Source organism: Clostridium beijerinckii (assembly GCF_018223745.1).
Lineage (GTDB): Bacteria > Bacillota > Clostridia > Clostridiales > Clostridiaceae > Clostridium > Clostridium beijerinckii.
Genome location: NZ_CP073653.1, coordinates 598015 through 828700, shown reverse-complemented (window position 1 = coordinate 828700; position 230686 = coordinate 598015). Strand labels below are relative to the sequence as shown.

The window sequence follows — 230686 nt, the reverse complement described above, 5'->3', positions numbered from 1 at the left end:
TTCATGGTCTCCACTATTTATAGCCTTAATACCTAATGGAAGAATACAAATATCTTTCATTCTTTTATCAGCTTCTGATTTCTTCAGCTCCAAATAATTTTTAGCCTCCAAATTATTAAGTATCCTGCTTAACGAAGCCTTATCAATACCTAAATTTATTAGCAATTCATTAAAAGGAGTTTTTCCATTTTGTTTTATGTAATTTAATATATGAGCTTGAGCCAGTGTTAATTCAGAATTTAGGCAATTGTGATTAAGCAGCCCTAATTCTCTCACAATTAATCTTACCTCTTTTCTAATTATCTCTTCGTTTCTCATATTCGCCTCCAAATTAATTGACATTATCAACAATTATAACTCACTTTCGTTTTTATTACAAGTTGACTTCATAAATCAATTTATAATTTACAGAGCTTTTATGACTATTACAGGAAAGAAATAACGTGCTACATTATTCTGAATTCTTATGCTAAAAATATGGCATAATTATGATTCCATTAAGAGCAATAAGCTTAATGATGAATATTATTTATTCTAAGATAAGCTGCTTTAATTTATTCTTTGTTTCATCATCTATAGGCATTTGAATGGTGATACTTGCTCCCTCTATTTCTGTGGACCTAAATGAAATATAACTTAGGTATAAATCCCCTACTAAAGGATGATGTAAAAGTTTTTGACCTTCTGGTGTTCCCATAATACCTTGATTATTCCACCATTTATTAAATAGAGGATCTTTTTCATTTAATTCATTTATAATTGCATTTATTGTATTATCATTCTCATAATAACCGTAATTTGCTCTCAATTGTTCAACACGTAATTTAGAATGCCCTTCCCAATTATCTAACAGTTCTTTTAGATAATCATCATTAAAAGCTCTCCAAACTGAGTTTCTTTCTTTTTCATCCATTTCTTCATAATTACCATAAACTTTTAGTGCCGCCATATTCCATCCAATCATTGTTAATTTACTATCAGTAACATAAGCTATGCTTGGATTTTGATTGTCTAAGAATTTTTGTAATGTATTAGAAATAGTAACAGCTGCAAAGTCTTCTACAGGTAATTTCTTATCTGATAAATTAAATAAATATCTTTTTTCTTCATTATTTAATTGCAAAACCCTACTCAAGGAAAGCAACACATCTATTGATGGATTAACATCTTGTCCTTGTTCAATACGCACATACCAGTCAATACTTACTCCGGCTAAATCAGCGACTTCCTCTCTCTTTAATCCTTTCACCCTTCTTCTTTTATCAAATTTGAGTCCAAATTGTTCTGGTCTTAATGTGGATCTTTTCTTTTTTAAAAATAATCCAAGTTCTTTGTTTTTAGATATCATTATTACCTCCCCATCTCTATTCATATAAACTTTATTATTATATATGTTGTAATTCACAATGCACATTTCACAATCGCAGCTAAAATTCTTGCAATACTTTTAGAATTATGATTAAGGTCTGCTAAACATAGTATTATTAATCATATGATAACTTAGCTTCTATTTAAAATAATACTTTCATTATACACTATCTTCATAAGCTATAGAGAGGAAGATGTGAAAATGAATAGAGCTTTAGAAAACAAAAGTTTTTCAAACAAATTATTATTTATTTTATCAATTATTTGTGCAATTATGGTAGCTAATTTGTACTACGATCAAGTTTTATTAACCAATATTTCCAATGATTTTTTTATACCTGCTTCAGCATCTGGTAAGCTTGTAACAGCTATACAGATAGGCTATACAATGGGATTGTTGTTCATTGTTCCACTAGGAGACAGGTATAGTAGAAAACTATTAATCATTTTAAGTATTATTTGTTCAGCTATATTATTATATTTAATGACTTTAGTCTCTACCTTTAATTTAATAGTAATTATAGGCTTTTTTATGGGGATTTCAAGTGTTTCAGCACAGCTTATAATCCCATTTGTTTCTTCAAATATTTCGTCAGAAAAACGTGGTATAATTGTTGGTCACTTATTAACCGGAGTATTTCTTGGAGTTTTACTCGGTAGAGTTCTAGGTGGAGTTCTAGGCCAACTAATTGGCTGGAGAGGAGTTCATGAATTTGCAGCAATAGTTTTATTAATTTTTGCAGTATACTTATTTTATTCTCTCCCAAATGATAATGTAAAAAAGGAAAGTTCATATAAAAATATCATACTATCTTTACCTCCATTATTAAAAAAAGAAAAAGTATTAAGAGAAACAATAGTTTTTGGTGCTGCTGCCTTTTGTGCCTTTAATATTTTTTGGGTTTCATTATCCTTTATTTTAGAAGGTTCTCCTTATAGTTATGGAAGTGCAATAGTTGGACTCTTTGGCTTTTTAGGTATAGCAGGTGCGTTAGCCGCTGGATTTTCGGGAAAACTTACAAATAGTAAAAAAGTAAGCTTATGGAACCTTTTTGCTTTAGCTATAATGTTTGTTTCTTTTTTAATCTTAGGTGTAGGCTGGTCCAAACTTATAATTATAATTCTCGTAACCTTTACTTTAGATGTTGGTTCAAGAATGAATATGTCTCTAAATCAAGGAAGGATTTATAAGCTTAGTCTCCAAAATCATAGCAGATTAAATTCACTTTACATGGTTGGGTATTACTTAGGTGGGTCCCTTGGATCATGGATAAGTACATCTGTATACCACTCATTTGGTATTATTGGAATTACAATTGCAAGCTGCAGCGTACTTTTACTAGCGTGTGTTTATTATTTAATCACTAATGATCTTTTGAATAGAGAAAATAATACTAAATCCTCAAGTGCATTTACCTCTAAAAATCAACCAACTCATCAGTAATTTGTGAAGTACTTTAAGACATAATCAAAAAAATAACAAACTCATATTCCTAAAAAATTATTTACTGCTAATAATGATAATACTGCTGTGATTATTTATCCTATGATAATTTATCATCTATTTAAAAGAATTCTTTAATTGTATAATGGATTAAAAAGAATTTACTTTCATTAATTTTATATTGTTAAGCATATTATAGATATCCAACTTTAAATTTAGACTTGTGTGATGCTTACCGAAATCATAAATATTTTGATTCCGAAAAGCTATGAAAATATCGCTGAAGGTTCTAAGCAGCAGGTTGTATCCACTTTAGCATGCTCCAACTTTCAGTTTGACAAGCTAAAGTGGAACAACCTACAGCTAAGAACCTTTAACAGCTCATTTTCAAATGTTTTCTCCACAAATATATTTATGATTTCTAGTGAAGATATAAACTTAAAATTTTAGAAGCTTTATAAATATGTTCATCTAATAAATTGAATTCTTAAATTGGAAATCTATATATATCTTTAATACGATAATACTATTAAATAAATCTTATTACTTAAAGGAATATGTTTAAAGTAAAGGAGAAGATAAAAATGAATTTGATAACTGTAAATCAAGATAAATGTATTAAATGTGGTTTGTGCGTAAATGAGTGCCCAGAACGTGTATTAGAACTTAGTGAAAATGGACCTAAAGAAATTTGCGGTGATGACTGTATTTCCTGTGGTCATTGTGTAGCTATATGCCCAATGAAAGCAATTGATAATATAAAAACACCATTAGCCAATCAAATCAGTTCAAAAAGATTTCCAAAACTAAGTCCTGAGGAGGCTGAAAACTTTCTTCGTTCAAGGCGCTCAATCCGCTCATATAAAGAAACTCCTGTGCCAAGAGAAAAATTAATAGATCTTGTGAATATTGCACATTTTGCTCCTAGTGGACATAATCTTCAAGGAATATCTTATACTATCATTGATGATAGAAAGATACTTGATAAAGCTGTTAAAATTGTCATCGAAGAATTTGAAAAGGATAATGTATCGAGTGAATTCACAAAGCCATACCGTGAAAAAGGAATTGATACAATTTTGCGTGGAGCATCCAGCCTTATCCTAGCAACTGCTAATTCAAACTTTCCACGAGGAAGAGAAAATTCAATTCTTTCATTAACATATTTGGAGCTATATGCGCCAACACTAGGCTTAGGATCATGTTGGGCTGGGATGCTTGAAAGAATTGCTATGAAAGATAATTCTCCATTACTTAAATTATTTAACATCCCTGAAGATAAGAAAATCACTGGTGCTATTATGGTGGGATATCCTAAATATACTTATCCAAGATTAGTTGATAAAGATCCATTAGAGTTTACTTTTGTAAATTAGCATTGCTCTATAAAATCAAGATAAATATTTGAATATTTTACATTAAAACAACCCACTAAAATCTACTATCTATTTTAGTGGGTTTCATGGTAGAAAGAAAAATGCAAGACAAAATACTCTTTGTTGCATAAGTTCAACTAAATTCAACTGTGAATATAAAGCTCTATCTGAAAAGTTTTACTTTATAAACATGATGACTTCTTTAGTCGATCAGCTCTTCTTCTTAAATGTAGATTTCAGTGCTCTTTTCACTACATCAACAAAACTTAATGAATAAACCATATGATTTGGATCAACATAATTTCGAACAGTACGAAGCACTTTCTTTGCTTCTTTAGAAGAAAAAGTATATGTTCCATTTTTCTTCGTTCGAATTGCATATCGTGGAATCCATTTTCCTTTAAATAATACAGATGCAATCACATAGTCAACTTCTTCCCAAGGAATTTGAATAAATTTACGATAATCACGAGAATTATAGAACTCAAAACCTTTGTCACCTATCATAATCTTGCCGTAATCTGCAACGCCAGCAAAAGATGTTCCATCAATTGCTAGATCAACCTTTGTATTGAGTGACTCAACCATCCTATCTACCTCTTTTCTACTTATATACACATTTATTTTTATTATATATTCTTTACATGTTTTTATCAATTATTCCAAAGTCTATTAAAAGTAACACGATTAATATTGTTAACAAAAGCCCAGGCTAAAAAGCCTAGGCTAAGTAAAAAAGTACTACATTAAACCGATCAAGTGGAAAACAATACCAATTATGAACAATCCAAGAATTATAAGAATTGGAGATACCTTCCTCTTAAGTAACCACATACAAAGAAGTGTAATTAATAATCCTACAAATCCAGGGATTAATGAATCTAAGTTATTTTGTAATGTTGTAATCTTAGTATCAGTTAATGACATACCTGATGCTTGTTGTAATAGAGCTTGCTTAACACCTTCTGCTCCAGCAGGAAGTTTGCTCCAATCAATAAATGCACCATCACTTAATTTAACAGATGATACTACTGGTGCAAATTTAACAGATACCCATCTGTTAACTAACGATCCTAAGATGAACATACCAAGGATAGATGCTCCTTTTGTAATATCTTGTAGCATATTACCTGATAAATCTTCACTAATACGAGATCCTGCTTTGTAACCAAACTCTTGTGTATACCACATAAATGCCATACGGATGATATTCCAAGCGAAGAAGAAGATAATTGGTCCAAGGATGTTACCACCTAGAGCAAGTGAAGCAGCTAATGCTCCTAAAATTGGTCTTACAGTGAACCAGAAAACTGGATCTCCGATACCTGCTAAAGGTCCCATCATACCAATCTTAACACCTTGAATAGTTACATCGTCGATTGGTGCACCATTTGCACGTTCTTCTTCTAAAGCTAATGTTACACCAACAACTGGTGAAGCTACATATGGGTGAGTGTTAAAGAACTCTAAGTGACGTTCTAATGCTGCAGCTCTCTCTTCTTTAGTCTTATATAATTTTCTGATTGCTGGAATCATTGCAAATGCCCAACCACCATTTTGCATTCTTTCATAGTTCCAAGAACCTTGAAGGAAAAATGAACGGAACCAAACAGAAATACGGTCTCTTTTTGTTAATTTTAATTCTTTTGACATTTTCGTTTCCTCTCCCTTCTTAGTATCTATCTATTAGATCCCCTAAAGGATCACCAGTATTTGAACTTCCACCATTACCTGAGCCACCTTGTTTGCTAAGTGCTAAGTAAAGAAGTGCTAAAGCTACACCTATTGCACCAAGTCCGATAAGTGTAATTTGTGAAACAGTTGCTAATACAAAACCAATTGCAAAGAATGGCCATACTTCTTTTGTAGCCATCATGTTGATTACCATTGCATAACCAACAGCTACAACCATTCCACCACCAATTGCTAAACCGCCTGTTAACCAAGTAGGCATAGCAGCAAGTAATGAACTAATAGGACCAGCACCGATTGCTAATACTAGTGCAGCTGGAATCGCAATACGTATACCTTGTAAACAAATAGCAGCGATTTGCCACATATCAATAGCTCTAAGATTTCCTTCTTTAGCAGCAGCATCCATAAAATGTACGAACGCTGTAGCAAGTGTACGACAAATAATTGTTAATAATAATCCTGCAACTGCTAGAGGAACAGCAATAGCAATCGCTGAAGCAACTCCTGCTTCACCTTGACCTCCAAGAACTAAAATAATTGCAGATGCAACAGCGGCTAATGCTGCATCAGGTGCTACAGCAGCACCAATATTTGCCCAACCTAAGGCTATCATTTGAAGAGTACCACCTAAGATTAAGCATGGTAGTAAATTACCTGTAACCAAGCCAATTAATGTACAAGCAATTATCGGTTGGTGAAATTGGAATTCATCTAAGATACCTTCTACACCAGCTAAAAATGCTATTAAAATGACTAATATAATTTGAACTATATTTAAAGTCATGGTTATTAATCCTCCTTTTTCTCTAAATAATTAGATTATTTTAATTTTTTTAATTCTTCTTGTGCTTTTTTAAGTATTTCGTCCATATTTGCTTTTGAATCATTTGGTACTTTACGCACATCAAAAGTAAGTCCAGCTTGTTTAAGCTTATTGAATATATCGATATCTTCTTGATTGAAAGCTAAAACTTTGCTTGGTTGAACCTTACCTGGAGAATGAGCCATTGAACCAACATTGACCGTCTTTAGCGGTATTCCGCCTTCTACAGCTCTAAGCACATCTTTTGGATTTTCAAAAAGAAGCATTGCACGTTGGCCTCCAAAATGCTTATCATCTTTTGCAAGTTTAATCATATGATCAACTGGAACAACATGAGCCTTAACCCCCGGAGGAGAAGCTTGCGTAATCAAATTCTTACGAAGAGTATCTCTAGCTACATCATCTGACACGACAATAATTCGTGTGGGATTTACAGTTTTTGTCCAAGCAGTTGCTACTTGACCATGAAGTAAACGAGAGTCGATACGAGCTAAAACGTATTCAAACGATCCAGGTGCACCTGCATTAGATTGCCCTGCTCCCGCTCCTGAAGCATTACCAGTATCTGCTGGTTCTAACTCCTCGGGTTTAACTTTAACTCCTTCTTTACCTGCATTTAAGATATAAGCTGCAATTTCATGAGCAGATTCCATTGAAAGACGTGCACCATAAGTTTCAATCAACATTGGCAAATTCAAACCAGCTACGATTGCCCATTTGTCTTTATGTTCTTCAAATAGCATATTCGCTTGGTTGAATGGTGTACCACCCCAAAGATCAACTAAGAATAAAACCTCATCTTGGTTGTCAAAGGATGCGATTGCATCTTTCATTTTTGCTCTAAGATCATCAGGTCCTTCGCTAGGCATAAGCGTAACAGCTTTTACGTTTTCTTGTTCTCCGAAAATCATCGCACCAGATTGCATGATGCCTTTAGCAAATTCTCCATGACTAGCAAGAATAATTCCTACCATTTTTATACCTCCTATTTTTTATTTGTTACAAAAACAAAAGGCATAAGCATTTGGAAATAAAACAATAGTATATATTCGTATATTGCCACAATATTTGTACACCAAAATTAAATCATAAAAAAATATGATAATACCCTATAAAAACTGTACAAAATATGTGTTTTTAACGAATAAATATTACTTCATTTTACTTCTCTATGCTTATGCCTGATCGAATCAGTAACATGCTAGATATTATTTATTATTATTTCATTATAGTCTACCAAAAGTCCCTCTCTAAGAACCTCTCTCTAAACTACGTTTTCATATTAACACTTTTCTTTTAGTTATGCAATACATTTTTTAATATTTTTAACTAACTTTCATAAAATAATTTTTATACTATAAATTTCCCACTTTTATAAAAAACATATTCTATTCAAACTCGCTTTATATTAGAAATTCCTTAACCATTTTAAAAACATCAAAAGAACAAAATGAAATAATATATTCAAATTAACATACACACTATTCATAAAGGATGAGAGAAGTCCAGATAATAATTATTTATTTATATTCAAACTGTTTATATTATTTTTTATGCCAAATAGAAACCTAATTCTAGGAATTCTATAAACTACTTCAGATATAATAATTGTTACCACAAAAGGCAATATCAATACAAATATATAGTTGAAAATTATTGGAAGTTTAATAATAATAAATTTATTTCCCACAAAATAAAAACCTACGAAAATCCGAATTCCAGATTTTCGTAGGTTTCATGTTGATATGGAAGAACTGCCTTTATAATTTCCATCTTAAACACACATAAAATTGCCTAACTAATTAGTGAATATACTCTAGACCACTCTTACTTTTCTTCGCATCCTATTGTACAGTTTATGTAGAAACTTTTATATTTTTTAATATTTTATAAATGCTCTATTTATAGTTATTGCTATACTTAGTAATAACTTCTTTAAGTTTCATAACTTCAATTGGTTTACTAATATAGTCATCCATGCCTGTATTAATACATATATCTCTATCTCCTCCCATTGCATATGCTGTCATTGCGATTATAGTAATATGTTTACCAGTTAACTTTTCTTTTTCCCGAATTATTTTTGTAAGTTCAATTCCGCTCATATCTGGCATCTGAATATCCATAAGAATTATATCAAAATCCTCATTTTCAAGTATATTCAATGCCTCTAATCCATTTGAAGCTATTTTTATTTTCCACCCTGCAATATTACATAATTGATTCATAAATCGCTGGCTGATAGTATCATCTTCAACTTGTAATATCCTAGTTTCTAAATAAGTCTTGTTATCTATACATATTTTTTGAATATTTGATGATTCCCTACTATCAATAGCAATATCAAACAAACAAGTAAAGTAGAATGTACTTCCTTTACCATAATGACTTTCAACAGATATTTCTCCCCCCATAAGCTTAACGATATTTTTAGAAATGGCAAGCCCCAGACCAGTCCCTTGGAATTTTTTTGAAGCCGATATATCTAACTGCGTAAAATAATTAAATAATCTCGGAATGTCTTCTTCCTTAATTCCAATCCCTGTATCTTTTACAGAAAACATTAGCTTCACTTTATTCTCTTTATCCTCAACTTTATCTACGGATACTTGAATTTTACCTTTTTCAGTAAACTTAATTGCATTTCCTATTAAATTGCTTAAAACTTGCATTAATCTACCCTTATCTAATATGATTTCATTCGGTAAATTATTGTCAACAATAATCTCAAGCTTCAGTCCTTTATTCTCCGCTAAATATGTAAATAAATTTCTACTTTCATTCATTAAATTAAATATGTTTATACGTTCTGGCTTTAGTTCAATCTTGCCTACATCCATTACTGAGAGATCAAGTATATCATTAATAATCTGAAGAAGATGTTTTGAAGAAGTTTCAATCATTTTTACTATGTCAATTTGCTCATCTGTCAACTTTGAAAATTCCAATAAGCTAGTCATTCCCATAATCCCATTCATAGGTGTCCTTATTTCATGACTCATATTTGCCAAGAACTGACTTTTAGCTGAGTTTGCTCTTTCTGCTTCCTCTTTTGCAGCTTTAAGCTTAGTCTCAGTTAACTTATGCTCTTCGATTTCTTCTTCTAACATACAGTTTGTTTTTTCAAGGTTTCCATTAACCTCCAACAGTTGAGAAGTACGTTTATCAACAAGAACCTCAAGCTCATTATTCAATGAAAGAAGTTCTTCATTTGTATCAATTAATTTCTCATAAATCTTTGAATTAAAAAGCATTATTCCTAGAATTATAATGATTGTTTTTGATAAATCTAAGTAGCTTTCCATATAATTAGGAAACATAATATCTTCCACTTCCATATAACCCATTAATTCATTATCAAAAGTTATCTTAAAAATAAATCCTGCTCCTGAGGAAGTAAGAAAATAATTTTGCCTAAATTCTGAGTTGTGGATATCATATAGTTCACTTTTATACAACTTCTCTTGATGGAAAATTATTTCTCCTTTTTTATGTTCAATTACAGGAAGAAATGCGAGATGCTTAGCACCGGTCAACATTTCAAATAAAGTAAAAATATTCTTAATCAGGTCTTCACGTTTTAAAAGTGTTGCTTTTTTTTCAAGGAAATCAAATACGAGAGCATAATCAGTGACCTGCTTGTTTTTTAAATTTAAAATATATTCTAGTCTATTAACTTTCCAATTTTTATATGAATTATTTATAGTGCTTGAAAAGCAATCCAAACCTACATCTATAATTTCATATTTCATTCCTATATATTCTGAAAACTCTATTAAATAAGGTAGGATATTGCTATATACGCCACTGTCAATAAGAACCACCTTTTTACAGTATTCCGAAAAAAATTCACGTGCAGTTTCTTGATTAAATCCGTATATGTCCATAATAATATGCTTCCATCTTTTTAGCCAACCTGGTGTAGTCAAATAATACCCCATTGAAGAAAGGTAATTTATTAGATCACCTCCAGCCAATAATGAAAGACATGAATTGAAAATACTTTCACCAGCAAGATTCTCATCTCTTCCAGAACCCTTCTGAGTTGGCAGCAAAATAACTGAGTCACTGCAATAACCTGATTCAATAAGGCCATCATATAATTTCTGTCTTTGACGCTTGCAATTTATACAATCCATTGAATAGTATTTAAATTCAACATCTCCATTTTTCAAAGCGCCTCGCATACTCTCCACTTCAGCTTTGAAACTTTCACAAATTAAGATACATAGTTCATCGTTCATATAATCACCTCCAATTTAACGGATATCTTCCCCACTTATTTACACTCTCTGATATTTCATGAAGAATATCCTCACTAACCTGATAAGGAATGTCTCCTAAACTGTCGCACAAGATGAAACCACCACCAACTCCAGCTTTTTTTATCGCTTCCTTAACATTATATTCAGCATCAGATCTAGTCCATCTGCACATTTCAATACCATTTAGATTTCCAAGCAATGTAGCTCTTTGACCAACTTTTTTCTTTATTTCAGCTAGATCATCACTATGGCTTACCAGAATGGCTTTAATTCCAGATTCAAGGATTTCCTCGAGTATTGAGGCCGAGCTTGCCGAGGACGTAGCAATGGCTACATCACTTTTAATAGTGGGTATTGTTCTCTTTGCAGAAAGAAATCCAGTCTTTAAATATATGCTTTTAGGAATAATTGAAGACACAGACATAGAATCTATAGTCGTTATAAAGGATGCACCTGCCGCCAATTGCATATTAGCCCATTCAGTGCAAAACCTTTCATTGATTTTTATAAGATGCTCTAACAACTCTGGTTTTTCATAAATAAGTTCAATATATTTATCAAAACCCATTTGAAGAATAGGAAGTGAAAAAGGTGATAACACACCCCCAGCAATAGGGACGGACATCCCCACTTCCTCCTTCAGTATGGATATTGTTTCAAGACAATTTCTAAGAATTTTTGAATTTTTAACATCTGGTGGTTGTAATTTTAAAATATCGTCAAAGTTTTTTATTATTGGTTCACCAGCATTAGGAGGTCCTGCTTCATTGAAAATAACTTCACTTCCAAAAGCTGCATACTCATGAGCAGCAGAATAAAATGGATTCAAACAATCATTGTTGAATTTTTTGAGAAGCATCATTTGTCCCCTTGCTACATTTTCAGGTTTACTAAAATAGTTTTTAATAGATACATCTAAAAATTTTGCGCAGTAATGTGTACACATTAAAAACAATGGAACCTTGTCTGGTTCATGCTTACTCATAGTTGTCAACACTCTTTCCATAGAAGTATACCTTTTTTCCATTAAGAATCCTCCTTCATCCATTGTTCTATAATAGGAATATTATCGGCTGCACTTTTTCCCATTTTATCTGCACCCACCTCTTCCCAAAGAGTGCTGTCCATTAAAAAAGGTGCCCCCCCAACTAATATTTTAATTGAAGGATCCTTTTCATGAAGCATTTGAGATATTTTCTTAATTTTTAAAGCAGATGGATACATTAATACTGATATCATAAGTATTTTTATCCTATCTTCAGTAACTTTCTTTATTATCTCCTCCAGTCGACTTATAGAACCATAGTCTATAAGGTCAAAACCGCTTGACCTCACAACGGCACTTACGATTTTCTTTCCGAGAGTGTGATAGTCCTCAAGAGTAACTATTGCGATCGGCTTTGCATTCTTAATTATGAAGTTTTTTTCCTCCAAAATAGAACTTGCAATTTCCTCACAAAGCCTGCTGCTCATATATATCTGTGATAAAGCTACTTCTCCTCTTTCCCACTTTTCCCCAATGGAAGTCAAGGACTTAACTATATACTCATCAATAAAATCAATCCCATTTTTTTCAGCTAAAAAATGTTGAAGAATTTTATTAACTTCTAACTTATCGTAATTAATCAAAGCCTTTTCAAACGCCTCCCAATTCATCATTTAGCTCCCTTCTTTATTAAGTAAACTTTTTAATTTCACTTAATATTTTCTTGTTACTTTACACCATAGTTTTATGTTAAGAAATATTTATGTCTAAATAATTTAAAATTTTTATATGAATTTTAGTGGATTCTCCACTCAATTATGTAAAGAGTAATTGAATTATTAATAAAACTATTATACTCTTTATTATTATATTTTAACATTATTTGCATATAAATTCCTATTAATTACAACTTAAATTCCTTATCCCCACTTTTTGGTACTATTTAAATATCAACTTAAATCTCATTAGTTATGAGTAAAAATTTTATTGAATTCATCAATCAAATTAGTTGCACAAGAAACTAATTTATGTTATTGTTATATTAGTTGCAAAGGAAACTAATATTCAAAGGAGAGAACATTTATGGAAAAAGATATACAAAAAGATAAGGTTCTTTGGACAAAAAACTTCGTTATTATAAACATAATAAACCTATTAATATTTTTTGGATTTCAAATGTTATTACCTACACTTCCGCTCTATGCTAAAAAACTCGGAGGGACAAACTCTATCATTGGATTAGTAACTGGAGCATTTGTAGTATCTTCAGTAATAATTAGGCCAATCTCTGGATTACTTCTTGATAAGTTAGGCCGACAAAAGGTGTTTTTAGTTGGATTATTTATTTTTATTATATCAGTATTTTCTTATTCAATAGTTCCATTTATTAGTGCAATTATTATGATACGGTTTATCCATGGCTTTGGCTGGGGGGCAGTAAGTACAGCTTCTAATACAATTGCTTCGGATAATATCCCAAATGATCGTTTTGGAGAAGGAATGGGATATTTTAGTCTGACAAGTAGTTTAGCTATGGCAGTAGCTCCTACAATTGGACTATTTGTGATATCAAAATATAGCTTTCAAGCTCTATTTTTAACATCTACTATACTAGCCGTGCTTGGAGGTATTATTGCTTTTAAATTAGAATATAAAAAAATTGAAAATAAAGAGCAAACTAAAATAAAAGCTTCATTGTATGAAAAAATATCTATAAATCCTTCTATTATAGTATTTTTTGTAACAATAACTTATGGTGCATTAACCAGTTTCTTACCTCTTTATGCTTCACAAAAAGGCATAGAGAACATTGGAATTTTCTTTACAGTCTATGCAATATCCTTATTTATATCTAGACCAATATTCGGTAAAATAATAGATAAATTAGGTTTTGACTATGCAATTATTCCAGGTTTTATATGTGTAATTATATCTATGTTGCTGTTATCTGAGTCTTCAAATATTAGCATGTTTTTAATCGCCGCATTTATTTACGGAATAGGCTTTGGTGCAACTCAATCTACTTTACAGACAATGGCCATGGTTGGAGTTCCACCTTCACGTCTAGGTGCTGCCAATGCTACATTTTTCACTGCATTTGATTGTGGTATAGGATTAGGCGCAGTAATTTTAGGAGTAGTTTCATCAAACGTTGGATATGCTCAAATGTATCTGTGGGCAAGTGGGGCTGCTATTATAGCATTTATTCTTTATTTCATTATTGGCAGAAAGAGAAAACCTCAATTACAAGTAAAAAAGTAGTATTTTACCTTAGGATTAGTACGTAACACAAATTCTCAAAACGTATATTAATCACATACAAAGTTAGCTCTGCGTTTTATCAATGGCAGAGTTTTCTTTTTCCAAATAATATAATCTATATTTTAAAATACCAATTCATAATTTCAAAAAATATATATCCTAGTAAATCATTGAAACTATAATTATTTATATATATAATTTAAGATGGTTTTATCCGATAGCTAGCATCCGTAGCACTCCCTTTTCTTTAAGCGGGAGATAACGGCTGCACGCTTCTGGACAATGTGCCCCTTGAGGGTACATTGTGACCCTTGAGGTTATAGGTTCAACTAAATTCAGCTGGAGTTAAAACTCCACCTGAAAAGTTTCACTTTATAGGAAACTAATCTAAAGGAGATAAGTAACTATGGAAAACATTAGTAAACTTAATGCAGCAATTTATAGAAATGCTCAAAGCATAATAAATTCAAAGCTTATAGATTTAAATATTAGAAGTGGCCAACATGATTTTTTATATGTGATTTCAAAAAATGAAGGTATAAGTCAGAAAGAGTTAAGTGAGTTTCTGTATGTAGGTAAATCAACCACTGCAAAAGCAGTAAAAAATCTAGTAGAAAATGATTATGTAAAAAGAATTCAAGATGAAAATGATAAGCGTATTTATAGGTTATATTTAACGGATGCAGGAAAAAAAGTTATACCTAAAATAGATGCAACCTTTTTAGAATTAGTTGCTATTTTTTCTAAAAACTTATCTAAGAAAGAAGAAGAACAAACAGTGATTATTCTAAAAAGAATCCTACATACGATTTCTGAAGAAAAAAATAAAATTAATTCTGATATTGATTAATTTATAGATTGTTTCATCTTTTACAAAATATATAAGATTAAGCCGCCAGTATCAAAAAAACACGACCACCTGCAACCAGCTATTTAAGCCACATGCAAATGGTCGTGGGTTTCATAAATAATATCGATGAACATTTCACTTGGGGAGAATTATTTTACTATAAAACTTGTTCTGTTCTTTCAATTATATCATCTTGAGTTTGTTTCGATAATACATTAAAGAAAGCACTATATCCTGCTACTCTAACAATTAGGTCTCTATGATCTTCTGGATGTTTTTGCGCATCAAGTAAAGTATCTCTTGATACTACATTGTATTGTACATGAAAACCTTCTAAACGATTAAAGAAAGTTCTAATTAATAAAATTAACTTTTCTCTATCACTTTCCTTAGATAACATTTGTGGTGTTACCTTTTGATTTAATAATACTCCACCAGTAATATCGTGTGTTGGTAATTTTGAAACTGATTTAAATACTGCTGTAGGACCATTTTTATCCATTGCATGAGATGGTGAACACCCTTCAGCTAAAGGCTCTCCAGCCTTTCTTCCATCTGGAGTTGCCAAAGTTCCTGCTCCTTGTGGTACATTAGCTGAAATTGAAGAAGTTCCAGCATAATAGCATCCTCCAATTGGTCCTCTACCATATCTAGTATTTTTGTATTTCTTTATCTCATCAATATAGATTTCATAAGCTTCTCTTAATAATAAATCTATATAATCATCGTCATTTCCATACTTAGGAGCATCATTAAGTAATATATCTTGAATTCTTTTACCATCTTCTCCTTCAAAATTATTAAGCAATGCATCCCAAACTTGTGCTGGTGTAAAACTCTTATCTTCAAATACACATTTTTTAATTGCTGCAAGAGAATCTCCAAGGTTAGCGATACCTACTTGAAGATCACTAATAAAGTCATATACGGCTCCACCTTCTTTTAAGTTTAAACCTCTTTCAATGCAATCATCAGTTAAAGCTGAGCATAATACATCTGCTGTAACTTCTTCTATTGCTAAGTCTGCACAACTATCTATTATTACACTATGTCTTGTAAATTCACGAATTATCTTATCCCAGGCTTTCATAACCTCATCAAAGGTTGTCATATCCTTAAAGTGACCTACACCCTCGCAAAGCTTAGTTCCTGACTCGGGATCAATTCCATCATTTAAAGCTATTAATAATGATTTAGGGAAATTTAAAAAGCTCATTCCAGTACATCTATAACCCCATTTACCCGGAACCGCTACTTCAACACATCCAATTGCACTATAGTTATAGGCATCTTTTTCATCTACACCTTTTTCTATGAATGATGGAATAATAACTTCATCACTATTAAAGGCTGGCATTCCGAATCCTAATCTTACTACTTCTATGCATTCTTTCATAAAATCATTAGATAACCCTCTATAATAACGTACTGTTAAGTTAGGTTGTGGTAATTTTGTCTGAGCAACACTCTTTAGAATTAAGTAGCTTAATGGATTTACTGCATCTTTTTTATCTACAGTCTGGCCACCAACCGTAACATTTTGATATAGTGGACTACCTGCGCTAAAACGTGTATGTGACCAGCTTCTTATTTTATTTATTGTAAATGTCTTAAGCCATAAATTTGTTAATAATTCAGTAGCACTATCTTCAGTAATCTTCCCAAGTTTTAAATCTTTTTCATAGAAAGGATTTAAGTATTGATCCATTCTTCCATATGAAAGTGAATGTCCGTTTGATTCAATTTGCAAAACTAAGTGAATTATCCACAAAGATTGAACTGCTTCATGGAAAGTTTCTGCTGGATAATATGGAACTTTATTTAATATTCTTGACATTTCAAGTAATTCTTCTTTTCTATTTACATCAGATTCTTTTTCAGCTAATTCTAATGCTAAATCTGCATAACGTTTTGCAAAAGCTGCTACTGCATCAAGTACAATTAAAATTGCTCTATAAAAATAAGACTTATTTAGATTCCTATGGTCTGTAAGGTCTAGTTCCTTTAATTTCTTTTCTGTTCGCTCTTTATAATTAATTAACCCAAGTTTTAATACAGTTTCATAATTTACCGCTATATGAGCATCCCCAGAAGTAATATTACCCTCTGCTTTTATAATCCCTAGATCATAAAAAATTCTACTTTCAGCAGGCATCCCTGCAAGACCTCTGTCTTTTAAAGTTTTATGCTCCCAAAAAGGTGCTATTTCTCTTAAAACATCCTTACTTTCTTCAGTAATATAAAATATATCACCTGCACGTTTTTCAAATTCATCAAGTTCATCTATAACCCAATCCATTGCATATTCAGGAAAAATAGGAGCTGAGCGATTTGATTCCGCTTGATTTCCTGCAATTATTGAGTTATCTTCAATAAATATAGTCATATTTTTCAGTATATTTTCTAAACATAACGCTCTACGTAATACCATTGGCTTATCAGCGTGTTCTTTGTAACTTTCCGTAGTAAGTCTAGCTCTTTCTACACTAACCATAGATTTTGCATTTAATAATTCTTCTCTAAAATTATGCATTCTATCAGTTAATTCTCCAAAATGATTCATAAATATTCTCCCCTCATTATCAATTTCATATTATAATAAACTTTTTCACTTTCATTTGAAACTATTTTTATTTTCTTTCATAATTAAATTATATACTTCGATTGCATTTTGTCAACGATAATATTTCATTCGAAAGTATCTATTTTATACTTGAATCTTTATATAAATAATAATCTTATTAAATACTTTCTCTTAGATGCTCTCTAACTAAGTGTTTTGAGTTTAAGTCGTTACATAAACAACTATGATATTCTAAGTAAATCTAGCACACAATTCATTATTTATAATTCAAACCAGATGTATAGTTCACTTGACATTTGATGTAAAGCGTACTATACTTTAATTGTAAAGCATACTATACTATTTGAAAGGTAGTGATAAGTTGCAGACTAGAATACAAGAGTTACGAAAAGAAAAGAAGATAACTCAAGGTGAGCTTGCAGATGCAGTAAATGTAACAAGACAGACAATTATATCACTTGAAAACGGAAGATATAATGCTTCCTTAATACTGGCACACAAAATTGCACAATTTTTTGAGATTTCTATTGAAGAGATATTTATTTTTGATAAGGAGGATGAGAATTTATGAAAGGAATTTTAGCTGGTAATACAGCCAAAACTAATGAAGAATATAAAAATGTTATAAAATATCGCATGAAGATTATTGTTGTACTTTTGATTATCGGAATCATTACAGTAGCAGTTGGTTTTGGTGCAGAACTTTATATGAAAACCTCTGCTAGTGAAAATATCCATGAAGTATTCTCTGCTGCAGGTATAGACCTTATTATAATAAGCTCAATCCTATGGATTAAAAATAGGCTTTTGCTCAATGATGAAATAAAGCTGAAGAAAAGCCGTCTAAATAATACAGATGAAAGAATTCATGAAATTGGAAATAAATCATTTAAATTAGCAGCCATTGTAATGCTTATAGTGTCATACGCAACTGCATTAATCGGAGGTCTTTTTGATCCACTACTAGCTCAAGTTCTTTTATTTATACCTTGCATTTTTTTAATTGCTTATGTAATAGCATTTAAATACTACAATAATAAAATGTGATAACTAAAACTTACATGGTGACTTACCGAAATCACAAATATTTTGTAGGTCATTTATGTCTAAAAATAGTTACAAGCCTTATTAAAAAGCCTTTTGATGTCTGACTTATTTTTCCAAATTATTTATAATTTTAAATATATGCCATACAAGAAAGAGAAGGTGCTCTTTTGCGTAGCGTTGCATCGAAAAAATGATTGTAGGCATTTCTTCAGTAAAAGTTGTTCCAACCTTGCCTGTCACGAGCTGGCTCGGGATCATGCAGGGATGGGTGCAACCTTTACTGGTAGAAATCCACAATTACTTTTTTAGCAACCGAGTAACAGAGCTCCTTCTCTTTCGGCAAGTTATCGCATAGCTTTAAATCTCAATTGGTTTATCTTATTCTACACTTACCATTTGAACATCCACTTTTTCTTTCTTTAAACTTTCTAAAACATCTTCAGGAATATTAGTATCTGTAAATAAATAGCTTATCTCTTCTGCTTTAAATTGAGATACCACTCCACGCTCAGAAAACTTTGATGATTCTGTTAATATTATAATTTTATTAGAACTTTCAGCCATGGCTTTTACCGTTTCTGTACGCATTAAGTTTTTTCCTGTAAACCCTATTTTAGAATTATAACCATCAGTTCCGATAAACAATTTATCTACAAAAAAATCTTTAACGCACTTTCTTGTTAGAGGGCCCACTGATACCTGAGATTCCGGCTGATAATCTCCTCCAAGCAACACTACTTTCGCATTTCCTTCTCTAATATAGTTTGCAATAAATGTAGAATTAGTTATTACTGTTATATCCTTTTTATTATATGCGAGTTCTTCTGCAAGTAAGGCACAAGATGAGCCCGATTCAATCATAACTGTTTCACCATCATTTACAAGTTTACTTGCCAATTGTGCTATTTTTCTTTTTATATCATAATTAAAAGCTAATCTGCTATTGATATCATCACTTGAAGTCATAACAGCATACCCATGTTCACGCTTCAATAATCCTTTTTCTTCTAATGCACCAAGATCTTTACGTATAGTCACTTGAGATACATTTAAAAGCTCTGATAATTTACTGACTTCTATACGCTTGTTTTCATTTACAATTTCAAGAAGCTTTGTATACCTATTTATCATAGAAACTCCTCCTTCTCTTAGGTAGATTCGAAAACTAACTAGTCGGCATACCTAAATCCAATGGTAATTATATCATAAACTACTTACAAAATGAACTATTTATATTTCGAATAAAAGCAATTCTGCTTATTATTGATTATATACTACTTCAAATAATATTAAACATCAAATTATTATTCTTATGAAATTCACTTTTATTTTAAATGAAACTTTTTTATTTACACTTATATTTTTTCATGTTAACATTGAATCATCAATTGAAATTTAAATTATTACGGTTCAATCATAATACTAATCTTGCTTTTATTATATGGGGGTGTTTTTATGAACGATATAAAAGCTTGCATTTTCAATATTCAAAAATACAGCATACACGATGGTCCTGGAATCAGAACTGTAGTTTTTTTCAAGGGCTGTCCCTTAAGTTGCCTATGGTGTTCAAATCCAGAATCTCAAGATAGTAAGATACAAATCATATGTGATAAAACTAAGTGCACACAATGTCTTCATTGTATAGACGTTTGTCAAAATAATGCTATTTCCTTAAATGATAATCATATAAAAATTGATTCTAACAACTGTATTTCTTGTTTTGCTTGTAAAAATTCCTGTCCTCATAAAGCTCTTTCAGCAGAAGGTGAATTTTTAACCCTTTCTCATGTTATGAATGAAGTTATGAAAGATGAAATGTTTTATGAAGAATCAAATGGTGGCGTTACTTTATCTGGTGGTGAAGTATTAATGCAGCATGAGTTTGCATCAGAATTATTAAAACTATTGAAGAATAGAAACATACACACAACCATTGAAACCACTGGATATGCTTCAAATAAAACATTCTCAAAGTTTATACAAGATGTAGATTTATTATTATTTGATATAAAACACTATGATAGAGAAAAGCATTTTAAAGTAACAAATGTTTATAATGATTTAATTATCAAAAATTTGAAAATTGCTATAGATAACGGTAAAGATGTCATTATTCGTATTCCTGTCATTCCGAGCATAAACTCTAGTTTAGAAGATGCTAAAGAATTTTGTAAATTACTTGAGTCCGTTAATGCTAAGAAAGTAAACTTACTTCCATTTCATCAATTTGGGCAGAAAAAATACGAACTTCTGAACAAACCATATACTTTCCAAAATACGCAACAACTTCATGAAGAAGATTTATTAGATTATAAAAATATATTTCTTAAAAACGGATTTGATTGTTACTTTTAAGATATAAAATTAAAAATGATATCAATATTTTTAATAAAAGCCTGTGTCATTTAGATATAATTTACCTTTACTAATTCTAAAATACTTTTCTATTGCTACTTTTTAATATGTTTTTTATAGTGATGTCATTCTCTTAATATCTATAAACTAAAATAACCCAAGACAATACTAATAAATATTGTCTTGGGCTTTATAGTTACAGTGCAGCGTAAACTTTAAATTTCTTATATTAAACATTCACCGTTTGTTTCTATTACTTTTTTATACCAATAAAATGATTTTTTTCTTTTTCTCTCTAAAGTTCCAGTTCCATCATCTTGTTTATCTACATATACAAATCCATATCTTTTACTCATCTCTCCAGTGGATGCTGAAACTAAATCTATACATCCCCAAGATGTATATCCTAATAGTTCAACTCCATCTTCCATGGCTTCTTTCATTTCCATGATATGCTGTCTAAGATAATCAATCCTGTAATCATCATTTATTGAGCCATCCTCTTCTATTGTATCTTTAGCACCTAGTCCATTTTCTACTATAAATAAAGGCTTTTCGTACCTATCATATAGCGTATTCATAGTTATTCTAAGTCCTAACGGATCAATTGCCCATCCCCATTCACTAACTTCTAAATGAGGATTTTTTATGGATTTAACAACATTAGCTTCGGTTTGATTTTCCATATCCTTAGATGCACATCTAGAAGAATAATAACTAAAAGATATAAAGTCTACTGTATTTTTTAATATATCTAAATCATTTTCTTCCATTACAATACTAACTTCTTTTTCCGCAAATACCCTCTTTGAATATGATGGATACTTACCTCTAGCCTGTACATCTATGAAAAATAAATTTTCTCTATCCTTTGTATGAGCCATCCATACATCTCTTGGATCACATGAATACGGATAAAAATCTCCTCCTGCAAGCATACATCCAACTTTATTTTCTGGATTTTGTTCATGGGCTATTTTAGTTACTAAAGCACTTGCTACTAACATATGATGAGCTGCCTGATACTTAACCTGCTCTTTGTTTTCACCTTCTTTGAAATATATACCTGCTCCCGAAAAAGGACTGTGTATCAATATATTTATTTCATTAAATGTCAGCCAGTATTTAACCAAGCCATCAAATTCTTTAAAGCAGCATCTTGCATACTTTTCAAAAAATGATATCATTTTTCTGCTCTTCCATGATCCATATTTATTAACCAGTTCCATTGGAACATCAAAGTGACATAATGTCACTAATGGTTCCATATTATATTTTTTACATTCTAAAAATAAATCTTTGTAAAATTTAATTCCTGCTTCATTAGGTTTGCTATCATCTCCATTAGGAAAGATTCTTGTCCATGCGATTGAAGTTCTAAAAACTTTGAATCCCATTTCTGCCATCAAAGCAATATCTTCTTTATAATTATGATAGAAATCAATTGCCTCATGACTTGGATAAAATTCATTATCCTTCAAAGTCAAATCTTCTTCTAACCCTAATTTCACTTTCATTCTGTTTATTCCATGTGGTATAACATCTACAGTACTTAAACCTTTTCCATCTTCTCTATAAGCACCTTCAGCCTGATTTGCTGCAATAGCTCCCCCCCACAGAAATTCCTCTGGGAAACTGTATTTACTCATTGTCTGCCCCCATTATTTCGATATTTTCTTCTGCTGGAATATCTTCAAATCCAAATATTAGAGTTAATACGAAAGATAATACGACTGCCAGTATCATTATTCCAACTATCCAAATAAGGCTTGATGGATTTTGTGGATCAAAAAACTGAACACTTGTGAATAAACCTGGTGCAGCCATAGATCTACTTGCGAGTCCTGCTATCCCTGCTACGGCACCACATACACCACCTGAAATTAATGATGCTATCAAAGGCCTTTTAAATCTTAATGCTACTCCATACAGTGATGGTTCTGTGATTCCTGCAATGATTGCAGAAGAAGCAGCTGCAATTGCAGTTTGTCTTAACTCTTTATTTTTAGTTTTAAAAGCAACAGCTAAAGCTGCTCCTCCTAATGAAAGGTTAGCACCTATTTCTGAAGGCATTACCATTCCTTCCATTCCTGTTTCTGCTATAGTTGTTAATATGGTTGGAGTAAATACTCTATGCATGCCAGTCATAACAAGTAGTGGCCATAAAGCTCCCATTATTGCTACTGATACCCATCCTAATTTGCTGTGAACAAAATAAACTAAACCTGATATTGCTGTACCAATCCATATACCTAAAGGTCCTATAAGTCCAATTGCTATTGGAGCTGCAATCAATACTATAATCGCTGGTTTTAAGAAATTTTTAGTTACTTCTGGTGTTATCTTATCTACAAATCTTTCAATATATGATAATATCCAAGTCATACAAAGTGCTGGTATTACCGTATACGTATACTTAACAGATGCAATAGGAATAAACGCTAAAGTTACTTCCTTACCTTCTGATGCGCTTACCATTAGTTTCATAAAATCTGGATGTACCATAAGTCCTGCTATTGCAATAGCTAAATAAGTATTAGTTTTAAATTTCTTAGATGCTGATACTGCCACCATAATTGGAAGGAAATAAAACGCTGCATCTCCCATAGCATTTAGTAATGTATATGTAGTACTGTCTGCTGGTAGTACTTTTAACATAGATAACATCATTACTACTAACTTTACCATTGAACCACCAATAATTGCTGGTATCAATGGTGACATTGTACTTACTAATGCATCCAATATATTAGTTCCAACTTTTTTGATAGTTAGCTTTTCTTTTTTTATCCCTTTTGCAATGTCACTTTGATCTCCAAAGTTTCCTAATTTTAAAACTTCCTTATAAACATAAGATACATTATTTCCAATAATAACTTGATGTTGCCCACCTTGGTTCACATATCCCATTACTCCATTAATTTTTTTAATCTCATCTACATTTACTTTTGAGTCGTCCTTTAAACAAACTCTTAAACGAGTCATACAATGAGTTACACTTTCAATATTTGAGATACCGCCTAAATTTTTCGCAATCGTTTTCGCAATTAATGCATAATCCTTTGCCATTTTATTACCTCACTTATATTTATTATTTTCGAATAGCTATTGAATGTATCTTAATATTAATTGAAAAAGCTTATTCTGTCACTATGTAAACCATTATAAAAAACATGTCTGTTTTTTAATAATTTGTTATTGCAAAAAAACAAAATGTTTTTTTGCAATTAAAATCGAAATGTATTCTTGACATTTCATATATTTAAAAACTGTGATTAACAAACAAAAAAGTAATTAAAATAAGCTTTATCAACTTGAGTTAAAAACTTCAAATCAATAAAGCCCTATGTAAAATACTCTTATTTTTTGCGCATAGCTATTTACTCATCTTGTATAGATTCTTCTCGACGATTTTGTAGTTTCCTTCCAATTCTTTCTATTATACTGATTATTGGAATTTGAGTTGTAATATCATATATTCCTACTTTAACATATGGCACATAATATGGGATATTATAATCAGACATTTTTGCTATAGTGCAATTTTCAGTGTTAGTAATACTAACAATACAGCAATTATCTTTTTTAAATCTATTTATATGGCCTATAATATCTTTTGATTCACCAGACACAGAACATACTATCACAACTGAATTTTCATAAAACTTACCTGTAGTCGGGTAATACGGATCATCAATGCATAAACTAAATTGCCCAACACTTGATAGATATCTTGCTCCATATCTTGCTACAATTCCTGACATGCTACTTCCTATAAAAATAGTTCTCTTTGCCTTTAATATAGCTTTTACAATTTCCTCTATCTTCTCATCATATTCTTCAGTATTTGTTTTCTTAAAAAAATCAATTATCTCTGTATTATCTTCACTTACTTTTTTAATTTCTTTTTCTTCTATAAATAATTTAAATTTTAGTTTAAACTCTGAATAACCACTACAACCTACTTTTTTGCAGAAATTTAATATGGTTGTTGTTGATACATGAGATTCAACTGCTAATTCCCTTATTTTCATATATCGGACCTTGTCTTTATTATCCATAATATAATTATAAACAGAAATTTCTAAATCATTAAGACTTTTGATTTGACTATAACTGAACATATAATACTTCCTTCCATTGGACTATTGCCTACATTATATCAATTGATAACGTTTTTTTCAATCAAGATAGATATAAGTTTGAGTCAATTAAAAGTTGGAAATAATTTTTATCTTAAGTTTTCCTCCAGTAAATTTTTCAGCTTCATTAAAAATTTCTAATGTATTTTCAGCATAATCACCTAATAAGTCTTTACTTTTTTGAAAGTCAACCCATTCAATTGTAACTGGCAATTGAACATCAGCAGTTAGACAATCCCATAGTGCATCTAAGTTTTCACCGTAATGAGCAGGAAGCTTTAATTCCTGTTTTAAAATTTGGTGTAACATATTTCTATCCGTAAGCTTACTGCCTTGTATTACTACTTTATTCAAGCTATTCACATCCTTAAAAAACTACTTTCCTTTATATAATAATTTGAATGTTTTATAATGATCTGAGGTAGAGTAAATTAATCCATCATTTGAATAAAGAATCCTATCATCCCCACGATGTCCTCCATTATAATTAATATCGCATTCATGCCAAATTCTATTAGGCGCATCTGGTAGAGATTTTTCAGCATTCTTAAAAATATCTCCCCCTATGCTTTTACCAGGGGCTACTTTGCTAAGATCGTCTCCTGGCTTCCATCCAAGTTTATTAGCCTGCGCTTTTGTTATAAAATTTTCAGGCAAAGTTCCATTTTTATGTATATAATCTGCAACGCCTTGAAAATCATTAATAATTTTTTTATTCTTTGAATCCCCATCTTGGCTAGAATCTATCTTTTTATCTTCTGATTTTGTAGCTTCCACATTGTTATCCTGCTGCTTATTTGCAGCAGTTTTATTTGTTGCTGCACATCCAAATAAACCTATGAACATAAGTAAAAGTATAAAAACAGCAGAAATCTTCTGTATAAATATTTTTTTCATTTTTATAACCATTCCTTTCGCGCTTCGCTCAATGCACAAAATGCAATGAAATTTTATTGATTCTTGGCTTTGAGCGAATTTATTTTATATTCTTTATTCGTAGGGATAACAGCTAACTACAAATCATGTGAAGGCGAGTGGACTACACCTATTTAGAGGAATGAGCACTTTATCAAACCCATTTGTATCAGCCGTAAAAGGGAGTAATTCTGAATATTCTTTTTCCATGTGTATCTCCATCCCATAAATTCTTTTGTATCATTCTACTCTTTTTATTATATCTAATACTTCTTGTTTTTTCTATAATTTTACACATGAATAATAGAATCTACTATTCATCTATGCATTCTGTAAATCATAGCATTTATATATAAATCCTCCCAAAATAAAATACCCCCTTTATAGAAACAGTTTTATTATTTTAACTGTCTACTATAAAGGGAGCATATCATAATCCGGACGCCTTTTTTATTTTATATTCAATATACTGAAACTGTTATATAAATTTAAGAAAGAAAGAGGTTTTAAAATATGGTAAGAAATTATCCTAAATTCAAAGTGGCTGCGCAGTTCAAGCAGCACCAGTTTATCTTGATTTAGATGCTACAATTGAAAAAACTTGTTCAATAATTACTGAGGCTGCAGAAAATGGAGCTAAATTAATTGGATTTCCTGAAGCTTTTATACCTGGATACCCTTGGTGGGTATGGCTAAGTGATCCAGGTACTGGATCATCTTTATATGCAGAACTTTACAAAAACTCCGTTGAAATTCCTAGCATAGCTGTACAAAAATTGAGCGAAACAGCTAGAAAAAATAATATTTATGTTTGTGTTTCCGTTAATGAATTAGATGGTGGTTCCTTATATCTCACACAACTTTGGTTTAATCCACAAGGGGATTTAATTGGAAAACATCGTAAGATGAGACCATCCGGAGGAGAGAGACTTATTTGGGGCGAAGGTGACGGAAGTATGATGCCTTGCTTCAAAACAGAGATTGGAAATTTAGGTGGATTACAATGTTGGGAACATTGGGTACCACTAAACATTATGGCAATGAATTCACAAAATGAGCAAGTTCATGTTGGTTCTTGGCCAGCATTTTTCCCTGGAGATGAAGCTTTGGTTTCAACACCTCCAAATTTAGCATCAAGTCAATATCATGCATTAGCTACACAATCATTTGTTATTATGAGTACTCAGATTCATACTAAGGAAATCCTTGAAAAAATCTGTACTGTTGATGCACAAAGGGAAGCCTATGGTAGTTTAGTTGCTACTGGCGGCGGAAATGCATGTATTATAGGACCTAACGGAAAGATTATAAGTAATCAACTTCCAGCAGATCAAGAAGGTATTGTTTATGCCGATATAGACTTGGAGAAGATCATAGAATGTAAATATCAAATTGATCCAGCAGGACATTACTCTAACAAAAGTCTTAGCATGAATTTTAATCAAAATCCACAACCTCCTGTTAAAAAATTAGGATCCAGCACCGACGAAATTATAACTTATGAAGAACTTAAAAAGATTTAACTACACTACTTAATTTTTAAGCCAAGTATGGACAAACCATCAATTTTTATCACATTAAATCTTGATACATATAGAGTGGATAAGTCCATAGTAACAAATCAACTATTTAGTTGAACCTCATTAACTTTTTTCTGTTTGGTTTTTTCTTATATATATTTTATAATTTAATCAAATAAAAGCGTTTGGCAATAATCCGAATGCCTTTTATTTTATGATAAACACTATATAGAAACGAATATTTATGCACAAAATTTAGAAAGGAAAGACTTTAATTATGATTATTTCCCAAATGATATTGTTATTTGGACTCATGGCAGTAGGCTATTTAGCAAAGATCACAAAAATTATGGATAATATAAGTGATAAATATTTTTCAAAGTTTATTACAAATATTGCAATTCCAGCTACAATCCTCAGTTCTGCTATTGGACAAAATATCGGAGACAAAATGAGTACTTTTAAAGTACTATTAGTTGCTATATCAATATTTCTAGCAACTCCATTTATAAGTATTCTTATAGTAAAAATTTTAAAGTTAGAAAGAACTTATGAATTAATGTTAAATTACAGTAATCTAGGTTTCATGGGAATTCCTATTATCTCAAGTATATATGGCAATAAGTATGTATTGTATGTATCAATTTTCATGATGGTATTTAATATTAGTTTATTTTCACATGGAGTTTCTATTTTACAAAAGGAGAATAACTCAAGTAAAGTTCAATTAAAAAATCTACTTAATCCAGGTATTATTTCAGCTCTGGCCACATTATTAATTTTTATATTTGAAATACCTATGAATGAATTTATTACCATTATATTGAAAAATATAGGATCTATTACTACTCCATTAGCTATGATAATAATAGGTTCTATCTTAGCTAGTGTAAAAATTACTAGCATTTTCACAGATAAAAAGATTTATATTTATACTATTCTAAAAATTTTAGTGTATCCTTTATTAACATGGATAATATTACATAATTTCGTAAATGACCCAGTAATAATAGGTGTTACAGTAATTTTATGTGGACTACCTACTGCCGGAAATGTATCAATGCTTTGTTCAGACTATAATGGTAACGTTGAATTGGTAACTAAAGGAATGTTTCTCTCCACAATATTCTCTTTTGTAACCATTCCATTATTAATGCTCATTTTTTAAAAATATAAAATAAATACAATTGATTCTTCTAACAATGCTATAAGATGTCTATATTTTTAAACATTATATAGATGTAATCTTCTTGTTAACTACTTCTTTACTAAACTTTTATCAGCTAATAAACTACAGCTTCGCTATGAATTACACAAATTAAAATAACCCACGACAAATTGTCGTGGGTTTCATGGTGGAGGCGAAGCGTGACCTTTGAAATCCACCAAAAACCGTATCATATTTTAATTCAAAATAGATTACACATCAACAACGCTTGTGCTCATTACCTATAATCCATAGAAATAATTAAAAATTATCTTGATCTATGCTTTAATTCTTCATACTGTTGCTTAGTTAAACCAAATTGACCAAATTCAATAAAATTAGGATCATGAAAATCACTGCCACCACTTTTAACTAAATTATGTTTAGTTGCTAAGTCTAATGTTTTTTGATAATCAATCATCTTCATCTTTGAATGGTTAATTTCAATTCCTTGTAATCCATATTCAACATATTTTTCAATCTCAGCATAATTATTATATTCGCAAGGATGAGCAATTATTGCAATTCCACCATCTTGTTTTATTGCTTTAATACCTTCCATAACTGAAATATAGCCCATCTTTGAATCAGTTTCTTTGGATGTCTTTGAGGCAAAAAGCTCACGATATCTTTCCTTAGTCATCTCATGGGGATATTTCTCTTTTAAAGCTTGAAAAATATTCATTTTAAAGACAATACTATATTTAGAATATTTTTTAGCATCTTCATAGGTAATCTTATATCCCTTTTGTATTAGTTCATTAATTAAATCTCGATGACAATTATCTCGGCATCGTAAAGTTTCATCACATAGTTTTTTAATATGTGGTGTATCTTCGTTAAGCCATAAACCAATAATATGGACTTTTTTTAATACTTCATAATCATAGCAGCTCATTTCAACTCCCTTAATTACATCTATATTTAATCTATTTCCACACTTCTTGATTTCATCAAATTGATCAACTGTATCATGATCCGTAATCGCCAATGCTTGAATTCCTTTCTCTTTTGCCATTGCAATGACCTGAGCAATTTCGCAAATACCATCACTATGATTTGTGTGTACATGTAAATCAGCATATATCATTTTGGACCTCCCTAAATAACTGTCAATATGACATCTTCTTTGTCAACTATACTTTTATCAGTTTGTACTACTTCCATATAGTCATTACTATTAGTGACAATTATCATTGTTGTTAAATCATAGCCAGCCTCGTGTATTTTATCAATATCAAATTCCAATAACAAATCACCTTTCTTAACTGTTTGACCTTGAGAAATCATTAATTTGAAGTATTTTCCTTCTAAAGATACAGTATCTATACCTACATGAATTAATAATTCAATATCATTTATTGTTATTCCAATAGCATGACCAGTATGAAAACAAGCACTAATTATTCCATCACCTGGAGAATATACTTTACCTTCACTAGGAATAATAGCAATTCCAGCACCCATTATACCACTAGAAAAAGTTTCATCGGCAACATTTTCTAAAGAAACAATTTTCCCTTTTACTGGTGCTAATATATTTTCATAATTACTTTTATTTAGAATTTCTTTATGTTCCACTTCTTTAATATCTTTAACTGGATCATCAAATCCAATAATCAATGTAGCAATAAATGTTACTACTGTAGAGATTATCATGGTAATAATAGCATATACTAGATCCTTGCTACCTTCAGATACCCACATTGGTAAGCTTAATAACCCTGGTGTTACATAAATATAAGCTTTTAATTGAACTATTCCAGCAAATAATCCTCCAGCAGCACCACCGATCATACATGCATACATTGGCTTTTTAAGCTTAAGAGTAACACCGTACATTGCTGGTTCAGTAATTCCTCCCAAAAATGCTGTAACACTTGATGAAAAAGCTATCTGCTTAAGTTCTCTATCTTTTGTTTTTAGCGATACTGCTAGTGATGCTGAAGCCTGAGAAATATTAGAACATAATGCAATAACACGTGTAACAGGATCAAAACCATTTTGTTCAATTAACATAACACAAATTGGACTTAAAGCTTTATGCATGCCTATTGATACTAGCCATGGATATACAGCTGCTAAAATTGGAATTGCAACAAATCCAAAATGTTGTTGGACAAATAATATAATATCTGCAACCCATTGTGCAACAAAATTACCTACTGGTCCAATTACAATAAATGCTAATGGTGCAGTAATTAACATAACTAATAATGGTGCCATAAAAACTTTAATCATATCTGGAACATATTTATAAACATATTTTTCAACATAAGACATTATCCACACTGTTAAAATAGCAGTTACCAATTGTGAAGAATACTTGACCAACGCTAACGGTATTCCTAAAAAATATACTGCTTTTCCTGCTGATACTAATGAAATCCATTCTGGATGAAGCATTGATAAACAGATAAATCCTGCTAAATATTGATTACAATTGAACATTCTTGCTGCAGAAAAACCTACAAATGCTGGCATAAAATAAAAACCAGTATCAAAAATAAAATTCAACACATAGTACGTTTGACTTGATTTACTTAAGATTCCCAACATACTTAAAATTAAAAGTAATACTTTTCCCATTCCAGCTCCTGCTAGTAATGGAATCATTGGTGCAATTGAACCCGTAATTATTGCTAACATTCTATTAACAATATTTTCTTTATTATTATTATCTTTACACTTTTCATTTGATGAATCAAATTTAGTAAATTTCATAATTTCCTTATAAACTTTATCAACATCATTTCCTATTACTAGCTGGTATTGACCGCCCTTTTTTACTAAAGACAACACACCTTTAATATCCTTAACTTTTTCGTCATCAGCCTTTGACTGATCATTAAGCGTAAATCTCAATCTTGTTGAGCAATGGACTACAGATGCAATATTATTTTCCCCACCAATCGCTTTTAGAATTTCACTAGACATCTTTTCATAATTCATTTTAATTTCCTCCATTTCATATTTTATAAAATGAAAGTTTAGCCAACTTAATGTTACTATCTAACACAAAAAATTTATATTATTATAATCACCTCCTTTAATAACTAACAAATTACTTACCCTTTATTAATTTTGCAATATGAATTGTAAGATATAAAATTTCATCATCATCCAGATAATAATAATATTTGTCTTCTATAAACTGCTTTATCTTCAAGCTACATAAATATTGTTCCACGTATTTTTCCTTCAAAAGCTCTAGTATATTATTATTAAGATTATCTTTATTATTAAGTTTTTTTGAAAAAACTCGATGTCCAAAAAATTTCAAATGAGTGACAAATCGATAATAATCAAGTGATTCGGTATCAAAATCATATTTGAAATAATACTTTACAATATTCACTATATTTTGAATAAATCCAGTTATTTCATATATATCTTGAATATCATTGCTAATTTCAGCACTGACAATATGTAATGCAATAAACCCTGCCTCGTCTTCCTCCATCTTTAAATTATAATTTTTTTCAATTAGGGTAATCCCGTATAAGCCAATCTCATATTCATTTTTATAGAAATGTTTAATTTCCCATAATAGTTTATTATTTATTATAATTCCTTCTTTATAACGTTCAATACTAGTATTAATATGATCCAACAAAGAGATGTACAAAGAATCATCTAACTTAGTAGATAATTTTTGTTTAGCATGTTCAACAATTCCATCGCAAATTTCAATGTATTCTACAGGAATACTGCTTAATGCCTCAACCAAACGATTGGGATACTCTATTGAACTCAAAATAAACTTTTTAGTAATTTTCTTTGGATCAACAATATCACCATTTTTCCTACCATAGGCAATTCCTTTCCCCATAACAATTACTTCTTTCCCATTAACATCATTCGTTATCACAGCATTATTATTCAAAACTTTATTTATTAACACTAAAATACCCCCTTGAAAATAAATAAAACCTATTTGCAGATATAACAAAATATCTGTAAATAGGTTTTGTGTAGCAAGCTAAGTGCTATTACAATCCATCTCTTACATGTACATTTTATAACATTCTGTTGATGTTTGTCAACGCTTACAGAAATTATTTTATAATCATTTTTGTATAATAAATTCTAATCTATACTTATAAAATAAATAATCCACGACATTTGTCGTGGATTTTATGGTGGAGGCGAACCGTACACAATATCGCTCACAACAAATATATCAAGCCATAGGCATAATATTCATTAATATATAAAAAATGTGGCAAACAGTTATATTAAAAATTGCCACGTCTTTTATTTTTAATTTTCTAAATTATTTATAGCATATTGTGCTTCTTCTTCAGTAAATTTTTCTCCTGCATCTGACACCAATTGGTGATTTATAGAACTCTTAGACATATTCATTTCACTTTGATATATTTTAGCTTTTGCTAATGCATTCTTTTTCCAATCCGCTTTTACATTGTCTATAGCATATTGTGCCTCTTCTTCAGTAAATTTTTCCCCAGCATCTGATGTTAATTGATGATATAAGCCTTTTTTAGAAAAATTCATTGTATTAGCGTAATTATCCGCTTTTTTTAATGCATTCTTTTTCCAATCTGCTTTTACATTGTCTATAGCATATTGTGCAGCTTCTTCAGTAAATTTTTCCCCAGCATCTGATGTTAATTGGTGATACAAGGCTTTTTTAGAAAAATGCATTGTGTTAGCGTAACTATCTGCTTTTTTTAATGCTGCTTGATATTCCTTAGGTATATTCTCATCTGTAGTATCTTTCCCATTTTCTTGTTTAAGTCCATCTTTGTTTGCATTAGTAGTTGATGTGTTAGTAGTTTTTTGAGATTCATCTGTTATATTCTTATCTTTGTTTCCTCCTGATGCCAAAGCACCTATTATAACTACCAGAACAATTAATATAAACCACCATCTTTTAAAAATAGGCTTTTTATTTTTTGCTCCGCAACTTGGACATATCTTTGCATTTTTTGCTATTTCCTTGCCACATGTTTTACAGTTTATAATTTTCGCCATCATTATTCCCCCCTAAATATTTTTATATATTAATTGTATATAACATGGAGATTTTGTCAAACAAATTTAATATAGTTAAAAATAGTAATTTCTATATACATATTAGTGAACCAATCTCTTATACTCATTTTTAAGGTTTTCTTGAGAAAGTTGAGCATACCTTTGAGTAGTCTCTGGACTTGTATGACCTAATATTTTTTGTACCCCTTGAATTGTCATTCCTGAATTTAAAAGATAAGTTGCTTGAGTTCTTCTAAATTTATGACAATGTACACGCTCTGCTATACCTGTTCTTTTTTTAATCCTTAATAAAATAAGTTGCAATGCTCTAACCTTAATATGTTGATATGGAGCTTTATCTGAAATAAATAAATATCCATTTGATCTGTTTTGAATATAGGCTTGTATATGTAATTTTGCTTTAGTAGAAAAATAAACAATTCTTTCCTTGCTTCCTTTACCAGTAACAATTATACTTTGTTCTTGCCAATTAATGTCTTCTATTTTCACCTCGTCTATTTCTCCTATTCTGCAAGCTGTACTATCCAGCAACTCGAATAAACATTTTTCTTTTTCCGTTACACAAGCTTCTCTTAGTTTTTCTAAGTTATCTGCTTTATACCCTTGTAAAATTATTTTAGGCACTTTTGTTTGCTTTAATTGAAAGGCTGGATTTTTAAGAATATATTCTTCTGCCTGTAGCCATCCAAAGAAACCTTTAAGCATTGTTATATATCCATTTGTGGTACCAGCTGCTTTATCTTTACTATATGCAGCTAAAAACATTCTTAAATCCATAGTTCCTATAGTAGAGCATGGTTTATTAAAAAACATATCTAATTTTTCTAAAAACAATACATAATTATATAATGTCTTATTACTTAATCCTTCTAATTTTTTGCAAGCAATATATAGCTTTGCTTTTCCTTTTATATCACTTGTGGTTAATTCTGTACATTTACTTGTTATTTCATAATCATATAGTATTTCATCCAATTCCTTCTTCAATTCTAGCTGCTTTGATAGATTTATTTCTAACTCTGTGAAAAGCAATGTTATTCTCCCGAGAATTTTTATTGCTAACTCTTCATTTAACACTTAATCACTCCTTGTATTTAAGGAAGCAATAAGCTATACTAATACTTGCAGATATTGGTGGTAACTTTTGTTGCTGCCTTATTTTTTTATAAAAAAGTGTATAGTTAATAAAATACATGGATATAATACTATATGTAAGAAGGGATTATCCCCTTTTACATATAGTAAAACCAGGCATTTATATTATCTCGACAATAATAGATTTCCCTGGTTTTATTTTTTTATGCACTATTCCCCTTTTATTTCATAGAACCAACTTCCAAGAATTTTTTTAAGCTCATTACATTTATCTAATCTTAGATATTCTGTTTCTATCCAAATACCTTTTTCATTGCCTCTTACATAACATTTAATATCATTAAAATAACTCAATATATAATTAATATCTACTCCATCATATCCTGTATAAGCTACAGGCAAATAATTGGTTACGACATAATATTTTCTATTATTTTCACTACTAGAAACTTCCTTAGGTATATTAGAATCTATTGCGTTGCAAAACACATATGCTAATTGCTCCCATGAGTATTTATTATATATATCAATGTCTTCCTGAGAATCGCAAAAACAGATTTCTGAAATAATATTTGGTGCTAATATATGATTCATTTCAAAAAGCTTTTGAAATTTAACACCTCTATTATAAAAACCTAACTCAGTAAAATTATCTACAAGTCTTTGCGCTACTGGATATGCTTTACTAGATTCACTAGAAACTAATACTTCTGTCCCTTTTGCCTGACCATTAAAAGAATTCATATGCAGACTAGCAAAAAAGTCTACATTACTGTTATTAGCTTTATTTGCTCCCTCACTTAACTCTCCATCCTCTGTATTAGCATTTGAATTGCAATCTATAACAGTATGGCCGTACTTTTCAAATACCGACTTAACTACTGCATAATACTTTTTCATTTGCTCATGTTCATCAACAATTCCTATTGCTCCTGTACAATTTTCACTATGTCCTGCTCTTAGTCCAATTTTCATTAAAATCAATTCCCTTCTTCAATAAAATATAATAAGGTGTTCTTGGCGAACACCTTTAATTAATTACTTTCTGTTTTTGTTGTGCCTACTAAAGTTTGAACTTTATTTAATTGCTCTTTAAGAGATTTATTCTCTGATTGTAATAAGGTATTAGTATGTTGCAATTGCTTTATTGCATCTTCTTTAGTTAATATAGCTTGCTTTCCAACGTTAACTTGTCCTGCTATAGCTTGTCTTAAATCATTGAGATTTTCTTGAGATAGTCCTGGTATTCTTTTAAGTAATAATTTATCGAACTCATTTGATTTAGATCCTAAAACTTGATTTGCATTTTCTGTAATTCTATATTTTTCTTCTATAATACCCCATACTTCTTTTGCTGTTTTTAATTCTTCTTCATGTCCTGTTGCTTTGATTTTTTGCTCAATTTCTTCTTTCTTTTTGGCTAATACTTCTATTGTTGCACCTCCAACAGCTTTAATAAGTGCTACTAAAATTGCTACTACCGCAGTAGCCGCCACTGGTGCAACTTGACTAATCAATACTTCTTTCATTTTACATTTCTCCTTTTTCTATATTATCTAATCTGTGATGAGCTGATTTTGTTGATTCCTCAACCCTAGCAACTCTTTCATTTATTTGACTTAATTTTCCTTCTTGAGCTTCCATTTTAACTTGAATATTATTTACGCCCTGAGATATAAAATCAAGTTTGGCTGCCATTATGGCACCTTCTTTAGTTTCTGCTCGTATTGAGTTACCTTTATTTAATTGAAAAGTCGCATAGCTTATAGTAACTCCTAATAGCGTGCATATTAATGCAATGCTTATTGTCTCCATTATTAACCTTCTTTCTGTAAATTTAAGCAACAAAAAAGAACTCCTAAGAGCCCTTAATATTGCTTTATTTTTATTTAATTTTCTACGCCCCTTTTTCCTATGATGCAGAAACACTTGCAATTATTTGTGTTTTTTCTTCTCCTGTAATCCATTTTAAAGTAACTGCTTTTTCTAATCCTGTTTCTGTAACAGCTCCATCTTTATATAATCTTAACAAAGTATTGTACATAATTTACACCTCCAAAGTTGTTGCAACTAAAGCATCTACTGTTTGTTGCAATTCTGCTATCTTAATTTGTGTATCATCTAATTTAGTTAAATTTATGGTAACTGAATTATCTGTTAGTTTTTTGGTTATACTTGTACACTCTAAATTATTGTAAATTCCATAAACTTCACCAGTTGAATTTGCTACTTGTAATTTTGTCAAATTATCTTTTGTCATTAATGTTTCTAATTCTGTAATCGACTTATTTGTAAAGTTAATTATAAGTCCAACTTCTCCACTATTATAAATTGAGTTGAATTCTAAGCTTATATTATTATTTAAAATTATTTTATCCATTTATATCATCCTCCCTTATTTAAGTTTTATTATAGTGATAGTGCTAAGATGAACAGATTTGGTTGCTGATGAATTATTACTTGTCCATATGGATGTTGTTGTACCTGCTGTTGTAATATTATAAAGTTTTTGTATATCTAATTTACTATACAATGACGCAAAATCGATTGGTGTTGCAAGTATATGTCGTGTGCTACCATCTTCTCCAAAATTAAATGTTACTACATTTCCAGCTAACATGTTCCAAACCGACATTTTAGCCAATATTAGATAAATTCCTGTCTGTTTAAATGTTATGTTACCAGTACTATTTGAAATATCAACAAAGCTGTTTGTAGCTGAATCAAATTTTACTTGTACTGTTGTACCTGTTGCTACATCTATTGCTGTATTTTGAATAGACGTAGTTAAATAATTATAATTTTGCAAGGTACTTATTTCATCTTGCAAAACCTTTCCTTGAGTTGCATCTAATACAAAACCAGCTATAGTTGCAGTTAAGTTGTTTACTATAGATGACTTATCAATTTTTTTATTCGCCAAATCTGACAAGTGCGTATCTATTACATCTAAAGCGCTTTGTAATCCATCTACATTAGCTATAATGTGATTATGACTATCATCTGCTACAGTAGTTGTTATCGATATATTTCCTGATCCATCGAAGTTGGCTGAACCAGTAACATCTCCAGCTAATGCTATATTTCTCGGTGTCTGTAGCTTAGTTGCTGTTCCTGCATTTCCACTTACACTTGTTTTGTTCGCTATCGCTATAGTTACAAAAGCAGTATTAGCAATTTTGGTACTATTATCTCCTGGAGTTTGAGTTGGTGCTGTTGGTGCTCCTGTTAACCCTGGAGAATCTAGTGGAGCTTTAAGAGGTAATGCTGAGTTAATTTCTTTTAGCTTTGTATCTATAATATCAGCATTACCATTAAAATCATCTATATTTACAACATCGGTTCCTTCTGGCTTTTTCAATCCATAATTTGTTGTTGTTAACATTTAATCAACCCTTTCTATTCATAAACTTTTAACTCATCCCATGTCTTCAATTTTGCATTGTTACATGTTAATTTATTTTCTTTTAATACATTCCAAACAGTATAAGTGTATTTAATCGTGTATCCTAGATGTGCAGGTTTAATATTTTCCAGCATATCTTTAAATAACTGCATGTTTTTTGGTATCCCCTTAACTCCAACAAATTGAACTACAAAAGCATAGTTAGGATTATCTTGTATTATGTTTACTTCTCCCCCAGAAAAAGTTTCAGCTACATTTTTAATCATCTGTTTAGTTGTTGTGCCTTGCCCTCTTTTCTTAGCCTTAAGTACTTCTCGCCTTTGTTCATACCCTAATAATAAATTAGTTTCAATTCCATATTCCTTTTCCCAGTAGCTAAGACCCCATGTTGCAGTATCTATCCAAAGCTGATTCTTTATATCTCTAATTTTATAATTTAATCTTCCAAGCTCCAGCGAATTAGAATTTTCTAATTCCTTCATAACTTTAGATGTAATATAATAGTCGGGCATATATTTCATGAGATCAGGTGATATTAGTTTTATCTCATCTATGTTATCTTCTTCATTAATTCCATATTGGGTTGTACCATAATTCATGCTATACCCCCTTTAAATCATTCCATGTTAATGTTTTTTTTACATCTGAACTGATAGTAGTTGCTGTTGGAGCATTAGTTTCTTTAGTATTATTGTCTGAAAAAATTAGTGCCCATGCTTGTTGTTTGTTACCTATACTAGAACTTGATAATATTTCAAAAGCTAATCTACCATATTGACCAAAATCTCTATAAACATATAGTGTCCAAGTCATTCCGTTTATTACAATTATAAAATGATTAATATTAAAACCATATTTACTAAGCCATGTTAGTGCCCGGCAACTAATACTTGTGTTATCTGTTCTCATCTGTAATTCTAATATTCCTGCATAATAATTGCCATAAGTAGAACATACTGCAAACATAATATTAGTATTTCCGTAACCACTCATAGTTTGTGAAGCTACCTTATACCATCCATTAGATGAAGCTGCATCTGAACCGATAAATGCTATTTGTCTACTAGATGTTGTAATAGATGCATCCTCACTTCCATCAAAAATCACAGTGCCTGTAACATCCCCATTTAAATTTATCTTCCTTGTAGTAGCTAATTTTTCTGCCCTATCTACAACTCCATTATTATTAGTATCATAAATAGATTTAAGCATATCACCATAGCCTGCCTGTGATATCTCACTCTTAGTAGCAAATTTACTATCTGCCTCTGTTTCAGTATAGTATCTATCGTCATGAGTATGAGAGCTATTTGCTTTACCATTCAAAGCACTTTGAACCGCCGTTGAAATAGGTTTACTTAAATCACTAGTATTCTCTACATTTCCTAATCCAATATCAGCTGGGGTTGGTTTATTACTTTCATGATACACTTTGTTACCTTTATATCTTAAATAATCTGATTTTATAGTTAGTAATTCAGTTGTTGTACTTCCATTAACACTATCAAATTTGAAATACTCATTTCCGTTGTCACCTATTAAAAATTGCATATATGAATCAGAATCGCCATCACTCGTATTCTTAAATGAGATTCTTGCATAATCAGTATTTCTAGTCCATTCTAATTTAGAATCGTTTGGAAATTTAACATTTCCAGTAATATCCCCACCACTACTATTAAATTTATTGCTTACTGTATTCCATAAAGTTCTTTCATCACTTGTTATGTGCTTTACGGTATCACTAATATGAGAATATGCAGCGTTCCATTTATCAATTAATGCTTGAGTAATAGTATCAATTAAAGATTTATTACTATGATCATGCTCTTTACTATAAGCTTCATTCCAATTTGTTCTTTCAGTGCTTGTTATATGTTTTACAGCATCACTAATATGAGTGTATGCACTGTTCCAGTTGCTGATCAATGCAGATGTAATTCCATCTAATACACTCTTATTATTGTGTGTATGATTATTTGTATACGCAGTATTCCAGTTAGTCCTTTCAGTTGATGTTATATGCTTTACAACATCAGAAACATGAGTATAAGCAGCATTCCAATTATCAATTAATGTTTGATTAATTATATCCAAAATACTTCTGTTAGAGTGAGTATGCTTTTTACTATTCATATCATCATGATCTATCTTATCTTGCTTAGACATTTTTCCATCAACACTTGATGACGCTAAAGGAATTGAGTTAGCACTAATAGGAATCCATGAAGTACCACTATACCTATATGTTATATCTGTATCTTTAACATTTACTGTCCAACCATCTTGGGGATTTGGATAAGTTGTTGCTATATCAGCATAAGTTGCAACAGATTCTTTCCAATCCATATTACTAACAACCTGGCTTATTTTATTATCAACTTCATTTTTTGTATACTTGTCATTCCAAATTGGAGTATTTGCATTGATTGTGCTTGTTAAAGTATTCTCTGCTGACTTAGCACGAGTACTTTCTGAAGTAAGATTATTAATCAAAGTATTTTCTGCATTAGTAGCTCTGGTTACTTCTGCGCTTAGATTTTTAGTTAATACATCTTCTGCACCTTTTGCTCTATTAGTTTCTGCGATAAGATTATTATTCAAAGTGTTCTCTGCTGCTTTTGCTCTATTAACTTCATTTTCTAAATCAACATTTATAGCACTTTCAGAATTTTTTGCTCTATTAGATTCATTACTTAAGTTTTTATTTAAAGTATCTTCAGAACCTTTTGCCCTATTTATTTCTGTATTTAAATTATCAGTTAGAACTTTTTCAGCCCCAGTAGCTCTATAAATTTCACTATTAAGATTTTCCTGAGTTTCAACAACTGCATCTTGAAGATTATTAATATCTCCTGCTTCAACTTGATCTCCTGATGTTTCATAGCTTATATAAATCGGACTTACATTAGAATAAATTTTAATTATTGTTTTCCATGGAGCTAATGATGGAGTTGATGTAAAATATGCTTCAATCTTATTTCCTGTAAGTTTACTTCCTGTATAAACATTCAATGTCTTTAGATTTACATTATCATGTTGTAGCTCTGATTCATAAACGCCATTTAATACTTCAACAACTTCCTCAATTACATATATGTTATTTTCAAGTTTATTGAGTTTCTCATAGAATTTAGTTACATTCAACTCACATCACCCCCAAATTTACATTTCCCATTACTGCAATTTCTTCATCAGCTAAATTAATGTTTGATGTTGTACCATTAATTTTTAAATCAGAATAGTCCATGACTCCTTCAGTACTTAATAATATTTTTCCTATCTTTGCTATACTTATATATGAAGCATTAAATGAAATACTTTGCAAATGCTCTATTACCAATGTCTTAAAAGTTGTTTGTATTACTCCAAGATTAACTCCATTAGTTATGCTCACATTTGCAGTTATATTTATTGCCTTTTCAATCGCTGAAACAACCGTTACTGTTGCTCCAATTGGTGCTTGTCCTTCGCCCATTCCATCAACTGGATCGATATAATTTTTAACACTATCTACTAATGTTCTATCAGCTCCAGTCTTATTAGAATTTATAATAACAACTTTTACAGTTCCGTTCCCATTCCATAAAGGTAATACTCTTGCATCTCCAACACCTGTTACCTCTAATGCCCAATTTCTATAGTGATATTTATTCCCAGACGTTGCAGGAGTCCGGATTTTAGCATAATACCTTTTTCTTAACTCTTCATCAGTCTCCTCATTATATCCATTTGAAATAGCTTCTTTATTAATTACTTTTTGAAGTCCTGAAAGTGTCTTTGGAAAATATTTAATAGCCCCAACTGGTATATTACCGACCTCACCGTATTTCACACATTTTACCGAAACATCTATACTCCCACTTTCAGGTATAACCAATGTTTCTGTGAATTCAAAGTTAACATTATCACTAGCTACTAATTCACCTTTATTTATAGGAGCACCGACCACTCCAGTAATTGTAACTTTCCCAATAGATTGAGTTGTTAATTTACGCGTTAATCCAACATCTTTTACTACTTTATCAAGATCTTTTCCAGTAGCTGTTTCTGCAAATCTCTTATCTAATACGCCTTCAATTTCCGTATATGCGCCCTCAAGTTCAATTGCAACTGGCATCTCCGCATCATACATAAATTCACCCTCAGACTTATTGTACGAATCATTTATATTGGTTAATAGCCTAGCTTGTATAACATCTCTGCTATCGCTCATTTTCTATCTCACCACACTTTCTGTGCTTGTGCCATAAATACTAATAACATCAAAAGTGCAATTAAGTAACCTTTTATCCTTTTTAAACACAAAATTATTTACAGCTTTTATATCAGAATTTCTTAATAATGCTTCTGTAATTATAATTTGAATTTGCGCTTCCTTATAAGCTAAAGGATAATCGCTTGTTATTAAATCCAAAAGCGAATCAACACCATATTTTTCAGTATTGTTTGTATTATATATTTTGTATTTGTTTTTATCTGTTCTAATAGTTTTTTGAATCCATTGCTTTAAAGCCTCGTGCTTACTTATTGTTTCTACTCTTCCATCTTTAACATAAAAATCTCCTGTTTCAAAATTGAAACATGGAGATTTACCTTTACTACTTATTGAATTTGTATCATCTAATTTGTCTATTGTGTTAACTACTTCTTGATTCGGAAACAAAACTATATCACCTCTTTTACACTTTCTTTACTGCAACATAAGCATGACCATTTAAAATGGGAATACATAAAACACTATCCCCATTATTTAATTCTCTTGTTATAATAAAATTTTTAGATTCATTGCCTTCAATTTCTATAGTTCCAGTTATTTTTCTTAGATCCTCACATACATAGAGAGGAGTATGATCATCATTTTCTATAAATATAGCTGCTCCTCCAAATAAGGATACCTTCATAGGATTTAATGAAATTATTTTGCCTATTTTAGCTTCATCTGGATCTTTATTATCTCTTTCCCTAAAAAATTTCATAATTCCAACATCATATCTATCCATTTTTCACCTACCAAACAACTGTAATACTTGCCTTATGCAATCCATTTTGTAATTTATGATTTGCATTTTTTATTTTATAATAGCCATTCAATCTACTTCCTGCTTGCAAATAAATCATTCTATTAGGCTTTATTAAATCTCCATCTTTAAGTGCTATCATATCATTTAAAGTAGCTGAATATTCTATTTTATTGCTATTTGCTAAAGCATTATTAGCAATATTTTGAGCTTGTGCAATATTTTTATCGTCTACATTGAAATTATCACTTAAAACTCCATAGAATCCTTGTTGACTTGTATCTTCTGCTGTAGCTTCTACTTTTGCATTATCATCATTTCCGCTTGTTACAGTTATCCTATTTTTCATTTTCTCCATTGACATATCTATATCTATTTGCTTAGGCAAAATTATTTTAGGATTAATTTTCATTTCTGAAAGCTTTCTAATATATAAAATATTACCTTCTATTTCTTTAAAATATGTTGCTCCCTGGTCATTTTTAGCTTGTTCTAAAATGTCGTCTATTATTTTATCCATAGTAGTATTCGAATAAGTTTTGCTTATAGGAGTTGGCATGTCTACTATTATACAGATTAAATACGCTTCATTAGCTAAGGATCTTATAGCATCATCTGCCCTCATATTATAAAATTGTTTGACCGAGATTTTATTATTCTTAAGATAATAACTATAGTCCTGACATGTATAACTCCATATCCATCTTTTTTTAATTGGATGAAATGCAATTCCTCTAAAAATTTCTAAGGAGTCATTAAATAGCTGCACAACTGTTCCTGTAGGAATTTCTTTTATACTATCAAAAGTTAATTGACTCCCCAAGTTATCTGTATCTCCACCCCACGAAACAGTATTGCCATCATTAAAAATATCTTGATTATTAACAATAAGCTTATACACATTATCACCTAACTTTCAATTAAAGCTCCATCATCATCAAATGTATATTTAACTCCATCTATTGTCGCAGATCCACTAAAATACATTGCTCCATCAGAACCAAAATAATACCATTTATTTTTATATTGAATCCATTCATTTCTAGCCATAGCGCAACTATCTTTAAAATAATACCAATAAGCACCATCTTGAAGCCAACTATTTTGTTGTGCATAGCCATCTGTTCTAAAATTATACCATTCATTGTTTATAAGCTGCCAATTCCCCATATAATAACTTCCATTTGCATCATATACGTACCACCATCCAGTATTATCTTGTTGCCATCCTACTGTGCTAGTTTGCGTAATAATAGTATTATAATCTCGCCATTGCTTAAGATCTAAGCTATATTCATAATCGCCATTTTTCATTATTGAATGCTCAAATTTTTCAACGCTAAAAGAATCATTTACATAATATCCATCAGGAGTACTTATTACCACTCGAATAGGTTCAGCATTAGTTTTAGCATTTTCAATTAAATCGATTATTTCCTTTGCATTAACTTTACTTTTAGAGAAATAATACTTACTTGCATATCTTGGAAGCCAATCACTCCAGGAACTTTTAATTAATCCTTTTTTCTCAATAAAGTTATATGGTATATCCCAATAAGTTTCAAACTCCTCATTCTTGCTATCACTAGAAAAGGAAGGTAACTTAGGTGGAATCGTTGGAAATTGTAATACTTTTGTTCTATTATAATCACTAACATAAATATTATAATTACTCATTTATTACCTTCCTTTCTATGAATTAACCATTTGATAATAAAGTTTATTGTAAATATGCTGACCTAATATATCTGCATATTCCTCATTTCCTATTAAATTACCTTGAACAATTAATTGTACAATAAATGGTTGACTACTATTATTCAATATCTTATCTGTTTGACCTGCCGGAATAACTTTCGATCCACTTGGCAGTATTGCCATTTCTCCATTTCCAAACTCATTCATTCTAGTAGGGCCACCAGGCCAATAATGTGTTCCTGTTGCATTCATAGGCGTTCTTGTATACACTGGATCTCCGCTTCCATTTGTTACGGATGTAACTGTTTCTGTTGCTGTTACATTAACTTTAGAGCCATCTAATCCAAGAAACTTCTTAAGTTTTCCCCATGCATTTTCTGCCCATTCACAAATATCTTTAAAGTGTTTTACAACTTCATATATTGCAAATCCTAAACCAGCTATTGCAATGGTTACAACTCCAATTGGATTTGCATCCATTGCCACATTTAACAGCCATTGTGCTGCTTCCCAGGCACTTGTAGCATTTTGTATCCCCCAAATCATAAGTTCTATTGTTCCCCATGCACTAGTTGCAAATGTTGTAATTCCAATCCAAGTATTAACTCCAACGATAGCTAACTGCCATGCAGCGATTGCTCCAACTATACTATATACAACTGGTTCAATTGTTGGCCAATTGTCATTTACAAAATTAACTACTCCTGTAGCTCCATCAATTATTCCAGAAATAGCATCACTTACAGAATCCCAATTATCAGGTGTTATAGCTGAAAATGATGGTACAACACTATTATAAATGGTGCTTACCAAATTAGATGCAGAACCTATTAAATTACCAAGCGAAGGCACAATTTTGTCTATAATTGAACCTCCAACACTTAAAAAAGTATTAGTTACTCCACCTATATCTTCTTTTATTTCAGGAATATTACTTCTAAACCAATTTGCAAAATCATTTAAACGCGGTAGTACAGCATCCGAGATTGGAATTAATACGCTTGTTTGAATATTGCGTTTAATTCCCTCAAATGCACTACCTACATCGCTATATTTTATTTTGTTTATTTGTGCCAAAGCATCATATGTGTTGCTTATTTCTCCATCAACATTTCCTAAGCTTTCAATTACGTTTATACCTAAATCTTCAAATTGCGTTCCAAACAGTTCGACGCCTATTTGGCTTTGTTTTAAAGGGTCTTTCATATTTGATAAAGCTGCAATAACATCCTCAAAAGTATCTTTTGCGCTATCTCCGCCTTGAGCAAATTTAGCTGCTAAATCATCAGCATTAAATCCAAGCTGAGTGAATCCATCTTCTGTTGTTTTACTTCCATCAACAGCTCTTATAGAAAATTCTTTAACTGCATCTCCAACTTTGTCTAAATTAAAAGCACCTTCTTGTGATCCTGCTGAGAATACATTAAACATATCTTCAGCATTTAATCCAAGTTTTTTGAATTGCACACTATATTCATTGATAGAATCTAACATTTCTCCACTAAAATCTAATCCGCCTTGTTTCCCTTGTGCAATTAAATTAAATGCTTCATCACCATCTACTCCAAATTGTTTCATTAAAGTTGATGCTGATCTAACAGATTCATTTACCTCATATCCAAAAGTATCTTTTAATGCTATTGCATTTTCAGTTAGTCCTTTTAAATCATCACCAGTATATCCAGTTTGCTCTCCTACTGCTTTTAATGCTTCGCCTATCTCTTCGAAATTCTCTCCAAAATTATCATTGTATATATCTAGCATGACATTTTTCATTCTATCCATGCCAGTTTCAGCAAGTCCACTAGATGTCATAACTCCATTTAGAGATTTTTGAAGCTCATTTCCGAAAGTAACAGTTTCAACTATACCATCTTTCATGCTCTCCCATATATCCATACCAGCACCAAAGCCGATTCCCCTAAGCATAGAGTCTTTAACAATACTAAAAGCTTCACTAACTGTTTTTTTCATTTTAACAGCCTGATCTTCTGTATCCTTCATACCAGACTTAAATCCTTGAGTATTTTTAGCAACATTCTGAATAGTGTCACTAAAATTATCTTTCAAATTTAATATGGTATTAATTACTTTAGATGCCAAATTATCACCTCCACATTAATTTTTGGGTGGTTTAGCATTCGTTAATTCATTTTTATAAATAACATATTCCATTAAAAGCTCTTTTTGAGTTTTAGGTAAACTCCATAAATATTCGAGGGAATGACCACATTCAAAGAAATAACCTAACCAAAATAATGGTCCTATCTCTCCTTTGCCATTCCCCCTTATTAGTTTTTTAATTTTTCTTTAGTCTTTTTACCATCTCCAAAAGTTTCCTTTATCTTTTTAGCTATTCCAGCTAAATTTTCAACTCCAAAAGCCTTTACTGGTGCATCTAAAGGATCTTTTATTCCCCAAGCTTTATGCAATTCTGGATTTTGTAAAAATGGACAAGAAAAATAAATGAATTCTTTAGACGCATTGATCAATAATTTATAATCTGTACCGATTATCTCTTCATTTTTATTCATCTTAATTGCATTTGCCTGAGCATCTAAATACTCTAAAAGATTATCTTCTGTAGGTCTTATAAAGCTTATAGGTCCATATCCTTCTATCTCTATATCCGCTTCTTTCCTTATTCCTTCACTTTTCTCTAATCCCTTTTTAATAAAATCCTCTAATGACATTTTGTTCATAATATTCCTCCAAAATTTTATTTTAAAATTGAAAAGATGCTTAATTATAAGCATCTTAATATTAAATAGTTTCAATAGCATCGAAGTCTCCAAAGTTAAACGGAAACTCTTCTTCAATTATTTTTTTAGATTCAAACCCAGCAAGTAAGAATTCAGTTATTACTACTCCCTCTATACTCGCTTTTTCACTTTTTCCTGTTGCTTTATCAGTTAAACTTGATATTAATTTTATATCTGGCATAACTCCACTTTTATATGCATCAGCACAAATCTTCCATATTGTACTATCAACTTTTTTTACTGTAAGAGTACCTTCTCCTGACCACCCATTATATCTGCTATATGTTGCATTATCTCCACAAAACTCAACCGTTTCAAAATTACCTTTTACTTTAGCTTCAATCTTACTTAAATTAGCTAAAAGCTGTCCATTAAACCACAGATTACCACTGCTGCCTGTCAAAACCTTATTCGCTAATGCTTGATTTCCCATGTTTATTTCCTCCTCTCTAAGCTAAATTAATTGCAAAGTCTAAATCGACCATGCTTTGTAATATTTTCACATTAGCATTAATAAATAAACTTCTCTTAAATGTATTTTTTCTAACTTGGATATCTGTCCAATCTTTAGCCTCGTTTGTGCCTGCTTCTATCCATGCTTCTCTTTGTTTTTCAACATTTATATCACTTTTATTTTCGTATTCTTCATCTAATACGTCTGTTCCATTAGCTGATAATTTTTTAAAATATCCATTAACTGCTGAAATAAATAAAATTTGATTATCATATTTATTCTTATATCCACCACCAAGATAATCCTCTTTAAATGTAGTTGAAATATCATCTTGCATAAGATCCATTGCTTCAACCACTTCTATTTCTTTCATATCTTCTGTAGCTGATTTCCCATTTGTAGTAGTTAAACTGTTAATTCCACGTGCAATTCTAACATCTGCACCATCATTAATTAAAATAAACTTCCCTGCACCTAGAGCCTCATTTCTATCATCAACCTCTGAAACCTTACTAAGATTTGTACATCTAAAGTTATTGCATCCTTGTGTAATATTACATTTTGCTAAAATTCCAATAAGACTTGGACAATATTTTTCTCCTGTTCGTTCACCCCTGCTATCACTAAAAGTTATCTTTGTATTAACAAAATTAACTATATGCTTTTCATCTGGTGAAGTTACATTGTATACTACCGCTTTATAAGTTCTTTTATTAGCAACTTGCGATTTTATCCAACTTGATAAGGTTGTAAAATCTTCTGTTCTACCATCTGCCATTGTTATCCATCCTGTTTTTACATTCTCGATAACAATTTTTAATGCATCAGAAATAGTTGCTGTATTCCCAATTTTCACTACACAAGCCTTATATGGGGCAAATGTAAATATATCTTTTAAATATTGTAAATTATCTTCCGTATATAATTCTTTATCAGTGTCTACCTCAGTTATATCGGAATATTCTTTATAATTAAACATTGCGCTTGTATCATCTTTAACTATTAATATTGCATAACCTCTTTCACTTCTCTCAGGAAGCGAAGCTGCTTTTTGACTGAATGATACATCAATATTTGGCATTGTAACTGTCATATCATCACTCCTATTCTTCTAAATTTAAATTGAAATTTAATTCTTCGATTGGTTCTAAATTTAAATCATCATATATTTCCTCAAGAGAATATAAATCAAAACTGCATTGAAGTACTGTATCAACTACCTCACATTCAACTTCTCCATCTTCAACAAGTGGCATATAGAAAGTATCAGTGACTTTTACATCCTCTAAAAATGTATTTTCCAATATATCTTGCATTTCTATATTGTCATTTCTGTATCTATCCTTATTTTCAGCATAAAAATAAACCCTAACAGTTAGGGTTCTTTCTTTCAAATTACTATTCGACTTTCCAGTTCTAGAATTGTCAAAGATTAGTCTTATAGATGGCCTTGGTATTCCATCTGTAAAATCTATTGCTGTAGGTTTAACTCCTTCAAATTTAGTACCTTTTAGTGCATTAATAATAGTATTATTAATTGCTGTTCTTATTTCATTCAACTTTACCATATACACTTAACCTTTCAACTTATTTACTAATAAAGTCTTTACTATTTCTTCTACAAATTCTTCATTATCTTTAAAATATTGTTCTTCAAATTCTTTCTGAGTATCTTCGAAAATATGTTTTCCATCTACCCAACCAACTTCTTTCCCATCTTTAGTTACTTGCCTATGACCTTTCTCTATTAAATGTGCATGTGGAGCTGTAGAATAAGTTCTTATAGATAGGTTACCATTATAATAATAAACTTTTCCTCGTTTAATAGATTTAAAGTATTTACCTGTTTCCTTCTTTACCTTTTGTCTTGCCTTTTTAGATGTATTTTTTCTTAACTTAGTACCTTCTTTTCTAATAAATTTCTTAGATTCTTTAGGCATTGTATCATTAGCAACCTCTAACATTTGCTTTTGAAATGAATCTAACTCTTTAAAATTAAAGCCATCATCCATCTTCTTGCACCCCCAAGTCCTTTGGGTTTTGTATAACTAACGTACACATAATCTCTATAGCATCTTTATATTTGTAATTTGGCTGAAAGAAATTAATATCATACCTTAATCCTTTATACATAAAATACATATCATTAGATAAATTACGTATAGATTTATCTCTAACAGTAATTTTATGAGTTATTTTTGCATAAATAGTATCACCTTGGCCAGTTGCCAAACTTCCACCTGTAGGAATTATTTCACTCCAAACAGATTTTATCTTATCAAAATGATAATCTTCTTCATGAAATTCATTTTCGAATTTAACTTTTCCATAAACATCTATTCTATTATTTAATCTATCAGCTAGCTTATCCATCTAAGCCCCCTAAGTTTTCTTGAAGTTTTATACTCAAATAAACACTATCATTATTATCATCTCTACTATCATATAAAGTTTTAATAGCCTTTAATAATAACAACTTATGTGATGGGTTTTCATCGCTATATTCTGCAAATCCATCTGTAATATACTTCTTTCCAACTTCAATGAATAGTTTAATTAATTCATCGTCATCATCAAAATCTACTCTTAAAAAACTCTTTATTGTTGATAAATCCATATTACCTCCACCTCCTGAAGGAAGGGCATTAAGCCCTAAAATTAAGCTGCTGGTTCAACTGCTATTTCTCCATATATATAACACTTATCAGAGTTATCACATTGTACTATATCTATGAACTCTATAAGCCTTGCAATAGTAGTATTACTCATAAATCCAGCTTCACTTGAAGTTGCAAATGCTATTTGACCATTTAAATCTACAAAACATACTGCACAACTTAAGTTTCCATAAATAATAGGGGCTTTACCATTTGTTGTTGGTAGCATAGTATTCGAATAAACTGCAATTGGATAACCTTTGAATAAAGATTGTGTTGGATTTGCTGGATTTGGTTGCAATATTGGTCTTCCGAAAGAATCTAAAGCAGCATCAAGAACGTCAAATCCATCTTGATTAGTAACTATAACAGTTCCAAATAATACTCCTGGATCTAAATCTTTATTTATAGATGATTTTAATGCCTTCCAATCAGCAATAGTTTTTACTGTTTTATTAGACTTTAATGCTGCTAATCCCATAATATTTTCTGTTACTACAGCCTTTCTTGCAAATACATCAACTACATAATTAATTAAAGCATTATCTGTTAACGATAATAATGTATTTGATAATTTTATGAATGCCGCCTTTTCTTGTAATGAGAATTTTACATTTTTAAATTTAATTTCTTCTTCATCTTCTCCATCTGTACCATCAGCAAAATCTACTAATCCTGATACAGTCTCAAAGTTTTCAACTGGAAAAGATCCTGTCAATGCTCCAGCAGGCATGTACCCCAATACATCTCTTAAAGACTTATATTGTCTTATCTTCTTTTGAATTAAAGTTCTTATATCTTGTGGTAATATATAACCTTCTCCATTTGTTCCTTCTGGAGCTGTTGTAGTAGGTAATATCAATGCATTTTCAGCTTCAGTTAGCTTTTTACCTGTAACCTTCTTTAACATTGCTCTTATCATATTGGCATTTTCTTTTGTTTTATTTTTAGAATCTTTTGTTGATCCTTCTTCTAGCTCTTTTTCCGCTTCTGCTTGTGCAGCTAATATTGCTTCTTCTTCTTGTTCAAGTTCTTCTTGAACTTCAATAGCTGCCTTTAATGTTCTAACCTCTTCCATCTTATTCTTAGCATCTTCAACTTTGTTATTATCTAATAAAACTTGAGCCTCATTCTTTAATTTTTCTAAGCTATTTTTCATTGCTATACTTTTTTTCATTTAATACACTTCCTTATCTGAAATTTTTAGTACAAAAAAACTACATATCAAGCAACTCAAGCTCAATTTGTAGTTTATTTTTTAACTCACTATCTAGTTTTAGGTGTTCGTCACGATCACCTTTTTGAATTTTATCTTTAAATTCCTCTGGTATATTTCTATAATTTTTAAAATTATTAAAATCCACTTTTGCAACTGCTTTGTTCTCTTCAATTACCTTGACATTAAAATATTTCTCAGCTTCATTTGCTGGTAACCAAGTCTCTTTATCCATTAAATCTTTTATAGTTTCTATATCAATGCCATCTTTTAGCTTGGTTTTATATACATTTTCAATTCCTATTTGAATAGTGTCCAAATCATCAGCCATTTTTCTCATATCTGTTGCATTTCCCCATACCATGTTACTTGGTTTATGAATCATCAGATATGAATTGTTTGGCATTATTATTTCATCAGCTGCCATGCAAATAACACTAGCTATTGATGCTGCCATTCCATCTATATGACATTTTTTCTTTCCAGTTGCTCTATTTAACATATTATATATAGCAAGTCCAGCAAATACAGAACCTCCACCACTATTTATATAAATATTTAAATCTTTTCCTTGTGCTTCATTAAGTGCTTCAACCACATCTTGTGGGCAAGTATCTGTATCACACCACTTTTCCCACTCATCGCCAACTATATCTCCATAAAAATATATATCTGCACTAGTATCTGTTGAATTTTTAACTTTTAGATAACTTAACCTACTCACTATTACCACCACCTTTGTCGTATTGTTTTCCTAAATCTTTTAAGAAAATACTTGCGCCATTACCTACAATTAACTGATCTGTTCCCTCTATATAAGATAAATTTTCTTTTTTTCTTACTTCAGCTATAGTCATATAAGAATTATTTATGCCTGCAACATAAGATGCTGTCCTACTAGCTAAATCGCTTCTTAAAATGCTATCAACATTAAACTGCCAGTAATAACCTTCCTTATCTTGCTCATCCTCAGTAAGTAATTTATAATCCATTTCCTGCTCATAAGTAGTCAAAGTATTTTGCAACGTATCACTATAGAATGCTTTATTCTGCTGCTCTATGTTGTTGTAAGTGCTTTTCTCCATATCATTAAGCTGAAATCCCTTGACTCCAAATGCATTAGCAATATGTCTTGTTGTTAGCCCTTGTAATTGAAAGAACTGACTATTGACTAGTTTAGTTTCTAATTGTTCAACCTTAAAATCGGTTGGAATAGGTACAACCTTACCAGCATTTTTAGCTCCACCCATATCAGCGAATTTCTTTTTGATTTTCTGCTGTTTTGCATCATTCAAATCACCAATATATTGAACAATTATAGGGTCCATTAATCCATTTTTATATCTGTCTTTTAAGATTTTATTGGAATATTGCTCATTTGCTATTACATCAGAAATATATTTTTTAATGCTTGTGCCTTTCAACCCATCCATGCTAAAGTTTTTAAAATGCACTATATTATCACTTGTATATAGTAATTCTCCTTTTTTACTATCTGAATATAAATAATAAACTGCATTTTTCTTATCTAATATTCCTGTATTATCTACTATAATTTGAACTCTTGTACTGTCTAACAAATATAAAGCAGTTATATTCCCCTTAATATCATTCCCCATTACCCAAAATGAATTACCATGCTCTAATCTTTGGAATTCTGTTGCCCATAAAAAATCATGCGCGTTAGTAAATGGATTTGGTCTTTTCTTTAAAAGCTTATATAAGTTGTGGTCAACTGCCTTATTTGCACCTTTTTCAGTTTCTTGCATTAACTTAATTGGTAATTTTGCAATTGCATTGCATCTTATTTGCATACATGCATAATACGATGCACTTGTTAATTTAGAGTTAGAAATTTCTTCTATACTTGTATGAAAAAAGCTTTCTAACTGTTCTAGCGTTGGATTAGTTCCTATTGTTTCAACTTCGGATGTTGATTGATTTTTAAAAGTATTCTTTATTTTACTTATAACTCCCATTTGCTTTATCACCTCCTTACCATTCATCTTTCTCTAGCCACTCATCTGTATCAGTTATGTCTATAAATTCATGATATAGTGCTAATTTAAAGGCACATAATAGAGCATCAACTGGGTCAATTCTTTTTGTTGTAGCATCTTTATCAATTTTTATAAGACCATTATTAGTTTTTATTACTGCATTACTCATTGCGTAATTTAATAATGGATTATTAGTATAGATAACATTCCCACAATAAATCTGCTCTCTAAATCCTTGTGTAGATTCATTCAAAGATTTATGACTTTGGAATACTTCTTCAACTACATACCCCTCATTGCTTAAATCAATCATCATTTTGCTTGCATTTGCTGGATCAAAACATAATGTTTCTATTCTCCAGTTATTTTTCTTACAAGTTTCTAATACATAATCCATAACTTGTTGCTGATCTACTATTTCAGTATTAGTTATAGTTAAATAACCAGACCTTTCCCATGAATCATAAGGAACTTTATCTACTGCCATCCTTTCCCTTAGTTTTGTTCGATTAGGTATAAAAGAATGACTAAAACAAACGTATTTTACTATTTTCTTACCACTAGAATCTAACTCATCACTTAAAATAGGTATAATAAAAGCCACCGAAGTTAAATCTATCTTCGCTGACATATCAAATCCAACATATACTACCCTATTTCTTAGATCATAAGGTATCTCTTTTACTTCGCATTTCTTCCATTTAGCCATATTCATATAGCCATTTTCCTTGGCTTGCACCCATTTATTAAGGCATTTTGTTAGAAATGCAATCATCTTTTCAGGAATTTCTTTGGCGATTTTATACTCTCCACGTATTTTTTTAATACCTGCATCATATGTCATTCTAATTGGATTCGCTTTTTTCCAACTTTCCTCATCCTCAATGTCATCATCTTCATCTATTTCACATATATCAATAAAATATTCTTCATTATCAATATCGACATTCGGATCTAGTATCTTCGAGCAATAAGTATACTCTTGAGTAAAACATGGGTAAGTTAAATCAACTCCAGCAGTAGTAATAATCATTAATAAACTTTCTTTAGTATTACCACCTAACCCTAGGTCATAAAACTCAGTTGTCTTGTGCTGATGATATTCATCTAATACCAGTAAAGCTGGATTGCTCCCATCCCCTTCTTTACCGTCTTGTTTGTTAAGCGGTTTTAAGCTGCTAGTAGTTTTTACATGCTGTATACTGTTCTTTGTTATTTTAAATTTGCCTCTTAGTGGAGACCCCTTTAACATATTCTTGCACTCATTGAATATAACTTCTGATTGTTCTCTTTTTACTCCAGCACAATAACACTCATAAATTTCCTTATTCTTAGTAGCCCTCGTAGACATTTCATAGAGTGTTACTCCAGCTTCCATTTGTGACTTAGCATTTTTTCTAGCCACTTCTATAAAAGATTTTGTAAATCTCCTTAAAAATGTTTCTTTATTCTCCCATCCATAAATCTGACATAAGCAAAACTTTTGCCACGTATTTAAAGTTATAAATTGGCCTGCTAATACACCTTTGCTATGCTTTAAATATCCAAACCATTTAACAATCTTATTAGCTTCTTCTTCATTCCAGTAATACTCAAATGGTGTACTTAATATATTTAATTCAGAATTTTTTATATCATTTAAAAATCTTAGGCATGCCCATTTATGTTTTTGGCCACTTGGGATTACATCATTTAAACAATCATTAGAATATTTAATTAGCTCTTCTTTAATAGTCACTAAATATCACCGAACTCGTCTGTAATATCTTCTTGCTGCTTACTAGTTTTAACTGTAGCAACTTTTAATCTACTATCAATAGTCATCCCACAAAGTGAAGCAAACTTTCTCATTTCTTCTGCATAATTTTTTTGAATTTTTATTAATGGATTTTCAACTGTTATAATACCTGACTTTGTCATTTTCTTTGATATTAGGGGCTTATTCTGCAATTCAGCTGTTGCCTTTAAATACAACGAATATGAATTACAATATCCACCTAAATTATTCAAATCTAGATTTCCAAGTATATCAATTTTATCAATCTCCTTAACAACTCTTCTAAATTCTTTTTTTGCAATATCATCTATAAGCCAAGAAGGTGCTTTTTTCAATTGCTCTTTCCCTAATACCAGCATTTCTTCTTGCTGTTCCTTCTGGACTTTTTCCTCATTAGTTAAATGCTTCTTTTGCATTTCTAATGACTTCCTTCCCCTTGGCATTTTTACACCTTCTTTCATTTGAAATTTACTATTTAAATTTTTTATTGGGATTTTTGAGAAATGAAAGCTGGGGGTGCGGTCTAGAAATTTATCTTAAAAACATTTTCGGCATCCCCCTATGCTATTATTCCTCTATATCAAATTCTTTTTTGAATCTAGCTACTAACTCATTTAATTCATTAATAACCTCATTATATTCACCATTCTCCATCCTATTATGAATAACTCTATGATTACTTTCCGTCAGATATATAAGATTATCTAGAGCAAATCTCTTTTCCCATTCTCTTTTAATAGGTACAATATGATGGACTGTTTGACCATACTCTAATTTATTTGAGACATAATAACTATAAATATCAATATATTCATATAACTCTTTTGCTTTATCTTTGATCTTATTCCACTGATCACTTGAGTAGAATTTCTTTTCTTTGCTATTAATTTTGTCTTTATCATATTCTTTATATCTCTTTTGAGAGCAGTTACATTTAGATCCTGTTTGTATTCTCTTACCACACCTACTGCATCTTTTACATATCATCACTCATTCCATTCTTTCATAAGTTTTTTTCTCTCATCTGCTTCCTCTTTCTTAATCTCCAACAATGCTTTATCTATCTCAGCTCTTGTAGGGTTATCCTTCCATCGCCCTTGCTTTCTATTGATTAGCCAGAACTTAATTGCCTGAACATCTGCTGGTATCTCTTTTGTTACTTCAACTGTACCTAAGTTTTCTTTCTGACATTTGTTGCCTCTATCGTCATAATAAATATCTTTTAATTTAACTGCTACAGTCTCTTTGATTTCATATCCAGTAGCCTTTTTATATAATGCATTTTCAACTTTGAAATCAGCCTGATTTTTGCCCCTTTTTAAACTTTCTAAAATGTCTAAATGATCTCTTTTATAGTTCTCTAAGGTCGCTCTACTTATGCCTAAATTATAAGCGATTTGTGTTTCAGATAATCCCATAGATGCCCATAATTCAACATCTGCCAGTTTTTCTTTAACTTCATTCCATTTGCTTTTTGCCATATGAAAACACCTCCTTTCTATTTAGACAATCGTAATTTTAAATGCCTTGATTTTCGGTGTATTTCCCAACTTTTAAAACCTCACATTTTTTTATATATTTTATGACTTTATGCAAATGTTCCTAAGATATTGAAATGACTAGCTTTATCCCCATTTTAGTATTTGTTAGATAATAGGTAATAACATGGAGGATTACTGATATCTTTTTTAAGGCACATATATTAGTAATAATTTTTTAAAACTATATAAAATAAGTACCAGTTTATTTTTTACGCATTATATATCTTCATCAGCAATTTTAGCTGCATCCTCTTTCATCTTTTCTTTAATGCCTAGGTACCGTTTTGTTTCTTCTATTGATTGATGATTTAATGCAATTCTAACTTTTTCTAAATCTCCACCAGATCTTTCATATATTCTTGTAGCATAAGTTTTTCTAGGACTATGACCACTTATATGTTTTAGTCCAATAACTTTTCCAACCTCAGTAAGTATTAAGCTATATGATTTTTGTTCTATTGGTTCAATGCCACTTTTAGATTTATTTGAAGGAAAAGCATATTCTGCTCTTTTCTTACCTTTGATATAGTCTCTTAAATATTTCTCTAAGTTGCTGCCAATATATACTTTTCGCTTTTCAGGCTTCTTTCGGTTAGGATATCTATTTAAATTAGCGATCCATTGATTGTATTGTTTTGATTCCTGAATTAAAAAATATCCATTTTCTAACGCATCTTTTATTTCTCCTATTGTAAGTTGAACTAGATCTTGCATTCTATAGCCTGTAGCTCTAGCCAATATAAATAATATTAAATTTCTTTCAGAATACCTTTTACTATATTCAATTAACGCTTCCTTAAATCTCTCATACTTATTTTGTGGTATTGGTGCTGCTGTACCTTTTTCCCAATCTCTTACTCGTTCCATCTTATTTCACCTGCTTTATCGCTCCTTTGTGTCTTGTATATGAACTATGAGACATCAGTTCTCTTATATCACGTTCACTTAATTTCTCGCTTTTCTTTTTATTATTCATTTCCATAAGCTTTTTATAATTTACAATATCGGTTTCTCTCAAAACATCTTTTACCCTCATAAACTCCCTCCTAAAATCCAATTAAAAAGAGCTGCTATATTATTTTCTAATATAACAACTCTTTAATTTCTATATCATTTTATTTTCATTAACCAACCTTTTAGGTGTATCCCATGTAACAATTGGAGCGACTTCTCTGTTAATTACCAAATCTCCATCAGGTTTAGTTTTATATATTGATCTATTCTTTTTTATAAATGTACTATCACCCATGTATTTATTAGCTTCATAATTCGTAGCCTTTATACTTTCACGTCTTTGAATAACTGCTATATCATGTTTATGTTTCAAATGACTAAAGTTTCTTTGGATGTACTTTCTAACTGCTTCAACTTTTTTCCCTAACTTCTTAGCGATTTGATTTGCATCATATCCATCTAAATATAATTCTTCTATTTGATTTTTATCAGTTTTTGCCTCCAAAAGTTCCACCACCTTAAAAATGAATATAGTTCACCCAAACCATAAGACTGGACATTCCTTATTTTTATAAAAGTAAAATGAGAAATATGAACTTGTATTTTGTGTTTATTACTTATTTATGTACCTATATTATCATGATTCAGATTACAAATGTGAGAAATTTTCGAGAAATTTTTGCTACAAAAAAAGAACAAACTTAAGACAAAAATGCAACAAAAAAGTGCCAAAAATATGACACTTTTATTCTATAAACCCTTTTGAAATTGTTCTTAACGCTTTGTTTATACTGTAATCTATTTGTCTCTTTGATCTATCTAATTCCCTTGCAACTTTTTTCTTTTCTTTACCCTGTATATAAATAAGACTAATAACTTTATAATCTTTTTCTGGAAGTAGCCTTAATATATTATCTATTTTCTTATTCTCTAGCTCTAATTTTTTTATATCTAATTTTAGTTTTTTGATTCTTTCATCATCTTCTTCTATTCCATTTATAATTAAATTTTCTATCTCAATATTCTTATTATCTATCTTACAAATTCTTTCTCTATATAATTCAAATTGATTTTTTATTTCTCCCATTTATATCACCTATCCTTTATTTATGTTATAATTTAGATAGGTTAGTTAGAGAATATAGTCGATTGCAATTAACGATATTCTCTAGAGCAAGGTGTTCGTAATGAACACCTTTTTATTATTTCTTTTTCTCAGTATATTAGTATTGCGCAGTACTAGACTACCTTTTTAATTTCTTTATCATTACATAATTCTGGTAAATTTGCTCTAACTAACGCTTCTGCAAATGGTGGAGGCACTGCGTTTCCACATCTTGCAACTTGTGCTGTCTTTGGATAAGGCTTACCTGTATAATCATGATCTATAATATAATTATCAGGAAATCCTTGAGCCTTAAATAACTCGTGTGGTTGCAACATTCTCATTCCAATATCGACTATTTGATAATCTTGACCTTTAATAGTTACTAATCCAAATCTGTCTTTAGTTGTGATTGTATGGAGTGGATTATCAATATCCTGACCTATATCAGAACCATAGTATTTAAGTAAAAATGCTGTGACTAAACTTGCTTTATTCACTGTAGTTATTGCCCCTAAAGGTTGTTGTACAGTATGTCCAATTGAACTTTTATATTGCTGTGATACAAATGCGGTTACAAGTGCATGTCTTTCTTTTGTTGTTATAGTTGCTACCGGATTATCTAAATCACTACCAGCTCCTTTATAAAATCCACCATAATACTCGCTTATAAATGCTGTAACTAATCCAAACCTATTTGATGTATCAAGTGTGTGTATAGGATTATCAAGACTCAATCCTCTAACTTCTCCAGGTTGAGTTTCTGAATGATAACTTGTTAAGAATGGAGTAACGAGTAAATGTTCTGCTTTGGTGGTTATTGTTGTAAGTGGTTTATTAAGTTCATATTGAAGTTTATCTCCACCAAATCCAGTTTGACCAATCCTAACTATATAAGGATTAGCACTATCGACAACAAATTTTTGTAATCCTCTAGCAATTCTTTTTAATGTATTTTCTGAAAGGTCTTTTTTTCTATCGAAGATACTAGGGCAAGGAATGCTCCAATCTATTATTTCAGCAGCTGTTTTCCAAGGTTTTAATTTACCTGACTTTACTTCTAAACTTTTAGGATCACCATGAGTTACTTTGGGCCATACTATAGGTTTTCCATCACTTCTGGCAATTAAGAAGAATCTTTTTCTTATAGTTGGTGCTCCATAGTCACATGCTTTTAACTCTCTATGTTCAACTTCATATCCTAATTTCTTAAGGGCATTTGTAAAACTATTAAATGTCTGACCTTTTTTCTTTGGATTCGGATACAATTTACCATCTTTATCTTTCATCAAAGGCCCCCAAGTCTTAAACTCTTCTACATTCTCCAACATAATTACTCTCGGCTTAACTTTAGCTGCCCATTTTACAGCAACCCAAGCTAATCCACGAATATTATTACTTACTGGAGTTTTACCCTTTGCCTTGCTAAAATGTTTGCAATCTGGTGAAAACCAACATAATGCTACTTTTCTACCTCTTACTGCCTTAATGGGATCAACTTCCCATACAGATTCAAGGTAATGCTCTGTTGATGGATGATTTACTTTGTGCATTGCAATAGCTGCTGGATCATGATTGATCGCTATTTCTACACTATGCCCTGTCGCTAATTCAATTCCAGTTGATGCACCCCCTCCACCTGCAAAGTTATCAACTATAATTTCATCTAATAAACTAACTTGATTCATTTCTTCCTCCACGTCTGGAGATATGGCCATACATTTTATCTAGAATTACTCCAATTTAATTTTATTTACTATACACTTTCTATTTGTAATATGTCTGCAACATCTTTTAATGTTATTCCCTTTTCGAATCTATCAATTTGCATAAATTCTTCATATAGATCCTCTGCATATTCTTTTAAAATTTCCTCTTTTATATCTTCTGGAACATCACCACATGATATCTTTTTACCTTCCATTAACCCAAGAACTGTTATCATTGCATTTATAGCTGTTTCAAAGTGTTCTCCAAGTTCTTTTGCATCTTCCTTACCTTTTCCATCTAAATTGACCGCTAGGCATTGATTTTGCAAAACTGGCTTTATTTGTGATAAACCAGCTATTGAATTTTCCAAACTTTCTTTATCTAACTTTAATACTTTATATTTTTCCATCCTGCTTCACCCTTTCTACATTAAAATAATATTTCTATCGTACAGAACACTTGCAACACCTTTAATAACTTCTTCTTCATATGATGATGAGTTTTCCTCGATATTTCTCAATAAAGCTAATAAATTTTCCGTACTTAAGTTTTTTACACGTTCTGCTTTAGAATTTGCCTTTAATCCCACATAGCTTTTTAAAAATATATTTAATTCTGCTGAATATCTCACAAGTTTCACATTCCTTCCTACACAATATCTACACTTTACGCACTATTACAATCAATTTTTATATTTATACCAATTATGATTTTTCTTTAATATCTCTAAATTTTTATTATGAATTAATACGTCTTTTTTAGTGGCTTGTCTTAATTCCTCTATATTTTCCTTAGTGATTGTTAATAGAATATCGTCACAATCTTCACTGACTGCATAACATACGAAATAATCATAATCTTCATAGAATTCGTTTTTACCAAAAGTTTCATGCATTACTTTAAAGAATTTCTCCATTTGATCTAATTGAATAGGTCTTAATACCAAAAATTCATTTGAATTTTCTTGTAGCTCAATAACTGCTATCTCTAATCCAGCTACTAAGTTCCAATCATCTGTAGCATTTTCTTTAACTTTAGCAATTAATTGTTTTATCATGATCTCCCTCCATATATATATTTTTTGCTTATAGCTCTTTATAAAATTTATCACTTACTGATCTTCCAAGAATTAATTCTAATCCTTGCTTGCTTAACCAAAAGTAAATACATTCATCATTATTTGGATGATTAGTGCCTTTTTCAGCTAAGCCTTTTTGAACTAATTCATTCCAATCTTTATCTGTTTCCTGAGTAAAAAAATAATTTCTATATGGTTTATTTTTTCTTCCTATACCAACACAATGTCTCATTATATCTAATTGATATTGAGTTACATATTCTAATAAATTTTTGACTTCCGTATTTTCTCTGTTATATAAAGAGCAATATCCCTTTTGGCACCTATAAAATGCAACAGGTTCTTCATCTTCCTTAACTGGTTGACTTATTCTTTTACACCTTGACGCTGATAACCATTTATCAGCATATTTTTTATAACTTCCACCATCTAACATAGGCAGGCCAGTTTCTCTACATGATGCTGCTGTATAAAATCCATATCCGTTTGCTACTAGTAAATCTTTTATATTATTACTCATAATTGTTACTCCTTCCCCCTATACTGCGGTCACATACCACACATCAAATATCTCTTCCGGCAACACATAAGTACATGACTGCCAATTAGCTATTACTGGATTATAAAACTTTAATTTATTCTGCTTTTCTGATATATCAATTCTGTAGCTTTCGCCACTTTTTTTGCTAGTAATTATCACATTTTTATCATCTATTCCTTTTTCCCATGCTTCTAGGAATTTATATTCAATTGTTTTATCTATCTTAATATCCATACTTACACCTTATTTACTACAAGAGGATTGCTCCCCTTGCATATTTTTTTATTGCAGTAACCTTAACATTAACAATTCGTAACCCCTGCCAACGCTCCTAGTCCTGCAAGTACTTCAATTTACTATTTCTTTTATTTTTTTATAGAAAGATCTTCTTTTATCATCCGAAAAGCCTTTTGTATATTCCTTAAAAATTTCTTCTAAAGTTTTATCAGGCTTTTCAAAATATGCTTTAACAACCTTATCTATAATTTCATTCTTATTCTCCATTCGCTCTACCTCCTTATAACATCTAGAGACCCAAATCTCTGAAATTGCCCTAACCATGCAAGTTTAGTAGTAGTTGTTTGACCATTACGATTCTTAGCTGTAATAACTTCCGCAATATTTTTATCTTCCGTTTCTTTGTTGTAATACTCATCTCTATAGAGAAAATGAATTACGTCTGCATCTTGTTCTATAGATCCTGATTCTCTTAAGTCAGATAAAATCGGTCTATGATCTGCTCTTTGTTCTGGAGCTCTTGATAACTGAGATAAAGCAATCATAGTAATATCTAATTCCTTAGCTAGTGACTTAAGCTCTCTTGAAATATGCGATACCTCTTGCTCTCTACTTGATGTTTTCATTGTTGTTCTTATTAGCTGCAAATAATCTATTATTACAACATCTAAGCCTTTTTGAATTTTTAGCTTCCTGCATTTAGCTTTTATGTCGCTTAAAAGAGTTGTTGTATCATCTAGAACTAATTTCCTTGCCATTAACTCATTAGCCCCAATAGAAATGTCCTCGAACTCCTTGTCATTTAGTTGACCAGTTTTAATCTTCAAATATTCAATTAAACATTTAGCTGATAGTAATCTATCTGTTAACTGATCATTAGACATTTCTAATGAAAATATAGCCACACTTGCATCTTTGGATGCTGCTTGTCCTATATTTAGTGCTAGAGCTGTTTTCCCCATTGATGGCCTTGCTGCTATTATTACAAAATCTTTTTTTATCAAACCGCATGTAATTTTATCTAAATCTGAAAATCCACTTGATAGTCCAATTAAATCTCCACCATTACTGAATCTTTTCTCTAAATTTATGAATGCTTTTTCTACAGCTTTATCGATTGGAACAAAATCATTTGTATTTTGATTACTTGATATTTTATATAAGTCATTTTCGGTTCTATCGATTACGCTTTTAATATCTTCCTCATAAGCACCCTCTAACATAGCTTTGCTCGCTCTAATCAATTTTCGCCTATTTGCTTTTTCTTTAACTATGTTTGCATAACTTGAAACATTAATACTTTCAAAATATGCAGTTGATAATTCAGATACATATGTGACGCCTCCACATGCATCAAGTAAATCTTTCTTTCTTATTTCCTCTAACACTGTAACTAGATCCGCTCCAATTCCTCGATTGAATAAAGATATTACTATTTCATATATTTTCTTATGCTTATCAATATAAAAATCATCTGGTAATAACATCAACTCAACTTCCAGTAATTTATCTGTATTATTCATTATGCATCCAAGAATTGCTTGCTCCGCGTCAATATTATTAGGCATCATCTTATCTAGAATTTCCATATTACAACGCTCCTAACTTTGATTTATCTATTTTAACTGGTTCTTTGGTCTTGGATTGAATTGGAATTACATTTGACTGATTCAGTTCTTTTAATGGGAATATTCCACGCCAACCATTCATTATGCTATTTTCTAAAATAGTAATTTTAGTAGTATCATCTGATGCTATGGAATTAAGTTTATTTAATACTTTCTTTAGTGCTAAAGTTGTTAATGATGCTTTGATAGTTTTTCTATGTTTTATAAATTCATAGATTGTACTTCTTAAATTTTCATTTTTTGTGTACTCATTAACTAAAATATCAAACTCCGTTTTATCTCTTTTTCTTTTTTCTTTTTTATTTATAATACTGTTACTTATAGTACCCACTTTTGGACAGGGTTCATTTTGGACATGTCCATTTTGACTAGGTTCAAAAGATTGGCTTATTTCCTCACTTTCTTGAACGTGGTCATTTTGGACAGGTTCATTTTTACTTGGTTCATTTTGGATACGTCCATTTTGACTAGGTTCAATTGTTTTTTGCTTACTAGGATTAGTCACCAATGTATAAATATTATTAGAATATTTGCTTCCTATTCTCTTTTTTTGGACAGTAATTAACCCCTTATCTATAAGTTCATTTCTACATTTGTACATCTTTTTTTCAGATATACATAATTCGGAGCATATTAAATCAAGAGATGGGAAGGCGTTTCCACCTGCTCCAGCAAAACTACATATGTATGCATATACTAATTTTGCTCCAGTAGATATACTAGAATCTCGCATTACTTGTTTAGGGATAACTCCATATCCATCTTCATATATTCCAGTACAAAAAAGTTCGTCATTCATTCAATATCCCTCCATTTTTAAACCAAAGGTAAGTACATTCGTTTATTTTATATCCATGTTCTAATGCAACTCGTCTATTCTCTTCTATCAGTATTTCTTGAACTTTATCAAATGTTTTAAATTCAATTCTAAATGAATTAATTGGGTCTTCACCAGTTAATTCAACACTTAATGTCCCATTTACTATTCTTACTTTCTGTGTATTTAAAACAGCTTTAGCTGCTGATAATATTATTAATTTTGGTATTGGATCATATTTAATCATGTTTTCAAATTCTTCAAATATAACTTCCTTAGATCTAGATTTTGGGTACATTTCTTCTAAAAATTTCTTATCTTTCTTATTAACAGGCTGCTTAATTCCTTCAACAAGTGTCTCTATCTCTTCCTTCGACTCTTTAGCATTCAAGTCCTTAATTTCTTCATGTATAATCTCTTGTTCATCTTTAGTTAAACTGCTAAGTGTATGAGCTTGAGTGAGCGTTATTTCCTCCTTATCAAGCTTTTCTTTAAGATCTGGTATTAAATCCTTATCTACTTTCTTATAACGTCCAACTTGGACGCCTGAAAGTCCTAAATCTTTTCCTATAAGATCTCTTGTCTTTCCTCGAAGTTTTTCTCCATTATTTCTCTTTTGCTTATAAATAGCTTCAAGCCTCTTTATTCCTTCCATTTTTTCAGTTGGAGTTAATTCCCTCTGCTCTGCATTTGCTTGTATTAGTATAAGCTCTGCATCCAAATCACTTATTTCTTTAACTTGGCAAGGTAATTTTTCATATCCTAAACTTTTTGCTGCTCTATATCTTCTTTCTCCCGAAAGAATTTCATACTTTGTAGGGGAATTAGAAATTTTTCTTACAACCAAATTATGCATAAGTCCATTTTCTTTAATAGATTCTGCAAGCTCTTCTATTTCTCTAATACCATAAAAATTTCTTTGCGATGGAACTAGACTATTTATATCTAGTTCCTGTGTAAATCCTTTATTATCTACTCCATTTATCCTATCTGCTATCCCCTTTAAATAAGACATTGTTGCATTTCCTCCACAAAACTTTTATAGTCCTTAGATGCATTTGCTCTGCTATTAAAATAGACCACTGGAGTAGAATTAAAAGTACTCTTAATTACATCAACATTATCTCTTATAGTTTGTTTAAATAGAATGTTTCCTAATTCATCTTTAAGTTCTTGTTTAATTTCCCTATTGATTGTTGTAGCTCTATCCATTGTTATCAAAATGCCTAACAGTTTTAATTTATCATTAAATTCTTCGTTAATTCCTTGAATGCTGCCCATTAGATACTCAAACCCATCTAGTGCAAATTTATCTATTTTCAAAGGAACAATAACATAATCACTAGCAGCTAATGCATTAATAGACAACATTCCTAAACTAGGAGGACAATCTATTAAGATATAATCAAATGAATCTTCCTTCTTACTGTTAAGCCATTTCTTAAGCCTTGTTTCTCTAGCTTTCTTAGTATCCGCAAGTATTTCACCTTCACTCATAATGAGATTTATGTTAGCTGGAACAATCCAAAGATTTTTATATATAGTTCCTTGTATTGGAACATCTTCACCAGCAAGCAATTCATATGTTCCCTTAGTGCTAGGATTGTACACATTTAAGTACTTTGTAGCATTGCTTTGAGGATCAAGATCTATAATCAAGACCTTTTCCCCTTGTCTTCCCAACTCTGCTGCTACATTTACACATGAAGTTGTTTTAGCAACTCCACCTTTTACATTTAGAAAACTTATAACTTTCATATCTTTACATTCCCTCCATTTTTATATATAATGGAGATACGGAGTAGTGATCCGTATCTCAGACATTTGTTGAACCTTTATGTAAGGTTCTTTTTTTATTAATACCATTGTTTTCCCTCATGTGTTACATGAAGCCAAACTTTGCTCTTACCTTCCAAGAACGCGAATCTTAAATATTCTTTTCTATATTGCTCTGTAGGCTTTAAATGCTTATACTCACTATCTGAATATTTGTGTAACTGCTTTTTACTTCCATCTGCTTTTAATACAATTATTTTAGTATCTACACTAACATAACAATCCTTATAATCTTCATCTGTTTCTGAATCTGGATGTGGTGCTATATAATCTATTTCCTCAACATAATTTATGGCTTTTGGTACTGTAATCATTCTTGCATCTATACCTCTAGCATTAAAATAATTAATGATGAAATCTTTAAAAATTGCTTTATTCTCTTCTGTTAAATCCTCATAACCTTTAACTTGTAAAGCATCAACACCATGACAATTTTTTAAGTCCTCTAAGCAAGTAAGCTTATAATCATTTAATCCATTTTCTTTATATATTTTTTCAATTTCGTTTCTCTTCATTTCTAACACTCCTTACACAATTTGCATTTAGAATAATTACCACAACAAAATTTAATCAAATGAACTTTTCTACTCTTTTTATCCACAATTTTGCTACGCAATTTATGGCTATTGTGGATAAAGTGAGGACATTTAATTTTGCACATTTTTCTCTTTCCTTTCTTTTGCTAATTTTTCCATAATGCATTTTGCTTCAATTTCAACTATTGGTGCGTAAAATTCTTTATCAGTCATGTCTAAAACTTCAATTATTTCTCGACTTAAGCATTTGCCTGTTTTTCTATCATAAGTACTTCTTAAAACTCCTACCATATTTCATCCCCCACATCTATTCAATTTCTAATTTTTCTAGAGCTATTACTAATTCGTTTGTTAATCCAGAAAGTTTTTTTAAATTTCCTACTATATAATCCACCTGTGGCTTTTCGTCTTCTGTTATTTTCCCATCCTCAACAACATCAAGTAAGGTTGTACTCATTTCATTACCTGCACCAAGCAAATTAAAAATACTTATTGAAAGCTTATAAATATTTTCAACATTTTCTTGATTAATTGGTATCGCAATATGCTGTCCTATTGGGCATTCATGGCAACAATAATGATTTAAAAGCTCTGGAGCATTGTATGTATCCGAAATTAAAAGTACTTCCTCTGGATAAGGATTTAGACTTCCAAGTTCTATACGAGCTAATCTGGTTCTATCTATGCCAATTTTCTCAGATGCACCTTCTCTACTATTTAGTGAATCATTGAACTTTGCTGCTTCCATTCGTGCTTTATAGAATATATTATCAACGGCTTTTGTGGCTTTTTTGGACATGTACTTCTCCTTCTTTCAAAGTTATAATTTATTTAGTTGATTTGAAATCACATTTTTAATTAAAGAAAATTTGTACAAACTCTAAATCACCTATATTAAAAATTTTTTTAATTTCCTTTAATTCATCAACATTGAATGGATTAATACCATTTTCTTTTTTTGTATAACTGTTTGTTGCTATTCCCAGTTTATCAGCAACATCTTTCTGAGTTAATTTTTCTTTAATTCTAAGTATTTTTAAGTATTCTGATAACAATTTAAAGTTCACCTCCATGTGATTTAAAATCACTTTATTTATCTTTATTATAGTGACTCAAAATCACAAAGTCAAGGCTTTTTTTAAAAAATAATGATTATAAATCACATTTATTGATTATGAATCACATTAGAGTTAATATTTAGATAAGGAGGATTGATTTATGGTCACATTTGCTGAACGCTTAAGAAACGAAAGACTAAATAAAAATTTAAAACAAAGTGAATTAGCTGACTCTTTATTTCTAGATAGGAGCTCTATCTCAAAATATGAAACTGGTAAACAAATTCCTGAAACTCCTACTTTAGAAAAATTAGCTCATTTTTTTGGAGTTTCTATTGATTACCTTCTTGGAAAAAGTAATATAAGGAATTATGAGTCGACAAGCTTAAATTCTGATATAGAAATAAAGATTCCAGAAGAATACTCCGATAAATACAAGGTTAGTTCGAGAGATAAAAAACAATATATAGAAGAAATGAAAAAAGCTAACGAAGCTTTCTTTATGAATGATGATTTTAATGAGGAAGCAAAAAAAGAAATGCTTGACTTAATGTCAGAGTTATTTTGGGATGCTAAAGTTAAAAATAAAAGAAAAAAGTAATAGGTGGCGGGTTAATATGGTTGATTATAGAAAGAAGGTTCAAAGCCTCGTAAAAAAATACAAAACTAGAGACCCATATACTATAGCTACGGGAGAAAGGATCGAAATTAAATATAAATACTTATCCCCTAGCTCTCCTGAAGGTATATTTAAAAAGGTATTGAGGCAAAAATACATTGTTATAAATATGACTAGGATAATTAGTGCATCACATCTTAATATGGTTCTAGCTCACGAATTAGGACATGCAAAAATGCATGCTAGTAATAAAACGTTTTTTTTGCATGATCATACTTTTTATGACAGGGGCCGATTTGAAATAGAAGCGAATAAGTTTGCTGCTGAATTGCTAATAGATGAAAATAAAGTTGATAAACTATATTTACAAAACTTATCAATAGAACAACTAGCTTGTAGCTATGGAGTTTCTATTGAATTAATTAAATATAAATTTACATTTAATTAAATGTGTTCTTCATGAACACATTAAATAATACTTTTCATAACTAATTCTTAGTAATCCAGTTATACAATATAGCTGGTTAATTTTATAGACTTAAAAAGAACATACATTCTGTTTTATAACTAATTTAAAAGGAGAAATGAGATATGAAAGCAGCTATATATGCGCGTTACTCATCAGATAACCAAAGAGAAGAAAGTATAGATGCTCAAATTAGAGCCATAAAAGACTTTGCAAGTCATAATAATATTCAAATAGTAAAAATATATACTGATGAAGCACGTTCTGCTACAACAGACGATAGACCTCAATTTTTACAAATGATAAAAGATTCAGAATTCAATATCTTTAATACCGTCATAGTTCATAAATTAGATAGATTTTCCCGTAACAGGTATGATAGCGCTTTTTATAAAAAGAAACTTAAGGATAATCATGTAAAATTAATTTCCGTATTAGAACATTTAGATGATTCACCTGAAAGTATAATACTCGAATCAGTTCTTGAAGGTATGGCTGAATACTATTCAATTAATCTTAGTCGTGAAGTCATGAAAGGGATGAAGGAGACTGCTCTACAATGTAAACATACTGGTGGAACTCCGCCCTTAGGTTATGATGTTAATCCAGATAAAACTTATTGTATAAATGAGAAAGAAGCTAATGCTATAAGACTAATATTCCAAATGTATGCATCTGGCACTGGATATACTCCTATTATTGATAAATTAAATGATTTAGGCTATAAGTCTAAAACAGGTAAAAGCTTTGGCAAAAATAGCTTATATGGAATATTGACTAATGAAAAATATAGAGGAGTTTATATTTTTAATAAATCATCAAAAAAAATTAATGGCAAGAGAAATTCACATAAAATTAAATCGGAAGATGAAATAATAAAAATAGAAGGTGGTATGCCTGAAATTATATCAGAAGATCTATGGAAAAGAGTGAAGATTAAAATGGACAGTAATAAAATTAATAAGGGTGCTAATACTGCAAAAGCTATTTATCTTTTAAGCGGTCTTATTTATTGTGGAAAATGTGGTTCAGCCATGACTGGTAATAGAAGATATGCTGGAAGAAATAAGAGCCTATATGAAACTTATGAATGTTCTAATAGAAAAAGAACAAAACAATGTGATATGAAAGCTATAAATAAAGATTATGTTGAACAAGTGGTTATTGATGACCTATATAATAATATATTTTCAGATTCAGCTATAGAAAATATAGTGCCTGATATTTTTGCATTTATAAGCGAACAAAATAAAATAATTAACGAAGATATTAAAATTTATAAAAAAGAATTAGCTGATATTCAAACTAAAATTGATAATATGCTAGACGCTATTGCAAATGGTTTTTATAATTCATCAATGAAAGAAAAATCAGATCAGTTAGAAACTAGAAAAACAACACTACTTATAAGAATAAATGAAGCTGAAAGGGAAGCAAAATTAAATTCACCAACGGAAGATATGATAAAAAAATATTTAAAAAAAGATTCTGATATAAAGCAAAAAAGTTTGGAAAACAAAAAGAAAGTAATCCAAACTCATGTTCAAAAAATCACTGTCTATGAAGACAGAATCACAACCGACACGATTGTGAGCCTTATTGGTGGAGGCGACGGGTGTCGAACCCGTGTCCGAAAGTAGATTGATTTATCTTTCTCCGAGTGCAGTCTAAGTTTTAAGATTCCCTCAAAGTATCGCCCTTAGACAGGCTATACTTCTCAGTAGCTTCATGAATACCCCTCTAGCTCAAAGCTTTGCTAGGCTTCGTTTCCCACTTTAATGACACCAGTGATCCAAGCCGTAGGCAACCTGGGCTGATGAACAGCTATTAAACTAAGCTGCTATTGCAAAATTATCTTCTGCGTTTACATTTAGTGCATACTTTATTAACGAGGCTCCATGCGTCCCTCGACTCGCTTAACAAACCCTTCTTACCCCCGTCGAAGCCAAAACGCCCCCAAGTTAAAGATGGTTTAATAACATATTTTGTTTTCAAAGAAATGTTCATCTTGTATAACCTATTCTAACTTAATAGATGCTAAGTGTCAACTGGTACATTGTTACTTAGTTAGAATCAACAATCAATAAATCCTGTATTATAGCTTAAAATCATTAAATACTTTTATTAAAAGATTTTACAAATTTTAAGTTTTAAATTAACAATCAAAGGATAATATTTATTATAAATTTTATCCTTTGATATAAATCAACAAATCTTAATTTACTTTATTTCTATTGCAACCATTGTGCAATCATCTTTTAATTTTCCAATTTCTAAAATACTATCACTTAAGAAATCATCTAAGTAATTCTTAAATTCAAATATGCTTGCATCTCTCATATATTCTTGTATAACTTTATCCTCTTCTAGAATAAAATCTAATCCATCAGTAAAAAAGAAAATTTTATCTCCTGATTCAAAAAAGATCGTTTGCTCACAGAATTCACTATTATCAAACATACCTAGAAAAGATCCTTCTACAATCTTCTCTTCTAAACTTTCTCCTTTTTTTTGAAAAAGAAATTGATTAATTCCGGCTCCAACTACTTTAAGCTCATTACTATTAAAATCCATGCTAAAACAACATACAGCAACATAATTTTCTTCATAATATTTTACTAACTTCTTATTTAAATTTTTTACTATCTCCATTGGATCATGGTGACCCTTATTAACTTCTTGAAAACACAAAATATCAAATGCAGAAATATTTAGAGCTGCCGATATTCCCTTACCTCTAACATCAATTATCATTCCAATAATAAAATCTTCGTTTATTTCATAAATTCTATAGAAATCTCCACTAATTGTATGGGCTGGCATATACACACTCATAGTATCAATAAATTTTTGAGCAGGAAATTCTTTTTGAAGCGTACTCCTTTGTAACTCAGCAGCTTTCTTTATATCTCGCTTCATTTCAGTAATATCCCTTATTGCTGCCAATATGGCTTGGTTACCTTCGTATAATATGTAGCTATATGAAACTTGAACATTTATTAACTTATTATTTGGAACGTAGAAGTCATAATCATAAATTTCTTTCATTTTTCGTTCAGATATTATATTTCTAAATACTTTATGCAAAGCCTTTTTATATTTGTCTTCAAAATGTCTATATACATTACTCCCAATCAAATCATCATAAAGCGTTGCAAACAAATTACAGGCTTCATTATTAGCTAAAGCAATTTTATTATCTACTATAATAATTACAGCATCGGGTGAATTATCAATTATTTGTTTATATCGTTCCCTGCTATCTTTAGTTATGTTATCAAGCATTTTTTTCTCTGTTATGTCTCTAAGCCTCTCAACAATAAATAATAATTCTCCATTTTTATCTAACACCGGATTATAGCATACATCCATAAATTTATTTAATTCTGGAATATATCTTTCACGCGATAGCATTTTCTTAGTCGCCACTACTTCTTCAAATGAGCAATCTAAGCATTTTTCGTTTCTAGATAGCACCTCATAACACATTTTTCCCTTTATTTCTTCTGATGTTTTATTATAAAACTCATACCCTGCTTCATTAAAAAAAGATATAGTATAATCTGTATTGTATACTTTTATTACATCAGGTATTCCATTTAATATTCCTTTAAGCTCTTCTTCTAATATTTTGTATTCAGTAATATCAGTTGCAATTACTAAAGCAAAATCTTTTTCTTCATGACTAAATATAGATATATTAGATTTAGCGTAAATACGTTTTTCATCCTTTGCTTTTAATGTAAGCTCTATTTTATCGCATACTCTCTTATTACTTAAATTTTCAAATACACTAATCTTATCTTCTATATTAGTTAAGTTCAAAACATTTGAAGGTAAAATTTTAATAAGTTCCTCTCTAGAATAACCCAATTTACTACAAACTTTATTATTAAAATCTATAAAGTTCTTTGGAACAAATTCCTTGCTAATCTCAATTACAAACACTAACTCATTTACCTTGTCCCAAATTTCTTTGTAATTACTTTGACTTATTTCTACGCTTTCATCTAATGTTTTTATACTTTCTTTACCCTCACGCATACAATCGAAAGTCCTTTCTATCTGAATTTCACTTCATAAAAACTCCAGATATTTTTACGGACAAATTTCAAATACCTTATCTAACCTTGTTAATTTAAATAACTTCTCAACTTCTGGCTTTAGTCCTTTTAATTTTATACTTCCATTCTTTTCAGCGCATTTTTTATAAACAGCTACTAATGCACCAAGTCCGGTACTATCTATAAAATTACAATCATTAAAATTGAATATAAAATTCTTTTGTCCTTCATCTATTAATTTATTTACTTTTACTCTAAAATTTGCGACTTCATCAACAACAAAGTCTTTTGGTATACTTATTTCCATCAATTATCACCTCATATTTTAAATCTTTCTACAAGCTTAGTTAATTCTTCTGCCATAGCGCTTGTTTCCTGTGCTGTAGCTGTTAAATTATTAATTGCACTAGCTTGTTCTTCTGCTGCCGAAGATACATTTTCACTATTTGACGCATTGCTTTCTGTTACTGTTGCTATATCATTTATAAGCCCAATTACCTTATCAGACGATGCTACTTCATCACCAGTAATATCAAGTATCTCAGTGACATGTTTAACTATATTTTCTATTGCATTAATGATATCTACAAATGCTTTGTCTGTTTCTGATACTATTTTTACTCCATTGTTTACTTCTGACTTAGATCTTTCCATTGCTATTACCGCATTCTGTGTTTGCTTTACCATTTCACTAACTAGTACAGCAATCTCTCTTGCCCTATCATTTGATTCTTCGGATAATTTACGAACCTCATCTGCAACTACACTAAATCCCTTTCCATGCTCCCCTGCTCTAGCAGCCTCTATAGCTGCATTCAATGCTAAAAGATTAGTCTGCTCTGCAATAGAATTTATTATGTTTATAATACCATCTACTTTACTCGATAATCCACTTAAAGATTCTAATGCCTGCGAAGTTTCTTCACTGCCTTTACTTATAATATCCATTGCCTTTACAGTTTCCTCAACTTTTTCTCTTCCAAGATCAGCTGCTGACATTGTATTAGCTGCATTTGAACTTGTAGCTTTAGCTCTACTTTGAGCTAATTGAACAAGACTTGAAAGCTGAACCAACACTTTTGAAACATCAACTATGGATTCATTTTGTTTTTCTGCATCTTGCGCCACTTGATTAACTGTAGCACTTATTTCTTCAGTTGCGGCACTTATTTCTTCTGAAGAAGCTGCCATTTCTTCTGATGCTGCATTCAACTGTTCTGCTGCGTTAGTTACATTTCTTACTATTCGATCTTGATGCTTTATCATTTCATTGAATGATTTTCCAAGTTCCTCAATTTCATCTTTGCTTTGTATATCAATCTTAACAGTTAAATCTCCTTCTCCTGCAGATCTCATTAATCTCTCTAGTTTCTTAATTGGATTAATTATTCCTATTGTTGAATATGTATAAGCACATATCATTGCTATAATGATTGATATTAAAGAAATAATTATTGTATAGTTCCTTATACTTAAAGCTGCTGACATATATTCGTCATATTGCGCTGTGACTGCAATCACCCAATTACCAACAGGTTGGAAAACAACATATTTATATATATTCCCATATGTATAGAAGCCTTCTGAAGATTTTCCTTCTTTCATTTCCTGAACTAAAACTTTTAAATCTTCTCCTGCATTATCATTTGCATTTTCTTTTAGGATTTTACTTGAATCTGGATGATAAACAATTAACCCAGTTTTATCAATCATATATGCATATCCACTTTTACCAACTTTTATTTGAGATGCATAACTTGATATACTATCAAACTTTATACTCCCTACAAGTGTACCAATCAATTTACCATTTTCCTTCAATGGATAAGCTATAAAAATAGCTGGATTACCAGTAAATCTAGAAGTTAATACTTCACTAACAACTTCCTTACCGCTACTAAGTACTTGTTTCATATAATCTCTATCACTTAAATCTATATCATTCTCTTTTGACTGAGTATTTACAATTACCTTGCCATAAGCATCTGTAATAATTAATACTTCCATAAAATCTTTATTTTTCTCTTGGACCGCTCTTATATATTCAGAAGCTGTATCTAGATTGCTTGTATTTGAATTTTCAACCGCTTTTATAATATCGCCATTCAAACTTGCAACTTCCAAAGAATGTTTTGTTGAATCTATCGTTTTATTTATTAAATTAGATGTATTGTAAGTCTGTTCCTTTAATTGTTCTTGAACAGCCGTTTGTATAGATGCGCTGGACATTCTATACGAAATATACCCAAGTAACCCCATTGGTAAAGAAATGAGTATAAAAAAAGTAATCATAAGTTTTATCTTTAAAGAAATTTTCATCTAATTGCCTCCCTAGCATGTACAATATTCATTAGGTATCAATTACTAACCATATATCAATCTATATGTCACATAAAAGACTCTTACGCATAATTATAGAACTTCCGTCTAAAATTAGTTCATCAGTATAACAACTTATAATATACAAGCCTCTACCTGATTCATCTAATATATTCTCTTCGTCTATTTTCTTATGCAAATTTATATTCTCAAATCCTTGCCCACAATCTTTTACTATAACACTTAGTAAATTATCTTTCAATTCCCAATCAACATAAATTGGTTTGCTGCTATCACTACTATTTCCATGAATATACGCATTATTAACGGCTTCAAATATTATAAGTTTCACTTCAAAAGATTGTTTTTTTAAATCCAAAACCTCAATGATATCATTAACCTTCTTATCAAGACCATCTAGTCCATAAAATATCACTGATCCTTTTGTTACTGACATATTAACTCCCCCTCTTTTACATAGTTAAAGTATTTTTTCATAATTAACTAAAAATTCTACTTATCTTATCATTTTTCATTAGTATTAACTAATTTTTCCAATCAATTAAAGATAAAATATCCCCATTACATTATTACACTTATTTCATCTGCTTTCAACATATTACATCATATCCATTGGTTTTTTTAATATGCTATATTGTATGAAATATAACATCTTCAAAAAATAATTTTCACAATATATTTTCATATGAACTTCTTTTAATCAAAAAAACATAAAGTGATAATTTATTTTCAATATCACTTTATGTTTTATATGATTCACCTTCTATTGTCCTAGTTTTATTTTATAACTAATCATATCATTAGTTTGTATTTTTCATTTAACTCCTAAAGTCTATATCTTCTTAAAGTTAATAAGTATTACTATATCTTAAATTTTTGTACCATTTCATTAAGTTTTTGAGCAAGCTCTGCTTGACTTTGAGCTGTTAACGCTACTTGTTCAATAGCTTTTGTTGTTTCATTCATACTATCTTTTATCATTTCAGCTCCTTCACTTGATTTTTGCGATGTTTGTGCCATATTTTGAATTGCTTCACTAACTTGTCCAACTGTAGCTGTTATTTCTTCTGACATAGCAGCAATTTCTTCTGACATGTTACTTACAAAGTTTGAATCATTATAGTACTTGTTACCTACTTCACTATAATCATTAAATTGTTCTTCTACATTTTTGCTTATAAACTCCAATATATCACTACCTGTGTTGATGCTACTATTAAATGCTAATTGAACTTTATTAATTGTGTCTTGAATATTTATTACTGCATCAGATGATTGCTCTGCAAGTTTTCTTACCTCTTCTGCTACTACAGCAAATCCTTTTCCTTGTTCTCCAGCTCTTGCAGCTTCAATTGCCGCATTTAATGCAAGTAAATTTGTTTGTTCTGCTATTCCTCCAATTGTTTCTGCCATAACTTTTATACTCTCTACTACTTTTCCATCTTCTATGGCTTTTTGCATTTTTTCTTGCTTTTCAATGTATAATTTCCTAGTTTCATTAATAGCTTTTTGACTATTATTTTTAACTTCCATAGATTTTTTCTTAGACTGACTTGCATTATTGCTTCCCTCCATAGCCTTAGAAGAAAGTACATTAACGCTTGAATCTACTTCTTCAATAGATGCACTTATTTCCTCAGTAGTCGCGCTAGATTCTTGCATTGCAGAGGCAATATTATCTACTGCTTGATCTATGGTATTGGCCTTTGAAGATATTTCTTCAACTGTTGCTGAAAGTTCTTCTGAGCTTGCACTTAAATCCTGCGAGTTTTCCATAATTACTTTAACCAGTCTACTTACATTTTCTTGCGCAGTGTTTAAAGCTACGCCTGTTTGTCCAAACTCATCTCCCCTTGTAATCGTAATCGCATTAGCGAAATCATAGGTTGATAATCTTTTTGCAAAGTCCTTTATCTCTCTTAATGGATTCAATATATTCTTGCTTAACATATATGCCATAAAAAGGATTATTAAAAATGCTCCTGTTGTAAAAATTAATATAGTATATCGAACACTCTTAAATTGAGATATATTATTTAAATTAGCTTGCTCCGCAGCCTTTGCATTTGCATCAATATTTTTTTGAATGTTTTCAAGTAAAGAATTTTTAATTGTGGTTAAATCGGAATTGCTAATTTTAATTGCTTCATCATAATCCCCGGTTTTCGCAAATTCGATTGCTTTATTTCTTACTTCTATATATTTTGCTAAATCATTTTTCAAATTATTATAAGTTTGTTTTTCGTCTGACACTGTAATTAAATTTTCATATTCTTTCATACTCTTGTCATTTTTTATGTCTAAATCATTTATAACCTTTAGATAATCATCTAGTTTTGTTTTATCTCTTTCGAAAACTAATCTATTATATGTAGCTCTCATGTCATGAATATTTCCCTTTATTTCTCCTAAGTCTTTAATAGATATTAAATTATTTCTATACAAGACATCTGCATTATCATTTATTTTTGCAGAGCTTAATATTCCTTCTGTTCCTATTGCGGCTATAAAAATACAAATCACAAAGAACACTGAAACAAGTTTCTTCTTAACACTTAAATTAATAAGAATTTTCATTATAACACTTCCTTTTTTTAATAATATATCCCCAATTTTTCGTACAGAAATTAATTTAAATAAAATAATCCTGCAATTATAAATACATAGTTATTTTCCATTATAAACTCTAGTCATTTTTTATCGACTTATTTCATTATTTGTAATAATTTTACACCATTTCAAAATATATTTCAATATTCGCTATATAATTACTACAATTAAAAACAGGGTTTGCTAAGCAAACCCTGTTTCTAAATAAAATTTGTATTCTTTTAGACTAAACTAATCAATAAATAATATCATAACTTTATTCTTATTTTTATAAATTAACTATGCAGTAGCTGTAACACTTTCTTCTACATCTACATCTTTTTCATTTACTAATAAGTTTACAAACTTTTCTCCATAAGGGAGGCAGAATTGTATAAATGGTCCAGTTGTTATCATTGCTATCACAGTACCAAGACCAACTTTTCCTCCTAATATAAATCCTATTATTAAAAATCCAGCATCTAGTGTTATTCTAATCCAACGGTATTGTACCTTAGTCTTATCTTGTATTATAAATGGAACAATATCATTTGGGGCTACTCCTACGTTTGTTGCTGATAAAACTGCAAACCCTATTGCAATTATTAAACATCCAAATACAACCAATAATGCCTTTATAAAATAGTTATAAGATTCAACTGGGAAATATGAAACAACCTTCACTCCAAGATCTATAATTGGTCCTACTCCTACAACACAAATTAAAGTTCCTATCTTTATACGCGATCTCTCAACTAAGAGTATAACAGCAAATAGTACAATCAATATAATCATATTTGCTACCCCTGGCGTTACCTGATCTGCTCCACTTATCATCTTAACTACAGAAAAATTCTTTAATCCTGTTTTATCTAATGCAAACGCTAAACCTTGCGTAAATACAGTAAATGGATCAGAGCCAATATTAGTCTTCAAAAATAATGCTACACCAAACTGAATTATACTCATTCCAACAAAAAATAAAATAATTCTTTTTAATAAGTTCATTGCTTTATTCATATTATTTCTTCCTTTTTTATTATAATTTATTGCTACATATAAACTGAATAAACATAAAATAGATATAATTATGTATCACTTTTTATTATATAATTTTCTATATATAATCTTAAATAATATGCACATGTACAAACATAAAACCATTTTACTATCTACCATCCATTTTGTCAAAAGAAAAATTCATTTTCATTCATTTTCCACCATATTAATTCATTGTATATAAAACAATTTAATTTACATTTGAGTATAAAAAAGGATATTTGTTCTAATGGCTTTTATTTTTAGCCATTGGAACAAATATCCTCTTATTTTATATAAAATATTAGCTTAAGTATATATCATATTAGTTACTGAAACCTAATGAAAATCTTATTTTCCTTGTAAATAGTCATCTATAGCTTTTGCTGCTTTTTTACCAGCACCCATAGCAAGTATTACTGTTGCTGCTCCTGTAACTGCATCTCCACCAGCATAAACTGCTTCTTTAGTAGTAAGACCTGTTTCTTCTTCAGCTACGATACATCTTCTCTTATTTATTTCTAATCCTTGAGTTGTTGATGAGATTAATGGATTTGGTGATGTTCCAAGTGACATTATTACAGTGTCTACATCCATAACAAATTCTGAACCTGGAACTTCAACTGGACTTCTTCTTCCTGATGCATCTGGTTCTCCAAGTTCCATTCTTACACATTTCATTCCTTTAACCCATCCATTTTCATCTACTAAGATTTCTGTTGGATTAGTTAATACATCAAAGATTACTCCTTCTTCCTTAGCATGATGTACTTCTTCTACTCTTGCTGGAAGTTCTGATTCACCTCTTCTATAAACAATATGACTTTCAGATCCAAGTCTTAAGGCAGTTCTTGCTGCATCCATAGCAACATTTCCTCCACCTACTACTGCAACTTTTTTACCAGATCTAACTGGAGTGTCATATCCTTCTACCGCTGCCTTCATTAAGTTTACTCTTGTTAAAAATTCATTTGCTGAGCATACTCCATTTGCATTTTCTCCTGGTATTCCCATGAATCTTGGAAGTCCTGCACCTGAACCTATAAATACAGCTTTGAATCCTTCATCTTCAAACAATTGATCTATAGTTATAGTTCTGCCAACTATAACATTAGTTTCTATTTTAACACCAAGTTTCTTAATGTTTTCAACTTCATTTTTAACTACTTTTTCTTTTGGAAGTCTGAATTCTGGAATTCCATATTCTAAAACTCCGCCTGCTTTATGAAGTGCCTCAAAAATAGTTACTTCATATCCTTTTTTAGCTAAATCTCCAGCACAAGTAAGTCCTGCAGGTCCACTTCCTATAACTGCAACTTTCATTCCATTTTTAGGTTCTGTTGCACTTAAGTCAACATTATGTGACGCTGCCCAGTCTGCTGTAAATCTTTCAAGCTTACCAATTGATACTGAGTCACCTTTTATTCCTAAAACACATCTTCCTTCACATTGCTTTTCTTGTGGACATACTCTTCCACAAACTGCTGGAAGTGAGCTGTATTTTGAAATTTCTTTTGCAGCTTCTTCAAATTTTTCATCTTTAACATAAGAAATGAATCCTGGTATATTGATTGATACTGGACATCCTTCTACACACTTAGGATTCTTACAGTTTAAACATCTAGAAGCTTCTTTAGTTGCTTCTTCTTCGTTATATCCAATACAAACTTCTTCAAAGTTTGCTGCTCTAACCTTTGGATCTTGTTCTCTTACTGGTATTCTAACTAATCTCTCATTCATGTCCATTATTTATCACCTCTGCAACCACAGCCACCGTGACTATGAGTATTTCCTTCTTCAACTTCTAACTGTGCTTTTCCTTCTTCTGTTTTATACATAGCTTGTCTTCTCATTGATTCATCGTAATTTACTAAATGTCCATCAAATTCTGGTCCGTCAACACAAGCAAACTTAACTTCTCCTCCAACAGTGACTCTACAAGCACCACACATACCTGTACCATCAACCATTATTGGATTTAAGCTTACTGTTGTTTGAATTCCTAATTCTTTAGTTAGCATAGAAGTAAATTTCATCATTATCATTGGTCCAATAATAATTGCATGATCATATTTCTTACCTTGATTATTAACTAGCTCTTTAAGCATATCTGATCCAGTTCCCTTAAATTCATATGAACCATCATCAGTTGTTACATAAAGATTTCCAGCAGCATTCTTTAATTTATCTTCATATATTAATAAATCTTTGTTTCTGCTTCCTAAAATAACATCTACAGCTATTCCATGTTCATGCATCCATTTTACTTGTGGGTAAACTGGTGCTGCACCAACTCCGCCTGCCACAAAGATGAAATTCTTTTTCTTTAATTCTTCTATATCCTCATGTATAAATTCACTTGGTACACCTAATGGTCCAACAAAGTCAGCTACATGATCCCCTTCATTAAAAGCAGCTAACTGTTTTGTTCCTTTTCCTACAGTTTGAAAAACTATAGTTACTGTTCCTTTTTCCTGATCATAATCTGCTATAGTTAAAGGAATTCTTTCACCTTTTTCATCATTTTTTATGATAATAAATTGTCCAGGCTTTGCAGATTTTGCTACTCTTGGAGCTTCTATATCCATTGAGAATATATTATTTGTTAGCTCCTTTTTGTTCACTATTTTATACATGCCATCGCACCCCTTTTAATTATGTTAAGTTTTATCACTTAATATATAGTTTACACTATTATTCTGAATTTTTAAAATACTTTTTATGAATTCTCATATATTTCTACTTATCTATAGGACCTATGTTACTACTTAATACTGATGATTCTCGAGCATTTTCTAATGATATCCCTGTGCATCTAAATTTATCACTGATATCTACATTAAGTTTCTCATAATAAAAAAGCTGATATTAATATTTCTAACTATCAAAACTCAATAAAAAATGATAATAAACCTTAATTTTATAAAGATCTATTATCATCATTGTAATCTTATTTATTTTTAATATGTACTTCTATTCAATCCTAAATATATTTCTAGGGAAATATTCGCTATGTATACTAAATATTATACAAAATTCTTTATAGGAAATACTATTTTAAATTCAGTAACTGCATCGCTACTTTTCACATATATCTTACCATTATGACTCTCCACTAAATCCTTTACAATACTTAACCCGTATCCATGACTTTGATCATTATTTTCCTTCGTAGTAAATCCAACTTTAAATATATCATTTAGATGTTGTTCTAGAATTCTAGGACCATTATTCTCTATTCTCACTATTACATTTCCTAAATATTCATAAGCCTTTGCAATTATTATACCTTTGCCGTTCATTGCTTTTATTGCATTATTTACTATATTAGATACTATTCTATAAAACTCCATTTCAGTAATACTCACTAAAGAGAAATCACAATTTTCTTCTATTATTACATGTATTCCCATATCAATAGCCGGTTTTAATGCAAGGGATAATATAGAATTTCTATTCTCGCTAACTTCTACAGCTGTTGGCGTAGATTCATTCTTATTTATAATATCTTTTAGAGATTTTTTTAAATCATCGAATCTTTCCATTAGACAAAGTCCATATAGATACGATATCTGCGCTCCGTAGTCATGCTTAATCTTCCTAAGTTCACTATTTTTTTCTTCTAGAGCTTCATTTAATTTAAATATTTGATCTGATTTCTTCTTTATATTTGCAAAATATTTTATGATAAACGCTAAAAATACGCACAAGATTGTGATTATCATATTTTTTAACATTTTAGATTCATCATTATAAATTATTAAATAAAAGGCCAAAACGAAATCTAGACAGAAGCTTATTGTTATAATCACGATCATATTAATCTTTTCACTAACCGCCAGCTTGTACATCTCTATAAACTTGCCCATGTATTTTATACATAAGTATAAGAATAAAATATAAGGAACATATATAATTAAAATATTAGCTACATCTGCATATTCTACTGGTATCAGACCTTCTATAAAACCAAAAAATAAATTATATGATATAATTCCATATACGCCCATAAAAGAATATGTCAATGTATAGGGAATCATTGACTTTAGTTTGTTATCTTTATATGAGAAAATCATTACAACTAAACATGATATATGTATTATAAACACACAGATAGATATGTTTCCAAATATACTTGTAAAGCTACTGTTTATAATAAACGTAACTATGGTTATTAAAACTACTTTAAGTTTGTTTAATTTCTTTTCACTCTTCAAGCAGCATTCTGTTGAATACGCGAAAATTATAGCTTGAATCATAGAGACTATTATATCTGCCAATAAACGCACCAAAAATTCCTCCTTAAATTTACGTGAAAGTGACTTATCTCAATTTTTTCATAGATTCAGGCATTTCTTCAATTCCTGCTGTAGCTGCTGATGCTGGAGCAAATATAATCATTGAAAGTGATAACATCATTAATACCTTACCTAATAAATTTTTAATTTTCATAAAATCCATTCCCCTTTCAATTTTGCTTAAAATTTATCATTAATATTTCAAAACATTAAGCATCTTTTTTATTAAACATTAATATGGTGTTAAATAGGATTGTCCATGTTATAAGCGAATAATAGTTGCTAAAATTGTACAGACATATAGATGTTATACCAAGCATTGTTGCAATACTTAGACCTCTTATTCTGTTTTTATTTATTAATTCTTGGCGCGTAATTGGCATTTTAGGATTTATTATTGGAACTTGATGCCATAGGCAAAATATACTTAAGATAATTAGTATACAGTTACCTACAAATGAGAGAGTGCACTGAGAATTTAACACCAATATTCCAATTGCTAATAGCACTGTGGCTATAAAACACTTAACCTGAGTATCTTCATGGTATCCGCCTATAAAAATCTTAGTCATACTCATGACTGCTAAAATTATAATAATTTTGTCGAAATATCCAAACAATGAAAATATAACTATAACAGAAAATAGCTTTATCGTCTCAAATAAAATACTAACTAGAATATATTCCATTTGTTCTAGTTGGTCTTTACTATAGTTATCATTTGTAGATATGCTATTTATAATTTTTTTTGAAATACTCTTTACCATATTTATCTCTCTTTTTATATATTTTTCTATATGTTAAATATATTATAGTCCCTTATTTGCTAATTTTCAACATATATTTATTCATCTCCAAGTCGTTAATAAGCATAATTTGTAAAAATATTTTTCCAACATTAATTAGATGATTATTATAAAAAAAGTGCCTTAATAAGTAACTATTAATAGGATGCTTTTTCTTTAATATATTATAAATATTAATTTAGTCTTAAGTATAATTTTATATACTAATGCAAAAATCGGTATTTTTCTACATTTAAAATTTAAATATGATTAAATATATATTCAAATTAATTTATAATTATATATATCTCTATTTTAATTTAATGAATTGTATATATACCTTTTATTCATAGGAATATTTTCACTTCAGTCTCAGCACTGTATTCTTACTACATACTTTTCTATTACCTCTTCTCATTTTGAAATACTATGGTAAATTCTGCATGAACTTATTGTACTGAACATTGAACAATGTTAGTATAATACTGTTCAATAATTGAACTCATTTATATGAATAAAACATTTCTTATTTTTATTCAATTTAATAAATTTCAGGAGGAGAGAATTATGGAAGATATGTCTTATTGGAAAGAAGTTTGGGAAAGAAAAGGAAATGGAAATACTACATGTTTAGAGGAATTAGACGGATACGAAGATACTACTGCTGATGTAAAAGAAATAGCTAAACAAATTGTTAAAGAATTAGACATTAAGGAAACAGATAGAATATTAGAAGTTGCCTGCGGAGCAGGTGGACTAGCTCAATATATAAAATGTGGTGAATACGTAGGAGTAGATTATTCCTCTTCTCTTGTAAAAAGGCACATAGAATTACTTAACAATTCAGTTCTTCACGGAGAAGCAAATAATCTAATCTTTAAAGATAAAACTTTTGATAAAGTATTTTGCTTTGGAGCATTTCACTATTTTCCTAATCAAGAGTATGCTAAACAAGCAATTTCAGAATTGAAAAGAGTTGCTAAGGAGGCTATATTTATTGGAGACCTACCTATGACTTCACACAGAAAAGAGCACTTACTTTATGATAAAAATGACTTTAAAGACTGGAAAATAACTGATGGATATTATAATCCATGCAGGTTCAATGTATCTCTAAAATTAGTTTAATTGATAAGTAAAGACAGGTATCTCTCAATACCTGTCCATTTACCTTGTTCCTGATGAACCAAATCCATTCTGATTTCTTTCACTTTCAGATAGTTCTTCTATTTCTATTATGTCAACTTTAACTACAGGTTTTATAACCATTTGAGCTATTTTCATTCCTGGTTCCACTTTGAAAACTTCGCTTCCATGATTAATTAGAATAACACCTATTTCTCCTCTGTACCCTTCATCTATAGTACCTGGAGAATTTAACGTAGTTATACCATTTTTTAATGCAAGACCGCTTCTTGGTCTTATTTGAGCTTCAGTATTTTTAGGGAGTTCAATTTGTATTCCTGTATGTACTAATCCTCTTTCTCCCGGCTTTAAAGTTAATTCTTTAACTGCATATAGGTCTAATCCAGCATCACCTTCATGAGCATAATTAGGTATCACAGCTTTATCATCGATTTTTTTTATTTTTAAAATATAATTGTCCATTCTAACACCTACTTAAAGATTATATAATATTATGATTATATAATTTTCCAATACAAAAATCCACTTCTTTTATTTAAATTAAAGTATTCTATAATTTTTATTACTTAATTAAACATATGCAAAAGGTTATATTTACGAATAAATTAATTTATTTTTTAAATATAACCTTCATTCTTTATTTAATTCTTATATTTGTTTTGTGCCATAAATTTTTTAAATTTATTAACTACTACTATTTTTTGTTTCTTATTAGTATTGTCTATTATTATTTCGTTCCAATTTATATACTTAGGTTTTTCAAAGTATCTTTTATCAATAATCTCAATTATCCTATAACAGCCTTCCTCAACTCCAGAAAAAATAACTTTTCCTTCCTCATCTGTAACTTTCGATTTAACAAGAACAGGAGATAATCCATTTATTTTATATAAATTAATTTTTACACCTTTTAAATATTCGTGTTCTTCACATTCCAAAATTGATGTAACAATAATTTCCCCTCCATTACAATCTTTTTCTTCTACTCTTTGGGGACTTGCAGATTTCTCATTTAATATGAACTCTTTATTATCTCTTTTCTCCTTATTATCATCGGATATTTCAAATTTATAATTGGTATTATTTTCTACAGATACTATATCATTAATATTTTCTTTTTCATAATTTCTAGGAACAGTATCACTCATAAAAAGCTCCTCTTAAAAATTGGTTCTCTTTATATAATATGATAAATAAACTTTTATGTGATTATGAATTGAAAACATTCTAAAATGTATTGTTAGTTTAACCAAGAAAAATAGAACTACCTATTTCTATTAAAAAATTCAGCACATTATAGTCATTACAAATAAATTCTTTCTCATTTACTGAAATTGAAAGGTATATAACTGCCAATAGCTCTCCGTTACAAATTATTGGAGCTATACAGACTGATTTCCAGTCAGGAAGCCCATAACTATTGTGACTGTCCATGCTCTCCCAATCTACTAAATATAAACCTTTTTCTTCTTCAATGACTTGATTTACTAATTTAAAATTAAACCTATCATCTAAATTCCAATTATCCTTATTTCTTCTCTTACTATACGTATTAACTATTTTCTTCTCTTTTACAATAAAAATTGTAGCTATATCACACTCAATCGTCTGCATAATCTTTAAAATAAGATTATAAATCTTTTCTTCCTTACTACATCTACGTTTGGCAATACCAGCTATTTCTTTGAGCATTAACATAAAATTATAATCTTTAGCCGCATTTCCTGATAATACTCCAGTTAATTCGTCATTTGTATTTCCACTTGCTCCACACTCATTTTCCCAAACGATGCATCTATTCTTACCATCACGTTTAGCCTTATATAGAGCCTGGTCAGCTCTCCTTATAATTTCTTCATTGTTAAGAGATTCATAAGAACTCATTGCTATTCCTATGCTTACAGTCACTTTTCTTTTATCTCCTAGAATCCTTGCTTCCTCTATATTTTTTCTTATTATCTCCCCTAAATTTATAGCTGCTTCACAATTAACATTAGGCAAGAGAATTATAAATTCCTCTCCTCCATATCTTCCAATAATATCACCTTTGCTCATGCACTTTTTAACTTCATCTGCAACCTTAACTAAGACTTCATCTCCAGTTTGATGTCCATACTTGTCATTTACGCCTTTAAAATCGTCGATATCAAACATCATTACAGCAAATTCACTTTCTCTTGCCTTCGCAGAATCTAATAAAAAAAGTAACGCTTCTTCAAAATATTTTCTATTATAAACACCTGTCAGCTTGTCTAGTGTAGAGCTTATTGTAAGATTATACTTTTCTAATAAAAAGGTTAAGAAAGGTTTAAATTTCTCTATTGTTTTCTTTGATTCATTATTTATATAATTTAATGCATTGTTAGTAATAAATATTAATCTTGCATTAATTCCCGCACTACTATTTATGTGTTTTTCTCTATTTATTATTTTCATATACATACAAGATCTTATTCCATCTTTCAGTACCTTATCATCTAACTGATAGAATCTAGGGTCATTACTGCAAATTGCGAATGTATCTTCATCTGAATCAACTTTTAGTGAGAGGTATCTATTTATTTCATTTTTATCGCTAATTCTATATGTGCATATAACATCATTTTCTCCCTGCTCGTTCTCTGTAACAATCATAGCCTTATCTGCTAAAATTAATCTCGCCATATACTTCATTACATTTTTTATATCATCAATAGTATTATTAGAAAACTGCTCAAATACTTTATATATATCTCTAAAATCATTGTAATAGCATTTTTCATATAAATATTGAACCAATTTAAATGTATCTTCATTATCTAGTATATTCATTAAATCTAGTTCTTTTAATATTTGTTCTAAATCCTCAATTGTTTTTATGAATTGTGTTGATTTAAAACTCATATTTATACCCAAATCTTCATTTAAGCATTTTACAAATAACTTACGGGTTTCTAAAAACCTACTATTATTTGCATATGATAACTTATCATTTTGCGGTAATAAATTTATTGTATCTATATATGAAGCTATAGATTCATAATAATAATTCAATGCCAATCCATTACATTCGAGTTCATTATACTTCTCACCAATCGCAGAATATATATCAGCTTTAATTTCCTGGTTATCCACAAAGGAGCATACTCTTAGCGCCTTATTTATCAGAAAATTATATTGATTTCTATTTCTAAAATTAAGTTCTAGATACACATAAATTCCTTCAACATTGTAATTTTTAGGATATCCCTTGAGATCAAAGAATAATTCTTTAGCCAACACCTTATATCCAAGTGTTAAAATTCTTCTAATAGCACTTATCCTTATTTCAAGACATGTATCTGCATCCTGTAATAGCTTAATTTTTTTCTCTAACTTATTGTATACATTTCTTATATCACTCTCATTTTTACATTTATATAAAATAAGCTCAAAGTAATTGCAAACAACTATTTTATACTTAGAACTATTGCTATTAAATATTAGGGCATATATTTTTTTCAAGTGGTCATATGCTAAATCATAATTACAAATCATCAGATTATATAACGCATATGTATAGTTTGTATTTATAATTCTATCTTCCAATAGCTTTAATCCTTTTTGCATTTGCATTATTAAATTATGATACTTTACTACCAGACTTATCTTTCCTGATTTTATATATAACAAACAAAGTTCATTGCAAATATTAAATGAATAAGAGTCTATCCCCTCTTCTCTTTCTCTTTCTAGTGCTCTTAATAGATATTTCTCTGCTTCTAAATATCTTTTTTCCTGACTATAAATATCTGCTATACAAATTAGACTCAATATTTCCCTCTTGTATACTTTCTGTTTATTCCCTTCTCTAGCTATTTCTAAATATTGCTCTAAAATCTCCTTGTTATCTCTTCCTTCTTCCTTACAGACAGATGCATCTAATAGTTTAATATATAATTGACCATTAATATTATTGTTATTAGTAAATATACTGTTTGCATATAAACATAAATTTTTAGCCTCTTTATAATTCCCTTTCTTTATATATATATTAATAAGAATACTTACTGCCCAGCCATATACATCCTCTTTTATCTTATTTTCTTCACATATAATTATTGCTTTTTGTGCATTAAGCAACGTTAATTTATTGTTATATTCCAATCTGTATTTTAATGAAAGTGCATAGTAATAATAAACCTCTCCCTTAGGATAGTGTTCTTTATCTAGCAATCTTCGTATACAATTTAAAGAATAATCTATCCCTGTATCTATATCTGTAATACTATTAATTTTTATTATTATCATTTCAAGCAGTGTATATATTTCAATTTCAATTTCGTCATTTTGTATTGCGATCTGGTTTGCCTTCTCAAGATATTCAAAACTTTTTTCATGGTTAGATTTTTTTTCATAAAGCTTTGCAATCTTAATGGCCACTTCACTTCCACTTGAATCACTAGGATATGTTAATACCTTCTTATAATATGATATTGACTTCGATATATCACCTAACAGATCCTGAGCTTCTGCGTATTTTAATGTATAAAAATATGCTTTTTCGTAACCATTACTTTTTTCTAAATGCAATAATAATTCTTCTATATAATAATCTGTATCAAGTAGAATTTTCTCCATAAAAATAGATGCCTTAGAGTGTAGTTTAATTCTTTCTTCTTCACCTAACTTTAAATACAATATATTTCTTAATAAATTATTTCTAAAACCTATAAGTATACCTTGATCACTTATTTTATCAGTCAAAAGGCCTTTTGATTTTAAATTCTCATAAATTTCTACATTATCAGAATCCATTATTACATATTCTAAAATTATTTTTTCTGATAAAGGAGTTTTAAATATAGCTAACTCCTTTAAAATATTAATTTCTTTTTCGTTTAATGAAAAAATACTTGCCTCTAATCTTCTTTCTAAAGATTTGGGTATAAGTATATCTTGAACCTTAATATTAGTCTTCCATTCTCCATTATTGCTATCAAAATATAAGGTTCCATTACCGTATAATTCATTTATAACTCCACTTATATACTGCGGATTTCCTAGAGTTTCTGAATATATCTTTACCGCTAACTTATTAACATCAGTACCTGTATTAAGCATACTTCTAATCATCTTAGTAGTATTATATTGATTAAAATAATTTATTTTATATTCTTCATACTTCTCTACTTGTTTTAGTTCATTTATGAACTTTATAAAATTTTCATCAACACTGCTTTCATTCATAGAAAATATTATCATAACATTTTCTAAGTTATTTCTTAAAAAGATTATATATTTAATAAACAGTTTGAAAACTTCATTTTTTTTATCTAAATCATCTATTATCATTATAAATGGCTTAGTCATTGTATACTCACTTATAAACTTCCCCATTCTATTAATCAATTGAAGCTTTTGTTTATTATTTTCACTATTTGTAGAATTTTTTTCAAGTAATATAGAAATAAATTTTTTTATATAAATTTCATACTTATCTCTCAAATTCTTATCTACTTTATTTAAAATGTAATTTAGTATTGTATTATATTGCTCTTCGTTGCTCGCATTTTTATTATTAAAATCATCAATATATATAATATCTCTAAAGTATTTATTTTCAAATCTATATTTAATTTCTTCTAAAAGTCTGGTTTTTCCGCTTCCATCTTCACCATTGAAATTTATAAACTTATTTCTCTGCTTGTTTTCCAGTATCCTCTGAAAATTTTTTTCCACTATTTTTATTTCTTCTGTCATTCCTATTATATCTAAATCCGTTTTAATCTTATTTAAAGCCTCACTAATAAATAATCTATAGTTCTTCTTCATTTTTTTGTTTATATTTTGTATAAAATATTTAAGTTTAAACGATTTATTTATAGTATTCACTCGATTATATATATTTTTTATATCTTCTAATCCTTTAAATCCTGTTTCAAGTTCTGATTCTGTGAATATTTGTCTGCACAGTTCTACAACTTGTACAATATTATCTTTATTTGAATTTATATCTTCTCTTGTTTCGATGTTATATTGGTAAGGTAATGAATTTATTAAATTAAACTTTCTTAATTCATTTGCTAACAAATCTTTCATTTTGACTTTCACATTATTGTTGGAATCAGGAATTAATATTACATCCTTCATACTAATATCATCATATATATATCCCTGCATGTTTAGCGTATTTATAGTAGCACAAATATCCATAAATGTATCTAATTTCTTACAAAAATCACATTTATTAAAATAATCTTGTGTATCCAGTTTAGCCTCTGCATACTCCATTAAATACCCATATTGAGGAGTATCAAGCTTTATCCCATTAATACTATAAATTATTTCAATATTTATAATGTTAATAACGTTCTCAAAATTAAGATTTTTAATAGTCTTAAATTTACTCAATAAATATTCTCTTGTTTTCTCATATGTAAAACCATTTTTCAAAATACATAGAACATATCTTGCGTCTCTCTCTATGTCTGTAACAATATAATTTGAAAAATTCTCTTCAATAACTATCTCATGCTCTATTAGATATTTATTATTTACATTTCTCAATTCTAATTCATCCCTTTTCTTCACTAACTTGAAGTTTACCAATCTATCTAAAATTATACCATATTTTAGCATAACGCTGAACACTATTATATCTAATTCAATTAATTATCTACTTTTTCACATAAATTCATATTTTTATAATTATATCTTCTTAATTATATTGTAACCAAAAGTATATAAAGGCTTATAATATAAATTTAATTTTAGGACATAATACTTTTTGTAAAAACATTTAGGAAGGTGATAATATGAATCTAAAATCGCTAAAGAAATACATTCCTTTTGTTTTGATTATAATAACTATAATTAATTATCAAAATCTTCTTATTCATAAGGTCCTTGCTGATGAAAAAAAAATAATATATCTAACTTTCGATGATGGCCCAGCTGGAAAAGTAACTACTAATGTGTTGGATATATTGAAACAAGAATCTATTCCTGCAACCTTTTTCTTAATAGGAAGTCAAATCAAAGGACAAGAGGATTTAATTAAAAGAATGTATGATGAAGGGCATGCGCTCGGTCTTCATAGTATGAGTCATAATCGAAACAACCTTTATCACTCTAATGAAGAATTTCTGCAAGAGATGTTGGATACCCAGCAAATAATTAATTCCATAGTTGGTATTAAGCCAAATATACTAAGATTCCCTTTTGGTTGTAATAATAACTGTTATAAAATTTCGCAGTCTATGGTCGATTTACTTCATCAAAATAACCTAAAAATTTACGATTGGAATACAGATAGTGGTGATGGTGCTCATCCTAATGCTAGTCCAAGTACATTTATTAAAAATTCCAAAAGTGACAAAGAGCGTGTAGTACTATTAATGCATTGTGCATATATGAGTAAAAATTCAGTAAAGGCTTTACCTAGTATAATTAAATATTATAAAGATAATGGCTATGAATTTAAAGCAATCGATGAAAATACTCCTGAAGAATATCATTTCATGAAAAAATAATAATGGATAAAATAAAGAGGCTATCTCAAAATTAATCCTTTTGAAATAGCCTCTTTAAATTATACAAAATATCTATTCTACCGCATAGCTTCCATTTACCGATGTAATCTTTTCAACAATTTTAAACATTACAATTCCTGATATTGTATTTACTATTATTGTTGGCACTACTACTGATATGAAAAGTACATTAAACGATAATCCTCCAGGTAATCCTACTATATTCGCTAGTAAAGTTAAAAATACTGTTCCGCTCACTAAAGTTCCTAAAGGTAATAATATTGATACTTGCACTAACTTATTAACTTTATTTCTTAAAGGCATTAATATCAAATACATGACATTACAAGTTATAAATTTATCTATAATATTTGGTAATTGTCCTCCTGGTGTTTTAGTTGTTAGTGCTGCAAATACTCCCATAATAATCCCACATAGTAATGTTGTTTTATAATCTTTATTAAACACTATTATTATAAATAACATTGCTAATGAGAAATCTGCCTGCATACCGAATGGTGGTGTAACCTGGTGTAATATTGCTCCTATTGCTATTAAAATTGCATTTGTTGCCATTTTCTTTGTATTCATAATAAAAATCCCCCTTGTTAATCTTTGCTTATTTTATTTTTAAGTTGAAACCACTTTCTTTCACAACATACTTATCACGCCCCAATATTTAAATATATTTCTTTGTTATGCTTCCAAATATAGAGTCTTTTGGTTAACAACTACTAAAAAAGAATATAAAAAAACCGTCCTATAATTAATAGGACGGATATTATCCGCGTTGCCACCTAGATTGCATAAAATGCCTCTCATTTCAGATACAAACATATCTTATTCGCTATAACGTGCGACTTACGGCTAAACTACTCTCAAAAGATTTCATCTCGCTCCTCAAAGGCCCATTCATCATTAACTACCGTACTGAAATCTCACCACCTTCAGCTCTCTTTAACATTGTTATATGATTACTATCCCTCTTCGTAGGATTTATTTTATAATCTTATATTATATCCTCAAATAGTGTTTGTCAACACTTTTATAAAATTTCCTTACCGATTATATTCTTAATTGCGTCAAACATTCTTGGTTTACTGAAATAGTATCCTTGAACAACATCGCATAATATTGTTCTTAAATATTCAACTTGCGATTTTTCTTCAACCCCTTCTGCCACTACTTCTATCCCCAATTGATGTGATAAATTTATTATATTTTCCACAATACACTTACTCTTAGGATTGTTCATCAAATCAATTACAAAACTCCTATCTATCTTTAGTACATCTATAGGTAATTTTGTCAAATAGTTAAGCGAAGAGTATCCCGTCCCAAAGTCATCTAAAGCAATGCTTACTCCTAATTTTTTTATCTCCTGAAGGATCTTAACGTTTCTATCAAATGATTTCATTAGCATACTTTCTGTTATTTCTACTTCTATATACTTTGGATGAATTTTATATTTCTTTATTAGTTTTTTAAAATCTGATAAAACAACATCCTCTCTGAGCTGCATTTCAGACAAATTAACTGCTATCTTAAAATTATCATTTCCCTCGTTTAAAAGACATTTCGTCTTTTTGAATACTTCTTCCAAAACAAAACTTCCAATTGGAATTATCATTTTTGAACTTTCTGCGATCGGAATAAACTCCGCCGGACTTACCATTCCAAATTCACGACTTTCCCATCTTGCTAAAGCTTCAAATCCGTTTACCAAAGAATCATCGAGTGATACTTTAGGTTGAAACATAACATATAATTCATTATTATTCAGTGCAGTTCTTAACCCTTTCTGCAAACTATAAACTCTGTTTAGCTCATCAGAAAGGCTATCATCAAAAAAATCACACTCATTTTTACCATTTTTCTTTGCTTCATACATTGCTGCATCTGCATTTTTGAGTAATGTATTATAATCTATTCCGTGATCTGGAGATAGAGAAACACCAATACTTGCTGTTAAGTATATTTTTCTTCCATTCACTATATTAGGTTTTTCAAAAGACTTTGCTATAGCATTACCCAAAGTTATAATTTCTTGTATATCAATTATATTTGGCTTAAATAACAGAAAAGTATTGCCGCTATATCTTGATACTAATATATCTTCTGTAACAGATTCGACTATATTATAGCCCACTTCTTTTAACACTAAGTCTCCAAAATCATGCCCGTAGGAGTCGTTTACATATTTAAAATTATCTAAATCTATTATCAGCATCGCGGCTCTAGTATTACTATTAACAACATTTTGTAACATTTTGGCTACCGTGTTCTTGAAAAAATATTTATTAGGTAGCCCTGTAATTCTATCACTATGAATTATTGAATCTATTGTTTTATTGACCATAGATTCTTTCCAATTTTTCGTCAAAGAATCTATATCACCATATTCATTCTCTAAGTCCTTAAAGCAATAACTAGTTCCAGTAAAGTAATACTGTTCATTACTTTTAATTGACTTCCCGACAAGAATAAACTCAACAATGTTACCCCTAGGACTTTCCATCTTGTATTGTAGCTGCATTTGTTCTCTATTTATATAGTGTCTCTTTAAATCTTGAGAGAAAAAGCTTAAAACATTTTGTTTATCTTCTTCACCAACAAAATTTATAAATTGATCTAAAGTTTCATTCTTAGTATCATACTCTTCAAAAAAACTTTTCATTGTATCATCAATTATTAATTTAAGCTCTGATTGATTCCAAATTATATTAACGCCCAAAATTGGTATAGAATCAAATATTTCCTCATGATTTAATTGAAGTTCCTCCCTAATCATATATATACAATCCTTCACATAATTCTATAATTTGTACTATTCCTGTTTGTTAGAATCTTTAGATTTCTTATCATTTGCTAATGATGCTATTAAAGCTGCTGTTGCTGCTATAACAGTAATTAATTTGCCTGTCTTTTTTAAATTCATATAACATCACCTTCCTAACTTTATGAATAATTATTTATTAAGACTCTAATTCTTAAATTGATTTTCTTCTTCCTCGTATTTATATCCGATACTTATTAATATATTTATAATATCGTCTTTAGATAATTCTAAATCATCACAAAGAATATCTAATGAACCATATTGATCTCTTAATTTCATGTTTATTACACTTAACAATATGTTTGGATCACTGATCCCCATAGGATTATTTTCCATATCTACTCTTCCTTTTCATCTATTGATATATGGTTAATTATAGCATAACATACATTTCCAAATTAATAAATACTTTTAGTTACTTAAGTCTACTCTTCATCGTAATAATCTAGAAAAGAATGCTTTTCTTCGCCCTTTTGCCAACCTAATATTGAATCCATACTAACATTTTCAGCTGCTTTAAAGATAGACTTTTCAACTCCGCTAAAATTCTTCTTTAATTCTTTAATAAGATCTTTTATTTCATATCTCTTATTACCTATTCTTTCAGCTGCAACCATACAAGCGCAATTCAATGGCCATATACCACTATAATTTATAAATCTTTTTATATACTCTTCCTCTATAAAATACATAGGCCTAATTAATTCTAAACCTTCAAAATTTTTAGCTTTTAATTTAGGCAACATTGTCTTAAAATTACCACCATATAAAATGTTTAGCATAGTTGTTTCAATTACATCATTATAATGATGTCCTAATGCAAGTTTATTACATCCAAATTCTTTTGCTTTTGCATAAAGAGAGCCTCTTCTCATCCTTGCGCATAAATAACAGGGGTAATCCTTAGCCATTTTATCAACAACATCAAAAATGCCTGATTCATACATATGAATTGGAATATTTAGATGCTCACAATTTTCTATTAGTAAATTTTTTATATCTGGATGATACCCTGGATCCATAGCTAAAAATACTAATTCAAATTTAACTTGACCATGTCTTTGCAACTCCTGAAATAATTTTGCCATAAGTATACTATCTTTTCCTCCAGAAATTCCAACAGCAATTTTATCTCCTTCTTGAATTAAATTATATTCTTTAATTGCCTTAACAAATTTTGACCAAATATGCTTTCTATAGCTTTTAATTATAGCTTTTTCAATCTCTTCTAGTGGCTTTTTTTCTCCATCTGGTATAATTCTTGGACAGCCTTTTCCTGCAATTGTACTCATTATTTCATTTCTCCTTATTATCTTAATAGTATCCAGATCATAGATACTAATTGTTCTTGAATATATCTTTCTTTAAAGAGTTTATAATGAACACTTAAGATTTACAAGTGTTTTTAGGTTTTAATATTAGCTGATTTTAATTATTCGTATTCGTACTTTGATTTTCATATATCAAAGTAATGTTTATTTAGAAAGAGATTTCACTAGTTCTTCAGGGTTTTTGTCTTTCATCAAACTAGACATTATAGCAATTCCACTTGCTCCAGCATCCAATACTTTCTTATAATTATCTTGATTTATTCCGCCTATTCCAATGACTGGAATGTTAATCTTCTTGGAAAGAGCCTCTATTTCCTTAATTCCTCTAGGAGGAAGACCTTTTTTACAATCAGTTTCAAACACATGGCCATAAATAACATAGTCTGCTCCTAATTTAGCCGCTTGTATACCTTCTTCGCAACTATGTATTGAAACGCCTATCATCTTATATATCTTATATTTATTCCCACTAAAATCAAAATTATCCACTATCTCTTTAGAATTTATTGCTCTTCCTGTGCATAACTTGTTACTAATATTTATAAAATCATTAAATGATAACTGAATTCCATCAACATTGGACTTTTTAGCAATATCTATATTGGAATTTAGTATTATTCTGATATTTGTATTTTTCAGTTCCTCTTTTACTTTCAAAACTAATATCATTAGCTCTTCACTGCTTAAATCTTTTTCTCGTATAATTAAGAAATCTAGATTAGATTCTGATATTTTTTTTATTTGATCAAAAAAGTTCCTACAAAGTTTTCTATTTGTTATTCCAATTACAGACATCTTTAGTTTATACCTCTTCTCCTAATATTAATCTAAGCGCCATATTTGCTTCATGACAAGCTGCGATACCAACCCTAGGTGCCATTAACCCCTCATTTACTTTTGCCTCATTTTTAAAGTCTCCACACATATATAGCCTTGTATTTATTTTTTTGCTAATTATTAGATTATTAGAATAATACCCTGCCATACCTGAGGCTGAAATAACCTTTGGTTTTTCTGTCTGAAGTAAAACTTCTCTAACTATCATCGCTTTATTTTCTGCGCCATCAAATGCTTCAATTACAATATCCATATCCTCAAATAAATCTTTAATGTTATCCTTATCTACATACGTATCAACAACTTCGATATTTATGAACGGATTGATTTCTAACAATATTTCTTTTAATGCATGGCATTTTTTCATTCCAATATGTCTTATAAAGTATTGTTGTCTGTTTAAATTACTAGGTTCAACCACATCAAAATCTATTATTTTTATATGTCCAACCCCAACTCTTCCCAACGCTAATGCTACTGTTGAACCAAGTCCACCAAGTCCAGCAATAGCTATCTTCGCCTTCTTAACTTTCTCATGAACCTTTGGAGTATGTCTACTTACCATTAGTGCCTCTAACTCTTCTTTTTTAGGCACCTCGCCTCTCTTAATTAAAGTAACTTTATCGCCTTCATTTAGAGAATAATCTTGTTTAATTGGAAAACCATTTAAAATAACTATATCCGCATCACTTTTTATCCTGCTTCTAACTTCAAATGCAGTAATTTCTCCCTCAATATCTATTTCTCTTTCATTTACTAAAACTTTCAAACTAATATCCCCAATCTAAATAAATTTTAAAACTTAATATATCTGTTCATTATTTACTCATTATTTTCTTATCAGTCTTTTTTCATAATTTGTACGACCAATGGGCAGAACCTCTACTTATTTGGCTTCCATAATAAATTACTAGATAATAAAAAGACTTACACTAAGGTAAGTCTTATAAATCTTCTAAAACATTTATTGCTTCCCTACGGTGGTATTAGCCACATCAGGTCAAAAGAGTTAAAGCAAATAAGCTTCTCTCAGCCAATTAAATTGGCACCCCTAGCCTTTTATACTATTCAATTTCTGTTATGGTTATATATTATCATTTTATTTCTTATAATTCAAATTTTTATGGATTAAATCCATAAATTAGATTTGTAAATTTATTCATATTTTGTATAAAAATCAACTTTTTTCTAAGTTCATAGAATTAAATATAGAATCAGTAATTATTATTACTATATTTAAATTTATATTTTTAAAATATAATTGAACATTTTTTCTAACGTGGTAAAATAATATGTGTCGGTATTCAATTAGAAGCTGAACGGAAATTCGTATATATTATATATTTTTCCGAATTATATCCATATATCAAGGAATAAGAACGGAGGTACCTTATGGAAAGAGGCTATACTAAATCTAAATTTTCAGTTAGACAGATTGCAATGATCGGAATGCTTTCTGCAATTTCAATTTTCTTAGGATTAACCGGGCTTGGGTTCATACCAATTCCACCTGTAAAAGCTACTATAATGCATATCCCAGTTATTATAGGTGCGATAGTTGAAGGCCCCATAGTTGGATCCCTAGTTGGATTAGTTTTTGGTTTATTCTCAATGTATCAAAATTTTACCGCTCCTGGTCCAACATCATTTATATTTTGGAATCCTATAATTGCATTAGTTCCTAGAGTCCTAATTGGAATTGTAGCATACTATGTGTATATACTTCTTAGAAAGAGATTTAAAAATCAAAGCATTAGTATTGCAATAGCATCAATCTGTGCTACATTAATTAACACTATAGGTGTTTTGGGTTTAACTTACGTATTTTACTTAGAAAGATACTCTGCTATTTTAAAGATAAATCCACAAACTGCTGGAATTGCAATTGCAACCATTGGTTTAACAAATGGAGTTCCTGAAGCTATAGTGAGTGCTGTAATATCAGTCCCTGTAATTGTAGCTATATTTAGAATTAAGAAAAAAATTTAACTAAACTCTAAACAAGTAAAATAAAATATTTTTTAAAGAATATAAATTATAAAGAGGCACTTGCTAAAAGCTGCCTCTTTTCTTGTTCTAATTATTGGTTATATATAAAACTATTATGAAGAATTAAAATATGGTATATAATACAAATATACCGATTCCTATTTACTACTTAAAAAGTTACTCACATTTTTTTGATTATAATTTTCTAGAGAATAAAAATTCCTATAGATCACATTTATCTACAGGAATTTTACAAAACTTATTTTTTACTAAAGTGGTTTTATTATTATTTCTTCATCTTTATTATCAATCACAACCTTAGATCCATAGCCTAGTTCACCCTTAATTATCATCCTAGCGAGTCTATTCTCTAAAGTGTTCTGTATATATCTTTTTAACGGCCTTGCTCCATAAACCACATCATAACCTTCTCTTGCCATTATTGTTTTTGCTTTATCTGTAACTTCTATTTCGATATTTTTATCTTTTAGTCTTAAACTTACTTCTCTTAAGAATATATCTATAATTTTCTTAATGCCAGACTCTGTCAAAGGTTTAAACATTATAGTATCATCTACTCTATTTAAAAATTCTGGTTTAAATCTTGATTTTAAAACACTCATTACTTTTGATTTTATTTCTTCATCAACGTGATCTTCATTAGTATTTTCTAATAAATATTCACTTCCGATATTTGAAGTCATAATTATTATAGTATTTTTAAAATCTACAGTTTTACCCTTATTATCAGTTAATCTACCATCATCTAATATTTGAAGGAATATATTAAACACATCTTCATGCGCTTTTTCAATTTCATCAAATAAAATTACGCTATATGGTTTTCTTCTTACAGCTTCTGTTAGCTGACCACCTTCATCATAACCTACATATCCTGGAGGCGCTCCAACTAATCTAGACACTGAATGCTTCTCCATATATTCCGACATATCAATTCTAATAATATTTTCTTCTGAATCAAATAAATTTCTAGCTAGTGTTTTTGCAAGCTCCGTTTTACCAACTCCTGTTGGCCCTAAGAATATAAATGATCCTATTGGTCTATTGATATCTTTAAGCCCAGCTCTTGCCCTGAGTATTGCATTAGTTACAGCTTCTATTGCCTCACCCTGGCCTATAACTCTATTACTCATATCATCTTCTAGTCTTAAAAGTTTTTCCCTTTCTCCTTCAAGTAAGTTAGTTACAGGAATTCCAGTCCATTTAGAAAGTACAGCGGATACTTCCTGCTCAGTTACTTCCTCTTTTAATAGAGCTCCCTCATAATTTTCTCTTAGTTCAATTTCTTTTTGCTTAATTTTTTCTTCTATAGCAGGAATCCTACTATATTGAATCTCAGCAACTTTATTATAATCAAAGTTTCTTTGCGCTACTTCTATTTCTCCTCTAGCATCATCTAGCTCACTTTTTAAGGTTTTAATAGCTGTGATTTGCTCTTTTTCTTTGGTATATTTTGCAGTCATTTCATCATTCTTTTCTTTTAATCCTGCAAGCTCTTTCTCTAAGTCATCTAACCTATTTTTTGAACCCTCATCTTTCTCTTTTGACAAGGCTTCTTTTTCTATTTCTAACTTAAATATTTTTCTTCTTATAACATCAAGTTCTGTTGGGAGGGAATCTATTTCAGATCTTATCATAGCTCCAGCTTCATCAATTAAATCAATTGCCTTATCAGGCATATATCTATCTTGAATATATCTGTCAGAAAGCTTTGCAGCAGCTACTATTGCTGAATCATGAATTCTAATCCCGTGATGAATTTCAAACCTTTCTTTTAATCCTCTTAGTATTGCAATTGTATCCTCTACTGTAGGTTCATCTATAATTACTGGTTGGAATCTTCTTTCTAAGGCTTTATCTTTCTCAATATATTTTCTATATTCATCAAAAGTTGTAGCACCTATACAATGTAACTCTCCTCTTGCTAATAATGGTTTAATCAAATTACCAGCATCCATTGCTCCATCAGTCTTACCAGCTCCAACTATTGTATGAATTTCATCTATGAATAGTAATATTCTACCCTCACTGCTTTGAACTTCTTTTAATACCGCTTTTAATCTTTCTTCAAATTCACCTCTATACTTAGCTCCGGCAATCAAAGATCCCATATCCAAAGCAAATATAATTTTATCCTTAAGGCCTTCTGGAACATCTCCTCTAACTATTCTTTCAGCTAATCCTTCAATAATTGCTGTTTTACCAACACCAGGTTCACCTATTAATACTGGATTATTCTTGGTTCTCCTTGATAAAATCCTTATTGTCCTTCTTATTTCTTCATCTCTTCCTATAACAGGATCTAACTTATGCTTTTTAGCAAGGTCAACTAAATTAGTTCCATACTTTGCTAATGCGTCATATGTCCCTTCTGGATCTTGCGTTTCAACTCTTTGGCTTCCTCTAACTTCAGAAAGAACTTTTAAGAAATTGTCCTTGGTTATATTATATTGCTTTAATATTTTAGAAACTTGATTGTTATCTATTTCTATAATAGCAAGCATTAAATGTTCAACACTAACATATGAATCTTCAAACTGTTTCGAAAATTCTTCAGCTTTAATTAACACTTCCTCTACTTTTCTAGTTATATATACATTGCCAACTCCTTCTCCTAAAACTTTTGGCATTGCATCTAATTCCTTATTTACTGACGCTTTTAAATTCTTTACTGATATACCCATTTTAGTAAGAATATTAGGGACTAACCCGTCCTCCTGCTCTACAAGAGCTGAAAAAAGATGAATTAAATCTATTTGCTGATGATTAAATTTAACAGCTGTAACATTGGCATCATTCAATGCTTGTTGAACTCTCAACGTCATTTTATCAATATTCATACTTATTCCTCCTAAATCTCTATGTTAAATTTCGAAATTATTATTAAAACTAGTTTATCACTATACCTAAATAATTCCTCTTTATCTATATAATAATACATAGGTCAAAGAAAGTCAAAGTTTATTTAGTCTTTTTTTTAATTTTTTTATCATCTAAAGATTTATTTTAAATTTTGTTGTTTTATAGTAAAATAGTAATATAAATATTATTAGCCTGTTATTTTACAGCTTAACGATATTAAACTTTTTTAAAAGAGGTGATGTTATGAAAATAAGTTCTATCATTAAACCAAATTTCCATACAATTAATGTAAACGATACTATAGATAAAGCTTTAGATTTTATGGACAAACTTAATATTAATGGAATGCCAGTAGTAGATGATAAAGAAATTGTAGTAGGAATGGTAGTAAAAGCTGATATATATAGATTCATGATACATCCAGGACATTATGTTAGCTGTCCAGTTGAGTGGGTTATGTCAAAATCAGTTATCTCTGCGCAATCTGATGAAGATCTACTCACTGTAGCTAAGCGTCTAAGAGAAAATGATATTATAACAATGCCTGTTATTGAAGACGAAAAAATTGTAGGAGTTATTAATATAGATGATTTATTAGATTACTTCATTGACTCTTGTTCAAAAAATTAGTAACAATAATATCCATATGAATTTAATAGCTTAAATATATCATTACTGATCTTAAAGGCTTAATTGTGAATATAAAAAAATAGAAGTGGCGATATTTTGTTAATCCATTATAATCGAATTAACAAAATATCGCCCTTCTATATATATTTACGAGAAATTAGATTTTTTTATCAACAGCTAATGCAAGATTAAAGTATTTTAGCGAATCCGCTGTAAGTCCAAGCTTATAATAAAGCTTACCCATATCTACATATCTATTTCTTCTTTCTTCTCTGGTACCAAATTTAAACAACGAATCTAATGATAGATTCATATATTTTTCCGCTTCCAAATGTTTGTCCATTTTCTGAAGAATTATACCTTTAAAATAATATGACTTCTCAATTAACTTTATATTATCAGTCATAATAGCTAAATTTAATGATTCTTCTGTAATCCTATAAGCTATCTCATACTCTGAATTATCAATTAATATTTTTGTACAATAATTCAAAAACTCCACATATTTTTCTACATTATCTTGTGGAAATATCTTTATTCCATCTTCTATTTCAGAGATTGCTTTTTCCTTTTCTTCTACTTCAAAATAATACTTTCCATAATTTCCATGGGATGCTGCCAGAGAAATAGGATTATATTTTTGATATTGAAATGCTTTCTTTTTATATTCATCAACATAATCTTTTTTAAGCTTAATGCATACTGTAGCATATATATGATATATTTTTCCCTTGCTTTCATCTGTTTTAAGGTCATCAACATATCCTATGATTTCTGATAAAATGCTATATGCTTCTTCAGATTTTCTTAAATTCTGATAACACAGAGCCTCATTGTAGCCTATTAAACAGTACTCTGAACTATCAAATCCATCTTCTTTCAATCTAAACATTTCTCTAAGCTTGCTGTAGTAAGAAATAGCCTCAATATATTCACCATTTTGAGATAAATAACGTGCCATATCTTTAAAGTAGATAGCTGTATTTTCTTCCGTATTATTTCTTTGATATAAATCATAATATTGAGAAACTATAAGCTGAATATTTTCAACCTTATTTTCTTCTACATAATACGAGAATAATATGTGTATTAATTCAAAAGCTAAATCATAATATTTATATTTTAGTGCATAGCTTAGGTTATCTTTCAACTTACTTTCAGAATCAGTATCGGAAGATACATTCCTCTTTATTATATTTAGATTATTTGAAATTTGTTCATATACGTCTTCTATTAAATAATCTACATCTATTTCTATCTTCTCAGCTATATAATTCAGTAATTCGGTATCTGCCTTAATCTTTCCATTTTCTATACAGCTCATCTTGGCAATTGAAATCTTATTTCCGCATAATTCTTTCAATGTTATACCTTTAAATACTCTAGCTCTTTTTATCTTTTCGCCAGTAGATAGTATTTCCAAATATCTCACCCACTTACTTATAATTTGTAATTTTCTAACTTTTCTGCTTCATCAAATAACTTTATTCCTTGATTTAAGTAATATGAAGCCTCTTCTTCTTCTTTTTTATCTATGAAATATTTTCCGACTCTCATAGCTAATTCAGCAGCCTTCGACAACTTTCCGCTATTTTTTGCTAGCACATATGTATCAATCAATACACTTTCTGCTTGTTCTGGTTTATCGTCAATATTGAACATAGTATATTTTATTAGTTTACATTCGATTTTTCTGTCTATATCATGCTCTTCAATTCTATTTTCTATATCTTTTAGTATTTTGCTACATTGTTCAGTATTCTTTAACTTCAGATAACTTTTACAAATATCTATTAGTATATCATTTATACATCCTACACGATTTTGTGTACTAATACTTTTTGATATATCATAATGCTTAAGAGATTCATCTAAATTTCCTAGTTCATAAAATAACTTTCCTAAATTATGTTCTATATTAACTATGCTCTTGTTATACTGTATCTTTTTATATACTTCTAATGTTTTCTTTGAATACTTTATTGCATTCGGCAAGTCACCTTTTTTATTAAATTCTTCTGCTAAAGAGAATAGATTTCTCGCATAATCTTCATCATTATAGACTTGTTCAAATCTATTTCTTGCTAGACAAGAATATTCTAAGGCTAAATCCAGTTCTTCTACATCGTAATATGTTCTAGCCATATTGTAGTATATTTCTCCCATTAAAAATTCATCTACAACCTTATTGTCTATATATACCTTTTCAGCCTGTTTTAAGTAACTACTAGAAGAATGATATGCCTTTAATTCTAAAGCAATATTAGCTAAATGTAGGAAAGTTTTTATTATCTGCTCATAATTATTATTTTTTACAAAAATTACATTTGCTGATAAAAAAAACTTCTGAGCCATAGGAAAATCTCTTTTATACATGTAGGATTTTGCTGTTATAAAATATATCATTGCTTTTCTATATTCTAGATTATATTTTTCACAGTAGTATAGAGCATTATCAATATATCTTTGACCTTTTTCGTAATCTCCCTGGAGTATGCATGATTCCCCTACCTGTTCGTAATATAAACTAATCTTTTCAGCTTGGCTTTCTTCTGATTCCATTAAATATTCTACATTTGTGTTCAATGCATCAGCTAAATATTCTAGCAAATCTACTGATGGATTCGAACGGCCAGATTCTACCAAACTTATTTGTCCTGGAGTTATTCTGTCTTTTGCCAAATCCTTCAACGTCATATTCAATTGTTTTCTTCTTCTCTTGATCTTTTCTCCCAATGATAGAATTTCCATCTTTTTAATCCTTCTCTATTCAACAAATTATTTAGTTATTTTAATATAATTTCCTTAATTATAACATAAATTTATAAAAAACTGCATAAAAATATAAATGTGCCCCAAATTTTATATAATTTAATTTTATTATCCATATTTATGTACAAAAGTATAAATACAATAAATAAAAATAAAAAGGCATGAAAGAAATTCATGCCATTCTATTTTTGTTATACCTAATTTTTACATATTATACTTTCTTTTTGTAATTCTATCTCATCCAATCATAAACTTCATGACCTACTGATTCAGCCATATTCCTCATTCTTCTGCCTGCTCTTCTCATTGTTTTTTGACTCCTTCTATCCATACGTGGCATTAGAGACATTTCGACAGCAACTCCAATTAAAAATCCAGTCATCATTCCCTTAGAAAATCTTTCCATAATAAACACCTCTTTAACATCAATTTATTTTCTATAAATATATTGTGTATTAATCAAAAAGTTATCCAAGTTAATTTATTCCATGATTATATACAGTTTTAAAAATATTCTAAAAAGTAACTATGCATATTACAATCAGCTTTCTATATTCCAGTCCTAATTAAGCACTTTTCTTATTTGCATTTTAAATGCAAATCTATTATTCCAACATATATACTGGTTTAATTATTATCAACGTACTCTTTAAGAAGATAAAAAATTAATTTTTCTTTTTCTTTGCTTAATAGCTTAGAAATTATCTTTTTGCCTTCGATAGCGTTATTTCTATATAAACTAATAATTTGTTCAAATCTAATTTCATTATCATCTTTCTTATCTACATTCAATATATTTTCCATTTGTAGATCTTCATCTTCGCCAATTAAAATTATATTATTTGAATGACTTGGAGCTATGCTTAAGATTTCTTCTTTAACCTTAGTACCAGAAACTCTTATAACATTTTTACTTAACCATTTTTCAACGGTTCTATCAGAAGTTATCCCTAAGCACTCTTTACATTTCTCATCAACAAGCTCGTTAAATAAATCTCCAGTATGACTATCAACTTTTACAAATATAATTTCCATTCCAGAATTTATTAACTCTTGCATCTTTTTATAATATTGCATAGATGATTCTTCTTTTCGTTCCCATGCTCCAGTTGCATGATGAGCTATCCCCTCGTAATCATGAAATAGAACTACTTTTTTTTGTCCATGTTCTAAAGCATATTCAACAGCTCTAACAGCTCCCTTAAGTTCGCCTGCTATTTGTCTTATATTTTTAGAAGAGCTATCTTTTTCAGCTCCGCTTTCTATATATTCTACAACATCATCATTAACACAAACTACCCCATAAGAATATCTTCCGTCAGAAGAATTATAACTTCCATCAACATATGCATGAAGACAGTCTTTTGGATAACTTTCATCACTCTTTTTTAGCATTCTATTTCCTTCGTTTAGATATGATTTTGCCTCTTCTATGTCTTCGAAACTCTTATACTTTGCTCCCTTTACCCCTTTTACATATGCTAAGCATTCATTCCAAGTATTGACTATTACATTTTCAACCTTTTTGTTATTTTTAATATCAAAACCATATTGTATTGCATAAACTTTTTTCGCCATATATTATTCCTTTCTCCGACAGTCTAACTTATTATTATACTTTTCATGGAATATTTATAAACTTATAATCTATATGTTATTAAATTTATAAATAATATTTTCTATAGTGATGATAATTCTTCTACAGCACCATATAATTTTTCAATATTTGCAGCATTTGTAAAGTTAGTTAGATATTCTATTCCTTTTTTTAATACTAAAAGTATATCATTTTTACCTTCCCAATTCTCTACTATTATCGATAATGGTATATCTTTAATAATCTTATTTAAAACAAAAAATATAACTCCAATATCATCAATCACACCTATAAATGGTATACTATTAGGTATTATGTTAACTGGTACAGTTACATATGCTATTCCTGCCGACATTATAAGCTTAGTCTTTATAGATACTCTTTTATCCTTAAGTAATCTATATATTAAAGAAGCTATATCTGGCAATACAAATATATACTCTTTATAATTTCTCACATTTTCAGATAATTTATTTGTAATTTTATTTCTTCCGACAGAATAGCAATCTTTAGTTTTATCTGTAAGATCCAATGATGCTACATCAATCTCTTCTTCTTCACTTGTTTCTTCAACATCACTTTCCTTTATTAATTCTCCTAGTATTGAAACCTCAACATTAGAAATTTCAGCCCATACCTCTGATTTTTTCATGAAGACCTCACTAATATTTAGATTTACGTACGGTACATCTTGAAGTATTGTATTTATATCAATTATTACTTTATCTCTATCACTATTTATTCCATACTTTTTAAAAGCTTTTGCTAATTGCTTTAACACAAAACTTCTTAATATTCTGAAGAAACCAACATTTAATGCTTTAACTTTAACTATCTTTACAGTAATTTTGTTATGAACACACCCAACTAATTGGACCTTTATATTGAAGTCTATATTTATTCCCTTTTTCAAAGTTCCTTCTAATATTATTCCATCATTAATAGTTACTGTTCTTAAATCCAACCCATCAACCTTAACAAATTCATTGATTATACTTAATATATCATTACCAGTTAATTTAACTTTTACTTCTGATATGTTCATTTTTTATTCCCCTTTAGAGTAAATTCTTACTTTATATATAAATTAAATCTAATTACTTTCCTAAATATACTTAAAAGTATACATTATTCCAGAAAATTATTAAAGATATGTTATATATAGAATCTACAATTTTTCTTAATAGCAAAAGTCCCCATTTAACTTTCTGATAAAAAAAGAAGGCATGCCTTAATGTCATTTTGTTGCCTAAATGACATCTGGCATAGCCTCTCTTCTTTTAATACAGCATATTCATGCTGCAAATACTAGTTATTATTCAATTTCTTTTTTCAATCTACATGTTCAAAATGAACTATTAAAATACTGGAATTACTGAACCATTGTATTCTTTTTCTATAAATTCTTTAACTTCTGGTGATGTCATAGCTTTTACTAAAGCTTTGATTTTTTCTTGATTTTCATTACCTTGTTTTACAACAACTATGTTTGCATAAGGTTTAGCAGCTTCTGAAGCCTTATCTTCAATAATAATTGCATCTTTTGCTGGATTAAATTTAGCTTCTATAGCATAGTTTCCATTGATTACTGCAGCATCAACGTCATCTATTGCTCTTGGAACTGCTGCTGCTTCTAATTCATTAAACTTTAAGTTTTTAGGGTTTTCAGTAATATCCTTTGATGTAACTAGTTCTCCATCTTTAATTTTTATTAAGCCTTTTCCTGCTAATAATTTTAATGCTCTAGCTTCATTTGATGGATCATTAGGAACGGCAATTGTAGCTCCATCTTTAAGTTCATCTAAACTTTTTACCTTCTTAGAATATAATCCCATTGGTTCTAAATGTATTGCACCAACTGAAACTAGGTGATATCCCTTAGATGAATTTTGTTCATTTAAGTATGGAGTATGTTGGAAGAAGTTTGCATCTAATGAACCTTCTTCTACAGCAGTGTTAGGTTGATTGTAATCATTAAATTCTGTTATTTCTACTGTATATCCTTCTTTTTCAAGTAATGGTTTAGCTATATTTACTATCTCTTCATGTGGCTTTGGTGTTACCCCAATCTTTATTACCTTGTCATTTTTAGAATCTTTACTTCCTGAAGTAGCTGTGCCCCCGCAACCTACTAATCCTAGTGTCACTACTCCTGCTAAAACTACTGATAAAATTGATTTCTTTTTCATATTTATTCCCCCTATTTTGATAATTTATTGTAAAAATAATTGCCTATAAGCTGTAGTCCTTGTACTACTATGATTAACACAATACATGTTACTACCATATAATCAGTTTGGAATCTTTGATATCCATAGCTTATAGCTACTTGACCAAGTCCTCCACCCCCAATAGTTCCTGCCATTGCAGAATATCCAACAATGCTTATTATTGTAAGAGTAATTCCTGATGCTATTGAAGGAATTGCTTCTTTAAGCATTACCTTAAAGATAATTTGAGTGTTTGATGCTCCAAAAGATCTTGCCGCCTCTATTATTCCTTTATCGACTTCTCTAAGTGATGATTCTATAATTCTTGCTACAAATGGTGCTGCTGCAATTGTAAGTGGAACAATAGCTGCTTCTGTACCTATAGATTTACCAGCAATAAATCTAGTTAATGGTATTATTGCTACCATTAATATGATAACTGGAAAACTTCTTAATATATTAATTATTAAATCTAAAACTGTATAAACTATTTTATTTGGTTTTAATCCGTCTTTTGCAGTAACTGTTAATATTATTGCAGGTATGAATCCTAAAATAAGTGAACCTATAGTCGATGCAAAAACCATCTCTAGAGTTTCTATTAAAGCTTTTACTATTACCTGATTCATTATTCGATCACCTCCAATAAGATATCCTTATTTTCAAGGTACTTTATAACCTTGTCCTTATCCTCTTCGTTGATGTTTATTACAAGCCCACCTAATACTTCGCTCCTAAATTTTTCAAGTTTTCCCCAAACTATAGAAAAATCTATCTCTAATTCCCTTGCCATCTTTGTAATTAGTGCATTTTCAGAAGAATCACTTGGGAAGAATATCTTGATATTAACACCTTCTTCTGGTAATATTCCTTCATCTTCTTCTCCTAAGAATTTCTTTAATGATTTTCCTGGTTGTAAGAATAAATCTTCTGATCTTCCTTCTGCTTTTATTTTTCCACCATCTAGCAATGCAACTTTTTCACAAACTTCTTTTATTACTTCCATTTGATGAGTTACCATTACTATTGTAATCCCTAATTCTTTGTTTATTTTAGAAAGTAATGCTAAAATGTCTTTTGTAATTTTAGGATCTAATGCAGAAGTTGCTTCATCACAAAGTAGTATTTTAGGGTCTAACGCTAATGCCCTTGCTATTGCTACTCTTTGTTTTTGTCCACCACTAAGCTCTGACGGTTTGCTTAGCTTTTTGTCTGTTAATCCAACTAAATCTAATAATCTTAATACTTTGTCCTTAATTTCACTTTTGTTGTACCCCCACACTTCAAGAGGAAGAGCAACATTATCAAAAACATTTTTTCTTTGCATAAGATTGAAATTTTGAAAAATCATCCCCAAATCTTTTCTAAATTCCCTAAGACTTTTTCCTTCTAATGATGAAACCTCTTTCCCCATTACATTTATTGAACCTCCATCATAAGATTCAAGTCCATTAATGCATCTTAATAGTGTTGACTTTCCTGCTCCGCTGTGTCCTATTATTCCATAAATTTCGCCCTCTTTAATGCTTATTGATACATCTTTTATAACTTGTGTTTCCCCAAAATTCTTTACCACATTTTTGATTTCTATCAAACACATTTCCTCCTTTGACTTTGTTTTGTTAGTTTCCGGATAACTAAGGTGATGTAATAATTAACTTAATTATTAACGTTCACCTCAAAACAAAAGCGCTAGAGAATAAATCTCTAGCGCATAAAACACCATACAAATTTATCCTCTCATCTATCAGCTAAAAGCTGCTGGAATTAGCACCATATAAATATCATTTAGTAAAAAATAATATTTCGGTTGCCGGGTTTCAAAGGGCCAGTCCCTCCACCGCTCTCGATAAGATATTCAGATTATTTAATTTAGCTTTGACCTAATTATATACAACTTTTTTTAATTTGTCAAAATCTATAGAATAACCTTTTGCTCTTTCAAATCCAAGTATTGTAATCGGATTGGTTTTATTATATATACTTTCTTCATATATTGCAAGATTTTTTTACGAAATTAATTAATAAATTTAAGTTTATAGTATAAATATTAAATTATTTTATATTTATATTGCTAAATCTACTGTATATGCTATATATTTCTATCAAATATTCAAAATCAATATCTAAGCTAATAAAGATATTAACATAAAAAATAATAGATATTCTACAATAAAATTTGAAACCATACACATGTAGATAAATCTATCTATGTGCATGGCTTCATTTTTACTAGAATTACTTATATATTTTATGCCTCAAAATAATTGCTTAATATCTTAGGCTGCTTTTTTCTGCTTATCTAAATTCAGTATCTCCCAATTATTTGAGCAATCTGGAGATATCTCTCCATGTTTTTTAATGTAGCTAGTCATTAAACTTCTCACTTGGCCATCATCACCAAGTGCTTTTCCTGAATCATAGACAATAATACTTGGATCAGTATTGCTTAATCCAGCGGCTTTCATAAAACCACCACCGCCATTAAATCTATAGTTGTTTATAGCAACTGTAAATTCATCTGAATCTTTTACTTCAACACCATTAACCTTTAAATTCTTTATTCTATTTCCTGATATTACTCTTCCTGTTTCCTTGTCGATAGTACATGCAGGTTGTGTTAAATCAATATCATATGTTGCACCATATAATTGATCCAAGTTATAATCTGGAATATTTAATATTGGATCTTTTATTACTGCTGCATTATCCCCTGTTGTTTGAGCATAATATCTAACTGAATATTCCATCCAGTCTTTCAATTGCTTTCCTGTCATTTTTACTCCATACAAAAAGTTTTCAAATACATATACTGCCATCATATCTTTTATTGTAACATCACCTTGAGGTATATATGCTCCAGAACTTAATGGTGCTGCAATTGATAATTGAGTCCCAGCACTTTCTTTTTGTACTTTATTAATCAGCTCCATAATTGCAGTAGGCTCTGTTAACTGCCCACTTCCTGTAAATTCTCCAGTTGAAGTTCCTATTTTTGTATCTACATATTTTAATGTTGTATCTTCATAAGGTTTAATTAAATCGACAATCTCCTGATCATCTACTATGCCATTATCAATAACAATGTTTTTTGTTGAAATTCCTATAAGCTTTGCATTTCCATCAAAGTTCATATCAACTTGTGCCAAACCTGTAGCTCCCTTAGTTGACTCAACTATTGGAACAACTTTACCTTCTGGATTCTTCTTAGTTAGATCATTTACTTTCAAATGTGTATGACCTGCTATAATTGCATCTATACCATCAACTTGTGTTGCTATTGCGTTAATTTCATTTTCTGGTATAACATCTGCATCAGTCTCTTGACCACTATGTGCTGAAATTATAACAACATCTGCGCCCTTGGCTTTTACTTCTTTAACCCACTTTTTAGATTCATCTACAAGGTCATTAAATACCAATCCATCGTAATGTTTTTTATCTTCCCAACTTGGTATGCATTTATTTTCTAAACCTATAACCGCTACTTTTACTTCTTTACCATTAACATAAAAACTTTTCATTATATATGGATCTACAAAATTTGTTGAATCGTTCTTATATATATTGGCTCCAAGTACTTCTATTCCTTCTGACTTATAGTCTTTAATCACTCTATTTAATACATCTAATCCATAATTGAATTCATGATTTCCTAGTGTCCACGAATCATACTTCATAGCTCCCATAACCTTTGCCATAGGGTGCTCTAAAGTAGTGTCTAAAATATCATAGTAATATGATAGTGGTGTTCCTTGAATTGTGTCTCCATTATCAATTAGCATCACATTATTATTATTTTCTCTTACACTTTTAACATATGATGAAACTTTAGCTAATCCCTGTGCTTTAGATGGTGCTTTTCCTGTTCCATAATCATAATTTAAAACTGTACCATGAACATCCGTTGTTGCTAATAAAGTTATTGAACTAGACATATTAACCATTCTTGGTATATCAGTATTAGGTATTGTATTTTTATCATTTTTATCTTTATTTTCTTTACACCAATCTATAAATGCATCTCTTACTAAAACATGAGTATCATTTTTAACATCTAATCCACCGTACTTTGTAAATGCAGTAAACGAATCTCCTCCTTGAGCCACAAAATCTGGAACTGCAACAGATAAACTTTCGTTATCACTAATAGGGGTTCCATCTTCTTTTGTGATAGATTTAACTCTTTGACCTGATGGAAGATTTGAATCATAGCCGAATTTAATTCCCGATACCTGTAACCCCTTACTGTTATCCGCAACAGCCTGCTCTAGAACTTCTTTTAATTGAGATTTTGTCATGCTTAATTTATAAATTGTGTTATCAAAAGGCATAAACTGCCACATAGTTCCGACTGTAATATTTCCTTGTGGAATATCTATTCTAAGACCTCCATTATTTTGAAATCCAACATCAGCTTTAATAGAATTTCTTGTAACGTCAGATGCCCAATTTCCTAAAACTGATGATCCATATGGAGAAGCATCTAATTTTCTTGTTAAATCCTTTTCTGTATTATACCCAATAACTTCACTCGTCATTGGCTCTATCTGTTTATTGGCATTATCTACAATTTTATCAACATCACTGTCTGTTTGTGGTGTTCCAGTTTTATATCCTTTGTCATTATCTAGCGCCACATAACTTGTTTCAAGATTTGGCTGATCAAATACGATTTTATTATCACTAGTCAACTTGAATTTAGCATCTATATATCCTTTACCGTTTGATCCCCCAATATATACTGGAATATTGGTATTCTTAGCAATTGCAGCAGTTTTAGTATGGCTATGTCCACCAAATACAGCATCTACATTCTGAAGGTTATTAGCTAAATCAAATACTGGCCCTGTTGCATTATCACCCTTATCACCTTCATGCACCAATACAATTACTACATCCGCCAATTTATCTTTCTTTATTTGTAGTGCAATAGGATTTATTTCACTTGCAAGGTCTGTAAATTTATAGTCACTCACAAATTTAGGTGATACACTCGTCTCTGTTTCTCTTGTTATTCCTCCTATAACGGCGATTTTTATGCCATCTTTAGTTATAATTTTATATGGATCAAATACACGCTTGCCAGTCTTCTTATCGTAAAGATTGCTGCAAACTATTGAATACGCTGCACCCTTCATTGTTGTATTTGTAGTTGTATCCAATCCCCAATCAAACTCATGATTTCCAAGAGTTGTTATCTCCATTCCAATCTTAGACATAGTCTCCTGAACAGGAACCCCTTTCATGATATTAGATGTTGCAGATCCTTGATACAAATCACCTCCACCTAAAATCAATGTCCTATCTTTATTAGACTCTTTCACTTTTTCTATTCTATCTGCTAAAACCCCTGCAACTTGATTTCCTGATGAATCATTAAGTGTTCCATGAAAATCAGTGATTTCGATAACGTCAAACATTTTTTCATTCTCAGTTGCATAAACTCTTATAGAAAACGAGCTAAATAAAGTAATTATGAAGAATAAGCTAGTAAAAATTGATATAACTTTTCTGAACTTTAGAAGTTTTTTCACAATTATTTCCCCCTTAATACTAATCTCATTTACATATTATTACTTACAAAAAATTATATGACACATATTTTTTCAATAGTATATTTATTGTAAATGTCACCCATTTATTATTCAGATTATTTCTATAATAATTTTATCTAAAAACCCCATATTATCTTGTATTTTAACCAAATAAAAAACTACCAAAAATATTTTTATACTTTCGGTAGCATGCTTAATTAATATTTATTCTTTTCCTTAATTGCTCTATCCATGTCCCTCTTATGAGCTTTTTCTAACATCGAGTCTCTCTTATCATAATTTTTCTTACCTTTACAAACTCCAAGCGCAACTTTAACTTTTCCGTCCTTCAAATACAATGATAGAGGTATTAAGGTATATCCATCTCTAGACACTAAACCATCAAGTCTTCTTATTTCATCTCTATGAAGAAGTAATTTTCTCTCTCTTAATGGATCTACATTAAATATATTTCCTTGTTCATAAGGAGATATGTGCATATTCTTTACAAATATTTCACCATTATATATATCTGCATAACAGTCTTTAAGATTCACTCTTCCATTTCTTATTGATTTAACCTCTGTCCCAACTAAAACCAATCCTGCTTCCATTGCCTCTTCTACAAAATAGTCATGCCTTGCTTTTCTATTTTCTGCTAATGAATTCTCATTTCTTTTTCTTGCCATCATAATCACCCGCTATGGTTATATTTCTACTAAAATTATATTATACCCATTTCTGTAAATCAACTTATTTTGAACATTGCTGATATGAACGCTCAAAATAAGTTTATATGCACAAATTTTTGCTCTTTCAGAACATTAAAATCATATCTTATACTTCAACTAACTTTTTTTCTACTTCACTAATTTTTCCTTCTGATTCAAAATCTTTATCTTTTTCTTCTCTCTTTGGCTCTTGTGTAATCTTAAAAAATATCTCTCTATTTGTTATATCTACATTAACGCATTCTACTTTTACTTTATCTCCAAGTTTATATAACTTTTTAGTTCTTTCACCAATCAAGCTTAAATTTGCTTCATTGAATATATAATAATCATCATCTAGATCTGTTATATGAACTAAACCTTCAATGGTGTTTGGTAACTCAACGAATATTCCAAAAGATGTAACTGAAGATATAATTCCTTCGAATTCTTGACCAATTCTCTCTTGCATATACTCAGCTTTTTTAAGATCATCAACTTCTCTTTCTGCATCTTGAGCCTTTCTTTCCATTTCAGAAGATTGTTTAGCTGCATAACCTACTATATTTTTTAATTTATTTATTCTAGTTCCATCTACTTCTCCATGCAAATATTCTTTTATGATTCTATGAATTTGTAAATCAGGATATCTTCTTATTGGTGAAGTGAAGTGGCAGTAGTACTCAGCTGCAAGCCCAAAATGTCCGCTACATTCTGGTGCATATCTTGCCTGCATCATAGATCTTAATAAAAGTGTACTTACAACTGTTTCTTCGTTTTTTCCCTTAACCTTTTCTAGAATCTCTTGAAAACTTTTTGGTCTTATTTCTTCTGTCCATTGAATAGCATATCCCAAATTATAAACAAATTCTTTAAATTTAGCTAATTTTTCTTCATCTGGACTCTCATGTATTCTGTATACAAAAGGTAGATGAGTACCAAACATATGCTCTGCAACTGTCTCATTTGCTGCCAACATAAATTCTTCTATCATCCTATTTGATATTTCACGATCATACGGTTTAATCTCAATTGGTTTTCCTAACTCGTTAAGTGTTATCTTAGCTTCTGCTATTTCAAAATCAATGGCACCTCTTTTGGTTCTCTTATTTCTTAATATACCGCATAGCTCTTCCATCATTTTAAAGTCATCAATAAGATAGTCATATCTTTTTATAAGTTCCTCATCATTATCTCTTAATATCTTTGTGACATCTTTATATGTCATTCTCTCATCAGTTTTTATTACAGATTCTACAATTTCATGGTCTACAACTTTTCCTTTATGATCTATCTCCATGAAGCAAGTTAATGTTAATCTATCTACTCTAGGGTTTAATGAACATATTCCATTAGATAATTTTCTAGGTAACATCGGAACAACTCTATCTATTAAATAAACTGATGTTGCTCTTTTTAATGCTTCCTTATCTAATGGACTATTTTCTTTTACATAGTGTGTTACATCGGCAATATGAACTCCTAGTTTAAAGTTGCCATTACTTAATTTTTCGATAGATACAGCATCATCTAAATCCTTAGCATCTTCACCATCTATTGTTACCATTCTCAAATCTCTTAAATCTCTTCTGCCTTTATATTCTTCTTCATCAATTTCATCAGAAATACCTTCAGCATACTTTTGAACTTTTTCACTAAATTCTTCTGGAAGTCCAAGTTTTTTAATTATCATTAGAATGTCTATTCCTCTGTCACCTTTTCTTCCTAAAACCTCTGTTACAACTCCTTCAGCTTTTCTATTTTCCTCAGGCCATTTTGTTATCTTAACTGTAACAACATCTCCATCATTGGCACCATTCCTATCCTTCTTTGAGATGAATACATCTTTAGATATCCTTGGATCCTCAGAAACTACAAAACCAAAATTTTTAGAATCTTCATATACACCTACTATTCTAGTAGTGTTTCTTTCAATAATTTCTACTACTTCTCCTTCTCTTTTCTTGGTCTTTGTATCTTCTCTTGTTACTCTAACAGATATTTTATCACCATTCATAGCTCCATTTATACAATTGCTTGGTATAAATACGTCTTTTTGTCCCTCTTCTTCTGGAATTAAAAATCCAAAACCTTTTGAATGTGATTGAAGCGATCCTATAATAAGACCTTCTTCTTCATGATTCGCATTAGCTATCATATACTTGTCTTTTTTAGTTCTTATAATAAGTCCTTCATTTTCCATAGTTCTTAAAGTCTTTTTAAACGCATTATATTCATTTTTCTTTATATCAAATACAGCAATTAACTCTTCAATGTCCATTGGCCTATATGCAGGTTCTTTCATAAAACTTGCTAATGTTTGTTTTATTCCCATAATTTCTTCCTCCATTATACTATTACTATATTTTATTCCTATATACCTATATACTACCACAATAACCTTGTACAATATAGATTTTATCTTATTTTAATATTAGTATTGACATATATATTCTAATTTATTTATATACTATAGTTTAGTTAATTAAAAAATGGCAACATTTGAATTGTTTATATTATGTTGCAATAATAAATTTAATTTAAAATTCTGTTACTCCAAATGCTAAAATAAGTCTAGTAATAAAAAATCCAATTAAAATATACATATTTAGGCATTACTTAACAAAAATAGATATCCTCTTTTATCAAAAGGATATCTATAAATGACTTCATAATTAAACTATTTAAATTTTAGATGTGCTTAATAATTCGTATTATTTTCTTAAATTTTTTTACTTATTTTATGTTTAAAGATTTTTACAATAAATTTTATGCACTAGCGCTAATTGCAGTAGTATAAATCTTCTCTAATAAATTAAGCGCTCCTTTATATCCAATATAAGTTCTTGATAGTACTACTTCATAAGAGGCTGGAAAACCTACTTCAATAATTGCTCCCTTTAATTCTTTAGCTGTATCTCTTTCCCATGTAGTACCAAATATAATAGGCGGCTTATGCCCGAAGTCTGTCTGTCTTAGCAATTGTCCTATTACATATCCATCCTCTGCAAAATCAACATCTGCAGATACATCTTCTGCTAATTTACTATACTCACTCGCAATTGCTCTTCTATACTGCTCTGGAGGATTTTCAGTAATAATTTGTTTAGCCGGAATTAATCCCAGCTGGTTTACTAAAAATTTATTTAGAGCTAAATTATAAGCGCTATCTCCCACTACTGCATATTTAGCCGGTAAGCCCCACCAATATTCAGCATAGAAATCTGAAAAGTGTTCTAAATAATAGTAGTAATTTTTTTCTTCATCTTTTATAAAATTTTCACTTTTTTGTTTATCTATTCCGGAGAAATCAACTACCTTACGCAAAAATGCACTTGTTTCCTTTGCTCCAATAGGAACAGTAGGGATGTGTAGAAATGGTTGTTTATATTTATTTTCTAGATGCTTAGCAGTGTCTAAGCCAAGCCAAGGCGAAATCACTAAATTAAACTGTGCTTTAGGTATATCTCTCCATTCGCTTACTCCTTTTGATTCTGGTCCAAATAGAATGTTTACTTTAAGCCCTGCTCCTTCAAGTACACGTTTTATTTCTGTAAGATCTCCACGCCAAAATGTATTTTGATATGGCAAAAGTGACCATACATTAATTAACCCTTTTTCTTTTTCTCCATCATATTCTCCAACATATTGATCTATAATAGCCTTTGTAACTAATTCGTGGCCTATAAAATTATTTCCTTTAAATCCACCAGTTTCCGCATATACAACAGGGGCTCCTTTTTTCTGAAATTCTCCAACAACTGCTCCTACATCATCTCCAACAATTTCACCTATACATCCAGTAAGAACTACAAATAATTCTGCATCCATTATCTTTAAGGATGATTTAATCAATTCTCTAAGACGATTTTCTCCACCAAATACAACCTCATTTTCACCTGCATTAGAACTCGGCGATACTGCTCCACCACTATATCCACCACCTTGAAAACCATTATAAAATGCGAGACCAGTATACTGCTTATCTGCACAACCAGGACCACAATTTACAATAGGCATTGCTCCAGGAATTGATGATACACTGTAAATAGCTCCTATAGCGCAACCATAACGCACTTGATTTATAGAATTTGTTTGAGTAATATTTACGTCTTTGTTAATCTCCATAACTTCCTCCTTTAAAAAATATCAATTATATTATTTTTTCATTTAATATTTCTGGTTTTTTTGCAAGAATATAAGGATCCTCTTGATCAAGCCACCATTTGGTATAAGGCAGCTTTACATGCTCTTTTAGGTCTTGATGAAATTTCCTATGGGCGAGTACATCCAAAACAGCTTCTCCTAAATTAACCATTCCATCATATCCAATAGCAAGATGTTCATCTCCGAGTGGAGCCGCTGGTATTCCTAATCTGGATGCCAATGGTGCGAGCCCATTATGCCTTATTAATATGAAGTCTGGATTTGTCTTTTTTAAGAGTCCATAAAATTGATATTGTTGTCTATTACTTACACTAAATGAAGGTACATCATCATAATTATCTATTAAAAATTTAAGAGAATCCTGCTTTGGATCTCCACTATCATAAACCGGGTCATGATGAAATACTAAAGAACCATTTACTTCAACTCCTAGTTCTCTTAAAACAGTAATTAAACCATGAGCATAAGCTGAACCAGTTGCAACATATCCTTTTACGCCTTTAAGTTTTTCCCTAAGTTCTTTTAACTTAGGTTTTATTCTTTCATGTTCTTTTTTGATAAACTCTTCAGCAAGTTCCTCTCTATGAGTGACTCTTGCTATTTCACGAATCCAAGCATCTGTACCTGCAAAGCCATAAGGTTGAGGTGCCTTTATTTCTGGAACACCAAATTCTTGTTCTAATGCTGCTGCCATATACGATGACAAGGTATAGCAAAACCCAACTGTTCCTGCTGCTTCTGAAAGTTGTGCAAGATCATCTACCGTTGCTAAATCTACAACATAATTTACTCTTAATCCTAGCTCTCCTAGCATTGGTGTAAATACATCAGATCCCCAAAGATTTATAACATTAATTAAATCTTCCTGCTTTTTAGGATTTTTACGTACAATTTTTCTAAGAATTCCATGTTGAGTAGCATCAAAACCTGTGCTCCAATGTTTTGATCTAAAGCCTTCACAGGCAAGTGGAATTACAGGTATGCCAATTTCATCTTCTGCTTCCGCAGCCACACTCTCCATATCTTCTCCAATGATTCCTGTTGCGCAAGATGTACCTAAAAAAATCGCCTTAGGACTATACCTTTCAAAAGCATCTTTAATTGATTGTTTTAACTTTTTAATACCTCCAAATACCATGTCACTTTCATCTAAGTTAGTACAAATAATTCTTATGTTTTCTACTGGTAAATTCCGAAGTGCAAGTCCATTTCGATAAATTGAATTATAAGGTACTTGCCCCACTCCACAACCAATAGGTGAATGTTGAATAAGCACTGCATCTCTTACGTTTCCAGCTTGACATTCAACCATCTGTTCGCTACAAACTGATCCTTGTGTAAAGGGTCCTTTCATTTCACAAAGTCTGCATTGTTTACCTCTGCCCTCGCATCCTCTGCGTTCATAAGAAGATTGCTCTGATAGTTCTGATGCCTTTCCATCCCATGCAATAATAGTTCCAAGTCTTTGTTCACGACTTTCAACCTCTGGAATATCCAGATTGATCTTTTTATATGCCATATCTTTTATCCCTCCTAAAATTTTATTTTATGAACAATAAAACTGAGTCTCTTGCATACTAAATAATGTATAATCAAGAAACTCAGTCTCTAGTTTTCTAGTCAACTTCGTTAATAAAGTTATCATAGTTAAGTTTTTTCCCATCCAAAATCAAAATCTTGTCCTTATATCTCTTATTTCCATAGCTTATTAATTTATTTATATTACTTAGTCATCAAACAATGTTGTACTTAGATATCTATCTCCCCTATCAGGAAAAACAACAACTATATTTCCACTATCGATTTCCTCAGATAACTTCAATGCTGCTGCGAGTATTGCTCCAGATGATGATCCAACTATTAAACCTTCCTTTTTAGCCAGTAACTTTACATTCTTAAAAGCCTCATCGTCATTAACCTTTATAACTTTATCAACTAAAGATATATCCATTGTTTTAGGAACAAAATCATTTCCTATACCCTCTATTTTGTAACTCTTATGCTCTCCACCGACCATTGTTGACCCTTCTGGATCTGCGAGTACTCCTTTAATATCCTTATCCTTTTCTTTTAGATATTTTATGATCCCCGTAAATGTGCCTCCACTTCCAGCACCTGCCACGAAATAATTTATATTACCATCTAATGCTTTATATATTTCAGGGCCTGTTGTTTCATAATGTGCTAGAGGATTATCTTCATTTTCAAATTGACCTAGGCTAATGCTATTTGGAATTTCTTTTAATAATTCACTAGCTTTATTTATAGCTCCAAGCATACCTTCTTCATCTGGAGTATTAATGATTTTAGCCCCCAAGGCTTTCATTAGCTTTTGCTTTTCTATTGAAAATTTGGTTGGTACTACAAAGATTATATTATAGCCTCTATTTATTGCCGCTAGAGCTATACCAAGACCAGTATTTCCTGCTGTTGCATCAACTATGGTATACCCCCTCTTTAAGCTTCCATTTCTCTCAGCCCCCTCAATCATTGTTACTCCAATTCTATCTTTTATACTGCCACCAGGATTAAAACATTCAAGTTTAGCAAATATATTAACATTTTTTTTAACATTGATATGTGTGAGTTTTATAAGCGGAGTATTTCCAATAAGTTCTTTTACATCACTTACATAATTCATATCAAACTCTCCTTAAATGCATTGTTTAAGTCCTCAATTAGATCATCAATATTTTCTATCCCTACTGACAACCTAACTAGATTATCGACAATTCCAACCTCCTGCCTTATTTTATATGGAATTGCTGCATGTGTCATGCTAGCTGGGTGACATATTAAAGATTCCACCCCACCTAGACTTTCTCCTAAAGTTATAAGTCTTAGTGAACTTAGAAACTTTTTGTAATCTATCTTTTCATTTATAACAAAAGATAATACTCCCCCAAAGCCAGATGCTTGTTTCTTATGAATTTCATATCCTTTCGAATCCTTTATTCCTGGATAATAAATTTTAGTTATATATTCACTTTGTGATAAAAATTGTGCTATTTTCTCTGCATTTTCATTGTGCCTATCCAATCTAACACCTAAAGTTTTTATGCCTTGAAGCAATATAAATGAATCAAATGGTCCAAGTACTCCTCCCGTTGAATTTTGTATAAAGTGTAACTTGTCCCAAAGCTCATCATTATTTACAGCTATTAATCCAGCTACTACATTACTATGACCGCCTAAATACTTAGTAGCACTATGAACAACAATATCCGCTCCAAATTCTAAAGGTCTTTGCAAATATGGTGACATAAACGTATTATCTACAACAGTAAGTGCTCCGTATTCCTTTGCAAGCTTACTAACCTCTTCTATATCAGTAATATCCATGAGCGGATTTGTTGGAGTTTCAATAAAAACGGCTTTTATACTTGTGTTGTCCTTTCCATTTTCTAAAATTCTTTTTACATCATTTAGTCTAGAAAAGTCAACTATCTCATATTGAAGATTAAAATTCTTAAATACTTTATCAATTACTCTAAAAGTTCCTCCATAAAGATTACTTGGAATTATCACTTTGTCACCGCTATGAAATAAAGATAAAACAGCCGTAATAGCAGCCATTCCGCTGCTAAATGCAAGTCCACCGCTTCCACTTTCCAGCAAGGCAATAGTTTTCTCTAATGCTTCCCTTGTCGGATTTCCAGTCCTTGAATATTCATATCCTTTATTTTTACCTAACTGTTCTTGCTTATATGTGGAAGTTTGATAGATTGGAACATTCACCGATCCTGTTGTCTCATCCCCATCAATTGCACCATGAACTAATAATGATTCTATTTTCATTTTTCTCTCCTCCTCAAGGTTTCGCTAGTGCAAAGTTTTCTACACTATTCTTTATTTCTTATATATAAAGGTTGCTACTATTTCTAAATATAAATTACTATATATTACTCATATTATTCTTATTTGTTTACTGTGTTTTAGGATAAATGAAATATTTATATTTTATTTATCTTAACGATTGTCATTATGAATCCTTAATAATTTTTTAATACTTGTTTCTATTCATATTAATCAACTAATTTCCTATCCATGAGAGAAAGTTTCAACAACTTCTTTATCATATAATTGACCATGTATATCTTGATTTTTACCTGGAATTCCACAGGCATCAGCTCTGCAATGTTTGCAGTGCCTAAATACATCAAGATATTCACCTGCTTCTCCTCTACATTTATCAAGCATTAGGCATGATGGCGCTTCAAGATGAGAAAGTTCGTTTTGTGGTATTAGTGGAATTATATTTAATATTGATGCTCCTACCCCCTTAGTTACTTTAGCTATCTCCTTGATATGTCTATCATTAATTCCTGGTATTAAGACACTATTTATTTTTACTATAACTCCTAATTCGCTAATCTTTTTAATACCTCTAAGTTGTGCATTTATTAACTTCTTTGCACCTTCTTCCCCTTCTAGTCTTTTACCATCTTCATCAATTACAAAAGAACATATATCTTTTTGAATCTTTGGATCAATGGCATTAACAGTAACAGTTATTGTCTCAACCCCAGCTTCAACAATCTTTTCAGCCTTTTCTTCCAATCTTAATCCATTGGTACTTAAGCAGTTAATAAGATGAGGAAATTCTTTTTTTACTAACTTAAAAGTCTCAAGAGCATGATCAGTTGCAAGCGTATCTCCTGGACCTGCAATCCCTACAACACTAATTTCTGGACATAACATTAATGCTTTCCTAACAGTTTCTACAGCCTCTTCTGGAGTAAGTAGTAATGAACTTACACCTGGACGCACTTCTGATTTATTAAATCCCCTTCTACAAAACTTACATTGTATGTTACATGAGGGACTCACTGGTAAGTGTATCCTCCCATATTTAAAATGCGCCTCCCCACCTAGGCACGGATGAGTTTTTACAAGGTGGTCAAAATTCCCCATATAGTTCACTTCCTTTATTCTAACTTTGATCAAAATTTATTCATTATACAAAGTTTAATTTTATAATCTAAGTCCTAATTTAATTGAATTCTTTAAATACTATTTACTTACTTGAATCATACTTATAACTTAGATTATTAATATAAATCTAAAATATTTACTTTTGAATTTAGCACTTTTTTTAGTATATCTTCTATAAAATAAGGTGCCTCAATTCCTTTTATTCCTTTCGCCTCAACCTCAGCTAAGGCTCCTTGTCCAATTCTCGCTACAAAGACTGCTTTACAATCAGATATTAATTCAATAGATTTACTTAAAGCATCCTCAGTGTGCTGAAATTCTTGGCACGATGGCTCATTAAATCTTGTCTCTACATACTTATATTCTTTATCATCCACTTCAACAATTAAGAATTGCTTTGTTCTTCCAAAATGTTGATTTACAACTTTTCCATCACTGCTTGCAAATGCTATTTTGTATGACATATCTTCCTCCTCTTTAAAATGCTGGAACTACCGCAGAACCATATTTTTCTTTAATAAAGTTTTTAACATCATCTGTAGTTAGGACTGAAATAAGTGCCTTGATTTCTTTTCTATCTTTATCTCCTTTTCTAACCGTAATTACATTTGCGTAAGGAGAATCTCCATCTTCCCTAAGAATTGCTGTATTTGGATCAATTTTAGCATCTAAAATTATATTAGTATTTATTACTGCTCCCGCTAAATCTCCAAGAGATCTAGGTAATTGTGCTACATCTGCCTCTACAAATTGAAGATGTTTAGGATTTTCAGCTATATCATTTGGTGTCGCAGAATAATTTTCTAATCCACTTTTTAGTTTAATTAGTCCATTTTTTTCAAGAAGAACTAAAGCTCTATATTCATTTGAAGGGTTATTAGGTATACCTATCTTATCCCCATCTTGTAAATCATTTATTGATTTAAGTTTATTAGAATATAATCCTATAGGCTCAACGTGTATTTTTCCTGCCACTTCAAAGTCGTATCCTTTTTCTTTTGATACAGACTCTAAGTAAGGAACATGTTGAAAATAATTTGCATCAATTTGCTTTTCATCCAATGCCGGATTTAGCTGGCCTTCATCATCAAGGGTCACTATTTCTAAGTTAATACCTTGTTCCTTTAGTTTTGGCTTAATATGCTCTAATATCTCAGCATGCGGTGTTAATGCTGCACCTACTTTTAAAGTCACTTCGCTCTTTTCAGTTGTTGTTGATGCACTTGTAGCTTTGCTTGCATCTTCTTTGTTAGCTGAGCATCCAGCAAATACTCCTACTAAAAGTAATCCACTTGTAATTATTGATAATAATTTTTTCTTCAATTTAATCCCTCCATATTTATTCAAACTTAAATCTCTTCTTATTAATTGACTTTGCGATGAGATCTCCAATAAGCTGTATAGCTTGTACTATAATAACTAGAATAACTACAGTCCCTATAAGTACATCTGTACGAAATCTTTGGTAGCCAAATCTTATAGCTAAACTTCCAAGTCCACCAGCACCAATTGCACCTGCTATAGCTGTAAAGCCTATTATTCCTATAATTGCTATAGTTATTCCTCTTACAATTGAAGGAAGAGCTTCTGGAAGCAGAACTTTTTTTATTATATCAATAGGAGTTGCACCCATTGATTCTGCAGCTTCTATTTTTCCAAATTCAACTTCCTTTAAGCTGTTTTCAATTATTCTCGCAATAAATGGAGCTGAACCTATTGAAATAGATACTATTGCTGCATTTGCACCTAATGTGGTCCCAACAATAAATTTTGATAATGGCAATAATATAATTATTAATATTATTTCAGGCGTGGATCTTATTACATTAATTAAGAAACCAGCGATTTTGTTAACTTTATATAAAGGAAAAATTCCGCCTTTATCCGTAACAACCAATAATACTCCAATTGGCACACCTATCAAAAAGGCTACTATGGATGAAAGCAATACCATATATAAAGTTTCCTCTGTTCCAACTAAAAGCAATTTAACTAAATCATTGCTCATATTCCTTCCCCCCCTGAAAATTTCCTATTATTTTGAAATCCTTCTGTTATTGTTATAAATTTCTTTAAAGTATCACTTTTAGGATTTAAAAATAAGTTTTCTGTATTCCCCTCTTCTACTATATGACCATCTTCTAAAACTACCATATTATTAGTGCAATACCTTAACACATCTAGTTCGTGTGTTATTATCACTATTGTTAAGCTTAACCTTTGGTTTATATTTTTCAAAAGTTCTAAAATTGAAAAGGTGGTTTGTGGATCTAAAGCAGAAGTTGCTTCATCACTTAAAAGTACATCCGGATCATTAGCCAAAGCTCTTGCAATACCAACCCTTTGTTTTTGCCCTCCACTTAGTTGAAGTGGATATGAATCCCTTTTTTCTGACAATTCAACTAATTCCAATATCTCTTCAACTCTTCTCTTTATTGCCTCTTTCTTATATCCTGAAATTTCTAATGGAAAAGCAATATTTTCATAAACAGTTTTTGAATCAAATAAATTAAATTGTTGAAATATCATACCTATTTTTTTTCTAGCACTTCTTAATTCTTTTCCATTTAACTTAGTTATCTCATTTTCTCCAATGATTATATTACCAGAATCGGGTTTTTCAAGGCCATTTAAACAACGTATTAATGTCGATTTACCTGCGCCGCTAAAACCAATTACTCCAAATATATCCCCTCGCGCTATTTCTAGGCTTATATCTCTCAACACCTCAACTTTTCCTGTTGGAGTATTGAATGTTTTACTTATATTCTTAACAGTTATCATAAAATTGCCTCCCATTACCTCGAATAGTGATGTTTTAAGTCTTCCTATTCCTTATAATATGTCTAAAAGATTTTAAACTAAATTATATAATCCTCATCTAAATCCATTAATCCATATTCTATTAAAATTTCTTCGAGTCTGTCTTGAGTCATTGGTTTTGGAATTACAAATAAATCATTTTCTTCTATCTTTCTAGCTAATTCTCTGTACTCATCAGCCTGTTTATCTTCTGGGTTAAACTCTATGACAGTCTTTTTTCTTATTTCAGCTCTCTGAACAACATTATTTCTTGGTACAAAATGAATTAATTGTGTTCCAAGTTCCTTTGCAAAAGCTTTTAGCAGGTCAAGCTCTCTATCAACATTTCTGCTATTACATATTATTCCTCCAAGTCTAACTCCACCTTTTAGCGCATACTTTTGAATTCCTTTGGAGATGTTATTTGCAGCATATAATGCCATCATTTCACCGCTTGCAACTATATATATTTCTTTTGCTTTACCTTCTCTTATAGGCATTGCAAAACCTCCACATACAACATCCCCAAGAACGTCGTAAAATACATAATCTAAATCTTCAGTGTAGGCTCCTAACCTTTCAAGCATTCCAATAGAGGTTATAATTCCTCTTCCTGCGCATCCAACTCCAGGCTCTGGACCTCCAGATTCAACGCATTTTATACCTTTAAAACCTGTCTTCATAATGGCTTCAAGCTCTATATCTTCTCCTTCTTCTCTCAAAGTGTCTAAAACAGTTCTTTGAGCTAGTCCCCCCAATAATAATCTTGTTGAATCTGCTTTAGGATCGCAACCAACTACCATTACATTTTTTCCAAGCTCTGCAAGCCCTGCTGTTAAATTTTGAGTAGTTGTTGATTTTCCTATTCCCCCCTTACCGTAAATTGCCACTTGTCTTAAAGTTTTTTCTGCCATTGCTATATTCTCCTTTTTTATAAATTATTAAAACTTATCGGCATATAAAAATATGAATTCTTTTAATTGGTCATTTCCCTATTTTAATATACCTAAAGTATTTTTAAACTTTCCCTATACTTAGCTTAAAGCTTCCTTAAAAGCTTGTCTTAAATCATTAATTAAATCTTCAGAATCCTCAAGGCCAATTGAAAGCCTAATAGTTTCTTGAGGAATTCTTGCTAATTTTAATTGTTCCTCTGTTAATTCTCCATGGGTTGTTTTAGGTACATTAACTATTAAAGATCTTGCATCTCCAACATTTGCCTGATAACTAAATAGTTTTACTGAATTTATTAATTTATAAATTTGTTCTGTATTTCCTTTAAAACCAAAAGTAAAGGTTGATCCTGCTCCTTTAGCAAAATATTTATCTGCTAAAAATTTATATGGGCTTCCCTCGATTTCAGGATAATTTATCCAGGCAACAGATTCTTCATTTTTAAGATAATCTATTATTTTTCTTGTATTATTAATTTGCTTCTGGACCCTTTCAGATAATGTTTCTAAACCTATTAATATCAAATAAGCATCAAAAGGACTTAAAACTGCTCCAAAATATGTTAGATAATCTAATCTGATTTTTCCAGCAAATGCACTTTCTTTAAATACATCTATATAACTTCTTTCATTTCCCTCTAAATCTTTTAGAGTAAAGTACGGTTCAGAAAACTGAGGATACCTTCCATTTGCCCAATTGAATTTACCACTATCAACTATTACTCCTGCAATCACGTTTCCATGGCCACTTAGGGCTTTTGTTGCTGAGTATATTACTATATCTGCTCCATATTTAATAGGATTAAATAGATATGGTGTTGCGAATGTATTATCAACAATTAGTGGAATATTATTTTCATGTGCTATCTTAGCGATTGCCTCTAAATCATATAATGCTGCATTAGGGTTACTTATAGTTTCTATAAAAATTGCTTTTGTGTCTTCTTTTATAGATTTTCTAAATTCCTCAATATCATTGTCATCTTCAATCCTGTCAATTTGGATTCCGAACTTAGGATAAAGTTTTTTTAAAGCATCTACGGTTCCACCATACAATTGATGTGTTGTTAAAATTCTTCCTCCCCCTTCTGCTACTGCAAGTAATGCATAAGTTATAGCTGCCATTCCTGATGCAACGCCTACCGCTGCTATGCCACCATCCAAAGAAGCTATTCTATTTTCCAAGACACTAACTGTTGGATTTCCAAGTCTGCTATAAATAAAACCTTCTTCTGAAAGACTCGCTAACCTATCAAATCTTTCTGCTTCACCTACTTCAAAAGATGCTGTTGCATATATCGGTACTGATACAGCATCATTATGTTCCTTTGGATTGTATCCTCCTCTAACTTTAATAGTATCGAACTTGTAATTACTCATCTTTCTCCCTCCAAATTTATCAATTATTGATGTTAATTTGCATTAATAATTCTTATAAAAACGCTCATATTTAAAACCTCTATAAATCCATATAATCCCTTTCATCTTTTATATTTGGTTGGCTTAAATCCATCTCAAACCCGCTATTTATCTATAAATATTTATATATTTAAATTCTTATCTAGATACATATTTAAATAGTTAAATTTTTTTCTATTTAACTATATACATATTTAAACTCTTACATATTTTCATATTTATCTATAGGTGTTTAGCACTCTATCATATATATCCTCAATTGCTCTAAGCCCCCCATTGTATCCTGCGTAACCACAATTTAATACAAGTCTATATGTTACTGGCACACTAGTGATAAGCAAATCTGCATTTAATTTTGCCGCTAAATCTCTATCCCAGCCACTTCCAAGTATTAAAGCCCTGCCTTCTTGAAAATCTTTTTCTTTTTCCTTTTCTATTTCCAATTGAACTGCGCCAGCATCTACATTAAATTCAACTTCTGCTGATCTATACTCAGATATATTCTTAAATTCTTTTATTATAGATTCTTTATATTGTTCTGGTGTATCATCAATAATAAATTGCTTTCCAGGAAGTATACCCAGTTCATTTAATAAAAATTTAGAAAAACCTAAGGAATATGATGAATCCAAAATACTGTAGAATTTTCTAGGTAATCCATATCTAAACTCAAGCATAAAGTCCGCAGTTTTTTCTATATGAAAATAAAATTTTTCTTCCTCTTTCTTTATAAAATTCTCAACTTTATTTTTATCTAAATGCCCAAATTCACCAATTTGTCTTAAAAATCTTGATGTCGCAATTGCTCCTATTGGCAAGTATGGAAAATGCACGTATGGTGTTTTATATTTATTTTTTAGATGTTCTGCAATATTTAATCCTACCCATGAACTTGCAACTATATTAAACTCTGCATTAGGTATTGTCTTCCATTCTTCAATACCATTAGATTCATTTCCAAAAAGTATATTTACTTCTAAACCAATACCTTCAAGAACTCTTTTTATTTCTTCTAAATTTCCACTCCAATATGGATCTTGATAAGGTACTGTTGCAAATACATTTACGAGCCCCTTTTTTACTCCATTGCTATTTTTGAATTTATCTACATATTGATCTATTATTGCATTGACAACTTCACTATGACTTACGTAATTATTGCTTTTAAATCCACCTGTCTCTACATATACAATAGGTTTATCTCCTTCTTGATATTTTGACGTAACACTTCCTACATCATCTCCAACAATATCTGATGTGCATCCAGTAAGTACCACATACAAATCAGCATCTATTACTTGGAAAGCTCCCTCAATAACATTCTTAAGTTTTCGTTCCCCACCAAACACTACATCAGCTTCTGTAGCATTAGTACACGGAATTGTATTTCCTCCAGCATAGCCTTCACCTTGTCCTATTAAAGAACTAATTTTATTACTGCATCCTGGTCCAGAATGTAGTATAGGAACTCCTCGTTTTATGGCTATTACTGTTTGCTGTGCTCCTAAAGCACAGGAAAATCTAGGTTGTTCAATAATTTTCGACACTACTATTACCTCCTAAGAAAGTAAATGGATCTTGATCTAGCCACCATTTTGTATAAGGCATAGTACTATGCTTGGCTAAATTACTTACAAATTCTCTATTATCAAGGGTTTCAACTATTCTTGAAGCATAATTTAAAACTCCCTGATATCCAAAACCAAATTGCTCATCCCCAATTAATAAAGTTGGTATTCCAAGCTTTGCCCCCCACATAGTCATTCCACCATGTCTTGCAATCATAAGATCTGGTTTTACTCTGTTTAATATATTAACCAATTCATAGGCTTGTTTATTACAAACATTGTAGTGCTTGATATCACCATAAATATTGACTGTTTGAGCTAAAGCATCCGAAGTTTTATCTTTATTGTCATATAGAGGATCATGATGAAATATTGCTGCCCCTTGAACATTTAACCCAAGCTCTCTAAGCATTGCTATTATTGCATGACCATGAGCAGCTCCCGCTGTTACATATGCTGTCTTCCCTTTTAGTTTGTCTCTATATTCTTCAAGTTTAGGTAGTACCCTTTCATGCTCTTCTTTTATAATTTCTTCAATTTCTTCCTCTTTGCCTAATACTCTGCCAATCTCTCTCATCCATATATCTGTTCCTTCTATACCATAGGCTGGTGGAGACTTTATTTCTTTGACTCCATATTCTTGTTCTAAAGCTGCCCCTAAATAAGTGCTAAGGGATGGGCATATATGGATTGTTGCTGCTGCCTCTGAAATATACTCAAGTTCTGCAACCGTTGAAAATGGTACAATATATTGTGCTTCATAACCCAATCTATTTAAAAATTCATCAAAAATATGACTTCCCCAGAAATTAGCTACATTGATTTTATTTGTTTTCTTTCTAGGCGGCTTTACTAACTTTCTTAAAATTGAGTGATAAGCAGCATCAAAGCCTGTTGTCCATATTTTAGATCTAAACCCTTCACAAGAACATGATATAACTGGTATACCTAGCTCTTTTGACAAATTTTCAGTTATCGCATCTACATCCTCACCTATGATCCCAGATGCACAAGAAGTTGTAACAAAGATTGCATTAGGTTTGGTTCTTTTATATGCTTCTCTTACGGTATCCTCTAATTTCTTAGCTGCACCGAAAACAGTATCTTTTTCTTCAATGCAGGTACTAAAATATCTTCCTATTGTAGCCGGAAGCTCTCTTTTCATCTGTTCGACTCTATAAGTAAAATTAAATCCAAAGAAATCACCTGCGCATCCTATAGGTGCATGATTAACAACAACTGCATCTCTTATCATAGATAATTGACAAAAAGCATGACCTGCGTTACATCCCATACATTGAGAAAATTTTCTTGAACTATCTTTCAATTTTCCCGCATGAGCACATGTGACAAGTTCCTTGGCTGATCCATTAAAGCCAGTAATTGAACCTAACCTTGTCTCCCTTATAGTCACTGAACATTCTTTTAAATTAATTGTTCCCATAATTACGACTTTCCTCCTTAAATTATTTAGAATAATATTTTTCTTAAAAAAGAAAAGAGGACATACTTCTATTAATTAGAAGTATGTCCTCTAGCTTTCCAGTCAGACTTACTTAAATATTATTCTTTTCCATATCCTCTTATTCATATAAGATTGCTGTGTTTTTTATATAATATATTCTTCTCATTCGTATATGTCAACATTTTTATAAAAAATTATAAATTATTTTATTAGACCAATATTCTTTGGTTTCCTAACATATACTCCTTCACATGTAAATTTTTATCTTATTCTTATTTTTTCATTTTTATCTACTTGTATAATTACTCCATCTTGTATTATCAAAGTTATAGACCCATACCTTATTTTCTCAACCATCTTTAGTATTTCTTCTAGCTTTTTATTTTCTGTGAATTCTTTACTATTAACAGCCACACAATCACCCCCGAGATATACATATAAATACCTTATATATTTGTTTTTATTATATAAATTATATATAATTTCCCTCAAAATTTGATATATAATTCTTTTACGCCTTTGCCTTTTTTGAATGCATGTGAGAAAAATCTGCATATAAAAACATTTTATATAGGAGATAAAAAGTTCTTAAATGCGCTCCCCACTTTTTTTATAAGTGTATATTTCCCTTTTTATTCTCTGACACTCGTAAACTTTTCAATAAACTATTCCCTCAAGAAACTGTTGTATAAATTTCTAAAGAATAAAATAAAAGACCCCTGTTATAAAACAGAGGCAGAAAATTTCCGCGGTTCCACTCTGATTATTATGCTTAAAATTTAATCGGTCTTACGCATAACATCTTTATGTGCTATATCAGGCACTACTGCTAAGCCTACTAATTCAAGTATATAAAATAATTGATCTACAAAATTAAATTTAACGACCTTATTATTTTTAAACATACCAAAAATTCAACTTAGTACTCCAGGATGCATTCTATAGAGTTCCATTTAGAATTCCTTTCAGCTATTTTAAGAATTCCTCTCTGAAAATTTTCCTCAATATACTTATTCCCTTCATCGCATTAAAATTATAATTAGTATATATTAATATATACTATACTTTTTTCTTATTATTCCTATTGAATTACTATGATTTATTATTACCTATTATATTCTATATAGTAATAATTAGTCAATATACTTTTTCATTTTTACAAAAAAATTTCTATAACATATTAAGCTTTATTATTAAAGAATCCCTTATGATTTTAGAACCCCAAAAATAAATTAAGCTGAAAGTGAAGCTATTACATTAATTAATCTATATATAATATACCGTATTATTTTCACTTAGTTAGACAGATTCTTTATAAAGCAAATACTCTTTAAACTTATACTTTTGTCATTCGAATAAAATGAGATATGTGGGAATTAGTATAATATGCTATAAAAAACTATATCTTCTTATTCTTTTTCATGGAGTATATATTTCAAATATACGTTTTTATTTTCTAAATACATAACTATTGAATCCATTAACAATCCTATCATAGCTATAACAATAACTATTCCTATTACCCAATCAACTCTGTACATATTTTGACATGATTTAATTAGAAATCCAAGGCCAGAACTCCCTCCCATCATCTCTGCGGCTATTAGCATAAATAATGAATAATTCAGACTTAGTTTAACACCATGCATAATTTGCGGTAAAGCACCTGGTAATAATATTTTACTTATAAAATTCCATTTATTAAGTGCAAAAGATTTTCCATGTTTAATATAAGAATCGTCTACATTAAGTATTCCAGTTATGGTACTAAAAAGTATTGGCCAAATGCATGTCCATGTAATAACTACGATCTGCGTAAATTCTCCAACACCTAAAATAATTATAATTAGATGATAAATAATAAATGGATTTATCTGGGAACACGCATCTAAAACAAGTTCTACTGATGATTGCATTTGTTTTACTAAAATACTAATTGCAATACCTAATGGTACTGCAATTATAATTGAAAGTAAAAATCCTAAAAAAGACCGATAAAAACTTAGCTCTATATGATATAACAGTTTTTGCTTTAAAAACAATTCACCTATTCCAGTTATAACTTTCGAAAAAGATGGAATAAGCACAGGATCTAATATTTTAAGTCTGCAAAAAAATTCCCAAGCAAAAATAAAAATTACTATTGTAATATAACCTCTTATATTCACATTTTTTAGTTTCACCTAATTCAACTCCTCCCTTTTAATATCATAATAAAGCACTTGTTAATCACACTTTACTCTTTAAAGAATTCAATAGGATGTTCTGATTTATACGCTGCCAACTTTAATTGCACTTCTCCTAAAATTAATATTCCCGCTATAATAATGGATAAAATAATTAAAGTAAAGTTGTCTATTTTTTTATAGGTTTTATGATTTTTAAAAAGTGACTCTGGTTTTTCCCATAAAAACAACCCATTTTGTATATATCTGAAAAATCTATTTATAATAACTCCTAATATTATTATAATTACACAGCTCGCATATACTTTAGGTGCATCAAAATAATGATGTGCTCCGTTGTGCAGAAGATATCCAAGTCCTGAATTGACGCCCAACATTTCCCCAACGATTATAATAAAAAATGTCATTTGAACGCTTATTCTGATCCCAGCAAAAATGCTATGTGCAGATGCTTGAATATATACTTTGAATATTATATCAAATAACGAAATATTCATAGCTTTAACGTTTTTTATTAAATCCTTGTCGATTTGTTTTATCCCATTTAATGTTCCCAGTAATATCGGAAACACGCCAACCCATATAATTGCTGCAAGTCTTACCATTTCACCTGTTCCAAAAAATGCAATAAATACAGGAATTAAAGAAAAGGGATTAACTTTCGAAAAAATTCTAATTAAAGGTTCAAACATTAAATAAATATCATTATATTTTGCAAATATACTTCCTACAGCCACACCTATTAAAACGGCTGATAAAAGTCCAAATGTAAATCTCCACAATGTTGACATTATATGCATATATAGATCCTCATTTCCCCACAGATAACCTATTTCTCCTATAGTTACCGCAAAACTTGGAAATACATCACTATTTATAATTTTTGCTCTAGCTATAAATTCCCAGATTATAATCAAAATTATCAAACCTGATATTTCTATTAGTTTATCTTTAAGCTTTAAAAGAACATCTGTATTTTTTTCATTATTGTGCCTCAAATTTATGTGTTATAATATCATCTACTTTAATAGCTCCTTTAGGAATAGCTCCTGTGTTCTCTAAGTCTTCAATCCATGGATTTATAGTCTGTTCATCAATTTTCGTAGTTTCAGAATAATAGTGATTTCCTTTTACTTCAGTTCCTATAAATTCACTAGTTAATTTTGCTGTTTCTTCAACATTTGCATTCGCCCATTTTTGTGCCTTAGTCATAGCTTTAACAAATGCTGCTACTTTATCTGGATGTTTTTCTATAAAACTATCTGAGAAATAGTATAAATAAACTCCAGTTGCTTCACCAAGTCCCGCTTCTGATGAATCTGCAATTTGAGTAAGTCCTGCTTCTTGCGCTGCATCGAAAAATGGCGGATGAACACCTATAATATCAACTTGTCCAAGTTTTAAAGCTTCAATTTTTTGAAGATCTGTTTCAAATGTAATCCATTCAAATTTATCTCTTGAAACACCTTTAGTATCTGAAATTTTATTAGGAATGAAATCTTCACAAGTATTAGTATAACCAGCTGACTTAAGTTTTTCATTGCCTTTATAATTTGTTAAGTCATTCCATGTTTTAACTCCAGCAGCTACTGCATCTTTATTCACGTAGAACCTCATATGTCTCAATTTAGGATCTACTCCAGGACCAGGTTCAATTATTGAGCGCCCTACTGCTTTAATTTTTGATCCCCCATATACCTTAAGCGCTAATGCATTCGGATGTGTATCCGCTACATCATTATCTCCAGACAAAATTGCAGGTGTGACAGCATCACTACTTAGTTCACCAGTAAATACTAATTTCAATCCTTCCTCTTTAAAAAATCCCTTTTTATCTGCTACCAAAAAAGGGGCTAATGTACAATCTTTTCTTGTTGCCGTTTTTATTGGAAATAAATCATCACTACTAGTAGAAGTACTATCATCACTTTTTGCGCTACTATTAGCTTCCAAGGATTCAGATGGAGATGAATATTTCGTCTTACCAAGTTGCGCTCCTATAATAATACCTCCTATAACCAAAACTGCTATTACTGCTTGAATAACTCTTTTTACTTTTTTTTCTTTTTCTATTGCCATTATAATTTCCCCTCCTTAAATATATTAAAAAGTTTTTTCTCTCCATACAAATAATTTGCTCTCTAATATGGTTAATATTTTATTTATAGTTATCCCTAATGCAGCAACAAATAATGTTCCTCCATATAAGTTAGGAAGATTATATTGTGTTTTCGCAATACTTATAAACCATCCTAATCCAGCTGATGAACTCAGCATTTCTGCTGAAATAACTAATATAAAAGCTATTTGCGCGCTAAATTTAATACCAGTAATAATATCTGGTAATGCTGCTGGTAAAATTACTTTGAAAAATTCTGTTTTAGGTGATGCTCCAATTGTTCTTGCTGACTTTATTAGTAGCTTATCTACACCTTCTACGCCAGCTATAGTGTGAAAAATAATTGGCCAAACTGCAACCCAAAAAATTATTATTACTTTGCTAAATTCTCCTATTCCAAAAAACAACATGAACAAAGGGAAAAGTGCAAACGGATTGAGTTTTTCGAAAAATTGTAAGATTGGAATTACGTAATTTCTCAACTTCTTTGAAATAGAAGCTAAGAAAAAACCTATTAATAATCCTACTATTAATGCCACAAAAAAACCTATTATAGCTCTTTTAAATGTCAGTAATGTATGACTAAGCAAATCACCCTTAAATATATTTGTAGCCAATTGATTAAATACTTTTAATGGTTCAGGAATAATTCCAGTATCTAAAATTCCAGTTGAAGTCGCTAAATACCAAATTACAAAGAATGCTGCTGTTGATAAAGTGCTAAAAATCAATTTTCCTATTTTAGATATTACTTTGTTTTTTTCCTTCACGTTACTCACCTCTTTCCTTATTTATACACTATTCTTCCTTTAAATTATCTTCCCAAACAATTATTGAGCTTTTTAAATTATCAGCTAATACCGATATTAATGTTCCCACTATTGCTATAGTCAAAATTCCTACATATAATTTAGGTACATCATAATTTTTTTGAGAATTAGAAACAATCCATCCTATTCCTGCTTCGGAACCAACCATTTCGGTACCAATAAGCATAGTAAATCCTACTGTTAATGCTGTCTTTATACCAGTAAATATTCTACTTATGCTTCCCGGAAGAATAACATTGAAAAATATTTGTATTCCAGTAGCTCCCATTGATCTTGCACCTTTAATAAAGATTGGATCTATTTGATTTATTCCTGCCATTGTTGTAAAAAGCATTGGCCATAATATAACCCAGAAAATAATACTTACTTTACCTGCTTCTCCAATTCCAAATAAAATTATAAATAATGGAATTAAAGTAAATGGATTAACCTGAGAAAAATTTGTAAACAGAGGATTAAAGAAGCTTGCTAAATTAGGAACCCATCCTCCTAAGATAAATCCAGCTGGTACTGCTACAATTGTAGCTAAACTAAATCCTATTGCCATTCTCTCAATACTTATAGCAATATGGATAAATAATTCGCCACTTAATGCCATCTTAAACATTCTTAATGCTACAGTTGAAAATGCCGGTATAAATTGAGTATCTAATATTCCAGTTCTAGCTGCTAATTCCCATATTAAAAAGAAAATAGCTACAACAATAATATTTACATATCTTTGTTTCATTCTTCCTGTCACACCTTTCCAAATTATTTAAAATTATAAGAAATATCATCATAAAAACTTTTATGATGTTATTATCTTTGTATCTGTTGCTGTGACTATAGTATAAAGTCTTTCTAGGAATGTTAATGCCCCTCTATAACCAACATAACATCTATCAATAACAATTTCATTTGACACAGGAAGAGCAATTTCCATAATATATCCTTTCAATTCTTTTGATAAATCTCTATCCCATGATGTACCAAAAATTATTGGTGCTCTACCCTTGAAATCAGTATTTCTAATGATTTCATCTATTGTATATCCATCTTCAGCATATTCAACTTCAGTAGATACACCTTCTGAAAGATTTTCAAATTGATTACTTATTTGTTTTCGATATTTTTCTGGTGGATTATCTGTAATAACCTGTATAGCTGGAACAAAACCTAATTGGTCTGCCAAAAATCTATTAAGTGCTAAACCATAAGTTGAATCACTAATTACAGCATACATTGAGGTTACACTCCATCCATACTCTGCATAGAATTCTGAAAAACTATCTAAATAATGATAATATCTTTTTTCTTCCCTTTTTATGAAGTCTTCAACCTTTCTCTTGTTCTTACCTGAAAACTTTGCTACTTTTCTAAGAAAATCCGTTGTCTCCTTTGCGCCAATTGGCACAGTAGGAATATGCAAAAATGGTTGTTCATATTTCTTCTCAAGATATTCTGCTATTTCAAGGCCAACCCATGGTGAAAGTACAAGATTAAACTGCGCTTTAGGAATGCTTTTCCATTCTTCTACACCATTACTCTCTACCCCAAAGAAAACATTAACCTTAAAACCTGACCCTTCCAATATTCTTTTAATTTCTTCTAAATCTCCACGCCAAAATGTATTTTGATAAGGTACTTCTGACCATAAATTAATAAGTTTATCTTCTTTTTCACCAATATAATCACCTACAAATTGATCAATTATAGCTTTAATAACTATTTCATGACCAATTAAATTATTTCCTTTGAATCCACCTGTATCTGCATGAACTATTGGAAATCCTAACTCCTGAAATTCTTTTACAACTGCGCCTATGTCATCTCCTACTAATTCGCCTATACACCCATTTAGCACTACGTATAAGTCTGCTTTAACTATAAGTAAAGTACCCTTAATTAACTCTCTTAACTTTTTTTCTCCACCAAATACAACTTCTTTTTCTGTTGCATTAACGGATGGGATTACGGGACCGGCACTATATCCACCACCTTGAGCGCCATTACTCATTAATACACCGGATTGTTTTGATGTACATCCTGGCCCACAATGTGTGATTGGCATAGCATATGGAATTGCTGATACTGATGCAAGTGCTCCTATTGCACATCCATAGCGCACTTGTTCTATAGAATTTGTTCTCACTATCTCTTTAACTTTTTTACTCATCTATCTTCTTAACTCCTTCTAAATAGCTGCTGCTCTTCTTGATTCAAGTAATTCATTAAATTTCTGATCTAAAAGGTTAGGATTTTTAGCTAATACATATGGATCAGATTGTTCTAACCACCAGTCTGTATACTGCATTTCTGTATGTTCTTTCAGAATGTTATGGAATTTCTTTTTTGCTAAAATATCTAATATCTTGTTTCCCAGATATATCATTCCCTGATAACCTATTGTTAAACTTTCATCACTTAAAGGTGCAGCTGAAATTCCCAATTTTGATGCAAGTGGTGATAATCCTCCATGTTTTATTAAAATAAAATCTGGATTAACTCTTTTTAGCAAGCTATAAAATTGATACTGTTGTCTGTTGCTAACACTAAAGTTTTTAACATCTCCATAATTATCGACTAAGTGTTTTAAGGAATCTGCTTCTACATTTCCACTATCATATACTGGATCATGATGGAATACTAAAGAACCATCTACTGATATTCCTAGTTCTCTAAGTACTGTGATAAGACCATGAGAATATCCAGAGCCAGTTGAAGTGAATCCTTTTACTCCTTTTAGTTTCTTCCTTAATTCATTGATAATAGGTTCAACTCTCTTATGTTCTTTTTCAATATATTTTTCAACTAATTCTTCTCTATGAGTTACTCTTCCTATTTCTCTAAGCCATGCATCAGTTCCCTTGAATCCATATGGTTGCGGAGCTTTTATTTCTGGAACTCCAAAATACTGTTCTAAACCAGCTGAAAGATAAGAGGATAATGTATAACAGAAGCTTACGGTACCCGCTGCTTCTGATAGCCTTTCCAAATCCTCAACACTTGCTAAGTCAATTACAAAATTAACTCTAAGCCCAAGCTCTCTAAACATTGGGGTATATACATCTGATCCCCAAAGTGTAATAATATTAATTAAATCTTCCTGCTTTTTAGGATGCTTGTTTACTATTTGTCTTAAGATACCATGCTGTGTAGCGTCAAATCCTGTAGTCCAGTGCTTTGACTTAAAACCTTCGCAAATCAATGGCACTATTGGAATTTTAAGTTTTTTTTCATATTCAGATGCTACACTTTCAATATCTTCTCCAATTATTCCAGTCGCACATGATGATACTATAAAAATAGTCTTTGGTTTATACCTCTTATATGCATCTTCAACTGTCTGTTTTAACTTCTTTGTTGCTCCAAAAACCATATCACCTTCAAGTAAATTAGTGCTCATAATTTTTACATTTTCTATTGGGAGATTTCTTGTTGCAAGTCCAAAACGGAATAGTCTGTTATTTCCAACTTGTCCAGCACCACATCCAATTGGTGAATGTTGTATTAATACTGCATCTCTAACCTGACCTGCTTGACACTCTACCATTTCCTCAGAACATCCAGAGCCTTGAGCAAAGGGGCCTTCTATTTCACATAGTCTACAACTGCCATTTTTACTGCCGCACCCTCTTCCATTATAGTCAGATTGCTCTACAAGTTCCGCTGCATTACCATCCCAAGCTATAATTGTTCCCAATCTTGTTTCACGCTTTTCTACTTCTGCAATATTTAAATTTATTTTCTTCATGCTTCTCCACCTTTCTTAATTTTTTATTGCTTTTAAACCATAGCTATAAGTAATTAATGTTGAAACAGTTTTTTTTCATAATTATACAAATCGGTAATTTAATAAAAGAAAACTGGAGGATGTATATTCTATCTTTTAATAAAATATATATCCTCCAGTTTTCTAGTCAGACACATAAAATTGTATATTCTAATCTTTGGTTCTTTTCTATGGTTAATATCTAAAAGTTTGCTAATCCCAAAATGGTAACACATCTGCAAAAATACTCTTAAGAAAATTCTCTTCATTTAAATCACTATTAATAATTCCCATTGATTTTTGAATATGTATATATTCCTTTAAATTTTCTTTACCTGTTTTAACTGAAGGCATCCACATAAAATATTTTGTTTTAGCTTCTTCATCCTCACTTACATTTTTTATATATCCTTTTTCCACAGCATTACTTAAAGATTTATCCTTACCTTCCTCAACATCAGCCGCACCTTCAATCCACGCGCGTAAAATACCTGCTGTCTTTTCTGGATACTTGTCAGCAATCTCACTTCTTACTCCAGCAAAATTAATATAAAAATAACTATTGCCATGATTACCATGATTATTGCCTGATGAATTTTCACTATCTATAAGTCCAGTTTTATATATAACATTAATATTATTATCTTCTCTATTTATATCCCAAACCACAGCAGCATCAACCTCTCCATTTTCAATAGCTGTTGTTGGATTTTCATCCTTTAAATAAACCCATTTAATACTATTATCATTTATATTATTTTTATTTAATACATTAATGGCAGCGGCCATAGTTCCATCTCCTTGATTTACAATACCTATTCTTTTATTTTCTATATCGGTAATTTTTTGAAGATTACTATCTTTTGATGTTATAATTTCAATTGCACCGCTTGTAATACCCATACTAACTTTCATATTAATATTAGGATTATTCCATTTTAAAAATTTATAATCGCATGTAAATGCATCAATATTTCCATTCTTTATTTTTTCTTCAACTTCATTATCATTAATTTTTACTAATTCTACCTTTACTCCTTCTTTCTCAAAATATCCATTTTCATATGCCGCAAATAAAGGCAATTCAGTAAAATTTCCAATATATCCTATTTTTACTATATCGTCATTTTCATATAATTTTGAGCATCCTGTAAACATCAATGCTAATATCACAATAGTTAATATAAAAAATTTATTCTTCATTAAAATCTACCTCTTTAATTGCTTTGTGAAACTAAACTTAAGCTGCTTCATTATCACCTGCTTTAAAAATAAATTAACAACATCGGAATTATACATATACACTAGGATTATTTCTATAATCTCTTACATCTTATGTGTCTCATCTTTTAATCCATTAAAAACTAGTGAAAATTTTAGTTAAATAGCTCCTATTATGATTTTGCACACTAAATAACAACTTTATAATGCTATTGCAGGAGTTATTTCTTTTGAAATGATCAATTCATCATCATACTTCTCTTTTTTCTCTTCTGTTTTATTATGAAGATATTCATATATCTTATTAGTTATCCTGTTATAATCCGCTGAAGCTCTCATATCAGAATTTGTTCTTGGTCTTGGTAGATCTATACTAACTATTTCTTTTATGGTTCCAGGATTTCTAGTCATTACTACAACTCTATCTGCAAGAAGAACAGCCTCTTCAATACTATGAGTAACAAAAATTATTGTTTTATTCGTTTTGTCCCAAATTCTCATAAGCTCATCTTGAAGATTTTCTCTAGTCTGAGCATCAACTGCAGCAAATGGTTCATCCATAAGCAACACCGCTGGATCATATGCAAGAGAACGCGCTATAGCAACCCTTTGTTTCATACCTCCTGATAATTCATGAGGATACCTGTTTTCAAAGCCTTTAAGTCCTATAAGCTCAATGAATTCATCACTTATTTTATTTCTTTCTTTTTTAGGAACTTTCTTTAATTCAAGACCAAACTCAACATTTTTTCTTATTGTTCTCCATGGAAATAATGCATACCCTTGCATTACGAATCCCCTGTCTAACGCTGGCCCATTAACAACTTTTCCGTCAATAGAAATACTTCCTGATTCTGCTTTTACTAAACCTGATATTATATCAAGAAGTGTTGATTTTCCGCACCCACTTGGACCAACAATTGCAATAAATTCTCCTTTACCAATTGATAACGAAAAATCTTTTAACGTTTGAAATTTTTCTTTTTTTGAATTTTCCTTTATATAATATACTTGACTTAAGTTATTTAATACAATTTTTGATTCTTTGCTTTCTACATTATTTACTGTCATAATATTTTCCTCCAAATTCATTATATTGTTCTTAAAATCATTAAGATAAGTAGCGTTAATACTATTTGCTATAATGCTATTATTTTACTTAAAATTATGTGATTCAAATATCAAAGAAGGCATTAAATAAAATTATATTAATCCTATTTAATGCCTCTAGCTTTCTAGTCAGCTTAATCCAAAATATTTGAACCTAGTTAATATGGCCTTTTAGTTTAATCTTCAAAGGCTTGTGATAAATCATAAATTATATCATCAATATGCTCTGTTCCTATTGAAAGACGTATTGTATTTGGTTTGATTCCCTGATCAAGTAATTCTTCTACACTTAGTTGTGAGTGTGTTGTACTAGCTGGATGTATTACTAATGATTTAACATCCGCTACATTTGCTAGTAATGAAAATATCTCTAGTTTATCAATGAACTCTTGAGCTTCTTTAGCATCACCCCTAATTTCAAATGTGAATATTGAACCTGCACCATTCGGAAAATATTTATTATATAATTCATTATCTGCATTTTCTGATAATGATGGATGATTAACTTTTTCAACTTTCGGATGTTTATTCAAAAACTCTATTACTTTTAACGTGTTTTCAACATGTCGTTCAACTCTTAGCGAAAGAGTTTCTAGCCCCTGCAGTAGTATAAATGCATTAAATGGACTTATACTAGCTCCAGTATCTCTTAATAAAATAGTACGAACTCTAGTTATATATGCTGCTGGTCCAGCCGCTTCTATAAATTTAATGCCATGATAACTCGGATCTGCTTCTGTTAATTGAGGAAATTTTCCTGAACCTAACCAATCAAATTTTCCAGAGTCTACTATTACCCCTCCTAAAGTTGTACCATGACCACCTATAAACTTTGTTGCTGAATGAACAACTATATCTGCTCCATGCTCAATTGGTCTAAAAAGATATGGAGTTCCAAATGTATTATCAACAATTAGGGGAATTTTGTGTTTATGTGCAATTGCTGAAAGTCCATCAACATCTATAATATTTGAATTTGGATTTCCAAGTGATTCTATAAAAATTGCCTTTGTATTATCTTGAATTGCATTTTCAAAATTTGATAAATCCTCTGGGTCTACAAATGTTGTTGTAATACCATAAGTAGGTAATGTATTTGCTAATAAATTATAAGATCCTCCATATATAGTTTTTGCAGAAACTATATGATCTCCTGCACGAGTTATATTTTCAATAGAATAAGTAATTGCCGCTGCTCCTGATGCTACTGCAAGACCAGCAATTCCTCCTTCTAAGGCTGCAACTCGGCTTTCAAAAACATCTTGTGTAGAATTTGTTACACGTCCATATATGTTGCCAGCATCAGACAATCCAAATCTAGCTGCAGCATGTTCAGAATTTCTAAACACATATGAAGTTGTTTGATAAATTGGGACTGCTCTTGCATCTGTTGCAGAATCTGGTTTTTCTTGTCCTACATGTACTTGTAATGTTTCAAATTTTAATTTTCTTTCTTGATTACTCATAATTTTTCCTCCATTTTATTTAATTATTTTTTGTAATTAATATCTTCTCTAAGTTTCTTGATTAATGTTTCTACTTTCGACAATTGCTTAGCTATGCTTATTATTATTGAGTAAAATTAAAAGGAGACTAATTTATCTTCTATAAGTTTAGAAAATAAATTTAGTCTCCAGTTTTCTGGTTAACTTCCACTAAGAAAAAATCTTCAGTATTCCGATAGTTTTTATAAGAAATGTATTTTTATTATATTATAACATTGAGATAACTTTGTCAATGAACAATTTGTATTTATTAACTTAAATATTTTGACTCTAAAATTATTTCAATATAATGATTACATATCATTTAATTAACATTAGAATCTATCTTATCTACTACACTTATTTTGCTTTTTATCATTCCCATTCCACACGTATATGGTATTTCTCTTATTTCTTTAGGCGTAAATTCAATGATATTCTCTCCTTCTTTCAAATGCTTATCAATATTTAATTCTGAAATAACAATCTCGTTATTACACTCATTTAATTTATCTTTTTCCACTTCTATAATCCATTTTACTGGCACATCTTTTTGAACACGTATCTCTGGAAATGAATCTTTCTCAAGCTCTGTAATTAAATTTTGACTACCTCCATTAATGTATGATGTATAAACTTTACTTGAATCTTTTGATTCCATTTTCATATCCATCGCATTAGCTCCAAATAATGCAAAACCTCTATTTATTAGTGAAAATCCTAATATAAAGACTAGTATTGCTCCCACTTTAGCTATTTTAACAGTATATCTTCTGTTTAACCGAGAATTTATAGTTCCAAATATCATCAAAACTGGAAGCGTGCCTATACCAAATAGAAACATAGAAAAACTTCCAACTATAATACTTTTACTTCCTAATGCATATAATTCTACTGTTTGAAGCGGTACACATGGCATTATTCCACTAATTAGACCTAAGAATATTGGTCCATAGTTTCTTCCAACTCCAATTTTTCTTATAATTTTTAAAGAAGGATTCCAATTGAACTTTCTTAAAAATTTTAAAAATCCCAATTGATTTATAGCAGTAATAATTATAAATATTCCTCCTATTATTGGAACAATCCCTTTAAGTATTTCAGTAAATCCAAGAACACTCCCAATTCCACCAGCAAGTCCACCAACAATAGTATATGAAATTATTCTTGAAGCATTATATAATAAATATCCGTTAAATTTTTTCTTATTTTCTACTTTACTCCCTAATACTTGAGAAATTGTAAAACCTCCGCACATAATGATACAATGAAAAGAACTTAGTAATCCGAAGATAAATATTATACCATAACTTGTGTTTGTATTAAGATCCGGCAGATATTTAAGCAATAGTATGTTTTGAAAAAAATTTATTACTTCATTTCCCCATTCATTCATCAAAAGCTCCTCCTTTCTCTAAAAAATGGCTTTTTGTTGCTTAGTCGCATTTTTAAACTTAATGAATTTAAAAGTACAGATAAAGAACTAGCTGACATTGTAATTGCAGCAATGGCTGGTGTTAAATGCCCTGTAGCTGCAAACGGAATTGCTATTATATTATAGATAAATGCAAAAATTAAATTTTCTCGGATTTTTCTTCTTATCTTTTTAGCCTTCTTAATCGCACTTGGTATAGAAAATAGATTACTATTCAAAATAATTACATCTCCTATTTCTATTGCCACATCCGTTCCACTTCCCATAGCAAAATTTACATCTGCTTTTGCCAACGCAACCGCATCATTGATTCCATCTCCTACCATTGCAACAGTTCTTCCATCAGCTTTTAACCTATCAATTACTTTTCCTTTTTCTTCTGGCAGTACTTCTGCGATAACACTAGTAATCCCTACTTTATCACCGATTTCTTTAGTGGATTTTTTATTATCACCACTTAACAGTATTACATCTATACCATTATTTTTTAGCTTCGCAATAGCCTCCTTAGCATCTTGCTTTATAGTATCAGATAACAAAATAATTGCTTCACAGTTATTATTTATGCCTATAACAATAACTGTCTTTCCATTTTCATAACCTTTATTTTCAATTAAATTACTTAGCGCATTATCTAAGCAAATACCTTGCTCCTTTATAAATTTTTCTGTTCCAATGATTATTTCATTGTTATTATAGATAGCAATTATTCCTCTCCCTGGAATAGCTTTAAAATCATCTGGATCTTCTATTTTTGCTGAAAAATCTTTCTCAATTTCTTCATATATAGCTTTACCTATTAAATGTTCTGATTTTTTTTCAGCAATTGCAGCAAGTTTTAGAATTTTTTCTTTTTCTAAATTACTCTTATCTTTTACAAATATAATTTGATCTACAGTTAGATTTCCCGTAGTAATTGTTCCTGTTTTATCAAATACAACTGTATCTAAGGTACATAATTTTTCTATGCTGGCACTATTTTTTATTAATATTCCTTCTTTAGCGAGATTTCCAATTCCAGTCATAATAGCAGTTGGCGTGGCAAGTCCTAGTGCACACGGACAAGATACAACTAAAACAGCTACAGAGTATATTATTATTTTTGATAAAAAGTAATAACTCCCTTTTAAGATAATGAAATACCAAATAATGAATGTAACTATTGAAATTAAAACAACCACAGGAACAAAAATGCTGCATACTTTGTCCACTAAATTTTGGATTGGAGCCCTGCTGTTTTGAGCTTCTTCTACCAGTTTTAGTATTTCACCAAATTTTGTTTTACTTCCAACTTTAGTTGCTTTAAACTTAAATGTGCCATACATATTCAAGGTGGATCCTATTACTTTATCTCCGATGCTTTTTTCTACAATGAAACTTTCTCCTGTAATCATTGCTTCATTTACTGATGAATTTCCTTCTAATATAATGCCATCTACGGGTATTTTTTCTCCCGGTCTTACTATAATTTTATCTTCTGGCTTAACTTCTTCTATTGGAGTATCTTTTTCTACTCCATTCATTTCAACTCTGGCTGTTTTAGCTTGTAGATTAAGTAAAGATTTTATCTCCTTTGAAGTCCTTCCTTTCGTTATTTCCTCTAAATATTTTCCAAGTAAAACAAATGTTATTACAACCATAGAAGATTCATAAAATACATTTTTTATCCCTGATGAGTTGGTTACTCCAAAGAATGATGTATATAAACTATAAAAATAAGTTACGGTTGTTCCTAATACCACAAGTACATCCATATTTAAAATTTTAGCTTTCACAGCAAAATAAGCTTTTTTATAAAATCTAGAACCTACTATAAACTGAACTGGAGTTGCCAATATAAACTGTAATCTCCAATCATGAAGGAAGAGAGTTTTATATCTTAAGCTTTCTAAAAATTTACTTAAGCTTGATTTGTTTAAAATGTCAAAAGATATACAACAGTCACTAGCTCCATTAAGGATCATCATTAAAATCATAGGACTGGTTAAAACAAATGATATTATTACTAATTTTCTTAATGTGTCGATTTCACTTTTTCTCTTATTAGGCACATGATTTTCTTCTGGATCGTATAAATAATATCCACTTTTCTTAAGTTTGTCTTTTATCATTGAAATAGAAATTATTTTACTATCATATTCAATATTAACCTTCTCGCTTGCATAACTGGCTTGAATATTTACTACTCCATTTAATGTTTTAATTGCATTTTCTATTATTATTGTACAAAGTGTACACGTCATTCCTTCTACTTTTAAAGTAGTTTTTTCAATCAAAAGCATCACCTCTATAAAACTATAAATAATATTCTAAATCTTTAGGTTTACTTACCAGATTTAATTTTTCAAGTATTCTCTTACGTAGCTTCAAAAAATCATCACTGGTACGATTTCTTGGTCTTCTTAAATTAACATCAATTACCTCTTCAATTTTTCCAGGCCTTGGAGACATTATTACAATCCGATCACTTAAATATACAGCTTCATCAACATCATGAGTAACTAAAATCATTGTGTTTTCTCTTTCTTTCCATAATTCTAGTAGCTTGTCCTGAAGTGCAAATCTTGTAAAGGAGTCTAGCGCTCCTAAAGGTTCATCTAATAATAAAACCTTAGGACTGTTTATAAGCGCTCTAACTAAAGATGCTCTTTGTGCCATACCTCCAGATATTTGATGAGGATAAGATTTTTCAAATCCTTTAAGTCCCGCAATTTCTATATAATGTGATACCTCTTCTTTGTGCTCTTTATATATTTTTCTTGCTCTAAGGCCTGCTGAGACATTATCCTCAATATTTTGCCAAGGAAACAGATTAGCCTGTTGAAAAACATATCCTCTTTCATAACTAGTTCCATTAATTTTTTCACTATCTAAAAATAATTCGCCTTCTTGTGCTTCATCTAAACCTGCAATAAGTCTCATAAGTGTTGTTTTTCCACATCCTGAAGGCCCTATAAAAGATATAAATTCTCCAGATTCAATATTAAGATTTATATTTTTCAACGCTTCAACTTCATTACCATTTACATCAATATAAGTTCTGAAGACATTCTTTACAGTAATTGAACCATAGTTCTTGCTATTTTCTTCTATCATTTTAACAACCCCTTTTGCCATACTAATACCTTATCTCTAATTTTGAATATAATAGCCATTACTATTGAAAAAACAATTGCCATTATTATTATAGAAGCATAAACTTTAGCATAATTAGACCACCCTTTAGCCCAATTAATATACCATCCAAGACCAGCCTTAGCTCCAATCATTTCTGATACCACTAGGGTTGCAAATGAGATTCCTGTAGCTGTATAGATGCCTGTAAAAATTGAAGGCATCGCACCCGGTATTGCTACTTTAAATACTAAAAAATCTTCTTTTGCACCTAGTGTTCTTGCAGCTTCAAAATAAGATTTTGGTAAATTTTCAATTCCTGAAGACGTCATAAATGCAACAGGAAACCATACACAAATTACTATTAAAAATATTTGGGCATAAAAACTTGAAGGGAATATAAACATTACTATAGGAATCCAAGCTGTAGCTGGAACTACCCCAATTATTTTTATTATTGGAAATATCCAATAATGCCACTGCCTGTACCAGCCTATTAATACTCCTGTAGTTGTTCCTAAAATTGTTCCTATTGTAAATCCTATAACTAACAGTCTCATTGAATGTCCGGTACTTATTATTAAAGTTCCATAATCTTCGACCATAACTTGAAGTATTTGAGCAAAGCTTGGAAAGAATGGAAGTGGTAAAGTATTAGATTTTGTTGTTAGTAAGTCCCATATTATAAGCAATATACCTATTCCCGAATACAGTTGCGCATTATGATTAATCTTAGCTTTAATCTTAGAATTAAATAATGCGATTATATTTGTTACTATAAAATACACTATTAAAATTATTAGAAAAAATCTGTAAGGTTCTAAAATTAAATTTTGCTTTAATGGAATTACAAAGCTTACAAGAAGCGCTAAAGCAAAAATTGCAATATTAATAATTCTCCATACTACAGATTTTGGCTTCCAATAAAGAGCATCTAACAATTTCAATCCAATATCTTCTTTATTTCTTTTTAATATAATAATATTTGATACATTTTTTGCCTTCTCAATATTTGCTTCCTGTAAATCCATGTGCACAACTCCTATCTTTTTTAACTCTTTAAAATATCATAATAAGTATCATTGGCAAATTGGGCTGGATCTGTATTATCCTTTAAAAATCCTGTTTTATCTAATTTTTTAACAAAATAACTAATATCATCTTTTGCAGTATCTGTTGTGTATTCAAAATCGTAAGACTTAATAAGCTGTGTTACAAGCTTAACATCATCAGATGCTATATATTTTTTATCTATTTCAAGTTGTGCTGTTTCTTCTGGATGTTCTTTTATCCATGCATCAGCCTTTTGATATGCTCTAGCTATAGCTTTAACTTTATCCGGATTTTCTTTTATTTGATTTTCGCTTGCATATAGAAAACAGCAGCTTTTACCTTTAAACAATGGGTCTGTTGAAATATCAGTTAATACAGTATATCCATTGTTTTCTACAGCTAATGTTCCAAATGGATCCCATGCTGCAAATGCATCAACTTCTCCTTTACTAACAGCTTCATTTAATTGATCTAAAGGATATGGTTTCCATGTTACTTCGGTTTGAGGATTAATTCCAGCATTAGCTAATACAATTGTTGCTACTGACATTGGTGTACCACCAATTTCATCAACACCTATATTCTTACCTTTTAAATCAGCAGCAGTCTTAATTGGTGAATTTGGTGGAAGTACTATTTTTATACATCCTTTGTGTAGCCCTCCAATCACTTTTAAGTTCATTCCTTGTTGTATAGATGGAAACCATTGAAAATCACCATTAGTTACAACAAACTCTCCAGTTGCAAGCCCAGTTTTATTTTCATCTAAGGTTCCACTAACAAGTTCTACATCCAAGCCTTCTTCTTTAAAAAATCCCTTTTCATATGCAACATACGCTGGTGCCCCGCAAACAGCTCCACTAAGTGCTTGTATTTTTAATTTTCCATATTTATATTCTGAATTGACTGCTTGATCTACATTTTTTTGACATCCAGTAACAAAAACACTGATAGCACAAACTAATGTCAGAGATAATAATCTTTTGAATTTACCCATTACTCTTTCTCCCCCTATCTATAAAAATTTTAATTAATTTCTTTAAATATTTATTGCAAACTCAGACCTTAGGTTTCATATAAGTGATTCCAATAACTTATATGAAATCCTAAGATCTTTTTTTAGTATGCTTTGATGCATATAATTTTTACGGAATATCTAGGCATATTATCACCTCCTTAAAGTACTTAATTTTAAATATAGACTTAAATAAAAATCTAAATAGCATAAATATTATTCCTTTATCTATAAGGTGCATTATTAAAAGAAAAGGGCATATTTCCATAGCTATAGAAACATGTCCTCCGGTTTTCCAGTCAGATAACTAAATCTAATTAATTTTTATGCTTTATATTCTTCTCATTTATTCAAGTATGTAGCTATTAAATATCTTTGTAATGCAAAAAGAGGACATATTCAAATTAATGAAAATGTCCTCTGGTTTTCCAGTCAGATAATCTTTTATTTCTTACAATTCCTATATATTTAGTAAAGTATATTAAATATATATCACATTGAATAATTTGTCAATATATATTTGCAATTTTATTAGTATTTATTAAATACTTTAATTTATTTTTTTAGTAAATTTCTCATAAAAAAAAAGCTACCTAAGTAAAGTAGCTTATAGTTATTATTTTATTAAATTTAATAAAACTGTATTAATTGCAAACAACGCCATAAAAATAACTGTTAATCTCACAAGAATTACTTCTTTAGTTCTCGATTTATTTTTTGCAAAGAATGTATCTTTTGTGCTTCCTTGTATTAAACCACTTAACGCATCAGCTTTACTAGGTTGCATATAAACAGTTATAATAGTAGCTAAGCCTAATATTCCTTCAAAAATTAATAATATATTTTGCATAGGTAACACCTCCTATAATGATCAATAACATACGTTTAATAATATCACATTTATTTACTTATTACAACTTATGTAATAAAAATTACATTAAGATCACATTATTTAGAATTTAGAAAAAAGTTATAAGAACTATATTCCTATAACTTTTCCTAATAAACTTTATTATGATTTATCCTTAAGCAACATTACTTCTTACTTAAAAATTATCTTTAATAATAATTTATTTTATATTAAAGAAAGCTTTTCTGCCTCTGTACTCAGCAACATCATTTAACTCTTCTTCAATTCTTAACAATTGATTATACTTAGCAACTCTTTCTGATCTAGCTGGTGCTCCAGTCTTTATTTGACCTGCATTTACAGCTACAACTAAGTCAGCTATAGTTGTATCTTCTGTTTCTCCTGATCTATGAGAAACAACTGCTGTATATCCAGCTCTATTTGCCATTTCTATAGCATTTAATGTCTCTGTTAATGTACCTATTTGATTTAGCTTAATAAGAATTGAATTAGCTACGCCAAGATCAATACCTTTTTCAAGTCTTTCTGTATTAGTAACAAATAAATCATCACCAACTAATTGAACTTTCTTTCCTAATCTTTCAGTTATAAGCTTCCAACCTTCCCAATCTTCTTCTGCCATACCATCTTCAATTGAGATAATTGGATATTTATTAACCCAATCTTCAAAGAAATCAACCATCTCTGCTGATGTTAATGTTCTTCCTTCATGTTCTAATACGTATTTACCATCTTTATAATATTCTGATGAAGCAGCATCAATTGCTATAAAGATTTCTTCTCCAGCCTTATATCCAGCTTTTCCTATTGCTTCAATTATTACATCAAGAGCTTCTTGATTTGATTTTAAGTTTGGTGCAAATCCACCTTCATCACCAATACCTGTTGAATAACCTTTATCATTTAAAATTTTCTTTAATGTGTGATAAACTTCAGCACACATTCTTAACGCTTCACTAAATGTAGGTGCTCCTGCTGGCATTATCATAAATTCTTGTAAATCTACAGAGTTATCAGCATGTGATCCACCATTTAATATGTTCATCATAGGGACTGGCAATACTTTTGAATTAACTCCACCAATATATCTATATAAAGGCATATCTAATGAATTTGCAGCTGCATTTGCAACAGCTAATGAAACTCCTAATATAGCATTAGCACCAAGCTTACTCTTATTGTTTGTTCCATCTAATTCAATTAGCATTTTATCAATGTAAGTTTGTTCAAACACATTGCATCCAATTAATTCTTCTGCAATAATTTCATTTACATTTCTAATTGCATTTAAAACACCTTTTCCTAAAAATTTATCTTTATCACCATCTCTTAATTCTACTGCTTCATACATTCCTGTTGAAGCTCCTGATGGAACTGCTGCTCTTCCAATTGTTCCATCTTCTAAATATATTTCTACCTCTACTGTTGGGAAACATCTTGAGTCTAAAATTTGTCTTGCAACTACATCTACAATTTCTAAATAATCTTTCATTTAATATTACCTCCTCATTTTTATAATTGTATTGAGAATTCTTATCAATATAATTATAATACATAATTTACTAAATAAAAAGCTTTTTATTTCATTTACCATAATATTATTGGTAAAATAATTTAGGAATATTCATATTATTTTTTATGTAAATATAAAACTGACTTATATGATCTAATTAGATCAAAAATCAAACTTACATAACATAACTTATTTGTTTAATTTATATAATTCTTCTTAACATATTATCCGATATAATATTTTATATAAATTCCATTAGAGATTTACTCAAAATGATACTAATGTCATAAAGTTTATAATTGCTTTACTTAAAACTCATTACATTAAATATTCATTTTGAGTTATCTTCTCCTATATCTTTATATATTTAATCATCATCTAATATCGATAAATTTTTTGCCCCACAATATCTTCTAAATTTTAATTCCCATGATGCAGCTTTCTTTGCGTCTATTTTTTTTATACATTCAAAAAATTCATCCAATACACCAACTTTGCATAATCCTTTCATTAAGTGTCTTGGATAATCAACCTTTCTAGTATACGCCTTTTTAGGATCTATTATCATAAGTTTTTCATCCTCTGAGACATAAACATCTTTACATCTTATATCTAATTTCTTAAATTTAAGTCTCTTGAACTCTAATAATAGTTCATATATGTTTCTAACTAATCTTTCACTTAATCCATTTTCCTTAATATGCTTATCAAGCCTTATTCCATCCACCAAGTCCCTTATCACATAGAATTTTCCTCGCTTATACATATAGGGAAAGTATTTTGATCCATTAGTTTTAGCAAGAATACTGCCTTCATCATTACATACCTTTTTCCTCAGAAATATTTTGATAGCTTTTTTATTTGGCAACTCATAAACCACACCATTGTTTCCCTCACCTAGATACTTAGCCTCTCTAAATAATTTTTCTGTATACTCATCAAAATCAGCAGAATATGCAAAATTCTTTTTCATATTATCAATCCTAAATCTTTTTTACTAATATATTAATTTTATGCTTACTTTATGCAATTCTGATTAAATCCTTCTTTAAAATCTTGTCTTTCTTACCTTATCTAAGTAGATTTATATTTAGTCATATATATTTTTAAATTCACACTTACTGATAAAATTCTTGCAATATTTTCAGAATTATCATAAAGAATTATTTTTGCAATATATATCATAAGTTTTAATTCATGAAGCTTATAATTTAGTGTATACAACATTGTTTTTTTAATGACAACTCAAATTTTAATAAAGAAATTTCAAAAAATTATATTTTTTCTAAAATAAAAAACTGCCTGAAACAATTTTAAAATTATTTCAAGCAGCTTTTTTATTAATTAAAATTACTTATTTACTATTAGATTTTCTCCAGTCATTTCTGTAGGAACTTCAAGTCCTAATTGAACTAACATTGTTGGAGCAATATCAGCAAGTTTTCCGTTGCTTAATTTCTTACCTTCAGTATCATTTGCAACCCAAACAAATGGCACTTCATGTGTAGTATGCGCTGTATATGGGGTTCCTGTTGAAAAATCTATCATAGTTTCAGCATTACCATGATCCGCAGTGATAAATAAGCATCCATTCTTTTCTAAAATTTTATCTGCAATCTTTCCTACACATTCGTCAACTGCTTCGATTGCTTTAACTGCAGCCTCAACAACTCCTGTGTGACCTACCATATCTGGATTAGCAAAGTTTAGAATTACCATATCATACTTATCGCTATCTAATCTATCTAGTAATTCATCTGTTACTTCATATGCACTCATTTCTGGTTTTAAATCATAAGTTGCAACCTTTGGTGAAGGTATAACTTTTCTGTCTTCACCTGGATTTTCTTTCTCTACTCCACCGTTAAAGAAGAAAGTAACGTGAGCATATTTCTCAGTTTCTGCTATTCTTAATTGATTTAAGCCCTTATTACTTACATATTCTCCAAGAGTATTACTTAAAGTTTGAGGAGTATATGCAACATTTACTCTTTCTAGAGTCTTATCATATTGAGTCATTGTTACAAAAGTAAGATCTAGAGTTTCTCTCTTGAATCCTGCAAATTCTTTATCATTAATAGCTCTAGTTATTTCTCTTGCTCTATCTGGTCTAAAGTTAAAGAATATAACTGAATCTCCATTTTTAATATTTGCAGTTGGATTACCATTTTCAGTTACAACTGTTGGTAATACAAATTCATCAGTTTTATTATCATGATATGATTTTTCTATAGCTTCAGTTGCACTACTTGCAGTTTCACCTTTTCCTAAAACTAAAGCATTATATGCAAGCTCAACTCTTTCCCATCTATTATCTCTATCCATTGCATAGTATCTACCACTTACAGTTGCAATCTTACCTACCCCTACTTCGGCCATCATCTTTTCAGTTTTTTCAATGAATTCTTGTCCTGATGAAGGTGGAACATCTCTTCCATCCATAAATGCATGAACATAAACATTTTGAACTTCTTCTTTTTTAGCAAATTCTAAAAGACCTCTTAAATGTTCTATATGTGAATGAACTCCACCATCTGATAATAAGCCCATTAAATGTAAAGACGATCCTGTCTTTTTAGCATTAGTCATAGCTAATTTTAATGATTCGTTCTCAAAAAAATCTCCATCTGCTATTGCTTTTGTAATTCTTGTTAATTCTTGGTATACTATTCTACCAGATCCGATATTTAAGTGACCAACTTCTGAATTACCCATTTGACCTTCTGGTAATCCAACAGCTAAGCCACTAGCTTGTAATTGTGAAGTTGGGTATTTTTCGAATAGTTTATCTAAATTTGGCTTTTTCGCTAAAGTTACAGCATTTCCTTCTGATTTTGGTGCAATCCCAAAACCATCTAATATCATTAACATAACAGGTTTTTTTGACATTTCCTATCCCTCCAAATATTTTCACAAAATATACTATAAAATTCTTAGATTTCTTTATTAAATTAATATCTGTAAGTTAACTAAATAAATTTATTTGTTATAAATAGATAATATTAAATATTATCATTTATTATGTTTTACATACTATTAATATCTTAAATTATATTATTTTTTTACACTTAATGCAACTTTATAAAGATTTAAAGTAAATTTATGTTATTATAATATAAATGTTTTATGAATTACTTTAATATCAAATTATTATTTACTTAAAAAAAGCTGTCTTAGTGCGATTTTCGTCATTCTAAGACAGCTTAAAAAATTTAATACTAATAATTAACTATTGCAGCGAAATCAGCTGGAACTAAGCTAGCTCCACCAACTAATGCTCCGTCTATATCAGACATTTCCATTTGTGCTTTTATTGTATTTGGTTTAACTGATCCACCGTATTGAATTCTTGTTTTTTCAGCTGATTCTGATCCATACATTTCAGCAACCATAGCTCTTATAGCTTTGATTGTTTCATTTGCTTGTTCATCAGTAGCAGTTTTTCCTGTTCCAATTGCCCAGATTGGTTCGTAAGCAATAACAAGTTTTTCTACTTGTTCATTAGTTAATCCAGCTATATCAGCTTTTATTTGAGCTTCAATAACTTTATTAGTAGTTCCGTTTTCTCTTTGTTCTAAAGATTCTCCACAACAAAGTATTGGAGTAATATTATGTTCGAAAGCTTTCTTAACTTTTTTGTTTAATGCTTCATCAGTTTCATTGAAGTATTCTCTTCTTTCACTATGACCTAAAACAACATAATCTATTCCCATAGCTTCAAGCATTCCTGGAGCAACTTCTCCTGTGAAAGCTCCACTTTCTTCAAAATGCATGTTTTGTGCAGCAACCTTTATATTTGAACCAGCTACAGCCTTTTTAACAGCATCTAAACATACAAATGTAGGACATACAACTACATCACATGTAGCATCTTTAACTAATGGCTTTAATTCTTCTACCATTTTAACTGCTTCATCAATAGTTTTATTCATTTTCCAGTTTCCTGCGATAATTGCTTTTCTCATTCCACTCACCTCATAATTTTTTTATTAATGAAACTTATAAATTGTCTTAATTATATTATGAATCTATATAAGCTTAAGGAAAGTGATCAAATTTCCTTAAGCTTATTATATATCTACAAAAATTACAAACTAAATATTTAAGAATGGCTCCTTGGCCTTGGACCCACCAAATCCCGTCGAATTTGCTTCCTAAAAAAATAGCTTATTACTTTTTTTGAATATATATTCCCTAACTATTCAAATATCTTACTTAACCATCTAGCATCTTCAAAAATCTATTACTTAAATATAAGAGATATGTTTACACTCTTGTGGATAAGTTCAACTTAAATTCATTAGGGGGCAATCACTACCTATCAAGTTTCACTATATAATCTAACTAAACTTATAAACTTCTTTTGAAAATATTATTTATTCAAAACCAATTATTTAAAATTAGTCGTTTAATGCAGCGATTCCTGGTAATACTTTACCTTCTAAGAATTCTAATGATGCTCCACCACCTGTTGAAATGTGAGTCATCTTATCTCCAAATCCTAAAATATTAACAGCAGCAGCTGAATCTCCACCACCAATTATAGTAGTAGCATCTGCATCAGCCATAGCCTTAGCTACTGCAATTGTTCCTTTATTATAGTTTTCGAATTCAAATACACCCATTGGTCCATTCCAAATTACAGTCTTAGCATCTTTAATTGCATCAGCATATAAAGTTTCTGTCTTTGGTCCAATATCCAATCCCATGTTTCCTACTGGAATATTTTGATCTTCAGTAATTGTAGCTTCTACATCTTTAAATTCTGCAGCAACTCTGTGATCTACTGGTAATAAGAATTTAACTCCTTTTTCAGCAGCCTTAGCAACCATTTCTTTAGCATATTCAAGTCTATCTTCTTCAACTAATGAAGTTCCGATTTCATATCCTTGAGCTTTTAAGAATGTATAAGCCATTCCTCCACCGATAATAATTGTGTTAACTTTATCTAAAAGATTGTTTATAACAGCGATTTTATCAGAAACTTTAGCTCCACCTAAGATAGCAACGAATGGTCTTACTGGACTTTCAACTGCATTTCCTAAGAATTTTAATTCTTTTTGGATTAAGTATCCACATACAGCTGTATCTAAGTAATCAGTTACACCAACAGTTGAACAGTGAGCTCTATGAGCTGTTCCAAATGCGTCATTAACAAATACATCAGCTAATGAAGCTAATTCTTTAGAGAATTCTGGAATGTTCTTAGTTTCTTCTTTTCTGCATCTTGTGTTTTCTAATAAAACGATGTCTCCATCTTTCATTTCTGAAACTGCTTTTTTAGCGTTTTCGCCAACAACTTCTTCATCTCTAGCAAAAATAACTTCTTTCCCTAGCATTTCGCTTAATCTTGTAGCTACTGGTGCTAATGATTTTGAAGCATCTTTTCCTAAATGTGAACAAAGAATAACCTTTGCACCTTTTTCTACTAAATATTTAATAGTTGGAAGAGCTCCTACCAATCTATTTTCATCAGTTATAGCTCCATCTTTAAGTGGTACGTTAAAGTCACATCTTACTAGTACTTTTTTTCCACTTACTTCAATATCTTCAATTGTTTTCTTATTGAAATTCATTTATTTTCACCTCTGATATTTATTTTATTGATTATTCCTTCATTTTAAAATAGTCTGGCTTTATAGCCTTATACTACAAAACCAGACTTATTTACTTTAACATAAATTTGCGCTCTTTATGTTCTAAGATATAATTCAAATTACTTTAAGTTAGCGAAGTATCCTAAAGTTCTGATTAATTGGTTAGTGTATGACATTTCGTTATCGTACCAAGCAGCTACTTTAACTAATTGTTCTCCATTAACTTCCATAACTTTAGTTTGAGTACCATCGAATAATGAACCGAAGCTGCTTCCGATTATATCGCAAGAAACTATTTCATCTTCAGTGTATCCGAAAGATTCAGTTGCAGCAGCTTTCATAGCAGCGTTAACTTCATCTACAGTAACTTTCTTAGATAAAGTACAAACTAATTCAGTTAATGAACCAGTGATTGTTGGAACTCTTTGAGCACCACCATCTAATTTTCCAGCTAATTCTGGAATAACTAATCCGATTGCTTTAGCAGCACCAGTTGAGTTAGGAATGATAGAAGCTGCAGCAGCTCTAGCTCTTCTTAAATCACCTTTTCTGTGTGGAGCATCTAAAGTATTTTGATCGTTAGTGTATGAGTGAATTGTAGTCATGAAACCTTTTGTTAATCCAAAATCATCACTTAATACTTTAGCCATTGGAGCTAAACAGTTAGTAGTACATGAAGCACCTGAAATAACTGTATCTTCTGCCTTTAAGATGTCGTGGTTTACATTGTAAACTACTGTTGGTAGATCATTTCCTGCAGGAGCTGAAATAACAACTTTCTTAGCACCAGCTGCGATATGAGCTGAAGCTGATTTCTTTGATGCAAAGAATCCAGTACATTCTAAAACGATATCTACGTTTAATTCTCCCCATGGTAAGTTTTCAGGCTTAGCATCAGCAGTAACCTTAATTTCTTTTCCATTAACTACGAAAGCTCCTTCTTTAACTTCGATTTCTCCATCGAATCTTCCTTGAGCTGAATCATATTTAAATAAATGAGCTAACATTTTAGCATCTGTTAAGTCGTTGATTGCAACCACATTAAATTCAGGGTTGTTAATCATTAATCTTAAAGCTAATCTTCCTATTCTTCCAAAACCATTAATTGCTACGTTTACCATTACAATTACCTCCTAATAATGCTTTTCTTTTTTATAAAAATAAATTTTACAAACTAATTTAATAACTGAATTTAACTATTTAGTTTACTTAATATTCCTTTGGCTGCTGCCTCATCTGTAACTAAAACACCATCATTGTCGTTATATTCAGTTGCAATAATTGACTCTACTTTATTTTTCCCACCTGCTACTGCAATATGTGTTTTTATTTTTCTTGCTTCATTAATTTTAATTCCAATTGCGGTAGTTTCTGAGATTATTTTCGAATCTTTATTAAAATAACATCCAAATGCTTCTCCAACAGCTCCATTATTAATCAAATTATCAATTTCTTGCTGTGGCACACCTCTTTTTCGAGCCATTTGCACCGCGTTACCTATACCATAAATTAGTACATCTGCCTTATGTATAGTATCTATAACAACTTTTACTGCCTCTTCTTTAAGCAAGGTGCCTATTATATCTAGACTCAAATTTTCTGAGATGTGAAGCATCTTATAAGTACCATTTAATTTTTTTGCCAAAGTGGCTGCTAACGTATTGGCCTGGGTTTCAACCTTTTTCCCCATTCCACCTCTAGCTGGTACTACTTGTATCTGAGATAAATTTGTTACTCTTGGAAAAGCTTCTACAACTTCTTTTAAAGTGCTCCCTCCTGTTAATGCTATAATAGAATTATCTTTTAGCACATCTTTAACATAATTAGCACATGCTTTTCCTAAATCCTTTAAAACTAAAGGATTTTCTTCTACATCTCCTGGGACTATGATTACTTTTTTTAAGTTAAGAGAAGATTGTATTTTCTTTTCAACTTCTGAAAGACCTTTTATTTCATGAATGAAATCATTTAGTTTGTGTATAATCTCTACGCCTTCACTTGTAACTGTCATTCCAGAAGTATTTATCTCAATTAAACCTTGTTCTTTTAAAAAACCTATTTCTGTTCTAACTGTTCTTTCACCAACATTTAACATATCAGCGAGTACTCTTCGTCCTATAGGTTGATTATGAAAGATTGTTCTGAGTACGTTATACCTTTTCTCCAATGTATTTACAAGCTCAGGAACTATCTTCTTTTGTAATTCTAATATTTCCTGCAACTCAAACACTCCTTTGGTCACTACGTGTCCCATATCATTTCATTACGTCCCACATCTATTATTATAAAACACCTTTTTGAAATTTTAAAGTCTTTAGGAAAACTTTTTTTATAATATTTCAAAAAAAACAAAAAAAACCTAACAAAATAAATTATTAGCAAACTTTTTTCTAGTTTTATACAGCGTTTCATATTTAATATTATTACGCTTAATAATAGCTATGTGAAATAGTATTTTTGAATTCAAGAACCATTTTATCAACTGTCAATATTAATTACAGAAAAAGTAATCATGAACTTTATATATTACTATACTCAAAGTTAACATATTCTTAAAACGTAATTGAATATTGACAATTGAATTTTTAACATTAAAATTTTAAAGTAATTATTTTATGGAATTTTTATAATCTCTTCCTTGCAGAAGATGATTTAATACCTAATTCCTCTCTATATTTTGCGACAGTTCTTCTAGATATATTCATATTTTTTTCTACTAACATAGAACTTATTAGTTGATCTGACAAAGGCTTACTTTTATTCTCTTCTTCTATTATTTTCTTTATTTCATTTTTTATTTTTGAAGTTGCCATATCTTCATTATTATTTGAGGATAACCCACTTGCGAATAAATCTTTTATTTTAACTGTTCCATAACTTGTTAAAACATATTTATCTTTAATTGCTCTACTTACAGTAGATTCATGAAGATTGATTATTTCTGCAACTTCTTTTAATGTCAAAGGTTTTATATACTGTCTTCCAAACTTAAAGAAATCATTTTGCTTTTCAACAACACATTCTAACACCTTATATAATGTATTTTTCCTTTGCTCTATTGACTTAATTAAGAAAAGTGCTTGATTAATTTTTTCCTTAACGTAAGTGTTTGTTTCTGAATCTTGATTATTTCTTAAAACATCTCTATATGTTTTATTTATCATAAGTCTTGGCAAAACACTTTCATTCATCAAAATGAAAAATTCACCATCAACATTCTTTATTTCAGCATCAGGAATTATATAATTAACCTCTTCTCCTGTATAAAATCCTCTTGATGGTTTAGGTTCCAGCTTTTTTATTAAATCACCATATCTTTGAGCTTCTCTTGGATTTATATTAAGGTCCTTTGCCACAGTTTCATATTTATTTTCTGCAATATTTTCTAAATGATTTAAAATTATCTTTTCTATTACATCATCTAAAATATTTAATTTTAAGCTCTGGATAAGCAGACATTCCTTGATATTCCTAGCACCTATTCCATATGGTTCCAACGCCTGTACCACTTCTAATGCCTTATTAACTATCTCTTCAGGTATATTCAATTCTTCTGCAAGTTCTCCTGTTGATATTTCCAAATAGCCTCTATAATCCAATGATTCAACAATATAATTACATATATCTAACATATATTGATCTATGTCGGCTTCAATCAACTGCTCTTGTAAATATTCTTTTAGTGATACTTTTTTCTCAATGAAATTTAATGGCGAAACTTCTTCATTAGAATAATTTGTTTCTGATCTATCCTTGTAATTATCAGAATATAATTCTTCAACTAATTTTTTATGATCGTATTTGTCTTCTATATTAACGTCTCTGTTTATCTGTTCATCATCATATGAGCTTATTTCCTCATTAACCTCTAACACTGGATTTTCCGAATATTCATTGTCAATATATTCTCTCAAATCATGAAGAGACATTTGTAAAAGCTTTATGGATTGTTGCATATTTTGAGTGAGTACTAATCTCTGTTCCTGGGTCATCTTCATGTTATAATCCAAATTCATAAGTTTCCTCCTTATAATTTATATAAATTATTTTTAATTAAACGTATTCATTAAATTTATTGAAGTGATCTCTCTTTCTATTAGTATACCTCCTATTCTGTAAATATTGCAAGTCCACTATATGTAACTATGAAAATTAGGTCTGGTAAAATAAATATAAAAACATGCTTATATACTACTTATATCAACTATGTTTAAATATAAATTGTAGCTAAAAGCATGTTTTTTATTTATTAATTAAATTTATTTATTTAAAAAAACTAATCCACAGCAGCCAGGTCCAGAATGTATACATACAGTTGATCCAACTGGACATTCAATAAAGTTAACACCATTGTCCTTCATATATGTTCTAAGTGCTTCCTTTACTTCAATATTATTTACGTCAATCAATATTACAGGCACTTCATCATCTAACGTCGCGTTTTCTAAATCACTAATAATTTTCTTAATCGCCTTTTTATTTCCTCTAATTTTATCTTTAACTGACATTATACCATCTTTTATTTCAAGTATTAATTTTATTCCAAGCATTCCACCAACCATGCCAGCAGTTTTTGAAATTCTTCCGCCTCTCACGAGGTATTCTAAAGAATCAAAGTAAACTGAAAGCTTAACTTTATTTCTAATGCTATTTAATTTTTCTTCTACTTCTGAAATATTATAACCATTTTCTCTGAGCTTAACAGCTTTTAATACAAGTATTCCTAAAGCGGCTGTTACATTCTGAGAATCAACAACTATTATATCTTGGCTTTCTAGCATTTCCTTAGCAATACATGCCGATTGGTATGTTCCACTCATCACAGAAGACATATGAATTGATATAATTTTATATCCTTCCGCTAAGTACTTCTTATATATTTCAACAAATCTATTCGGAGTAACTTGAGCTGTAGTTGGAAGTATATTTTCATTTCTAATTCTTTCAAAAACTTCATCCGTATTTATCTCAACGCCATCTAGATAACTTTCTTCACCAAAGTTTATCAATAATGGCAAAACTTCTATATCGTATTTCTCATATATATCTTTTGGCAGATCAGCAGTGCTATCTGTTATAATTTTTATCTTTTCCATATATCTTCATTCCTCTTCAATTATTTCATATTAGGAAATCCTATCTGCCTTAAAGCTTCATAAGCCACTATAGCTACTGTATTCGATAAATTTAAACTTCTAGTACTTGATTTTATCATTGGAACCCTAAATCCAATATGCCTATTATGCACCTCTTCAGGAACTCCACTAGATTCTCTTCCAAACATTATAAAATCCCCTTCTTTGAAGGAAATTTCATCAAAATGCGTTTCTCCATGTGTAGTGGATAAATATATTGTTTTATCACCATATTTTTTCAAGAATTCTTCATAGCTATCATGTATTTCTAGATCTAAATCTTTCCAATAATCTAAACCTGCTCTTCTCACTTGCTTTTCATTTATTTCGAACCCAAGAGGTTTTATTAAATGCAACTTGCTGCCTGTTAAAACACAAGTTCTTGCAATATTTCCAGTATTCTGAGGTATCTCAGGTTCATATAATACTATATTTAAATTCAAAACGTCACCTTCTCCTATTTTGTACAAAAATTATTTCACTTTAATTTAAAATTATACTATATGGTTCATAACAAGTCAAAAATAATAATTGCTTAACCATGGAAAAGCCTTTCACTATAAAAGGTATATTATTGTGTATTCTAATCAGTAAATTATTAAATATATTAAAGTTGTTTTAACCTTAATAAAACTTAAGCATATTTTCTTTAATTAATCTTAATAATTCCTAAAGAAAATATGCTTTGAATTTTTTATAAATATTAAATTTTTACCTATTGTGTTGGTTGAGCTACAGGTGGTTCTGCTGTTGGCTGAGCTGCTGGCGGCTCTGCTGTTGTTTCTGGCTGTTGAGTCGCATCTACGGGTTGAGTTCCTTTTTTGACTACTATTCCTACACTTGCATAAGTATCTGTTGATACTACTTCTCTATTCACTTCAGAACCATTTTCATAAGTTATCTGATATGCTCTTGCTCTATAACCAGTCATTCCAGCTCCCTCTGTTACTTCTTGTCCTACTGGTAAACTGCTATCATCTACCACTTTTGTTTCTGGTGGTATTGTTTCAAGAATTTCACTTGCCATATCATATGTTCTTCCATTTAAAGCACTAGGATCTCCATATATACTGTAAGTCACTACTTTACCTGACGTATTCCCTTGAATATATATAGGAAAATCATATGTGTTTTTAAACTTATAATCTAAATATCCATATGAAACAGTGGCATCAAGCCCAGGTTGTGCATAACCAACAGCCATGGAATGATTTGTTCTTTCAATAGACCTTAGGTTTGCTTTCATAGCAGCTCTATAAATAGTGGTCGATACTTGACATATTCCACCACCAATTCCGGGTTCTATTTTATTTCCAACATATGTTCCAGCTTCCTTATAACCTCTTTCAGCTGTTCTAGGTCCTACAACGTCATTAAAACTAAATATTTCTCCTGGCATAACTATTGTTCCGTTTATTGCTGAAGTAGCTATTTCTATGTTATTACATCTTCCTTCCGGCGATGTGGAATAATTTGATGAAAAAGTACCCATTACTCCTTTTATCTTGGATAGATCTTCTTGAGTTATTTTAGGTTTTGTTACTTCTAAATCAATTGATACTGAATTATCAGAATTAATATCTCCATTTATATTTTCTTTCAACTTCTGATCTAGTGTATCTAAATTAACTGTCTTTCCTTCTGTCTCTGGTTTAATCACAATATTATTCTTTTGTATACTAACTGCTGCATCTTTAGCAGGTTGATTAACAGCTATCTGAAGTTTTTCCTCGTATTCCTTCAATTTTTCTTCATTATAAGAAAATTTGATTGGAACCTCCTTGCTCTTACTATTATTACTCTTTATGCTTATATATCTGCTTAAGACCCCATCTTTTTTTCCAAGTTTATAAGCCTCTTCAACAGTTGCATCTATATCATATTTAGGATTAATATCAGAGTAAATAAGTTCATATTGTTTGTCCTCTATTTTAATAGATAACTTTTTATTTTCTATAGATGTTACAAATGTTTCGGTAAGCTTATTCTTAGCTTCTTCTTTAGTCATTCCTCCAATATTTACTTCTTGTACAGTTACTCCCGGATATATTTTATCATCCCACTCCTTAACTATACCTTTTATAGCTATTGAGTATGCAATTAGTACAGCAGCTCCTGCTATAATTAATGTAAATATTGCGAGCATAATTTTCTTCTTTTTATTATAATTGTTTTTAGAAGCGTTTGCTCTTTTGCCGGTGCGTTTTTCCACTCCCTTATTCTCCTTTCAAGGAATTAAATATCATACATCTTCTATGTTTAATATTTATTTTGAGTACATTTATCGATGATAATTTACATATTTTTCAAATTGTCATCAATGTTTTCATTATATCATATTCCAACTATCAATAGAAATATGATTATATTCCCATATAAGCTGAAATACGATACTATTTATTATAGATTTACTTTTGCACGAGTTTTTGAAGTTTCTCCATCATAATCAAAAGCTTCAATTGATACTTCTACTGGTGCATTCTTCTGAGTATTTACCTTATTACTAGTTATTAAATAACTTGTAGCATTTTCATCAACAGTTCCAACCCATTCTCTATTTACAAAAATGTTATATCCCAATAAATCTACATCAGGATTTCTATTCCAAGAAACATTTATGTTCCTATTCTGGTACGCTGCCTTTAATCCAGTAACAACACGAGGCTGCCTTAATAAATCTACATTATCCGGTCCCCAATTTGCATCAACAGGATTCCCAATTCCTTGTACAGTTTGGCTTTCACTATATTGCCATATCCTCCATCTGGTCCAGCCTCCAACATTAGGAGGGAATTCAGGATTAATAGGGATACTTGTATACATTGCAATCCATAGTGGCATATTTTTTAGTGGATAGCCACGTCCAGGAATATAAAAATTATCATAAAGCTCTATAAAATTTGTTCCTGTGTAAATCATAAGCCTTCTTCTAGTTTTTCTTTCAAATCTTTTTCTAAATCTATCAATCCAATCAATTAATGTTCTTGTACTTATTGATTTATCCAAAGGTGCCTCTACATCTATTACAGGAAACAAATCCCCATAATCATTGTTTCCGAACCCCTGCTGCAGTGTATTTATAAAGTCATCACATTGTCTATCCGCATCTGTTAGATCATAAGATGGCATAGAAAAATGATATGCTCCAACTGGGATTCCATAATTCCTACTATTCTTCGCATAATCTACAAACTTTCTATCAACCCTAAACCTTCCTGTTGCAGATCCTGACGCTCTCAAGTACAAAAAATCTACTTTTGTTGCCAATACGTTAAACTGAACACTTGTTGTATATTCATTTATGTCTACTCCAAAACGACTGTTAGGATTTTTGTTTTGCATATTTCCTCCACATAAAAATACTTCTCTAATATAAATATTAATTTACAACAGAAAAAGTACCTATAATTTAGTAATTAATTATAGGTTTAGTTGTACATAAAAACTTATATTATTTCCTACTGATTCAGCCCATATTTTGCCGTCATGCAATTCTACTATATTCTTAGAAATAGCTAACCCAAGACCTGATCCTCCTGTATTAGTATTTCTAGATTCATCTAGTCTATAAAATCTATCAAATAATTTTTCACTTTTTTCTTTTGATAAATGGTCTCCTTTATTTCTAAAAACTACAATGGCTTTACCATCCTTCTCGTATAATCCTATTAATATTTCTCCTGGTTTATACGAATATTTTATTGCATTTGTTATTATATTCTCAAAAACTCTAAGCATCTTTAATGTATCTATAGAAACTGAGATTTTTTCAGATTCGAATTTTTTATATATCGTTAATTTATTTTCATCGAGTAACGGTGTCAATTCTTCTATTAATTGTGATAGAAATTCTGCTAGATTAACTTTAGTCTTTGTTAGTGTTATTCCGCTGTTATTTAGCTTAGTATACTCGAATAAATCATCAATTAGTAGCTTTAATCTTTCAGCTTTATTGAATGCTATGTTTAAGTATTCCTCCATTTCTTTTTCATCTTTATACCTGTTTTGAATAACAAGCCCTATGTATCCCATCACAGATGTCAGTGGCGTCCTTAAATCATGAGAAACATTCGTTATCAAATCTGCTTTTGTTTTTTCTGCATCTCTCTCAGCACTAATTTTCTCTCCAATTTCTTTAGCCATTTGATTTATATTATAAGCTATATTTTTAATTTCATCTGTTCCCTTTTCTTCTATCCTATAATTCAAGTTACCACTTGCTATTATCTTAAGACCGACTGCAATCTCATCTAAATATTTCATCTTATTATTAGTTATTACAACAAATAAAACTATAAAAACTATAACTGTAAGAATTAGTGCTAAAGATGAATTTGACGTGCTAATTGTATTGTATGTTATCCTTGCTTCTGGAATCTTTGAATAGATTAAATACACCCTATCAGTTCCTATCTTTAGAGGCATTATATAACTTTTTTCTCTTGGTTCACCAATCTTTTCACTATTTACATTTGTCATTGCACTTTTTAGTGCACTATAAATATCTATATTTTCCTCTGCAACATTTTTAGTTTTATATAACACCTTTCCATCTAAATCTGTTATATAACTTTCCTCTCCATCAGATACATTTTCTAAAATATCATTAATCTTATCTTTATCTTCTAATTTCAAATTTTCTTGAGACTCTATTTGTTTAGCCAAATCATTTGCAGACCTCTCAATAGAATCATAATCATATTTTATCTGCGGCTCAGTATGCTCTCTCTTAAAAAGATTATTAGAAAAACTATAGAAGATAAATGCTACTAAAAAGCATATTCCTATAACCATCATAAGTTCAAATCTTATATTCTTCTCAATTCTCTTTTTTATACTTCGTATTAATTTTTCAGTATACTGTAGTAATTTTGAATTTGGAATGTCATTGCTAAAAGTTCTATGCCTTCCAACATCTTTATTTCTCAACTTTATATCCTACCCCCCAAACAGTCTTTATAAATCGAGGATTTCTTGGATTTTCTTCTATTTTCTCTCTTATTTTTCTTATATGAACCATAACAGTGTTATCAGAAGTCATGAATTCCTGATTCCAAACACTCTCATAAATATTTTCTATTGAAAATACTTTACCTCGGCTTTGAGCTAACAATGATAATATATCAAATTCTGTCGGAGTGAGTTTCACTATATTATCGCCTAACAATACTTCATGTGTTTCTAACTTTATTGTAAGATCTTCTATTTGTATTATATTTTCTTCTTCTACTTCTAACATATTTGTGTTCTTACCAAACATATGAAATCTTCTAAGTTGTGACTTGACTCTTGCAACTAACTCTAATGGATTGAATGGTTTCGTTAAATAATCATCTGCACCCATATTAAGTCCTAATATCTTGTCAATATCTTCACTTTTCGCAGATAACATTATTATAGGCATTTCTTTAATCTCTCTAATCTTTAAACAAGTCTCTATTCCATTTAAGTTAGGCATCATAACATCTAATATAATTAAATCTATATCATTATCTCTAACTAAATTAATAGCTTCCAAACCATCACATGCATTTATAGTATTAAATCCATCACTCTTAAGATATATATCAACTAAATCTCTTATTTCCTTTTCATCATCCACAATTAGAATAGTTCCTTTTTCCAAACATTCCATCTCCAATCTAAAAATTTTATATCTGAATTCTATTATAATTTCATTCTAACCTAAATATCTTAAAAAAAATTACTAGTAGTTCTTAATATTTTATAAAATATGTTCATGCATATTTTTATGTATGACTATCAAAATAATTAAAATATAAAATATCCTCTATATGTGCATATAATACACATATAATTTCCTGATAAAAGGCATGCATTGTCATAGTTTATGAAACCTAATAAACTGTAATTAAGTTCACATTTGCACCATACACAAAACATGCCTTTATTTATAATGTTAATAGTCTTTCTCCCAGTTTTCTCTTTATAACTTGTTAGTCTATCTCAAATTAAACTAACTAGAAAGCTCTTCCCATTGTTCATATAATTTTTCAATAGTTTCTTGAAGATTCTTAATTTCCTTATTTACTCTCTCACTTTCAGATGGATTAGAATAAACTTCTTCTTTACAAAGTTCCTCCTGTAACTTTTCAAGAGCTTCTTCATTTTGAGTTATATTAGTTTCTATATTCTTAATTTCATTTTGCTTAGCCTTAGCTTCTTTCTCTAGAGCCTTTTTCTTTTTCTTTTCTTCATTTAATTGAGTTTTTGTCTTTCCAGATGCTAGCCCCTCATATGTTTCAAATCTCTGTGGATTCTTCTTCTTTTCAGTATAGTAGCTGTAATTTCCAAGATATTCATTGACTCCATGCTCTTCTAATTCCAATATTCTATTAATTACTTTATTTAAAAAATATCTATCATGGGAAATTACAATTAATGTACCATCATAGCTTAAAATTGCTTCTTCAAGAGCCTCTCTCGAAGGAATATCCAAATGATTTGTAGGTTCATCTAATAGAAGTAAGTTTGATTTAGATAACATTAATTTTAGGAGATTTATTCTACATCTTTCTCCTCCGCTCAACTTGTTTATTTCTTTAAATACATCATCGCCTCTAAAAAGAAATGATCCAAGAAATCCTCTAAGTTCACTTGTAGTTAACTCTGGAAAGTCATCCCATACTTCATTTAATATTGTCTTATTAGGATCAAGATTAGATTGTTCCTGATCATAGTATCCTACATTAACATTTACTCCTAAAACCTTAACTCCTGAATCACTTTTAACTTTATCCATTATTATATTAAAAAGTGTGGTTTTCCCCCGGCCATTTTCACCTATTAACGCAATCTTTTCTCCTCTTTTTAAATCAAAAGATAAATTATCGAATAATTTCTTTTCTCCATAGCTTTTAGCCAACTTTTCCACATGAAGCACATCATATCCACTTTTAACGGAAGCCTCAAATTTAATCTTAGATGCGGTTTTTTCTTTATCAGGAGCATCTACAATTTCCATTTTATCAAGTGCCTTTTCTCTACTTTCAGCTGCTTTTATACTTTTCTCTCTATTGAATGACCTAAATTTTTCTATTATTGCTTCTTGTCTTTTTATTTCCGTCTGTTGTAAATTATAAGCTTTTAATTTAGCCTCATAATCTTTCTTCATAAGTTCTAAAGATTTTGTATATGGAGCATTATAACAATTCACATGACCATTTATAACCTGAAATGTTCCTGTTGTTACAGAATCCAAGAAAAATCTATCATGGGAAATTACAATTACAGTTCCTTTATAGGTTTTTAAATATTCTTCAAGCCATTCAATTGCTTCCAAATCCAAATGATTTGTAGGCTCATCAAGCAATAATATATCAGGATTTAAAAGTAATAGCTTACAAAGTGCGACTCTAGTTTTCTGCCCTCCACTTAAAGTTGAAATTAGTTTATCAAAGTCACCTTCAGTAAATCCCAATCCTTTAAGAACTCTAGATATTTCCCCCTTATATGTATATCCACCTCTGTTTTGATACAGATCTTGGGCAGTTCCATAGTCTTTTATAATTTTCTCATGATATGAAGCATTATTTTCATCATACGGTTCATTCATCTTAGCTTCTAACTCTGTAATCTTCCGTTCTAACCTTTGGAGATCTTCAAAAACAATGAGCATTTCATCATAAATCGTTTTGCATGAATCTAATGCTAAATGTTGAGCAAGATAACCCAAAGATTTATTTTTATCTATAAAGACTTCTCCATCATCTTGCGTAATTTCTTTTGATAATATCTTAAACAAGGTTGTTTTTCCTTCTCCATTTGATCCAATTATACCAACCTTATCTCCTTCATTTATTGAAAATGTTACATCTTTCAAAATAGTATTTATACCATAACTTTTACATATATTTTTACAACTTAATACAATCATTTTTTATCCTCCAGTATTTCATACGAAAATCCAGAATTTAAACTATAAAGGTTTAATTTAATATTAAAACGTAAATCCTATATATCATGGATTAATAGTTTAACTAAATTTTCTCTACTAAATTATACTATCTTATCGGTGTTATATCAATTTAACTATATTAAGAGTTAATTGATAATTTTTTATTATCGCTACGTAAAATTTGGATTATTATTTAATTTGCTTTATAATAAGTTAAACACGTAATTTGGAGGCAAAATATGACTTTAAAGAATAACAACAAATCTCTTACCCAGAATAAAAAACAATTAAAAGAGGAAGAGTTATTTTTAGCGGCATATGATTTATTTCTTAAAAATGGCATAGAAAAAACTTCGATCGATGATATAACTAAGAATGCAAAAGTAGCAAAAGGAACTTTTTATCTGTATTTCAGTGATAAATACGATATTTTAAATAAATTAATTCTTCAAAAAAGTAATGAAATAATACGAGAAGGATTAGCTAAAACAAATGCTTTTGGAAGCAAAGATTTTAAAGAACGTACACTATTCTTTATTGATTATATAATAAATTATTTAAAAGATAATGTTTCTCTGTTGAAGCTAATTAATAAGAATATTTCATGGGGACTTTATAGAAAGGCAATAATGAAACCAGAAGCTTATAATGATGTAAAGAAAGTTCTAGATATTTTTGTAAAAAACCTAACTAAATCAGGAATGAACGAAGAAGAAGCTGAAATGACATTATTTATGATTTTTGAATTAGTTGGCAGCATATGTTTTACTACTATAATATTGAAAGAACCAACAGATATCGAAAGTATAAAACCAATACTTTTTAAAAAAATTTTAGCTATGATAAGCGTGTAACTCATATATATTGAAACCTATTTTTAAAAGCTATGTAAAGAAATATCTTAAAGATTTTACATTATAGTAGTTGTAAATCTTCAAGATATTTTTGTATGTTAAACTGGTTATTAATAGTTATTATTTTTATCGCAATATGCTAATGTAAGTTTTATCAACCTTTTTATAATTACTCTAACTATCGGACGAGGAATTCTATATGAATAAAGAGTCGCGAATATTCCTGGATGTCTTCTTTCAATTCTAGCATAAATTTTATTCACATCATTATCAGAATTATTTCTTTCAAGATCTTCTTCATTTAAATCTAAATCAAGACCTCTTAGTGCATCAAAAGTAGTAGGTATTTCATTATTAGCTATGTTATTAAAATTGAGACCACTACTAATTCCCTCATTTTGATTATCGGAATAATAACATAATTCAGGCATGCCTGTTTCGGAAGGAAATAAATCTAAATTACGATTATTATCATCAATACCAAACGAAGCTTTTTCGTAGATATTTGTACTCATAAATGCTGGTGGAACAAATCTAATATCGTTATCACTCGAGCTGACTTGAGACATATACTTCTTATCAGGGTTCATTTTAAACTACCTCCTATAAATAAATAATATTTGCTTCTCTTAATTAATATGCATAACAATTATATATAGTACAAAATGGAAAGAAAAAGATATGAATTTTACAGCCCTCTTAAGCGAACAATAAATATATTATAGGAATAATATATATATTGGAGGAGATGCATATGAAGATAGAAAATAAGGAAAACATTAAAGACTTATTTGTTGGATTAGATGAAAAAGTGTGTGATTCAGATGGAAACTGTATAGATGGAATAAATTTTGATAATGCAGCTACAACTCCGCCTATTAAGTCAAGTATTGAATATATAAAACAATTGAGCAATACTTATGCTTCTATAGGACGAGGAACAGGTCAAAAAGCTGAAATAACCACCAATTTATATAAAGAATCTAAAAATTTTTTATTGGATTTTTTCAATGTAAAAGATAAAGATAAATATGTTGTAATATACGTTAGTAATACAACTGAAGGTATAAACAAACTAGCAAAAACTCTTACTAAAACTCCAGACGAAATAGTATTAACCTCTAGAATGGAGCATCATTCAAATGATTTGCCTTGGCGAAAAAGAGGTAACGTTGATTATATCGAAGTAGATCAACAAGGCAGACTTAAACTTGAAGAGTTGGAAGAGAAACTAAAGAAAAGCAATGGTAAAATAAAATATGTATCTCTTACTGGAGCTTCTAATGTAACTGGTTATATAAATCATATTCATTTTATAGCAAAACTGGTTCATAAATATGGTGCCAAATTGATTGTAGATGGTGCACAACTTGTACCACACACAAGAGTTAATATTAGCGGGGATACAGATGATGATCAAATTGATTTCTTAGTATTTTCGTCGCACAAAATTTATTCTCCCTTTGGTATAGGAGTCATAATAGGATTAAAAGAGGATTTCATGGATGCAGATCCAGATTATTTAGGTGGTGGAACCGTTGAATTAGTAATGGATAGAGAGGTTAAGTTTCTTACACCACCAGAGAAGAATGAAGCAGGAACACCAAATTTTTTGGGTGTAATGAGCTTAGTTAATTCATTACGAGTTATTAATACCATTGGATACGACTATATAGAAAAACATGAAAGACTTCTTTTAGAGCACACTATAGAAGGACTTAAGAAAATCCCTAAAATTATGAACTATGGAGATACTGAAAACATCAGTGATAGGCTTGGAATTGCTACCTTTAATATAGAGGATATGTATCATCATGATGTAGCTGATATCTTGGCTAAAAAGAAAGGAATTTCTGTAAGACATGGCTGGTTTTGTTCCCATCCATATTGTAGAAGGCTCATGAACGTAAGTGAAGATGAAGCTAAAGAATTCCTTGATAATCCAGATAAAAAAATGTTAGGAATGATACGAGTAAGTTTTGCATTATATAATTCAATTGAAGAAGTTGATACCTTTTTAAATGTATTAGAAGATATCTCTTTACGAAAAATAAAATAACAAATTTTCTTGATTTAGAACTAAAAATAAATAGTATAATAAAATTTATTATACTATTGAAAATTCTATTAATTTATAGGATGTATAAATGAAATTCTTCATATATACATCCTTCTATTAGTTAAATATTAAAACATCTAAGCTTACGATTTTATACTTATTATCTATTGATTAAATACCTTATATTTTGGAAGATTTCTCTCAAAAGCTAAATTAGGAGAATCTTTGATTAATGGCTCAAAATATGAGCACGCTTCAGGTGTTACAAAATTACCTTCTTTATTAATCCATTCTATAGGGAAATACTTAACATTATTTGCTACATCTTCTGCATTAACTAATGGGTAATTCACTTCATAAGGCTCATTAGATAACCTGTTAATGCTAACCATTTTCCCTGATTCTCCTTGTGAAGCATATTGTAAAGCCATCTTTCCAGCATTATACGCTTCTGTTAAATCAGTGTCTGAAGCACAATGCATTGCACAACGTTGAAGAACCCCAAGTTGTAGTGCTTTTACTCTTGTTGTAAATCCAGCATCAAGAATTATCCTTCTTAAGTATTCAGATACACCTCCTAATTGAACGTGTCCAAATTTATCTTGAGAAACACAATCAAATTCAGAAATGAATCTTCCATCTTTATCTCTTATTCCTTCTGATACAATTATATACACTTTATTTTGTTCTTCAAATCTTTGCCTAACATCATTTAAAAATTTAATTTTATCAAAAGCTGCTTCAGGAAGATATATAAAATCTGCAATTGGTTTTCCATCAAGCTTTGCAATACATGCAGAAGCTGCAAGCCATCCTGTATCCCTTCCCATTGTTTCTAAAATAAATATACCGTTGTTTATGTACACTGATGCATCTAAATATGTCTCAAGCGCTGTTGTTCCAATGAATTTTGCTGCGCTGCCAAAGCCAGGAGTATGATCAGTGAATTTTAAATCATTATCAATAGTTTTAGGTATACCTATAAAACTTATTCCAATGTCATTTTGTTTTGCATATCGTGAAAGCTTTGCTATGGTATCCATAGAATCATTCCCACCAACATAAAAGAATGACGTTATATCATATTCTCTAAGTATTTCTATTAAACTTTCATATTCTTCACTACAAGAATCTAAATCTTTTAATTTATACCTACAAGATCCAAGTCCTGAAGATGGAGTAAATCTAAAATTATCTATTTCATTTTCTGAAACTGATGACAAATCAATTATATTTCTATTTAATATACCCTCAATACCATTTAGGCCTCCATAAACTTTTTCAAAAGTTTTTAGTTCTTTATTAGCATTTAAAAGTCCTACTACACTTGAATTAATTACTGCTGTTGGCCCCCCAGATTGAGCTATTATACAATTTGACATGAAATTTCCTCCTTGTTTGCTATACTAATTTGGTTAAATATGCTATACTATTTAGCCAATAGTAATACACTATTTATTAATATACAACAAAAAAAAGATTTAATAAAGACTTTTTTTAAAATTTTTGCATATATTAAAAAAACTTTAATTATTATAGAGTAAGTCTAATTTTAAAGGAGGAAGAGAAAATGAATTTGTACGACATTATAATAATAGGAATTGCACTGGCCATGGATGCTTTTGGCGTAACATTAGGAATCGGTCTAAATCCTAGAATTAATAGAATCCATAAAATAAAGTTTTTATTATCATTTGCATTCTTTCAGTTTTTATTTACATATGTAGGTGGAAGTTTAGGATATTTATTTGATACTTATATTACATGTATACCTTCCATTGCTGGTGGAATAATTATGGCAATCGTAGGAATTCTTATAATAATAGATGGCTTTAAGGAAAAAGAAACTGAAATTTTAATAAAGAATACTACTTGTTTAATACTTGGAATATCCGTTAGTATAGATGCATTAGTTATAGGATTCACTGCATTTCATGAGATTTCATACAATCTACTACTTTGTGTTGATTCAATTTTGATTGGATTAATCACTTTATTTACATGTACAGTAGGATTTTTTATGTGTAGATATATTAAAAAAATAAAATTTGTTACAACGTATGCTAACTTTTTTGGCGGGATAGCTCTTATATTTTTTGGTTTTAAGATGATATTTTTTTAAGATATTAAATATATGTGATATAATATATTTAATATTTAGCTGTTAGGGGATATGAAAATGGAACCAAAGGAAATTCTTAAAAATAAAGGAATTAAAATAACTAAAGGAAGAACAGAAATCCTAAGTATATTAAAAAATTCTGAAAACAGTTTGTCAGCTGAAAAAATATATCAGATTTATAAAAGCAATAATATAAATATAAATTTGAGCACGGTTTATAGAACTTTAGAATTATTTGAAGAAAAAGAAATTATTGAAAAAATAACTCTAAATGATGGAGTCTTTTCATATAAGCTAAAAGGAAAAACTCATAGGCATCATTTGGAATGTGATATATGTCACAAAGAAGTTGAAATTCCTTGCCCTATGCTTCAAATTCAGGAATTAGTTCAAAATGCGACTGGCTTCACTTTAACAGATCATGACTTGGTTATGAAGGGCGTATGTAAAGATTGCAAAAAAAAACAATAACTAAGTTGTCTTAATATAAGTTATATTTTCTAAAAGGTTTTACAGGAAGATTTGCAGATTGTTTTCAATAGAAATTATGATAAAAACTACTTGTCTAAGGTATTCTTAAACAAGTAGTTTTTCAATTTTAATGTTATAAATATTCAAAAAGTTTTATACTTCATATACTATCTGCTTATTTTCAATGAATCCTGTATGATCATATCTATTAGTTCTGAAAATCCTATATTCAAAGCTGCTGCACTTTTAGGAATTAGGCTATTTTTAGTCATTCCTGGAAGAGTATTTATTTCTAAAATGTATGGTACACCTTCCTCTGTAACTATCATATCAACTCTAGAATACACTTCGCATTTAAGTGCCTTATAAGTTTCTAACGCCATCTTTTCTACTTCCTTGTGTAACTCTGCTTCTAGCTCAACCACTATTTCTTCTGCCCCTCCATCTTGATATTTAGATGTAAAGTCAAAGAATTCAGCCTTAGGCTTAATTGCAATTACTGGAAGCATTTTATTATTATATACAGGACAAGTTATTTCATCACCTTTTATAAATTTTTCTATCATAACTTCACTATCCCATTTAAAAGCTTCTGAAACACAGTTTTCAATTTCCTTATCTTCTTTAACTATAAATGTTGCAACACTTGATCCACCATGAGTAGGTTTTACTACAACTGGATATCCTAATTCATTTATTTTATTGAAATCTATATTATCATCTTTTCTTAAATTAATCCAAGAAGCAGTTCTAATCCCATTTGCCTCTAAAACGGATTTTGATACGTCTTTATCCATGCACATAGCACTACTTAAAGGTCCACACCCTGAATATGGTATACCTAGTGTTTGAAGCACTGATTGAACTGTTCCATCCTCCCCAAATTGGCCATGTAAAGCTAAAAGTGCGAAATCTATCCCTTTAGATTTATTTATTATATCTTCTTTTTTATCTATTACAATTGGTAACACTTCATACTTTTCCTTGTTTATATTTTCAATTATAGATTTTCCACTTTGCAATGATATCTCTCTTTCTGATGATATACCACCCATTATAACTCCAATTTTCATAGATTACCTCCAAAATACTTATTAATATTTCCCGTTAATTAAATTTATTCATTCTAACTTATCTTTATTTTATTAAATTAACAGCACAATTAAAAGAACCACTTTGACTATAAATTGTCTTAATTGTGGTTCGTGAAAATTTTATAACTATTCTTTTATCTGTTAGTTTTATTATCATAACTACATAAATCCCTTATTGGACATTCCCCACACTTAGGATTTCTAGCACTACAACATCTTCTTCCATGAAATATAAGTAGATGATGCATAAGAGTCCACTCTTTCTTTGGTAGTTCTTTTTGTAATTGTTTTTCAACTTCTAAAACATTTTCCGAATCTGCAAGTTTTAATCTATTCGATACTCTAAAAACATGTGTATCTACAGCAATAGATGGTACATTAAAGGCATTTGATAAAACAACATTAGCAGTTTTTCTTCCCGCTCCAGCAAGTGAAGTTATTTCTTCCATTGTCTTTGGGACTTCTCCGTTAAATTTTTCCTTAAGTTGATTGAACATAAGTATTAAATTTTTAGATTTATTTCTATATAAACCTATTTGTTTTATCCGTTTTTCAAGTTCCTCATTCGTTAATGTTAAAAGTGAATCTAAATCTGGATAATCCTTAAATAAATCTTTTGTTACCTCATTTACTTTTTTATCTGTTGTTTGAGCAGACAATATTGTAGCTATCAGCAATTGTAGTGGTGTTTCATAATTCAATTCACATTTTGCATCTGGATATGTCTCTTTTAATATATCTACAATTTTTTTTGTCCTTGCTTTCATATCTTTTGTAATCTCCTTACTTATAAATTCCTCTATAACTTTCAGGTAAAAGACTAGCTATACTCCTCATTAGGATATCCATACATTTATTATCATATTCATGTTTGTCTTCATCCTTTTCTTTAGCAGGAAATACAATTTTTTCACCTATATTTATAGTAACATCAGCATGTTGCCATTTCTCTGCTCCCATATCACCACTTTTACTTATAGGTAATAACTTATCTGTTCCAGACATACCAATTGGAATTATTTCTGCTTTCGCCATCCTTGCAAATAACAGAATTCCCTTTTTACCTTCTATCATAGCACCTGTCCTACTCCTAGTACCTTCAGGAAATATTAAAATATCATTTCCCTCTTTAAGAGTTTTAACAACTCTTGTAATAGCTTCCTTATCAGCAGAATTAGGCTTTATTGGTATGTTCTTCACTATCTGAGTTCCTAATTTCGTTATTGGATCTTCTGACAATTTTATTCCCATTACAAAATGAGGATCACTTTTCTCTTTTAGCATTTTTGATAAAACTAATCCATCCGAATTACTCAAGTGATTACATACAAATATTCTTGGTTTTTTTACTTTATCTATATTATCTGCTCCATTAACAGTTATATTAGCATATTTTCTTATATAATTATCTACTATTTTTTTTGCTATTTTTATAATTATTCCTTCTGGCATCATTCTTATTAATTTTATTGCAACTGGTGATAACATTTTTCTCCAACCTTTCTTAATAATCACATTTTATATTATACTACTAATTACATTTTATTACAATTATTCAATTCTATACAAGTATTACATGCATAATATATTATTGATTATTATTTATATACATTATATATGCTTTCATATGTCTATGCAATTACCAAAAATATTAAGGTTATTGTAAGATTTAACACCAATTATACTAATATCTTCTTTTATTATTATAACTTATTTGCAAAAAGCATTTTAATTATGACCAAGATAAATTAATATAACTTATTTAACTTTATCAGAATTTTAATATAAAAAATGCATTAACTAAACTTTCTTGATCTAAAGTTTAATTAATGCATCTATTAATTTTCAGATTATGATACATTTCTTAATAAAATAATTAATAAAAAATGCTCTATTTTAATATTTAGTAAAACCTCTTAACTTAGTAAAATTCCTATAAATAAATGCTACTGAACTATACAAGATACGAGTTTATATTAATTGTACTTCATATATTCCAATACTATAAAGCATTAAATAACCATATCGTTAAATATTTTCTTTTTGCGTCCTTTTAAATCACTAATTTCAATTATTGCTGCACTTGCACTATTTCTAACAATATTTTTAGCCTGAACTCCTATTGCTGTTGCACTTGCTGGTACATTCTTTACAACTACAGCATTAGCTCCTATCTTAGCACCCTTTCCTACAGTTATAGGTCCAAGCACCTTTGCACCTGTACCTATTAAAACATCATCCTCAATAGTTGGATGCCTTTTCCCTACGTCCTTACCTGTACCACCTAGAGTTACACCATGATAAAGCGTAACATTATCGCCAACTTCTGCAGTCTCACCAATAACTACTCCCATTCCATGATCTATAAACAACCCTTTTCCTATCTTAGCTCCCGGATGAATTTCTATACCTGTAAAAAACCTAGATAATTGGGAAATTAATCTCGCCAAGAAAAACCATTTCTTTAAATATAGGGCATGTGCGATTCTATATGATATTAGTGCATGAATACATGGGTACAATAATAATACTTCCAGTTTACTTTTAGCTGCTGGATCTTCGTTTAAAACTCTTTCTAGATCGTAATTTAATTTTTTAAACACAGCCTATTCTCCTTTCTATAGTTTTCAGTAGAGCTTTTCACATATACAATTATTAATAGAACTTCATTAGTATCTTAAGTTAAATCAATTGTTTCACTGTTAATTGCTGATGATTAATAAAACTTTTATAGTTAAATTAATTAATCATATAATCCCATAGATATATACTTTTCTCCCCCATCTGGAGCAATAGCCAATACCTTTTTACCTTTTCCAAGTCTTTTTGCAACCTGTATTGCTGCATATACAGCTGCACCTGAAGATATTCCAATCAATACGCCTTCATTTTCAGCAAATGCTTTTGCTGTTTTAAATGCATCTTCATCTCTTACTTGTAGTATTTCATCTACATATTCCTTATCATAAACTCCTGGAACAAATCCTGCCCCTATACCTTGAATTTTATGACCACCTGGATTTCCACCACTTAAAACTGGTGAATTTGCTGGTTCAACTGCAAATGCTTTAATATCCGAATTCTTCTTTTTTAAATTTTTAGATACTCCTATCACAGTTCCACCACTTCCAACTCCTGCAACAAAGGCATCTAAATCTGGAATGTCTTTATATATTTCTTCTGCTGTTGTTTCATAGTGCTTTTCTGGATTAGCTATATTTTCAAATTGTTGAGGGATAAAAAATCCTTCTCCACTTCCTATTTCTAGAGCCTTTTCTATAGCTCCCTTCATCCCCTTAGATCCTTCAGTCAATATCAGATTTGCGCCGTATGCTTTTATAAGATCTCTTCTTTCCTTACTCATTGTTTCTGGCATTACTATTGTTACACTATAACCTTTCAATTTTCCTATAAGTGCGAGTGCTATTCCTGTATTTCCGCTTGTAGGCTCTACTATTGTTGCCCCTGGCTTTAATACTCCTTCTTTCTCAGCTCTTTCGATCATTCCTAACGCTGCTCTGTCTTTAACACTTCCACCCGGATTAAATTTTTCAAGTTTTACGTATATATCTGCACTATTTTCGTCCTTAATTAAATTATTAATTTTTAAAATAGGTGTATTTCCTATTAACTCTAATCCTCCATTATAAACCATATTATTATTCTCCTCCTCAAACTTCTACTAATTTTAGTATATCTTTTTATATTAAATATAATAAAAAAACTTCATCCTCCATAAAAAATTATAGAGACGAAGTAAATTTCGCGGTTCCACTCTAATTGGATTAAATAACTAATCCCTCTCAATTTTGATACTTAAGATATCATATCACTATAACGGGTGATCCCGGAAAATCATACTAAAAAATATATCAAAAAATCAATGGATATACTATCGCTCCATTTTTTAATATAATTAATTTCAAATTTCAACTCCAAAGAGCACTTCACATAAATTCTAGATAAAAAGTTCTCAGCATCCTTTTCTCTCTGTAAACTTCCTTTATGCTACTTTTCTTTTTCATAGTTTTTAATTCTTAGTGTTTTGATAGGTTTTATATTATAATTATATTCTTTCTAAAAAAAAAGTCAATACTTTTTAAAGTTTTAATTAAAAAGTGTTGACTTTCTTAAATATATAAAAATAAGTATTCCTGATGGTAAATACTAAAACTAAAATATTCTTTTTATTAAAAATTCAAATAATTTATGTTCTAATTTTTCTTCTTCCAGAGTGGATACAAAAATTCATCTATTAAATCATGAATAATTACTATTCCAATTAATTTTTCGTATTCATCTACTACTGGCACTGAATTCAAATCATATTTTGAGGCAACTTCTATAGCTTCGCTAATTTCATCATCATGCCTTACACGTGATACAGAATAGTCCATTATTTCTCTTATCTTCAACTCACTATCACTAACTATTAAATCTCTTAAAGATACCACACCTTGAACACGTTCTTCTTCATCCGTTATGTAAATATAATAAATAACTTCTTCATCTGGTTTTGTTTCTTTCAATATCTCAATAGTATCTCCAACTGTAATATCTAGATTAACAGATATAAATTCTTTACTCATTATACTACCAACAGTTTCATCCTCATATTGCAACAATTCCTTAACTTCATCTGCATCTTCTTTTTCTAAATTCACTAATATTTTTTCTCTTTCCTCTTCATCTAAATCATCTAACAAATCAGCTATCTCATCATTAGGCATATTTTCTAGCACTTCTACAGTTTTGCTGTCAGATAATTCCTTAATTATTGTCCCCTTATATTCTGAATCTATTTCCTCTAATGTATCGGCTGCTAAATCCTCATCCAGCGATTCCAACACTTGTTTTCTTGAGTTTGTATCTAGATTTTCTAATATATCTGCAAGGTCCGCTGGATGTAGAGTTGACAATTTTTTATATGGTATGGATAATTTCAAATTATTTTCAACCATTTCCAAGGATTCAACATCATCCCATCTTAAAACTTTATCTTCTAACTTCTTTCTCATGATCCCGTATATGAATTTCATAATACCAGCTATTTTTAGTCTTCTGTATCTCGCTAATTTTCCTGTTTCAACTCCAATAACTCTGTATTCTCCTGCAATTTTTGCGATTCTCAAATCATTAACCCTTACAACTTGTTTTCCATTTATATCAACTATCTTTTTATCTAATAGATTTTCTGAAAGAAGATAGCTGTACCTCATCGGTAATATTTCTTTACTTCCTCTTGTTGTGATCTTAATTTTACCATCCCTATTTAAAAATTCTATATATCTAAACTCATAATGAAAGGCTACTCCGTCCTTTTTAAGCTTATACCCAATTATTCTAGGATATCCATCCTCCGTAGTCACATAAATGTCTCTTAGAGTTCCTAAAACATCACCAAACTCGTCATAAACTTTTTTATCTAGAATGTTAGTATATAGAAATATAGATAATTCCATCTTAATTATTTCCCCCTACTTCTGCAGAAAGAAAATCCTTAAGTAAAATTAGTATTGTAACTAAATTGCATCTACTTATATCTTTTAAGGCAAGATAAAAGATTTTCCTTCTGAATATATTTAGTTTTTGCCATATTATAGTTTATATTCTGAGGTCCTTCCTCCATCTTTTACACCGCCCTGTATATCTTCACTTAGTTATAATTTACTACTATCTCTAATTATTATATTACATAGAAGTAAAAAGGCAATAATTTTTTGTTTTGATTTATCTTTTAAACACATAAAAATTTCTTTAATTAATCCTCAATTTGTAAATTATAAATATTTCTTTATGAGTTGCATTGAATTTACACTACACTTGCCTATTGATATTGTTTGTAAACTAATTATTGTTATGTTAATATACTTTAAGAATAAGCTTTAAAAGCTTATTCATTTGACTTTTTAATTATTTATTACGTTAGTATAATATCCCAATATAGCGATCTTTAATATACGTAATTTTAATATAAATATGCTTTAAGTAAAATAAATTAAGAATTGGAGTTAATATTATATGAAGCTTTGTAAAGAATTCTTACCTATTAGTAAAGAAGACTTAAAAAAAAGAAAAATTGACCAATTAGATTTTATTATTGTTTCTGGCGATGCTTATGTAGATCACCCTTCTTTTGGTACTGCTATTATAGGCAGAACTCTTGAAGCACAAGGTTTTAATGTTGGTATTATAGCTCAACCTAATTGGCATAGTTCTGAGGATTTCAAAAAATTAGGTAAGCCTAAATATGGTTTCCTAGTTAATTCAGGGAATATAGATTCTATGGTTAATCACTATACGGCCGCAAAGAAAACAAGACGTGAAGACTTATATTCTCCTGGAGGAGAGGCTGGCCACAGACCAGATAGATCAATAATTGTTTACTGCAACAGAATACGTGAAGCTTATAAAGATGCAGCTATTGCAATCGGAGGAATAGAGGCAAGTCTTAGACGTTTTGCTCACTATGACTACTGGGATAACAAAGTTAGAAGAAGTATCCTTGTAGATTCCAAAGCTGATTTATTGATGTACGGCATGGGCGAAAAAACCGTTGTTCAAATTGCAGAGTTATTAAGATATGGAGCAAATATTAAAAATATAACAAGTGTTCGTGGGACTTGTTATTTGACTAAAGATATATCTAATATTAAAAATGCAGTTATAGTCCCTTCATTTGACGAAGTATCTACGGATAAGGAAGCTTATGGTGAAGCTTATAAATTAGAATACTACGAACAAGATTCTATAAACGGTAGAACTATAATTCAACAATACGGTGATAGATATTTAGTTCAAAATCCACCTCAAGAAAACTTAACTCAAGAAGAAATGGATATGACATATGATTTACCTTACACAAGAACCTATCACCCTATATATGAAGAAAAGGGCGGCATACCTGCAATACAAGAAGTTAAATTTTCTATAACAAGCCATAGAGGCTGTTTCGGCTCATGTTCATTTTGTGCGCTAACATTTCATCAAGGAAGAGTAATTCAGAATAGAGGGCAAGAGTCAATAATTGACGAAGCAAAGCTTTTAACGACTTTACCTGACTTCAAAGGATATATTCATGATATTGGAGGTCCTACTGCAAATTTTAGACATAGAGCTTGTAAGAAACAAATAGAACACGGTACTTGCAAAAATAAACAATGTATGTTCCCTAGCCCATGTAAAAACTTGATAATAGATCATACTGAGTATCTTTCTCTATTAAAGAAAGTTAGAAAACTTCCTGGAATAAAAAAGGTATTTATACGTTCTGGTCTAAGATATGATTATTTAATACATGATAAAAATGATGCATTTTTTAAAGAATTATGTGAGCATCATATTAGTGGTCAGTTAAAGGTTGCTCCAGAACATGTAGTTCCAAAAGTATTGAATCAGATGGGTAAACCAACAAGAGAAGTCTATGATAAATTTGTTAATAAGTATTTTCAAATTAATAAGCAAATAGATAAAAAGCAATTTTTAGTGCCTTATTTAATGTCATCTCATCCAGGTTCTGATATAAATGCAGCAATAGATTTAGCATTATACATTAAAGAGATGGGATATACACCTGAACAAGTGCAAGATTTTTACCCAACACCAGGAAGCTTATCAACAACAATGTATTATACTGGATTCAACCCAATTACCGGAGAAAAAGTTTATATTCCAAAAACACCCGAAGAGAAAGAAATGCAAAGAGCTTTAATACAGTTTGCTGTTCCTAAAAATTATCAAAAAGTAAAGAAAGCTCTACTTAAAGCTCACAGAGAAGACCTAATTGGTAATAGTAAAAACTGTTTAATAGGCTTTGCTCCTGGAAAACTAGGCTATCAAGGTAAGCATAAATCAAACGATAGTCCTAGGAATAACTCAAATAAAAATTCAAATGTTAGTAGTAAAATATCTAATGAAAAAAATTCTATGAGTAATACTAAGAATAATTCAACTAATAGCAATAAAAAACACTCAAATAAACATTCATCTGATAATTATTCAAATAGAAGAAAAAGAACCATATAAAAGAAAGGATACTTAGTTGCTTGATATTGCAACTAAGTATCCTTTCTGTCTATTAACCGTTAGCACATATTACTCTTATTCAAAAAAATCCTCTACACACTTATAACAACTTATCTTAGTATTTTACCTGCTATTTACATATTCTAAAGCGCGAATTCGTACTCAATCCATTTCCTAGGAACGATAATTGTTCTTTGGCAATATTTTAAAGCCCTTTAATACTAAATTTATGATTATAAGAAATAACATATCGCCAATTACCGAATAAGGGAAGAGCTTAATTCCACCTAAGATAATAATATCCTCTATCATTACTATTAATATTGCTATAATTATAAACCATATTCCCTTCTTATTTGCGTATGGTCTATCCAATAAAATTACATTTAGTATCAGTAATGCACCAAGTAGTATTAGCGAAAACAAAAATAAAATAGTTTCCTTATCTATCTGTAAGATAAATCCATATAAATAATTTACCCGAACTGTCAACTTTGAAGTTTGCATTATTACAGCATAAATAATACATACTGTTGCTGCAATAACATATGTTCCACCAAAATTCAACTTCTCAGATCTTAAATAAACATAGCTTACAGCTAGCACTATAAGAGGCACTGACAGATGATTCAAAAATATTATTGGTTTTAAATAATATATTATTGTACTATTCTTGAGTATACACAATAAAAATAATGCTATATGCCTTAATAAAAATAATGTAATTACTAATGCCAAATATATTTTTATTTTCTTTGGTGAAACCTCAAGATTCTTTCTTATAAGTGAAATTGACAAAAAAATTATAAGTAACAAAAATAAATAATATGCAAAATTCACAAATTACGCTCCATTCCATATTCCTGTTACTTATATTTATTACTGTCTATCTTATTTTATACCTAAAAGTTTAATTCCACCCTTAATACATTGAACCCTCAATGGAAAATCAGGCCCTCTTTCTCCATCAATATCTGTAACAATGTCTTCTGGAGATTCCATATATAAATCATCTGTTTTAAAATAAACCACTTTATCCGAATCTAAATGCTCGCCCTTTAAAAGCTTTATAAAAAGTGGTATTAGCTCTATTATTTGTATAGCCTTAAATATTATTACGTCGAGTTTTCCGTCTGTAACTTCTGCTTCTGTAGCTAAGTTAAAGTTTCCAGCAGTTTTACCATTAAAAACCAAAAGCAAATACATCTCTCCGTCATAATCACATTCTTTAGATGATAATTTTATCTTTAACTTTCTAAAGTTAGGTAATTCTTCAAGACCTTTTAGATAATATGCTAACTTCCCTATTGTATTTTTTAAATTTACATCAGTTTTTTGAGATACATCAGTGAAAAGTCCTGAGCTTGCTACATTTATAAAATACTTCTCATTTATTTTTCCAACGTCAACAGCTACTGGCTTTGAGCTTAATATTTGCTTACATGCTTCTTCTATATCATTTGGCATATTAATAAACTTTCCAAAGTCATTTGCAGTTCCAACTGGTAATATACCTATAGGTATATTTATGTTTTTATTTTTCATAGCATTTACTAAAGAATCCACTGTTCCATCTCCACCAGCTATTAAAATATAGCTATAAGTTTCATCTATTATATCTAATGCCTCTGCTAAATCTTTACCTTTTTGAATTCTATATGGCACTACTATTAATCCTACTTCTTGGTGTAGTTTTATAATGTTGTCTAATTCGCTTATTATACTATTTTCTCCTGAGTATGGGTTGTATATGAATCTAACCTTTTTCATAAATTAACCTACCTCCAATAAATTTTCTTAAATTATTATTTATATACATAAAAAATAGCCTTAAAATAATTCTTAATACAAAATTATAATTAGCTCTAAATACATATATTAAATTCCTATAAATATTTACATATAATACCTTTGTCATAGAGTTTATTATATCATTTTACTTACTTAATGTCGATACTAGATAATCTTAATAAAAACTTAAAGTTAATTTTGCACCTTATATTATTTTCATTTATGTGCTATAATAACTCTTTGTAAGTATTTTTTATAATTTTAGGAGTGATTTTATGAGGAAAAGTTGTATTCCTAATGTATTTACCTTTATTAATTTATCTTGTGGAATTATATCTATATTATCAGTAATGAATGAAAAGTATGCAATATCAGGTGCATTTATTTTATTAGCAGGATTGGTAGATAGATATGATGGAAGAATAGCTCGTTTTTTAAACGTTTCTAGTGAATTAGGTAAAGAATTAGATTCTTTAGCAGATTTGGTTTCATTTGGAGTAGCACCATCTATATTAGTATATATATTATTTAATCTTGAATCTTTTGGCCCTAAAGGATTATTTGGATTTATAGTTTTATTACTATTTCCAATTTGTGGTGCCTATAGATTAGCTAGATTTAATACTACTGATTTTGACGGCGCTTTTACTGGTATACCAATAACAATAGCAGGTTGCTTTATGGCATTCTTTTCATTAATTATATTTAATTTTAATATTACACCATCGATTTATCTTGTCGTTCTTTTGATGATCCTTGGTTCATACTTAATGGTAAGTAAAATTAAATTAAAGAAATTTTAATTATAATTCATAATAAAAAACTCTATCCTAAAGTTTCAAGATAGAGTTTTTTTGTTTAGTTTTCATCATTATTCTTCTCTTTCTGAGTTTTGAAAATTCAATTCATTATCTATTTCAGTAAATATCTTATCTTTCTCTGTACTTACTGTAATATATTCATTTTTAATCTTGCAATACTTTAGATAAGAACCTTCGCATCGTTCTAAAGTACTTATCAACTTATCTATTAATTCACCTACATTTTCAACTCTCTCTAGTGCTTTCTTAACTTCACTTTTCTCTGCTAAATTTACACCGTATAGTTCTGATGCTCCAGCAATTAATAGTCTATAAACATCCACATAATTCTTTAATAATACACTTAAATTATCGATATCTTCATATTGTTTTTTAGCTAAATCATTAAATCTCATAATTAATCCTTTACAAAAAATTAATACTATCTAAATAAAATATTTGTAGTTAATCCCTAATAAGTGACTAACTACAAATAATACATTACATTCTTAATGTTTCACCATCAGCATATTCATTATCTATATCGTTAAATATATTGTTAGAGCTATAATGTTCTTCTTCACTTTCAACTATATCATCAAACTTATATTTTTCATGGCAAGGTTTTTGAAGCAAATCTTCATCTAAATCTAAAAACATCATTCCTTTGTTTGAAATATCTTCATCATGGTACGTGCTCATCTGAAACATTTTATTTTCTTGCGGCTTTTCACTAAGAGTCATACTTTCATCAATCTGAAAATACTTAAACTCCAAACTTCTGTTAATAGGCTTCTCTTTCAAACCCTCTACATAAACCACAGGAACCACAAATTCTTCAGGATATTCATAAATCATATGTTTTCCCCCTACTTACAATCCTCATTACATAATCTTCTAAAATATGCTCTTGGATATCTACATAATGGGCATTTCATAGGTGCTTCCTTACCTTCGTATATATAACCACAATTTAGACATATCCATTCTTCTTCTCTATCTGATTTAAACATCTTACCTTCTTTGAGTTTTTTAGCTAAATCTAAAAATCTCTCCTTATGATGTTCTTCAACTTCTTGAAGTTCTTTATAAAAATCTGCAATATCATCAAAACCTTCTTCTCTAGCAATTTCTTCAAATTCTTTATAAATTACCTTACTTTCTTCAGATTCGCTAAGTGCAGATTCTATCAAATTATTTTTTGTATTATTAATCCTATCTAAATATCTTCTAAATACTTCTCTTGCATGCGCTTTTTCATTACCTGCAGTTGCTTCAAATACCTCTGCAACATAGAGGAAACCATCATCCCTAGCTTTCTCAGCATAAAAAGTATATTTATTTCTAGCTCTAGACTCTCCTGCAAATGTTTTAAATAAATTTCTTTCAGTTTGACTACCTTTTAAGTTCATCTTTGTCTCCCAAAATATTACTTTCTCTCATATATAAACTATTCATTTTTATACTTTTGGTTACCTCATAAGTTAACTCATAATGATGAAACATGCTTATTAGCTTAAATCATAAAATATTGTTTATTACTTTTTTATAATTCCGATCTTTTAGGATACAATTATCTTCTTTTCCTGATTACAAGTTAAGATTACTTCTTGCTTATCGCTTGATTTAGTAATTAGCCTAACATCATGCCCCCATAATTCTTGAACGTACTTCAACGTTTCCTTTGCATAAGAAAGCTCAAGTGGTCTTCCGTCGAAAACATTTTCTAGGGTCAATGTATAATTCTTCTTATTCAAATCAACAACTCTAATATATGGTATATTCCCCATACCAGCAGTATAACTTAAAGTATCTCTAATAGTTTTCCAGCCAGTTTCATCTGAAATTTCTTCAATGACAACATCAAAAGTTCTTTGATTATATTGAAATAAATTTAATTCTTCGCACAATTCTTTAGTTAAATAACGTCGTAAAAATGAAGAATCTCTTTCAATTTCTCTTACTTCAAATATTTTTTCCTTTCCGTATCTTTTTTCAATATCTTCAAATACTTTGAAACCAACATAATAAGGATTTAACCCGCCTATAGCAGGAGCTATTACATCATTATGCCTTTTCAAGAACTCTAAATGTAGTTCTTGTGGCAATTCTAATTGTTTTAAAATATTATAGTGTGTATAGCTTGCCCATCCTTCATTCATAATTTTAGTTTCAATTTGAGGAATAAAATATTCTGTTTCTCTCTTAACAATTCTTAATACTGTTTTCTGCCATTCTTGTAACTGACCATAATTTATTATAAATCCCATGAGATCATCAACAGGTTCCAATGGAATCTTATCTAAATCTGGTAAACTAATTTCTTCATAAGGATCTAAAATATCTCTATTTTCTTTTTTGCGTTCATAATCTTTTAAAATATTTTCTTTAATCTCATTGTTAGTCAGTTCCTTAACTCCAACAGTTCTTTTAGATTGATACCTTATCGCATGACCTGCATCTAGTATTCTTTCAACTTCCGAGTATCCAATACTTGGATCATCAATATAATTTCTTATTATTTTGGCATCTAAATTAAACATTTCTAAAGTATATTTAGCATTAGTTCCTTCTTTAAATAATCTGTTATTTCTGAAGAAGTCATTATGCCCATATACATGGGCCATTGTTAATATCTGTAACAATAACGTATTATCCTTCATTAAATATGCTAAACAAGGATCTGAATTAATAACCATTTCATAAGGAAGGCCAGTAAGATTTAAAGAATAAAGTGTTTTACTTTTCTCATAAGATTTACCAAAACTCCAATGTGGATATCTTGAAGGCATTCCAACATAAGCTTCATATCCAATCATCTCATTAAAGCCTATAATTTCAAATTCTTGAGGATAACATTCTAGCCCATATTCCTTAACCTTTTTCTCTATTTTCTCATTCCACTTTTCAATATCACTAAAGCTATATTCCAATTTCTTATTCCTCCTTTAACTCCTTCCTAAGCATAATCTTAAGTGCATCCCATAAGTCCTTCTTTTCTTTTATAATTACAGGAACAAATTTTTCATTAGTGATCTCTTTTTTGAACTTATGATACATTGTAGTGGTATATGTGGATGGTAAAAGTTCTGCATAGCCGAACATATTGCTAACCTCACATATATCTTTTACCGCTGCAACTGCTTTTTCATTATCTTCAGACCAGTTATCTCCATCACTTGCGTATATGCTATATATATTCCATGCTGCCGGAGGATACTTCTCTTCAATCACCTTTAATGCCTCATTAATGCCACTAGATATATAAGTACCACCAGATTCAGACTTATGGAAGAATTCGAATTCATCTACTCTCTTTGCAACTGTAGTATGATATATAAATTCAAATGCTATATTGTTATATTTTCTTTTTAGAAAAGTTGCCAACACGAAAAAATAAGATCTTGCTAAATATTTTTTAGTCACATCCATAGAACCAGAAGCATCCATGATAAATAGCATTACTGCATTGCTATCTTTTTTAGGTTTTAATTTAACCCTATAGTACCTAAGATCCTCCTCTCTAAAAGGAAATCTTTCTAACTCTTCATCACTTTCTAATTCCTTTAAAGCTCTCTTCTTTCCCTGTTTTCTTGCTATCTTTGACATAACTGTTTTCTTTTTTGCAAGTCTTGGTCTTATTCCATGAGTTTGATATCCTCTCTTCTTGCCGCTAGTTTCAGTAACTATTTCTGAATATTTTTTTTGATCCAAATTAGGTAGGTTAAGATCTTCAGATATATAGTCCATTAGCTCCTCGAGAGTGATTTCTGTTTCATATATATCATCACCCTCTTCATTTCCAGCTCCCTGGTTTCCTTTGGCCAATTTCTTATTTCCATTCCCTAATTTTTCTCCCCTTTTTTCGTTACCTACTCCACTAGCCACTCCCTTAGAGTTCTTTCCATAGACGAATTGGTATTCCTTAATTCCTTTAATTGGTATCTTAAATTTTTTGTTTTTACTCTCTCCAACTATACTCTCTTCTGATAATATATCTCCCAAATTTTCTTTTATTGATTTTTCTACAAGTTGCCTATGCCTTCTTCTATCTTCTATGGATCTGTCGTGATCAATTTGATTGTTAGTGTAATCTCTAAATATTGCCATAAGCTAATCTAATCCCTCCATAAGTTATTAGCTGCATATTTTAAGATTACGTCACAACAATGAAGACAATATCCGTTTCTTTTCATTTCTTCAACCATAGAATCATATTTCTCTGCTTGTTCCTTATCCCTAACCTTTGATTTAGTTATGATTCTTGATAAATCTTTAACTGAAGCTGTTAATTTCTTTTCTATTGCTTCCTTCAAAGGTTCATAAGAAGTATAATCTAATTTTCCGCCTTTCCTAACTATATAGAACATATATGAAGTCACATCTGATCTAAAGCCTTTAGCTGATGCGGCATATACACCTATTTGCTCTTCTATGCTTCTCATAAATTCTTCATCTGGATTAAGTTCTTCACCAGTTGAAACATCTTTTATCTTAGTCTTATTTACATATGCCTCAGCATTATCTATATAATTGTTAAATAAACTCTCAGCTTGTTCTCTAAATGAGTGAATAAATGCCTTTGTAATTTCTCTTTCAAGAATTTTATTATATTCTTTTCTTATATTATCCTGAATAAAGCCTAAATACTTCTTTTTATCATCTGCTGCAATATCTAGTTCTCTAACAGATTTTATTATACTTTCCATTATACTAAGTGGATTTATGCAATCATATCCTGACTCAGCAAGTGCATTATCTATTGCTTTTATGATAAATCTTGTACTTATTCCCTTCATGCCCTCATATTGACCGGCTTCTTCTCTAAGTTCTCCAATATCGATCTTCTTTGTAGTTCCTTTTTCAACAATCTCTTCTCCATTGTAGATCTTAAGTTTTGTCACCGCGTCTACTTTAGCTGAAGGTGTTAACCTTGAAAGTATTGCAAACATCGCTGCGATTTCAATAGTATGTGGCGCTATATGCGCTTTAAAATTGCTCTTCTTTAATATTTTTTCATATATCTTAACTTCTTCGTCTAGTTCTAAGCAATATGGAACTTCAACCTTTACAATTCTATCTAAAATTGCTTCATTTGTATGGTCTGATTTAAATTTATTCCATTCTGCCTCATTTGAGTGAGCAACTATGACTCCATCAAAGTAAATCATTGAACCCTTACCTGGAGATGGTACTGATTTTTCTTGGGTTGCAGTAATTATTGTATGAAGATATTCAACATCATTCTTAAATACCTCTATAAATTCTACTAGTCCACGGTTACCGACATTAAATGCTCCATTTAGAGAAAAAATTCTTGGATCATCTTCAGAGTACATATCCATCTTAGAAATATCAATTGATCCTGTTAGTATTGATGTATCTTGATTATTAGGATCAACAGGTGGAACTACTCCAATTCCTTTTCTTGATCTAATAGAAAATCCTGTTCTTTCAACCGGAAAATCTTCATAAACTCCCTTAAGTTCATTAACAAGTTTATACCTGCATACTGGGCATAAATCTCCTTCGATTTGTACTCCTAACATTTCCTCAAATTTTGGTCTTAAATGCTTTGGAATTAAATGAAGAGGTTCTTCATGCATTGGGCATCCCTTTAATGAATAAACTGGTTCACAACTTTCTAAAGCTGATTTTAAACTCTCAACTATTGAAGATTTACCTGCTCCTACTGGACCAACAAGATATAATACTTGCCTTGATTCTTCACCTTTCATGGCTGCTGATTTAAAATAACTTGCAAGTTTCATTATAACTTTATCAATTCCGTAAAAATCATTTTTAAAAAAGCCATATTTTCTTATTAAATCATTTCCATAAATTTTTCTTACTCGAGGGTTTTCTTCACCTTTTAACTCCTCTACGCCTTTGCTCATAATCATCTCATAGATTCTTTTATGCGCAAGATTAACAACTTCTGGATTCTCCTTAACAATATCTAAATATTCTAGAAAACTTCCTTCAAACTTTTGGGTGTTAGACTTTTCTCTATCTGTTTCTATAAATTCTTTAAAGTTCATACTCATAAACACTCCTCCTCCTTTATAACTAAAATATATTCAATTAAACAAAGACATTATGACTACTTTTTTCAAATACTTACTGTTTAATTCCTATTAAATAAAAACCTAAACAATAACCATACAAATTTATCACTAAGTGAGTGTTATTTCATAACTTTATTAAATAACATCCATATAATAATTTTGTTTTTCCCTGTAGCCTGTCTAATATATAGATATTTTGATATTTCTAATTAATAACTAATTATTAAATAAATTAATAATATTTCAAATTTATACCTTAAAACATTAAATTCTTTTGCACTAAAAAAGGAATATTTTAAGTTTTTTATACTCAAAATATTCCTTCTTTAACTATTAAATTGTTTGCTCTATTATACAATTCACATTTCAGAAATCATTCTGAAATATAACTATATAATATATACAATCGCGCCTATGTTTAATTTCTATTTTATTAGTCAAAAGTTCTTGGAGTAAATTCAGAATCTTTCGCTTTTGGCTCACCAAAAACTGATTTTACGCTTTCTGCTTGTGGATTATGATTTAAAGTCTTATGTTTGCTTGTATGTTTCTTTTTCATACTGTTGTCCATTTATATCACTCTCCTCTTCCTATTGACTCTTTAATATTATGTGTATTTTAGACTGTTTTATGCTGGCTAATGTTGTATATATATATTTAGTTTTCTATAAGTTCTTTTATATCATCAACTGACGCACCTATTGTAAATATTATATTTTCATCAATTCTTAATTTACTTTCATTTTCGTTAATTTTTATTTTGTTGACAGTTAAGTTATTCGGACGTAATTCTTTGTATCTAGTACTTGATATATCTATATCAAACTTTTTATCTTTAGCGCCTGTAATTTTTATTACAGATCCATGCTCATTACCATCACGCTCTACACTTATATCTATAATGTTGTCTTTTCCATTGCAGCCACAGTTTGAATTATTTGGATACTTTAAAACATTAGCATTACCAGTTATTGTAGCCCATCCACCACTCAAGGCTAATTTCACTAATATGTTCAAATCATATTTATCCTCTATTTTCTTTAAAAGTTTTCCTAATTCAAATATTGTTAAATCTAGTTTCATTCTATAGTCTCCTTTGCTTATGTAATATACCATCTATTATAATTGCTTTTATAAAAAATTAATAATTTAATTTCCCTCTATCTATATACTTGTTAATATAAAATATAAAGGATATATCAAACAGATAAAAACATTTTGATATATCCTCTTTATATTATAGGTGATCCTTTTCTTTATGTGGAGACGCACCTATCTTTTTTCCATCAATAATGCCTAAATCCGCATTATTTTTAGGATCTATTTTTCTACGTTCAGCATTAGATTTAGGTCTATCTTTTATTCTGTTTTTGTTATTATCCATATGTATCACCTCATTATTATGGTGTACATTTAAATTCATTTTATACTGCTGGCTTTAAAATTAAAATTTATTCAAATAATTATTAATAAAATTAACTATTGCCAATTAATATGGTTATCTATTATTCCTGAACTTACCTCTTTCATATTGCTCAGGCCATTTTACCTCACCATCTAATTTTGAATCAGCTTCAAGCGGCCAGTATGGTTTTCTTAAAAGAATTCTTCCTAAGAAAACCATATCTGCTCTATCATTTTGAATTATTTCCTCTGCCATATAAGGCGATATAATAAGTCCTCCAGCCATTACAGGAAGTCCTGTATTTTCTTTTATTATCTCTGCAAGTTTTATCTGATATCCTTCATATACCTTAATTGGAACAGGAGTTGGTGCAACGCCACCTGAGCTTACATTAATTATATCAATTCCTTCTTCTTTAACCAAATTTATTATTTTAGCCAAATCCTCTGGATGATTTCCTTCATTTAAATAATCTTCAGCACTTATCCTAAGTATTATTGGTTTTTCCTTTGTCCACACTTCTCTAACCGCTTTTACTACTTCTTTTAGAAATCGCGCTCTATTTTCTAAGTTTCCTCCATATTCATCATTTCTTTTGTTGGTAAGAGGAGATAAAAATTGATTTATTAAGTATCCGTGAGCACCGTGGATCTCTATAATATCATATCCTATTTCAATACACCTTTTAGCAGCACTTTTAAAGGCATTTATTACTTCATTTATATTCTCTTTACTCATTTCCTTTGGAACTTTATATTCACTACTAAATGCTTCAGCACTAGGTCCTATAATCTCAAGATTCTTTATTTCACACTTTCTACCTGCATGACCAAGTTGAATTCCCATAACCGCACCTAGGCTTTTACATGTATCAACTATCTTCTTTAAGCCATCTATTTGTGAATCATTCCATATTCCTAAATCTTTATCGCTTATTCTTCCTCTACTTTCAACTCCAGTTGCTTCTTGGATTATAAGTCCTACTCCGCCTAAAGCTCTTGTAGCATAATGTATTTTATGCCACTCAGTGGCTATTCCATCTTCTTTAGCTGTATACATACACATAGGCGCCATAACAACTCTATTTTTAAATTCTAAATTTTTGAGTTTAAAATTTGAAAAAAGTTTTGACATATAATTCTCCTCCCTTGTGTTTTTATATTTATGATGTTAATTCTATTCTTTCCTAATTAAACAATTGGATACTGAATTTTAAATATTAATTACCCATATAAAATCATTGTAAAAAACTACAGCTTATTAATAATACTAGCATTATATGCCGCCCCGAAACCATTATCTATATTAACTACGCTAACACCGCTAGCACAGCTATTCAACATAGATAATAAGGCTGCAATTCCTCCGAAATTAGCACCATATCCAACACTTGTTGGCACTGCTATTACTGGCTTATCTACAAGTCCTCCTACAACACTTGCTAAGGCACCTTCCATTCCGGCAATTACTATAACAACTTTTGCGCCCCTAATAACATCCAATTTTGAAAAAAGTCTGTGTATCCCTGCAACTCCAACATCAGTTATTTTTTCAACTCTATTGCCTAATATACTAGCTGTTTCAAATGCCTCCTCCACAACAGGCAAATCAGAAGTACCTGCTGCAACAATTGCTATATAATTCTCCGTAAGAGGTTGTTCATTTTTCCTAATAGTTATTGTTCTGCCAAGTTTATTATATTTTGCTTCTTTACATATTTCTTTAACTGCATTGTACATTTCCTCATTGGCTCTCGTTCCTAATATATTATTGTTTTTTGTAAGCATAAATTTTACAATATCTCTAACCTGCTCTACAGTCTTACCTTCGCAGTATATTACTTCTGGATAGCCAACTCTAATTTCTCTATGATTATCTATCTTCGCGAAACCCAAATCTTTAAAAGGTAGATCTTCTAACTTTTCAAGTGCCTCATCTACATTCAACTTGTTATCTTTAACACTTTCTAACAATTCTTTAATTTCTTCTTTGTTCATTAGCTTTATCCTCCTAAGATTTTCTCTGCTAACTTCTTACACCGCTTTAATTAATCTTCAAAATATTCTTATTTATTTTTGATTCTATTCTTTTTTCACTATAGTTTCATTAAAACTTCCTACTCTATAACCTTGTAAGTCTAATGTCACATATTTAAATCCGCATTCTTTTATTTTTTCAGCAATAGTATCTAAAAGCTCTTCATTAAATAATTTACTTCTATCATCCCTACTTACTTCAACTCTCGCTAAGTCACCGTGGCATCTTACCCTAACAGCTCTAAAACCTATACTCATCATATACTTTTCTGCATTTTCAATCTTTTCAAAATCTTCTACTTTCAGTTCATTTCCATAAGGTATCCTTGTCAAAAGGCAAGCATAAGGCGGCTTATCCCAAGTGTTAAGTCCCAATTCTTTAGAGAATGCTCTTATTTCTGCTTTAGTTAATTTACACTCTAATAGCGGGCTTTTTACTTCTAGTTCTTTTAACGCTTTAAGACCTGGTCTATAATCACTTATGTCATCAAAATTTGTCCCATCAATTACACAATTATAACCTTGTTCTTTTGCTACATTTAATATCATAGTGAATACAGCTGTTTTACAAAGATAACATCTATCCTCTGGATTAAATTTAATTGAATCAATAATTGGAGCCTCAATAATTTCATGTTGAACTCCCAATTCCCTTACCAATTCTCTAGCCTCTGCTATTTCCCACTTAGGAATGTAAGGTGATAAAATCGTTACTGCCTTTACATTGTCTCCAAGAGCTTCTTTGGCTACTCTAAGTAAGAATGTGCTATCTACTCCCCCTGAGAATGCTAAAACTACTTTTCCTAATCCTTTAAGGTATTTCACTAGTTCACTATATTTATCATTATTAATCATCTATCTATTCCGCCTCTCACCTATACATTTTTATTTTCTCAATTTGATTGTAGAATTACTCATTATAAATATTCGAAGTTTGCTTATAAACTTCCCTATACACCTTTTCCATAGTTATGTTATTCTCTTTTGCAATCTTTTTACATTCCTCATATTCCGGCTTATATTTAACTAAGTTACCTTTATAATATGATTTCTTGATTGTTACTTCTCCATACTGAGTTTCTACCTTTGAAAACTCTCTATTTAACATTATTTTTTCAACTTTATATTTTCTTACGCCTATAGATGTCGTCTCTTCAAAAACTATGTCCAAAATATCTTTTTCTATTTTTTCACTAATTAATACACTTAACTTTATTCCTGGTCTTCCTTTTTTCATGAATATAGGAGTTTTAAAAACATCTAATGCTCCTGCATCAAAAAGCTTTTCTTCAATATATCCATAAAATTCTGGGTTCATATCATCTATATTAGTTTCTAATATATACTGTTCTTCTATCTTCTCTAAACTATTGTCTTCTCCTAAGTAAACTCTCAAAACATTAGGTATATCTAGATCTCTATGTCCAATTCCATATCCAATTTTCTTTATAGAGAAATCTATTTTCGAAGTAAATTCTTGAACATTTTCAGCTAGTATCGCAGCTCCTGTAGGCGTAGTTGTTTCAAATTGAACCACCCCAACATTTATTGGAATGCCTTTTAATATTTCTACGGTCGCAGGTGCTGGAACTGGCATGAGACCATGAGCACATTTTACGAATCCGCCACCAACTTGAACATGAGATGCCATAATCTTATCAACTTTTAAATAATCTAAACAAATAGCAGCTCCTACTATATCAACAATTGAATCAATGGCGCCTACTTCATGAAAGTGTACTTCATATAATGTTTTGCCATGTACCTTTGCTTCTGCTTCTGCTACTCTCATAAACATATTTAAACTTAAATTCTTAACTTTTTCACTTAAGTCACTAGAATTTATTATATTCTCTATATCTTTTAAGTTTCTATGATGATGCTCGTGATTTCCTGAATGGCTATGAACATGAGCTTGTTCGTGATTATGTGAACAATCATGTTCATGGCTATGTGGATGATTGTGTTCATGATTATGTGAAGCATCTTCACCATGAGAATGATTATGATGATCGTGCTCTTGATCATGTACGTGAGAGTGACTGTGATCTTCTATAATATCAGTACTACAACGCTCAAAATCTTTATATCCTATGTTATCTACATTATTTGCTTCATCTTTTAATATAACATCTACTCTTGTTCCTGTTATTCCAAGTTTCTCAGAACTGTTAATTTGTATCTCATATTCAGAATTTAAATTAAGCTTTGAAATTTCTTTAAATAAATATTCTTTAGGAACTCCTAAGTTCAACATCGCTGCTAGATTCATATCTCCACTTATACCGCAAAAACAATCGTAATATAATATTCTCATTTAGCTCACTCCTTAACTCATTTGTATGATTTTAATAAATTTATTTTTGTCTATATAATGTTGTATCTTCTTAATTATCGAAAAAATACTCTTTTGAATTATATAAATTTTTTTCTTCTTTATGGAATGTAATCATCTTTTTTCAACTGTCTAGAAACTATTTTGTGAATTGTAATATTTTACTTTATGCAAATATTGTTTTAACATTTTTTAATTCTTGACGAATCTTGATTGCTTGAGGACAATGGCTTTCACACTTACCGCATTCAACACATTTATCTGCTCTTTCTGATGGTGCTACTCCATTATATCTTTCCTTAAGTTCTTTTTCTGTTGCTGGAGTAACGAATATATTATACTCATTATATAATGTAAAATTCTTAGGAATATTTACGCCTGCTGGACATGGCATGCAATACTCGCAAGCTGTACAATTAACTTTTATTCTTTCTTTAAATGCTTTTTTAACATTATCCATTATTTCTAGCTCTTTTTCTGTTAGTGAATTTGGTAAAGCTTCACCTGCAACTCTAATATTTTCAGTAACATTATCCATTACATTCATACCACTTAGTACTACAGATACCTCTGGATGATTCCATACCCATCTTAGTGCCCATTCGGCTGGAGATCTCTTAATTTCTGCTTTATCAAATGTATCAGTAACTACATCCGGAAGATTTCTAACTATTTTTCCACCTCTAAGCGGCTCCATGATAACAACTCCAAGACCTCTATCTGCTGCATATTTTAAGCCTTCAGTTCCGGCTTGGAAGTCTTCATCTAAATAGTTATATTGGATTTGACAGAATGACCAATCATAATAATCCACTATCTCTTTAAAAACTTCTAACTTATCATGAAATGAAAATCCTGCATATCTTATTCTTCCATCTTTAATTGCTGAGTTTAAAAATTCATCTATTCCTAACTTCTTTAAATTTTCCCAGGAACCTTTATTTAAAGCATGAACTAAATAGAAATCTATTCTATCTGTTTGCAATCGCTCTAATTGTTCATTTAAATATTTATCCATATCCTCTCTAGTCTTAATTGCCCAACTAGGAAGTTTTGTAGCTAAATTCACCTTTTCTCTATATCCGTCTTTTAAGGCTCTACCTACAAATGGTTCACTTTCCCCTCCAGTTCCCATTCCTGTCCCATGATAAGGGTATGCAGTATCAATATAATTAACTCCTTCATCAATTGCGTGGCGAATCATTTTTGTAGCTTTTTCTTCGTCAATTTTAGTAGTATCTCCATTAATAATAGGTAACCTCATACAACCAAATCCTAGAACCGAAACCTTTTCATTTGTCTTTCCAAACCCTCTATATAACAAAGTAATTCCTCCTTAAAATAGATAATTTATATGATAAATTGTTCTATATATATTTTACATCTTATAGTTAACTCTAAGTCAACATATTTTGGAAAAATAAACCCTAAAATGAAAAGTTAATTTCGTTATTACAGTACTAAAGTCATTGTTCTAAAATTAAAAAGTAATTTTTTATTTATAATACCATATTCATCATTTATAACTTTTCATTTTAGAAATAATTTTTTGATGCAATTTTACAAATGCTTACTCTTAGAGTATACTCTAAGTTATAAAATACATCATGCAGTTTAAAGGAGGGTAATACTATGGGATACAGTATTGCTGAAGTTGCTGAAAAAACACATTTAAGTCCACACACTCTTAGATATTATGAAAAAGAAGGATTACTTCCATTTGTGGATCGCAGTGAGTCAGGCAACAGGGATTTTAAAGAAAAAGATTTAGAATTGCTTGAACTTATTTGTTGTTTAAAAAATACAGGTATGCCTATAAAGCAAATCAAAGAATATATCCAGTTATGCCTTAAAGGTGATAATACTATTGATGTTCGTAGAGAAATATTTATAAAACACCGTGAAGAAGTTATTAGCCAAATAGCTGAATTACAAAGAAATCTCGATAAAATTAATTACAAAATTAATTTTTATAATTGCGCCTGCAAAAAGACTGTATAACTGAGATAATACAGAACTTTATATAATAATTAATCCAAATAAAGGATACTCATTGTTAATCTTACCAAGATTAACAATGAGTATCCTTTATTTAGACTTTTTCATAAATTACAAATGAATAAATTAATATTTTATTCAAAAAATTCATCTAGTTTTTTAATTTAAAAACTCAATTTTAATTAATATTCTTCTAAAATTTATATACTTCTAAAACTGGGGCTATTACTATAGTCCTAAAATAATCTTTATTTCCTTAACATGAGATCTGCTCACCGGTATTTCATTATTTTCATCATCATCAATAATTAACTTATAAGTACCGTTAAACCAAGGGTAAACTTCTTTAACTTTTTCAAGATTTACTACGTAACTCCTGTGGCATCTAAAGAAATTTGTTTTCTCAGTTAGCTCTTGTAAAGTTTTTGTTGTACAATAAATATCTTTATTAGTCTTAACATAATTCCTCTCTCCCTCTGAATAAAAGAAGGAAATTTTGTTAACATCGATAAGAATTATTTTTCCATTGTTCTCACACGGGATTTTCTTCAATGCTTGTTTATTTTCAAGCTTACTTAATATATTGATTATTTCATTTTCATTTCTATTACTAATTGTATTTAACGCACAATTTAATGATTCCGCTATTCTCTTTTCATCATATGGCTTTAGTATATAATCATAAACTTTAAGTTCAAAAGCCCTTATTGCATAAGTATCATATGCCGTTAAAAAAATTAGAATTATATCCGGAAATATCTCTTTTACATCTTCTGCCAATTTTATTCCGTTTTTTCCCGGAATATTAATATCAATAAAAGCAATATCTGGCTCCTCGCTTTCAATTAAAGTTAATGCACTTATTCCATCATATGCTTGCCCTACAACTTTGAATCTGCCATCCTTAGATATTATGTATTTTAATTCATCGCTGGATATTGCTTCATCCTCAACTATTGCTACTTTTATCTCATCTAGTAATTTCAATTTAATTCCCCCCATTAATTATAATAATTATTTTGGAATGTTAAAATTAACACTACTTCCATTATTTGAACTTACTATATTTAAAGAGTAACTTTCTCCATATAATAATCTAAGTCTATTGTTGATATTTTTAAGGCCAAGTCCAGTTGATAAAGATTCATCTGCATTTTCAAAGCCTACCCCATTATCACTAACTTCAATACTAACGTCATTTTCATCATTTCTAATAGAAATTGTTACTATACCACCATTAATTTTTTTCAGTATTCCGTGCTTAATTGAATTTTCCACAATTGGCTGAAGTACAAGTATTGGGAATTTTATATCTAGTAAATTATCATCTATTAAAAATTTCACTTCTAGTCTATTTGAGAATCTAGCTTGTTCAATTGCTACATAAGCCTTTATCAAAGCCAATTCTTTTTTTAATGTAGAAAAATCTCCTTCTATTTCTAGCGTAGCTCTAAAATAATTTGAAAGATTTAATATAAGTTCTCTTGCCTTTTCTCCATCAGTTCTACAATATGCACTTATCACATTAAGAGAATTAAATAAAAAATGAGGCTCTATTTGTGCTTTTAAAGCCTTTAATTCTGCTACTTTATTTTCTTCTTTTAATTTTATAAGTTTTACTTCACCATCAACCAATTTTTTTGAGCTTTCAATTACCATAACTATTAAAAATACACCAATAGAATTTATAAGTATCATAGATAATGCTATTGTTTTCTCAAGATCTATTGCTGAATTTATATCTTTAGAAAACATTAATATAATTATCATTTGAGTAATTTCTGCTACTACTGCTGCTAACCCTGCAACGGCTGGGTTTAGCCCCTTTTTCTTAAATAATATTCTAAATCCTCCACCTATTGCGCCTTCCACAATTGTTGATAATCCGCAAGCTAATGCCGTAAATCCTCCAAATGAATACCTATGCAATCCACTTATAAATCCAACTATAATTCCAATAACAGGTCCCCCTAAATATCCTGCAACTATTGCTCCAACTGGTCTGCTATTTGCTAATGATTGATCTTTTATATATATTCCAAAATAAGTTCCTAAAATAGCAAGGAGTGAAAATATCAGAATCATCATTATATTATCTTTTCTATCAAACTTGTCCTTAACAAAACACTTCATAATATTAGTCTGTAATATTACATATATAAATATTGTTATAAGTGCCATTCTCTCTAGCATATTCACCATCAACATACTATCACCTCCCTTTTACCCTATATACATAAATTATACTACTATGTAATAAAATCTCAATTTTTACTTCCTTTATATAAAAACTTACTGCAAACCGCCTCAATATTTTGTTAATTCATCCACTAAATATAGCATTTCACATACAAAATATAGTCACTATTTATTTCTGATGTTAGATTATATATGTAAGAAAACATTTACACAAAGGGGATGTAGATATGAATTCTATTGTTTTAGTTATTATTGGTGCTTTAATTCTAATACTATCATACAGATTCTACGGCGCTTTCATTGCTGCAAAGGTATTGGTTTTAGACGAATCTAAAAAAGTTCCTTCAGAAATATACAATGATGGCAAGGATTATGTTCCAACAAATAAGTGGGTTCTGCTAGGTCATCACTTTGCGGCTATTGCAGGAGCTGGGCCTCTTATCGGACCCGTTTTAGCCGCCCAGTTTGGTTACCTTCCTGGTGCTCTCTGGATATTGATTGGTTCCGTTGCTGCAGGTGCAGTTCATGACATGATAATGCTTTTCTCATCAGTTAGGTTTAATGGTGAGTCCATAGCAGAAATTGCAAAACATACATTAGGAAAAAGAATTGGCTTTATTACTTCCATTTCAGTTATCTTCATATTAATAATTACAATGGCAGGTCTTGGCTTGCCAGTCGTTAACTCACTTTATAATAGCCCTTGGGGTACATTTACAGTTGGGGCTACTATTCCAATTGCAATTTTTATAGGAATTTATTTAAAATACATTAGACCTGGTAAAATAGGCGAGGCTACTATAATAGGTATGGCCTTAATAATGCTTGCGGTCATCTTTGGGCCACAAATTGAAGGTACAACTCTTGGTAATTTTTTGACTCTTGATACTAAACAACTATCTGTAATATTAGTAATCTATGGATTCTGTGCTGCGGCTTTACCTGTATGGCTATTATTATTACCTCGTGATTATCTAAGTACTTATATGAAACTTGGAGTTATTGGTGCTTTAGTTATCGGTATAATAATAGTCAGACCAAATTTAGAAATGCCTGCACTAACTCAATACGTTCATGGTGGTGGTCCGGTTGTTAGCGGTAAAGTATTCCCGTTTTTATTCATAACAATAGCCTGTGGTGCGCTATCTGGGTTCCATTCACTTATTAGCACTGGAACTACTCCAAAACTAATAAAGAGCGAAAAAGATATTCTTCCAATAGGTTATGGTTCTATGTTACTTGAGGCTTTTGTCTCCCTAATGGCATTGATTGCAGCTACCTCATTGCCTACAGCTGACTATTTTGCCATAAACTCTTTGCCAGAAGTTTTTGATAAATTAAATTTGGTCCCAAAAGATTTAGGAATGCTCGAATCACTTGTTGGTGAGAAACTTGCTGGAAGGCCTGGTGGATCTGTGTCTCTAGCCGTTGGTATGACATATGTATTCCAAAAGCTACCTGGTGCATCAACCTTAATGTCTTATTGGTATCATTTCTGTATAATGTTTGAAGCATTATTTATTTTAACAACTATAGATTCAGGAACAAGAATTGGAAGATATTTATTACAAGATCTTTTTGGCAAAATGTACAAACCACTTGCTAGAAAAGATTCTAAATTTAATCTAGTATTTTTCAGTGCATTAATGTCACTTAGCTGGGGAGCCTTACTTTATAGTGGTAACATTTCAACTATTTGGCCTCTATTTGGAGTCGCCAATCAAACTCTTGCCGCAATTGCTTTTGCAATCGGAACTTCTGTACTTATAGAGATGGGCAAGAAGAAATATACCCCTATAACAATATTACCTATGATATTTATCGCTATAACAACTTCAACAGCTTCTATTGAAAATATCTTTAATAACTATATTCCAAATGGTAAGACTACATTAACCGTGTTATCAGTTATAATACTTGCTATGTTAATTATAATCCTATATGAATGTATTAAATCTTGGAAAAATAATTGGAATAAGCATCCCAGTGATAAAATAAACTCCATTACTCAAGCTATCCAATAAATGCCTGATAAAATTTTAGTGGAGACTTATATGATTGATATTAGTCATATAAGTCTCCACTAAATCATTTATTCTTAGATTCTAAGCTACATTTTAAATTTACTTTTTATTCGGTTCTTTGTATTCAACACCTTTTGTATCAACAGTTATTGATGTAATTACAACATCCTTTTTAGGTGCATCAGCAGAATTAGTTTCTACATTTTGAATTTTATCTACTATATCTAACCCTGATATTACTTTTCCAAAAGCAGCATATTCTCCATCAAGATTTGGTGCATCTCCTGACATTATAAAAAATTGACTTCCTGCACTGTTAGGGTCTTGTGCTCTTGCCATAGATAATACTCCTTTTGTATGCTTTAAACTGTTTGCAAAACCATTAGAAGTAAATTCCCCTTCAATTGAATAATCTGGCCCACCGGTTCCATTTCCTTTAGGATCTCCTCCTTGGATCATAAACCCTTTAATTACTCTATGGAATTTTAAATTGTTATAAAAGCCTTTATTGGCTAAATATATAAAGTTGTTAACAGTATTAGGAGCAATTTCCGGATATAATTCAGCTTGAATTTCTCCGAATCCTTCTACTTTTATAGTAGCTATTGGCAGGTCCTTACTATTTGCTGATGGAGTTGCCTCATTGCTTTCACTTGTTTTAGAGGAATTATCTGCTTCCCCTTTTCCATTGCTAGCATTTTTATTTCCGCAACCTACCAATAAAAATATTCCCATTATAATTGTTATAAAAACAAAACTTTTCTTCTTCGTGATCCTCATAACTTTTTCCACCTTTTATGTATATTTTGACAGCTTAAGTATATCATAATTCTCTATATTACTTAATATTTATTATAGAAGTAATATTGCTATATTACTATTTTTTATTCATTATGCAATTTGATTAGTAAAATTACGCTATACACATCATATAATTTTATTAATAAATATTTTTAATTTTGATATATACTCTTTAATAATTCTATCTCCCTTGCATATCCGTCAAGCTCATTTGGTGTCTCAAGGAAAAATGGTAAATTGCATAACATTGGATGATTAATAATATTCTTAATTCCCTGTAATCCAATAGAACCTTCTCCTATTTTTTGATGCCTGTCTTTATGACTTCCAAATGGATTCATACTATCATTTAAATGTATTGCACATAATTTATCTAACCCAATTATCTTATCAAATTGTTCTACTACTTCATCTAAATTATTAACAATATCATACCCTGCATCATAAACATGACACGTATCAAGACAAACACCTACTTTATGTGATAATTCTACATTATTTAAAATCTCTTTTAATTCATCAAATGTGCGTCCAATTTCTGTGCCCTTTCCTGCCATTGTTTCTAGCAATACAGTAGTTGTTTGTTCCGGCTTAAGAACTGTATTTAGCATATCTGAAATATATTTAATTCCAATCTCCACACCTTGCTTAACATGACTGCCTGGATGAAAATTATAAAGATTATTAGGAATATACTCCATCCTTTCTAAATCATCCTTCATTATCTCTACTGCAAAATTTCTTGTGTTCTCATCTGCAGAGCAAGCATTTAATGTATATGGTGCATGACCTAATATTTTAGAGAAATTATTTTCTTCTGCTAACTTTAAAAATTCTTTTATATCTGTTTCATCTATAGTCTTTGCTTTACTACCTCTTGGATTTCTAGTAAAAAATTGAAATGTATTTCCGCCTATACTAATAGCCTCTTCTCCCATATTCTTGAATCCTTTTGAAGCCGATAAATGGCAACCTATCTTTAACATTGTATTTCCTCCCCGTATCTTATGTAATGCAATATATCTTCATAATATTATTTTAATTACTACATGTACTTTTGCCTATATAATATTTTTATATTCCTTCAAATTTAAATATTATAATCTCTCTTTATTATAAATTTTTCTCTTTACGCCCCCTAAATATATATTACACTCAAGTTTCTAAATTACAATCTTATTTTAACGCTTAGCTTACTATAGTCCTAATTGTAAATTTATTATAGCAACATATATAAATATCTTCATGAAAAAAAGACTGCTACAAAAATTTCTCTGTAGCAGTTTTAATAAAAATTTAAAATTGTGAAAGCATGATTATACTATTTAATATTCTTGTATGTGATTATTGGTTTATACTTAAATACTGGCGAAAATTATTATTTAATTTCTTTTATTTCATTTATCTTAGATTTATAATCCTCTATTTTATTGTTAAATAATGCAGATGTACCTAAAACATAAACATCTATTTGTTTATGTTTTAATTCCTTAACTGTCTCTTTATTTATGCATCCATCAACTTCTATTAATGGTCTATTACTAAGTGTTGATAAATATTTATTTAATTCATCTAACTTATCAAGAACTTTATAATTAAACTTTTGTCCTGAAAAACCAGGATTAACAGTCATAACAAGAATCATATCTATATCCTGTAAATATGGTTTTACGCTTTCTAATGACGTTTCTGGACTTATAGCAATTGATGCTTTTGTTCCTTTTGATTTAATCTTCTTTATATCTATTTCTACATCTTTACTTGCTTCAATATGAAATGATATATATTCTGGATTTAGATAGCTATACATATCTATATATTTCAGTGTGTCTACAGTTGCCAAGTGTATGTCTAGAGGAATATTGGTAACACTTTTTATTTGTTCCAATACATAAGGTCCCATAGCTAAATTGTTAACAAAAACTCCATCCATTACATCGCAATGTAATAAATCAACCTTTGCATCTTCTAATTTTTTTAGTTCACTATGAAGTTCTAATTGATTCGCGCACATTATTGAGGCTGCTATCTTCAATACAATCACTCCAATCAAAAATCATTTAAGGCATATGAAAGAAAATAACAAGTCCAAAATGCCCTTATTATTTTTTTAATTGTACTTCAAATATATTGCTAAAGTTATCTAAGTTCAAATCTTCATATTTTCTTAAAAATGGCATTAATCTTTCTAATATTATGTTAATAGAGTTTTCCGAATCCGATTCTATATTTAGTGGCAGTACAGGCTCGTGCAGCGATAATCTTAACAATAGCCAGCCATCTCCATTTTCTTTATCGCAATTTATCTTTATCCCTTCATAATTTTTAGGTTCAATGGTCCATCCATTCACATGATCTGCATATTTCTTCAAGCCTTCTATTATCATTTCTCCATATGATTTAAAATCTTCCCTCTTTATGTTTATTCTCATATCCATACTTTCCTTAGGATATTTCAAATTTTCTATAAGGCTTGATATTTCTTTTCCTTCATCTTTTAACTTAGCCATCTTAATTAGTATTTTGGCTATTAAATATGCCCCATCATCTAAAAAGTAATTTTCTTTTAAAGCTGCGTGTCCTGATGTTTCTATTGCCAAACAGCTTAATTTTCCTTCTTTATTTAACCTTTTAGATTCATTTATTACATTCTTATATCCTCTTTTAAATCTATGATGGATACCACCTAAACTAGTTATAAAATCTGAAAGTCCAGTAGAGGTTACTGAATCCGTAACGATAATTGAATCTGGATTTTCTTCTAGCACTATTGAAGATATTAATGCTATAAGCGCATTTTTATTTATCTCTTTTCCATCACTACTAACTATAGCCGCTCTGTCTACATCTGTATCAAAAATTATTCCTAAATCAGCTTTATTATTAAGTACTGCTTCTTTTATAGAATTCATAGCTTCTTCATTTTCTGGATTAGGAATATGGTTAGGGAAATTTCCATCTGGTTCTGTAAATTGGCTTCCTTCAACATTGGCACCTAATTTCTCTAGAACTTTATATGCAAAAAAACCACCTGCTCCGTTTCCTGCATCTACAATTATTTTGGTTCCCTCTAAAGGTCTCTCATAATTTGTTTTTGAATTTACATTCTTTCGTATCTTATCAACTAATATATTTGAATAAACATCTATGAAATAGATTGTTTCAACTAGCCCTTTAGTAGTACATTTCTTTTCTGCTAAGTTAGAACATTCAATTATGTCTTCAATATCTTCTTTTTCGCATCCACCTTCTTTAGTAAAAAACTTCAATCCATTATAGTAATACGGAAGATGACTTGCTGTTATCATTACAGCTCCATCGCATGAATAATTCTCTAATATAGTTGTCATAAACATTGCAGGAGTCGTACATATTCCACAATCATAAACATTGCAACCTGAATCAACTAAAGCTTCTATTAATGATTTCTTCAATTCTGGTCCAGATAACCTTGAATCCATGCCAACTGCTATTTTTATATTTTTATTACTGAGTCCTTTAGTTTTTTTAAGCCACTCTACAAAACCAAACCCGACATTATTGACTAAATTAGGCGTAAGATTTTTAGTTCCTTCATGTTCTATAGCTATTCCCCTTATATCCGTTCCACTTTGTAGTCTTTTAAGTTCTTGCAGCATAATAAACCCTCCCCATTTTTGTCCATGCATAATTTCCCCGCAAAAAAGGATACTTCTCTAATTCCATATATCTATAACCTAGATAAAAAGATAGGAAAATAAGCATATTCTCCTATCTTGCTTTTAAAGGAAGTTACTTGCTTTGTCCATAGTAAGCATTTTTGCCATGTTTTCTTAAAAAGTGCTTATTCATAAGCATCTTGTCCATAATATTGTCTGGACTCAACAATTCAGTGAAATATGCCATCTTCGCAACTTCTTCCATGACTACGGCATTATGAACAGCTTCTTCTGCATTTTTTCCCCATGCAAATGGACCATGATCATTTACAACTACACCTGGACAGTGTAACGGATTGTTTCCTGTTATTTCTTCAATTATAACTGTTCCTGTTTCCTTTTCATAAGCTCTACTTATTTCTTCCTTAGTCATTTTCCTTGTGCATGGTATACTTCCATAAAAATAATCTGCGTGTGTTGTTCCACAAGCTGGTATAGCTCTTCCTATTTGCGCCCATATAGTAGCCCAAGTTGAATGTGTATGAACAATTCCACCTATTTCATCAAACTCTTTATATAGTTCTAAATGTGTTGGTGTATCTGATGAAGGCCTTAAACTACCTTCAACTACGTTTCCTTCTAAGTCTACAACTACTAAATCTTCTAAAGTCATATTATCATACTCAACGCCACTTGGTTTTATTACCACTAATCCAGTACTTCTATCAATCCCACTAACATTTCCCCATGTATAAGTTATAAGTTTCTTTGCTGGTAATTCTAAATTTGCCTTTAAAACTTGTTTCTTTAATTCTTCTAACATTAATAATCACTCTCCTAATTAATATATTATTTAAATTTTTCTTCTATTTCTTTTATTTGATTGAGTCTATTAACATGATGCTTACCTATAAACTCTGTAGATAACCAAATATCTACTATCATTAAAGCTAATTCTTCGCCAATTACTCTTCCACCTAAACAAAGTACATTAGAATCATTATGCTCTCTGGTAGCTTTCGCAGTAAAACAATCTCCAACTAATGCTGCTCTTATACCTTTTATTTTGTTTGCTACGATAGACATACCAACACCAGTTCCACAACAAAGTATTCCCTTTTCACAATCTCCTATAGATACCCTATTTGCTACATCCATAGCTATTTGAGGATAATCTATACTATCTTCTGAAAATGTGCCAACATCGATATATTCTACCGAGTTTTTATCTAAATATCCCTTAATAAGTTCTTTTAATTTATATCCTCCATGGTCTGCCCCTATTGCTATCATGTATTTCAGCTCCTTCACTTTATAAGCTTAGTTAAAGTATTGCTTCCCTAAATCTTTTTATTGTTGAATCAATATCCTCTTCTCTAAATATTGCCGATCCAACTACTATATTAGTTGCTCCATTTTCAACAACTTTACCTATGTTCTCTAAATTTATTCCTCCATCAACTTGAAGTTCGCATTCTATATTTTCGCTTTTTATGAAATTGCTTACTTCATGAATCTTTTCCATCATAGGTTCAATGAAGCTCTGTCCTCCAAATCCTGGTTCTACAGTCATTATTAATATTTTATTTACCATATGACTTATATGTTTCAATGTATTTATTGGTGTTGCCGGATTTAATGCTACCCCAACTTTTATCCCAAAACTCTTAATTATATACATTAAATTATATATATGTGGAGAAGATTCCTGATGTATTGTTATTGTATTCGCACCAGCTTCAACTAGCGCATCAATGAATATCTCTGGATTTGTTACCATTAGGTGTACATCTAATTCTATATCACAAGCAATTTGTTTAATCATCTTAATTTGATCTATTCCAAAAGCAATATTAGGTACAAAATGTCCATCCATTATATCTATGTGTAATTCTTTAATTCCCTGTTTTTTAAGTTTTAATATAGTATCTTCGAGTTTTAAAAAATTTGCTCCTAATATTGAAGGTGATAATTTAACTTCCATATTATATCCCTGCCTTTAAATTGATTTTACTGTTTCAACTATATGTTCTGCTGTTAAATTATATTTTTCTAATAAAACTTCAGCATTTCCTGATCTTCCGAACTCATCATTTATACCAATTCTCTTTATTTTTACTGGGTACTCTTCAATTAAAGCTTCTGCAACAGTTGAACCTAAACCACCAATTATACTATGTTCTTCTACTGTTACGATTTTACCAACTCTTTTTGCAACATCAACAATTAGACTGTTATCAAACGGCTTTATAGTTGAAATATTAACAACCGTTGCATTAATACCTTGTTCACTTAATATTTGAGCCGCATCCAAAGCTTTTGCTACCATTATTCCAGTTGCAATTATAGCCACATCATCACCATTTCTTAATACTTCACCTTTTCCAATATTAAATTCATAATCTTCAGTGTGTATTTCTGGAGTTGCTGCTCTTCCTAATCTTATATATACTGGCCCACTGTATTCTTTCGCTGCAAATATTGCTTTTTTTGCTTCAATAACATCTGCTGGACTTAATACAACCATATTAGGTATACTTCTCATTAAAGATATGTCCTCTATTGCTTGATGACTTCCACCATCTTCACCAACAGTTATACCTGCATGAGTTGCCACTATCTTAACATTTAATTTAGGATATGCTACTGAATTTCTTATCTGCTCAAATGCTCTTCCTGCTGCAAACATAGCAAACGTACTCGCAAATGGTATCTTTCTGCATGTAGCAAGGCCTGCCGCAGTCCCAATCATATCTCCTTCAGATATTCCCATATCAAAATATCTTTCTGGTGCAATTTTCTTAAACTCAATACTTTTAGTTGCTTTTCCTAAATCCGCTTCTAATACAACAACATTATTATCTAATGCTAACTCCTTTAATGCTTGTCCATATGCTTCTCTTGTTGCTACTCCCATTATTCTTCCCCTCCTTCTAATTCAGCTAATGCCTTTTCGGTTTCTTCTTTATTTGGTGCTGATCCATGCCAATTAACGTTATTTTCCATGAACGAAACGCCTTTGCCTTTAACTGTCTTACAAATTATAATTGTTGGTTTACCTTTTGTAGCCTTAGCATCATCTATAGCTTCACTTATCTCTTCAAAGCAATGTCCATCTATCGTTACAACATTCCATCCAAATGCTTTAAACTTCTCGTCAATTGGACTTATACTCATTATTTCTTCATTAGATCCATCTATCTGCAATCCGTTTAAATCAAGAAAAGCAGTTAAGTTATCAAGTTTATAGTGTGCAGCACTCATTGCAGCTTCCCATATTTGCCCTTCTTGTACTTCCCCATCTCCTAATATTGAATAAACTCTATAACTACTCTTATCCAATTTACCTGCTAATGCCATTCCATTCGCAGCTGATAATCCCTGACCTAGTGATCCCGTAGACATATCCACTCCTATTACTTTCTTCATATCAGGATGCCCTTGCAAATTTGACTCATATTTTCTTAACCCTAAAAGCTCTTCTTTAGGAAAGTATCCTCTTTCTGCTAATGTACAATACAATGCTGGTGCTGAATGCCCCTTTGATAATACGAATCTATCTCTATTTAGGTCTTTAGGATTTTTAGGATCAATCTTCATCTTTTCAAAATATAAAACAGTTAAAATATCTGCAATTGATAATGATCCACCTGGATGACCTGATTTTGCTGCTGATACACTTTTAATTATGTTCATTCTAATGTTATTAGATATTTTCTTTAAATTTTCTTTCATAACTATTCACCACCTATATTTCTACTACTACTTTATTGAAATTAATTTCTCTATTTGCCATCTTCTTTAAATATTCTCCAACCTCTTCAAGTTTTATCTTATGAGAAATCATAGGTTTAAATACAATCTCTCCTTTTCCCATAAAATCAACGGTTGCATGCCAAGCATTCCCTGGATATGGCTGTGTGTAAGAATTCCAAGATCCTTGAATTTTTAATTCTCCTCTTAATATACTTTCTGTTGCTGATTCACTTAATGGTAGTGGTGTATGAGATATTCCTACAAATACCACATTTCCTTTCTTTTTAGAAATAAGTAAGGCTTGTTCTTGAGTAAATTTGCTTCCTGCTGTCTCTATTACCGCATCAGCTCCACCACTTGTAATCTTTTTAATTTCAGCCACAACATCAGATTCCTTCGAATTGACTGAATAATTAGCTCCTAATTTTTTAGCAAGCTCCAATTTTTCATTAAAAATATCTACTGCTATAATTTTAGATGCTCCGAAAACCTTAGCCCATTGTATAGCAAATTGACCTATTGGCCCACACCCTAAAACTACTACACTGTCACCTACCTTAATACCTGCTTTTGCTAGTCCATGGTATGCTATAGTTGCTGGTTCAATTCCGGCAGCAGTTTCAAAATCTAAACTATCTGGTAATTTTAATATATGATCCGCTGGCACTTTGACATATTCAGCTAAAGCTCCATTTACTCTTGTTCCAATAATGTGATAATCAGTACATAATCCATAATCTCCAGATTTACAGTAAATACATTTTCCGCAAGGAACTAAAGGTGCAACTGCAACTCTATCTCCTATTTGAATATTTTTGACATCCGATCCTACCCCACTTATTTCACCTGAGAACTCATGACCTAATATAATCGGATATTTTGCTCCTCCACTAAGTCCACTTACCATACTTCTTGGTAGATCTGAACCACATATACCTACATTTTTAACTTTTACTAGCACTTCATTAGATGAAATTTCTGGTATATCTACAATTTCATATCTAACATCTCCTATTCCATATAATAATGAAGCCTTCATTTTATTTGTCACTATAAACATCCCCTTTCTATCTTTCTGAAAATATATAAAGCAATTTCCGTGCCATACAAAAAAGTAATTTTAATTTCTTTATATGCCTTATATTTAAAGTGTTAAATTGATTTATATTACATTTTATAAAACTCATTACATTATGATAAATTGTAAAATCATATGGTTCTATTGTGACCTATCTTTGTTAAAGCGAATAAGATTTCTTTTCTATTCTTTTTTAAATATAAAAACTACTCAATCAAACTTTTTTAAGTTATACCCTTAAGGAGTACATCTTCCATAGATTTTACTGAAATATAAATTCCTAAAGAATAAAAAAGTATCCTGATCAGTAGATCAACTATGACTATCTACTAAACAGAATACTTTTCACTTAATTTATTTTTCTATATTAACTTGCCATGCTCGGAGTTGCCCCATCTTCCCCTATATTCTTCACAGCTTGTCTTTCTAAATAATCAACAATCGCATTTTTATTCTTCTTAAACAATGCCCATAAAGCAATATATACTGCCACCGCAATTGCAATAAACACTGGATTTCCTGTTAAGAATGCAAAGAATACTAATCCCATTAAAGGTTTTCCTAGTATATTAAAGCTTGTAATCATCATAGCACCTGCTGGTATAGCTACACCCACACCAACTGCCATCGATGTGAACAATGGCGCTGTAAATGTACATACATATAACCCTAATCCAAACCATATTATACCTGAAAGTAAAACTTTAAATATATTTCCGTTATATACAGCAACTAAACCTTGAACCATGTATGGAAGTGCAAGTAAATCAACTACAGGTAATACTTGATTTCCTGGAAGTATCATTGCTAATACAAGCATAAATGGTATTAATATTAACCCTGATATCAATGTTGCTGGTTCACCATATCCTACTGCATCGTTTACTGCTATAAACCAATCACGATTTCCTTGATTTTGCATGAATTTCCTTGCTCCATCTGTTATAGGTGAAAATGCTTGTGCAAACATACTAGCAACTTTAGGGAAAATAGCCATAACTGCACTAGTTGCAATACCTAATTTTAATATTTCTCCCCATGCCTCCATAGTTCCTATTCTTGCAACATTACCTAATATACCTATAAACATTCCTAAAAATAATCCTAGCGTCATAGGTTCACCAAAAAATCCTAGTTTCTTTTCTAATTGTTGTGGATTCAGTTTAATCTTATTAAATCCTAATGCGTTATATATTGGATCTATAGCAACTGCAAATATTGATGCTTCTACATTATGCATAGCTATTATTGTACAATTCGGATATCTGTAATAATTTGACCATCTTCTTGCTACTAATTCTGATATTAGTAAGCTGTATAGATTCAATAAAACCATACATGCTATTCCTAAAGGAAAGCTTCCTGTTACCCCTATAACCATAGCTCCCCAAACCATGTATGAGTAATTATTCCATAAATCTGATGGTTGAAAAACATCTGTCCACTTTATTAGAAATAATACAGTCTGCAATAGAATTCCTAGTCCAAGATATATCATACCTGCACTTGAAGAAAAAGCAACTAGCGATGTAGCTTGCCAGCCTACGTCAAACACAGGACGATTAACCCCTGTACTTTCAACCATTCTATTAATAACCGGTGTTACTATTGGAGTAAATGAATTCAATATTAGTGAAAAGCCCTGCAAGGCAACACCAGCATATATAGTAGAAAGAAATGATTTCTTAGTTGATATTCTGAAAACTTTTGCTATTACAAATATAATAAACGGAACTATTATTGCTGACCCAAATGTGTCAATTATTGATTTAAGAAATGCTAACATATTTAATTCCCCCATTATTAATAATATTTTACTATTTGTTTAGTTCGTCTACTGTTTTGAATACGTCTTCAAAAAACTTATCTTCTCCTATTCCTGTAAGGCATGCAAATGCATTGATAGTTGGTATCTTGTAATCCCCAGGTGGTAGTGGACTTGTATAAACAATAAAGTCAAACCTTCCTGACTGTGCTAAATTTAATGCTTCTGTTGGTCTTGCTTCTGTTGTAGATGAGTTTATTCCTTTTTCCTTTAATGTTTCCTTAACTTTTCCTGCGACCATTGATGATGTTACTGTACCTGAGCCACAAACTGATAATACGTTGACATTTTTCATAATATATTCCTCCCAAAAATTTATTATATAAACTTAAAATCTTTTATAATTTTAAGTACTATATTCCTATACATTCTAATAATTTTGTTACTTCCTCTGTAGATGATGAACTCTTTATCTGCTTTAATAACTCCACATTTTGAAAAACTGACATTAGCTTGCTTAGCAAAGTTACCTGAGAATCAGGATCGTTTATAGCTAATAAAAATACAACCATTACTTCAACTTTTTTGCTAGGATCTATCATATTTCTAAACTCTACTGGATTCTTTAGAACAGCTAGTGCTACATTAGATTCATTTACATGCTTAGAATCGGTATGCGGGATTGCTACACACATTTCTCCGATATCAAGTCCTGTAGGCAGCGTCTTTTCTCTTTCTAGAACAGCATCTATGTAAGTAGACTTAACATATCCCTTTTCAAACATTCTCTTTCCTAATTCCTGTATGACCTCTTCTTTGTTTTTTACTTCTAAATTTAATGCAATTAAATCTGAATTCATTGTTATTCCCCCTATTTGTTATATTTCTTTAAACTTGTTTAAAATTATATTTTTAAATTCCAACTCAGTTAAACTATTCTTCATATTTTCTATGAAAATCTTATCCTCTAAAATTTTTAGTGTGTTTTTTACAATTACCTTATCATTTGCTTTAAAAACTGGCATAAATATTATATTTACATTTCCAACCCCCCAATCAATTGGACTTTTTAACTTGATAAACACAAAGCTTGTCTTGTTTACGTATGAAGACTCTCCATGTGGAACAGCTATTTCTCCCTTTAGATATGTTGGAGCTAAATTTTCCCTATTAACAACAGATGATAAATACTCTTTATCTACACTTCCATTATTTATAAGTATTGAGCAAACATACTCCAATAAATCCTTTTTGAAATATATATCTGGTTCAAATATCAACAAATCTTCATCTATAATCCTTTCATATTTTTTTAGTTCTTCACTTTTATTTACTAATGAATCTATATTTAAATTATTTAAGATTTCTTTATCATACGGTATGAAATTCATTCCCTGTATTTCTGGATCCATAGTTCCTATGACCGCTAATATATTATTATCTTCTTTTAATTTAACTATCTTGTTTGATAATTCTTCATCTAGTGCACTCATTTCATAGAAGTTTACATCACTATATTTATCCATTAAACTCTTACTTATATATTTAGCCATTCCCTCACCAGTTAGACATAATGAAATTATTGCTTTTGGTTTATCTGATACACTTTCCATAAAATATCTATGACCAAGCCTATCCTTCATTAAAGAAAAGTATATTTCATCAAGATTCCCTTCTCCTATTGAAATCTTTCTAGCTGCTTCTAATGCGATTATAAGGTCTACCCTATCCATTGTTCTTGATTTTATTCCAGTTCTTTTATTAACTATATCTCCTATATTATTTAATGAACCCATATCTACTAAGAAGAGCACGCCTTTTCCCTGATCTATTATTTTTGATAGTTCAACTACCTTGTTATATATATTGATTGGATTCTCATCTAAAGGCATATCTATTGCTACAGGAAATCTTATTCCTAAAAGTTCCTTAACTACATTAGTTATAGCAGTAGCTATTTTTCCATGAGAAATTATCATTAATCCAACTTTATCTCTTTTATTTTCAGATTTTAGTGCTGCTTTTATATACAGTCCTATAAATATAATTTCATCATTAGGTATTTCTATGTCTTTTATTTTTTCAACTCCCATAGCAAATCTTTTGGCTACTTCATATTCATAAGTTGTATCGCTTATAATTTTATCTACATTTATTATCTTTTGTTTTAACCTTATCCTTTTAATGCTTTCCTCTACATGGATAGCTAAGTATTTAAATACATTTTTATTTATTTCTAATGATGGATTCTCTTTAATTAGTTCTTCCATAAAAGTTTCTATAAAATCTAATAAATCTTCACTTACAAAGCTTCTTAAATCATTCATAGAAAATGATTTTTCATAATTAAAAGTAGTTTCTATATTTGTAAAACTATTTTGTATAAATGCCCAGAGAATACTTTCAATATCTGCTTCTTGTATATCTATCTTCTTAAGTTCGTAATATTTTCTTTCAATCTGCCTATATATATCCTCTGGAAACGCGCTTTCACTAACTTCTGTTGATTCTTCTCTTAATTGATTTTCCAACATAAATGGAATAAATATAGAATCCTTTACATATTTTCGTATCTCTGCTCTATTAATATCCTGAAATTTTATATCTTGAAACGAGTCATTTATCTTTAATATTTGATTCATATCTATTATCAATGATTCTTTATTTATATCTTCCTTATTTATGAAAGTCATAAAAGCTCTTGCGCATAAAACCTGAATCATATTCTGCAATTGACCAATATTAGCACTAAACTTTTTTAGAGCGAGTATTTCTACTACTTTTTTATCAACAAAAATTTTAGCATCTATTCTATTACACTCTGCTTGAAATTCATTATAGATGATATCAATCTTCTCTCTTATTGATCTTTCATGCAGAGAAGGAATTTTTATTACCATTGGTATCCTTCTTCTAAATGTTAATAGTAAATTAGCTTCTACATTTTCAGTGGTTGCTCCAATCAACATTAAATTAACTTTTCTTTCTGAATTGGCTTCACCCAATCTTCTAAATTTTCCTCTGTCCATAATAGAGAAGAGTATTTCTTGACCTTTCGGAGGTAACCTATGAATCTCGTCTAAAAAAAGTACTCCTCCATTCGCTTCTTCTACTAATCCAGATGCATCTGAATCTGCGCCTGTAAATGCACCTTTTTTATGTCCAAATAAGAGTGATAATAATAATTGTGGATTGTCACCATAATCAGCACAATTGAATACAACAAACGAAGCGTTTTCTTTTATAACCTTCTTTTTCTTTGCAAATTCATACATGCATTCAGAAAATTTACTTTTACCAACTCCACTTTCTCCAACTATTAATGTTGTAAGTCCTCTAGGTGGATATAGAATTGCTGATTTAGCTTGTTCGATAGAATTTTTCAAACTTCCATTACTTCCAATTAAGCAATCAAAAGGATCTGTTACTTCCTCTTTTTCAACTTTAACTTTATTAACCTCAAAATTATCTTTTTCTAATATTTCTTCAACAATTCTTCTTGAAACATCAAATCCTTCAGCCAATAGTTCTCTAGTAAGCTCAGATACTGCAATGTCTTTATTTTTTTTTAATATAGTTGATGTTGCCACCTTTAAATATGGATATCGCCTTTGCCTAGAGTTTGCTATATTTAATTCTTTTCTTAAATTGGTTATTGATTCTCTAGCCACACCCAAGAATTTAGCCATTTGAACATCAGTCAGTGGATTTTTTTTATTTTCGGTATTAATGATGTTTATAAGTTTGTTTTCTAAATCCATAATAATATCTCCTCTCGCAAATTAAATATAGCAACTTCCATGCCATACTTAATTCTTTTTTGTAATTTTATCCTAAGCATTGTATTTACTAGCATTTATTAAACCCTTTACATTTTAATCAAATATACATTTTGTATAGTAAGTAATTAACAAAATGTATATTTAGAATTAATGATATAGAAGTTATTATAATTTTACTATAATATCACTTAACTATATAATTTTGATCTAATGTTAACTTGAAAATTGAATTTTATAGTATATAATTGGTATTATAATTTAGTTGCATAGGGGGTATTCAATTTGAAAACATTTACTGCCGAATCTATAATTAATCACTCTTGTAAGAAAATATTTAATACTTTTGTAAAATCTGCAAAGGCAAACTTTCCTGACTTTAAAGAAAAAAGAGCTGTTGGAACCTATTCTAAGCAAAAGAAGAATAAAAGATTTAGGGTTGAAATAACTGCATTTGAAAGAGATAAAATCTACGAAATAACTGCTAGAAATAGAAGAGAATCCTTTATAACTAGATATCAACTTATTCCTATTTCTGAAAATGAGACTAAACTCATTTTTACTGAGATAGAGAGTGATAGAAACATATTTGGAAAAATAAATTCTGCCTTAACTTCTTTACTTTTAGGTAAACGTCAACCTGATGAATTTAATACTTTTATAAAGAACTTAGAAAAATCATTAGCTTCCTAATCAACATATTTTAATCTTTCATATAGAAAGCATTGTCATTAATAAATTGTTTCTAATAAAAACTACTTTAACTTTTAATGACAATGCTTTTTATAATTCATATATTCTCCACTTTTATACTAAGTGAATTAGGAATAAAAAACTTTATTAAGCTGCAGTATCTATTTACAAATTATCAGTCTGCCTAAAATACACATAAAAATAAGATAGGACTAGTTTTATCACATAGCCTATCTCGAAAACTTGTTGATATTGTAATATCTATTTTATATCTTTATTTACTAATCTAATCTCCAGTTTTTACTTAGAAATTGCTTTTCTATACATTATAGATATAAATTTATTTCCGCTTTTATTTATTCATGTATTTGAATTATTATATTTCTTCTATTGCTAACAGTCTAGGGTTACTCCCCTCTTGTATTTTAATATATACTTTTGCCATCTTCATTTGTAAATCTTTTATTACTGTTTTTACTCTACATATAAAATAATAATCTTCAATTCCATTTGTAATTACTGCAACCGGATTGAACTTCCATCCCTTTATGCCATCTAGTGCTTTTCTAAGCATTTGTTTGTCTTCTATTGTAATTTTATCTTTAATTTTTAATTCTTCAATTTCTCTTAACATAAATATCAAACTCCCTTCCTTATGAATATACTATTATTTTTTCTTGTCAGTTCTTTGTCAAACATCTTAATCATTTCTTAATATATTGTTAAAAGAAAATAACGGATAAATTAATAGTATTAAACGATATAAATCTGTCCCAATAAACTCAAAATATTAGGCAGCATGTGAGCTAATTTAACCGAAAAAAACTAGTATGCTCTATACTAGTTTTTTCAAATCTTTTGCATTACATAATAAAAAATCACACTCTTATTTATAAACAATGTGATACGTTAGCGTGATATTTACCTTAAATATGTACATTGGGAAATCAGTTTTCCAAAACTCTTCTGACTGATTGTATTAATCTTTCATTTCTAAATGGTTTAACAATGAAATCTTTGGCTCCAGTTTTTATCGCTTTGATAACGATATCTCCTTGTCCCATCGCAGAACATATAATCACCTTTGCATTGGGATTAATCTCCATAATTGATGATAGTGCACTAATTCCATCCATTACAGGCATTGTAATATCCATTAGTATTAAATCAGGATTTAATTTCTTATATTTTTCAATCAACACTTCTCCATTTTCTGCCTCATCAACTACTTGATATCCCTCTTTTTCTAAGGAATTCTTTAAAGTAACTCTCATAAATCTAGCATCATCACAAATTAAAATTTTGTCATTCATTTCATTTTCCTCCTATTCATTTCAAATAGGCAAAGACTTGCAACTGGCTGCCATCCTTTCAAAAGGAAAAGGCCCTCTAGCTTTGCGTCACAGTTTTTCAACTGCTTTGCCAATTCAATATTAAATTTAACATTAAATTTATCGTACTTTTAAATAAAAACTTTATTTTGATTATCTAACGTTTATTGTTAATGTAATATTGTTAAACTTCCATAGATTATTATCCTAATTAGCATTTATCTACTTTTTATACAATTATTATCGTTACATTTCACTAAGTTTTAAACTTTTCATAATAATTCTTTTTCTTAATATACTCAGCAATAAGCTATATTTTTTACTCCTTAATTGAAGTGCGAAGAATTATCTATTACTATTTAGAATTATTTGATGTTAGCCTCCATATAATTAAAAGAAACCTCTTGAATGTTATTTGTTTCTCATTTAGTTACTCTCCATTCATAATCTTTTTTTGTTTTAACCTATTCACTAGCCCCTTTACTTTAGGGGCTATTTTGTTTTAAGATAAAGTAATACTTATCTATATCAAAATATGTAAAAAACTAAATCCTCTAACTATATGAATCTACAGTCAGAGGATTTTTAATTAATTATATTTAGAAAAATCTCTTAGTACTTAATAAAGCATACTCTTACAACAACTATCCAAGTCCACAATTCTACTTATCTTCGTTTAGCTAAAAAATTATGATTAACTTATATTGCTAGTAAGCTTTTTCGTCTAATTCCAAGCCATAGAGCAATTCCTATCAGACATGAGAGTCCTTCTGTAGCTGTCATGGCCCAAATAACGCCGTTAACAGCAAATATTAAGTTTCCTACAATCAAAATAGGAATAAATAAAACACCTCTTACAGCGGCCATAACGTTTGATTGTACACCAGCTCCTTGAGCTTGGAAAATTCCAGTAAAAAATTCACATAGGGCAGCAAATATAGTTGATGAAAGTTGGGCTATAAGAGTTATTTCACCAATAGCAATAACCTCTGGGTCAATACTGAAAAGGCCAATAATCTGTAGCCTGAATATACTTATAACTGCTCCTATAACTAATGTTAAACCTAGAATATACAATATTGTTTTTTTAACAATTTCCATGAGACGCTTTTGATTATTAGCAGAATAAGCAAATGCAATTAGTGGTACAACTCCCATTGCAAATCCCATACCAATACAATCTACAATTTGAACAACTCTTTGTGCAACTCCAAATCCAGCCACAACATTATCTCCATAAATCATGGAATAATTATTGAAAAGCAGACCTATAATGACCATAAAACCACTAAGTAACAAAGCTGAAACTCCAACCTTAAAAATTTCACCATAAATTTTTTTACTTGGTTTAAAGTACTTAATTGACAAACTCTGAACAGTACTCTTCTTTTGCAAATAATATATAAAATACGAAATGGAAACTATATTACCACAAACAGAGGCTAACGCTGATCCCATAACATTCATATTAAGAACGAAAATGAATAAAGGATTAAGTATTATATTAACTATAATACCTCCTATAGTACCAGTCATAGAAACAGTTGATGCTCCCTCCGCACGCACAGCTGATTCAAGCGCCATATTAACAATAATAACTGGAGCACCAATAACAAGTATCATAATAAAATTTCTTGTGTGTTGTAATGTTTCACCACTTGCTCCTAAAAGCGGCAAAATAGAAGATAAAAAAGGCAAACATATCATCATAAAAATAATACCCATAAGCATTGATGACCAAAAGTTAATTGAACTAACTTTTTTGGTATCATCTGTATTGCCCTCACCTAAAAGTCTCGATATATATGTTCCTGAACCTACTCCAAACATTTGTCCAAGTGCCATTAATACTGATGAAAATGGTAGTGCCAGCATCACTGCCGCCATCATTGCAGTATTATTAAGCTTACCTATAAAAAAAGCATCGATGATATTATAGACAACTGAAGTTATACTACTTAGTATCATAGGAATAGCCATGTGTATTATTGCTTTTGTAACAGGTGCCTTTTCAAGATAGTAGAGTGATTTTTCATCTATATTTTCTGTGTTTTCCATAAAAAAACTCCTTTCGCATTGTATTTAAGTAATAAAATTTGCCTTAACAATAATATTATTTCTAAAGCCCGTTTGGCTTCTACAAAACATAGTATATGTCTGAAATTTAAACTAAACTTAAATGGAACTTAAACTCAATGTAAACAAAAAATTACAGTCTGTTAATTCAGACTGTAATACTGAACATATTTAGCTTCTATTTGGGCATTATCAAAAAATAACAAGTCAATCTGCCTGAATATTAGGACTTGTTATTTTCTTTCATATACCTTAGGCAGCCAAATAATAAATTCTGTACCTTTTCCAATTTCGCTTGTAAGAGATATTTTCCCTCCATGTAAGTCAATGATCTTTTTTACTATTGAAAGTCCAAGTCCGTTTCCACCCAAAGAACGATTACGAGCTTTATCTGCTTTATAAAACCTCTCGAAAATTCGCGGTTGATCTTCCGATGAAATACCTATACCTGTATCGGAGATTTTACATTCGATCCCGTCTTCATCGTTATATAAGTTAACACCTATATTTCCGTTTTCTGGCGTGAATTTAATAGCATTATTAAGCAAATTTATAAATACCTGACTTAATAAATCTTCATCTCCGCATATCATAGTTTCTTCAAGAGAAATATCGAGTGTTATATTTTTTGCCGACCACTGTGGCTCTAACATAAGTAAAACACTTTCAATTTGCTTGTTTATTTGATAGTTCTTTAAGCTTAAATTATTGTCTTCTGATTCTAAATTAGACAATCTTAATAGATTTTCGCTTAACTTTGATAATCGTTTACTTTCAGTTTCTATTATGCTGGCATAATGTGATATCTGATCATGGCTTAAATTTCCTTTCTTTAATAGCGCAGCAAACCCTGATATAGAAGTTAATGGTGACTGTATTTCATGTGACACATCTGATATAAAATCTTGGCGTAGTTTTTCTAAAGACCCCAGCTCTTTTGCCATTCTATTGACATTGTCTGCTACCTCATTAAAAGGATCGAGTTCATTTGTTTTAACAAGCACATTGAAGTCACCAGAGGCTATCTTATTCATAGCTTCAACAGCTCCGCTTAATATTGGAAAATGTGAAATATCAAATTTTTTATGTTTATTAGCGAAGTGCCAGTGCATATATATAAATGCTTTCCAACCTAGAAAATATATCACAATAGAAGCTAAACTTTGGACGATAAATAGTATATGCAAAGGAATATATTCTAATTCACCGAAAATAAATATGAAAATATAGTATCCACTAGCAAGGCCAAGTAATGTTGTAATAAAAATTAGTATTAGTGAAAAAAAATACCTGTTTCTCATTACTTTACTTCCTCCAATCTGTAGCCAAGTCCCCGAATTGTAGTAATTTTGAACTTGTAAATATCAGACTGAAATCTCTCTCTAAGACGATTTATATGAACATCAAGAGTTCGTTCGTTTCCTTCAAAATCAAGGCCCCAGACCTCTTCTATGAGCCTGTCACGAGAAAGGGTTTTACCAGGATAACTTCCAAGCATAAATAAAAGTTCAAATTCCTTCATTGGTATATCGAATTGGTCATTGTTACTAATGACTGTATAACTACTTTTATCCATAACTAAATTACCAATATTAATACTCCGTGAAGCAGCTACTTTATAGCGTCTCAAAAGCGCTTTTATTCTAACAAGCAACTCATCAATC

At 30.1% G+C, this 230686-nt stretch carries 215 protein-coding genes, 1 other RNA gene, 3 riboswitches and 2 other annotated features (2 of these 221 running past the window's edge); of the genes, 25 read left to right on the top strand and 191 right to left on the bottom strand.

The features are described 5' to 3' along the window. Together KEC93_RS03980 and KEC93_RS03975 are read right to left on the bottom strand one after the other, a co-directional pair. Positions 1-318, bottom strand: the start of a protein-coding gene (locus KEC93_RS03980) for a GNAT family N-acetyltransferase (protein WP_077868102.1). Its footprint begins 570 nt before the window's first position; 318 of the gene's 888 nt are visible here — the first part of the coding sequence; the start codon lies at positions 316-318; its stop codon lies beyond the left edge, outside the window. 211 nt (positions 319-529) lie between these two features. Next, positions 530-1372 (bottom strand): helix-turn-helix domain-containing protein, encoded by an 843-nt coding sequence (locus KEC93_RS03975; RefSeq protein ID WP_244999362.1) that lies wholly within the window; start codon positions 1370-1372, stop codon positions 530-532. A 198-nt stretch (positions 1373-1570) separates the two neighbouring features. Between KEC93_RS03975 and KEC93_RS03970 the strand changes: the two genes are divergently transcribed. Both KEC93_RS03970 and KEC93_RS03965 read left to right on the top strand, forming a co-directional pair. After that, complete coding sequence (locus tag KEC93_RS03970) at positions 1571-2812, top strand: MFS transporter (protein ID WP_077868104.1); 1242 nt, start codon at positions 1571-1573, stop codon at positions 2810-2812. Positions 2813-3396: 584 nt separating this feature from the next. Continuing rightward, positions 3397-4188: a nitroreductase family protein gene (locus KEC93_RS03965; protein ID WP_077868105.1), complete on the top strand. Its 792-nt coding sequence runs from the start codon at positions 3397-3399 to the stop codon at positions 4186-4188. Positions 4189-4398: 210 nt separating this feature from the next. Here KEC93_RS03965 and KEC93_RS03960 read toward each other — a convergent pair whose 3' ends face one another. The 7 genes from KEC93_RS03960 to KEC93_RS03930 form a co-directional block, all read right to left on the bottom strand. After that, positions 4399-4776: a DUF956 family protein gene (locus KEC93_RS03960; protein WP_023975728.1), complete on the bottom strand. Its 378-nt coding sequence runs from the start codon at positions 4774-4776 to the stop codon at positions 4399-4401. Between the two features lie 153 nt (positions 4777-4929). After that, the gene (locus KEC93_RS03955) at positions 4930-5841 is read right to left on the bottom strand and encodes a PTS system mannose/fructose/sorbose family transporter subunit IID (RefSeq protein ID WP_011968058.1); all 912 of its coding nucleotides are present in this window, start codon (positions 5839-5841) and stop codon (positions 4930-4932) included. A 19-nt stretch (positions 5842-5860) separates the two neighbouring features. Next, complete coding sequence (locus tag KEC93_RS03950; protein ID WP_017209435.1) at positions 5861-6667, bottom strand: PTS mannose/fructose/sorbose transporter subunit IIC; 807 nt, start codon at positions 6665-6667, stop codon at positions 5861-5863. Positions 6668-6702: 35 nt separating this feature from the next. Then, a complete protein-coding gene (locus KEC93_RS03945; protein ID WP_023975729.1) occupies positions 6703-7680 on the bottom strand; it encodes a mannose/fructose/sorbose PTS transporter subunit IIA in 978 nt (325 codons plus the stop codon). A gap of 924 nt (positions 7681-8604) precedes the next feature. After that, positions 8605-10950, bottom strand: a complete 2346-nt coding sequence (locus KEC93_RS03940; RefSeq protein WP_077868106.1) for an ATP-binding protein — start codon at positions 10948-10950, stop codon at positions 8605-8607. Between the two features lie 4 nt (positions 10951-10954). Continuing rightward, a complete protein-coding gene (locus KEC93_RS03935) occupies positions 10955-11998 on the bottom strand; it encodes a uroporphyrinogen decarboxylase family protein (RefSeq protein WP_077868107.1) in 1044 nt (347 codons plus the stop codon). After that, positions 11998-12630, bottom strand: coding sequence for a cobalamin B12-binding domain-containing protein (locus KEC93_RS03930; RefSeq protein WP_023975744.1), 633 nt, complete (start codon positions 12628-12630; stop codon positions 11998-12000). The genes KEC93_RS03935 and KEC93_RS03930 overlap by 1 nt, the downstream gene beginning before the upstream one ends. A 409-nt stretch (positions 12631-13039) precedes the next feature. Between KEC93_RS03930 and KEC93_RS03925 the strand changes: the two genes are divergently transcribed. Continuing rightward, positions 13040-14218, top strand: a complete 1179-nt coding sequence (locus KEC93_RS03925) for an MFS transporter (RefSeq protein ID WP_023975745.1) — start codon at positions 13040-13042, stop codon at positions 14216-14218. A 406-nt stretch (positions 14219-14624) separates the two neighbouring features. Beyond that, entirely contained in the window at positions 14625-15068 is a 444-nt protein-coding gene (locus KEC93_RS03920; RefSeq protein ID WP_077868108.1) for a MarR family winged helix-turn-helix transcriptional regulator, read from the top strand. A gap of 157 nt (positions 15069-15225) precedes the next feature. On the opposite strand, the gene KEC93_RS03915 is transcribed toward KEC93_RS03920, so the two are convergent. Next, positions 15226-17631 (bottom strand): glycyl radical protein, encoded by a 2406-nt coding sequence (locus tag KEC93_RS03915; RefSeq protein ID WP_077868109.1) that lies wholly within the window; start codon positions 17629-17631, stop codon positions 15226-15228. Positions 17632-18013: 382 nt separating this feature from the next. On the opposite strand from KEC93_RS03915, the gene KEC93_RS03910 reads away from it, so the two are divergent. Both KEC93_RS03910 and KEC93_RS03905 read left to right on the top strand, forming a co-directional pair. After that, positions 18014-18223 (top strand): helix-turn-helix transcriptional regulator, encoded by a 210-nt coding sequence (locus KEC93_RS03910; RefSeq protein ID WP_011968049.1) that lies wholly within the window; start codon positions 18014-18016, stop codon positions 18221-18223. Then, positions 18220-18699, top strand: a complete 480-nt coding sequence (locus tag KEC93_RS03905; protein WP_011968048.1) for a hypothetical protein — start codon at positions 18220-18222, stop codon at positions 18697-18699. Before KEC93_RS03910 ends, KEC93_RS03905 begins: the two co-directional genes overlap by 4 nt. 378 nt (positions 18700-19077) lie before the next feature. Here KEC93_RS03905 and KEC93_RS03900 read toward each other — a convergent pair whose 3' ends face one another. Next, a complete protein-coding gene (locus tag KEC93_RS03900; protein WP_077868110.1) occupies positions 19078-19830 on the bottom strand; it encodes a DeoR/GlpR family DNA-binding transcription regulator in 753 nt (250 codons plus the stop codon). A gap of 324 nt (positions 19831-20154) precedes the next feature. On the opposite strand from KEC93_RS03900, the gene KEC93_RS03895 reads away from it, so the two are divergent. Further along, on the top strand, positions 20155-21057 hold the full coding sequence (locus tag KEC93_RS03895; protein ID WP_077868111.1) for a glycyl-radical enzyme activating protein: 903 nt from the start codon (positions 20155-20157) through the stop codon (positions 21055-21057). Between the two features lie 224 nt (positions 21058-21281). Here the strand turns inward: KEC93_RS03895 and ascB are convergent, their stop codons facing one another. The 5 genes from ascB to KEC93_RS03870 all read right to left on the bottom strand — a co-directional run bounded on the left by ascB (position 21282) and on the right by KEC93_RS03870 (position 26096). Next, positions 21282-22706 carry a 6-phospho-beta-glucosidase gene (gene ascB / locus KEC93_RS03890; RefSeq protein WP_077868112.1) on the bottom strand — a complete coding sequence of 475 codons (1425 nt, stop codon included), beginning with the start codon at positions 22704-22706 and terminating at the stop codon, positions 21282-21284. Then, positions 22699-24126, bottom strand: coding sequence for a PTS cellobiose/arbutin/salicin transporter subunit IIBC (gene ascF, locus KEC93_RS03885; RefSeq protein WP_077868113.1), 1428 nt, complete (start codon positions 24124-24126; stop codon positions 22699-22701). Before ascF ends, ascB begins: the two co-directional genes overlap by 8 nt. A 311-nt stretch (positions 24127-24437) precedes the next feature. After that, positions 24438-25181: a MurR/RpiR family transcriptional regulator gene (locus tag KEC93_RS03880; protein WP_008423332.1), complete on the bottom strand. Its 744-nt coding sequence runs from the start codon at positions 25179-25181 to the stop codon at positions 24438-24440. 87 nt (positions 25182-25268) lie between these two features. Continuing rightward, positions 25269-25553, bottom strand: a complete 285-nt coding sequence (locus KEC93_RS03875; protein ID WP_041894170.1) for a barstar family protein — start codon at positions 25551-25553, stop codon at positions 25269-25271. Between the two features lie 21 nt (positions 25554-25574). Next, a complete protein-coding gene (locus KEC93_RS03870; RefSeq protein WP_039773196.1) occupies positions 25575-26096 on the bottom strand; it encodes a ribonuclease domain-containing protein in 522 nt (173 codons plus the stop codon). A gap of 551 nt (positions 26097-26647) precedes the next feature. Here KEC93_RS03870 and KEC93_RS03865 point away from each other — a divergent pair. After that, positions 26648-27637, top strand: a complete 990-nt coding sequence (locus KEC93_RS03865) for a carbon-nitrogen hydrolase family protein (protein ID WP_207652014.1) — start codon at positions 26648-26650, stop codon at positions 27635-27637. Positions 27638-27926: 289 nt separating this feature from the next. After that, a complete protein-coding gene (locus KEC93_RS03860; protein ID WP_168983405.1) occupies positions 27927-28802 on the top strand; it encodes an AEC family transporter in 876 nt (291 codons plus the stop codon). 307 nt (positions 28803-29109) lie between these two features. Here the strand turns inward: KEC93_RS03860 and KEC93_RS03855 are convergent, their stop codons facing one another. The 52 genes from KEC93_RS03855 to KEC93_RS03600 all read right to left on the bottom strand — a co-directional run bounded on the left by KEC93_RS03855 (position 29110) and on the right by KEC93_RS03600 (position 68984). Beyond that, positions 29110-29931, bottom strand: coding sequence for a PHP domain-containing protein (locus KEC93_RS03855; protein WP_077868114.1), 822 nt, complete (start codon positions 29929-29931; stop codon positions 29110-29112). Between the two features lie 11 nt (positions 29932-29942). Beyond that, on the bottom strand, positions 29943-31793 hold the full coding sequence (locus KEC93_RS03850) for a beta-glucoside-specific PTS transporter subunit IIABC (protein WP_077855737.1): 1851 nt from the start codon (positions 31791-31793) through the stop codon (positions 29943-29945). Between the two features lie 112 nt (positions 31794-31905). After that, positions 31906-32745: a BglG family transcription antiterminator LicT gene (gene licT, locus KEC93_RS03845; RefSeq protein WP_077855738.1), complete on the bottom strand. Its 840-nt coding sequence runs from the start codon at positions 32743-32745 to the stop codon at positions 31906-31908. A 359-nt stretch (positions 32746-33104) separates the two neighbouring features. After that, positions 33105-33842, bottom strand: a complete 738-nt coding sequence (locus tag KEC93_RS03840; protein ID WP_241394812.1) for an Ltp family lipoprotein — start codon at positions 33840-33842, stop codon at positions 33105-33107. A gap of 99 nt (positions 33843-33941) precedes the next feature. Next, entirely contained in the window at positions 33942-34937 is a 996-nt protein-coding gene (locus KEC93_RS03835) for a tyrosine-type recombinase/integrase (RefSeq protein WP_242952599.1), read from the bottom strand. Between the two features lie 228 nt (positions 34938-35165). Then, a complete protein-coding gene (locus tag KEC93_RS03830) occupies positions 35166-35930 on the bottom strand; it encodes an N-acetylmuramoyl-L-alanine amidase (RefSeq protein ID WP_077829008.1) in 765 nt (254 codons plus the stop codon). A gap of 59 nt (positions 35931-35989) precedes the next feature. Continuing rightward, complete coding sequence (locus KEC93_RS03825) at positions 35990-36484, bottom strand: cobalt ABC transporter permease (RefSeq protein ID WP_173696059.1); 495 nt, start codon at positions 36482-36484, stop codon at positions 35990-35992. Position 36485: 1 nt separating this feature from the next. Continuing rightward, positions 36486-36770, bottom strand: coding sequence for a hypothetical protein (locus KEC93_RS03820; RefSeq protein ID WP_077829044.1), 285 nt, complete (start codon positions 36768-36770; stop codon positions 36486-36488). Positions 36771-36867: 97 nt separating this feature from the next. Next, entirely contained in the window at positions 36868-36999 is a 132-nt protein-coding gene (locus tag KEC93_RS03815) for an XkdX family protein (RefSeq protein WP_111944710.1), read from the bottom strand. A gap of 3 nt (positions 37000-37002) precedes the next feature. Beyond that, positions 37003-37335 carry a hypothetical protein gene (locus KEC93_RS03810; protein WP_077868116.1) on the bottom strand — a complete coding sequence of 111 codons (333 nt, stop codon included), beginning with the start codon at positions 37333-37335 and terminating at the stop codon, positions 37003-37005. Positions 37336-37350: 15 nt separating this feature from the next. After that, complete coding sequence (locus tag KEC93_RS03805; protein WP_077868117.1) at positions 37351-38340, bottom strand: hypothetical protein; 990 nt, start codon at positions 38338-38340, stop codon at positions 37351-37353. A gap of 14 nt (positions 38341-38354) precedes the next feature. Further along, positions 38355-38960, bottom strand: coding sequence for a YmfQ family protein (locus KEC93_RS03800; protein ID WP_077829005.1), 606 nt, complete (start codon positions 38958-38960; stop codon positions 38355-38357). Between the two features lies 1 nt (position 38961). Further along, a complete protein-coding gene (locus tag KEC93_RS03795; protein WP_077868118.1) occupies positions 38962-41508 on the bottom strand; it encodes a hypothetical protein in 2547 nt (848 codons plus the stop codon). 1 nt (position 41509) lies between these two features. Beyond that, a complete protein-coding gene (locus KEC93_RS03790) occupies positions 41510-42577 on the bottom strand; it encodes a baseplate J/gp47 family protein (RefSeq protein ID WP_077868119.1) in 1068 nt (355 codons plus the stop codon). Positions 42578-42580: 3 nt separating this feature from the next. Further along, a complete protein-coding gene (locus KEC93_RS03785; protein ID WP_077868120.1) occupies positions 42581-43027 on the bottom strand; it encodes a DUF2634 domain-containing protein in 447 nt (148 codons plus the stop codon). A gap of 16 nt (positions 43028-43043) precedes the next feature. Further along, positions 43044-43364, bottom strand: coding sequence for a DUF2577 family protein (locus tag KEC93_RS03780; RefSeq protein ID WP_077868121.1), 321 nt, complete (start codon positions 43362-43364; stop codon positions 43044-43046). Between the two features lie 7 nt (positions 43365-43371). Beyond that, complete coding sequence (locus KEC93_RS03775; protein WP_077868122.1) at positions 43372-44283, bottom strand: XkdQ/YqbQ family protein; 912 nt, start codon at positions 44281-44283, stop codon at positions 43372-43374. 8 nt (positions 44284-44291) lie between these two features. Then, a complete protein-coding gene (locus tag KEC93_RS03770) occupies positions 44292-45059 on the bottom strand; it encodes a cell wall-binding protein (protein ID WP_077868123.1) in 768 nt (255 codons plus the stop codon). 15 nt (positions 45060-45074) lie between these two features. After that, a complete protein-coding gene (locus tag KEC93_RS03765) occupies positions 45075-47183 on the bottom strand; it encodes a phage tail tape measure protein (protein ID WP_077868124.1) in 2109 nt (702 codons plus the stop codon). 188 nt (positions 47184-47371) lie between these two features. Then, complete coding sequence (locus KEC93_RS03760) at positions 47372-47782, bottom strand: hypothetical protein (RefSeq protein ID WP_077828998.1); 411 nt, start codon at positions 47780-47782, stop codon at positions 47372-47374. Between the two features lie 61 nt (positions 47783-47843). Continuing rightward, positions 47844-48275, bottom strand: a complete 432-nt coding sequence (locus KEC93_RS03755) for a phage tail tube protein (RefSeq protein ID WP_026885384.1) — start codon at positions 48273-48275, stop codon at positions 47844-47846. 16 nt (positions 48276-48291) lie between these two features. Further along, positions 48292-49389: a phage tail sheath C-terminal domain-containing protein gene (locus KEC93_RS03750; RefSeq protein WP_077868125.1), complete on the bottom strand. Its 1098-nt coding sequence runs from the start codon at positions 49387-49389 to the stop codon at positions 48292-48294. Between the two features lie 10 nt (positions 49390-49399). Beyond that, a complete protein-coding gene (locus tag KEC93_RS03745) occupies positions 49400-49864 on the bottom strand; it encodes a phage tail terminator family protein (RefSeq protein ID WP_077868126.1) in 465 nt (154 codons plus the stop codon). A 6-nt stretch (positions 49865-49870) separates the two neighbouring features. Beyond that, positions 49871-50308 (bottom strand): HK97 gp10 family phage protein, encoded by a 438-nt coding sequence (locus tag KEC93_RS03740; protein WP_077868127.1) that lies wholly within the window; start codon positions 50306-50308, stop codon positions 49871-49873. Further along, entirely contained in the window at positions 50301-50669 is a 369-nt protein-coding gene (locus KEC93_RS03735) for a phage head completion protein (protein ID WP_077868128.1), read from the bottom strand. Before KEC93_RS03735 ends, KEC93_RS03740 begins: the two co-directional genes overlap by 8 nt. After that, positions 50662-50913 (bottom strand): head-tail connector protein, encoded by a 252-nt coding sequence (locus KEC93_RS03730; protein ID WP_077828993.1) that lies wholly within the window; start codon positions 50911-50913, stop codon positions 50662-50664. Before KEC93_RS03730 ends, KEC93_RS03735 begins: the two co-directional genes overlap by 8 nt. Before the next feature lie 41 nt (positions 50914-50954). Next, positions 50955-52130, bottom strand: coding sequence for a phage major capsid protein (locus KEC93_RS03725; RefSeq protein ID WP_077868129.1), 1176 nt, complete (start codon positions 52128-52130; stop codon positions 50955-50957). 40 nt (positions 52131-52170) lie between these two features. After that, on the bottom strand, positions 52171-52893 hold the full coding sequence (locus KEC93_RS03720; protein WP_077868130.1) for a head maturation protease, ClpP-related: 723 nt from the start codon (positions 52891-52893) through the stop codon (positions 52171-52173). After that, positions 52886-54148, bottom strand: coding sequence for a phage portal protein (locus KEC93_RS03715; RefSeq protein ID WP_077868131.1), 1263 nt, complete (start codon positions 54146-54148; stop codon positions 52886-52888). The genes KEC93_RS03720 and KEC93_RS03715 overlap by 8 nt, the downstream gene beginning before the upstream one ends. A 16-nt stretch (positions 54149-54164) precedes the next feature. Continuing rightward, on the bottom strand, positions 54165-55907 hold the full coding sequence (locus tag KEC93_RS03710) for a terminase large subunit (RefSeq protein ID WP_077868132.1): 1743 nt from the start codon (positions 55905-55907) through the stop codon (positions 54165-54167). After that, positions 55907-56389: a phage terminase small subunit P27 family gene (locus KEC93_RS03705; RefSeq protein WP_077868133.1), complete on the bottom strand. Its 483-nt coding sequence runs from the start codon at positions 56387-56389 to the stop codon at positions 55907-55909. The genes KEC93_RS03710 and KEC93_RS03705 overlap by 1 nt, the downstream gene beginning before the upstream one ends. A 124-nt stretch (positions 56390-56513) precedes the next feature. Then, positions 56514-56933: an HNH endonuclease gene (locus KEC93_RS03700; RefSeq protein WP_077868134.1), complete on the bottom strand. Its 420-nt coding sequence runs from the start codon at positions 56931-56933 to the stop codon at positions 56514-56516. Further along, positions 56933-57427 carry a hypothetical protein gene (locus tag KEC93_RS03695; protein WP_077868135.1) on the bottom strand — a complete coding sequence of 165 codons (495 nt, stop codon included), beginning with the start codon at positions 57425-57427 and terminating at the stop codon, positions 56933-56935. Before KEC93_RS03695 ends, KEC93_RS03700 begins: the two co-directional genes overlap by 1 nt. A gap of 276 nt (positions 57428-57703) precedes the next feature. Next, positions 57704-58354, bottom strand: coding sequence for a tyrosine-type recombinase/integrase (locus KEC93_RS03690; protein ID WP_077868136.1), 651 nt, complete (start codon positions 58352-58354; stop codon positions 57704-57706). A 1-nt stretch (position 58355) separates the two neighbouring features. Beyond that, positions 58356-58523 carry a hypothetical protein gene (locus tag KEC93_RS03685; RefSeq protein WP_172462748.1) on the bottom strand — a complete coding sequence of 56 codons (168 nt, stop codon included), beginning with the start codon at positions 58521-58523 and terminating at the stop codon, positions 58356-58358. Between the two features lie 69 nt (positions 58524-58592). Next, positions 58593-58955 carry a terminase gpP N-terminus-related DNA-binding protein gene (locus KEC93_RS03680; RefSeq protein WP_243134600.1) on the bottom strand — a complete coding sequence of 121 codons (363 nt, stop codon included), beginning with the start codon at positions 58953-58955 and terminating at the stop codon, positions 58593-58595. A 231-nt stretch (positions 58956-59186) separates the two neighbouring features. Continuing rightward, on the bottom strand, positions 59187-59528 hold the full coding sequence (locus KEC93_RS03675; protein ID WP_077868138.1) for a sigma factor-like helix-turn-helix DNA-binding protein: 342 nt from the start codon (positions 59526-59528) through the stop codon (positions 59187-59189). 152 nt (positions 59529-59680) lie between these two features. Further along, positions 59681-61234, bottom strand: a complete 1554-nt coding sequence (locus KEC93_RS03670) for a DNA cytosine methyltransferase (protein ID WP_111944711.1) — start codon at positions 61232-61234, stop codon at positions 59681-59683. A 68-nt stretch (positions 61235-61302) separates the two neighbouring features. Beyond that, positions 61303-61665, bottom strand: coding sequence for a hypothetical protein (locus KEC93_RS03665; protein WP_173696058.1), 363 nt, complete (start codon positions 61663-61665; stop codon positions 61303-61305). 15 nt (positions 61666-61680) lie between these two features. Then, complete coding sequence (locus tag KEC93_RS03660; protein ID WP_139357391.1) at positions 61681-61887, bottom strand: hypothetical protein; 207 nt, start codon at positions 61885-61887, stop codon at positions 61681-61683. A 51-nt stretch (positions 61888-61938) separates the two neighbouring features. Continuing rightward, positions 61939-62313, bottom strand: coding sequence for a hypothetical protein (locus tag KEC93_RS03655; protein ID WP_077868141.1), 375 nt, complete (start codon positions 62311-62313; stop codon positions 61939-61941). A 28-nt stretch (positions 62314-62341) separates the two neighbouring features. Continuing rightward, entirely contained in the window at positions 62342-62854 is a 513-nt protein-coding gene (locus KEC93_RS03650) for a hypothetical protein (protein WP_077868142.1), read from the bottom strand. 18 nt (positions 62855-62872) lie between these two features. Next, on the bottom strand, positions 62873-63109 hold the full coding sequence (locus KEC93_RS03645) for a hypothetical protein (RefSeq protein ID WP_077828978.1): 237 nt from the start codon (positions 63107-63109) through the stop codon (positions 62873-62875). A 114-nt stretch (positions 63110-63223) separates the two neighbouring features. Beyond that, on the bottom strand, positions 63224-63379 hold the full coding sequence (locus KEC93_RS03640; RefSeq protein WP_077868143.1) for a MarR family transcriptional regulator: 156 nt from the start codon (positions 63377-63379) through the stop codon (positions 63224-63226). A gap of 5 nt (positions 63380-63384) precedes the next feature. Beyond that, a complete protein-coding gene (gene dnaB, locus KEC93_RS03635) occupies positions 63385-64701 on the bottom strand; it encodes a replicative DNA helicase (RefSeq protein ID WP_207717934.1) in 1317 nt (438 codons plus the stop codon). Position 64702: 1 nt separating this feature from the next. Next, positions 64703-65539, bottom strand: a complete 837-nt coding sequence (locus KEC93_RS03630; protein ID WP_077868144.1) for a helix-turn-helix domain-containing protein — start codon at positions 65537-65539, stop codon at positions 64703-64705. Beyond that, entirely contained in the window at positions 65532-66572 is a 1041-nt protein-coding gene (locus KEC93_RS03625; RefSeq protein WP_077868145.1) for a ParB/RepB/Spo0J family partition protein, read from the bottom strand. Before KEC93_RS03625 ends, KEC93_RS03630 begins: the two co-directional genes overlap by 8 nt. Further along, positions 66560-67315, bottom strand: coding sequence for a ParA family protein (locus KEC93_RS03620; RefSeq protein ID WP_077868146.1), 756 nt, complete (start codon positions 67313-67315; stop codon positions 66560-66562). Before KEC93_RS03620 ends, KEC93_RS03625 begins: the two co-directional genes overlap by 13 nt. A gap of 98 nt (positions 67316-67413) precedes the next feature. After that, entirely contained in the window at positions 67414-67908 is a 495-nt protein-coding gene (locus tag KEC93_RS03615; protein ID WP_077868147.1) for a hypothetical protein, read from the bottom strand. A 132-nt stretch (positions 67909-68040) separates the two neighbouring features. After that, positions 68041-68220 carry a hypothetical protein gene (locus KEC93_RS03610; RefSeq protein ID WP_077868148.1) on the bottom strand — a complete coding sequence of 60 codons (180 nt, stop codon included), beginning with the start codon at positions 68218-68220 and terminating at the stop codon, positions 68041-68043. A gap of 16 nt (positions 68221-68236) precedes the next feature. Continuing rightward, positions 68237-68728 carry a helix-turn-helix domain-containing protein gene (locus KEC93_RS03605; protein ID WP_077868149.1) on the bottom strand — a complete coding sequence of 164 codons (492 nt, stop codon included), beginning with the start codon at positions 68726-68728 and terminating at the stop codon, positions 68237-68239. 55 nt (positions 68729-68783) lie between these two features. Next, a complete protein-coding gene (locus tag KEC93_RS03600) occupies positions 68784-68984 on the bottom strand; it encodes a helix-turn-helix domain-containing protein (protein WP_172462749.1) in 201 nt (66 codons plus the stop codon). 163 nt (positions 68985-69147) lie between these two features. On the opposite strand from KEC93_RS03600, the gene KEC93_RS03595 reads away from it, so the two are divergent. The 3 genes from KEC93_RS03595 (at position 69148) to KEC93_RS03585 (ending at position 71712) form a co-directional block, all read left to right on the top strand. Then, a complete protein-coding gene (locus KEC93_RS03595; RefSeq protein ID WP_077868151.1) occupies positions 69148-69588 on the top strand; it encodes a helix-turn-helix domain-containing protein in 441 nt (146 codons plus the stop codon). Between the two features lie 16 nt (positions 69589-69604). After that, complete coding sequence (locus tag KEC93_RS03590) at positions 69605-70054, top strand: ImmA/IrrE family metallo-endopeptidase (protein ID WP_077868156.1); 450 nt, start codon at positions 69605-69607, stop codon at positions 70052-70054. Between the two features lie 143 nt (positions 70055-70197). Then, the gene (locus KEC93_RS03585) at positions 70198-71712 is read left to right on the top strand and encodes a recombinase family protein (RefSeq protein ID WP_172462750.1); all 1515 of its coding nucleotides are present in this window, start codon (positions 70198-70200) and stop codon (positions 71710-71712) included. Here KEC93_RS03585 and ssrA read toward each other — a convergent pair. From ssrA to KEC93_RS03530, 12 genes are all read right to left on the bottom strand, one after another. Next, positions 71673-72030, bottom strand: a transfer-messenger RNA (tmRNA) gene (ssrA, locus tag KEC93_RS03580). The two genes, KEC93_RS03585 and ssrA, sit on opposite strands and share 40 nt — an antisense overlap. 262 nt (positions 72031-72292) lie before the next feature. Further along, positions 72293-74116, bottom strand: coding sequence for a PAS domain S-box protein (locus tag KEC93_RS03575; RefSeq protein ID WP_077868152.1), 1824 nt, complete (start codon positions 74114-74116; stop codon positions 72293-72295). A gap of 54 nt (positions 74117-74170) precedes the next feature. Further along, on the bottom strand, positions 74171-74443 hold the full coding sequence (locus tag KEC93_RS03570) for an STAS domain-containing protein (RefSeq protein WP_011968016.1): 273 nt from the start codon (positions 74441-74443) through the stop codon (positions 74171-74173). 11 nt (positions 74444-74454) lie between these two features. Next, positions 74455-76455: a methyl-accepting chemotaxis protein gene (locus KEC93_RS03565; RefSeq protein WP_039773214.1), complete on the bottom strand. Its 2001-nt coding sequence runs from the start codon at positions 76453-76455 to the stop codon at positions 74455-74457. 61 nt (positions 76456-76516) lie between these two features. Next, positions 76517-76912 carry an ATP-binding protein gene (locus tag KEC93_RS03560; protein WP_011968014.1) on the bottom strand — a complete coding sequence of 132 codons (396 nt, stop codon included), beginning with the start codon at positions 76910-76912 and terminating at the stop codon, positions 76517-76519. A gap of 425 nt (positions 76913-77337) precedes the next feature. Continuing rightward, positions 77338-79053: a methyl-accepting chemotaxis protein gene (locus KEC93_RS03555; protein ID WP_011968013.1), complete on the bottom strand. Its 1716-nt coding sequence runs from the start codon at positions 79051-79053 to the stop codon at positions 77338-77340. Between the two features lie 312 nt (positions 79054-79365). Then, positions 79366-80085, bottom strand: coding sequence for a YczE/YyaS/YitT family protein (locus KEC93_RS03550; RefSeq protein WP_017209401.1), 720 nt, complete (start codon positions 80083-80085; stop codon positions 79366-79368). A gap of 369 nt (positions 80086-80454) precedes the next feature. Beyond that, positions 80455-81849, bottom strand: a complete 1395-nt coding sequence (gltA, locus tag KEC93_RS03545; protein ID WP_077868153.1) for an NADPH-dependent glutamate synthase — start codon at positions 81847-81849, stop codon at positions 80455-80457. After that, entirely contained in the window at positions 81849-82739 is an 891-nt protein-coding gene (locus tag KEC93_RS03540) for a sulfide/dihydroorotate dehydrogenase-like FAD/NAD-binding protein (protein WP_111944712.1), read from the bottom strand. Before KEC93_RS03540 ends, gltA begins: the two co-directional genes overlap by 1 nt. A gap of 390 nt (positions 82740-83129) precedes the next feature. After that, complete coding sequence (locus KEC93_RS03535; protein ID WP_077869945.1) at positions 83130-84392, bottom strand: sensor histidine kinase; 1263 nt, start codon at positions 84390-84392, stop codon at positions 83130-83132. Between the two features lie 34 nt (positions 84393-84426). Beyond that, positions 84427-84555 carry a hypothetical protein gene (locus KEC93_RS26650; protein ID WP_017212455.1) on the bottom strand — a complete coding sequence of 43 codons (129 nt, stop codon included), beginning with the start codon at positions 84553-84555 and terminating at the stop codon, positions 84427-84429. A gap of 55 nt (positions 84556-84610) precedes the next feature. Beyond that, on the bottom strand, positions 84611-85168 hold the full coding sequence (locus KEC93_RS03530; protein ID WP_077869946.1) for an accessory gene regulator B family protein: 558 nt from the start codon (positions 85166-85168) through the stop codon (positions 84611-84613). Between the two features lie 585 nt (positions 85169-85753). Here KEC93_RS03530 and KEC93_RS03525 point away from each other — a divergent pair. Continuing rightward, positions 85754-86314 (top strand): class I SAM-dependent methyltransferase, encoded by a 561-nt coding sequence (locus KEC93_RS03525; protein ID WP_023973628.1) that lies wholly within the window; start codon positions 85754-85756, stop codon positions 86312-86314. Between the two features lie 39 nt (positions 86315-86353). Here KEC93_RS03525 and dut read toward each other — a convergent pair whose 3' ends face one another. The 3 genes from dut to KEC93_RS03510 form a co-directional block, all read right to left on the bottom strand. Next, a complete protein-coding gene (dut, locus tag KEC93_RS03520) occupies positions 86354-86794 on the bottom strand; it encodes a dUTP diphosphatase (RefSeq protein WP_011968004.1) in 441 nt (146 codons plus the stop codon). A gap of 179 nt (positions 86795-86973) precedes the next feature. After that, positions 86974-87480, bottom strand: coding sequence for a prealbumin-like fold domain-containing protein (locus KEC93_RS03515; RefSeq protein ID WP_011968003.1), 507 nt, complete (start codon positions 87478-87480; stop codon positions 86974-86976). A 97-nt stretch (positions 87481-87577) separates the two neighbouring features. Further along, positions 87578-92932 (bottom strand): diguanylate cyclase domain-containing protein, encoded by a 5355-nt coding sequence (locus KEC93_RS03510; RefSeq protein ID WP_111944713.1) that lies wholly within the window; start codon positions 92930-92932, stop codon positions 87578-87580. Between the two features lie 176 nt (positions 92933-93108). Here KEC93_RS03510 and KEC93_RS03505 point away from each other — a divergent pair, with 176 nt between their 5' ends. Continuing rightward, positions 93109-93825, top strand: a complete 717-nt coding sequence (locus KEC93_RS03505; protein ID WP_065417956.1) for a polysaccharide deacetylase family protein — start codon at positions 93109-93111, stop codon at positions 93823-93825. Positions 93826-93897: 72 nt separating this feature from the next. Here KEC93_RS03505 and KEC93_RS03500 read toward each other — a convergent pair whose 3' ends face one another. From KEC93_RS03500 to thiF, 6 genes are all read right to left on the bottom strand, one after another. Then, positions 93898-94416: a tryptophan transporter gene (locus KEC93_RS03500; RefSeq protein ID WP_065417957.1), complete on the bottom strand. Its 519-nt coding sequence runs from the start codon at positions 94414-94416 to the stop codon at positions 93898-93900. A 176-nt stretch (positions 94417-94592) separates the two neighbouring features. Then, positions 94593-94825: a binding site (T-box leader), on the bottom strand. A 45-nt stretch (positions 94826-94870) separates the two neighbouring features. Further along, the gene (locus tag KEC93_RS03495) at positions 94871-96616 is read right to left on the bottom strand and encodes a putative bifunctional diguanylate cyclase/phosphodiesterase (RefSeq protein WP_011967999.1); all 1746 of its coding nucleotides are present in this window, start codon (positions 96614-96616) and stop codon (positions 94871-94873) included. 192 nt (positions 96617-96808) lie between these two features. Next, positions 96809-97000 carry a DUF4250 domain-containing protein gene (locus KEC93_RS03490; protein ID WP_011967998.1) on the bottom strand — a complete coding sequence of 64 codons (192 nt, stop codon included), beginning with the start codon at positions 96998-97000 and terminating at the stop codon, positions 96809-96811. Positions 97001-97089: 89 nt separating this feature from the next. After that, entirely contained in the window at positions 97090-97956 is an 867-nt protein-coding gene (locus KEC93_RS03485; RefSeq protein ID WP_011967997.1) for a tRNA 2-thiocytidine(32) synthetase TtcA, read from the bottom strand. 183 nt (positions 97957-98139) lie between these two features. Beyond that, positions 98140-98790: a thiamine phosphate synthase gene (locus KEC93_RS03480; protein ID WP_065417958.1), complete on the bottom strand. Its 651-nt coding sequence runs from the start codon at positions 98788-98790 to the stop codon at positions 98140-98142. Positions 98791-98797: 7 nt separating this feature from the next. After that, positions 98798-99601 (bottom strand): sulfur carrier protein ThiS adenylyltransferase ThiF, encoded by an 804-nt coding sequence (thiF, locus tag KEC93_RS03475; protein WP_023973635.1) that lies wholly within the window; start codon positions 99599-99601, stop codon positions 98798-98800. Between the two features lie 186 nt (positions 99602-99787). Then, a riboswitch (TPP riboswitch) is annotated at positions 99788-99895 on the bottom strand. Between the two features lie 329 nt (positions 99896-100224). Here thiF and KEC93_RS03470 point away from each other — a divergent pair. Then, a complete protein-coding gene (locus tag KEC93_RS03470) occupies positions 100225-100821 on the top strand; it encodes an ECF transporter S component (RefSeq protein ID WP_011967994.1) in 597 nt (198 codons plus the stop codon). A 269-nt stretch (positions 100822-101090) separates the two neighbouring features. Here KEC93_RS03470 and clpB read toward each other — a convergent pair whose 3' ends face one another. Continuing rightward, positions 101091-103682 carry an ATP-dependent chaperone ClpB gene (gene clpB, locus KEC93_RS03465; RefSeq protein WP_023973636.1) on the bottom strand — a complete coding sequence of 864 codons (2592 nt, stop codon included), beginning with the start codon at positions 103680-103682 and terminating at the stop codon, positions 101091-101093. Positions 103683-103947: 265 nt separating this feature from the next. Here clpB and KEC93_RS03460 point away from each other — a divergent pair, with 265 nt between their 5' ends. Beyond that, positions 103948-104334, top strand: a complete 387-nt coding sequence (locus tag KEC93_RS03460) for a CBS domain-containing protein (RefSeq protein WP_023973637.1) — start codon at positions 103948-103950, stop codon at positions 104332-104334. Positions 104335-104491: 157 nt separating this feature from the next. Here the strand turns inward: KEC93_RS03460 and KEC93_RS03455 are convergent, their stop codons facing one another. From KEC93_RS03455 to abc-f, 56 genes are all read right to left on the bottom strand, one after another. Further along, positions 104492-105757: a transcriptional regulator gene (locus KEC93_RS03455; RefSeq protein WP_023973638.1), complete on the bottom strand. Its 1266-nt coding sequence runs from the start codon at positions 105755-105757 to the stop codon at positions 104492-104494. A gap of 17 nt (positions 105758-105774) precedes the next feature. Further along, complete coding sequence (locus tag KEC93_RS03450; protein ID WP_011967990.1) at positions 105775-107085, bottom strand: tetratricopeptide repeat protein; 1311 nt, start codon at positions 107083-107085, stop codon at positions 105775-105777. Positions 107086-107338: 253 nt separating this feature from the next. After that, positions 107339-107512 carry a hypothetical protein gene (locus KEC93_RS03445; protein WP_011967989.1) on the bottom strand — a complete coding sequence of 58 codons (174 nt, stop codon included), beginning with the start codon at positions 107510-107512 and terminating at the stop codon, positions 107339-107341. 221 nt (positions 107513-107733) lie between these two features. Beyond that, positions 107734-108684 carry a ribonuclease H1 domain-containing protein gene (locus tag KEC93_RS03440; protein ID WP_077828956.1) on the bottom strand — a complete coding sequence of 317 codons (951 nt, stop codon included), beginning with the start codon at positions 108682-108684 and terminating at the stop codon, positions 107734-107736. Positions 108685-108785: 101 nt separating this feature from the next. Further along, the gene (locus KEC93_RS03435; RefSeq protein WP_077869349.1) at positions 108786-109748 is read right to left on the bottom strand and encodes a YkvA family protein; all 963 of its coding nucleotides are present in this window, start codon (positions 109746-109748) and stop codon (positions 108786-108788) included. A 313-nt stretch (positions 109749-110061) separates the two neighbouring features. Next, the gene (locus KEC93_RS03430; protein WP_011967986.1) at positions 110062-110892 is read right to left on the bottom strand and encodes a MetQ/NlpA family ABC transporter substrate-binding protein; all 831 of its coding nucleotides are present in this window, start codon (positions 110890-110892) and stop codon (positions 110062-110064) included. A gap of 11 nt (positions 110893-110903) precedes the next feature. Beyond that, positions 110904-111542, bottom strand: a complete 639-nt coding sequence (locus tag KEC93_RS03425) for a methionine ABC transporter permease (protein WP_017212473.1) — start codon at positions 111540-111542, stop codon at positions 110904-110906. Continuing rightward, positions 111542-112507 carry a methionine ABC transporter ATP-binding protein gene (locus KEC93_RS03420; protein WP_011967984.1) on the bottom strand — a complete coding sequence of 322 codons (966 nt, stop codon included), beginning with the start codon at positions 112505-112507 and terminating at the stop codon, positions 111542-111544. The genes KEC93_RS03425 and KEC93_RS03420 overlap by 1 nt, the downstream gene beginning before the upstream one ends. Positions 112508-112650: 143 nt before the next feature. Continuing rightward, a riboswitch (SAM riboswitch) is annotated at positions 112651-112769 on the bottom strand. A gap of 423 nt (positions 112770-113192) precedes the next feature. Continuing rightward, a complete protein-coding gene (locus KEC93_RS03415) occupies positions 113193-116450 on the bottom strand; it encodes a bifunctional metallophosphatase/5'-nucleotidase (protein ID WP_077869350.1) in 3258 nt (1085 codons plus the stop codon). Positions 116451-116668: 218 nt separating this feature from the next. Continuing rightward, a complete protein-coding gene (gene smpB / locus KEC93_RS03410; RefSeq protein ID WP_011967982.1) occupies positions 116669-117139 on the bottom strand; it encodes an SsrA-binding protein SmpB in 471 nt (156 codons plus the stop codon). Positions 117140-117287: 148 nt separating this feature from the next. Then, complete coding sequence (gene rnr, locus KEC93_RS03405) at positions 117288-119495, bottom strand: ribonuclease R (RefSeq protein ID WP_077869351.1); 2208 nt, start codon at positions 119493-119495, stop codon at positions 117288-117290. Positions 119496-119929: 434 nt separating this feature from the next. Further along, positions 119930-121288, bottom strand: coding sequence for a nitrogenase component 1 (locus KEC93_RS03400; RefSeq protein ID WP_039773292.1), 1359 nt, complete (start codon positions 121286-121288; stop codon positions 119930-119932). A 25-nt stretch (positions 121289-121313) separates the two neighbouring features. Then, entirely contained in the window at positions 121314-122846 is a 1533-nt protein-coding gene (locus tag KEC93_RS03395; RefSeq protein ID WP_017212478.1) for a nitrogenase component 1, read from the bottom strand. A 207-nt stretch (positions 122847-123053) separates the two neighbouring features. Then, positions 123054-123968, bottom strand: coding sequence for a PLP-dependent cysteine synthase family protein (locus KEC93_RS03390; RefSeq protein WP_039773290.1), 915 nt, complete (start codon positions 123966-123968; stop codon positions 123054-123056). Further along, entirely contained in the window at positions 123965-125125 is a 1161-nt protein-coding gene (locus KEC93_RS03385; RefSeq protein WP_039773289.1) for a trans-sulfuration enzyme family protein, read from the bottom strand. Before KEC93_RS03385 ends, KEC93_RS03390 begins: the two co-directional genes overlap by 4 nt. Before the next feature lie 243 nt (positions 125126-125368). Further along, complete coding sequence (locus KEC93_RS03380; RefSeq protein ID WP_023973647.1) at positions 125369-126241, bottom strand: radical SAM protein; 873 nt, start codon at positions 126239-126241, stop codon at positions 125369-125371. 137 nt (positions 126242-126378) lie between these two features. Beyond that, on the bottom strand, positions 126379-126726 hold the full coding sequence (locus KEC93_RS03375) for a NifB/NifX family molybdenum-iron cluster-binding protein (RefSeq protein WP_011967975.1): 348 nt from the start codon (positions 126724-126726) through the stop codon (positions 126379-126381). A 13-nt stretch (positions 126727-126739) separates the two neighbouring features. Continuing rightward, a complete protein-coding gene (locus KEC93_RS03370) occupies positions 126740-127585 on the bottom strand; it encodes a MetQ/NlpA family ABC transporter substrate-binding protein (protein WP_011967974.1) in 846 nt (281 codons plus the stop codon). Between the two features lie 16 nt (positions 127586-127601). Continuing rightward, a complete protein-coding gene (locus KEC93_RS03365; protein WP_011967973.1) occupies positions 127602-128270 on the bottom strand; it encodes a methionine ABC transporter permease in 669 nt (222 codons plus the stop codon). Next, on the bottom strand, positions 128267-129046 hold the full coding sequence (locus KEC93_RS03360) for a methionine ABC transporter ATP-binding protein (RefSeq protein WP_039773286.1): 780 nt from the start codon (positions 129044-129046) through the stop codon (positions 128267-128269). Before KEC93_RS03360 ends, KEC93_RS03365 begins: the two co-directional genes overlap by 4 nt. A 77-nt stretch (positions 129047-129123) precedes the next feature. Further along, positions 129124-129978, bottom strand: coding sequence for a nitrogenase iron protein (nifH, locus tag KEC93_RS03355; RefSeq protein WP_011967971.1), 855 nt, complete (start codon positions 129976-129978; stop codon positions 129124-129126). Positions 129979-130098: 120 nt separating this feature from the next. Then, positions 130099-131397, bottom strand: coding sequence for an O-acetylhomoserine aminocarboxypropyltransferase/cysteine synthase family protein (locus KEC93_RS03350; RefSeq protein WP_039773285.1), 1299 nt, complete (start codon positions 131395-131397; stop codon positions 130099-130101). A gap of 257 nt (positions 131398-131654) precedes the next feature. Beyond that, positions 131655-132983, bottom strand: a complete 1329-nt coding sequence (locus KEC93_RS03345) for a nitrogenase component 1 (RefSeq protein ID WP_039773283.1) — start codon at positions 132981-132983, stop codon at positions 131655-131657. Beyond that, positions 132967-134448, bottom strand: coding sequence for a nitrogenase component 1 (locus tag KEC93_RS03340; RefSeq protein ID WP_039773282.1), 1482 nt, complete (start codon positions 134446-134448; stop codon positions 132967-132969). The genes KEC93_RS03345 and KEC93_RS03340 overlap by 17 nt, the downstream gene beginning before the upstream one ends. A 282-nt stretch (positions 134449-134730) precedes the next feature. Continuing rightward, positions 134731-134883, bottom strand: coding sequence for a YezD family protein (locus KEC93_RS03335; RefSeq protein ID WP_077869352.1), 153 nt, complete (start codon positions 134881-134883; stop codon positions 134731-134733). A 995-nt stretch (positions 134884-135878) separates the two neighbouring features. Next, positions 135879-136652, bottom strand: coding sequence for an ABC transporter permease (locus KEC93_RS03330; RefSeq protein WP_039773281.1), 774 nt, complete (start codon positions 136650-136652; stop codon positions 135879-135881). 53 nt (positions 136653-136705) lie between these two features. Beyond that, positions 136706-137653, bottom strand: a complete 948-nt coding sequence (locus KEC93_RS03325; protein ID WP_077867751.1) for an ABC transporter permease — start codon at positions 137651-137653, stop codon at positions 136706-136708. After that, positions 137640-138734, bottom strand: a complete 1095-nt coding sequence (locus KEC93_RS03320) for an ABC transporter substrate-binding protein (protein WP_077867750.1) — start codon at positions 138732-138734, stop codon at positions 137640-137642. Before KEC93_RS03320 ends, KEC93_RS03325 begins: the two co-directional genes overlap by 14 nt. A 24-nt stretch (positions 138735-138758) precedes the next feature. Further along, positions 138759-139544, bottom strand: coding sequence for an ABC transporter permease (locus tag KEC93_RS03315; RefSeq protein WP_077867749.1), 786 nt, complete (start codon positions 139542-139544; stop codon positions 138759-138761). A 28-nt stretch (positions 139545-139572) separates the two neighbouring features. Then, positions 139573-140334, bottom strand: a complete 762-nt coding sequence (locus KEC93_RS03310) for an ABC transporter permease (protein WP_077867748.1) — start codon at positions 140332-140334, stop codon at positions 139573-139575. Positions 140335-140394: 60 nt separating this feature from the next. Beyond that, positions 140395-141762, bottom strand: a complete 1368-nt coding sequence (locus KEC93_RS03305; protein WP_011967961.1) for a nitrogenase component 1 — start codon at positions 141760-141762, stop codon at positions 140395-140397. A gap of 18 nt (positions 141763-141780) precedes the next feature. After that, complete coding sequence (locus tag KEC93_RS03300; protein ID WP_039773271.1) at positions 141781-143340, bottom strand: nitrogenase component 1; 1560 nt, start codon at positions 143338-143340, stop codon at positions 141781-141783. A 231-nt stretch (positions 143341-143571) separates the two neighbouring features. Continuing rightward, positions 143572-144561: an ABC transporter substrate-binding protein gene (locus tag KEC93_RS03295; protein ID WP_039773269.1), complete on the bottom strand. Its 990-nt coding sequence runs from the start codon at positions 144559-144561 to the stop codon at positions 143572-143574. A 219-nt stretch (positions 144562-144780) separates the two neighbouring features. Then, on the bottom strand, positions 144781-145650 hold the full coding sequence (locus KEC93_RS03290) for an ABC transporter ATP-binding protein (RefSeq protein WP_077867747.1): 870 nt from the start codon (positions 145648-145650) through the stop codon (positions 144781-144783). Positions 145651-145865: 215 nt separating this feature from the next. After that, positions 145866-147155, bottom strand: coding sequence for an O-acetylhomoserine aminocarboxypropyltransferase/cysteine synthase family protein (locus KEC93_RS03285; RefSeq protein WP_039773265.1), 1290 nt, complete (start codon positions 147153-147155; stop codon positions 145866-145868). A gap of 343 nt (positions 147156-147498) precedes the next feature. After that, positions 147499-148569, bottom strand: coding sequence for a sulfite exporter TauE/SafE family protein (locus KEC93_RS03280; protein WP_039773263.1), 1071 nt, complete (start codon positions 148567-148569; stop codon positions 147499-147501). Beyond that, entirely contained in the window at positions 148569-150890 is a 2322-nt protein-coding gene (locus KEC93_RS03275; protein WP_077867746.1) for a heavy metal translocating P-type ATPase, read from the bottom strand. Before KEC93_RS03275 ends, KEC93_RS03280 begins: the two co-directional genes overlap by 1 nt. 13 nt (positions 150891-150903) lie before the next feature. Then, on the bottom strand, positions 150904-151704 hold the full coding sequence (locus KEC93_RS03270; RefSeq protein ID WP_077867745.1) for an ABC transporter ATP-binding protein: 801 nt from the start codon (positions 151702-151704) through the stop codon (positions 150904-150906). Beyond that, entirely contained in the window at positions 151701-152753 is a 1053-nt protein-coding gene (locus tag KEC93_RS03265) for an ABC transporter permease (protein ID WP_077867744.1), read from the bottom strand. Before KEC93_RS03265 ends, KEC93_RS03270 begins: the two co-directional genes overlap by 4 nt. Positions 152754-152773: 20 nt before the next feature. Continuing rightward, positions 152774-153772 carry an ABC transporter substrate-binding protein gene (locus KEC93_RS03260; RefSeq protein ID WP_039773258.1) on the bottom strand — a complete coding sequence of 333 codons (999 nt, stop codon included), beginning with the start codon at positions 153770-153772 and terminating at the stop codon, positions 152774-152776. Between the two features lie 634 nt (positions 153773-154406). Next, the gene (gene secG / locus KEC93_RS03255) at positions 154407-154640 is read right to left on the bottom strand and encodes a preprotein translocase subunit SecG (protein ID WP_017212495.1); all 234 of its coding nucleotides are present in this window, start codon (positions 154638-154640) and stop codon (positions 154407-154409) included. A gap of 220 nt (positions 154641-154860) precedes the next feature. After that, positions 154861-156153 (bottom strand): phosphopyruvate hydratase, encoded by a 1293-nt coding sequence (gene eno / locus KEC93_RS03250; RefSeq protein WP_011967950.1) that lies wholly within the window; start codon positions 156151-156153, stop codon positions 154861-154863. A gap of 388 nt (positions 156154-156541) precedes the next feature. Continuing rightward, on the bottom strand, positions 156542-157147 hold the full coding sequence (locus tag KEC93_RS03245; RefSeq protein WP_023973656.1) for a protein kinase family protein: 606 nt from the start codon (positions 157145-157147) through the stop codon (positions 156542-156544). Positions 157148-157524: 377 nt separating this feature from the next. Beyond that, positions 157525-159063 carry a 2,3-bisphosphoglycerate-independent phosphoglycerate mutase gene (gpmI, locus tag KEC93_RS03240; protein WP_039773257.1) on the bottom strand — a complete coding sequence of 513 codons (1539 nt, stop codon included), beginning with the start codon at positions 159061-159063 and terminating at the stop codon, positions 157525-157527. A gap of 329 nt (positions 159064-159392) precedes the next feature. Continuing rightward, positions 159393-160139 (bottom strand): triose-phosphate isomerase, encoded by a 747-nt coding sequence (gene tpiA, locus KEC93_RS03235; protein WP_011967947.1) that lies wholly within the window; start codon positions 160137-160139, stop codon positions 159393-159395. Between the two features lie 435 nt (positions 160140-160574). Next, a complete protein-coding gene (locus tag KEC93_RS03230) occupies positions 160575-161750 on the bottom strand; it encodes a phosphoglycerate kinase (protein WP_077304234.1) in 1176 nt (391 codons plus the stop codon). Positions 161751-161890: 140 nt separating this feature from the next. After that, positions 161891-162892, bottom strand: coding sequence for a type I glyceraldehyde-3-phosphate dehydrogenase (gene gap, locus KEC93_RS03225; protein WP_011967945.1), 1002 nt, complete (start codon positions 162890-162892; stop codon positions 161891-161893). A 71-nt stretch (positions 162893-162963) separates the two neighbouring features. Continuing rightward, positions 162964-164025, bottom strand: a complete 1062-nt coding sequence (locus KEC93_RS03220) for a sugar-binding transcriptional regulator (RefSeq protein WP_031275614.1) — start codon at positions 164023-164025, stop codon at positions 162964-162966. Positions 164026-164395: 370 nt separating this feature from the next. Then, positions 164396-165787 (bottom strand): RNA polymerase sigma factor SigL, encoded by a 1392-nt coding sequence (gene rpoN / locus KEC93_RS03215; protein ID WP_041894052.1) that lies wholly within the window; start codon positions 165785-165787, stop codon positions 164396-164398. Positions 165788-166030: 243 nt separating this feature from the next. Further along, positions 166031-166867: a fatty acid kinase binding subunit FakB gene (locus KEC93_RS03210; protein WP_065418318.1), complete on the bottom strand. Its 837-nt coding sequence runs from the start codon at positions 166865-166867 to the stop codon at positions 166031-166033. Positions 166868-166887: 20 nt separating this feature from the next. Next, on the bottom strand, positions 166888-167349 hold the full coding sequence (locus tag KEC93_RS03205; RefSeq protein WP_077304231.1) for a tRNA (cytidine(34)-2'-O)-methyltransferase: 462 nt from the start codon (positions 167347-167349) through the stop codon (positions 166888-166890). Between the two features lie 272 nt (positions 167350-167621). Beyond that, entirely contained in the window at positions 167622-169118 is a 1497-nt protein-coding gene (locus tag KEC93_RS03200; RefSeq protein ID WP_077867743.1) for a VanW family protein, read from the bottom strand. 188 nt (positions 169119-169306) lie between these two features. After that, positions 169307-170248 (bottom strand): glycoside hydrolase family 25 protein, encoded by a 942-nt coding sequence (locus KEC93_RS03195; protein ID WP_011967939.1) that lies wholly within the window; start codon positions 170246-170248, stop codon positions 169307-169309. Between the two features lie 78 nt (positions 170249-170326). After that, entirely contained in the window at positions 170327-171835 is a 1509-nt protein-coding gene (locus tag KEC93_RS03190; protein ID WP_017212503.1) for a sensor histidine kinase, read from the bottom strand. Beyond that, positions 171825-172541, bottom strand: a complete 717-nt coding sequence (locus KEC93_RS03185; RefSeq protein WP_172462751.1) for a response regulator — start codon at positions 172539-172541, stop codon at positions 171825-171827. Before KEC93_RS03185 ends, KEC93_RS03190 begins: the two co-directional genes overlap by 11 nt. A 342-nt stretch (positions 172542-172883) precedes the next feature. Continuing rightward, positions 172884-174803, bottom strand: a complete 1920-nt coding sequence (gene abc-f, locus KEC93_RS03180) for a ribosomal protection-like ABC-F family protein (protein WP_039770292.1) — start codon at positions 174801-174803, stop codon at positions 172884-172886. A gap of 260 nt (positions 174804-175063) precedes the next feature. On the opposite strand from abc-f, the gene KEC93_RS03175 reads away from it, so the two are divergent. Then, positions 175064-175678: a TetR/AcrR family transcriptional regulator gene (locus KEC93_RS03175; RefSeq protein ID WP_017212506.1), complete on the top strand. Its 615-nt coding sequence runs from the start codon at positions 175064-175066 to the stop codon at positions 175676-175678. 110 nt (positions 175679-175788) lie between these two features. Here the strand turns inward: KEC93_RS03175 and KEC93_RS03170 are convergent, their stop codons facing one another. After that, on the bottom strand, positions 175789-176268 hold the full coding sequence (locus KEC93_RS03170) for a hypothetical protein (protein ID WP_011967934.1): 480 nt from the start codon (positions 176266-176268) through the stop codon (positions 175789-175791). Positions 176269-176432: 164 nt separating this feature from the next. Here KEC93_RS03170 and KEC93_RS03165 point away from each other — a divergent pair, with 164 nt between their 5' ends. After that, on the top strand, positions 176433-177737 hold the full coding sequence (locus KEC93_RS03165) for an aminotransferase class V-fold PLP-dependent enzyme (protein ID WP_077304222.1): 1305 nt from the start codon (positions 176433-176435) through the stop codon (positions 177735-177737). Positions 177738-177901: 164 nt separating this feature from the next. On the opposite strand, the gene KEC93_RS03160 is transcribed toward KEC93_RS03165, so the two are convergent. Continuing rightward, positions 177902-179119 carry a 6-phosphofructokinase gene (locus tag KEC93_RS03160; RefSeq protein ID WP_011967932.1) on the bottom strand — a complete coding sequence of 406 codons (1218 nt, stop codon included), beginning with the start codon at positions 179117-179119 and terminating at the stop codon, positions 177902-177904. 188 nt (positions 179120-179307) lie between these two features. Between KEC93_RS03160 and KEC93_RS03155 the strand changes: the two genes are divergently transcribed. Continuing rightward, the gene (locus KEC93_RS03155; RefSeq protein ID WP_011967931.1) at positions 179308-179859 is read left to right on the top strand and encodes a manganese efflux pump MntP; all 552 of its coding nucleotides are present in this window, start codon (positions 179308-179310) and stop codon (positions 179857-179859) included. 57 nt (positions 179860-179916) lie between these two features. Then, on the top strand, positions 179917-180330 hold the full coding sequence (locus KEC93_RS03150) for a Fur family transcriptional regulator (RefSeq protein ID WP_011967930.1): 414 nt from the start codon (positions 179917-179919) through the stop codon (positions 180328-180330). 167 nt (positions 180331-180497) lie between these two features. On the opposite strand, the gene KEC93_RS03145 is transcribed toward KEC93_RS03150, so the two are convergent. From KEC93_RS03145 to KEC93_RS03120, 6 genes are all read right to left on the bottom strand, one after another. After that, entirely contained in the window at positions 180498-181403 is a 906-nt protein-coding gene (locus KEC93_RS03145; protein ID WP_077867742.1) for a D-alanine--D-alanine ligase, read from the bottom strand. 155 nt (positions 181404-181558) lie between these two features. Next, positions 181559-182191: an endonuclease III gene (nth, locus tag KEC93_RS03140; protein ID WP_023973669.1), complete on the bottom strand. Its 633-nt coding sequence runs from the start codon at positions 182189-182191 to the stop codon at positions 181559-181561. A gap of 16 nt (positions 182192-182207) precedes the next feature. Then, positions 182208-182912: a lysophospholipid acyltransferase family protein gene (locus tag KEC93_RS03135; protein ID WP_023973670.1), complete on the bottom strand. Its 705-nt coding sequence runs from the start codon at positions 182910-182912 to the stop codon at positions 182208-182210. A gap of 524 nt (positions 182913-183436) precedes the next feature. Next, complete coding sequence (gene epsC, locus KEC93_RS03130) at positions 183437-184027, bottom strand: serine O-acetyltransferase EpsC (protein WP_023973671.1); 591 nt, start codon at positions 184025-184027, stop codon at positions 183437-183439. Positions 184028-184167: 140 nt separating this feature from the next. Next, complete coding sequence (cysK, locus tag KEC93_RS03125; RefSeq protein WP_011967925.1) at positions 184168-185079, bottom strand: cysteine synthase A; 912 nt, start codon at positions 185077-185079, stop codon at positions 184168-184170. 89 nt (positions 185080-185168) lie between these two features. Beyond that, positions 185169-185458: a binding site (T-box leader), on the bottom strand. 180 nt (positions 185459-185638) lie between these two features. Then, positions 185639-186886: a magnesium transporter MgtE N-terminal domain-containing protein gene (locus KEC93_RS03120; protein WP_023973672.1), complete on the bottom strand. Its 1248-nt coding sequence runs from the start codon at positions 186884-186886 to the stop codon at positions 185639-185641. Between the two features lie 559 nt (positions 186887-187445). Between KEC93_RS03120 and KEC93_RS03115 the strand changes: the two genes are divergently transcribed. Then, positions 187446-189449, top strand: coding sequence for a YgiQ family radical SAM protein (locus KEC93_RS03115; protein ID WP_023973674.1), 2004 nt, complete (start codon positions 187446-187448; stop codon positions 189447-189449). A 174-nt stretch (positions 189450-189623) separates the two neighbouring features. Here KEC93_RS03115 and KEC93_RS03110 read toward each other — a convergent pair whose 3' ends face one another. Together KEC93_RS03110 and KEC93_RS03105 are read right to left on the bottom strand one after the other, a co-directional pair. Next, the gene (locus KEC93_RS03110) at positions 189624-190289 is read right to left on the bottom strand and encodes a hypothetical protein (RefSeq protein ID WP_077867741.1); all 666 of its coding nucleotides are present in this window, start codon (positions 190287-190289) and stop codon (positions 189624-189626) included. A 51-nt stretch (positions 190290-190340) separates the two neighbouring features. Beyond that, complete coding sequence (locus KEC93_RS03105) at positions 190341-191219, bottom strand: YegS/Rv2252/BmrU family lipid kinase (protein WP_023973675.1); 879 nt, start codon at positions 191217-191219, stop codon at positions 190341-190343. Between the two features lie 296 nt (positions 191220-191515). Between KEC93_RS03105 and pssA the strand changes: the two genes are divergently transcribed. After that, complete coding sequence (gene pssA / locus KEC93_RS03100; RefSeq protein WP_011967920.1) at positions 191516-192043, top strand: CDP-diacylglycerol--serine O-phosphatidyltransferase; 528 nt, start codon at positions 191516-191518, stop codon at positions 192041-192043. Between the two features lie 68 nt (positions 192044-192111). Here the strand turns inward: pssA and KEC93_RS03095 are convergent, their stop codons facing one another. From KEC93_RS03095 to KEC93_RS03030, 14 genes are all read right to left on the bottom strand, one after another. Then, a complete protein-coding gene (locus tag KEC93_RS03095; protein WP_011967919.1) occupies positions 192112-192456 on the bottom strand; it encodes a hypothetical protein in 345 nt (114 codons plus the stop codon). Between the two features lie 85 nt (positions 192457-192541). Further along, positions 192542-192898 carry a hypothetical protein gene (locus tag KEC93_RS03090; RefSeq protein WP_077867740.1) on the bottom strand — a complete coding sequence of 119 codons (357 nt, stop codon included), beginning with the start codon at positions 192896-192898 and terminating at the stop codon, positions 192542-192544. Positions 192899-192909: 11 nt separating this feature from the next. Then, complete coding sequence (locus tag KEC93_RS03085) at positions 192910-193452, bottom strand: rubrerythrin family protein (RefSeq protein ID WP_011967917.1); 543 nt, start codon at positions 193450-193452, stop codon at positions 192910-192912. Between the two features lie 150 nt (positions 193453-193602). Next, positions 193603-194973, bottom strand: coding sequence for a SpoVR family protein (locus KEC93_RS03080; protein ID WP_077867739.1), 1371 nt, complete (start codon positions 194971-194973; stop codon positions 193603-193605). A gap of 4 nt (positions 194974-194977) precedes the next feature. After that, positions 194978-196150: a sporulation protein YhbH gene (yhbH, locus tag KEC93_RS03075; RefSeq protein WP_011967915.1), complete on the bottom strand. Its 1173-nt coding sequence runs from the start codon at positions 196148-196150 to the stop codon at positions 194978-194980. 8 nt (positions 196151-196158) lie between these two features. Continuing rightward, entirely contained in the window at positions 196159-198081 is a 1923-nt protein-coding gene (locus tag KEC93_RS03070; protein WP_023973680.1) for a PrkA family serine protein kinase, read from the bottom strand. 460 nt (positions 198082-198541) lie between these two features. Continuing rightward, positions 198542-198679 (bottom strand): CPC_1213 family protein, encoded by a 138-nt coding sequence (locus KEC93_RS03065; protein WP_017212516.1) that lies wholly within the window; start codon positions 198677-198679, stop codon positions 198542-198544. A gap of 86 nt (positions 198680-198765) precedes the next feature. After that, entirely contained in the window at positions 198766-199191 is a 426-nt protein-coding gene (locus tag KEC93_RS03060; protein WP_039770298.1) for a hypothetical protein, read from the bottom strand. Between the two features lie 154 nt (positions 199192-199345). After that, entirely contained in the window at positions 199346-199492 is a 147-nt protein-coding gene (locus KEC93_RS03055) for a hypothetical protein (RefSeq protein WP_167514405.1), read from the bottom strand. 114 nt (positions 199493-199606) lie between these two features. Continuing rightward, positions 199607-200647, bottom strand: a complete 1041-nt coding sequence (gene namA, locus KEC93_RS03050; RefSeq protein WP_039770299.1) for an NADPH dehydrogenase NamA — start codon at positions 200645-200647, stop codon at positions 199607-199609. Between the two features lie 116 nt (positions 200648-200763). Then, positions 200764-201510 (bottom strand): nickel pincer cofactor biosynthesis protein LarB, encoded by a 747-nt coding sequence (gene larB / locus KEC93_RS03045; RefSeq protein ID WP_023973683.1) that lies wholly within the window; start codon positions 201508-201510, stop codon positions 200764-200766. Positions 201511-201594: 84 nt separating this feature from the next. Continuing rightward, a complete protein-coding gene (gene larE / locus KEC93_RS03040) occupies positions 201595-202404 on the bottom strand; it encodes an ATP-dependent sacrificial sulfur transferase LarE (protein ID WP_023973684.1) in 810 nt (269 codons plus the stop codon). A gap of 55 nt (positions 202405-202459) precedes the next feature. Beyond that, complete coding sequence (larC, locus tag KEC93_RS03035) at positions 202460-203866, bottom strand: nickel pincer cofactor biosynthesis protein LarC (protein WP_077867738.1); 1407 nt, start codon at positions 203864-203866, stop codon at positions 202460-202462. 184 nt (positions 203867-204050) lie between these two features. Continuing rightward, positions 204051-205208, bottom strand: coding sequence for an aldo/keto reductase (locus KEC93_RS03030; RefSeq protein ID WP_077867737.1), 1158 nt, complete (start codon positions 205206-205208; stop codon positions 204051-204053). A 308-nt stretch (positions 205209-205516) separates the two neighbouring features. Here KEC93_RS03030 and KEC93_RS03025 point away from each other — a divergent pair, with 308 nt between their 5' ends. After that, positions 205517-205885: a MerR family transcriptional regulator gene (locus tag KEC93_RS03025; RefSeq protein ID WP_011967905.1), complete on the top strand. Its 369-nt coding sequence runs from the start codon at positions 205517-205519 to the stop codon at positions 205883-205885. A 225-nt stretch (positions 205886-206110) separates the two neighbouring features. Here KEC93_RS03025 and KEC93_RS03020 read toward each other — a convergent pair whose 3' ends face one another. After that, a complete protein-coding gene (locus tag KEC93_RS03020) occupies positions 206111-206869 on the bottom strand; it encodes a LytR/AlgR family response regulator transcription factor (RefSeq protein WP_023973687.1) in 759 nt (252 codons plus the stop codon). 27 nt (positions 206870-206896) lie between these two features. After that, entirely contained in the window at positions 206897-208090 is a 1194-nt protein-coding gene (locus tag KEC93_RS03015) for a sensor histidine kinase (RefSeq protein WP_077867736.1), read from the bottom strand. Between the two features lie 218 nt (positions 208091-208308). On the opposite strand from KEC93_RS03015, the gene KEC93_RS03010 reads away from it, so the two are divergent. Further along, a complete protein-coding gene (locus KEC93_RS03010) occupies positions 208309-210105 on the top strand; it encodes a carbon starvation CstA family protein (RefSeq protein ID WP_023973688.1) in 1797 nt (598 codons plus the stop codon). Positions 210106-210204: 99 nt separating this feature from the next. Here KEC93_RS03010 and KEC93_RS03005 read toward each other — a convergent pair whose 3' ends face one another. The 14 genes from KEC93_RS03005 to KEC93_RS02940 form a co-directional block, all read right to left on the bottom strand. Beyond that, positions 210205-210885: a peptidylprolyl isomerase gene (locus tag KEC93_RS03005; RefSeq protein ID WP_017212525.1), complete on the bottom strand. Its 681-nt coding sequence runs from the start codon at positions 210883-210885 to the stop codon at positions 210205-210207. 173 nt (positions 210886-211058) lie between these two features. Then, a complete protein-coding gene (locus tag KEC93_RS03000) occupies positions 211059-211892 on the bottom strand; it encodes a deoxyribonuclease IV (RefSeq protein WP_023973689.1) in 834 nt (277 codons plus the stop codon). A 392-nt stretch (positions 211893-212284) separates the two neighbouring features. Further along, positions 212285-212950 (bottom strand): ribulose-phosphate 3-epimerase, encoded by a 666-nt coding sequence (locus tag KEC93_RS02995; protein WP_242960287.1) that lies wholly within the window; start codon positions 212948-212950, stop codon positions 212285-212287. Between the two features lie 58 nt (positions 212951-213008). After that, the gene (locus KEC93_RS02990; RefSeq protein ID WP_077867734.1) at positions 213009-214544 is read right to left on the bottom strand and encodes a phosphohexomutase domain-containing protein; all 1536 of its coding nucleotides are present in this window, start codon (positions 214542-214544) and stop codon (positions 213009-213011) included. A gap of 133 nt (positions 214545-214677) precedes the next feature. Then, positions 214678-215367, bottom strand: a complete 690-nt coding sequence (araD, locus tag KEC93_RS02985) for an L-ribulose-5-phosphate 4-epimerase (protein ID WP_017209700.1) — start codon at positions 215365-215367, stop codon at positions 214678-214680. Between the two features lie 26 nt (positions 215368-215393). Beyond that, entirely contained in the window at positions 215394-215837 is a 444-nt protein-coding gene (gene rpiB, locus KEC93_RS02980; RefSeq protein ID WP_017209701.1) for a ribose 5-phosphate isomerase B, read from the bottom strand. A gap of 31 nt (positions 215838-215868) precedes the next feature. Beyond that, positions 215869-216528, bottom strand: a complete 660-nt coding sequence (gene rpe / locus KEC93_RS02975; RefSeq protein WP_017209702.1) for a ribulose-phosphate 3-epimerase — start codon at positions 216526-216528, stop codon at positions 215869-215871. Positions 216529-216543: 15 nt separating this feature from the next. After that, positions 216544-217461, bottom strand: a complete 918-nt coding sequence (locus KEC93_RS02970) for a transketolase family protein (protein WP_017209703.1) — start codon at positions 217459-217461, stop codon at positions 216544-216546. After that, complete coding sequence (locus KEC93_RS02965) at positions 217461-218279, bottom strand: transketolase (protein WP_077867733.1); 819 nt, start codon at positions 218277-218279, stop codon at positions 217461-217463. Before KEC93_RS02965 ends, KEC93_RS02970 begins: the two co-directional genes overlap by 1 nt. 13 nt (positions 218280-218292) lie before the next feature. Then, a complete protein-coding gene (locus KEC93_RS02960; RefSeq protein ID WP_034850487.1) occupies positions 218293-219360 on the bottom strand; it encodes a galactitol-1-phosphate 5-dehydrogenase in 1068 nt (355 codons plus the stop codon). Between the two features lie 385 nt (positions 219361-219745). Then, the gene (locus KEC93_RS02955; RefSeq protein ID WP_077867732.1) at positions 219746-221164 is read right to left on the bottom strand and encodes a PTS galactitol transporter subunit IIC; all 1419 of its coding nucleotides are present in this window, start codon (positions 221162-221164) and stop codon (positions 219746-219748) included. 31 nt (positions 221165-221195) lie between these two features. Further along, positions 221196-221498 carry a PTS sugar transporter subunit IIB gene (locus KEC93_RS02950; RefSeq protein ID WP_017209707.1) on the bottom strand — a complete coding sequence of 101 codons (303 nt, stop codon included), beginning with the start codon at positions 221496-221498 and terminating at the stop codon, positions 221196-221198. A 58-nt stretch (positions 221499-221556) separates the two neighbouring features. Then, a complete protein-coding gene (locus KEC93_RS02945) occupies positions 221557-222003 on the bottom strand; it encodes a PTS sugar transporter subunit IIA (RefSeq protein WP_023973698.1) in 447 nt (148 codons plus the stop codon). 18 nt (positions 222004-222021) lie between these two features. Continuing rightward, positions 222022-224904, bottom strand: a complete 2883-nt coding sequence (locus KEC93_RS02940; RefSeq protein ID WP_077867731.1) for a sigma 54-interacting transcriptional regulator — start codon at positions 224902-224904, stop codon at positions 222022-222024. 303 nt (positions 224905-225207) lie between these two features. On the opposite strand from KEC93_RS02940, the gene KEC93_RS02935 reads away from it, so the two are divergent. Beyond that, entirely contained in the window at positions 225208-225615 is a 408-nt protein-coding gene (locus KEC93_RS02935) for a DUF3284 domain-containing protein (RefSeq protein WP_077867730.1), read from the top strand. Between the two features lie 376 nt (positions 225616-225991). Here the strand turns inward: KEC93_RS02935 and KEC93_RS02930 are convergent, their stop codons facing one another. From KEC93_RS02930 to KEC93_RS02910, 5 genes are all read right to left on the bottom strand, one after another. Then, positions 225992-226249, bottom strand: coding sequence for a hypothetical protein (locus tag KEC93_RS02930; RefSeq protein WP_011967887.1), 258 nt, complete (start codon positions 226247-226249; stop codon positions 225992-225994). Between the two features lie 313 nt (positions 226250-226562). After that, complete coding sequence (locus KEC93_RS02925) at positions 226563-226928, bottom strand: response regulator (protein WP_077867729.1); 366 nt, start codon at positions 226926-226928, stop codon at positions 226563-226565. A gap of 35 nt (positions 226929-226963) precedes the next feature. Next, positions 226964-227049, bottom strand: a riboswitch (cyclic di-GMP riboswitch). Between the two features lie 596 nt (positions 227050-227645). Beyond that, a complete protein-coding gene (locus tag KEC93_RS02920; protein ID WP_077304188.1) occupies positions 227646-229004 on the bottom strand; it encodes an MATE family efflux transporter in 1359 nt (452 codons plus the stop codon). Positions 229005-229255: 251 nt separating this feature from the next. Further along, entirely contained in the window at positions 229256-230323 is a 1068-nt protein-coding gene (locus tag KEC93_RS02915) for a sensor histidine kinase (RefSeq protein WP_077304185.1), read from the bottom strand. After that, on the bottom strand, positions 230323-230686 hold the 3' portion of the coding sequence (locus KEC93_RS02910) for a response regulator transcription factor (RefSeq protein WP_077304182.1). Its footprint extends 314 nt past the window's final position; 364 of the gene's 678 nt are visible here — the last part of the coding sequence; its start codon lies off the right edge, out of view; its stop codon occupies positions 230323-230325. Before KEC93_RS02910 ends, KEC93_RS02915 begins: the two co-directional genes overlap by 1 nt.

What these genes read in the sequence shown, in the direction of transcription:
- KEC93_RS03210 (WP_065418318.1), bottom strand. Translation starts at nt 166,867, where the DNA reads ATGGAAAAGATAAAAATTATAACAGATAGCACTGCTGATCTGCCAAAA.
- KEC93_RS03485 (WP_011967997.1), bottom strand. Translation starts at nt 97,956, where the DNA reads ATGAGTACAATTGCAGGAAAAGGCTGTCCAAGAATTATACCAGATGGA.
- KEC93_RS03905 (WP_011968048.1), top strand. Translation starts at nt 18,220, where the DNA reads ATGAAAGGAATTTTAGCTGGTAATACAGCCAAAACTAATGAAGAATAT.
- KEC93_RS03550 (WP_017209401.1), bottom strand. Translation starts at nt 80,085, where the DNA reads ATGAATAAAGCAATGAACTTATTAAAAAGAATTATTTTATTTTTTGTT.
- pssA (WP_011967920.1), top strand. Translation starts at nt 191,516, where the DNA reads ATGAGGAAAAGTTGTATTCCTAATGTATTTACCTTTATTAATTTATCT.
- KEC93_RS03915 (WP_077868109.1), bottom strand. Translation starts at nt 17,631, where the DNA reads ATGAATCATTTTGGAGAATTAACTGATAGAATGCATAATTTTAGAGAA.
- KEC93_RS03010 (WP_023973688.1), top strand. Translation starts at nt 208,309, where the DNA reads ATGAATTCTATTGTTTTAGTTATTATTGGTGCTTTAATTCTAATACTA.
- KEC93_RS03285 (WP_039773265.1), bottom strand. Translation starts at nt 147,155, where the DNA reads ATGAGTAATCAAGAAAGAAAATTAAAATTTGAAACATTACAAGTACAT.
- KEC93_RS03430 (WP_011967986.1), bottom strand. Translation starts at nt 110,892, where the DNA reads ATGAAAAAGAAATCAATTTTATCAGTAGTTTTAGCAGGAGTAGTGACA.
- KEC93_RS03480 (WP_065417958.1), bottom strand. Translation starts at nt 98,790, where the DNA reads ATGTCTGTAATTGGAATAACAAATAGAAAACTTTGTAGGAACTTTTTT.
- KEC93_RS03365 (WP_011967973.1), bottom strand. Translation starts at nt 128,270, where the DNA reads ATGAGCAATGATTTAGTTAAATTGCTTTTAGTTGGAACAGAGGAAACT.
- KEC93_RS03065 (WP_017212516.1), bottom strand. Translation starts at nt 198,679, where the DNA reads ATGGACAACAGTATGAAAAAGAAACATACAAGCAAACATAAGACTTTA.
- rpe (WP_017209702.1), bottom strand. Translation starts at nt 216,528, where the DNA reads ATGGAAGTTAAATTATCACCTTCAATATTAGGAGCAAATTTTTTAAAA.
- araD (WP_017209700.1), bottom strand. Translation starts at nt 215,367, where the DNA reads ATGTTAGAAGAATTAAAGAAACAAGTTTTAAAGGCAAATTTAGAATTA.
- ascF (WP_077868113.1), bottom strand. Translation starts at nt 24,126, where the DNA reads ATGGCAAAGGATTATGCATTAATTGCGAAAACGATTGCGAAAAATTTA.
- KEC93_RS03825 (WP_173696059.1), bottom strand. Translation starts at nt 36,484, where the DNA reads ATGAAAGAAGTATTGATTAGTCAAGTTGCACCAGTGGCGGCTACTGCG.
- KEC93_RS02940 (WP_077867731.1), bottom strand. Translation starts at nt 224,904, where the DNA reads ATGGATTTAGAAAACAAACTTATAAACATCATTAATACCGAAAATAAA.
- KEC93_RS03000 (WP_023973689.1), bottom strand. Translation starts at nt 211,892, where the DNA reads ATGTTAAAGATAGGTTGCCATTTATCGGCTTCAAAAGGATTCAAGAAT.
- KEC93_RS03725 (WP_077868129.1), bottom strand. Translation starts at nt 52,130, where the DNA reads ATGAAAAAAAGTATAGCAATGAAAAATAGCTTAGAAAAATTAAAGAAT.
- KEC93_RS03780 (WP_077868121.1), bottom strand. Translation starts at nt 43,364, where the DNA reads ATGGATAGATATGATGTTGGAATTATGAAATTTTTTAGGGAAAGAGAT.
- dut (WP_011968004.1), bottom strand. Translation starts at nt 86,794, where the DNA reads ATGGACAATTATATTTTAAAAATAAAAAAAATCGATGATAAAGCTGTG.
- KEC93_RS03935 (WP_077868107.1), bottom strand. Translation starts at nt 11,998, where the DNA reads ATGGAAAAAAGGTATACTTCTATGGAAAGAGTGTTGACAACTATGAGT.
- larB (WP_023973683.1), bottom strand. Translation starts at nt 201,510, where the DNA reads ATGAACAAAGAAGAAATTAAAGAATTGTTAGAAAGTGTTAAAGATAAC.
- rpoN (WP_041894052.1), bottom strand. Translation starts at nt 165,787, where the DNA reads ATGAATTTGGATTATAACATGAAGATGACCCAGGAACAGAGATTAGTA.
- KEC93_RS03840 (WP_241394812.1), bottom strand. Translation starts at nt 33,842, where the DNA reads ATGATGGCGAAAATTATAAACTGTAAAACATGTGGCAAGGAAATAGCA.
- KEC93_RS03085 (WP_011967917.1), bottom strand. Translation starts at nt 193,452, where the DNA reads ATGAACTTAAAAGGTAGTCAAACTGAAAGAAATTTATTTAAAACATTT.
- KEC93_RS03490 (WP_011967998.1), bottom strand. Translation starts at nt 97,000, where the DNA reads ATGGAAAATAATCCTATGGGGATCAGTGATCCAAACATATTGTTAAGT.
- KEC93_RS03850 (WP_077855737.1), bottom strand. Translation starts at nt 31,793, where the DNA reads ATGAATTATGAAAAGATGTCTAGTGAAATTCTAAAAGCGATTGGTGGG.
- KEC93_RS03855 (WP_077868114.1), bottom strand. Translation starts at nt 29,931, where the DNA reads ATGATATATGCTGATTTACATGTACACACAAATCATAGTGATGGTATT.
- KEC93_RS03120 (WP_023973672.1), bottom strand. Translation starts at nt 186,886, where the DNA reads ATGGAATTATCTATATTTCTATATACTAACATTCTAGATAAAAAAGTT.
- KEC93_RS03005 (WP_017212525.1), bottom strand. Translation starts at nt 210,885, where the DNA reads ATGAGGATCACGAAGAAGAAAAGTTTTGTTTTTATAACAATTATAATG.
- KEC93_RS03590 (WP_077868156.1), top strand. Translation starts at nt 69,605, where the DNA reads ATGGTTGATTATAGAAAGAAGGTTCAAAGCCTCGTAAAAAAATACAAA.
- KEC93_RS03695 (WP_077868135.1), bottom strand. Translation starts at nt 57,427, where the DNA reads ATGGCAAAAAGCAAATGGAATGAAGTTAAAGAAAAACTGGCAGATGTT.
- KEC93_RS03595 (WP_077868151.1), top strand. Translation starts at nt 69,148, where the DNA reads ATGGTCACATTTGCTGAACGCTTAAGAAACGAAAGACTAAATAAAAAT.
- KEC93_RS03970 (WP_077868104.1), top strand. Translation starts at nt 1,571, where the DNA reads ATGAATAGAGCTTTAGAAAACAAAAGTTTTTCAAACAAATTATTATTT.
- KEC93_RS02955 (WP_077867732.1), bottom strand. Translation starts at nt 221,164, where the DNA reads ATGTTAGCATTTCTTAAATCAATAATTGACACATTTGGGTCAGCAATA.
- KEC93_RS03290 (WP_077867747.1), bottom strand. Translation starts at nt 145,650, where the DNA reads ATGACAGTAAATAATGTAGAAAGCAAAGAATCAAAAATTGTATTAAAT.
- KEC93_RS03900 (WP_077868110.1), bottom strand. Translation starts at nt 19,830, where the DNA reads ATGATAAATAGGTATACAAAGCTTCTTGAAATTGTAAATGAAAACAAG.
- KEC93_RS03675 (WP_077868138.1), bottom strand. Translation starts at nt 59,528, where the DNA reads ATGGGAGAAATAAAAAATCAATTTGAATTATATAGAGAAAGAATTTGT.
- KEC93_RS03645 (WP_077828978.1), bottom strand. Translation starts at nt 63,109, where the DNA reads ATGGATATTAAGATAGATAAAACAATTGAATATAAATTCCTAGAAGCA.
- KEC93_RS03790 (WP_077868119.1), bottom strand. Translation starts at nt 42,577, where the DNA reads ATGAGCGATAGCAGAGATGTTATACAAGCTAGGCTATTAACCAATATA.
- KEC93_RS03750 (WP_077868125.1), bottom strand. Translation starts at nt 49,389, where the DNA reads ATGACAGTTACAATGCCAAATATTGATGTATCATTCAGTCAAAAAGCA.
- KEC93_RS03705 (WP_077868133.1), bottom strand. Translation starts at nt 56,389, where the DNA reads ATGCCAAGGGGAAGGAAGTCATTAGAAATGCAAAAGAAGCATTTAACT.
- secG (WP_017212495.1), bottom strand. Translation starts at nt 154,640, where the DNA reads ATGCAAAATATATTATTAATTTTTGAAGGAATATTAGGCTTAGCTACT.
- KEC93_RS02925 (WP_077867729.1), bottom strand. Translation starts at nt 226,928, where the DNA reads ATGAATGACAAAATTTTAATTTGTGATGATGCTAGATTTATGAGAGTT.
- KEC93_RS03685 (WP_172462748.1), bottom strand. Translation starts at nt 58,523, where the DNA reads ATGAGGGTAAAAGATGTTTTGAGAGAAACCGATATTGTAAATTATAAA.
- yhbH (WP_011967915.1), bottom strand. Translation starts at nt 196,150, where the DNA reads ATGGCAATATTTAGAGATTACACTAACAATCAAATTGATCACGACAGA.
- KEC93_RS03270 (WP_077867745.1), bottom strand. Translation starts at nt 151,704, where the DNA reads ATGATAGAAGAAAATAGCAAGAACTATGGTTCAATTACTGTAAAGAAT.
- KEC93_RS03440 (WP_077828956.1), bottom strand. Translation starts at nt 108,684, where the DNA reads ATGGCGAAAAAAGTTTATGCAATACAATATGGTTTTGATATTAAAAAT.
- KEC93_RS03605 (WP_077868149.1), bottom strand. Translation starts at nt 68,728, where the DNA reads ATGTCCAAAAAAGCCACAAAAGCCGTTGATAATATATTCTATAAAGCA.
- KEC93_RS03445 (WP_011967989.1), bottom strand. Translation starts at nt 107,512, where the DNA reads ATGGAAAGATTTTCTAAGGGAATGATGACTGGATTTTTAATTGGAGTT.
- KEC93_RS03700 (WP_077868134.1), bottom strand. Translation starts at nt 56,933, where the DNA reads ATGATATGTAAAAGATGCAGTAGGTGTGGTAAGAGAATACAAACAGGA.
- KEC93_RS03095 (WP_011967919.1), bottom strand. Translation starts at nt 192,456, where the DNA reads ATGAGATTTAATGATTTAGCTAAAAAACAATATGAAGATATCGATAAT.
- KEC93_RS03115 (WP_023973674.1), top strand. Translation starts at nt 187,446, where the DNA reads ATGAAGCTTTGTAAAGAATTCTTACCTATTAGTAAAGAAGACTTAAAA.
- KEC93_RS03530 (WP_077869946.1), bottom strand. Translation starts at nt 85,168, where the DNA reads ATGGTAAAGAGTATTTCAAAAAAAATTATAAATAGCATATCTACAAAT.
- larE (WP_023973684.1), bottom strand. Translation starts at nt 202,404, where the DNA reads ATGATTAATAATGATAAATATAGTGAACTAGTGAAATACCTTAAAGGA.
- KEC93_RS03175 (WP_017212506.1), top strand. Translation starts at nt 175,064, where the DNA reads ATGACTTTAAAGAATAACAACAAATCTCTTACCCAGAATAAAAAACAA.
- rnr (WP_077869351.1), bottom strand. Translation starts at nt 119,495, where the DNA reads ATGGGAATAAAACAAACATTAGCAAGTTTTATGAAAGAACCTGCATAT.
- ascB (WP_077868112.1), bottom strand. Translation starts at nt 22,706, where the DNA reads ATGAGTAAATACAGTTTCCCAGAGGAATTTCTGTGGGGGGGAGCTATT.
- KEC93_RS03820 (WP_077829044.1), bottom strand. Translation starts at nt 36,770, where the DNA reads ATGGAGACAATAAGCATTGCATTAATATGCACGCTATTAGGAGTTACT.
- KEC93_RS03540 (WP_111944712.1), bottom strand. Translation starts at nt 82,739, where the DNA reads ATGTATAAAATAGTGAACAAAAAGGAGCTAACAAATAATATATTCTCA.
- KEC93_RS03245 (WP_023973656.1), bottom strand. Translation starts at nt 157,147, where the DNA reads ATGAAAAAGAATTTTGCATATTCTGCTGATTTTGATGAGTATACAGAA.
- tpiA (WP_011967947.1), bottom strand. Translation starts at nt 160,139, where the DNA reads ATGAGAAAAGCAATTATCGCAGGAAACTGGAAAATGAATAAAACTATT.
- KEC93_RS03555 (WP_011968013.1), bottom strand. Translation starts at nt 79,053, where the DNA reads ATGAAAATTCTTATTAATTTAAGTGTTAAGAAGAAACTTGTTTCAGTG.
- KEC93_RS03800 (WP_077829005.1), bottom strand. Translation starts at nt 38,960, where the DNA reads ATGAATTATGGTACAACCCAATATGGAATTAATGAAGAAGATAACATA.
- KEC93_RS03515 (WP_011968003.1), bottom strand. Translation starts at nt 87,480, where the DNA reads ATGAGTGATACTGTTCCTAGAAATTATGAAAAAGAAAATATTAATGAT.
- eno (WP_011967950.1), bottom strand. Translation starts at nt 156,153, where the DNA reads ATGAAAGATTATTTAGAAATTGTAGATGTAGTTGCAAGACAAATTTTA.
- KEC93_RS03220 (WP_031275614.1), bottom strand. Translation starts at nt 164,025, where the DNA reads ATGGGACACGTAGTGACCAAAGGAGTGTTTGAGTTGCAGGAAATATTA.
- rpiB (WP_017209701.1), bottom strand. Translation starts at nt 215,837, where the DNA reads ATGATAGCAATAGGGGCAGACCATGGAGGATATAAATTAAAAGAACTT.
- KEC93_RS03640 (WP_077868143.1), bottom strand. Translation starts at nt 63,379, where the DNA reads ATGGAGAATAAGAATGAAATTATAGATAAGGTTGTTAAAGCATATTTT.
- KEC93_RS03810 (WP_077868116.1), bottom strand. Translation starts at nt 37,335, where the DNA reads ATGGATAAAATAATTTTAAATAATAATATAAGCTTAGAATTCAACTCA.
- KEC93_RS02930 (WP_011967887.1), bottom strand. Translation starts at nt 226,249, where the DNA reads ATGTTAAGAGAAATTGAAGAATTAAAAATTAAAGATAAAATTACAATA.
- KEC93_RS03950 (WP_017209435.1), bottom strand. Translation starts at nt 6,667, where the DNA reads ATGACTTTAAATATAGTTCAAATTATATTAGTCATTTTAATAGCATTT.
- KEC93_RS03665 (WP_173696058.1), bottom strand. Translation starts at nt 61,665, where the DNA reads ATGGAAAAATATAAAGTATTAAAGTTAGATAAAGAAAGTTTGGAAAAT.
- KEC93_RS03105 (WP_023973675.1), bottom strand. Translation starts at nt 191,219, where the DNA reads ATGAAAAAGGTTAGATTCATATACAACCCATACTCAGGAGAAAATAGT.
- KEC93_RS03300 (WP_039773271.1), bottom strand. Translation starts at nt 143,340, where the DNA reads ATGAAGAAAATAAATTTAAATATTGCAGAAGTAGAAAAGCGTGAAACA.
- KEC93_RS03610 (WP_077868148.1), bottom strand. Translation starts at nt 68,220, where the DNA reads ATGGTAGGAGTTTTAAGAAGTACTTATGATAGAAAAACAGGCAAATGC.
- KEC93_RS03860 (WP_168983405.1), top strand. Translation starts at nt 27,927, where the DNA reads ATGATATTGTTATTTGGACTCATGGCAGTAGGCTATTTAGCAAAGATC.
- KEC93_RS03350 (WP_039773285.1), bottom strand. Translation starts at nt 131,397, where the DNA reads ATGAGTAATTACAAGTTCGATACTATTAAAGTTAGAGGAGGATACAAT.
- KEC93_RS03930 (WP_023975744.1), bottom strand. Translation starts at nt 12,630, where the DNA reads ATGATGAATTGGGAGGCGTTTGAAAAGGCTTTGATTAATTACGATAAG.
- KEC93_RS03060 (WP_039770298.1), bottom strand. Translation starts at nt 199,191, where the DNA reads ATGAAACTAGATTTAACAATATTTGAATTAGGAAAACTTTTAAAGAAA.
- KEC93_RS02945 (WP_023973698.1), bottom strand. Translation starts at nt 222,003, where the DNA reads ATGAATTCAGATTTAATTGCATTAAATTTAGAAGTAAAAAACAAAGAA.
- KEC93_RS03305 (WP_011967961.1), bottom strand. Translation starts at nt 141,762, where the DNA reads ATGAGTAAAAAAGTTAAAGAGATAGTGAGAACAAATTCTATAGAACAA.
- KEC93_RS03015 (WP_077867736.1), bottom strand. Translation starts at nt 208,090, where the DNA reads ATGTTGATGGTGAATATGCTAGAGAGAATGGCACTTATAACAATATTT.
- KEC93_RS03560 (WP_011968014.1), bottom strand. Translation starts at nt 76,912, where the DNA reads ATGTCAGTAACAAAAGGATCAGTGATATTTTATGGACTAGATGGTCTT.
- KEC93_RS02950 (WP_017209707.1), bottom strand. Translation starts at nt 221,498, where the DNA reads ATGAAAAATGTCAACGTATTATCAGTTTGTGGCTCAGGTACAGTAACA.
- KEC93_RS03615 (WP_077868147.1), bottom strand. Translation starts at nt 67,908, where the DNA reads ATGAAGAGAAACGAAATTGAAAAAATATATAAAGAAAATGGATTAAAT.
- KEC93_RS03505 (WP_065417956.1), top strand. Translation starts at nt 93,109, where the DNA reads ATGAATCTAAAATCGCTAAAGAAATACATTCCTTTTGTTTTGATTATA.
- KEC93_RS03385 (WP_039773289.1), bottom strand. Translation starts at nt 125,125, where the DNA reads ATGAAAATAGAATCATTATTAGTTCATGGTGCAATTGATGGGGATGAG.
- KEC93_RS03625 (WP_077868145.1), bottom strand. Translation starts at nt 66,572, where the DNA reads ATGTCTTATTTAAAGGGGATAGCAGATAGGATAAATGGAGTAGATAAT.
- KEC93_RS03880 (WP_008423332.1), bottom strand. Translation starts at nt 25,181, where the DNA reads ATGTTCAGTTATAGTCAAATCAAAAGTCTTAATGATTTAGAAATTTCT.
- KEC93_RS26650 (WP_017212455.1), bottom strand. Translation starts at nt 84,555, where the DNA reads ATGAAAATTAAAAATTTATTAGGTAAGGTATTAATGATGTTATCACTT.
- KEC93_RS03730 (WP_077828993.1), bottom strand. Translation starts at nt 50,913, where the DNA reads ATGGATTTATCAACAATAAAGAGTTTTTTAAGAGTAGATTTTGATGAT.
- KEC93_RS03925 (WP_023975745.1), top strand. Translation starts at nt 13,040, where the DNA reads ATGGAAAAAGATATACAAAAAGATAAGGTTCTTTGGACAAAAAACTTC.
- KEC93_RS03460 (WP_023973637.1), top strand. Translation starts at nt 103,948, where the DNA reads ATGAAAATAAGTTCTATCATTAAACCAAATTTCCATACAATTAATGTA.
- KEC93_RS03145 (WP_077867742.1), bottom strand. Translation starts at nt 181,403, where the DNA reads ATGAAAATTGGAGTTATAATGGGTGGTATATCATCAGAAAGAGAGATA.
- nth (WP_023973669.1), bottom strand. Translation starts at nt 182,191, where the DNA reads ATGAAAGCAAGGACAAAAAAAATTGTAGATATATTAAAAGAGACATAT.
- KEC93_RS02915 (WP_077304185.1), bottom strand. Translation starts at nt 230,323, where the DNA reads ATGAGAAACAGGTATTTTTTTTCACTAATACTAATTTTTATTACAACA.
- KEC93_RS03400 (WP_039773292.1), bottom strand. Translation starts at nt 121,288, where the DNA reads ATGGAGATTAACAAAGACGTAAATATTACTCAAACAAATTCTATAAAT.
- KEC93_RS03025 (WP_011967905.1), top strand. Translation starts at nt 205,517, where the DNA reads ATGGGATACAGTATTGCTGAAGTTGCTGAAAAAACACATTTAAGTCCA.
- KEC93_RS03135 (WP_023973670.1), bottom strand. Translation starts at nt 182,912, where the DNA reads ATGTTATCACCAGTTGCAATAAAATTAATAAGAATGATGCCAGAAGGA.
- KEC93_RS03735 (WP_077868128.1), bottom strand. Translation starts at nt 50,669, where the DNA reads ATGGATAAGCTAGCTGATAGATTAAATAATAGAATAGATGTTTATGGA.
- KEC93_RS03450 (WP_011967990.1), bottom strand. Translation starts at nt 107,085, where the DNA reads ATGGAAATTCTATCATTGGGAGAAAAGATCAAGAGAAGAAGAAAACAA.
- gpmI (WP_039773257.1), bottom strand. Translation starts at nt 159,063, where the DNA reads ATGTCAAAAAAACCTGTTATGTTAATGATATTAGATGGTTTTGGGATT.
- KEC93_RS02990 (WP_077867734.1), bottom strand. Translation starts at nt 214,544, where the DNA reads ATGCTGCAAGAACTTAAAAGACTACAAAGTGGAACGGATATAAGGGGA.
- KEC93_RS03295 (WP_039773269.1), bottom strand. Translation starts at nt 144,561, where the DNA reads ATGAAGAATAAATTTTTTATATTAACTATTGTGATATTAGCATTGATG.
- KEC93_RS03170 (WP_011967934.1), bottom strand. Translation starts at nt 176,268, where the DNA reads ATGAACCCTGATAAGAAGTATATGTCTCAAGTCAGCTCGAGTGATAAC.
- clpB (WP_023973636.1), bottom strand. Translation starts at nt 103,682, where the DNA reads ATGAATATTGATAAAATGACGTTGAGAGTTCAACAAGCATTGAATGAT.
- KEC93_RS03185 (WP_172462751.1), bottom strand. Translation starts at nt 172,541, where the DNA reads ATGGAATGTTTGGAAAAAGGAACTATTCTAATTGTGGATGATGAAAAG.
- nifH (WP_011967971.1), bottom strand. Translation starts at nt 129,978, where the DNA reads ATGGCAGAAAAAACTTTAAGACAAGTGGCAATTTACGGTAAGGGGGGA.
- KEC93_RS03525 (WP_023973628.1), top strand. Translation starts at nt 85,754, where the DNA reads ATGGAAGATATGTCTTATTGGAAAGAAGTTTGGGAAAGAAAAGGAAAT.
- KEC93_RS03755 (WP_026885384.1), bottom strand. Translation starts at nt 48,275, where the DNA reads ATGGGAAATCAAGCATTAGCGAATAAGGTTTTGACAGGCAGCAGTGGT.
- KEC93_RS03760 (WP_077828998.1), bottom strand. Translation starts at nt 47,782, where the DNA reads ATGAACAAAATGTCATTAGAGGATTTTATTAAAAAGGGATTAGAGAAA.
- KEC93_RS03380 (WP_023973647.1), bottom strand. Translation starts at nt 126,241, where the DNA reads ATGGGGAATTTTGACCACCTTGTAAAAACTCATCCGTGCCTAGGTGGG.
- KEC93_RS03940 (WP_077868106.1), bottom strand. Translation starts at nt 10,950, where the DNA reads ATGAACGATGAACTATGTATCTTAATTTGTGAAAGTTTCAAAGCTGAA.
- KEC93_RS03575 (WP_077868152.1), bottom strand. Translation starts at nt 74,116, where the DNA reads ATGCGTGAGGGTAAAGAAAGTATAAAAACATTAGATGAAAGCGTAGAA.
- KEC93_RS03510 (WP_111944713.1), bottom strand. Translation starts at nt 92,932, where the DNA reads ATGCTAAAATATGGTATAATTTTAGATAGATTGGTAAACTTCAAGTTA.
- KEC93_RS03650 (WP_077868142.1), bottom strand. Translation starts at nt 62,854, where the DNA reads ATGAGTAATAATATAAAAGATTTACTAGTAGCAAACGGATATGGATTT.
- dnaB (WP_207717934.1), bottom strand. Translation starts at nt 64,701, where the DNA reads ATGGAAATTCTAGATAAGATGATGCCTAATAATATTGACGCGGAGCAA.
- KEC93_RS03160 (WP_011967932.1), bottom strand. Translation starts at nt 179,119, where the DNA reads ATGTCAAATTGTATAATAGCTCAATCTGGGGGGCCAACAGCAGTAATT.
- larC (WP_077867738.1), bottom strand. Translation starts at nt 203,866, where the DNA reads ATGAGAATATTATATTACGATTGTTTTTGCGGTATAAGTGGAGATATG.
- KEC93_RS03870 (WP_039773196.1), bottom strand. Translation starts at nt 26,096, where the DNA reads ATGAAAAAAATATTTATACAGAAGATTTCTGCTGTTTTTATACTTTTA.
- KEC93_RS03920 (WP_077868108.1), top strand. Translation starts at nt 14,625, where the DNA reads ATGGAAAACATTAGTAAACTTAATGCAGCAATTTATAGAAATGCTCAA.
- KEC93_RS03375 (WP_011967975.1), bottom strand. Translation starts at nt 126,726, where the DNA reads ATGTCATACAAAATAGCATTTGCAAGCAGTGATGGAAAAGTTGTAAAT.
- KEC93_RS03425 (WP_017212473.1), bottom strand. Translation starts at nt 111,542, where the DNA reads ATGAATCAGGTAATAGTAAAAGCTTTAATAGAAACTCTAGAGATGGTT.
- KEC93_RS03150 (WP_011967930.1), top strand. Translation starts at nt 179,917, where the DNA reads ATGGAACCAAAGGAAATTCTTAAAAATAAAGGAATTAAAATAACTAAA.
- KEC93_RS03435 (WP_077869349.1), bottom strand. Translation starts at nt 109,748, where the DNA reads ATGAACATATCAGAAGTAAAAGTTAAATTAACTGGTAATGATATATTA.
- KEC93_RS03395 (WP_017212478.1), bottom strand. Translation starts at nt 122,846, where the DNA reads ATGGCATATAAAAAGATCAATCTGGATATTCCAGAGGTTGAAAGTCGT.
- smpB (WP_011967982.1), bottom strand. Translation starts at nt 117,139, where the DNA reads ATGGCAAGAAAAAGAAATGAGAATTCATTAGCAGAAAATAGAAAAGCA.
- KEC93_RS03260 (WP_039773258.1), bottom strand. Translation starts at nt 153,772, where the DNA reads ATGGGTAAATTCAAAAGATTATTATCTCTGACATTAGTTTGTGCTATC.
- KEC93_RS03195 (WP_011967939.1), bottom strand. Translation starts at nt 170,248, where the DNA reads ATGCAAAACAAAAATCCTAACAGTCGTTTTGGAGTAGACATAAATGAA.
- KEC93_RS03945 (WP_023975729.1), bottom strand. Translation starts at nt 7,680, where the DNA reads ATGGTAGGAATTATTCTTGCTAGTCATGGAGAATTTGCTAAAGGCATC.
- KEC93_RS03655 (WP_077868141.1), bottom strand. Translation starts at nt 62,313, where the DNA reads ATGATAAAACAATTAATTGCTAAAGTTAAAGAAAATGCTACAGATGAT.
- KEC93_RS03830 (WP_077829008.1), bottom strand. Translation starts at nt 35,930, where the DNA reads ATGAAAATTGGACTAAGAGCAGGACATAGTGAAAATTGTACAGGAGCA.
- KEC93_RS03500 (WP_065417957.1), bottom strand. Translation starts at nt 94,416, where the DNA reads ATGAATACAAAGAAAATGGCAACAAATGCAATTTTAATAGCAATAGGA.
- KEC93_RS03570 (WP_011968016.1), bottom strand. Translation starts at nt 74,443, where the DNA reads ATGGAAATAAGTATACCAAAAGACTTTGTTGTTGATGAAGTCGCAAAT.
- KEC93_RS03230 (WP_077304234.1), bottom strand. Translation starts at nt 161,750, where the DNA reads ATGAATTTCAATAAGAAAACAATTGAAGATATTGAAGTAAGTGGAAAA.
- KEC93_RS03070 (WP_023973680.1), bottom strand. Translation starts at nt 198,081, where the DNA reads ATGAACTTTAAAGAATTTATAGAAACAGATAGAGAAAAGTCTAACACC.
- gltA (WP_077868153.1), bottom strand. Translation starts at nt 81,849, where the DNA reads ATGGACATGAATGAGAGATTAGTTAGAATACCAGTAAGAGAACAAGAT.
- KEC93_RS03895 (WP_077868111.1), top strand. Translation starts at nt 20,155, where the DNA reads ATGAACGATATAAAAGCTTGCATTTTCAATATTCAAAAATACAGCATA.
- KEC93_RS02960 (WP_034850487.1), bottom strand. Translation starts at nt 219,360, where the DNA reads ATGTTTATAGTGACAAATAAAATGAAGGCTTCATTATTATATGGAATA.
- KEC93_RS03620 (WP_077868146.1), bottom strand. Translation starts at nt 67,315, where the DNA reads ATGAAAGTTATAAGTTTTCTAAATGTAAAAGGTGGAGTTGCTAAAACA.
- KEC93_RS03495 (WP_011967999.1), bottom strand. Translation starts at nt 96,616, where the DNA reads ATGATTAGGGAGGAACTTCAATTAAATCATGAGGAAATATTTGATTCT.
- KEC93_RS03670 (WP_111944711.1), bottom strand. Translation starts at nt 61,234, where the DNA reads ATGAATCAAGTTAGTTTATTAGATGAAATTATAGTTGATAACTTTGCA.
- KEC93_RS03955 (WP_011968058.1), bottom strand. Translation starts at nt 5,841, where the DNA reads ATGTCAAAAGAATTAAAATTAACAAAAAGAGACCGTATTTCTGTTTGG.
- KEC93_RS02970 (WP_017209703.1), bottom strand. Translation starts at nt 217,461, where the DNA reads ATGGGAGTAGCAACAAGAGAAGCATATGGACAAGCATTAAAGGAGTTA.
- KEC93_RS03265 (WP_077867744.1), bottom strand. Translation starts at nt 152,753, where the DNA reads ATGGATTTACAGGAAGCAAATATTGAGAAGGCAAAAAATGTATCAAAT.
- namA (WP_039770299.1), bottom strand. Translation starts at nt 200,647, where the DNA reads ATGTCAAAACTTTTTTCAAATTTTAAACTCAAAAATTTAGAATTTAAA.
- KEC93_RS03360 (WP_039773286.1), bottom strand. Translation starts at nt 129,046, where the DNA reads ATGATAACTGTTAAGAATATAAGTAAAACATTCAATACTCCAACAGGA.
- KEC93_RS02920 (WP_077304188.1), bottom strand. Translation starts at nt 229,004, where the DNA reads ATGGAAAACACAGAAAATATAGATGAAAAATCACTCTACTATCTTGAA.
- KEC93_RS03630 (WP_077868144.1), bottom strand. Translation starts at nt 65,539, where the DNA reads ATGAATGACGAACTTTTTTGTACTGGAATATATGAAGATGGATATGGA.
- KEC93_RS03805 (WP_077868117.1), bottom strand. Translation starts at nt 38,340, where the DNA reads ATGTTAACAACAACAAATTATGGATTGAAAAAGCCAGAAGGAACCGAT.
- KEC93_RS03390 (WP_039773290.1), bottom strand. Translation starts at nt 123,968, where the DNA reads ATGAATTATGTAAGTGATGTAAAAGAACTTATTGGAAATACTCCGCTT.
- KEC93_RS03155 (WP_011967931.1), top strand. Translation starts at nt 179,308, where the DNA reads ATGAATTTGTACGACATTATAATAATAGGAATTGCACTGGCCATGGAT.
- KEC93_RS02965 (WP_077867733.1), bottom strand. Translation starts at nt 218,279, where the DNA reads ATGAAAGAAAATTTAAAGAAAATATCTAATAACATTAGAATGAACATA.
- KEC93_RS03745 (WP_077868126.1), bottom strand. Translation starts at nt 49,864, where the DNA reads ATGGTAAAGTTGAATGAAATAAGAACAGCAATTAATAATACTATTATT.
- KEC93_RS03090 (WP_077867740.1), bottom strand. Translation starts at nt 192,898, where the DNA reads ATGATTTATGAATATCCTGAAGAATTTGTGGTTCCTGTGGTTTATGTA.
- KEC93_RS03960 (WP_023975728.1), bottom strand. Translation starts at nt 4,776, where the DNA reads ATGGTTGAGTCACTCAATACAAAGGTTGATCTAGCAATTGATGGAACA.
- KEC93_RS03715 (WP_077868131.1), bottom strand. Translation starts at nt 54,148, where the DNA reads ATGGGAGTTATAAGTAAAATAAAGAATACTTTTAAAAATCAATCAACA.
- KEC93_RS03310 (WP_077867748.1), bottom strand. Translation starts at nt 140,334, where the DNA reads ATGAAACAAAGATATGTAAATATTATTGTTGTAGCTATTTTCTTTTTA.
- KEC93_RS03740 (WP_077868127.1), bottom strand. Translation starts at nt 50,308, where the DNA reads ATGGATGATGGCTTTAATTTTAAAGAGTTAGATTCATTTCAAAAGCAA.
- KEC93_RS03340 (WP_039773282.1), bottom strand. Translation starts at nt 134,448, where the DNA reads ATGGGAACAATTAATTTAAAAGAATGTTCAGTGACTATAAGGGAGACA.
- KEC93_RS03320 (WP_077867750.1), bottom strand. Translation starts at nt 138,734, where the DNA reads ATGGCAATAGAAAAAGAAAAAAAAGTAAAAAGAGTTATTCAAGCAGTA.
- KEC93_RS03975 (WP_244999362.1), bottom strand. Translation starts at nt 1,372, where the DNA reads ATGAATAGAGATGGGGAGGTAATAATGATATCTAAAAACAAAGAACTT.
- gap (WP_011967945.1), bottom strand. Translation starts at nt 162,892, where the DNA reads ATGGTAAACGTAGCAATTAATGGTTTTGGAAGAATAGGAAGATTAGCT.
- KEC93_RS03565 (WP_039773214.1), bottom strand. Translation starts at nt 76,455, where the DNA reads ATGAAAATTTCTTTAAAGATAAAACTTATGATTACTTTTTTTATACTC.
- KEC93_RS03280 (WP_039773263.1), bottom strand. Translation starts at nt 148,569, where the DNA reads ATGAATGAATGGGGAAATGAAGTAATAAATTTTTTTCAAAACATACTA.
- KEC93_RS03055 (WP_167514405.1), bottom strand. Translation starts at nt 199,492, where the DNA reads ATGGATAATAACAAAAACAGAATAAAAGATAGACCTAAATCTAATGCT.
- KEC93_RS03690 (WP_077868136.1), bottom strand. Translation starts at nt 58,354, where the DNA reads ATGGAACGAGTAAGAGATTGGGAAAAAGGTACAGCAGCACCAATACCA.
- cysK (WP_011967925.1), bottom strand. Translation starts at nt 185,079, where the DNA reads ATGGTTTATAATGGAGGATTAGAGTTAATAGGAAATACACCTATTTTA.
- KEC93_RS03275 (WP_077867746.1), bottom strand. Translation starts at nt 150,890, where the DNA reads ATGCTTTTGATTGAAAAAACTACTTTAAAAGTAGAAGGAATGACGTGT.
- KEC93_RS03585 (WP_172462750.1), top strand. Translation starts at nt 70,198, where the DNA reads ATGAAAGCAGCTATATATGCGCGTTACTCATCAGATAACCAAAGAGAA.
- KEC93_RS03815 (WP_111944710.1), bottom strand. Translation starts at nt 36,999, where the DNA reads ATGTACAATACTTTGTTAAGATTATATAAAGATGGAGCTGTTACAGAA.
- KEC93_RS03165 (WP_077304222.1), top strand. Translation starts at nt 176,433, where the DNA reads ATGAAGATAGAAAATAAGGAAAACATTAAAGACTTATTTGTTGGATTA.
- abc-f (WP_039770292.1), bottom strand. Translation starts at nt 174,803, where the DNA reads ATGATTGTATTAAGTTGTAAAAATATATGTAAAAGTTATGGTATAAAT.
- KEC93_RS03965 (WP_077868105.1), top strand. Translation starts at nt 3,397, where the DNA reads ATGAATTTGATAACTGTAAATCAAGATAAATGTATTAAATGTGGTTTG.
- KEC93_RS03470 (WP_011967994.1), top strand. Translation starts at nt 100,225, where the DNA reads ATGGAAAGAGGCTATACTAAATCTAAATTTTCAGTTAGACAGATTGCA.
- KEC93_RS03770 (WP_077868123.1), bottom strand. Translation starts at nt 45,059, where the DNA reads ATGAGTAATTATAATATTTATGTTAGTGATTATAATAGAACAAAAGTA.